The 230,686-nt window shown below is 59.3% G+C and carries 221 protein-coding genes, 3 tRNA genes and 1 pseudogene (1 of these 225 cut by a window edge); 100 read left to right on the top strand and 125 right to left on the bottom strand.

Translation table 11 applies throughout. The features are described from left to right. The 7 genes from Q0677_RS04535 to Q0677_RS04505 all read right to left on the bottom strand — a co-directional run. Positions 1–238, bottom strand: the beginning of a protein-coding gene (locus tag Q0677_RS04535; RefSeq protein ID WP_298906362.1) for a glutamate-5-semialdehyde dehydrogenase. It extends 1,010 nt beyond the left edge of the window; 238 of the gene's 1,248 nt are visible here — the first part of the coding sequence; its start codon is at positions 236–238; its stop codon lies off the left edge, out of view. Positions 239–278: 40 nt separating this feature from the next. Further along, positions 279–1,385 (bottom strand): glutamate 5-kinase, encoded by a 1,107-nt coding sequence (gene proB / locus Q0677_RS04530; protein ID WP_298906360.1) that lies wholly within the window; start codon positions 1,383–1,385, stop codon positions 279–281. Next, positions 1,373–2,407 (bottom strand): GTPase ObgE, encoded by a 1,035-nt coding sequence (obgE, locus tag Q0677_RS04525; RefSeq protein WP_298906357.1) that lies wholly within the window; start codon positions 2,405–2,407, stop codon positions 1,373–1,375. The genes proB and obgE overlap by 13 nt, the downstream gene beginning before the upstream one ends. Before the next feature lie 85 nt (positions 2,408–2,492). Further along, a complete protein-coding gene (locus Q0677_RS04520) occupies positions 2,493–3,047 on the bottom strand; it encodes a GNAT family N-acetyltransferase (RefSeq protein WP_298906355.1) in 555 nt (184 codons plus the stop codon). A 9-nt stretch (positions 3,048–3,056) separates the two neighbouring features. Then, positions 3,057–3,596 carry a GNAT family N-acetyltransferase gene (locus Q0677_RS04515; RefSeq protein WP_298906352.1) on the bottom strand — a complete coding sequence of 180 codons (540 nt, stop codon included), beginning with the start codon at positions 3,594–3,596 and terminating at the stop codon, positions 3,057–3,059. A 199-nt stretch (positions 3,597–3,795) separates the two neighbouring features. Further along, positions 3,796–4,065 carry a 50S ribosomal protein L27 gene (gene rpmA / locus Q0677_RS04510; RefSeq protein ID WP_133488497.1) on the bottom strand — a complete coding sequence of 90 codons (270 nt, stop codon included), beginning with the start codon at positions 4,063–4,065 and terminating at the stop codon, positions 3,796–3,798. Between the two features lie 21 nt (positions 4,066–4,086). Next, positions 4,087–4,728 (bottom strand): 50S ribosomal protein L21, encoded by a 642-nt coding sequence (locus Q0677_RS04505; RefSeq protein ID WP_298907489.1) that lies wholly within the window; start codon positions 4,726–4,728, stop codon positions 4,087–4,089. 265 nt (positions 4,729–4,993) lie between these two features. Here Q0677_RS04505 and Q0677_RS04500 point away from each other — a divergent pair, with 265 nt between their 5' ends. Next, positions 4,994–7,189: a sulfotransferase gene (locus tag Q0677_RS04500; RefSeq protein WP_298906349.1), complete on the top strand. Its 2,196-nt coding sequence runs from the start codon at positions 4,994–4,996 to the stop codon at positions 7,187–7,189. A gap of 3 nt (positions 7,190–7,192) precedes the next feature. On the opposite strand, the gene Q0677_RS04495 is transcribed toward Q0677_RS04500, so the two are convergent. Both Q0677_RS04495 and Q0677_RS04490 read right to left on the bottom strand, forming a co-directional pair. Further along, positions 7,193–8,059, bottom strand: a complete 867-nt coding sequence (locus Q0677_RS04495; protein WP_298906347.1) for a hypothetical protein — start codon at positions 8,057–8,059, stop codon at positions 7,193–7,195. Beyond that, positions 8,056–8,877, bottom strand: a complete 822-nt coding sequence (locus Q0677_RS04490) for a DUF2059 domain-containing protein (protein WP_298906344.1) — start codon at positions 8,875–8,877, stop codon at positions 8,056–8,058. Before Q0677_RS04490 ends, Q0677_RS04495 begins: the two co-directional genes overlap by 4 nt. A 167-nt stretch (positions 8,878–9,044) precedes the next feature. On the opposite strand from Q0677_RS04490, the gene Q0677_RS04485 reads away from it, so the two are divergent. Beyond that, a tRNA-Ser gene (locus tag Q0677_RS04485) sits at positions 9,045–9,134 on the top strand. An 83-nt stretch (positions 9,135–9,217) separates the two neighbouring features. Here Q0677_RS04485 and Q0677_RS04480 read toward each other — a convergent pair. From Q0677_RS04480 to Q0677_RS04445, 8 genes are all read right to left on the bottom strand, one after another. Beyond that, on the bottom strand, positions 9,218–9,841 hold the full coding sequence (locus Q0677_RS04480) for a hypothetical protein (RefSeq protein WP_298906342.1): 624 nt from the start codon (positions 9,839–9,841) through the stop codon (positions 9,218–9,220). Positions 9,842–10,191: 350 nt separating this feature from the next. Continuing rightward, positions 10,192–10,881 (bottom strand): phosphate regulon transcriptional regulator PhoB, encoded by a 690-nt coding sequence (gene phoB, locus Q0677_RS04475; RefSeq protein WP_298906340.1) that lies wholly within the window; start codon positions 10,879–10,881, stop codon positions 10,192–10,194. Continuing rightward, a complete protein-coding gene (gene phoU, locus Q0677_RS04470; protein ID WP_298906337.1) occupies positions 10,878–11,609 on the bottom strand; it encodes a phosphate signaling complex protein PhoU in 732 nt (243 codons plus the stop codon). The genes phoB and phoU overlap by 4 nt, the downstream gene beginning before the upstream one ends. Positions 11,610–11,638: 29 nt before the next feature. Continuing rightward, on the bottom strand, positions 11,639–12,436 hold the full coding sequence (gene pstB, locus Q0677_RS04465) for a phosphate ABC transporter ATP-binding protein PstB (protein WP_298906334.1): 798 nt from the start codon (positions 12,434–12,436) through the stop codon (positions 11,639–11,641). A 14-nt stretch (positions 12,437–12,450) separates the two neighbouring features. Further along, entirely contained in the window at positions 12,451–13,815 is a 1,365-nt protein-coding gene (gene pstA / locus Q0677_RS04460) for a phosphate ABC transporter permease PstA (protein WP_298906331.1), read from the bottom strand. Next, complete coding sequence (gene pstC, locus Q0677_RS04455; protein ID WP_298906329.1) at positions 13,812–15,278, bottom strand: phosphate ABC transporter permease subunit PstC; 1,467 nt, start codon at positions 15,276–15,278, stop codon at positions 13,812–13,814. The genes pstA and pstC overlap by 4 nt, the downstream gene beginning before the upstream one ends. A 94-nt stretch (positions 15,279–15,372) precedes the next feature. Continuing rightward, positions 15,373–16,425 carry a substrate-binding domain-containing protein gene (locus tag Q0677_RS04450; protein ID WP_298906326.1) on the bottom strand — a complete coding sequence of 351 codons (1,053 nt, stop codon included), beginning with the start codon at positions 16,423–16,425 and terminating at the stop codon, positions 15,373–15,375. A gap of 171 nt (positions 16,426–16,596) precedes the next feature. After that, positions 16,597–17,535 (bottom strand): ATP-binding protein, encoded by a 939-nt coding sequence (locus tag Q0677_RS04445; RefSeq protein WP_366940951.1) that lies wholly within the window; start codon positions 17,533–17,535, stop codon positions 16,597–16,599. Between the two features lie 399 nt (positions 17,536–17,934). On the opposite strand from Q0677_RS04445, the gene Q0677_RS04440 reads away from it, so the two are divergent. After that, a complete protein-coding gene (locus Q0677_RS04440) occupies positions 17,935–18,189 on the top strand; it encodes a hypothetical protein (protein WP_298906322.1) in 255 nt (84 codons plus the stop codon). A gap of 28 nt (positions 18,190–18,217) precedes the next feature. On the opposite strand, the gene Q0677_RS04435 is transcribed toward Q0677_RS04440, so the two are convergent. Then, a complete protein-coding gene (locus tag Q0677_RS04435; protein WP_298906319.1) occupies positions 18,218–19,309 on the bottom strand; it encodes a DUF6456 domain-containing protein in 1,092 nt (363 codons plus the stop codon). A 217-nt stretch (positions 19,310–19,526) separates the two neighbouring features. Here Q0677_RS04435 and Q0677_RS04430 point away from each other — a divergent pair, with 217 nt between their 5' ends. After that, complete coding sequence (locus Q0677_RS04430; protein ID WP_298906316.1) at positions 19,527–19,850, top strand: DUF6477 family protein; 324 nt, start codon at positions 19,527–19,529, stop codon at positions 19,848–19,850. Between the two features lie 82 nt (positions 19,851–19,932). Here the strand turns inward: Q0677_RS04430 and Q0677_RS04425 are convergent, their stop codons facing one another. Beyond that, entirely contained in the window at positions 19,933–21,471 is a 1,539-nt protein-coding gene (locus Q0677_RS04425; protein WP_298906313.1) for a trimethylamine methyltransferase family protein, read from the bottom strand. 317 nt (positions 21,472–21,788) lie between these two features. On the opposite strand from Q0677_RS04425, the gene Q0677_RS04420 reads away from it, so the two are divergent. Next, on the top strand, positions 21,789–22,487 hold the full coding sequence (locus Q0677_RS04420; RefSeq protein ID WP_298906311.1) for an outer membrane beta-barrel protein: 699 nt from the start codon (positions 21,789–21,791) through the stop codon (positions 22,485–22,487). Positions 22,488–22,538: 51 nt separating this feature from the next. On the opposite strand, the gene Q0677_RS04415 is transcribed toward Q0677_RS04420, so the two are convergent. Next, the gene (locus Q0677_RS04415; RefSeq protein ID WP_298906308.1) at positions 22,539–23,240 is read right to left on the bottom strand and encodes an MgtC/SapB family protein; all 702 of its coding nucleotides are present in this window, start codon (positions 23,238–23,240) and stop codon (positions 22,539–22,541) included. A gap of 184 nt (positions 23,241–23,424) precedes the next feature. Between Q0677_RS04415 and guaA the strand changes: the two genes are divergently transcribed. The 8 genes from guaA (at position 23,425) to Q0677_RS04375 (ending at position 31,126) form a co-directional block, all read left to right on the top strand. Next, complete coding sequence (gene guaA / locus Q0677_RS04410; protein WP_298906306.1) at positions 23,425–24,987, top strand: glutamine-hydrolyzing GMP synthase; 1,563 nt, start codon at positions 23,425–23,427, stop codon at positions 24,985–24,987. Positions 24,988–25,219: 232 nt separating this feature from the next. After that, entirely contained in the window at positions 25,220–25,513 is a 294-nt protein-coding gene (locus Q0677_RS04405; RefSeq protein ID WP_298906301.1) for a putative quinol monooxygenase, read from the top strand. A gap of 26 nt (positions 25,514–25,539) precedes the next feature. Next, positions 25,540–26,382 (top strand): DMT family transporter, encoded by an 843-nt coding sequence (locus Q0677_RS04400; RefSeq protein ID WP_298907487.1) that lies wholly within the window; start codon positions 25,540–25,542, stop codon positions 26,380–26,382. Between the two features lie 197 nt (positions 26,383–26,579). Next, positions 26,580–27,608 carry a transporter gene (locus tag Q0677_RS04395; RefSeq protein ID WP_298906299.1) on the top strand — a complete coding sequence of 343 codons (1,029 nt, stop codon included), beginning with the start codon at positions 26,580–26,582 and terminating at the stop codon, positions 27,606–27,608. Positions 27,609–27,731: 123 nt separating this feature from the next. Further along, positions 27,732–28,592 carry an ATPase gene (locus tag Q0677_RS04390; protein ID WP_298906297.1) on the top strand — a complete coding sequence of 287 codons (861 nt, stop codon included), beginning with the start codon at positions 27,732–27,734 and terminating at the stop codon, positions 28,590–28,592. Positions 28,593–28,638: 46 nt separating this feature from the next. Then, positions 28,639–29,577 (top strand): homoserine O-succinyltransferase, encoded by a 939-nt coding sequence (gene metA / locus Q0677_RS04385; RefSeq protein ID WP_298906295.1) that lies wholly within the window; start codon positions 28,639–28,641, stop codon positions 29,575–29,577. Positions 29,578–29,634: 57 nt separating this feature from the next. Then, positions 29,635–30,516 carry a polyphosphate kinase 2 gene (ppk2, locus tag Q0677_RS04380; RefSeq protein WP_298906293.1) on the top strand — a complete coding sequence of 294 codons (882 nt, stop codon included), beginning with the start codon at positions 29,635–29,637 and terminating at the stop codon, positions 30,514–30,516. Then, the gene (locus Q0677_RS04375; protein ID WP_298907486.1) at positions 30,509–31,126 is read left to right on the top strand and encodes a TetR/AcrR family transcriptional regulator; all 618 of its coding nucleotides are present in this window, start codon (positions 30,509–30,511) and stop codon (positions 31,124–31,126) included. The genes ppk2 and Q0677_RS04375 overlap by 8 nt, the downstream gene beginning before the upstream one ends. A gap of 103 nt (positions 31,127–31,229) precedes the next feature. On the opposite strand, the gene Q0677_RS04370 is transcribed toward Q0677_RS04375, so the two are convergent. From Q0677_RS04370 to Q0677_RS04325, 10 genes are read right to left on the bottom strand one after another with little or no spacing between them, the layout of a single operon-like run. Next, the gene (locus tag Q0677_RS04370; RefSeq protein WP_298906290.1) at positions 31,230–32,450 is read right to left on the bottom strand and encodes a cysteine desulfurase; all 1,221 of its coding nucleotides are present in this window, start codon (positions 32,448–32,450) and stop codon (positions 31,230–31,232) included. 12 nt (positions 32,451–32,462) lie between these two features. After that, complete coding sequence (locus Q0677_RS04365; protein WP_298906288.1) at positions 32,463–33,059, bottom strand: YIP1 family protein; 597 nt, start codon at positions 33,057–33,059, stop codon at positions 32,463–32,465. Then, positions 33,059–33,565: a YIP1 family protein gene (locus Q0677_RS04360; RefSeq protein ID WP_298906286.1), complete on the bottom strand. Its 507-nt coding sequence runs from the start codon at positions 33,563–33,565 to the stop codon at positions 33,059–33,061. The genes Q0677_RS04365 and Q0677_RS04360 overlap by 1 nt, the downstream gene beginning before the upstream one ends. A gap of 16 nt (positions 33,566–33,581) precedes the next feature. Next, the gene (gene sufD / locus Q0677_RS04355) at positions 33,582–34,871 is read right to left on the bottom strand and encodes a Fe-S cluster assembly protein SufD (RefSeq protein ID WP_298906284.1); all 1,290 of its coding nucleotides are present in this window, start codon (positions 34,869–34,871) and stop codon (positions 33,582–33,584) included. After that, on the bottom strand, positions 34,868–35,626 hold the full coding sequence (gene sufC, locus Q0677_RS04350) for a Fe-S cluster assembly ATPase SufC (protein WP_298906281.1): 759 nt from the start codon (positions 35,624–35,626) through the stop codon (positions 34,868–34,870). The genes sufD and sufC overlap by 4 nt, the downstream gene beginning before the upstream one ends. Positions 35,627–35,637: 11 nt before the next feature. Continuing rightward, entirely contained in the window at positions 35,638–35,949 is a 312-nt protein-coding gene (locus Q0677_RS04345) for a heavy metal-binding domain-containing protein (RefSeq protein ID WP_282064837.1), read from the bottom strand. Next, a complete protein-coding gene (gene sufB / locus Q0677_RS04340; protein ID WP_298906276.1) occupies positions 35,946–37,469 on the bottom strand; it encodes a Fe-S cluster assembly protein SufB in 1,524 nt (507 codons plus the stop codon). Before sufB ends, Q0677_RS04345 begins: the two co-directional genes overlap by 4 nt. Before the next feature lie 27 nt (positions 37,470–37,496). Beyond that, positions 37,497–38,540 carry an aminotransferase class V-fold PLP-dependent enzyme gene (locus Q0677_RS04335; protein WP_298906273.1) on the bottom strand — a complete coding sequence of 348 codons (1,044 nt, stop codon included), beginning with the start codon at positions 38,538–38,540 and terminating at the stop codon, positions 37,497–37,499. Continuing rightward, the gene (locus Q0677_RS04330) at positions 38,537–38,962 is read right to left on the bottom strand and encodes a hypothetical protein (RefSeq protein WP_298906271.1); all 426 of its coding nucleotides are present in this window, start codon (positions 38,960–38,962) and stop codon (positions 38,537–38,539) included. The genes Q0677_RS04335 and Q0677_RS04330 overlap by 4 nt, the downstream gene beginning before the upstream one ends. 3 nt (positions 38,963–38,965) lie before the next feature. Then, a complete protein-coding gene (locus Q0677_RS04325; RefSeq protein ID WP_133488559.1) occupies positions 38,966–39,427 on the bottom strand; it encodes an Rrf2 family transcriptional regulator in 462 nt (153 codons plus the stop codon). A 187-nt stretch (positions 39,428–39,614) separates the two neighbouring features. Here Q0677_RS04325 and Q0677_RS04320 point away from each other — a divergent pair, with 187 nt between their 5' ends. Continuing rightward, complete coding sequence (locus Q0677_RS04320; protein WP_298906267.1) at positions 39,615–40,268, top strand: alpha/beta hydrolase; 654 nt, start codon at positions 39,615–39,617, stop codon at positions 40,266–40,268. 7 nt (positions 40,269–40,275) lie between these two features. Next, positions 40,276–40,497 carry a hypothetical protein gene (locus tag Q0677_RS04315; protein WP_298906264.1) on the top strand — a complete coding sequence of 74 codons (222 nt, stop codon included), beginning with the start codon at positions 40,276–40,278 and terminating at the stop codon, positions 40,495–40,497. A gap of 401 nt (positions 40,498–40,898) precedes the next feature. On the opposite strand, the gene Q0677_RS04310 is transcribed toward Q0677_RS04315, so the two are convergent. The 4 genes from Q0677_RS04310 to ctaA all read right to left on the bottom strand — a co-directional run bounded on the left by Q0677_RS04310 (position 40,899) and on the right by ctaA (position 45,296). Beyond that, positions 40,899–41,633 (bottom strand): hypothetical protein, encoded by a 735-nt coding sequence (locus Q0677_RS04310; protein WP_298906261.1) that lies wholly within the window; start codon positions 41,631–41,633, stop codon positions 40,899–40,901. A gap of 134 nt (positions 41,634–41,767) precedes the next feature. Next, positions 41,768–42,379, bottom strand: a complete 612-nt coding sequence (locus Q0677_RS04305) for a transglutaminase-like cysteine peptidase (protein ID WP_298906259.1) — start codon at positions 42,377–42,379, stop codon at positions 41,768–41,770. A gap of 287 nt (positions 42,380–42,666) precedes the next feature. After that, a complete protein-coding gene (locus Q0677_RS04300) occupies positions 42,667–44,145 on the bottom strand; it encodes a carboxypeptidase M32 (RefSeq protein ID WP_298906257.1) in 1,479 nt (492 codons plus the stop codon). A gap of 2 nt (positions 44,146–44,147) precedes the next feature. Next, positions 44,148–45,296 carry a heme A synthase gene (gene ctaA, locus Q0677_RS04295; protein ID WP_298906254.1) on the bottom strand — a complete coding sequence of 383 codons (1,149 nt, stop codon included), beginning with the start codon at positions 45,294–45,296 and terminating at the stop codon, positions 44,148–44,150. Between the two features lie 196 nt (positions 45,297–45,492). On the opposite strand from ctaA, the gene gyrA reads away from it, so the two are divergent. The 5 genes from gyrA to gluQRS all read left to right on the top strand — a co-directional run bounded on the left by gyrA (position 45,493) and on the right by gluQRS (position 52,364). Next, entirely contained in the window at positions 45,493–48,219 is a 2,727-nt protein-coding gene (gene gyrA / locus Q0677_RS04290; RefSeq protein ID WP_298906251.1) for a DNA gyrase subunit A, read from the top strand. A 171-nt stretch (positions 48,220–48,390) separates the two neighbouring features. Continuing rightward, entirely contained in the window at positions 48,391–49,272 is an 882-nt protein-coding gene (locus Q0677_RS04285) for a hypothetical protein (protein WP_298906248.1), read from the top strand. Positions 49,273–49,373: 101 nt separating this feature from the next. Continuing rightward, on the top strand, positions 49,374–49,775 hold the full coding sequence (locus Q0677_RS04280) for a VOC family protein (protein WP_298906245.1): 402 nt from the start codon (positions 49,374–49,376) through the stop codon (positions 49,773–49,775). Between the two features lie 365 nt (positions 49,776–50,140). Beyond that, positions 50,141–51,487: a methylenetetrahydrofolate--tRNA-(uracil(54)-C(5))-methyltransferase (FADH(2)-oxidizing) TrmFO gene (trmFO, locus tag Q0677_RS04275; protein ID WP_298906242.1), complete on the top strand. Its 1,347-nt coding sequence runs from the start codon at positions 50,141–50,143 to the stop codon at positions 51,485–51,487. 13 nt (positions 51,488–51,500) lie between these two features. Then, complete coding sequence (gene gluQRS, locus Q0677_RS04270) at positions 51,501–52,364, top strand: tRNA glutamyl-Q(34) synthetase GluQRS (protein ID WP_298906239.1); 864 nt, start codon at positions 51,501–51,503, stop codon at positions 52,362–52,364. Positions 52,365–52,428: 64 nt separating this feature from the next. On the opposite strand, the gene hisI is transcribed toward gluQRS, so the two are convergent. Next, positions 52,429–52,788, bottom strand: a complete 360-nt coding sequence (gene hisI, locus Q0677_RS04265; RefSeq protein ID WP_282064819.1) for a phosphoribosyl-AMP cyclohydrolase — start codon at positions 52,786–52,788, stop codon at positions 52,429–52,431. 70 nt (positions 52,789–52,858) lie between these two features. Here hisI and Q0677_RS04260 point away from each other — a divergent pair, with 70 nt between their 5' ends. After that, on the top strand, positions 52,859–53,302 hold the full coding sequence (locus tag Q0677_RS04260; protein WP_298906235.1) for an iron-sulfur cluster assembly scaffold protein: 444 nt from the start codon (positions 52,859–52,861) through the stop codon (positions 53,300–53,302). Positions 53,303–53,503: 201 nt separating this feature from the next. Here Q0677_RS04260 and Q0677_RS04255 read toward each other — a convergent pair whose 3' ends face one another. The 3 genes from Q0677_RS04255 to ligA form a co-directional block, all read right to left on the bottom strand. Next, the gene (locus tag Q0677_RS04255; protein WP_255464714.1) at positions 53,504–53,626 is read right to left on the bottom strand and encodes a hypothetical protein; all 123 of its coding nucleotides are present in this window, start codon (positions 53,624–53,626) and stop codon (positions 53,504–53,506) included. A 132-nt stretch (positions 53,627–53,758) separates the two neighbouring features. Further along, positions 53,759–55,849 (bottom strand): ATP-dependent DNA helicase RecG, encoded by a 2,091-nt coding sequence (recG, locus tag Q0677_RS04250; protein ID WP_298906233.1) that lies wholly within the window; start codon positions 55,847–55,849, stop codon positions 53,759–53,761. After that, complete coding sequence (ligA, locus tag Q0677_RS04245) at positions 55,849–57,978, bottom strand: NAD-dependent DNA ligase LigA (RefSeq protein WP_298906231.1); 2,130 nt, start codon at positions 57,976–57,978, stop codon at positions 55,849–55,851. Before ligA ends, recG begins: the two co-directional genes overlap by 1 nt. 212 nt (positions 57,979–58,190) lie before the next feature. On the opposite strand from ligA, the gene Q0677_RS04240 reads away from it, so the two are divergent. Both Q0677_RS04240 and Q0677_RS04235 read left to right on the top strand, forming a co-directional pair. Then, complete coding sequence (locus tag Q0677_RS04240; protein ID WP_298906228.1) at positions 58,191–58,940, top strand: DUF502 domain-containing protein; 750 nt, start codon at positions 58,191–58,193, stop codon at positions 58,938–58,940. Then, the gene (locus Q0677_RS04235) at positions 58,937–59,566 is read left to right on the top strand and encodes a LysE/ArgO family amino acid transporter (RefSeq protein ID WP_298906226.1); all 630 of its coding nucleotides are present in this window, start codon (positions 58,937–58,939) and stop codon (positions 59,564–59,566) included. The genes Q0677_RS04240 and Q0677_RS04235 overlap by 4 nt, the downstream gene beginning before the upstream one ends. On the opposite strand, the gene Q0677_RS04230 is transcribed toward Q0677_RS04235, so the two are convergent. Together Q0677_RS04230 and Q0677_RS04225 are read right to left on the bottom strand one after the other, a co-directional pair. Beyond that, positions 59,563–60,615: a patatin-like phospholipase family protein gene (locus tag Q0677_RS04230; protein ID WP_298906224.1), complete on the bottom strand. Its 1,053-nt coding sequence runs from the start codon at positions 60,613–60,615 to the stop codon at positions 59,563–59,565. The two genes, Q0677_RS04235 and Q0677_RS04230, sit on opposite strands and share 4 nt — an antisense overlap. Positions 60,616–60,617: 2 nt before the next feature. Beyond that, entirely contained in the window at positions 60,618–61,391 is a 774-nt protein-coding gene (locus tag Q0677_RS04225) for a 3-hydroxybutyrate dehydrogenase (protein WP_298907484.1), read from the bottom strand. 398 nt (positions 61,392–61,789) lie between these two features. Between Q0677_RS04225 and Q0677_RS04220 the strand changes: the two genes are divergently transcribed. Together Q0677_RS04220 and arsB are read left to right on the top strand one after the other, a co-directional pair. Next, positions 61,790–63,577, top strand: a complete 1,788-nt coding sequence (locus tag Q0677_RS04220; protein ID WP_298907482.1) for an extracellular solute-binding protein — start codon at positions 61,790–61,792, stop codon at positions 63,575–63,577. Between the two features lie 66 nt (positions 63,578–63,643). Further along, a complete protein-coding gene (arsB, locus tag Q0677_RS04215) occupies positions 63,644–64,663 on the top strand; it encodes an ACR3 family arsenite efflux transporter (protein WP_298906222.1) in 1,020 nt (339 codons plus the stop codon). A gap of 3 nt (positions 64,664–64,666) precedes the next feature. Here the strand turns inward: arsB and Q0677_RS04210 are convergent, their stop codons facing one another. Further along, positions 64,667–65,293: an XRE family transcriptional regulator gene (locus tag Q0677_RS04210; protein ID WP_298906220.1), complete on the bottom strand. Its 627-nt coding sequence runs from the start codon at positions 65,291–65,293 to the stop codon at positions 64,667–64,669. A gap of 78 nt (positions 65,294–65,371) precedes the next feature. Between Q0677_RS04210 and Q0677_RS04205 the strand changes: the two genes are divergently transcribed. Genes Q0677_RS04205 through Q0677_RS04195 form a run of 3 tightly spaced genes read left to right on the top strand, consistent with a single transcriptional unit; the run spans position 65,372 to position 68,856 of the window. Then, the gene (locus Q0677_RS04205; protein WP_298906217.1) at positions 65,372–66,916 is read left to right on the top strand and encodes a class I adenylate-forming enzyme family protein; all 1,545 of its coding nucleotides are present in this window, start codon (positions 65,372–65,374) and stop codon (positions 66,914–66,916) included. Positions 66,917–66,970: 54 nt separating this feature from the next. Beyond that, positions 66,971–67,639 carry a DsbA family oxidoreductase gene (locus tag Q0677_RS04200; protein WP_298906214.1) on the top strand — a complete coding sequence of 223 codons (669 nt, stop codon included), beginning with the start codon at positions 66,971–66,973 and terminating at the stop codon, positions 67,637–67,639. Further along, entirely contained in the window at positions 67,636–68,856 is a 1,221-nt protein-coding gene (locus Q0677_RS04195; RefSeq protein WP_298906211.1) for a multidrug effflux MFS transporter, read from the top strand. Before Q0677_RS04200 ends, Q0677_RS04195 begins: the two co-directional genes overlap by 4 nt. Before the next feature lie 60 nt (positions 68,857–68,916). Here the strand turns inward: Q0677_RS04195 and betB are convergent, their stop codons facing one another. From betB to Q0677_RS04180, 3 genes are all read right to left on the bottom strand, one after another. Beyond that, entirely contained in the window at positions 68,917–70,371 is a 1,455-nt protein-coding gene (gene betB, locus Q0677_RS04190; protein WP_298906208.1) for a betaine-aldehyde dehydrogenase, read from the bottom strand. Between the two features lie 169 nt (positions 70,372–70,540). Further along, positions 70,541–71,302 carry an RlmE family RNA methyltransferase gene (locus Q0677_RS04185; RefSeq protein ID WP_298906207.1) on the bottom strand — a complete coding sequence of 254 codons (762 nt, stop codon included), beginning with the start codon at positions 71,300–71,302 and terminating at the stop codon, positions 70,541–70,543. Next, the gene (locus Q0677_RS04180) at positions 71,302–72,414 is read right to left on the bottom strand and encodes a Ppx/GppA phosphatase family protein (RefSeq protein ID WP_298906206.1); all 1,113 of its coding nucleotides are present in this window, start codon (positions 72,412–72,414) and stop codon (positions 71,302–71,304) included. The genes Q0677_RS04185 and Q0677_RS04180 overlap by 1 nt, the downstream gene beginning before the upstream one ends. A 292-nt stretch (positions 72,415–72,706) precedes the next feature. Here Q0677_RS04180 and Q0677_RS04175 point away from each other — a divergent pair, with 292 nt between their 5' ends. The 8 genes from Q0677_RS04175 to Q0677_RS04140 all read left to right on the top strand — a co-directional run bounded on the left by Q0677_RS04175 (position 72,707) and on the right by Q0677_RS04140 (position 79,549). After that, complete coding sequence (locus Q0677_RS04175; protein ID WP_133488611.1) at positions 72,707–73,003, top strand: virulence factor; 297 nt, start codon at positions 72,707–72,709, stop codon at positions 73,001–73,003. A gap of 26 nt (positions 73,004–73,029) precedes the next feature. Then, a complete protein-coding gene (locus Q0677_RS04170; protein WP_298906197.1) occupies positions 73,030–73,968 on the top strand; it encodes a methylenetetrahydrofolate reductase in 939 nt (312 codons plus the stop codon). A 6-nt stretch (positions 73,969–73,974) separates the two neighbouring features. Beyond that, on the top strand, positions 73,975–75,045 hold the full coding sequence (locus Q0677_RS04165) for a methyltetrahydrofolate cobalamin methyltransferase (protein ID WP_133488615.1): 1,071 nt from the start codon (positions 73,975–73,977) through the stop codon (positions 75,043–75,045). 236 nt (positions 75,046–75,281) lie between these two features. Next, a complete protein-coding gene (locus Q0677_RS04160; RefSeq protein WP_298906187.1) occupies positions 75,282–75,407 on the top strand; it encodes a hypothetical protein in 126 nt (41 codons plus the stop codon). A 166-nt stretch (positions 75,408–75,573) separates the two neighbouring features. Next, complete coding sequence (locus Q0677_RS04155) at positions 75,574–76,743, top strand: CoA transferase (protein ID WP_298906184.1); 1,170 nt, start codon at positions 75,574–75,576, stop codon at positions 76,741–76,743. Positions 76,744–76,857: 114 nt separating this feature from the next. Then, positions 76,858–78,900, top strand: a complete 2,043-nt coding sequence (locus tag Q0677_RS04150) for an ASKHA domain-containing protein (protein WP_298906179.1) — start codon at positions 76,858–76,860, stop codon at positions 78,898–78,900. 52 nt (positions 78,901–78,952) lie between these two features. Continuing rightward, positions 78,953–79,026: transfer RNA gene (locus tag Q0677_RS04145), tRNA-Gly, on the top strand. 34 nt (positions 79,027–79,060) lie between these two features. After that, positions 79,061–79,549 carry a thioesterase family protein gene (locus Q0677_RS04140; RefSeq protein WP_298906174.1) on the top strand — a complete coding sequence of 163 codons (489 nt, stop codon included), beginning with the start codon at positions 79,061–79,063 and terminating at the stop codon, positions 79,547–79,549. Here the strand turns inward: Q0677_RS04140 and Q0677_RS04135 are convergent. From Q0677_RS04135 to Q0677_RS04040, 20 genes are all read right to left on the bottom strand, one after another. Next, positions 79,536–80,336 (bottom strand): hypothetical protein, encoded by an 801-nt coding sequence (locus Q0677_RS04135; protein WP_298906171.1) that lies wholly within the window; start codon positions 80,334–80,336, stop codon positions 79,536–79,538. The two genes, Q0677_RS04140 and Q0677_RS04135, sit on opposite strands and share 14 nt — an antisense overlap. Continuing rightward, positions 80,330–81,154, bottom strand: a complete 825-nt coding sequence (locus Q0677_RS04130; RefSeq protein ID WP_298906169.1) for a sulfite exporter TauE/SafE family protein — start codon at positions 81,152–81,154, stop codon at positions 80,330–80,332. Before Q0677_RS04130 ends, Q0677_RS04135 begins: the two co-directional genes overlap by 7 nt. A gap of 8 nt (positions 81,155–81,162) precedes the next feature. Continuing rightward, positions 81,163–82,170, bottom strand: a complete 1,008-nt coding sequence (dusA, locus tag Q0677_RS04125) for a tRNA dihydrouridine(20/20a) synthase DusA (RefSeq protein ID WP_298906166.1) — start codon at positions 82,168–82,170, stop codon at positions 81,163–81,165. Between the two features lie 68 nt (positions 82,171–82,238). Beyond that, entirely contained in the window at positions 82,239–83,006 is a 768-nt protein-coding gene (locus Q0677_RS04120; RefSeq protein WP_298906163.1) for an SDR family NAD(P)-dependent oxidoreductase, read from the bottom strand. Between the two features lie 96 nt (positions 83,007–83,102). Continuing rightward, positions 83,103–84,845, bottom strand: coding sequence for a SulP family inorganic anion transporter (sulP, locus tag Q0677_RS04115; RefSeq protein WP_298906161.1), 1,743 nt, complete (start codon positions 84,843–84,845; stop codon positions 83,103–83,105). Positions 84,846–84,892: 47 nt separating this feature from the next. Further along, complete coding sequence (locus tag Q0677_RS04110; protein WP_298906159.1) at positions 84,893–85,222, bottom strand: TIGR01244 family sulfur transferase; 330 nt, start codon at positions 85,220–85,222, stop codon at positions 84,893–84,895. Positions 85,223–85,231: 9 nt separating this feature from the next. Then, positions 85,232–86,119: an MBL fold metallo-hydrolase gene (locus Q0677_RS04105; protein WP_298906156.1), complete on the bottom strand. Its 888-nt coding sequence runs from the start codon at positions 86,117–86,119 to the stop codon at positions 85,232–85,234. A gap of 39 nt (positions 86,120–86,158) precedes the next feature. Then, positions 86,159–86,602, bottom strand: a complete 444-nt coding sequence (locus Q0677_RS04100; protein ID WP_298906153.1) for a DUF6691 family protein — start codon at positions 86,600–86,602, stop codon at positions 86,159–86,161. Positions 86,603–86,614: 12 nt separating this feature from the next. Then, a complete protein-coding gene (locus tag Q0677_RS04095; protein WP_298906151.1) occupies positions 86,615–87,049 on the bottom strand; it encodes a YeeE/YedE thiosulfate transporter family protein in 435 nt (144 codons plus the stop codon). A gap of 170 nt (positions 87,050–87,219) precedes the next feature. Continuing rightward, positions 87,220–87,600, bottom strand: a complete 381-nt coding sequence (locus tag Q0677_RS04090) for a DUF302 domain-containing protein (RefSeq protein ID WP_298907481.1) — start codon at positions 87,598–87,600, stop codon at positions 87,220–87,222. A gap of 199 nt (positions 87,601–87,799) precedes the next feature. Then, positions 87,800–89,074: an NAD(P)/FAD-dependent oxidoreductase gene (locus Q0677_RS04085; RefSeq protein ID WP_133488641.1), complete on the bottom strand. Its 1,275-nt coding sequence runs from the start codon at positions 89,072–89,074 to the stop codon at positions 87,800–87,802. 76 nt (positions 89,075–89,150) lie between these two features. Then, positions 89,151–89,861, bottom strand: coding sequence for a c-type cytochrome (locus Q0677_RS04080; RefSeq protein ID WP_298906141.1), 711 nt, complete (start codon positions 89,859–89,861; stop codon positions 89,151–89,153). Positions 89,862–90,004: 143 nt separating this feature from the next. Then, entirely contained in the window at positions 90,005–91,096 is a 1,092-nt protein-coding gene (locus Q0677_RS04075) for a c-type cytochrome (RefSeq protein WP_298906138.1), read from the bottom strand. Further along, positions 91,080–92,360: a sulfite dehydrogenase gene (soxC, locus tag Q0677_RS04070; RefSeq protein ID WP_298906136.1), complete on the bottom strand. Its 1,281-nt coding sequence runs from the start codon at positions 92,358–92,360 to the stop codon at positions 91,080–91,082. Before soxC ends, Q0677_RS04075 begins: the two co-directional genes overlap by 17 nt. 82 nt (positions 92,361–92,442) lie before the next feature. Further along, a complete protein-coding gene (gene soxB, locus Q0677_RS04065) occupies positions 92,443–94,140 on the bottom strand; it encodes a thiosulfohydrolase SoxB (RefSeq protein WP_298906134.1) in 1,698 nt (565 codons plus the stop codon). A gap of 111 nt (positions 94,141–94,251) precedes the next feature. Then, positions 94,252–95,100 carry a sulfur oxidation c-type cytochrome SoxA gene (gene soxA, locus Q0677_RS04060; RefSeq protein ID WP_298906132.1) on the bottom strand — a complete coding sequence of 283 codons (849 nt, stop codon included), beginning with the start codon at positions 95,098–95,100 and terminating at the stop codon, positions 94,252–94,254. 24 nt (positions 95,101–95,124) lie between these two features. Then, positions 95,125–95,454, bottom strand: a complete 330-nt coding sequence (soxZ, locus tag Q0677_RS04055) for a thiosulfate oxidation carrier complex protein SoxZ (RefSeq protein WP_133488653.1) — start codon at positions 95,452–95,454, stop codon at positions 95,125–95,127. A gap of 17 nt (positions 95,455–95,471) precedes the next feature. Continuing rightward, entirely contained in the window at positions 95,472–95,888 is a 417-nt protein-coding gene (gene soxY, locus Q0677_RS04050; RefSeq protein ID WP_298906128.1) for a thiosulfate oxidation carrier protein SoxY, read from the bottom strand. Between the two features lie 40 nt (positions 95,889–95,928). Next, the gene (gene soxX, locus Q0677_RS04045) at positions 95,929–96,405 is read right to left on the bottom strand and encodes a sulfur oxidation c-type cytochrome SoxX (protein WP_133488657.1); all 477 of its coding nucleotides are present in this window, start codon (positions 96,403–96,405) and stop codon (positions 95,929–95,931) included. Positions 96,406–96,561: 156 nt separating this feature from the next. Continuing rightward, positions 96,562–97,299 (bottom strand): cytochrome c biogenesis CcdA family protein, encoded by a 738-nt coding sequence (locus Q0677_RS04040; protein WP_298906123.1) that lies wholly within the window; start codon positions 97,297–97,299, stop codon positions 96,562–96,564. Positions 97,300–97,384: 85 nt separating this feature from the next. Here Q0677_RS04040 and Q0677_RS04035 point away from each other — a divergent pair, with 85 nt between their 5' ends. The 4 genes from Q0677_RS04035 (at position 97,385) to Q0677_RS04020 (ending at position 100,040) form a co-directional block, all read left to right on the top strand. Further along, positions 97,385–97,789, top strand: a complete 405-nt coding sequence (locus tag Q0677_RS04035) for a hypothetical protein (RefSeq protein ID WP_298906120.1) — start codon at positions 97,385–97,387, stop codon at positions 97,787–97,789. A gap of 140 nt (positions 97,790–97,929) precedes the next feature. Continuing rightward, positions 97,930–98,301, top strand: coding sequence for a metalloregulator ArsR/SmtB family transcription factor (locus Q0677_RS04030; RefSeq protein WP_298906117.1), 372 nt, complete (start codon positions 97,930–97,932; stop codon positions 98,299–98,301). A 52-nt stretch (positions 98,302–98,353) separates the two neighbouring features. Then, positions 98,354–99,412, top strand: a complete 1,059-nt coding sequence (locus Q0677_RS04025; RefSeq protein ID WP_298906114.1) for a YeeE/YedE family protein — start codon at positions 98,354–98,356, stop codon at positions 99,410–99,412. Positions 99,413–99,545: 133 nt separating this feature from the next. Next, complete coding sequence (locus tag Q0677_RS04020) at positions 99,546–100,040, top strand: flavin reductase family protein (RefSeq protein WP_298906112.1); 495 nt, start codon at positions 99,546–99,548, stop codon at positions 100,038–100,040. A 3-nt stretch (positions 100,041–100,043) separates the two neighbouring features. Here the strand turns inward: Q0677_RS04020 and Q0677_RS04015 are convergent, their stop codons facing one another. Beyond that, the gene (locus Q0677_RS04015; protein ID WP_298906110.1) at positions 100,044–100,457 is read right to left on the bottom strand and encodes a hypothetical protein; all 414 of its coding nucleotides are present in this window, start codon (positions 100,455–100,457) and stop codon (positions 100,044–100,046) included. A gap of 113 nt (positions 100,458–100,570) precedes the next feature. Between Q0677_RS04015 and Q0677_RS04010 the strand changes: the two genes are divergently transcribed. Both Q0677_RS04010 and Q0677_RS04005 read left to right on the top strand, forming a co-directional pair. After that, positions 100,571–101,587 (top strand): hypothetical protein, encoded by a 1,017-nt coding sequence (locus Q0677_RS04010; RefSeq protein WP_298906108.1) that lies wholly within the window; start codon positions 100,571–100,573, stop codon positions 101,585–101,587. A gap of 109 nt (positions 101,588–101,696) precedes the next feature. After that, a complete protein-coding gene (locus Q0677_RS04005) occupies positions 101,697–102,236 on the top strand; it encodes a lecithin retinol acyltransferase family protein (protein ID WP_298906106.1) in 540 nt (179 codons plus the stop codon). A 19-nt stretch (positions 102,237–102,255) separates the two neighbouring features. Here the strand turns inward: Q0677_RS04005 and Q0677_RS04000 are convergent, their stop codons facing one another. Further along, the gene (locus tag Q0677_RS04000; RefSeq protein ID WP_298906103.1) at positions 102,256–102,669 is read right to left on the bottom strand and encodes a VOC family protein; all 414 of its coding nucleotides are present in this window, start codon (positions 102,667–102,669) and stop codon (positions 102,256–102,258) included. Between the two features lie 180 nt (positions 102,670–102,849). Here Q0677_RS04000 and Q0677_RS03995 point away from each other — a divergent pair, with 180 nt between their 5' ends. Continuing rightward, complete coding sequence (locus Q0677_RS03995) at positions 102,850–104,142, top strand: O-acetylhomoserine aminocarboxypropyltransferase/cysteine synthase family protein (protein ID WP_298906101.1); 1,293 nt, start codon at positions 102,850–102,852, stop codon at positions 104,140–104,142. Between the two features lie 74 nt (positions 104,143–104,216). Here Q0677_RS03995 and Q0677_RS03990 read toward each other — a convergent pair whose 3' ends face one another. Next, positions 104,217–104,909 (bottom strand): SIMPL domain-containing protein, encoded by a 693-nt coding sequence (locus Q0677_RS03990; RefSeq protein ID WP_298906098.1) that lies wholly within the window; start codon positions 104,907–104,909, stop codon positions 104,217–104,219. A 173-nt stretch (positions 104,910–105,082) separates the two neighbouring features. On the opposite strand from Q0677_RS03990, the gene Q0677_RS03985 reads away from it, so the two are divergent. Continuing rightward, the gene (locus Q0677_RS03985) at positions 105,083–107,791 is read left to right on the top strand and encodes a hypothetical protein (RefSeq protein ID WP_298906095.1); all 2,709 of its coding nucleotides are present in this window, start codon (positions 105,083–105,085) and stop codon (positions 107,789–107,791) included. A gap of 69 nt (positions 107,792–107,860) precedes the next feature. Here the strand turns inward: Q0677_RS03985 and cobT are convergent, their stop codons facing one another. Continuing rightward, complete coding sequence (gene cobT, locus Q0677_RS03980; protein ID WP_298906092.1) at positions 107,861–108,880, bottom strand: nicotinate-nucleotide--dimethylbenzimidazole phosphoribosyltransferase; 1,020 nt, start codon at positions 108,878–108,880, stop codon at positions 107,861–107,863. Positions 108,881–108,961: 81 nt separating this feature from the next. Between cobT and cobS the strand changes: the two genes are divergently transcribed. Further along, complete coding sequence (gene cobS / locus Q0677_RS03975) at positions 108,962–109,738, top strand: adenosylcobinamide-GDP ribazoletransferase (protein ID WP_298906089.1); 777 nt, start codon at positions 108,962–108,964, stop codon at positions 109,736–109,738. Positions 109,739–109,790: 52 nt separating this feature from the next. On the opposite strand, the gene Q0677_RS03970 is transcribed toward cobS, so the two are convergent. The 5 genes from Q0677_RS03970 to Q0677_RS03950 all read right to left on the bottom strand — a co-directional run bounded on the left by Q0677_RS03970 (position 109,791) and on the right by Q0677_RS03950 (position 114,774). Beyond that, the gene (locus tag Q0677_RS03970) at positions 109,791–110,303 is read right to left on the bottom strand and encodes a CarD family transcriptional regulator (protein WP_133488683.1); all 513 of its coding nucleotides are present in this window, start codon (positions 110,301–110,303) and stop codon (positions 109,791–109,793) included. 276 nt (positions 110,304–110,579) lie between these two features. Continuing rightward, positions 110,580–110,915, bottom strand: a complete 336-nt coding sequence (fdxA, locus tag Q0677_RS03965) for a ferredoxin FdxA (protein WP_133488685.1) — start codon at positions 110,913–110,915, stop codon at positions 110,580–110,582. A 49-nt stretch (positions 110,916–110,964) separates the two neighbouring features. After that, complete coding sequence (locus tag Q0677_RS03960; protein ID WP_298906083.1) at positions 110,965–111,393, bottom strand: RNA-binding S4 domain-containing protein; 429 nt, start codon at positions 111,391–111,393, stop codon at positions 110,965–110,967. Positions 111,394–111,399: 6 nt separating this feature from the next. Continuing rightward, the gene (locus Q0677_RS03955) at positions 111,400–114,189 is read right to left on the bottom strand and encodes a helicase-related protein (protein WP_298906080.1); all 2,790 of its coding nucleotides are present in this window, start codon (positions 114,187–114,189) and stop codon (positions 111,400–111,402) included. A 36-nt stretch (positions 114,190–114,225) separates the two neighbouring features. Beyond that, positions 114,226–114,774, bottom strand: a complete 549-nt coding sequence (locus tag Q0677_RS03950) for a tetratricopeptide repeat protein (RefSeq protein ID WP_298906078.1) — start codon at positions 114,772–114,774, stop codon at positions 114,226–114,228. A gap of 191 nt (positions 114,775–114,965) precedes the next feature. Here Q0677_RS03950 and Q0677_RS03945 point away from each other — a divergent pair, with 191 nt between their 5' ends. Beyond that, complete coding sequence (locus tag Q0677_RS03945; protein WP_133488695.1) at positions 114,966–115,256, top strand: SCP2 sterol-binding domain-containing protein; 291 nt, start codon at positions 114,966–114,968, stop codon at positions 115,254–115,256. 29 nt (positions 115,257–115,285) lie between these two features. Continuing rightward, complete coding sequence (locus Q0677_RS03940) at positions 115,286–116,251, top strand: alpha/beta hydrolase (RefSeq protein WP_298906074.1); 966 nt, start codon at positions 115,286–115,288, stop codon at positions 116,249–116,251. Between the two features lie 32 nt (positions 116,252–116,283). Here Q0677_RS03940 and pgi read toward each other — a convergent pair whose 3' ends face one another. From pgi to Q0677_RS03895, 9 genes are all read right to left on the bottom strand, one after another. After that, positions 116,284–117,894, bottom strand: coding sequence for a glucose-6-phosphate isomerase (pgi, locus tag Q0677_RS03935; RefSeq protein ID WP_298906071.1), 1,611 nt, complete (start codon positions 117,892–117,894; stop codon positions 116,284–116,286). 31 nt (positions 117,895–117,925) lie between these two features. Then, positions 117,926–118,600, bottom strand: a complete 675-nt coding sequence (gene pgl, locus Q0677_RS03930; RefSeq protein ID WP_298906068.1) for a 6-phosphogluconolactonase — start codon at positions 118,598–118,600, stop codon at positions 117,926–117,928. Then, positions 118,597–120,051: a glucose-6-phosphate dehydrogenase gene (zwf, locus tag Q0677_RS03925; protein WP_298906066.1), complete on the bottom strand. Its 1,455-nt coding sequence runs from the start codon at positions 120,049–120,051 to the stop codon at positions 118,597–118,599. Before zwf ends, pgl begins: the two co-directional genes overlap by 4 nt. Positions 120,052–120,168: 117 nt before the next feature. Beyond that, positions 120,169–121,119, bottom strand: a complete 951-nt coding sequence (gene speB, locus Q0677_RS03920; RefSeq protein ID WP_298906063.1) for an agmatinase — start codon at positions 121,117–121,119, stop codon at positions 120,169–120,171. A 69-nt stretch (positions 121,120–121,188) separates the two neighbouring features. Further along, on the bottom strand, positions 121,189–121,773 hold the full coding sequence (locus tag Q0677_RS03915) for an HNH endonuclease (RefSeq protein WP_298906060.1): 585 nt from the start codon (positions 121,771–121,773) through the stop codon (positions 121,189–121,191). 180 nt (positions 121,774–121,953) lie between these two features. After that, positions 121,954–122,637: an alpha/beta fold hydrolase gene (locus Q0677_RS03910; protein ID WP_298906056.1), complete on the bottom strand. Its 684-nt coding sequence runs from the start codon at positions 122,635–122,637 to the stop codon at positions 121,954–121,956. Next, entirely contained in the window at positions 122,634–123,275 is a 642-nt protein-coding gene (locus Q0677_RS03905) for a DNA-3-methyladenine glycosylase 2 family protein (RefSeq protein ID WP_298906054.1), read from the bottom strand. The genes Q0677_RS03910 and Q0677_RS03905 overlap by 4 nt, the downstream gene beginning before the upstream one ends. Beyond that, a complete protein-coding gene (locus Q0677_RS03900) occupies positions 123,251–123,982 on the bottom strand; it encodes a cobalt-precorrin-6A reductase (RefSeq protein WP_298906052.1) in 732 nt (243 codons plus the stop codon). Before Q0677_RS03900 ends, Q0677_RS03905 begins: the two co-directional genes overlap by 25 nt. Further along, a complete protein-coding gene (locus Q0677_RS03895; protein WP_298906051.1) occupies positions 123,979–125,031 on the bottom strand; it encodes a cobalt-precorrin-5B (C(1))-methyltransferase in 1,053 nt (350 codons plus the stop codon). The genes Q0677_RS03900 and Q0677_RS03895 overlap by 4 nt, the downstream gene beginning before the upstream one ends. A gap of 97 nt (positions 125,032–125,128) precedes the next feature. Here Q0677_RS03895 and cobA point away from each other — a divergent pair, with 97 nt between their 5' ends. The 4 genes from cobA to Q0677_RS03875 all read left to right on the top strand — a co-directional run bounded on the left by cobA (position 125,129) and on the right by Q0677_RS03875 (position 129,928). Beyond that, on the top strand, positions 125,129–125,998 hold the full coding sequence (gene cobA / locus Q0677_RS03890) for a uroporphyrinogen-III C-methyltransferase (protein WP_298906050.1): 870 nt from the start codon (positions 125,129–125,131) through the stop codon (positions 125,996–125,998). Continuing rightward, positions 125,998–127,275 (top strand): cobyrinate a,c-diamide synthase, encoded by a 1,278-nt coding sequence (locus tag Q0677_RS03885; protein ID WP_298906047.1) that lies wholly within the window; start codon positions 125,998–126,000, stop codon positions 127,273–127,275. Before cobA ends, Q0677_RS03885 begins: the two co-directional genes overlap by 1 nt. Before the next feature lie 75 nt (positions 127,276–127,350). Next, positions 127,351–128,574 (top strand): MFS transporter, encoded by a 1,224-nt coding sequence (locus Q0677_RS03880; RefSeq protein WP_298907480.1) that lies wholly within the window; start codon positions 127,351–127,353, stop codon positions 128,572–128,574. 79 nt (positions 128,575–128,653) lie between these two features. Next, positions 128,654–129,928, top strand: coding sequence for a uracil-xanthine permease family protein (locus Q0677_RS03875; RefSeq protein WP_298906045.1), 1,275 nt, complete (start codon positions 128,654–128,656; stop codon positions 129,926–129,928). A 70-nt stretch (positions 129,929–129,998) separates the two neighbouring features. On the opposite strand, the gene Q0677_RS03870 is transcribed toward Q0677_RS03875, so the two are convergent. The 3 genes from Q0677_RS03870 to Q0677_RS03860 all read right to left on the bottom strand — a co-directional run bounded on the left by Q0677_RS03870 (position 129,999) and on the right by Q0677_RS03860 (position 134,109). Continuing rightward, positions 129,999–130,961 (bottom strand): hypothetical protein, encoded by a 963-nt coding sequence (locus Q0677_RS03870; RefSeq protein ID WP_298906043.1) that lies wholly within the window; start codon positions 130,959–130,961, stop codon positions 129,999–130,001. 61 nt (positions 130,962–131,022) lie between these two features. Beyond that, positions 131,023–131,295, bottom strand: coding sequence for a hypothetical protein (locus tag Q0677_RS03865; RefSeq protein ID WP_298906040.1), 273 nt, complete (start codon positions 131,293–131,295; stop codon positions 131,023–131,025). 18 nt (positions 131,296–131,313) lie between these two features. Next, the gene (locus Q0677_RS03860; RefSeq protein ID WP_298906038.1) at positions 131,314–134,109 is read right to left on the bottom strand and encodes a glutamine-synthetase adenylyltransferase; all 2,796 of its coding nucleotides are present in this window, start codon (positions 134,107–134,109) and stop codon (positions 131,314–131,316) included. 108 nt (positions 134,110–134,217) lie between these two features. Between Q0677_RS03860 and Q0677_RS03855 the strand changes: the two genes are divergently transcribed. Beyond that, the gene (locus Q0677_RS03855; protein WP_298906033.1) at positions 134,218–134,685 is read left to right on the top strand and encodes a YbaK/EbsC family protein; all 468 of its coding nucleotides are present in this window, start codon (positions 134,218–134,220) and stop codon (positions 134,683–134,685) included. 3 nt (positions 134,686–134,688) lie between these two features. Here Q0677_RS03855 and Q0677_RS03850 read toward each other — a convergent pair whose 3' ends face one another. Beyond that, positions 134,689–135,168, bottom strand: a complete 480-nt coding sequence (locus tag Q0677_RS03850) for a MarR family winged helix-turn-helix transcriptional regulator (protein ID WP_298906030.1) — start codon at positions 135,166–135,168, stop codon at positions 134,689–134,691. A 133-nt stretch (positions 135,169–135,301) separates the two neighbouring features. Here Q0677_RS03850 and Q0677_RS03845 point away from each other — a divergent pair, with 133 nt between their 5' ends. The 6 genes from Q0677_RS03845 (at position 135,302) to ilvN (ending at position 140,799) form a co-directional block, all read left to right on the top strand. Beyond that, positions 135,302–135,832: a cytochrome b/b6 domain-containing protein gene (locus tag Q0677_RS03845; RefSeq protein ID WP_298906027.1), complete on the top strand. Its 531-nt coding sequence runs from the start codon at positions 135,302–135,304 to the stop codon at positions 135,830–135,832. A 186-nt stretch (positions 135,833–136,018) separates the two neighbouring features. Beyond that, complete coding sequence (locus Q0677_RS03840) at positions 136,019–136,540, top strand: DUF2852 domain-containing protein (protein ID WP_282064713.1); 522 nt, start codon at positions 136,019–136,021, stop codon at positions 136,538–136,540. Between the two features lie 83 nt (positions 136,541–136,623). Next, positions 136,624–137,109, top strand: coding sequence for an RDD family protein (locus Q0677_RS03835; protein ID WP_298906024.1), 486 nt, complete (start codon positions 136,624–136,626; stop codon positions 137,107–137,109). A gap of 110 nt (positions 137,110–137,219) precedes the next feature. Further along, positions 137,220–138,077, top strand: coding sequence for an arginyltransferase (locus tag Q0677_RS03830; protein WP_298906021.1), 858 nt, complete (start codon positions 137,220–137,222; stop codon positions 138,075–138,077). A 393-nt stretch (positions 138,078–138,470) separates the two neighbouring features. Further along, positions 138,471–140,225, top strand: coding sequence for an acetolactate synthase 3 large subunit (locus Q0677_RS03825; protein ID WP_298906018.1), 1,755 nt, complete (start codon positions 138,471–138,473; stop codon positions 140,223–140,225). A 13-nt stretch (positions 140,226–140,238) separates the two neighbouring features. After that, positions 140,239–140,799, top strand: coding sequence for an acetolactate synthase small subunit (gene ilvN / locus Q0677_RS03820; RefSeq protein ID WP_133488740.1), 561 nt, complete (start codon positions 140,239–140,241; stop codon positions 140,797–140,799). A 72-nt stretch (positions 140,800–140,871) separates the two neighbouring features. On the opposite strand, the gene Q0677_RS03815 is transcribed toward ilvN, so the two are convergent. The 6 genes from Q0677_RS03815 to pdxH form a co-directional block, all read right to left on the bottom strand. Beyond that, positions 140,872–141,174, bottom strand: coding sequence for a hypothetical protein (locus Q0677_RS03815; RefSeq protein ID WP_298906014.1), 303 nt, complete (start codon positions 141,172–141,174; stop codon positions 140,872–140,874). Positions 141,175–141,531: 357 nt separating this feature from the next. Beyond that, complete coding sequence (locus Q0677_RS03810; RefSeq protein WP_298906011.1) at positions 141,532–145,239, bottom strand: vitamin B12-dependent ribonucleotide reductase; 3,708 nt, start codon at positions 145,237–145,239, stop codon at positions 141,532–141,534. Positions 145,240–145,932: 693 nt separating this feature from the next. Beyond that, a tRNA-Pro gene (locus Q0677_RS03805) sits at positions 145,933–146,009 on the bottom strand. Between the two features lie 72 nt (positions 146,010–146,081). After that, positions 146,082–146,576: a DUF192 domain-containing protein gene (locus tag Q0677_RS03800; RefSeq protein ID WP_298906008.1), complete on the bottom strand. Its 495-nt coding sequence runs from the start codon at positions 146,574–146,576 to the stop codon at positions 146,082–146,084. Beyond that, on the bottom strand, positions 146,573–147,109 hold the full coding sequence (locus Q0677_RS03795; RefSeq protein ID WP_298907478.1) for a cold shock protein: 537 nt from the start codon (positions 147,107–147,109) through the stop codon (positions 146,573–146,575). Before Q0677_RS03795 ends, Q0677_RS03800 begins: the two co-directional genes overlap by 4 nt. 123 nt (positions 147,110–147,232) lie before the next feature. Beyond that, the gene (gene pdxH, locus Q0677_RS03790; RefSeq protein WP_298906005.1) at positions 147,233–147,838 is read right to left on the bottom strand and encodes a pyridoxamine 5'-phosphate oxidase; all 606 of its coding nucleotides are present in this window, start codon (positions 147,836–147,838) and stop codon (positions 147,233–147,235) included. Positions 147,839–147,996: 158 nt separating this feature from the next. Here pdxH and fabI point away from each other — a divergent pair, with 158 nt between their 5' ends. Continuing rightward, positions 147,997–148,815, top strand: coding sequence for an enoyl-ACP reductase FabI (gene fabI / locus Q0677_RS03785; RefSeq protein WP_298906002.1), 819 nt, complete (start codon positions 147,997–147,999; stop codon positions 148,813–148,815). A 12-nt stretch (positions 148,816–148,827) separates the two neighbouring features. Next, complete coding sequence (gpt, locus tag Q0677_RS03780; RefSeq protein WP_282064703.1) at positions 148,828–149,349, top strand: xanthine phosphoribosyltransferase; 522 nt, start codon at positions 148,828–148,830, stop codon at positions 149,347–149,349. A 67-nt stretch (positions 149,350–149,416) separates the two neighbouring features. Here the strand turns inward: gpt and Q0677_RS03775 are convergent, their stop codons facing one another. The 3 genes from Q0677_RS03775 to prfA all read right to left on the bottom strand — a co-directional run bounded on the left by Q0677_RS03775 (position 149,417) and on the right by prfA (position 152,145). Beyond that, positions 149,417–150,001 carry a DUF4167 domain-containing protein gene (locus tag Q0677_RS03775; protein ID WP_298905999.1) on the bottom strand — a complete coding sequence of 195 codons (585 nt, stop codon included), beginning with the start codon at positions 149,999–150,001 and terminating at the stop codon, positions 149,417–149,419. 243 nt (positions 150,002–150,244) lie between these two features. Beyond that, the gene (prmC, locus tag Q0677_RS03770) at positions 150,245–151,093 is read right to left on the bottom strand and encodes a peptide chain release factor N(5)-glutamine methyltransferase (RefSeq protein ID WP_298905996.1); all 849 of its coding nucleotides are present in this window, start codon (positions 151,091–151,093) and stop codon (positions 150,245–150,247) included. Beyond that, positions 151,090–152,145 carry a peptide chain release factor 1 gene (gene prfA / locus Q0677_RS03765; RefSeq protein ID WP_133488757.1) on the bottom strand — a complete coding sequence of 352 codons (1,056 nt, stop codon included), beginning with the start codon at positions 152,143–152,145 and terminating at the stop codon, positions 151,090–151,092. Before prfA ends, prmC begins: the two co-directional genes overlap by 4 nt. A gap of 62 nt (positions 152,146–152,207) precedes the next feature. Here prfA and Q0677_RS03760 point away from each other — a divergent pair, with 62 nt between their 5' ends. Next, positions 152,208–152,504, top strand: a complete 297-nt coding sequence (locus Q0677_RS03760; RefSeq protein ID WP_298905989.1) for a hypothetical protein — start codon at positions 152,208–152,210, stop codon at positions 152,502–152,504. Here Q0677_RS03760 and Q0677_RS03755 read toward each other — a convergent pair. The 3 genes from Q0677_RS03755 to Q0677_RS03745 form a co-directional block, all read right to left on the bottom strand. After that, positions 152,436–152,864 carry a DUF1499 domain-containing protein gene (locus Q0677_RS03755; RefSeq protein ID WP_298905986.1) on the bottom strand — a complete coding sequence of 143 codons (429 nt, stop codon included), beginning with the start codon at positions 152,862–152,864 and terminating at the stop codon, positions 152,436–152,438. The two genes, Q0677_RS03760 and Q0677_RS03755, sit on opposite strands and share 69 nt — an antisense overlap. 152 nt (positions 152,865–153,016) lie before the next feature. Further along, positions 153,017–153,979, bottom strand: coding sequence for an agmatinase (speB, locus tag Q0677_RS03750; protein ID WP_282064697.1), 963 nt, complete (start codon positions 153,977–153,979; stop codon positions 153,017–153,019). Between the two features lie 67 nt (positions 153,980–154,046). Next, entirely contained in the window at positions 154,047–155,210 is a 1,164-nt protein-coding gene (locus tag Q0677_RS03745) for a M20 aminoacylase family protein (RefSeq protein WP_298905983.1), read from the bottom strand. A 50-nt stretch (positions 155,211–155,260) separates the two neighbouring features. Here Q0677_RS03745 and mazG point away from each other — a divergent pair, with 50 nt between their 5' ends. Beyond that, positions 155,261–156,088 carry a nucleoside triphosphate pyrophosphohydrolase gene (mazG, locus tag Q0677_RS03740; RefSeq protein ID WP_298905980.1) on the top strand — a complete coding sequence of 276 codons (828 nt, stop codon included), beginning with the start codon at positions 155,261–155,263 and terminating at the stop codon, positions 156,086–156,088. Between the two features lie 119 nt (positions 156,089–156,207). After that, a complete protein-coding gene (locus Q0677_RS03735) occupies positions 156,208–157,200 on the top strand; it encodes a Fe(3+) ABC transporter substrate-binding protein (protein ID WP_298907476.1) in 993 nt (330 codons plus the stop codon). Positions 157,201–157,266: 66 nt separating this feature from the next. Here the strand turns inward: Q0677_RS03735 and Q0677_RS03730 are convergent, their stop codons facing one another. Continuing rightward, entirely contained in the window at positions 157,267–158,013 is a 747-nt protein-coding gene (locus Q0677_RS03730) for a hypothetical protein (protein ID WP_298905978.1), read from the bottom strand. Positions 158,014–158,208: 195 nt separating this feature from the next. Further along, complete coding sequence (uvrA, locus tag Q0677_RS03725) at positions 158,209–161,058, bottom strand: excinuclease ABC subunit UvrA (RefSeq protein ID WP_298905976.1); 2,850 nt, start codon at positions 161,056–161,058, stop codon at positions 158,209–158,211. A 212-nt stretch (positions 161,059–161,270) separates the two neighbouring features. On the opposite strand from uvrA, the gene Q0677_RS03720 reads away from it, so the two are divergent. From Q0677_RS03720 to Q0677_RS03710, 3 genes are all read left to right on the top strand, one after another. Beyond that, a complete protein-coding gene (locus tag Q0677_RS03720) occupies positions 161,271–161,624 on the top strand; it encodes a rhodanese-like domain-containing protein (protein ID WP_133488773.1) in 354 nt (117 codons plus the stop codon). A 120-nt stretch (positions 161,625–161,744) separates the two neighbouring features. After that, positions 161,745–162,086: a metalloregulator ArsR/SmtB family transcription factor gene (locus tag Q0677_RS03715; RefSeq protein ID WP_282064693.1), complete on the top strand. Its 342-nt coding sequence runs from the start codon at positions 161,745–161,747 to the stop codon at positions 162,084–162,086. Continuing rightward, on the top strand, positions 162,079–162,510 hold the full coding sequence (locus Q0677_RS03710) for an SRPBCC domain-containing protein (RefSeq protein ID WP_298905969.1): 432 nt from the start codon (positions 162,079–162,081) through the stop codon (positions 162,508–162,510). Before Q0677_RS03715 ends, Q0677_RS03710 begins: the two co-directional genes overlap by 8 nt. Before the next feature lie 65 nt (positions 162,511–162,575). Here Q0677_RS03710 and lpdA read toward each other — a convergent pair whose 3' ends face one another. From lpdA to Q0677_RS03685, 5 genes are all read right to left on the bottom strand, one after another. Continuing rightward, entirely contained in the window at positions 162,576–163,970 is a 1,395-nt protein-coding gene (lpdA, locus tag Q0677_RS03705; RefSeq protein ID WP_298905966.1) for a dihydrolipoyl dehydrogenase, read from the bottom strand. Between the two features lie 110 nt (positions 163,971–164,080). Then, positions 164,081–164,665, bottom strand: a complete 585-nt coding sequence (locus Q0677_RS03700) for a DUF924 family protein (protein ID WP_298905963.1) — start codon at positions 164,663–164,665, stop codon at positions 164,081–164,083. A 57-nt stretch (positions 164,666–164,722) separates the two neighbouring features. Beyond that, complete coding sequence (locus Q0677_RS03695) at positions 164,723–165,982, bottom strand: MFS transporter (RefSeq protein WP_298905961.1); 1,260 nt, start codon at positions 165,980–165,982, stop codon at positions 164,723–164,725. 92 nt (positions 165,983–166,074) lie between these two features. Then, positions 166,075–167,136 (bottom strand): tRNA preQ1(34) S-adenosylmethionine ribosyltransferase-isomerase QueA, encoded by a 1,062-nt coding sequence (gene queA / locus Q0677_RS03690; RefSeq protein WP_298905958.1) that lies wholly within the window; start codon positions 167,134–167,136, stop codon positions 166,075–166,077. A gap of 36 nt (positions 167,137–167,172) precedes the next feature. Beyond that, positions 167,173–170,874 carry an AsmA-like C-terminal region-containing protein gene (locus Q0677_RS03685; RefSeq protein WP_298905956.1) on the bottom strand — a complete coding sequence of 1,234 codons (3,702 nt, stop codon included), beginning with the start codon at positions 170,872–170,874 and terminating at the stop codon, positions 167,173–167,175. A 195-nt stretch (positions 170,875–171,069) separates the two neighbouring features. Here Q0677_RS03685 and bcp point away from each other — a divergent pair, with 195 nt between their 5' ends. The 4 genes from bcp (at position 171,070) to Q0677_RS03665 (ending at position 174,530) form a co-directional block, all read left to right on the top strand. Next, positions 171,070–171,549 carry a thioredoxin-dependent thiol peroxidase gene (bcp, locus tag Q0677_RS03680; protein ID WP_298905951.1) on the top strand — a complete coding sequence of 160 codons (480 nt, stop codon included), beginning with the start codon at positions 171,070–171,072 and terminating at the stop codon, positions 171,547–171,549. 2 nt (positions 171,550–171,551) lie between these two features. Further along, positions 171,552–172,424, top strand: a complete 873-nt coding sequence (locus tag Q0677_RS03675) for a ferritin-like domain-containing protein (RefSeq protein WP_298905948.1) — start codon at positions 171,552–171,554, stop codon at positions 172,422–172,424. Positions 172,425–172,693: 269 nt separating this feature from the next. Then, on the top strand, positions 172,694–174,013 hold the full coding sequence (locus Q0677_RS03670) for a M23 family metallopeptidase (RefSeq protein ID WP_298907474.1): 1,320 nt from the start codon (positions 172,694–172,696) through the stop codon (positions 174,011–174,013). Then, positions 174,003–174,530 carry a polymer-forming cytoskeletal protein gene (locus tag Q0677_RS03665; protein ID WP_282064684.1) on the top strand — a complete coding sequence of 176 codons (528 nt, stop codon included), beginning with the start codon at positions 174,003–174,005 and terminating at the stop codon, positions 174,528–174,530. Before Q0677_RS03670 ends, Q0677_RS03665 begins: the two co-directional genes overlap by 11 nt. A 77-nt stretch (positions 174,531–174,607) precedes the next feature. On the opposite strand, the gene Q0677_RS03660 is transcribed toward Q0677_RS03665, so the two are convergent. The 6 genes from Q0677_RS03660 to Q0677_RS03635 form a co-directional block, all read right to left on the bottom strand. Continuing rightward, complete coding sequence (locus tag Q0677_RS03660) at positions 174,608–175,396, bottom strand: DUF2189 domain-containing protein (RefSeq protein ID WP_298905944.1); 789 nt, start codon at positions 175,394–175,396, stop codon at positions 174,608–174,610. Between the two features lie 166 nt (positions 175,397–175,562). Continuing rightward, a complete protein-coding gene (gene prfB / locus Q0677_RS03655; protein WP_298905941.1) occupies positions 175,563–176,690 on the bottom strand; it encodes a peptide chain release factor 2 in 1,128 nt (375 codons plus the stop codon). A gap of 74 nt (positions 176,691–176,764) precedes the next feature. Then, positions 176,765–177,874 (bottom strand): ATP-binding cassette domain-containing protein, encoded by a 1,110-nt coding sequence (locus tag Q0677_RS03650; protein WP_298905939.1) that lies wholly within the window; start codon positions 177,872–177,874, stop codon positions 176,765–176,767. Positions 177,875–177,876: 2 nt separating this feature from the next. Continuing rightward, on the bottom strand, positions 177,877–179,019 hold the full coding sequence (locus tag Q0677_RS03645; RefSeq protein ID WP_298907473.1) for a carbohydrate ABC transporter permease: 1,143 nt from the start codon (positions 179,017–179,019) through the stop codon (positions 177,877–177,879). Further along, a complete protein-coding gene (locus Q0677_RS03640) occupies positions 179,016–180,011 on the bottom strand; it encodes a carbohydrate ABC transporter permease (protein WP_133488800.1) in 996 nt (331 codons plus the stop codon). The genes Q0677_RS03645 and Q0677_RS03640 overlap by 4 nt, the downstream gene beginning before the upstream one ends. Before the next feature lie 92 nt (positions 180,012–180,103). Continuing rightward, complete coding sequence (locus tag Q0677_RS03635; RefSeq protein ID WP_298905930.1) at positions 180,104–181,453, bottom strand: ABC transporter substrate-binding protein; 1,350 nt, start codon at positions 181,451–181,453, stop codon at positions 180,104–180,106. Between the two features lie 417 nt (positions 181,454–181,870). On the opposite strand from Q0677_RS03635, the gene Q0677_RS03630 reads away from it, so the two are divergent. Continuing rightward, positions 181,871–182,833, top strand: coding sequence for a glucokinase (locus Q0677_RS03630; protein ID WP_298905927.1), 963 nt, complete (start codon positions 181,871–181,873; stop codon positions 182,831–182,833). A gap of 44 nt (positions 182,834–182,877) precedes the next feature. Continuing rightward, on the top strand, positions 182,878–183,534 hold the full coding sequence (locus tag Q0677_RS03625; RefSeq protein WP_298905924.1) for an NnrU family protein: 657 nt from the start codon (positions 182,878–182,880) through the stop codon (positions 183,532–183,534). On the opposite strand, the gene Q0677_RS03620 is transcribed toward Q0677_RS03625, so the two are convergent. Next, positions 183,509–184,483, bottom strand: a complete 975-nt coding sequence (locus Q0677_RS03620) for a helix-turn-helix domain-containing protein (RefSeq protein ID WP_298905921.1) — start codon at positions 184,481–184,483, stop codon at positions 183,509–183,511. The genes Q0677_RS03625 and Q0677_RS03620 overlap by 26 nt on opposite strands. An 82-nt stretch (positions 184,484–184,565) precedes the next feature. Here Q0677_RS03620 and Q0677_RS03615 point away from each other — a divergent pair, with 82 nt between their 5' ends. The 6 genes from Q0677_RS03615 (at position 184,566) to Q0677_RS03590 (ending at position 191,904) form a co-directional block, all read left to right on the top strand. Beyond that, the gene (locus Q0677_RS03615; RefSeq protein WP_133488814.1) at positions 184,566–185,477 is read left to right on the top strand and encodes a 3-keto-5-aminohexanoate cleavage protein; all 912 of its coding nucleotides are present in this window, start codon (positions 184,566–184,568) and stop codon (positions 185,475–185,477) included. After that, entirely contained in the window at positions 185,474–186,250 is a 777-nt protein-coding gene (locus Q0677_RS03610) for an SDR family oxidoreductase (RefSeq protein WP_133488816.1), read from the top strand. The genes Q0677_RS03615 and Q0677_RS03610 overlap by 4 nt, the downstream gene beginning before the upstream one ends. Next, on the top strand, positions 186,251–187,651 hold the full coding sequence (locus Q0677_RS03605) for a carnitine 3-dehydrogenase (RefSeq protein ID WP_298905911.1): 1,401 nt from the start codon (positions 186,251–186,253) through the stop codon (positions 187,649–187,651). Beyond that, positions 187,651–188,811 (top strand): acyl-CoA dehydrogenase family protein, encoded by a 1,161-nt coding sequence (locus Q0677_RS03600; protein WP_298905909.1) that lies wholly within the window; start codon positions 187,651–187,653, stop codon positions 188,809–188,811. Before Q0677_RS03605 ends, Q0677_RS03600 begins: the two co-directional genes overlap by 1 nt. 262 nt (positions 188,812–189,073) lie before the next feature. After that, positions 189,074–191,104 carry an acetate--CoA ligase family protein gene (locus tag Q0677_RS03595; protein WP_298905908.1) on the top strand — a complete coding sequence of 677 codons (2,031 nt, stop codon included), beginning with the start codon at positions 189,074–189,076 and terminating at the stop codon, positions 191,102–191,104. Between the two features lie 14 nt (positions 191,105–191,118). Then, complete coding sequence (locus tag Q0677_RS03590; RefSeq protein WP_298907472.1) at positions 191,119–191,904, top strand: carnitinyl-CoA dehydratase; 786 nt, start codon at positions 191,119–191,121, stop codon at positions 191,902–191,904. 61 nt (positions 191,905–191,965) lie between these two features. Here Q0677_RS03590 and Q0677_RS03585 read toward each other — a convergent pair whose 3' ends face one another. From Q0677_RS03585 to Q0677_RS03570, 4 genes are all read right to left on the bottom strand, one after another. Next, positions 191,966–192,988 (bottom strand): glycine betaine/L-proline ABC transporter ATP-binding protein, encoded by a 1,023-nt coding sequence (locus Q0677_RS03585; RefSeq protein ID WP_298905906.1) that lies wholly within the window; start codon positions 192,986–192,988, stop codon positions 191,966–191,968. After that, positions 192,981–193,868 (bottom strand): proline/glycine betaine ABC transporter permease, encoded by an 888-nt coding sequence (locus tag Q0677_RS03580; RefSeq protein ID WP_298905903.1) that lies wholly within the window; start codon positions 193,866–193,868, stop codon positions 192,981–192,983. The genes Q0677_RS03585 and Q0677_RS03580 overlap by 8 nt, the downstream gene beginning before the upstream one ends. 97 nt (positions 193,869–193,965) lie before the next feature. Further along, positions 193,966–194,976, bottom strand: a complete 1,011-nt coding sequence (locus tag Q0677_RS03575; protein ID WP_298905901.1) for a glycine betaine ABC transporter substrate-binding protein — start codon at positions 194,974–194,976, stop codon at positions 193,966–193,968. A gap of 272 nt (positions 194,977–195,248) precedes the next feature. Beyond that, positions 195,249–196,850, bottom strand: a complete 1,602-nt coding sequence (locus Q0677_RS03570) for a winged helix-turn-helix domain-containing protein (protein WP_298905898.1) — start codon at positions 196,848–196,850, stop codon at positions 195,249–195,251. A 127-nt stretch (positions 196,851–196,977) separates the two neighbouring features. Between Q0677_RS03570 and Q0677_RS03565 the strand changes: the two genes are divergently transcribed. From Q0677_RS03565 to Q0677_RS03550, 4 genes are all read left to right on the top strand, one after another. After that, complete coding sequence (locus Q0677_RS03565) at positions 196,978–197,844, top strand: methyltransferase domain-containing protein (protein WP_298905895.1); 867 nt, start codon at positions 196,978–196,980, stop codon at positions 197,842–197,844. Continuing rightward, positions 197,841–198,776: a carbon-nitrogen hydrolase family protein gene (locus tag Q0677_RS03560; protein ID WP_298905893.1), complete on the top strand. Its 936-nt coding sequence runs from the start codon at positions 197,841–197,843 to the stop codon at positions 198,774–198,776. Before Q0677_RS03565 ends, Q0677_RS03560 begins: the two co-directional genes overlap by 4 nt. 21 nt (positions 198,777–198,797) lie before the next feature. Beyond that, complete coding sequence (locus Q0677_RS03555; RefSeq protein ID WP_298905891.1) at positions 198,798–199,229, top strand: GFA family protein; 432 nt, start codon at positions 198,798–198,800, stop codon at positions 199,227–199,229. Between the two features lie 406 nt (positions 199,230–199,635). Then, entirely contained in the window at positions 199,636–201,861 is a 2,226-nt protein-coding gene (locus tag Q0677_RS03550) for a protein kinase (protein WP_298905889.1), read from the top strand. Positions 201,862–202,038: 177 nt separating this feature from the next. Here the strand turns inward: Q0677_RS03550 and Q0677_RS03545 are convergent, their stop codons facing one another. Beyond that, positions 202,039–202,545, bottom strand: coding sequence for a hypothetical protein (locus Q0677_RS03545; protein WP_298905886.1), 507 nt, complete (start codon positions 202,543–202,545; stop codon positions 202,039–202,041). A 14-nt stretch (positions 202,546–202,559) separates the two neighbouring features. Next, on the bottom strand, positions 202,560–203,219 hold the full coding sequence (locus Q0677_RS03540; protein WP_298905883.1) for a rhodanese-like domain-containing protein: 660 nt from the start codon (positions 203,217–203,219) through the stop codon (positions 202,560–202,562). A gap of 485 nt (positions 203,220–203,704) precedes the next feature. Between Q0677_RS03540 and Q0677_RS03535 the strand changes: the two genes are divergently transcribed. Further along, positions 203,705–205,774 carry a phosphate ABC transporter substrate-binding/OmpA family protein gene (locus tag Q0677_RS03535; protein ID WP_298907471.1) on the top strand — a complete coding sequence of 690 codons (2,070 nt, stop codon included), beginning with the start codon at positions 203,705–203,707 and terminating at the stop codon, positions 205,772–205,774. A 290-nt stretch (positions 205,775–206,064) separates the two neighbouring features. Next, positions 206,065–206,349: a hypothetical protein gene (locus Q0677_RS03530; RefSeq protein ID WP_298905880.1), complete on the top strand. Its 285-nt coding sequence runs from the start codon at positions 206,065–206,067 to the stop codon at positions 206,347–206,349. Between the two features lie 188 nt (positions 206,350–206,537). On the opposite strand, the gene Q0677_RS03525 is transcribed toward Q0677_RS03530, so the two are convergent. Next, positions 206,538–207,173: a response regulator transcription factor gene (locus Q0677_RS03525; RefSeq protein WP_298905878.1), complete on the bottom strand. Its 636-nt coding sequence runs from the start codon at positions 207,171–207,173 to the stop codon at positions 206,538–206,540. Positions 207,174–207,392: 219 nt separating this feature from the next. On the opposite strand from Q0677_RS03525, the gene Q0677_RS03520 reads away from it, so the two are divergent. The 7 genes from Q0677_RS03520 to Q0677_RS03490 all read left to right on the top strand — a co-directional run bounded on the left by Q0677_RS03520 (position 207,393) and on the right by Q0677_RS03490 (position 214,491). After that, the gene (locus Q0677_RS03520; RefSeq protein ID WP_298905875.1) at positions 207,393–208,634 is read left to right on the top strand and encodes an aminotransferase; all 1,242 of its coding nucleotides are present in this window, start codon (positions 207,393–207,395) and stop codon (positions 208,632–208,634) included. 77 nt (positions 208,635–208,711) lie between these two features. Next, a complete protein-coding gene (locus tag Q0677_RS03515; RefSeq protein ID WP_298905872.1) occupies positions 208,712–209,911 on the top strand; it encodes a malate--CoA ligase subunit beta in 1,200 nt (399 codons plus the stop codon). After that, positions 209,908–210,798, top strand: coding sequence for a succinate--CoA ligase subunit alpha (gene sucD / locus Q0677_RS03510; RefSeq protein WP_298905869.1), 891 nt, complete (start codon positions 209,908–209,910; stop codon positions 210,796–210,798). The genes Q0677_RS03515 and sucD overlap by 4 nt, the downstream gene beginning before the upstream one ends. Beyond that, positions 210,795–211,766, top strand: coding sequence for a D-glycerate dehydrogenase (locus Q0677_RS03505; RefSeq protein ID WP_298905866.1), 972 nt, complete (start codon positions 210,795–210,797; stop codon positions 211,764–211,766). Before sucD ends, Q0677_RS03505 begins: the two co-directional genes overlap by 4 nt. Before the next feature lie 31 nt (positions 211,767–211,797). After that, a complete protein-coding gene (locus Q0677_RS03500) occupies positions 211,798–212,775 on the top strand; it encodes a CoA ester lyase (protein ID WP_298905863.1) in 978 nt (325 codons plus the stop codon). Between the two features lie 6 nt (positions 212,776–212,781). Continuing rightward, positions 212,782–214,041, top strand: coding sequence for a DUF4147 domain-containing protein (locus Q0677_RS03495; RefSeq protein ID WP_298905859.1), 1,260 nt, complete (start codon positions 212,782–212,784; stop codon positions 214,039–214,041). 150 nt (positions 214,042–214,191) lie between these two features. Further along, positions 214,192–214,491 (top strand): 4a-hydroxytetrahydrobiopterin dehydratase, encoded by a 300-nt coding sequence (locus tag Q0677_RS03490; RefSeq protein ID WP_298905857.1) that lies wholly within the window; start codon positions 214,192–214,194, stop codon positions 214,489–214,491. A 598-nt stretch (positions 214,492–215,089) separates the two neighbouring features. Here Q0677_RS03490 and Q0677_RS03485 read toward each other — a convergent pair. The 3 genes from Q0677_RS03485 to Q0677_RS03475 are packed head-to-tail and all read right to left on the bottom strand — an operon-like array spanning position 215,090 to position 217,829. Continuing rightward, entirely contained in the window at positions 215,090–215,650 is a 561-nt protein-coding gene (locus Q0677_RS03485) for a VOC family protein (RefSeq protein WP_298905854.1), read from the bottom strand. A 44-nt stretch (positions 215,651–215,694) separates the two neighbouring features. Beyond that, a complete protein-coding gene (locus Q0677_RS03480; RefSeq protein WP_298905852.1) occupies positions 215,695–216,609 on the bottom strand; it encodes a carbon-nitrogen hydrolase family protein in 915 nt (304 codons plus the stop codon). Next, entirely contained in the window at positions 216,609–217,829 is a 1,221-nt protein-coding gene (locus Q0677_RS03475) for a C45 family peptidase (protein ID WP_298905851.1), read from the bottom strand. The genes Q0677_RS03480 and Q0677_RS03475 overlap by 1 nt, the downstream gene beginning before the upstream one ends. 77 nt (positions 217,830–217,906) lie before the next feature. Here Q0677_RS03475 and Q0677_RS03470 point away from each other — a divergent pair, with 77 nt between their 5' ends. Further along, the gene (locus tag Q0677_RS03470; protein ID WP_298905849.1) at positions 217,907–218,275 is read left to right on the top strand and encodes a hypothetical protein; all 369 of its coding nucleotides are present in this window, start codon (positions 217,907–217,909) and stop codon (positions 218,273–218,275) included. 30 nt (positions 218,276–218,305) lie between these two features. On the opposite strand, the gene Q0677_RS03465 is transcribed toward Q0677_RS03470, so the two are convergent. Beyond that, entirely contained in the window at positions 218,306–219,760 is a 1,455-nt protein-coding gene (locus tag Q0677_RS03465) for a biotin carboxylase (RefSeq protein ID WP_298905846.1), read from the bottom strand. Positions 219,761–220,149: 389 nt separating this feature from the next. Between Q0677_RS03465 and dctP the strand changes: the two genes are divergently transcribed. From dctP to Q0677_RS03450, 3 genes are read left to right on the top strand one after another with little or no spacing between them, the layout of a single operon-like run. Further along, entirely contained in the window at positions 220,150–221,166 is a 1,017-nt protein-coding gene (gene dctP, locus Q0677_RS03460) for a TRAP transporter substrate-binding protein DctP (protein ID WP_282182945.1), read from the top strand. Further along, a complete protein-coding gene (locus Q0677_RS03455; RefSeq protein ID WP_298905844.1) occupies positions 221,166–221,741 on the top strand; it encodes a TRAP transporter small permease subunit in 576 nt (191 codons plus the stop codon). The genes dctP and Q0677_RS03455 overlap by 1 nt, the downstream gene beginning before the upstream one ends. A 42-nt stretch (positions 221,742–221,783) precedes the next feature. Further along, positions 221,784–223,097: a TRAP transporter large permease subunit gene (locus tag Q0677_RS03450; protein ID WP_282182943.1), complete on the top strand. Its 1,314-nt coding sequence runs from the start codon at positions 221,784–221,786 to the stop codon at positions 223,095–223,097. 185 nt (positions 223,098–223,282) lie between these two features. On the opposite strand, the gene Q0677_RS03445 is transcribed toward Q0677_RS03450, so the two are convergent. Both Q0677_RS03445 and Q0677_RS03440 read right to left on the bottom strand, forming a co-directional pair. Continuing rightward, entirely contained in the window at positions 223,283–224,389 is a 1,107-nt protein-coding gene (locus Q0677_RS03445) for a CaiB/BaiF CoA-transferase family protein (protein WP_298905842.1), read from the bottom strand. 9 nt (positions 224,390–224,398) lie between these two features. Continuing rightward, complete coding sequence (locus tag Q0677_RS03440; RefSeq protein WP_133486125.1) at positions 224,399–224,980, bottom strand: cupin domain-containing protein; 582 nt, start codon at positions 224,978–224,980, stop codon at positions 224,399–224,401. 158 nt (positions 224,981–225,138) lie between these two features. Between Q0677_RS03440 and gabT the strand changes: the two genes are divergently transcribed. From gabT to Q0677_RS03415, 5 genes and pseudogenes are all read left to right on the top strand, one after another. Then, positions 225,139–226,443, top strand: a complete 1,305-nt coding sequence (gene gabT, locus Q0677_RS03435) for a 4-aminobutyrate--2-oxoglutarate transaminase (protein ID WP_298905831.1) — start codon at positions 225,139–225,141, stop codon at positions 226,441–226,443. Between the two features lie 12 nt (positions 226,444–226,455). Then, positions 226,456–227,670: an acyl-CoA dehydrogenase gene (locus Q0677_RS03430; protein ID WP_282182940.1), complete on the top strand. Its 1,215-nt coding sequence runs from the start codon at positions 226,456–226,458 to the stop codon at positions 227,668–227,670. 146 nt (positions 227,671–227,816) lie between these two features. Next, entirely contained in the window at positions 227,817–229,247 is a 1,431-nt protein-coding gene (locus Q0677_RS03425; protein WP_298905823.1) for an aldehyde dehydrogenase family protein, read from the top strand. 4 nt (positions 229,248–229,251) lie between these two features. Beyond that, positions 229,252–230,126, top strand: a pseudogene (locus tag Q0677_RS03420) (3-hydroxybutyryl-CoA dehydrogenase). A gap of 21 nt (positions 230,127–230,147) precedes the next feature. Continuing rightward, positions 230,148–230,686, top strand: a 539-nt coding sequence (locus Q0677_RS03415; RefSeq protein WP_298905820.1) for an electron transfer flavoprotein subunit beta/FixA family protein, incomplete at its 3' end; no start/stop codon positions are given.

Below are 230,686 nucleotides of genomic sequence, written 5' to 3'. Positions count from 1 at the left end.
TGCGCTCTTCGTCCAGCATCAAACGGTCCATCATCGCGTCCGACAGACCTTTGTTGCGGCCAAACTCCATGTCTTTTTCATTGGCGGCGATAATGTCATCCCGACGGTCCCAGCAGGCATCGGCAGCGGCCATCAAGGCCTTTTCCTTGGCCTCGGCTGGTGCGAAAGCAAGGTCACGTGCGGCCGCGCGGGCGCGGGTGCCAATGTCGGTCATCATGGTTTTGATGTCGTCGCTCATCTTGCTTTCTCCAGTAAGGTGGTTTTGTAACTTATTGTCTTTAAAGGGACATATCGTCCCGGTGGATCAGGGCCGCGCGGCCCGGGTGACCCAGAATGCGTTCGATTTGGTCGGAGCGCTGGCCCTTGATGGCGCGTGCCTCGTCTGCCGTATAGCCCGCCAACCCCGCGCCCAAATGGGTGCCATCCGCGCCCTGAATATCGACGGGATCGCCCCGCATGAACGCGCCAATCACATCCGTGACACCCGCCGCCAACAGCGACTTGCCGGATCGGAGTGCCTGCACGGCGCCATCATCCAGCACCAGCACGCCCTGAGGTTTCATCGACGCGATCCAATGCTTGCGTGCGGCTTTCGGCGTGGTGCGTGCGGTGAACAGCGTTGCCGCCGCACCTTCCATCAACGAGGTCAACGGGTTCATCCGAGACCCTTCGGTGATCGTCATGTCACACCCGGCCCCGGTCGCGGTCTTCGCGGCCATGACCTTGGTCTTCATCCCGCCCTTTGACAGGCCGGTGCCGGCATCGCCCGCCATCGCCTCGATCTGCGGGGTGATCTGGTCGATCACGTCAAAGCGTGTGGCCGTCGGGTCGTCTTTAGGGTTGCCGGAATAGAACCCGTCCACATCCGACAAGAGCACCAGATGGTCCGCGCCAATGGTCACAGCGACCTGCGCGGCCAAGCGGTCATTGTCACCAAAGCGGATTTCGTCAGTCGCAACCGTGTCATTTTCGTTCACGATCGGCACCACGCCCAGCGACAGAAGTGTTTCCAGCGTCGCGCGCGAGTTCAGATAGCGACGGCGATCCGCGCTGTCTTCCAGCGTCACCAAAACCTGTGCAGTGGTGGCACCCAGCGGGGCCAACGCCTCTTCATAGGCACGCGCCAGACGTATCTGACCCACAGCCGCAGCCGCCTGAGATTGCTCCAACGACAGTGCGCCCATCGGCAGGCCAAGCACGCCACGGCCCAACGCGATCGAGCCCGACGAGACCAACACCACATCCGCGCCACGCGCCTTCAAAGCAGCCACGTCCGCACAGAGCGAGCCAAGCCAATCCGCCTTCAGCGCACCGGTTTCTGCATCCACCAACAGTGCCGAGCCGATTTTGACAACGACACGTTTTGCCGTGCTTAGGGCTGCCACGTCTCTTCTTCCTCTTGCGGCTTCTGGCGAATGCGATCTTCCGAGATTTCGGTGCGCAGCGCGCGCAGAACATCCGTGGTACCTTGTTGGGCCACGCCCGACATCAACATCACCGGACCACCGACGGCTTCTTCTAACGCGGCCAGTTTCTCGGACCGTTCATCGTCATCCAGCGCGTCGATCTTGTTCAGGACAGTCACGCGCGGCTTATCGCCCAGAATGTCGCCATAGTTTTCGATCTCGGTAATGATGGTCTGCCAGTCGGCGACCACGTCCTCGGTAGTGCCGTCGACCAGATGCAGGAGCACCGCGCAGCGTTCGACGTGACCAAGGAACAAATCGCCCAGCCCCCTGCCCTCGGACGCGCCTTCAATCAGGCCCGGAATGTCCGCGACCACAAACTCGACCCCGTCGACGCCGACAACACCCAAGTTCGGGTGCAGCGTGGTAAACGGATAGTCCGCAATTTTCGGCCGCGCGTTCGAAGTCGCGGCAAGGAAGGTCGATTTACCCGCATTGGGCAGACCCAGAAGGCCCACATCCGCGATCAGCTTCAGGCGCAGCCAGATCGTGCGTTCAACACCAGCCAAACCGGGGTTGGCACGACGTGGTGCGCGGTTGGTCGAGCTGGTGAAATGCAGGTTGCCGAAACCACCGTTACCGCCCTTGGCAATGACAATCCGCTGGCCCACTTCGGTCAGGTCAGCGATGACGGTCTCTTCGTCCTCGTCAAGAATTTCAGTGCCCACAGGCACGCGCAGGACGATGTCTTCGCCATCCGCGCCGGTGCGTTGCTTGCCCATGCCGGGGCGGCCATTGCCCGCGAAGAAGTGCTGTTGATAGCGGAAGTCGATCAGAGTGTTCAGGCCGTCAACCACCTCGACCACGACGTCGCCACCGCGCCCGCCGTCGCCGCCATCCGGCCCGCCATATTCGATATATTTCTCGCGCCGGAACGACACGCAGCCAGACCCGCCCGAACCGGACCGGATATAGACCTTTGCTAGATCGAGAAACTTCATGACGCGCGCCTTTCTGTTATGTCACAGGCGATAGAGGGAAATTGGCCGAGGCTCAAGTCCAGAGCCTGCAGCAAGGGCAATTGGATCAGCTTTTTGGTCGCGAAAGTGGGAAATCAGGCGATTGCGCGCGCGCCTCCCAATACGCACGCGACAGGCTGAGCTTGATCAGCACCTCATCGCAATCACGCGAAACACAATGCGCGTTTTCAGTCTTCCCGGTGTCCCGGAACCCCAGCCCCGTTAATACCGCACGCGACGCATGGTTGCCGGGGAAATGGCCCGAGCCGATTTGGTCCAGATCCGCGGTCGCGAACACATGCGAAATCAGCGCACTCGCCGCTTCCCGCATGACGCCCCGGCCATGATGCTTGCGCCCCAGCCAGTAACCAAGTGTCGGGTCCAGACCAACCACGCCCAGAACCTCGCCATCCTCGTCAATGGCCAAGCCGCCCAGCGGATTGGTGTTGGCGAGGTAGTCCACAAACCCATCGAAATCCGCCCGCGTATAGGGATGCGGCACAACCGTCAGCCAGCGCGCCACCTCAATATCGTCAAGAAGCGCGACGACCTGATCGCCGTCATCCGGCGTCAGGGGGCGGAGCGCAAACCGTTCCGTCCTGATCTGGATATTCTGTTCCATGGCAATGTGTTACGCCATCTTCCTGATGTAGGTCCAGGTTGGCACATTGGCGCCGCGCGCTACCGAATGGCTTTCCGCGTCGCCAATATATTCGAACCCCGCGTGGGTCAGGACACGGGCCGAGGCCGGGTTATCCTGAAAAACCTCCGCAAAGATGGTGCTGTTGGCCTGCGGGTTCGCCTCGATCAGCGCACAGACAGCCTCGGAGGCGATGCCTGAGTTCCAGAACCCCGGCGACACCCAATAGCCAAGCTGGCTCTGCCCGCGATCCAGCGCGTTCAGCGTAATCACGCCCAGAACGTCATCCTGATCCTCGTTCAGACCGTCCATAACCCAGACATCCTCGTTCCGATCCTCGGCCATGGCGCGGTCAATAAACGCCTCGGTCACGCCGGGCGGCAAGGGATGCGGGATCGAGCGCGTGGCCTCAGCCACCCGTTTGTCCGACACAGACAGGACCAATGCCCCAAGATCCGAGGGCCGCACCGGGCGCAGCACAAAACGCTCCGCCTGAATGATCGGCTGGGTTCTGATATCTACATGCTTCATGGCTTTCCCTCCTCTGAAAAGCACTGAATGCACCGCCCGTTCTTCCCGTGAAGACCAACGCATAACCTGCGTTTTCGGCGCTTTTAGGGCGTTCGTGTGAACGTTGGATGAACAGGCAAGTAAGTACTGAAAACAAAAAGAAAAGGGGCCGGCTATCACAGCCGGCCCCTGAAATTTCACAACCTCGTTAGGTTTCGGCTTACTCTGCGGCCTCCGCCACCGGGAGAACCGAAATAAAGGTGCGGCCTTTCAGGCCTTTGTGGAATTTGACGGTGCCTTCGCTGGTTGCAAAGATGGTGTGATCTTTGCCCATGCCCACGTTTTCACCCGGCCACATCTTGGTACCGCGCTGACGCACGATGATGTTGCCCGGGATCACAACCTGACCACCGTATTTCTTTACACCAAGGCGACGACCGGCTGAGTCGCGGCCGTTACGGGATGAACCGCCTGCTTTTTTATGTGCCATGCTATCTCTCCTTAGCTCTTGTTAGCCGTTGGCCAGTTCTTTGGCCTGCTCTACCCAGCCTTCACGCTCGATACGGCCTTTGAACGACAGTTTCTCGTCGAACTCGGCAATCTCGGCTTCGCCCCAAGCGGCGATCTGAGCAAAGGTGGTGATTCCAGCTTCCAGCAGTTTCTTCTCAAGCGCGGGGCCAACGCCCGACAGCTTTTTCAGATCGTCAGCACCGGCGGGTGCTTCTGCCTTGGCGGCTTTCTTCGAAGCTGCTTTCTTTGCAGGCGCTTTGGCCGGAGCAGCCGCTGCAACAGCAGCACCCGAAACCGAACCTGCACCGATGGCAGCTTTCACGCCCGACTTGTCGGCACCCTTTTCCAGGATGTCGGTTACGCGGAGCAGCGTCAGTTGCTGACGGTGACCCTTGGTGCGCTTCGAGCTGTGCTTACGGCGACGCTTCACGAAGTGAATGACTTTTTCGCCTTTGATCTGGTCAATGACTTCTGCCTGTACACCAGCACCTTCTACGGTGGGGGCACCAACAGTCGAACCGACCATCAGAATCTCGTTGAACTGGACTGTCTCGCCAGCATCGGCCGCCAGCTTTTCAACGCGCAGAACGTCGCCAGCCTGGACCTTATACTGCTTGCCGCCGGTTTTCAGAACCGCAAACATTTGATCTTCCTTCATAATCCGCGTCCTATGGCCCCGGGTAAATCCGGCGTTTGTCGAAGGGCCCATCCCTTCCATTGCCTCGAACTGCGCGCCCGCCACTTTCGTTTTGGACATAGTTTTCAACCCCCGCACAGGAAAATCCCGGCAGGAATGGCGGCTTATCGGGTGGATCAGGCTGAAAGTCAAGACTTTTACACAGGCGCACCGCGCTTATTTTCAAGGACACCGGCTGGGCCTTGCAGGTCTTCGCCGGTCGTAATAGCCAATGAGTAAACGCCTTTCCAGCCGAAACGGGTCCGACATGCTGCCTTTGAACTCAAACCAGATCCCTGCCCTGTTTCAAAAAGCAGGTACTCTTGCGCGGTCGGGCAAGCCAGATGAAGCGCTGAAGGTTCTGAAACAGCTGCAAACCATGGCCCCCAACAGGGCCGAGGTTCCATTCCAGATTGCGCAACTCCATCAGCAGATGGGGCAGACCGACGCGGCGCTTAAAGCGTATGGCCAAGCCGTGCGCCTCGCCCCGGCCGAGATCACAGTCTGGCGCGCCTATATCAATCTCGCCCTGTCACAGGATCCGGCCACCCGGAAGGCAGTCGCTAAACAGTTGAAGAAAGCAAAATTGCCAGCGGCTGAACTACAACGAATGACGACGATTTTGAAGGGGTCTGGCTCCAGCACCAAACGCGTTAGCAAAACCGCGTCGAAGGCCGAAATCGACGCGCTGACCGCTCAGGTGAACGCTGGTCGTGTCAAAGCTGCCGAGGCACAGGCGCGCGCATTGCTGGCACGTGGCCCGAACGAGGTCATCTCGATGTTGCACGGTGTTGCGCTTGCCGCCTTGGGGCAGGCTGACAAAGCCGAAGAGGCTTTTAAAACTGCCCTGACGACCGATCCTGATTACGGTGAAGCGCTGGCGCAATATGGACAGTTCCTTATAAAACAGGCGCGACGCAACGAGGCCCGCAAAGCCTTGGAACACGCGCGTCGGGTCATTCCCGACAACCCAATTGTTCTTGGCAACCTTGGTTTGCTCTACACCGACATCAATGCCCCGCGCGAGGCCATTGAGTGTTTGGATGCGCTGCTGAAACAGGCTCCTGATAATGCTGCCGGGTTGTTCACCCGTGCCAAGGCGCGTCTGTCGTTGGAAGATGCTGCCGGAACGATTGAAGATCTGGACGCGCTGGCTGCCAGATCTGCCCCGACTGGCGAGATGCTGGCATTGCGTGCAATGGCGGAAAACCTGTTGGGGAACTCCGAGGCCTCGCGAAAGGCCATCGATGCGGCGCTTGAGGCCGATCCAAACCACCTTCGTGTCGTAACAATGGCCGCCAACCTTCTTCAACGCAGCGGGGACTTTGAAGCCGCGGAAAAAGTGCTGCGCGATGCCATCGCCCGCGGGGCCCGATCGGGTGGGGTGTATCGCATGGTCGCGCAGGGTCGTAAGCTTGACAAAGATGACCCGCTGATCGACGAGATGAAAGAGCTCTGGGATCATCCTGACCTTCCCGATGAGGCTCGGATCGACCTTGGGTATGGCCTTGCGAAGGTTATGGAAGACCATAAAGAGACTGACGCCGTCTGGACCTACCTGTCGCGCGCGAACGAGGTGGTGTCCCGTCTGCACCCCCATGATATGACCAAAGAACAAGGCGACTTTGATCGTTTCAAGGCTTTTCTAAAGGGGTTTGATCCAGAGCGCATTGGCAGCTGCGGCTATGATCAGAACAACACGATCTTCATCACAGGGATGCCCCGGTCCGGCACCACGCTGGTCGAACAGATCCTAGCCAGCCACTCGACTGTTACGGGCGGAGATGAGCTGGGCATTTTTCATCCGCTGGGTTTTGAGCAGGTTGCGAAAGTCGCCCAAGCGGGCGGGCATATTGGGGATATGACCGACGCGCAATTCAACGCGCTTGGCCGCGCCTATCAGGGCGCCATCGACACCCGCCTGCCCGATGCGGATCGGATCACCGATAAGACCATCTCGACCTATCAGATTGCGCCTCTGGTTTGGCTGGCTATGCCGAAGGCCAAAATCGTAGCGCTGCGGCGCGACCCGCGGGACAATCTGTGGTCCATCTTCAAGAACCGCTTTGTGGCTGGTCTGCACCTTTACAGCTATTCTCAGGCAGCACTGGTCCAAACCTATCGCCTGTACACGGAATATCTTGACCTCTGGCGTAAACTGGCTCCAGATCGGATTTACGAGATCTCGTACGAAGCGCTGGTCGACGATCCGGAAACCGAGATCCGCAAGCTTCTGGAGTTCTGTGATCTGGAGTGGGAAGACGCCTGTCTAGACTTCCACAAGACCAAACGCGATGTGAAAACCCTGTCCGTCGCACAGGTCCGCCAACCGCTTTACAAAAGCTCGGTCGGCAAGTGGGAACCCTATGCCGAGCACCTGACCGAACTGCTGGACGGGCTGGCGAAAATCGACGACGGGTATACCTAAGCCTTACAGCTCTTCCTCGCGGGACATGGCGCCGACCACACGGCCCAAATCGCTGGACAGGCGCAGATAGACTGCGTCAAAGGCCGTAAACAATGCCTGATTCAGCGCTTTACCCTCGGGTGTGTCTGAAAACGCCACATAACGCGCCAGCGCAGTGTCGTCGATGGGCGCATAGGCCGTGTGCAGATAGGCGAAGATCCATTCCGTTGTGTCGGTGCGAATGTCTGCTTCCTGCGACCAGACATGGGTCAGGATATCCTGCTCGCTCATCTGGCCGACCGCCTCTGGCAGGTTTTGATTTAGTGCCGACAGGAAGACGTAGTTCGAATTAAGCGCCCCCATGACGTTCAGTTCGATCAGGTCGTTCACGTCCACATACTGCCGGATCGTGTCGTCCAGATTGTCCGACATGTCCCCCTGCAACCACCGCTCACGGGCAAGCTGTTCAAACTCCAAATCCAGAAAGGCGCGGCGTGCGGCGATTTCGTGTTGGACGATCTCTTGCATCTCGGCGTCTTCGTAAAATGTGCACAGGGCTGAAATCTGACCAACTGCCAATTGCTGCTCAAACTGGGCATGAAGCTCGCCCTGCAGGGTTGGCTCGTCATAAATCGCCTGAAGCGCGCCTTCCCAACGTGGGCCCCCTTCTCGCCCCAGAAGGTCCATGTCCGAGGCCAGCGCCATCGACAGCCCTTCGTCATGCAGGATCGAGACCATCTCGGGCATGCCAAGAAGGGTCCAAAGCTCTTCGAACTGTTGAGCGTCCGTGCGTTGGGATTGGTCTGCCGCCGTGGCGACATCCACGCTGACGGCACAGATGACCGACAGCAGCGCACCAAAGCGGCGCAGGGTTTGAGGAAGCCCAATCACAACTCGGTCTCGGGCGCCAGTTCGTCCAGACGGCTGGCCATGGTTTCATAGCGATTTGCCATGATTTCGAACTGAACCGCATTCAGGATTTCATAGACCTGCCCCATGCGCGGGTCTTGCAGCGCGGCCAGATAGTCGATCAGGTCCGCCTCGCCAATGGCGCGGTAGGCATAGGCGTTCGCGATCAGAGAATTCTCTTCGATCCCTTCGCGCATCTGGTCCGACTGGCTTTGCAGGATGCCGCGCAGATCATCCTCGTCCAACTCCAGATCACTTGCGCCCGCCGCCATCGCGGCCATCAAATAGCGCACCTGAATTTCGATCAACGAGCGGATCGCAACATCGGTCGAGCCAATCGCATCCCCCATCGCCTTGTAAAGCTGTACGCGCAGATCCCCAGCTTCCAAAAGGTCCGCCACGATCTCGGCGCCTTCGGTGTATTTCACCGCGTCATCCGTCATATGGCTTTCGTTTTCGACCTCGACCAACCGTTGCCCAAGCGGGCTTTCGTAGAACGCCATGCCGTGATCCAGCACGTCCTGTGGCAATACCGCGGCCAGCATTTCGATGGCGTCTTCGACCATCGCGTCAGGCTCGAACACCTCGCGCGCCAAGTCCTGCCATTGGCGACCAAAGACTTCAGGGTCTTCCCCAGTCATTCCCGGCCCCGCCATCGCGCCCAACTGGATCGATTCAATCGCGACATCGAACCCCGTGATCTCCAGAAAGTCCCGGATCTGATCTTCGTCGCTGGCGAAAGCGCCCGAAGCGGTCACTAGAATGGCCGCTGCAAAACTTATAATTCTGTTTACTATCATGAGGTTATATGTGCTATCCAACTGTGTTATCGCCCCAAGACTAGCGCCGGGCACTCCCCTTGCCAAGTTGTTGCCGATCACGTTTTCCCCAGCATTTTGAAAATAGGTGAAAAAAGTGGTTGCACATGCCGCGCGGTCCAATTATCTCCCCCTCCACAGACCCCCGCGGAGAGGTGCCGGAGTGGTCGAACGGGGCGGTCTCGAAAACCGTTGTGGGTGCAAGCCCACCCAGGGTTCGAATCCCTGTCTCTCCGCCACTTACCCTTATTTGGAAGGGTAATAGGCCATCCAGATGCTTCATCTGGCACTCCACCCGAACAGACGCACTTGGCAGAGTGAGTTACATGTCATTCGGCTGCTTAATCCGCTGACGAATGGTCCCCGCAGAAAGCCCCTGCCCCTTCCCCATGCGCGCCAAATAGTCCGCCATGGCCCGTTTGCTTAATGTCGGGTTTTGCTTCCAAATCGCATTGGCGTCTTTCTGCACGCGCTCGACCAAACTGTCCGCCAGATCTTTCCGCGCTCTGGCAAGCTCCTTCGCTGCACAGCGTCCATTTTCAAGCTTGGCGGTGGATTCAGATCCCTGTTTTACCGGAACACCCAATGCTGAACGGTTTGCTTCTGCCATGGCAGCAAACGCCAACATGCGCTCTTTAGCTTGCCCGAAGGCCGTGGATGCAACACGAAGCCTTTCGGCATAGCGGGCTCGTGTAGTAACGTCCTGCGCGTCCGGAGATTGCAGCCCCTTAAGGGCCGCTGACACCCCAAGCGCGGACCTGACGACCAGTGTCGCGCAGAAATGAGAACTGTGGCGCCCATAGGCCTTGGCGTCTTCCCAGCTTCGAATGTCCGCGTTTTGAACGATGTCGATGCATTTCTTCACAAGCCAAGCGTCGCTATTGAAGACCTCTTCAGGTGGCGCAAGCTCGTACGAGGCCCAGGATTTGAACGCGTGCTCGGTCATCCCAGCACCGTCCCGGCCACTGCGCGGAGCGTTCTGCGCCCAAATCTGGCGTGTTTCAGATACTGTAATTCAAAACGCGAACGCTCTTCGACATCCCCTAGCATCGCATACCCATTTAAATCCCCATCTAAAAGGATAGCTAAACTTTGAGCGAATTTCTACGCGTAGTGTGCGTTGCACATCTATCGCGCGAATGAACCGGGTGCGTGCAAACGCCTGCTGCCGGGCTAGAATATTGTTTTCAAACTCTATTCTTCCGTCATAAACGCACACAGAAAATCGTTGCGCTGAAGCGTTTTCAGAGCAGCACTGAAGAGACGATGTGAAACTTATGGGGCCGAACTAGATGCTCAGCCCAGTGAGTAACCGGTACCTCGAACCGTGCGCAAAGGATCGTCGCCCCCGTTGCGGCACAAGGCCTTGCGCAGGCGCCCCACATGGACATCCACGGTGCGTGTGTCCACATAGACATCGCGGCCCCAGACGCGATCCAGAAGCTGCTCGCGGCTCCAGACACGTCCGGGTTTTTCCATCAATGTGGTCAGCAGGCGGAATTCAGTCGGACCCAGCTTTACCGGCTCCCCTGCCCGCGTCACGCGGTGGCTTTCGCCGTCCAGAACAATGTCGGTGTATTCAAGCTTCTGCCCGACTGACACCGGACGGGTTCGACGCAGCTGTGTGCGGATACGGGCCATCAGCTCCCCTACGGAATAGGGTTTAACCACATAGTCATCCGCTCCGGTTTCCAGACCTCGAACCCGATCCACCTCTTCAGATCGTGCGGACAGCATGATCACTGGAATAGTCCGGGTTTCTTTACGAGTTTTGATCTGACGGCAAATCTCGATCCCCGAGACACCTGGCAGCATCCAATCCAGCAAAATCAGGTCCGGCATGACCTCGTCCACCAGGATCAGCGCGTCATCGCCGTTTTCAGCCAGCGTGACGTCATAACCTTCGGACGTCAGGTTGTAGCGCAAGATTTCGCGCTGCGCCGGTTCGTCTTCCACAAGCAGAACGCAGGGTTTATCAGTGCTCATGCCTCGGCCTCGTCGTCACCGTCCTCCGGCATCTCGTAATTGGCCGAGTTGCCTTTCGGGCGTGCATCTTCCGGCAGCTCGCCGCTAACCAAATAGATCACCTGATCCGCAATAGAGGTCACGTGATCGCCCATACGTTCGATGTTCTTGGCAATGAAATGCAGGTGCATGCAGGACGAGATGTTGCGCGGGTCTTCCATCATGAAGGTCAGGAATTCGCGGAACAACGCGTTATACATCTGGTCCACTTCCAGATCGCGGTGACGCACATCTTGGGCCAGTTCCTCGTCGCGGCGGATATAGGCATCCAGCGCGTCGGTCAGCATCTGGCGCACTTCGCTGGCCATCCGCTTGATCGCGCCCGAGGCCCCGTCGATGGGCTGCATATGCACCAGAACCGTGGTCCGTTTGGCCATGTTCTTGGCATAGTCGCCAATGCGTTCCAGGTTCGCGGCCACTTTCATCACGGTCAGAACGGTCCGCAGGTCCGAGGCAATCGGCTGGCGCAGCGCAAGTACGCGGGCGCATTCTTCCTGAATTTGCATGTCCAGTGCATCGATTTTCTTGTCGTTCTTGCGTACGACCTCGGCAAGTTCTTCATCGCGACCCTTCAGCGATTTCGCGCCATCGCGGATCGCCGTTTCGACCATCCCGCCCATCTTCATCAGGTGGGCCTGAATTTCTTCCAGATCGCGGTCGAAAGCGGATGCAATATGTTGATCAATCATGTCTTTTCTCCTGCCCCGAGGGGCCAACCTTAGCCGATACGGCCGGTGATATAGCTTTCGGTGCGCGGATCTTCGGGGTTGGTGAAGATCTTGGTCGTGTCGTCATATTCCACCAGATTTCCAAGGTGGAAGAAGGCGGTCTTCTGGCTGACGCGTGCGGCCTGCTGCATCGAGTGGGTCACGATCACCACCGAGTAGCTTTGGCGCAGCTCATCAATCAGTTCCTCGACCTGTGCGGTCGCGATAGGGTCCAGCGCGGAACACGGTTCGTCCATCAGAAGAACCTCGGGTTCAGTCGCCACAGCGCGGGCGATGCACAGACGCTGTTGCTGACCACCCGACAGACCGGTGCCCGGGGCGTGCAGGCGGTCTTTTACCTCGTCCCAGATGGCGCCACGGCGCAGGGATTTCTCGACGATCTCGTCCAGCTCGGCCTTGTTACGGGCCAGACCGTGGATACGCGGGCCATAGGCGATGTTGTCATAGATGGACTTGGGGAACGGGTTGGGTTTCTGGAACACCATCCCCACCTTGGCGCGCAACTGCACCGGGTCAACGCGCTTGTCATAGATGTCTTCACCATCCAGCAGGATGTCACCTTCGACCCGGCAGATATCAATCGTGTCATTCATCCGGTTCAGGCACCGCAGGAAAGTCGACTTGCCACAACCCGACGGGCCGATGAAGGCGGTAACCGTCTTGTCCTCGATCTCGACCGAGACGTCTTTGATCGCGTGCGTATCGCCGTAATAGACCTGCACATTCTTGGCCGAGATTTTCATATCTTTCATCTCAAGAGCCCTTTCGATTTTCGTCATATCATTCATGTCTGCAGCCCTTCTTACCAGCGGCGCTCGAAACGGCGGCGCAGAATGATCGCAATGATGTTCATGGTCATCAGGAAGACCAGAAGGATGATGATGCCGCCCCAGGCACGCTCATAGTAAGCAGGGTCGGCGCGTTTTGCCCATTCATAGATCTGGGCCGGCATGGCCGAGTTTGGCGACATGAAGCCTTCGATGATCCCGCCGGGATAGTTCGAGGCGATATAGCCCACCATCCCGATCAGAAGCAGCGGTGCGGTTTCACCCAGTGCCTGTGCCAGACCGATGATCGTGCCAGTCAAGATGCCCGGCATGGCCAGCGGCAGCACATGGTGGAACACGGTCTGCATCTTTGAGGCGCCAACACCCAAAGCCGCTTCGCGGATCGAGGGTGGCACCGATTTCAGCGAAGCGCGGGTCGAGATAATGATCGTCGGCAGCGTCATCAGGGTCAGCACCAGACCACCGACCAGCGGGGCCGATTGCGGCAGATGCGCGAACTGAATGAACACGGCCAGACCCAGAATACCGAACACGATGGACGGCACGGCAGCAAGATTCGAGATGTTCACCTCGATCAAGTCAGTGATCCAGTTCTGCGGCGCGAACTCTTCCAGATAAATCGAGGCGGCGACCCCGATGGGAAGCGCACAGGCAAGCACCACCAGCATCATATACAAACTGCCCAGCATCGAGACACCAATCCCAGCTTGCTCGGGGCGGCTTTCCGACGCGTCTGCACCCGTGATGAAACCAAGGTTGAAGCTTTTCGCCACAACGCCTGCGTCTTTCAGCTGATCCACCACATCCAGATGCACCGGGGTGAGGTTCTTGTCACGGGCCAGACTTTCACGGGTCACGCGACCTTTCAGATAGCCGTCTACACGGGACGAAGCCAGCAGGCGGAACTGTACGGTGTCGCCGATCCGATCCGGGTTGGCGATCACAAAGCGGCGCAGGTCGGCCGCAGCACCCGAGGACAGCATCTTGCGCAGGTCCTTGCCCTTGGCGAATGGGTTCTCGATGCCCGCCTCTTCCATCGCGGCTTTCAGCGCGTTTTCGATCAGCGGGCTATACCCAAAGGTCGTGACCTTCTTGATCTTCTCGATGTCACGCTCGCCGGACTTGTCCAGCTTGCTTTCCAGCAGTTCAACATCCAGCGTGATGAAGCTTTGCTGAAACGCGCCCACACCTTTGAAGATGATCGAGCTGATCAGGACAACGAGGAACACCAGACCCACGGCGATGGCAGCGATGCCATAGGCGCGGAAGCGTGCTTCGGCTGCGTTACGTTTCTTGGTGCGCTGATCGAGCTGAAGGATCGAGCTTTTGGTTGTCGGCGCGCCCATCTCGGGGCCGTTTTGAAGGCTTGCGTCGCTCATTCGTATTGCTCCCGATATTTGCGCACGATGTAGAGCGCAAGGACGTTCAGACCCAAGGTCAGAAGGAACAGGGTCATGCCAAGGGCGAAGGCCACAAGGGCTTCGGGGCTGGCAAAGTCGCTGTCGCCGGTCAACTGGCTGACGATCTTGGCGGTCACGGTGGTCATGGCCTCGAACGGGTTCAGGTCCAGACGGGCCGCGGCCCCTGCCCCCATCACCACGATCATGGTTTCACCGATGGCACGCGAAGCCGCCAGTAGAATGGCGCCCACGATACCCGGCAACGCTGCAGGCAGAACCACCTGTTTCACGGTTTCCGATTGCGTCGCGCCCAGCCCGTAAGAGCCATCGCGCATCGCCTGCGGCACCGCGTTGATAATGTCATCGGACAGAGAGGACACGAAGGGGATCAGCATGATGCCCATGACCAATCCAGCCGTCATGACCGAACGCGCACCCTGCATCCAGCCAAGACCATCTGCGCCGAAGAAGTTCACCAGAAGCGGGCCGACCACGGTCAAGGCAAACAGACCGTAAACAATGGTCGGGATCCCGGCCAGAACCTCGAGCAGCGGCTTAGCGAAGGCGCGGGTTGTGCGGCTGGCATATTCCGACAGGTAGACGGCGGCAAACAAGCCGATGGGAACCGCCACCAGCAGTGCGACGATCGAGATATAGATCGTGCCCCACAGCAGCGGCAAAATGCCCAGATGCTCGGACCCGCCACGACCTTCCGGCGACCACGTCAGGCCAAACAAGAAGTCGCTTGCGGGGAACATCCCGAAGAAGCTGATGGTGTTGAAGATCAGCGACAGAACGATCCCGATGGTGGTCAGGATCGCGATGGACGCGGCGGCGATCAAAAGCGCTTTCACCCCGCCTTCGACCGCGTTGCGGGCGCGAAAGTCTCCGTGCGTCTGCATGAAAGCCATGACAAAGCCAGCTGCAGCCGCAATCAACACCACGATGGTCATGAACAGGTTGCCGCTGGTGGTCTTCGCGCGCATCTCTTGCGCGGCTTTCAGGACCGAGGGGTCCACATCGCTGCCAAGGGCCACACCAACATTGCCCAGCACTGCGCGGACATCTGTCGTCTCGGTGTCTAGCTGGCTCACCTCGTCGGCGGTCATCACGCCTTGTGCGATGGCGACGTCCAGCCCCTCGGCCACGCGCTTCACGTCGCTCATGATCAGGTTCAGCTGACCGGCGTCTTCATAAAGCGCTGCGGGGATGTGGGTCGAGACCTGCGAACTGATCATCATGGGCTGGATGATCACCCACGCCCCCAAGACCAGAACGGCCGGCACAAAGGCCAGCATCGCAACGTTGAAACCATAGTAATTTGGAAGAGAGTGAAGCTGTCGCCGATCCCCTTGAACCGAGGAAATGGCGCGGCTTCGTCCCAGTATGAACCCCACGGCGGCCAGCGCCAGGATGATCATAAGTAGCCAGAATGCAGACATTGAACGCTCATGCAGCAGAGATGCAGATCTTTGCCCCGACCTGCGGAAAGGGTGTGGTGGCGCAAGGCGTTGTGCGCTGCGCCACCGAAGTCGTTTAGTTGGTCAGGACAGCTTCATCCGCAACCGCAGCCTGCGTGGCCGCCAGTTCAGGATCTGCAACCAGACCGTATTCAGCCAGCGGACCATCGGGGCCGGCAATTTCATCAGCCACGAAGAATTCAGCAAATTCCTTCAGGCCGGGGATCACGCCGATGTGGGCTTTCTTGATGTAGAAGTACAGCGGACGCGAGACGGGGTATTCGCCGGTTGCGATGGTCTCGGTCGAGGGTACGACGCCCGACATGGTCGCAACGTTCAGCGTGTCGGTGTTGTTTTCATAAAAAGCCAGACCGAAGATGCCGATGCCGTCTTTGTTTGCGTCGATCGAGGCCAGCGTTTCGGTATAGTCGCCGTCGATATCAACCGATTTGCCGTCGGTGCGCACTTTGTAGCACATCTTGGCAGCGGCTTTGCCCTTGGCCTTGTCGTCGTCGCCTTCGGCAATCGCCAGGAATGCGTCGTAAGCGCCGGTGGCTTTACAGCCAGCTTCCATCACCTTCACTTCGAACACTTCGCGGGTGCCGTGCTTGGTGCCGGGAATAAAGGCCGCGATGTCAACGGCCGGCAGGGCGGCGTTGAAGTCAGCCCACTGGTTGTGCGTGTTGTCGACCAGCTTGCCGTCAACCATCACCTGAGCGCCCAGAGCGTTGTAGATGTCTGCCGGTTCGAACGCCGAGAAGTCCGGGCCGTCGATCTGCGAGGCAAATACGATGCCATCATAGCCGATGCGGACTTCGACAATGTCGGTCACGCCAGCTTCGGCACAGGCTTTGATTTCTTTGTCCTTGATCGCGCGCGATGCGTTGGCAATGTCGATGGTGTTTTCGCCAACACCTTCACAGAAGCGCTTCAGACCAGCCGACGAGCCGCCCGATTCTACAACGGGGGTCGGGAAGTCGAAGTTTTCGCCGAAAGCTTCAGCGACGATCGACGCATAGGGCAGTACGGTCGAGGAACCAGCAACCTGCACCTGATCACGGGCGGTGGCAGCGGTTGCGGAAACGGCAGCAATCGCCAGGCTCGAGGCGGTCAGTTTCACGAAGGACATGGATAACTCCTGTTTAATCATTGTGACGCCCCTTGGACGTCTTGGCGCCGTCCTAACGCCGCTGATCAAAGCTTTTGTGAATGTTTTGTAACAGCCGTGTGACAATGGGCAAATTTCGCCGGAAAAACTGAAAATAATAAAAATTTCGCTGCTGAAGCAGGTGTCACAAAGTCAAAGATCGTCACGCAACAGGACCGAGAACGTGCTGCCCTGCCCCACATCGCTTTCGATCCGCAACCGTCCTCGATGACGATTGATGATGTGCTTCACAATCGCCAACCCAAGCCCGGTCCCACCCAGCTCGCGCGAGCGATGATTGTCGACGCGATAAAACCGCTCGGTTAAACGCGACAAGTGGTGCCCCGGAATGCCCGGCCCATCATCTTGCACGGACACGCGAATTGCTGGCCCCTTAAAGGCAGGAAACATTGGGATCCGCGAGACCGTGACGATCACGCTTCCATCTCTTCTCCCATATTTGATCGCGTTCTCGATCAAGTTGGTGAAGACCTGCGCCAGTTGGTCCAGATCGCCCGCAACCAAAACTGGCGGTTCAAGCTGCGAGTCGAGCGATACAGTGACACCCCGCTCTTCGGCCGTTTGTGACAAGGCGTTGCGGATTGAGTTCAGCACCGCGCAGAGATCCACGCTGTCCGATGGGCGAATACGCGCCATATCCTCGACCCTGCTCAGCGACAGAAGATCGGCAACCAAGCGATTCATCCGCTTGCCTTCGTCTTCCATGATGCCCAGAAAACGGTCCCGCGCGTCGGCATCGTCTCGTGCAGGGCCACGCAGCGTTTCGATAAATCCAGTCAGGGCCGTCAGTGGCGTGCGCAGCTCGTGACTGACATTCGCCACGAAATCTGAGCGCATCTGGCCAGCTTCTTCATGCGATTTGACGTCCATGAAGGATAAAAGCACACCATTTTCCTGCAGGTCCTCGGTGACGACCCGCCCGAGGTGAACCTCATAGACGACCTCGCGCCCAGCTTCCGTGTGGATGAAGTTGACCTGACCATCCGTGCCGTCGGCCATGGTTTTCTCAATCTGCTCCAGAAGCGATGGCTGGCGCAGCGCGGTCACATAGTGGCGCCCGTCGATTTGCATATTCAACAACGCCCGCGCCTGTTCGTTGGAGCGACGAACTCGACTATCTTCGCCGATAAAAATCGCCGGGATTGGTAAAGCATCCAGCATACTGTGGGCGACCATATCCTGTTCTGCCTTCTCGCCAGATCATCTGATTGCAATCCCGCAAGACATGAACCGTCAACCGATCTGGGTCAATAAATGTTTTAAGTCTCGCTATAGTTTATATGGCGCGTTGCTGGTGCTCTAGGCGGTGATATATGCTTCCCCTCGACCCACTCACTGATTATGAAAACCCTAAGCAAACAAGCCGTATTATATAGAAGGCAGATCGTGCAGCCAAAGTCGAAGATCCTATTGCTGGGCCCCGCCAAGGAATTGGCCTGCTTGGATGAAACATCCGAGCAGGAGATGTTTATGTCTTGCAACGATTTCGAACAGCTGGACGACGCGGAATTTGCTGCACTCGCCCCGGACGTCGTGATCTCAACCTTCGTGTGCGGCTCCTGGGATTGCTTGGACATCAGTCAAAGGCTCGCCCATGCTGGTTTTACCGGTCGATACCTTGTGTTGGTGCCTGACCTGCCGGATCCGCAAATCATCATCGACGACATCACCGAGTCCTGCCCGGACATCGACATTCAAATCGTCACCACCGCTCCCACGGCCTAGACTCGTCTCAGTAAATCAGTGACTCGTCTCAGTAAATCAGTTCATGATCTTCACCGGGCTGGCTATCGTAATGGCGCGCGAGGTATTTCAACGCGATCCGCAGCATGTATTTGCCCGAGCGCGCGGGCATCGACAACTCACGTTCCACACATTCCATCCCTTTCTCGTGACAGCAAACCGCGACCGCCAGTTCTGCCAGTTCGGGTCCAATGGCCTTGATGGCGGTGGCGAACCGGCGACGTGCATCAAGTTTTCGATCTGAGTTGTGGGCATTGGGATATTTGGCGCCGACTGCGTCCGCGTCCCGCATCCAGACCGCCCAGCCCCCCTGCGTTTCGGAATGTTCGAACTGACCAAGGGCAAAATCCCGGTTCAGGCGCTCGGCTGCAAGCACAAGATCCGTTCCAAGATAGGGCTTATCGTTCCCACGTTTTCGCGCCAGCACCCTGACAGGGGTCTCAGCCCCGGCAGCACGCGGTTTCTTGCGAGGCGTGCGCGGTTTAGAGGGATGAACCGCACTGCTTCCCGCCAAGAACCCTGCCTGGCTTTCGGCAAATCCGGTCGCCAGCGTTTCCTGTTGCGCCAGCAACCTGTTCAATGCCTGCCGACCCGCCTGCGTGATCTGATAGCGCACGACGCGTCCTTTGACGTCGCCCGTAATCCATTCCAGCAGGGCCATCAGCTCGACCACCTTGATTGGGGCCTTGGCGACGGCTGCCGGATCCCCGTCTGGGTTGGTCTTCAAGACCACTGCCGTTTCTACGCCTTCACCGACAACCAAACTGGTATTAGGTGCCAGCAATGCACGAAGCACGCGGGTTAGGTGCGGAGTCATTGGGTCATTCGCAGCGGCATCGAACGAATACGGCGCCTTTTGCTCTGAACCATCGCGCAATTCGTCCCCCAGACGCGTCAGCAACGAATCCACCAGCGGATCGTCGCGTCGCGCTTCGGTCTTGCGCACCTGCCGAAGAACAGTTGAAGCATGGACACCCATTCCTCGTGCGATTGCACGGATGGATTCGCCTTCTTCAGTATGTTTCAGATAGGTGTGAACCTCGTTGGGCAACCAATTCATAATGGATTTGCAGTTGATCTCGGTCCCGATTGAGTTGTGCATCTACGCCCCTTCCAGATTGAAACACCGTGGCACGTAGCGAACCTCTCGACCGCGCAACCACCGGTTGTTATCGAGCCGAACAGACCTATCGATTTATGGTTACTGGTTCGTTAACCTTGCCATCGCATCTCAACACTAGTTTCTGAAATGATAACAACTATTAACGCTGGCGTACGGCAGGTTTTGGAAACGCAACACCCCCTTAGGTTGAGTCATCATGACGCTGAATCACAACAGCGAGGCTCTTATGACATCGACCACCGACATGCTGAAATCCCTGCGCCGTCCCCGTCTTCTGGTGCGCGCCGCCCGTTTTGGTCTCAGCGAGTATGATCGTGACAAAGATTTGAAAAAGCTTATGAAAACAAATTCAATGCCGTCTCCAGCGCAGGCAGTTGATGGACTTTTGATCACAGAGGCACAAATGGAAGACACGCGCAAATCCGGTGACGCGTCTTATTCCTGCGCCCGTCACGTCGAAGTTCTGATCGCCCTTCTGGCCGAGCTTCAACTTCTGCCGCGCAGCTTTAATCAGGCATAAGAGTTCATCTTTGACGTACAAAAAGAAAGGGGGCCGTTAAGCCCCCTTTCCGGATTGTTAATCAATCTGAACGTTACTGCGTTTAGGTAAACGCGTCCGGCATCGATGCTTTCTTCTCGGCGATATAGTCTTTCAGACCCTCTGCAATCCCCGGATCCAGTGCCGGTTCCTGATAGTCCGCCAACATCTGTTTAACCTTTGCCGTGGCCAACGCCTGCGTATCGCGTGCGCCTTCCTCTTCCCAGGTCTCGAACGGCTTGTAGTCCAGCAGTTCCGAACGCCAGAAGGCCGATTTGAAGTTCTTTTGGGTGTGTGCGCAGCCCAAGTAGTGGCCGCCCGGGCCCACTTCGCGGATTGCGTCCATCGCCTGTGCGTTTTCGTCCACTTCGACGCCTTTGGCGATGCCGTGCAGCACACCCAACTGGTCGGCGTCCATCACGAATTTCTCGAACGAGGCGACCAGACCGCCTTCCAGCCAACCGGCCGAGTGCAGCATGAAGTTCACGCCGGACAGAAGTCCCATATTCAGACTATTCGCGGTCTCGTATGCGGCTTGTGCATCAGGCAGTTTCGAGCCGTTGAACGACCCGGCCGAACGATAGGGCAGGCCCAGACGACGGAACAGCTGGCCCGCACCATAGGTAACGTTGGCAGCTTCCGGGGTACCAAAGGTCGGCGCGCCCGAGTTCATGTCGATCGAGCTAACGAAGGTGCCTGCAATCACAGGTGCGCCCTTCCGGATCAGCTGGCTATAGGCCACACCGGCCAGAACCTCGGCCAGAACCTGTGTTAGCGTGCCTGCAACCGAAACCGGCGCCATCGCACCGCCCACGATGAAGGGCGAGATGATCGAGGCTTGGTTGTTGGCGGCAAACACTTCCAGCGCGCCCATCATCACATCGTCGAACTGCATCGGCGAGTTGATGTTGATGAGAGAGGTCATCACAGTGTTTTGCTGAACGAATTCCTTGCCAAACAGAATGCCACACATGTCGACACTGTCCTGCGCACGTTCTGGCGCGGTGACCGAACCCATGAAGGGCTTATCCGACAGGGTCATGTGAGCGTGCAGCATGTCCAGGTGACGCTTGTTCACCGGCACATCGGTTGGCTCGCACACGGTGCCACCCGAGTGGTGCAGCCATTTGGACATATAGCCCAGACGCACGAAATTGCGGAAATCTTCGATCGTGGCATAGCGGCGACCGCCGTCTGCGTCGCGCACGAAGGGCGGGCCATAGACCGGGGCCAGAACCATGTTCTTGCCACCAATTTCCACGTTCCGCTCGGGGTTGCGGGCGTGTTGGGTGAAGCTTGATGGAGCAGTTTTGCACAGCGCGCGCGCCAGGCCGCGCGGAATGCGCACGCGTTCGCCCTCCACATCGGCACCAGCCTCTTTCCAACGCTCAAGCGCGGCGGGGTTATCGACGAAGTTGACGCCAACCTCTTCCAGCACGGTTTCTGCGTTGTATTCAATGATCTCCATCGCCTCTTCATTGAGGATCTCGAGATTCGGGATGTTGCGCGTGATGAACTTTGCGCATTCGAAACTGACAGCAGTGCGTTCAGCGCGACGGGCGGCACCTCCGCCACCACGGCGGCGTGTTCGAGCCTCGGCCATGGGAAACCTCCTATTTGTCCTGTTGTATCTTTGATAGGTGAGCGTGGCGCGTAAAGCTGTCCCCAAACGGCCATGCAGAGGCAAAAACGACATTCCGACAATTTTGACGTTTTTCACCTTTAGCAGCGTCAGGATTTAGTAGGTGTTCATCGCCTCCCATGATGGCGAGCGTAAGTATTGTGTCGCGACAACGACACAGGTACCTTCTTATGTTTACATTTTGTTAACCTTTTCTTGCCTGCACTGCCCCTACGTAAGATACGGGGATCAAATAACGAGTGCTGCTTTGCTCACATCTATTTTATTTGAGGGACACCATGAAAACCAAACTTTGTATTGCTGCGCTTCTTGCGACAACCAGCTTCACACCCGCCCTAGCGGGTTCCATGACCGAAGCAGCAGCCGAACTCGCTCCTGCCGCGGTAGCGGCCGACTGGTCCGGCTCTTATGGCGGTTTGAGCCTGGGCTATGGCTCCGGCATGTACGACCAAGGCGTCAGCGCTTTGAACGAGGATGGACCAAACATACCCGTGAACGGCGCAATGATCGGCCTGCATTATGGCCGCAACTATCAAAATGGAAACACTGTTTACGGTTTTGACATTGGCGCATCCACAGGTGTTGACGGGGAAGTACCCGTCGGAACTTGGGGTGACACGTGGGGATGTGGAACCGGCGAGTGTAACATCGACATCGAAGGGCTTGTCACCCTCCGCGGTCGGTACGGCGAGCTGTCCAACGAAGGTAAAACACTGTTTTATGGCACCGCAGGTCTGGCCGCCGCGCGTTACGTGGGCGGGATTTACAACAGCGCTCAGCAAGGGGTCACCGAAACCAACATCGGTTTTACAGCAGGTGTTGGTGTCGAACACATGCTGCAGTCAAATATCTCGATCTTCGGCGAAGCAAACTATGTGGACCTGGGAACACTGGACTTCGGAACAGGCGGCGGCGAACGCTATGATGGCGTAGGTGCGTTCTTCACGGCGCGCGTTGGCGTAAACTACCACTTCTAAGTTAACACATTCGTCCATGGCCCACGCAGACGTGGGCCATGGCATGCCCTGCTAGTCGTCGTTGGCAGCTTCCCATGACAGTGACCGAATGTTCGGATCCAGCATCAATGGCGCGACAGCCGTTTTGATCAGGCTATCGCTGTTGTCTTCCACATTCACAAGCACCTCAAGCGTGCTGTCCTCGCCGCTTTCGGTCGCATCGATTGACACAAGCGCCAGCCCCGGCAGGGCAAGCTTGTGCACGACAGTCGAACGCACCTTGTTTTCATGCTTCGAGCGACAGGAGATCCACAGCCGGAACTCCAACAGCAATGGCTTCCCCGCGCGCGTTTTTCGCTTCAGGAATTTCACCAAAGGGCGCAGGCCAAGGTTTACGAAGATGATCAAGCCGCACATTAAGGCAGCAAACGCGATGGCACCTACCCCGGCCATCACGCCGATCGCCGCCGAGCACCAAAGCGTCGCCGCCGTGTTCAGCCCGTGTACTGTGAAACCGTGGCGGAAAATGATGCCCGCCCCCAGAAAGCCAATGCCAGAGACAACCTGAGCCGCAACGCGCGTCGGGCTGACTTCGTGTGGAAAGAGGGCTGCAAAGACGACGAATCCTGCCGCCCCGAGGGACACCAGCGCATTGGTCCGCAGACCGGCCATGCGCTGACGCACCTGCCGCTCGGACCCAACCAGGGCCCCGAATATCACTGCCGCCGTCAGGTTGATGGCGGCCACGTCCAATGTAATGGCTTCTGGTGTCATGCGCGTTACCTCTTTTTTCTGGTGAGTGTCGGTCCTGTGCGCTGTGCATGATTGGGCAAAAGCGACGGTTTTGATGCCGCAATGGTGCCAAGGCGACAGTTCGCCGCTCTGATCATATCGGATTTGTTCTGTCTTGATGGGCTTGGGGCTTGCGTAAACCCGCCCCCTGCCCTAATCGGTCAACATGACAGATCAGAGCCATGACCGCCTTCTTATCATCGACTTCGGAAGCCAGGTGACGCAGCTGATTGCGCGCCGCCTGCGCGAGCTGAATGTCTATTGTGAAATCCACCCCTACCAGAACGTAACCGCCGAGTTCATCCGCGAGATGGGCCCGAAAGCGGTGATCCTATCTGGTGGCCCCGACAGCGTCACCCGCGAGGGCAGCCCGCGCGCACCGCAAGAGCTGTTCGAGATGGGCCTGCCCATTCTGGGCATCTGCTATGGCCAGCAGGTGATGATGACCCAGCTGGGCGGCAAGGTCGAAAGCGGCCACGGCACCGCCGAATTCGGGCGTGCCTATGTCACCCCGCAGGGCGAGCATATCGACCTTCTGCGCGGTTGGTTCCTGGAAAGTGACGAGCAGGTCTGGATGAGCCACGGCGACCACGTGAGCGAGATCGCTCCGGGCTTCGAGGTCTACGGCACCTCGCCTAACGCGCCTTACGCCATCACCGCCGACATGGACCGTCATTTCTATGCGGTGCAGTTCCACCCCGAAGTGCACCACACCCCGAACGGCGCCACACTGTACGAAAACTTCGTAAAGATTGCAGGCTTTGCGGGCGACTGGACCATGGGCGCCTATCGTGAAGAGATGATCCGCAAGATCCGCGAACAGGTCGGTGACAAGAAAGTGATCTGTGGCCTGTCGGGCGGCGTCGATTCGTCCGTTGCTGCCGTACTAATCCACGAAGCGATTGGCGATCAACTGACCTGCGTTTTCGTCGACCATGGCCTACTGCGCAAGAACGAAGCGCAGGAAGTTGTCTCGATGTTCCGCGAGCACTATAACCTGCCGCTGATCCACGCAGATGAAAGCGACCTGTTCCTGGGCGAGTTGGAAGGCCAGTCCGACCCGGAAACCAAGCGTAAAATCATCGGCAAGCTCTTCATCGATGTGTTCCAGAAACACGCTGACACCATTGAGGGCGCCGAGTTCCTGGCCCAAGGCACGCTCTATCCGGATGTGATCGAGTCGGTGTCCTTCTCGGGTGGCCCCTCGGTCACCATCAAATCGCACCACAATGTGGGCGGCCTGCCTGAAAAGATGGGCCTGAAACTGGTCGAGCCGCTGCGCGAGCTGTTCAAAGACGAAGTGCGTGCGCTGGGTCATGAACTTGGCTTGCCCGCCAGCTTTATCGGCCGTCACCCCTTCCCCGGACCGGGTCTGGCGATCCGCTGCCCGGGCGAGATTACCCGCGAGAAGCTGGACATCCTGCGCGAAGCCGACGCGGTCTATATCGATCAGATCCGCAAGCATGGTCTGTATGACGAAATCTGGCAGGCCTTCGTGGCCATCCTGCCCGTCCGCACCGTAGGTGTGATGGGTGACGGACGTACTTATGACTACGCCTGTGCGCTGCGCGCGGTGACCTCGGTCGACGGGATGACGGCGGATTACTATCCGTTCACCCATGAATTCCTTGGTGAAACCGCCACGCGGATTATCAACGAGGTGAAGGGCATAAACCGCTGTACCTATGACATCACCTCGAAGCCTCCGGGGACCATTGAATGGGAGTGAGCACCGACCCGAAGGGGAAAATTAGTCCAGTGGACTAATTTGAGATGCGAACACCTGAAGGCTTTGCCTGAAGGTTGGAAGGTCGGAAATCGATCCAGTGAATCGATTTCAGCACCGAACGCCCGAGGCCGCAGCCGAGGGCTACCGCACCGATCACATCAAACGCCGTCCAATTGGGCGGCGTTTTCTTTTTCTCTCGCCAAGGCGACCGCCGCTTGCTAGCCCTTGGGGCATGACACAGGCACCCAATATCGTTTTGACCGGCTATATCGACGTTCCCGAGGATCGGCGCGAGGCCGTCCGCGCCGCTTTGCCCGCCCATATCCAACTGACCCGCGCCGAACCGGGCTGCCTGTCCTTTCTGGTGGTCGAGGACCGCTGCCATCCCGGACGCTTCAATGTCTCGGAACGTTTTACGGATCGCACTGCCTTTGATGCGCATCAGGCGCGCATGAAAACCTCGGACTGGGCAACCATCACCGCGGGCATCCCACGCCACTACACCGTGACCGAGGTTCCTGCGTGACCCCAACCGCCCGCGCCGCCATCTGGATGACCGGGGCCATTGGCTCGTTTTCTGTCATGGCAATGGCTGGACGGGCAGTCAGCCTGCAACTGGATACGTTCGAGTTGATGATGTACCGGTCTGCGGTCGGGCTAAGCATCGTGTTGGCCGTCCTAACCGTCTCGCGACGCTGGCACTTGGTCTCGCGCCGGAACCTTGGCCTGCATTTCACCCGAAATCTGGCGCATTTCGCAGGGCAGAACCTGTGGTTCTACGCGCTGACCCTGATCCCATTGGCGCAAGTCTTCGCGTTGGAATTTACATCTCCGCTTTGGGTCGTGTTTCTGGCCCCAATGCTGCTGGGGGAACGCCTGACGATGCCGCAGCTCCTCTGCGTTGCCAGCGGTTTTGTCGGGATCCTGATCATCACCGCATCAGCGCTATCTGAACCGTCGGCGTCGACGGGCACATTTTCGGCGGCGGCCTCTGCAATCTGTTTCGCACTGACAGCCGTCTTCACCCGCAAACTAACCCGTACTCATTCCACCCTGTCGATCCTCTTTTGGCTGACCAGCATGCAGTTGGGGCTTGGCCTGATCTGCGCAGGTGTTGACGGGTCCATCGCCGTCCCGCAGGGCTCGAACATTCTCTGGCTCTTCGTTATTGGCTGCGCTGGATTGCTGGCCCATACCTGCCTGACACAAGCGCTGTCCCTCGCCCCCGCATCTATCGTCATCCCGATCGACTTCACCCGCCTACCACTGATCGCACTTGCGGGGGCTGTGTTCTATGACGAGCCAATCAGTGTCGCGCTGATCGTCGGTGGTCTAGTTATCATCGTAGCAAACATCGTCAGCATCAGAACGTCTGAAAAAAGACGCACTGCGTAGACCTTCAAACGTTTGGAAACGCAAAGTAATTCCGGCAAAACCGTGTCAATTTCACATCTCCAATTGGACATTTTGCGACCTGACGTCACATGACCTGAGGTAAAGATTGACCCAAGAAGTCGGCTGCAAATACGTTTTCTCCAATGTGGCCGCCCCGGAGGAGACGGCTCTTGCACATAACGTCCCAGGGAGGAGACATGAAAAAACAAACCCTAACGATCGCGGCAGCATTGACCGTCGCGGCGACAGCAGCGCAGGCTGGCATTGACCGCTCGGGCCAGGACATCGGCGTGCTGTTCGAAGAAGGTAACTATTTCCAGTTTGGCGTGGCGAACGTCAGCCCGGACATCACCAGTGACTCCTTTGGCGTCACTCAATCTGCCGTACCGTTCTCGACTTTCTCGTTCGGCTACAAACATCAGTTCAACGACAACCTGAGCTTCGCGTTGATCTGGGACCAGCCCTATGGCGCAGATGTTCAGTATATCGACGGCCCCGCAGCGGGCGGCTATGCGTTCATCGACAGCCAGCAGCTGACAGGTATCCTGCGCTATGAAATGGGCAACGGCTTTTCGGTGCATGGTGGTGCCTTCATGCAAAAGATCTCGGGTGAGATTCTGACAACCAGTGGCCTTCTTATCGCCGAAACTGGCAACGAACTTGGCGGCGTGGCGGGCGTTGCCTACGAGAAACCCGAAATTGCACTGCGTGTGGCCCTGACCTATTTCACTGGTGTCGATCATGAACTTTCCGGCATTCACGCAACGCTTGGACCTGCTGCCGCAACTGGCACCGTGTCGATGCCCGAAGCTTTCAACCTGGATTTCCAGACGGGTATCGCGCAAAACACCTTGCTGTTCGGCTCGGTCCGGCACGCCAAGTATGATGGGATTACCCTGTCGACCACCAGCGCCAATGGTGCTGTGGACTGGGTTGATTTCGTCGATGACGTCACCACCTATGAACTGGGCGTTGGCCGCAAGCTGAACGATAACTGGTCAGTTGCTTTGACGTTGGGTTATAGCGGCGGCGCGGATACCGGGACCACGTTCCTTGCCCCTGCAGGCTCGGCTACGTCGGTCGGCCTTGGTGCCTCGTACACCACAGGTGACATCAAGATCTCGGGCGGCGTACGTTACACCCAGTTCGCCGAAAAATCCGTAGGGCCAGTTCCCTTCGAAGGCAGCGCCTTGTCCGCTGGCCTCAGCGTCGGGATCGCCTTCTGATCTGACGATCAAATTCCTATCGATGCGCCCCGCCCTTTGGTGGGGCGTTTTCTTTTGTAACAGAAGCATTTGACCCCGTTGCCTCAGGCATTTACCAAAGGGCCGAAACATAAGGTGACAGGCATGCTTTATCAATCCTCAGCGGACTGGCAGTCAGCAACGCATAAGCGGGTGCTTTTCTTTGGCATGTCGGGGCTTGGCAAGACATACCTGTCCAACCTGCTGCGCGATCAGGGCGACTGGTTCCACTATTCAATCGATTACCGCATTGGCACCCGCTACATGGGCGAGCACATCGCCGACAATTTCAAAGCCGAGGCGATGAAGGTCCCCTTCTTGCGTGAGCTTCTGATGTCGGATTCGATCCGCATCACCTCTAAGATCAGTTTTGAAAACCTGACGCCCGTAGCGACCTATCTGGGCAAACCCGGTGACGTGAACAAAGGCGGCTTGCCGATCGACGAATATCGCCGCAGGCAAGATCAGTTCAAAACGGCCGAGATCTCGGCCCTTATGGACACCGCCTCCTTCATTGATCGCGCCGAGCGCATCTATGGCTATCCGCATTTCATCTGCGACAGCGGAGGCTCGATCTGTGAATGGATCGACGCCGCCCTGGGCGAGCACGACGCCCTTCTGTCCGAACTCAGCAAGCATTGCCTTCTGGTCTGGCTGCGCGGGGACGAGGCGCATACGCAAAAGCTGGTCGAACGCTTTGACCGGGCACCCAAACCGATGGCCTATCAGCCCGAGTTTCTGGCACGCGTCTGGGATGAATACCTGAGCGAATTCTATGTGAAAGAAGATGACGTTGATCCTGATGCCTTCATCCGTTGGACCTATGCGCAGGCGCTGAACCATCGTCAGCCGCTCTACGAACATATGGCGCGCTACGGCGTGTCGCTTTGCGCCCACGAAGTTGCGCAGATCAAAACGCCGCAAGACTTCGACCGCATGATCTCGGCCGCCATTGACGCGCGCTGATCGCACCCCATCTATACCCCTTAACGAACGAAAAAGGACCGGTTCCATGCCCATCAAGATCCCCTCGACCCTGCCAGCAGTAGACGTGCTGAAGGACGAAGGCGTGATGGTCATGCCCGAGGATCAGGCCGCCAAGCAGGACATCCGCCCGATGCGGATCGCCCTTCTGAACTTGATGCCCAAAAAGATCGAGACTGAGACCCAGTTCGCCCGCCTGATCGGATCACATCCGCTTCAGATCGAACTGACGCTTCTGCGCCCGTCCGAGCACACCTCGAAAAACACCAGCGAGGCCCATATCGGCGCCTTCTATCAGCCGTGGGAAGAAGTTAAGGATCAAAAGTTTGACGGGTTGATCATCACGGGTGCGCCCATCGAACACCTGCCTTTTGAAGAGGTCACCTATTGGGATGAGCTGACCCAGATCCTCGATTGGACCCAGACCAACGTACATTCCACCTTCGGCGTCTGCTGGGGTGGCATGGCGATGATCTATTACTTCCACGGTGTGAAAAAGCACCTGCTCGACGCAAAGGCATTTGGCTGTTTCCCCCAACGAAATCTTCAGCCCTCGTCCCCGTATTTGCGTGGTTTCTCTGACAGTTGCGTGGTTCCTGTCAGCCGTTGGACTGAGATGAAGCAAGACGAGGTTGACGCCGCTACTGGCTTGCGCACCCTGCTTGGCTCGGACGATACCGGCCCCTGCCTGATCGAAGACAAAGCCCATCGCGCGCTCTATATCTTCAACCACTTCGAATATGACGATCTGACCTTGAAAGGCGAATACGACCGCGACGTGGCCAAGGGCGCGCCGATCAACGTGCCGATGAACTATTACCCAGACGACGATCCCACGCAGCCGCCCGAGAACCGCTGGCGCAGCCACGCGCATCTTCTGTACCAGAACTGGATCTCGGAAATGTATCTGACCACGCCCTATGACATCAATCAGATCGGTCAGGCCGTGAAGGACCGCCGCGTCTAAGCTGATTGCCAAACGCCTCTTCGGCCCCCATATTGGTGTGAAATCAGGAGTTTGCCTATGTCATTGCCCTTTGACGGCGCCATTTCCGAGTTCTTTCGCACGACCGCCCCTGACGCGGTGCGCGACGCCATCAAGAATGGATCGAAGAAGGACATTCTGTCGGACAGCTATCCCTATGAGACGCCGATCGACAAGAAAGTCTACGAGGCCGAGCTTGAGGCGCTTCAGCTGGAATTGGTGAAGTTGCAGGCCGATGTGAAGGCAACGGGTAAACGCGTGGTCGTGGTGTTTGAAGGCCGTGACGCAGCCGGCAAAGGCGGCACCATCAAGCGCTTCCGCGAGAACCTGAACCCGCGGGTCGCGCGCGTCGTGGCGCTGTCCAAACCTTCGGACCGCGAGGCCGGCGAATGGTATTTTCAGCGCTATGTCAAACACTTGCCCACCGAAGGTGAGATCGTTCTGTTCGACCGCAGCTGGTATAATCGCGGCGTGGTCGAGAAGGTCTTTGACTTCTGCACAGACACCCAACGCGAGGCCTTCTTCCGCCAACTGCCCGAGTTCGAGGACATGCTGGTCGACGAAGGTATTCATTTTGTGAAGATCTGGCTGAACGTCGGACGCGCGGAACAACTGCGCCGCTTCCTGTCCCGCGAAAAAGACCCCTTGAAACAATGGAAGCTCAGCTGGATTGACGTTGAAGGGTTGAACCGCTGGGACGCCTATTCAAGCGCGATCAAGGAAACCTTCGACCGCAGCCACCGCGCCAAGACCCCGTGGACCGTCATCCGCTCGGACGACAAGAAACGCGCGCGCCTTTCTGCGCTGAAGGCCGTCCTGCAAGGCATTGACTACGCAGGGAAAGACAGCAATGTCGCCAGCGCCCCGGATGACCAGATCTGCGGCGGTCCAGACCTCTGGAATGATGGTGACGATGCCTAAGCGCGGCTATCACCACGGCAACCTGCGTCAGGCACTGGTCGACGCGGCCCTCGCCCTGATCGAGGAAAAAGGCCCGACAGGCTTTACCCTGTCCGAGGCCGCCAAACAGGCGGGCGTGACGCCCGCGGCCGTCTATCGCCACTTCGCAGGCCGCGAGGACCTGATCGCCGAAGCGGCACGTCAGGGCTATGAGATCTTCGCGGACCTGATGGAATATGCCTATGACAAGGGCCAACCCTCGGCCCTCGCCAGCTTCGAAGCGACCGGCCGCGCCTATCTGGCCTTCGCCCGCAAATATCCGGGTCACTATATCTCGATGTTCGAAAGCGGAATTTCGGTCAATCGCTCACCGGAACTTGCCATGGTCTCATCCCGTGCCATGGGCGTGCTGGAAAAAGCCGCCGATAAACTGACCGAGAACATGCCCGCAGACAAACGCCCGCCCTCTCGCATGGTCAGCGCCCATATCTGGGCCATGAGCCACGGAGTGGTCGAACTGTTTGGCCGCGGCAGCCCAGGCCAGAAAAGCCCCTTCCCACCTGAAGAACTTCTGGAAAGCGGGATCGGCATCTATCTGCGCGGGCTTGGCTTGATCAAGGCAGATGACTAATCCCCCTTCCTCTTGCCCAAAATACCTTGGGGGAGTCTGAGGGCTTCAGGCCTCAGACGGGGGCAACGCCCCCTTCAGGCTCACACCGTGAGCCATAGACAGCCTAGGCCAACAGCTTGTGGCACAGCTCCAACCCGTCGATCAGCGTGTCTACTTCGTCCTTGGTGTTATAAAGTCCAAAGGATGCACGCGCGGTCGCCGCAACACCCAGATGTTCCATAAGGGGTTTCGCGCAGTGATGCCCGGCTCGCACGGCAATGCCCTTCTTGTCCAGAATGGTCGAGATATCATGCGCATGCGCGGCACCGTCCATGGTCAACGAGAAAATCGCCGCCTTGCCAGGCGCGTGCCCCTGCACGTTCACCCAGTTCAGCCCTGCAAACCGTTCGGCCGCATAGGCCGCCAAAGACGCCTCATGCGCTGCGACATTCTCCATACCCAGATCCATCAGGTATTCCAGAGCTGCCCCCATTCCGATGGTCTGGACGATCCCCGGCGTGCCAGCCTCGAATTTCAGCGGCGGCTTGGCATAGGTCACGGCGTCTTTCGTGACCTCATTGATCATGTCGCCACCGCCAAAAAACGGCTGCATCTCGGCCTGACGATCCGCTCGGATATAGATCGCGCCGGACCCCGACGGGCCATAGAGCTTGTGCCCAGTGATCGCGTAAAAATCACACCCGATATCCTGCACATCGACGGGCATATGCACCGCGCCCTGCGAACCATCGACCAGCACCGGAACGCCTTTGTCACGAGCGCCCGCGCAAATCGTTTTTACATCCACCACGGTGCCCAACACATTCGAGCACTGGGTGATCGCAATCAGCTTGGTCCGATCCGTGATCGCATCCAGCACTTTTTGCGGATCCAGTGATCCGTCCAGCTCTGGGTCGATCCACTTCAGAACCACGCCCTGACGTTCGCGCAGGAAATGCCATGGGACGATGTTGGCGTGATGCTCCATCGTGGACAGAATGATCTCGTCGCCTGCCTGCATCCGCGGCGCAGCCCATGCGTAGGACACCAGATTGATCCCTTCGGTCGTGCCCGAGTTAAACACGATCTCATCCTCGGAGCCTGCATTCAGGAATTTCGCCACGATCCCGCGTACGGCTTCGTAACGCTCGGTCGAGAGGTTCGACAAGTAATGCAGCCCGCGATGCACGTTGGAATATTCTTCGGCATAGCCGCGCGTAATCGCGTCGATCACCACCTGCGGCTTCTGCGCCGACGCCCCGTTGTCCAGATAGGTCAACGGTTTGCCGTTCACCTCGCGCGCGAGGATCGGAAATTCACTGCGGATCTTGTTGATATCATACATGAACGGCTCCGATCATTGTGCGGGCAATTCGATGGGTTCGACCCCGAGAAGCACCAGGATGAAGGACAGGGCAAACACGGCCAGCACCATGAAAATCAGGATCGAGGTGAAGACCAGCCCCGCCGACTGAAACCCATGATTTTCGACCGTGAAATGGGTCAGCACCCAGAAGAAGAAAAAGACCGAGGCGAACATCAACAGCGCCGCCATGGCCGGCGCGATCAGCGTTAGGATCACGGTGACAACCTGAAGCCCCAGAAAAACGAACTCCATCCAGACAACCGTCATGATGGCGTTCTCTAAAGTGCCCTGCCCGCCCATCAGCCGGCCAATCACATGGATTGCCATGGCAAGGCCAAACATCACCACGCCTTCGACCAGACCCAAGGTGGCCGGGTTCGACAAAAGCGGCCCCATCAGTTGGGCATCAATCGGGAACAGGATATCCGCGATGACGCTAAGGCCCGTGGCCAGAACGACCATCAACAACAGCGCGGTCCAAAGGGTCTCGCGATTTAGCCCCAGATCGAACAGATCACGCGCCACCTTGCGCGGCTCGGGCACGGTCTGAAGCGCCATTCCAAACAGATATCCGGGGGTGAACTGCATCACTCTGCCTTGTTTGTCTCGACCGGGCCACGTTCGGCCTCACGCAGATTGATAGACCAGAACAAGAGGAACACCACAAGGGCCAGAAGGCCAACCAGCGACAATTGGACACCCGGCCCAATAAAGCCCGCAACAAGCCCCCAGAGCAGCCAAACAGGGGCCGCGCAAAGCAGCGCCCAAAACAGCGCAAAGCGCGCGGTATAGGGGCTGCCCTTGCCGCCAACAATCCGTGCGATCACGTGGCTGATTGTCCCCAGCGCATAGAGCACCAAGGGCATGATGAAGAGCCATCCCAGCAGGGTCGCCCCCAACAGCATGTTCAGCTCTTCCCCGGTTTCATGCGCCTGACGCGCCAAACGCGGCATCTGGGCGGCAAAGACCAGCGCGCAGGCGAACATCAAAACCGCCAGCGCCCTGTCTTCACGCGGGGTGCCATCGCCCACGCGGCGACGAAACACCGCGCGTGGGCTGCGATAGGCGCTCACCATATCTTGCAGGACCGACACCTAACACACCTTCAGATCAGTCGCGGCGGCGTGCCAGCCAAGCGTCTAGACGCCCGGTGACTTCGGCAGCGATGTCTTCATCTTCGATCTCTTCAATGGCATCGGCCAGGAAGGCCAGAACCAGAAGGTCAGTCGCGATCGGCGTTGGAACGCCACGCGAGCGCAGATAAAACAGCGCCTCTTCGTCAATCGCACCGGTGGTAGAGCCATGCGAACAGATTACGTCATCAGCGTAGATCTCAAGCTCGGGCTTCGCTTGGAAGCTTGCGTCATCATCCAGAAGAAGCGACTGAGACTTCTGATAGCCATCCGTTTTCTGCGCGTCGGGTTTTACAAGGATCTTGCCTTGGAACACGCCCTTCGCGCCGTTCTTCAGAACTTTCTTGAAGACCTGACGGCTTTCACAGGCTACGGCATAATGGGTGATGAACACGGTGTCATCGTGATGGAAGTCGCCCGCAGCACCGTCACCAAGAACTGCACCGGCGACATGTGCAACCGCATTGTCACCAACAATATCGATCACGCATTCGTTGCGTGTCAGCTTGCCGTTCACGGTCATCGTGAAGCTTTTGAATACAGCCTCTGCATCGACCTGCGAGAACATGTGCGTGATGGCCTGCCGCTCGTGGTCACGGCCTTGGGCGCGAACGTGATGGAACTCGGCGCCTTTGGCGACATCCACCTCGAGGACATTCGAGAAGCGCGCAGCCGCAGGACCGTTTTCAAGCAAGGTCAGCTTGGCCCCTTCTTCCAACCGAACGACGCTGTGCAGGATCGCGTCAGAGGAGGCATCTTCGTGACGATACACCAAGCTCACAGGGCGGCTGACCGCACCGGTCACGCGGATCACGACACCATCGGTCGCCGTGGCCGTGTTGTGCACAGCCAAGGGACGGTTGACGGGGGATTGTCCGCGAGCCTCTAGAACGCCGTAAAGATCCTTGGCCCAGTGAATATCCTTCGCTGCGGCATCCGCAAGACGCTCGATCTCGAGCCCTTCACCTTCCAGTGCATCGGAAGCCTCGGCATCGTACACACCATCTACGAATACGACTTTCAGGCGATCAACGTCGTCAAAAAGCGGCTCTTCACCTTCATAATCAAGAACCTCTGCGGCATCCGCCACAGCGCTGACCAGGCTGTCCGGTCGGGTCCATTTCCAATACTCATCGCGGCGCGTAGGCAAACCCATCGCAGCCAGACGGCTTGCAGCATCTGCACGCGCATCCGCCGCCCATGCCCCCGAGGCCGGGCGCGCATCCGCGCTGATCAGAGCTGCCTGTGATTTCACAGCAGTGCTCATGCGTCGATCTCCGCCAGAATGTCGGCATAGCCGTTATGTTCAACTTCAAGCGCCAGCTCGGGGCCGCCCGATTTCACGATGCGGCCAGCGGCCATGATGTGCACCACGTCGGGTTTGATGTGGTCCAGCAGACGCTGATAGTGGGTGATGACAAGGAACGAGCGGCCTTCGTCGCGCAGCGCGTTTACGCCTTCCGACACCAGCTTCATCGCGTCGACGTCCAGCCCCGAATCCGTTTCGTCCAAGATGCACATCTTGGGTTCCAGCATCGCCATCTGCAGGATCTCGTTACGCTTCTTTTCACCGCCCGAGAAACCCACGTTCACCGGACGCTTCAACATGTCCGCGTCGATTTTCAGGTCTTTTGCCTTGGCACGGATGAATTTCAGGAAGTCAGCGGCCGACATTTCCTCTTCCCCACGTGCTTTGCGCTGTGCGTTCACGGCGGTACGCAGGAAGGTCATGTTGCCCACGCCGGGGATCTCGACCGGGTATTGGAAGGCCAGGAACAGACCTGCAGCAGCGCGCTCTTCCGGCTCCATGTCCAACAGCTCTTCGCCGTCCAGCGTCGCGTCGCCCTCGGTCACTTCATAGCCATCACGGCCCGACAGCACATAAGACAAGGTCGACTTGCCCGAGCCGTTCGGCCCCATGATTGCGTGCACCTTGCCAGCCGGCACTTCCAGATCCACGCCCTTGAGGATCTGCTTATCTTCTTCCTCAAGTTTGACGTGCAGGTTATTGATTTTCAGCATCTTTATCGTCCTTACGAAACAGTGACAGCCGTGCCCGAGGCCGACACCATCAGCATGTTGTTGATCACTTCATAGTCGAGGTCCACGCCCACGACCGCATTGGCGCCCATCGACCGAGCGCGTTCTTCCAGTTCGTCCAAGGCCACCTGACGGGCCTTGCCAAGTTCTTGTTCATACGCGCCCGAGCGGCCGCCCACGATGTCGGTGATCGCGGCGAACACATCCCGGAACACGTTGGCCCCCAGAATGGCTTCGCCCACAGCGATCCCGTGATATTTGGTGATCGGGTGCCCCTCGACCGAAGGGGTGGTGGTGATGATCATCCCACCGACCCCTCAAGCGAGATCGCCACAAGCTGTTGAGCTTCCATGGCAAACTCCATCGGCAGGGCTTGTAGCACTTCCTTGGCGAAGCCGTTGACGATCAGGGCCACGGCCTCTTCTTCGTCCATACCCCGCTGGCGACAATAGAACATCTGTTCCTCGTCCACCTTGGATGTCGTCGCTTCATGCTCAACGCGGCTCGAGTTGTTCTTCACCTCGATATACGGAACGGTGTGCGCCCCACATTTGTCGCCGATCAGCAAGCTGTCGCACTGCGTATAGTTGCGCGAGTTCTTGGCTTTCGGGTGCATCGACACCAGTCCACGATAGGTGTTCTGAGCCTTACCTGCCGAAATACCCTTCGAGACGATGCGTGACTTCGTATCGCGGCCCAGATGCACCATCTTGGTTCCGGTATCTGCCTGCTGATAGTTGTTGGTGATCGCGATCGAGTAGAACTCGCCCTGGCTTTCAGCACCGCGCAGGATGCAAGACGGATATTTCCACGTCACCGCTGATCCGGTTTCCACCTGCGTCCACATCACTTTCGAGCGGTCACCACGGCAATCCGCGCGTTTGGTCACGAAGTTATAGATACCACCCTTGCCGTTTTCATCACCGGGGAACCAGTTCTGAACGGTCGAGTATTTCACCTCGGCGTCTTCTTCGACGATGATCTCAACCACAGCAGCGTGCAACTGCGCGGTGTCGCGTTGCGGCGCAGTACAGCCTTCCAAGTAGCTGACATAGCTGCCTTTATCGGCAATGATCAGCGTGCGCTCGAACTGGCCGGTATTTTCCGCGTTGATGCGGAAATAGGTCGACAGCTCCATCGGGCAGCGGGTGTTGGGCGGGATGTATACGAACGAACCGTCCGAGAACACGGCCGAGTTCAGCGTCGCATAATAGTTGTCCGAAACCGGAACCACCGAACCCAGATACTTCTTCACCAGCTCCGGATGCTCTTTGATCGCTTCCGAGATTGAACAGAAAATGACGCCAGCCTTCTTCAACTCAGACTGAAACGTGGTGCCCACGGACACCGAGTCAAACACCGCGTCCACAGCGACCTTGCGGCCTTCTGCGGGCATATCCTCGGCGCCTTCGACGCCCGCCAGGATCATCTGCTCTTTCAGCGGAATGCCCAGCTTTTCATAGGTGGCCAGCAGCTTGGGATCGACCTCGTCCAGCGATTTGGGCTTTTCTTCCATCGATTTCGGACGGGCATAGTAATACTGGTCCTGAAAGTCGATTTCCGGGTAATTCAGCAGCGCCCAGCTCGGCTCATCCAGCTTTTCCCACCGCGCGAACGCTTCAAGACGCCATTCGGTCATCCATTCGGGTTCGTCGTTTTTCTCGGAAATCAGTCGGACGATATCAGGGTTCACGCCTTTGGGGGCGTATTCCATCTCGATCTCGGTTTCCCAGCCGTATTTGTAAGTCCCGGCAAGGGATTTCACCGCTTCCACGGTCTCTTCTTCAACGCCTTCCTTGACGTTCAGCTCGTCCAAACCGGCCACTTTTTATCCTTTCAATCCGTCAGGGGATCAGCGTCCCCGCGCGCGGAATTTCTCATGTTCGCGAAGCCAGGCCTGTGCAAAGGCCCGGACTTCATCCTCACTCGTCGTGGGGCCAAGCGAGACGCGCAAAGCGCATCCCGCATGATCCCGGTCAAATCCCATTGCCGCCAAAGCAGCGCTGGTTTTTACCTTCCCTGATGAACAGGCCGAGCCCGCGGAAACCGCAAATCCGGCCAGGTCCATCACCATCACCTGCGTCTCACCTTTCCAGCCCGGAGTGACGAAACACGAGGTGTTGGGAAGCCTGTTCGCGTCTTTCCCGACAAAAATAGTCTTATTCGCCGATTCCGCAATGGTGTTTTCTAGAATCTTTCTAAGTTTCTCGACCTTCGACCATGTTCCGGCCTCCAAATCTTTCTGCGCGGCGGTGGCCGCAGCGGCAAACCCAGCGATCCCGATGACGTTCTCGGTCCCCGAGCGGCGCCCCATTTCCTGCCCGCCCCCTTTGATCCGCGCCTCGATATCGGTGCCGCGCTTCACGATCAACGCGCCAACACCCTTCGGCCCACCCAGCTTATGGGCCGACACGATCGCCATCTCTGCCCCGCACCAGTTGAAGGCAAAGGGGATCTTGCCAAAGGCCTGCGTCGCATCTGTCATGACTACGCCTTCGGGCAGGGTTTGGATCACCCCCGTCTCGGAATTCGCCAATTGCAACGTGCTGTGTGTTGGGTCCAGAACACTCACAGCACCCTGCGCGTCGATCTCCAGGTCCTCCACACACCACGACCGCACGGCGTCATGTTCAATCCCCGCGCAAGACAGACCCCGCCCGGCCAAAGCCAGCGCCGCAGCCTCGGTCGCGGATGAGGTAAAGATGATATCCGCGCCCTCAGCCCCCAGCGCCGCCGCCAGATCTTTGCGCGCCCGTTCGATCAGCCCCTTGGCTGCGCGGCCCTCGGCATGGACCGAGGACGGGTTGCCCACAAGCTCCATCGCCTCGATCATCGCGACCTTGGCCTCGGCCCGCAAAGGCGTCGTGGCGTTCCAATCCAGATACACGCGGCTCACTGGTCTGCTCCTTTTGGCTGTATTAAAGTGGCGATCTTGGCAACAATATCCGCACGTAGATACAATTCTGCGCTTGCCGCAAAGGCCTCGCCGGCCTGCGCACCGAGCTCTTCATAAACCTGCCAAAGCACGCGCCCGTTTATCTTCGCATAACCCGGGCGAGGTACGGTAAGACGGTTCAGTACGCGGCCTATCAGAGATTGCTGCCTGTTCCATGTAAGAGCAGCGTTTATACTGTGACGCGTAAAGTAAATATGCAGCTCTTCTGCCGTCATTTCGGCGAACGTAAGTGCATTTACACACGCCCGAACATGGTCTTTGCGGTCCTCGATGGACGCCCATCTAGGCAGTTCACATGGAACACCATTCAAATAAAGGACATCTGGTTGTTGCTGTAGCGCGACGAGATTTGAGATCTCCACGGATCAATCCTCGTCCACCACCGAAAACAGCGTGGGGACCGCGGGGCATGGGGTCAGTTCGTTTTTCACCACGTCCGACAGGCGGGTCTGGTGCAGGAACACGTAGACATGGGCCGACAGACCTTCCCACAACCGGTTGGTCATGGATTGCGCGCGCGAGCCCGAGGACGCCCCGGATGCGCCCGCGCCTTTGTGCATGGCGGATACGGTCTCATCCACCGCTTCCAGTACCTCAGACACACGAATGTCAGACGCCGACCGTGCCAGCTTATAGCCGCCACCCGGCCCACGGACGCTATCGACCAGTCCGGCGCGACGCAGTTTCACGAAAAGCTGTTCCAGATAAGGAAGTGAAATGTCCTGCCGTTTGGCCAGATCGGTCAGCGACAGAAGCGCGCCTTCGTCCTGCATCGCCAGATCCGCCAGCGCAACCATTGCATATCGGCCCTTTGTGGACAGCTTCATACCGTTCCCCCTGCAAAAACATTGACCTTTTCGGCCCTGACCACTAGGTCACTTAGGACTGGTGACACTGCGGTCCCGCCGCGTTCAGATCACCAACTCCGTATTATGGTGCGGGTCAGCCAGCGTCAAGAAAACCGGTTTCCCGGCCGCGAGCGACCCCAGACAAACGAAAAGAGGCCCAGACCAGATGCCCGAAGTGATTTTTGCAGGCCCCGAGGGCCGACTTGAAGGCCGCTATCACGCTCAGAAAGAAAAAGACGCCCCCATCGCCATCATCCTGCATCCACATCCGCAATTCGGCGGCACGATGAACAACAAGGTCGTCTATAATCTGCACTACGCCTTCCACAACATGGGCTTCAACGTGCTGCGCTTTAACTTCCGTGGTGTGGGCCGCAGCCAAGGTGAATACGACCAAGGCGTGGGCGAGCTGTCGGATGCGGCCTCGGCCTTGGATTACCTGCAATCGATGAACCAGAACGCCAAGCATTGCTGGGTTGCTGGCTTTTCGTTCGGGGCATGGATCGGCATGCAGCTTTTGATGCGCCGTCCGGAAATCACCGGCTTCGTCTCGGTCAGCCCGCCCGCGAACATGTATGACTTCAGCTTCCTGGCGCCCTGCCCCAGCTCGGGTCTGATCATCAACGGCACCGCCGACCGTGTGGCCCCGCCGGCGGACACCCATACGCTGGTCAACAAACTGCATGAGCAGAAGGGCATCACCATCACCCATGAAGAAATCCCGGGCTCGGGTCACTTCTTTGAAGACGACCATATGGACACAATGATCACCCATGTGGACGAATATGTCCGCCGTCGCCTGACCGAGACCACGCGCTGAGGCCATCATGGACCTGCTGGAACAAGTCGCCGACAAGCTGGCTCAGGAAGTTCTTGATGCCGCACGGATGACCGGAAATGACGCATTGGTGGATGAAGTGAAGAAAACCATCGGTGCGTCTTCCACCACATTGGAAGAAGCCTTCATGACCGCCGTCCGCATCCGTCGTGCGGAAGCGCGCGGGCGTGACATGCTTCGGCAGCTTTTAGAGAAAGAGACGTTGGACTGAGATCCCAATCCCAGTAACACTTAGCGCTCATTCACCGAAATGAGACGCACGACTCTTTTCCAGATTCCCCCCTTTTCGCAACGCACAATACTGCGCCACCAGCAGTTATTGATCGCCTATGCGCACTGTTTTTCACTGCAATCAGACTGCCTTAGCCCCATTTCCGCCTCATTTAGAACTCATGTGTGGCAATTCCTCCGATTTTGTGTCAAAATGAACATTATTTGACTAAAGTTTGTGTCTTTTTCGACCAACGATTTTTTGAAGCAAATGTTTAAGAGGGGTGAAAAATGCTTAAACATAAGACAGCGCTGGCCACGCTAATAATGGCTGGTGCGGTATGGGGTGGATCCACACAAATCGCACACGCGCAAAAGAGCTGCAATTTGGCGACGGCAAAGCTATCGCTCAATCCAGCAGATCTTTGTGAATGTAAAATCGTGACAACGCAGATGCTTAGATACATCCAGCGTCAGGATGACTTCCTGACAATTTTGGCGGATGTCACCGAACAATGCCCAGGTTTCGCCGATGCGTTGCTCGCGTTGCCGACTGCAACGATTGAAGAACCTGTTCCGCGACGCGACAGAGATGAAGACGGACGGGACGACGATGATGATGACGTACCGGGCGACGGTGACGGCGACGGTGACGGCGATGGCGACGGTGACGGCGATGGCGACGGTGACGGCGATGGCGACGGCGATGGTGACGGCGATGGCGACGGTGACGGCGATGGCGACGGCGACGGCGATGGCGACGGTGACGGCGATGGCGACGGTGACGGCGACGGTGACGGCGATGGCGACGGTGACGGCGACGGTGACGGCGATGGCGACGGTGACGGCGATGGCGACGGCGATGGCGACGGTGACGGTGACGGCGATGGCGACGGTGACGGCGACGGCGACGGTGACGGCGACGGTGACGGCGATGGCGACGGCGACGGTGACGGTGACGGCGACGGTGACGGCGATGGCGACGGTGATGGCGACGGTGACGGCGATGGCGACGGTGACGGCGATGGCGATGGTGACGGCGATGGCGACGACGATGACGTTCGTGGCGGTGGCCCGCAGGGTAATAATGGCTTCGGCACCGGCGGTGGCGATGGCGTGCCCGGTGGATCGGACCATTCCGACGATGACCGCTGATATCTCGCGCTCCTAATTGAAGGTGACGAGAAGAAATCGAAAAAACTTAGCCCGGCAAGATGACTACACTTGCCGGGCTAAAATATTCGACTATCCAAGGCTGGCTTCAGCCCTGCTTATCCACCTGCAATGACATTCACCCAGCGCGAAGGCCGGTTCGGATCCTGCATCCGCAAGAAAACATAGCGCGTATCCCGCCAGTTCCTGATCGAATTGGTGACGTTGTCCAAAACCATGTCGCCGTCTTCCGTGCGCACAATCAACACTGCATGCGGGCGACGACGTCGATCCAGAACCGTCGCGATCAACAGGCGCTGAGGATCGATCCCTTTGTCAATCAAAGCCCGCTTTTTTGCCAGCGCGTAATCTTCGCAATCGCCGCCGCGACTGGTGGGCATGGCCCAACGCTCGGCCTCGCCATATTGCTGACTGTCTTCAATGCCGCGGGTGGTACGATTGATCTTCGCGTTTACCGCGCGCACAACCTGCATTTGGCCCCGGGTTACGGAACCATTTGACGAACCGCGTGCACAGGCCCAGCTATAGGTCGAACACAGGCGCTGCGCCCCCGGCGGGGCCGCCCCCAGCCCGCGTGATTTCAGGAAATCGGATCCGCTAGAGAACCCTTCATTTGGCACGGCAAAGTTTGCGAGCGCGGCCAAACCGGCTGCACCAAGTATTTTACGTCCAAGTGTACGAATACCGCCCGGACCAGAGAGCGTGGTCATCCATAAACCTCCATCGATCGCAAACTTAAAGGCACAAACATTTACAATTTGTGTCTTTGGCGTCAGCGACCAAAGTTGCCCCCCTCAGGCAAGCTCGACCTTGAACAGAACCAATGACCAAATCCAGCACTACTTGCACATTTACTGCAACATTTTGGTGAGTGTGACAAAGCGCACACCCTAGGCACGCGCGTGTTTCCGCCGACAATTCCAAAGCCCCAGAGGCCGGCGATCAATGATCATCGGATGAAGTTTCTCCGGCAACCCGCTGACATTCGAGGGAAAGGTTAACCGAAATAGATGCCGTCGAACTTGTCTTCCAGATAGGCCAATAATGGCTCAACTGAGACCGGTTTGCCCGTCGCGTGCTCAATCGTCGCGCGCGGGGTGCGCAAACTGCCATGTTGTTGCAGCTTGTCAGCCAGCCAAGACGTGGCTGCAGACGAATCCCCCTGCCCCAACTTCGTGTCCAGATCAGGCAGATCGCTCTTCAGCGCGTCATAGAGACACCCCGCATAAATATTGCCAAGCGCATAGGTCGGGAAATAGCCGAACAGGCCTACGGACCAATGTACGTCCTGCAACACGCCGTTTGACGCCTTGTCGACCGCATACCCGAAATCCGCTGCAAAACGTTCGTTCCACGCAGTCTCCAGATCCGCCACATCCAACTGGCCGCCGATCAGGCGACGCTCCAGATCGAAGCGCAGCATAATGTGCAGGTTGTACTGCACTTCGTCGGCCTCGGTGCGAATAAAGCCCTTCTGAAGCCGGTTCACCATGCGATAGAACGCATCCGCATCGCTGGCCGGCGTCTTTCCAAAGCGTTTCTCCATCTGGTCAAACAGCCAGCCGGTGAAGGCACGCGAGCGGCCCAGTTGGTTTTCATAGATACGCGATTGGCTTTCATGCACGCCCATCGACGCGCCGCGCCCGATCGGCGTCAGCAGATACGCGTTGTCGATGTTCTGCTCATAGCAGGCGTGCCCGACCTCGTGAATCGTGGAATAGAAACAGTTGAACGGATCCCCTTCCGAGGTCCGCGTGGTGATCCGCACATCCAAGCCTGAGCCCGAGCTGAACGGGTGCACCGCCTTGTCGATCCGCCCGTGCTTCAGATCATACCCAAAACTCTTGGCCAGCTTGGTCGACAGCTTTAACTGTTTCTTCTCGGCCCAGTTGCCTACAAGAATTTCGGGCTGGTTGGCCGCGCCAAGTGCCTTGTCGCGCAGGGTCACCAGACGCGGTCGCATCGCGTCAAAGAGCGTCTGGATGTCGCCGCCCGTGATCCCCGGCTCGTAATCCTCCAGCAGCGCATCATACAGGTCTCCGCCATCGGCCAGAGCACTGGCTTCCTCGCGGCGCAGTTTCACAACTTCTTCCAGAACCGGCTTGAAGGCGGCGAAATCATCCGCGGCGCGCGCCTCGGCCCATTTGCCCTGCGCAGCCGACGTGACACGGGCCAGTTCTGCCGCCAGCGCCACAGGCACTTTCGCAGCGCGGTCGCGTGCACGACGGATTTCACGGATCTGGGCGCGGCCTGCATCATCCAACGCGCTTTCGTCGATGGCCTCCAACCACTCGCCAATTCGTGGATCGTTGCGGCGGGCGTGAAGGATCTTTTCCATCGCGGCCATTTCCTCGGCCCGTTGCGGTGCGCCGCCCTCGGGCATCACGGTTTCCTGATCCCAGCCCAAACGGCCTGCTACTTCGCCCAACGCCTGCGTATCGCGGGCAAATTCCATCAGATCGTCAAATGCGCTCATGATCAGCTCCGAATGCTTTGTTCAGCCGGATAGCCCGCAAGGAACCGGGCGTTCAGGACCAGAACCCACACCAGCATCGCGCCGATCTGGTGGGTGATGGCGACGTGCAAGGGCGAGGCCTGCAGCACAGTTGCGATGCCCAGCACGGCCTGCGCACCAACCATCAGACAGGCCAAAGTAAAGCCCGTGCGGACCATCTGGTTGCCCGACTTGCGCGAGACTCGCCAGACGACAATTGCAAAGATTACAAGCAGATAGCCCACCATACGGTGCATGAACTGCACCAGCCCTGCGTTCTCAAAGAAGTTGCGCCAGAGGGGCGTGATGTCGAAGGCATCTGGCGGGAAGAACTGATCCGCCATCCACGGCCAATCCACAAAGGACCGCCCAGCGTCGATGCCCGCCACCAAGGCGCCCAGCAGGATCTGCAGGAAAGCCAGATGCAACAGCCCCGTGCCCATGCCGAAAAGCTTGCGCTCGCGCAGGCGGCGGGCGGCCATCAGACTGGCCTCTTTCCGGCCCAGAAGCAGGATGTACCACGCGATGAAACCCAAGATGACAAAGGCCAGCCCCAAATGGGTTGCCAATCGGTACGAGGCAACGTCAACGCGATCCCCCGTCAGGCCCGAAGACACCATCCACCAGCCAATCGCCCCCTGAAGCCCACCAAGCGCGCCCAGAAGTAGCAACCGCCCTGTCCAACCATTGGGGATCTTGCGGGCGGCCAGAAAGCCGAAGAAGCCAATGGCCCAGACCAAACCGATGAAGCGGCCCAGCTGGCGGTGGCCCCATTCCCACCAATAGATGGTCTTGAAGGCTTCAAGATCCATATGGCTGTTTTGCAGCTTGAATTCGGGGATCTGCTGATATTTGGCGAACTCGGCCTCCCACGCGGCTTGATCCATCGGCGGCATCGCCCCGGTGAACGGCGCCCATTCGGTGATCGACAGGCCAGAATCGGTCAGGCGCGTCAGACCGCCCACGACGACCATGATGGCCACCAAGGCAAAGAGTAGCATCAACCACAGCCGGATGGCCCCACGCGCGCCACCGCCGCCCGATCCGCGTTCAATCGCGCCGGTCTTTGGGGTGTCGCGCACCTCGTCTTTGGTGTCGCTGACTTCCTCGAAAATGCTGCGGGGCTTGGACATCTGGCTCTCCGTTTCGCGTTTGCGCGATAATGGCCTTAGCCGCCGGGAAAGCCAAGGGGCCAAAGCGCGGGAATTCCCGCAAAAAATCGCCCGCAGATCGCATCAAATGGCCCCTTTTGGTTGCCCCCATATCGAGCGTTCTGTTAAGGTGGCCTGACCTATATATAGTGTGAAACGCACCAAAACGGCGGACAACGTGACAGATACCCCTGATACCCCGGAAAACATGGACGATTTGCCCGAGCGCCCCGTCTATGACGGCCCCCAGATTTCCATCGAAGAGGAAATGAAAAGTTCGTATCTCGATTACGCGATGAGCGTGATCGTGAGCCGGGCCATCCCGGATCTGCGCGACGGTCTGAAGCCGGTGCACCGCCGCATCCTCTATGCGATGTACGAGACCGGCAACAGCCATGACAAACCCTATCGCAAGTCCGCCCGCCCGGTGGGTGACACGATGGGTAAGTATCACCCGCATGGTGACAGTGCGATCTATGACGCACTGGTGCGTATGGCGCAGCCGTTTTCCATGTCGCTGCCGCTGCTGGACGGTCAGGGTAACTTCGGCTCGATGGACGGGGATAACCCGGCGGCCATGCGTTACACCGAAGTGCGGATGGACAAGCCTGCGGCCTCGCTGCTGGCAGACATTGAAAAAGACACGGTCAACTTCACCGACAACTATGACGGCAAGGACCTTGAGCCGACCGTCCTGCCCGCCCGTTTCCCCAACATGCTGGTCAACGGCGCGGGTGGTATCGCGGTGGGCATGGCCACGAACATTCCGCCACACAACCTTGGCGAAGTGATCGACGGCACCTTGGCGCTGATCGAGAACCCGGACCTGACATCCGAAGGCCTGATGGACTACATCCCCGGCCCTGATTTCCCGACCGGTGGTGTCATGCTGGGCCGTTCCGGTGCGCGCAAAGCCTATCTAGAGGGTCGCGGCAGTGTGATCACCCGCGCGAAAACCCGCGTGGAAGAGATCCGCAAGGACCGTTACGCCATCGTGCTGGACGAGATCCCCTATCAGGTGAACAAAGCCTCGATGATCGAAAAGATCGCCGAGCTTGTGCGCGAGAAGAAGATCGAGGGCATTTCCTCGGTTCAGGATGAAAGCGACCGGATCGGTGTCCGCGTGGTGGTCGAGCTGAAGCGCGACGCGACACCCGAGGTCGTGCTGAACCAACTGTTCCGCTATACGCCGATGCAAACCAGCTTTGGCTGCAATATGTTGGCCCTGAATGGCGGTCGCCCCGAACAACTGACTCTGCGCGATTTCCTGAGCCATTTCATCACCTTCCGCGAAGAAGTTGTCACCCGCCGCACCGCGTTTGAACTGCGCAAAGCACGCGAACGCAGCCACATCCTGTGCGGTCTGGCTGTGGCTGTGTCAAACGTGGACGAGGTCGTCGCGACGATCCGCGCTTCACAAGATCCGGCAGATGCGCGCGCCAAGCTGATGTCCCGTCGCTGGCCCGCGGCAGACATCGCGGAATATATCCAGCTGATCGACGATCCGACCCACAAGATGAACGAGGACGGGACCTATAATCTGTCCGAAACGCAAGCCCGCGCCATTTTGGAACTGCGCCTGCAACGTCTGACCGCGATGGGTGTGAAAGAGGTCACGGACGAGCTGCAAGAACTTGCCGCCAAGATCCGCGATTATCTGGACATTCTGCGCTCGCGCGAGCGGATCATGTCGATCATCTCGGACGAATTGACCGAGGTGAAAGACGCCTACGCCGTGCCGCGCCGCACTCAGATCGTGGACTGGTCGGGCGATATGGACGACGAAGACCTGATCGAGCGTGAGGATATGGTGGTCACCATCACCGCCTCGGGCTGGGCCAAGCGTACGCCGCTGGCGGACTTCCGCGCGCAGAAGCGTGGCGGCAAAGGTCTGTCGGGGATGCAGACCAAGGATGAGGACGTCATCACGACCCTCTTCGTGGCCAACACCCACACGCAGCTTCTGTTCTTCACCGATGACGGCATGGCCTACAAGCTGAAGACATGGCGCCTGCCCCAAGGCGGTCGCACCGCCAAGGGCAAACCGCTGGTGAACATCCTGCCGATCCCGACCGGCGTGTCGATCGCCGCCATTCTGCCCGTCGATCGGGACGAAAAAGAATGGGACGATCTGCAGATTGTCTTCGCCACTTCAAAAGGCTCGGTCCGTCGTAACCGCCTGTCGGATTTCACCAATGTGAAGTCGAACGGCAAGATCGCGATGAAGTTCGAAGGTGACGACGAGGGCACCCGCCTGATCAACGCGCGTATCTGTGATGAAAACGACGACGTGATGCTGGTGACCTCCGGCGGGCGTGCCATCCGGTTCCCGGTCACGGATGTGCGCGTGTTCAACTCGCGGTCCTCGACCGGTGTGCGCGGCATCAAGCTGGTGAATGACGGGGACGAGGTCGTCTCGGCCTCGGTCATCCGCCACTTCGATGCCACCCCGGACGAACGCGGCGCGTTCATCAAGCGCTTCCGTGGCGAGTTTGGCAGCGATGCTGACGAAGACTCGGGCGAAGAAGTATCCGGCGATCTGGCAGACGAGCGCTATCAAGAGATGCTGGCCGCCAATGATCTGCTGGTCACGATCAACAAAACTGGCATCGGCAACCTGACGTCCAGCCACGATTACCGCGTCAGCGGCCGTGGCGGCCAAGGTGTAGCCGCGATGAAGGGCGGCGACATCGTCGCGTGCTTCCCGATCGAGATCGCTGACCAGATCATGCTGGCGACCTCGAAAGGCCAGTCGATCCGCTGCCCCGTAGACGGCATCAGCTTCCGCTCGCGCGGCGCAGGCGGTGTGAAGGTCTTCAACACCGGCAAAGGCGAAGAAGTCGTTTCAGTCGCGCGGATCGTCGAAAGCTCGGACGAGGACGAGGCGGATAGCGACGACAGCTAACCCCCTTTCAAACCATCTAAAAGCCCGCCGATCCCTTTGATCTGGCGGGCTTTTTCATATTTGAATGTGTCCACACCGCCACAGCTGCACTCCCAGATCGCGAAGCATTTCACCACCTATTGTATAGCCGCCAGAATCATTTCAATTGGTACAGAAATTACGGAGATTAATATGAAAACGATTACCATTGCCCTCCCCGCATTGATGCTGAGTGCCGCACCGCTGCTGGCCGAGACCAACTATATGTCCGGCGCACTTAGCTATGACCGCTGGAGCGCCGACGGCGGTTCGCTCAGCCAAACGAACGGCACTTTGGGGTACGAAGGCACAAACGGCAAGTTGACCTATGGGCTGGAGTTGGACGTTACGCGTATCAGTAGTGGTGGACCAAATACTAGCTTAATCCAAGGCACCATCTCTGCAGGTTACGCTTTCACACAGAACTTCACACTGCTTGGCAGCTATAGCAGATCAGGCTTTTCAGATGGTCCCTCCGACGATCTGGAAACTTTTATGATTGGCGGTGAATACCGCCTGAACGACTATACGTTTGGTCTGGCGGCCTCGCGGTTCAGCTTTGACGGTGGCAGCACTGATTTCGCTCAGGCCTTCGCTGAGTACAGCAAAGGCGAATATACTGCCTATGCCTCGGTTGTGCGCGTGGTAGACGAAGACGAGACGATCTTTGAGGTCGGGTTTGAACGTGAAACCGAACAATACGAGGTTTCGCTGGACTATATGCATTTTGATGGCCTCAACAGTGTCAACCTATCCGGCAAATACAACGTCCGTCCGAACATGCGTGTACTCGCTGGCGTGAACTGGCTGGATTTTGGCCCGGAAGACATCACCCAAATTGAACTGGGTGCAGGGTACATGATTTCTCAGGATACGTGGTTCGATGTCTCTGTCGGACGCCTTGACATGGGAACTGGCCACATCAACCAAGTCAGCATGTCGCTGACCTTCGAGACCGGCAAGCGTCGTCTGCGCACCACCGAACGCGCCTTCGGTCCCTACGACCTGTACGACGGTCTGCCGCTGTTCTTCTAAACCGGTCAGCTTCTCGAAAGCTCGCCCTCAGCCCCGATGATCGGGGCTTGCACACTAACACTCCTGCTGTCTTTCTTCTTAGATAGATAGCAGGAGCACCCATGAGCCACCCCACAAATCGCCTCGCCTTGATCACCTTTCTGACGGACGACTATGACGCTGCCATCGCGTGGTTTCGGTCCGCATTGGGTTTTGTGTTATTGGAAGATACGGACATGGGCGGTGGCAAACGCTGGGTGCGCATGGCGCCTCACCCCACCGCAGAAACCGCTTTTCTGATTGCCAAGGCAGTGGACGAACAGGCCGACACCATCGGGCGTCAAGCCGGTGGGCGCGTTGGGCATTTTCTGTTTACCGATGATTTCGACGGCATGTACGCACGGATGCAACATGCGGGCGTGCATTTCCGCGAGGCCCCGCGTTCAGAACCATATGGGAAGGTTGTCGTCTTTGAAGATCTGCACGGAAACCCGTGGGATCTTATGCAGCCCTCCCGACTCTAAACCCCACCGCTGCAAAGCGTATAGAAGTGTTGAATTTCAGCTACAGCTAGAGTTCACCACACAATTTCGCCACACATCTTCATATTTTTGCCTCAATTGCCCATATATTGTCTACAACCCTAACGCGCTCACTAGGATCAAAGAACAACTTCATATTTGACGAGTTACCAGACGTTCGATTGCCGACTGCAATGTGAATAGGTCTGTGTTTTCAACAGCAAATCCTTTCTGGTCCACCCCACCCCAAAGACCAGAAAGGGCGTCCCCGATTTCCGGGGCACGGGTGAATTTTCCCTCACCCGGAAAAGCCTGCCATTCCCCATGGCGGGCTTTTCTTTTTCCAAATGATGCCCTATCTGCGGGGCATGACAGACAAGACTTTGCATATCGTCGGCGGCGGAATGGCCGGATCGGAAGCAGCCTGGCAGGCTTCGCATATGGGTGTGGACGTGGTGCTGCATGAAATGCGCCCACAGGTGGAAACCTTCGCCCACCAAACCGGCGATTTCGCTGAAATGGTGTGCTCGAATTCCTTCCGATCGGACGATGACGAACAAAACGCCGTGGGCCTTCTGCATTGGGAAATGCGCCAGGCCGACGGGTTGATCATGACCACCGCCGATCAGCACCGCCTGCCCGCTGGCGGCGCGCTTGCCGTGGACCGCGATGCCTTCAGCGCTGCCGTGACCGAAAAGCTGCGCGCCCGCGACAACATCCGCGTGGAATATGGCGAGATCTCGGAGCTACCAACGGACGGCAACTGGATTTTCGCAACCGGCCCCCTGACCTCGCCCGCGCTCGGCGAAGCAATTGCCCGCGAGACTGGTGCCGAGCGGCTGGCTTTCTTCGACGCCATCGCCCCCATCGTCTATTCCGACACGATCAATATGGACGTAGCTTGGGCGCAGTCGCGATACGACAAGGGCGAGACCGAGGAAGAGCGTAAAGCCTATCTGAATTGCCCGATGACCAAGGACCAATACGAAGCCTTTATCGACGCGCTTCTGGCCGCCGATAAAACTGAGTTCCACGAGGGCGAAACGGCCACCTATTTCGACGGCTGCCTGCCGATCGAGGTGATGGCCGAACGCGGCCGCGAAACCCTGCGCTTCGGCCCGATGAAGCCGGTGGGTTTAACCAACGCCCATGACCCTGAAAACAAGCCCTATGCCGTTGTGCAGCTGCGCCGCGACAACGCGCTTGGGACGCTGTTCAACATCGTGGGTTTCCAGACCAAGATGAAATACGGCGCGCAGGCAGAGGTGTTCAAAACAATTCCGGGCCTTGAAGACGCGTCCTTCGCGCGTCTGGGCGGCATCCACCGCAACACCTTCATGAACTCGCCTACGCTTCTGGACAACCAGATGCGCCTGAAGTCCCGCCCGAACCTGCGTTTTGCGGGTCAGGTGACTGGCGTCGAAGGTTACGTGGAAAGCGCGGCGATGGGTCTGCTGGCTGGTCGTCTGGCCGCAGCCGAGATCCTCGACCTTGACCTGCCTACTGTGCCGCAAGACACCGCAATGGGCGCACTTATCCACCACATCACCGGTGGGGCTGAAGCGAAAACCTTCCAGCCGATGAACGTGAATTTCGGCCTCTTCCGGCCGGTTGACGGGCTGAAAGGCGGACGTCGCGGGCGAAAGGATCGCTACAAAGCCTATACCGACCGCGCCAAAGTGGAATGGTCGGATTGGCTGACGAACTTCTCATGACGGCTGCGCGCAAATGACTGACTTCATAACCAGATTTGCGCCCAGCCCCACTGGCCCACTGCATCTTGGCCACGCTTATTCTGCGTTACTGGCACATGACATGGCGCGTTCTGTTGGGGGCCAATTCCTGCTGCGGATCGAAGATATCGATCGTACCCGTTCCCGCCCAAACTGGGAAGAGCAGATCTATGACGATCTGACATGGCTCGGCATCACGTGGGACGACACGCCCATGCGCCAGTCGGACCGGCTGTCAGACTACGAGAAAGCGCTCCACATCCTCTGGGACCGTGGCTTACTCTACCCCTGCACCTGCACCCGTCGCGATATCGCCTCCGCTGCCAGCGCCCCTCAAGAAGGCGCTGAACCCGCCTATGGCCCCGATGGGCTGATCTATCCGGGGACTTGCCGCACAAAGACCGACCGCCGCGCGGCCTTTCCCGAGCACCAAGCCCTACGCTTGGACATGCAGAACGCGCTCGACGCGGTTAACCATCCAGAACTCTGCTACACCGAACAATCGACGGGAACAGATGGAATCGTCTGCACCCCTGCCCAAGACATGGTACCAGAGGTCGGAGACATTGTTCTGTCCCGCCGCGACTTCCTCGGCTCCTACCACCTGTCCGTGGTATTGGACGACGCCGCCCAAGGCATTACCCATGTGGTGCGCGGCAAAGACATCCAGCCCGCCACACATATCCACGTTCTGCTGCAGAAACTGCTCGGCCTGCCTACACCCATCTACAACCACCACCGCCTGATCCGCGATGAGAACGGCAAACGCCTTGCCAAACGGGACGACGCACGCGCCATCGCAACCTATCGTGCCGAGGGCAAAACACCCGGAGACATCCGCCAGATGGTGGGCCTGTAAGCTTCTCTTTTTCTTGTCCAAAATATCCTGCGGGGGTCCGGGGGGCAAAACCCCCGGCGCGATATCACGCCATCGGCGCCATCAGCTCGACCTCTTCCCCGTCTCGCACGGCGGTATAGAAACACGTCCGACGGTTGGTGTGGCAAGCAGCCCCTGTCTGCCGGATCAGCACCAGAAGGCAATCTTTGTCGCAATCAAACCGGAAATCTACCAGTTCTTGCACATGGCCCGAGGTTTCGCCCTTGATCCAGAAGGACTGACGCGAGCGCGACCAATAGGTGACGCGGCGTGTTTCCAGCGTCTTCTCCACCGCCTCGCGGTTCATCCACGCCATCATCAAAACCTCACCGGTTTCTTCATCCTGCGCGATGGCCGGGATCAGACCCTTGTCGTCAAACTTCAGCTGGCTCGCATCAAATGTCATGGCCTGTCCTTTTCTTTCCGGTACTGCGCTTCTATGTAGAGCGGATGAACGCCCGACGAAAGGCCCGGATATGAGCGATACTGACCTGATCAAGCTGTATTCCAAGCAGATCCTGTCCTTGGCAGCCGCGATCCCGCATCAGGCCCCGTTGGAGGCGCCACAGGGCGAGGCCAAAACCCGCTCGCCGCTTTGCGGATCGACCGTGACAGCAGCGCTGACACTCGACGGGGATCACATTTCGGACTACTCGCAAAACGTCAAAGCCTGCGCCCTAGGCCAGGCGTCCGCGTCGATCCTTGGCAAAGTCATCATCGGATTGGACCGCCCCACGTTGGAACGAGGCCGCGACGAACTCACTGCTATGCTGAAAGACGCTGGCCCCGTCCCCACGGCCCCTTTCGACGGCTATGAAGTGCTGCAGCCCGCGCGTGAATTCAAGAACCGCCACGCCTCGATCCTGCTGGCCTTCAATGCCGCCATCGAGGCCTTCGACAACGCCAAAGCAAACGCATAAAAAAACCGCCGCGCTCCTGGCAGGGAGGCGGCGGAAGTGATGCGGTTCGGGTCATCCAAATAGCGTCGGGAAGAGGCAAACATTCCGACAGGCAGGTGACGGGCGGTACTCCGTCGAAGGCATCGTGAAGGCTTCGGGACAGAAGGCTTCTTTGGGACATGATGCTGGATCAGACCATCCGCAGGCAGAAACTGTGTGGGATCAAATCATCCCGGGCAGATGCAGCGCACCCAAAAGCAGCACAAGCAAGGAAATCGCCCCAAGCGTGTCCGAGACAATCGTGGTCGAGGACCGGGACAATGCGATTTTGACATCGTTCAACATGGGGTTACTCCTGCTCTCTGTCTTCTGGGCAGTGTGTGTCACTGCATCCGTGTTGCTATTTTGTTCGCATATCGAAGACCGTTCTGTAAAGAACTTTTTAAGAACATTTGTGAACTTTTGAGAACATAAGCGCTAACCCACTGAAATCAAACGGATCGCTTCGTCCTGTCGCATGAGCCACAGAAGAACACGGGCGGCGTGCCCCCGCGGGCTGCTCAGATCCGGGTCCTGCTGAAGCAACAAACGCGCGTCTTTTTGCGCCACGGCCATCAGTCCCGCCTGATGTTCCAGATCCGCGACCCAGAAGCGCGGCAGACCGGATTGTGCGGTGCCCAGAACGTCCCCTGCGCCACGCATTTCCAGATCGGCCTCGGAAATTACGAACCCGTCTTCAGTGTCGCGCATGACCGACAGACGCTTTTCACCACCCTCGGTCAGCGGGGCCTGATACATCAGCAAACAGGTCGAGGCCGCCTGCCCGCGCCCAACGCGTCCGCGCAACTGGTGCAACTGCGCCAGTCCAAAATGTTCCGCCCGTTCAATCACCATGATCGAGGCATTGGGCACGTCCACGCCCACCTCGATCACCGTGGTGGCGACCAAGAGCTTGGTCTTACCTGCGACGAAATCGGCCATCGCGGCGTCTTTCTCGGTGACGGCCATCTGACCGTGCACCATACCGACGACACCTTCACCCAAGGCGGCGCGCAGATGTTTGAACCTTTCCTCGGCAGCGGTCATGTCCATGACCTCGCTTTCCTCGACCAACGGGCAGACCCAATAGGCCTGCGCGCCATCGGCAATCGCGCTGCGCAACCGTTCGACCACCTCGTCCAGCCGTCCGGTGTTAATCAGCACGGTTTTGATCGGTTTGCGTCCCGGTGGCTTCTCGTCCAGCACCGAGACATCCATGTCGCCGTATTGTGCCAGCGCCAAGCTGCGCGGGATCGGCGTGGCGGTCATCACCAGCACATCCGACGCCGTACCTTTCGCCCCCAATTCCATCCGCTGGGCCACACCGAACCGGTGCTGTTCATCGACGACGGCAAGACGAAGGTCCTGAAACTCCACATCTTTTTGGAACACCGCGTGGGTGCCGACCAGAATGTGAATGTTGCCGTCTTTCAACGCCTCAAGCTTGCGACGACGTTCGGACCCCTTGTCGCGGCCGGTCAAAATCTCAACCACCACACCAGTTTCCTCGGCCAGTGGGCGCAACCCTTCCAAGTGCTGCCGGGCCAGAATTTCCGTAGGCGCCATCATCACGCCCTGCCCGCCTGCCTCGACCGCGATCAGCAAAGACAACAGCGCGACCAGCGTCTTTCCCGCCCCCACATCGCCCTGAAGTAACCGGTTCATCCGGGTACCAGCCGCCATATCGGCGGCGATTTCCTCGACCGCACGGGATTGAGCGCCGGTGGGGGTATAGGGCAGCGCCGCCAGCACCTTGTCGCGCAACGCGCCTGTGCCGATGCTGACGCGCCCTTTGCCGCGCCGAACCGTCGCGCGGGCCAAGGCGAGCGTCAGTTGATGGGCGAAGAATTCGTCATAGGCCAGCCGCCGCCGCGCTGGTGATTGTGGAGACAGATCGTCCGGGCCTTCGGGTGTATGGGCCGCGCGTAACGCCTCGTGCCAGTCCGGCCAGTGCTCGCGCTCTTTCAAGGCGGGATCGACCCATTCCTGCAACATCGGCAGACGGGTCAGAATATCGCCCACGCCCTTGATCACTGTTTTGCCAGTGACCCCCGCCGTCAGCCGATAAACCGGTTCGAAATCAGGTATCTGCCCGACCTCGCCCGGCGGCAGGATGAAATCTGGATGCACGATCTGCGCACGCCCGTCGAAGTGCTCAACCTTGCCCGAGATCACACGTTTCGCACCCACTGGTAGCTGCTGCTCAAGCCAGCGTGTATTGGCGTGGAAAAACACCAGCTCAAACGTCGTAAGAGGGTCCGAGACCTCGACCCGATAGGGCGCGTTCTTCGACCGTCCGGGGCGATGCGGACCGACTTCAACCTCGACCGTGGCCATGTCGCCCGGCTGAACCTCGGTCACGGAAGCTCGGAATTTCCGATCAATCCCCGCGTGGGGCAGCCAGAACAGAAGATCACGTGGTAGGGTTATCCCCAGCGTTTCCAGAGACTTGGCAGTCTTCGGCCCGATCCCACCCAGCGTTTCCAGCTTGGCGAACAGAGGGAACAGGATTTCGGGCCGGGTGGACATCAGGCGTCTCCGATCAGCTCAAGCCAGCTGTCTTCGTCGATGGTTTCAACCCCCAGATCGGCGGCTTTTTTGGTCTTCGATCCCGCGCCCGGTCCGGCCACCAGAAGATCGGTCTTGCCCGAGACTGACCCCGACACCTTTGCCCCAAGCGATTCCGCGCGGGCCTTAGCCTCGGCCCGGGTCATCTTTTCGAGCGTGCCGGTGAAGACAACGACCTTGCCTGCAACGGGGCTGCCTTCTGTTTTCGGCGCTTCAACGGGTTGTACGTCCAACTCTGCCACCAAGCGGTCGATCGAGGCGCGCTCGCGGTCCTGCGCAAAGGCCGCGACCAGCGACCCCGCCATCACAGCGCCCACGCCGTCGATGGACACCAGATCGTCCCATTCCGGCGTGCCCGGCGTCGCGGCGGTCACAGCGGTCTCGAACGCCTCCCATGTGCCATAATGGCGCGCCAAAAGATTTCCGGCGCTTTCGCCGACATGCCGAATGCCAAGCGCGAAAATCACTTTATTCAAGGGGATTACACGCCGTTCTTCAATTGCCTGAAACAGCTTCACGGCGCTTTTCTCGCCCCAACCATCGCGGTTTTTCAGCCGTGCCAATTGCCCCGCATCGCGGGTTTTCAGCGTGAATATATCGGCGGGTTCGCGGATTGGCAGGACGTCGTCGTGATAGAACATCTCGACCTGTTTGGCCCCCAAACCGTCAATGTCAAACGCCCCGCGCGAGACGAAATGCTTCAGCTTTTCAACGGCTTGCGCGGGGCAGATGATGCCGCCCGTGCAGCGGCGCACCGCATCGCCCTCGTCGCGGATCGCGTCTGACCCGCATTCAGGGCAGACATCAGGAAACTCGTAGACCTGCGCGTCGTCGGGCCGTTTTGACAGGTCCACGTCCGAGATCTTGGGGATCACGTCACCCGCGCGATAGACCTCGACCCAGTCGCCGACACGGATGTCCTTGCCGCCCCGGATCTCGGCTCCGGTGTTGTCGCGGCCAGCAATGTAGTCCTCGTTATGCAGCGTCGCGTTCGACACGACGACGCCTCCCACAGTGACCGGGTGCAAACGCGCAACCGGAGACAGCGCGCCGGTGCGCCCGACTTGAATGTCGATCGCCTCTAACCGCGTCCACGCTTTTTCAGCGGGAAACTTGTGTGCAATCGCCCAACGCGGCGTGGTCGAGCGGAAGCCAAGCCGCGCCTGAAGCGCCAGATCGTCCACCTTGTAGACCACTCCGTCAATGTCATAGCCCAGCGTGGCGCGCTGTGCTTCGATGCTGCGATAGTGGGCCAGAAGGTCTTGAAGATCGGTAAATTTCTGGGTCAGCGGGTTGGTCTGAAAACCGAGCGCAGCGAGACGCTCAATCGCACCCATTTGAGTTTCGGCCAACGGCGCCGACAGCGCGCCCCATGCATAGGCAAAGAAACGCAGCGGACGATCCGCGGTGATCGAGGCATCCAACTGGCGCAATGACCCCGCAGCCGCGTTGCGCGGGTTTGCGAAGGTTTTTCCGCCGCGCGCCGTGTAGCGGGCGTTCAGGTCCGCGAAATCCTCGTGGGACATATAGACTTCGCCCCGCACCTCCAGCACCTCGGGAGCACCTTCAAGAACTTGCGGTATATCTTTGATTGTAAGTGCATTTTCCGTGACGTTCTCGCCCACCGATCCGTCACCACGGGTCACGGCATGGACCAGCTTTCCATACTCATAGCGGATCGACAGCGACAGCCCGTCGATCTTCGGCTCTGCGGTCAAAGCCAGCGGCGCATCGGCAGAAAGCCCAAGAAACGACCGGATGCGCCCCTCGAACTCCGAAACATCCTCGTCGCTGAACGCATTGCCCAAAGACAGCATCCGCACCTCATGCGCGATCTTGCCAAATCCGTCCGAGGGCGCGGCCCCCACCTGATCCGTGGCACTGTCGGAGTGCTTCAGCTGCGGAAAACGCGCCTCGATATCAGCATTTCGGCGTTTGGCGGCATCGTATTCCGCGTCCGAGATCTCGGGCGCGTCGTTGCCGTGATAGGCCAGATTGGCAGCGGCCAGAAGCGCGGCCAACCGGGCAAGTTCGTCTTTCGCCTGGGCTTCGGTCAGGTCATTTACGGCGATCGGGCTGGGCGCGGTCATCGGGGGTCGGCTACTTTCTGAATAGGTCACTTAGGAAAGTGATATGCGGTTCCGTCACAGCGCGTCCACCCCCAACCCGCGCACCGCACGCCTAAGCCCCTGAAAATCCCAGCTTCACAAGATACTGAACAGAGCAAATTGACGTTACGGCTATTGCCGATTTCACCCCGAGCACATAAGTTTCGCGCAAGAAGATACGGGAACCCACCTTCATGCACGATCAGGACGACCATCACAGGCGCAAGTGGCGCCCCTTTACCGGCCTGCGCAACAACTTCCTTGCGGGCCTTGTGGTCGTGGTTCCCATTGCCATCACCATCTGGCTGATCTGGACCTTCGTGGGCTGGATCGACAGCTGGGTTCTGCCGTTTGTACCCGCCGCCTATCAACCGGATGCCCTGATTGACTGGCTCTTTGGTGACAGCGCTTGGTTCAAGATGCTGTTTGGCGAAGATGTCCGCGTCAACGTGCGTGGTCTGGGCGTCGTTGTGTTCCTGATTTTCACCGTGCTGGTGGGCTGGATCACCAAGGGCCTGATTGGTCGATCATTCCTGTCCTGGGGCGAAGGGATCGTGGACCGCATGCCGGTCGTACGCTCGCTTTACAACGGTCTGAAGCAGATCGCCGAGACTGTGTTCAGCCAGTCGACCGACACCAAGTTCGACAAGGCCTGTCTGGTCGAGTACCCGCGCAAAGGAATCTGGGCGATTGCCTTTATCTCGACCAAAGCCAAGGGCGAGGTCGACATGCGCATTCCGGTGGATGAGGACATCATCTCGGTCTTTCTGCCGACGACACCGAACCCGACCTCGGGCTTCTTGCTGTTCGTCCCGCGCCATTCGGTGATCGAGCTGGACATGACGGTCGAGGATGCAGCCAAGCTGGTGATCTCGGCTGGGCTTGTCTATCCCAATTCGAAGGACCCCAGCCAACCGCCGGCTGAAACACCCAACGCCAAATGACCATCGCGCCTGCCCTGACCGGATTTGCCACCGGGTTTTCCCTGATCCTTGCGATTGGTGCGCAGAACGCTTTTGTCCTGCGGCAAGGGCTGATGAAGCAGCATGTCTTCTGGCTGTGCCTGTTCTGTGCGGCGTCGGACGCGTTTCTGATTGCCGCAGGCGTCGCCGGATTTGGCGCTTTGGTCGAGGCGATGCCGTCCTTACCCACTGTCATGGCACTGGCCGGGGCCGCTTTTCTGATCGTCTACGGGTTGATGCGGTTCATGGCGGCGTGGAAAGGCAACTACGCGATGGAGATCGCGGGAAAATCGCGCGGGTTGTGGGCCACTCTGGCCATCGCGGCGGCCTTTACCTGGGCCAACCCGCATGTCTATCTGGACACGCTGGGCCTGATCGGCGCGATCTCGACGTCATATCCTGACTGGCCAACCCGCATTACCTTTGGCACGGGTGCCGTACTATCAAGCTTCGTGTTCTTCTTCTCGCTCGGCTATGGTGCGCGGTTCTTGGCCCCCATCATGCAAAAACCCGCCTCGTGGCGGGTTCTTGACGTGATCATTGGCGTGGTGATGTGGGCCATTGCGGCGAAGCTATTGCTGGGCGTCGCAAACGGCACGCTCCACTAACCAAACATCTCTTCCAGATCGACGGTGCTGCGGGTGTTCAGGTCGCTACGATGCGCGGCAAGGAAGGCTTCGGCAGCCTTACGCCCAGCCTCTTTCAAACGCGATAACATCACGGCGGTCGGGATCAGTTTGGTCGCGATGGACAGATCCCGCATCAAGGCGTCATCCGCGATCATATGCACCAGCACGTCCCGCATCTTGTCCGAGGACATCTGCCCCTCGGCAATCAACCGCTTCACGAAGCTGATCGCCCGCAACTCGCGCAGGAGCGACGAGTTAAAGCTGATCTCATTGATGCGGTTCTGGATGTCCTGCCCGGTGGTGGGCACGTCTGGTCGAAACAGCGGATTGATGTTCACCACGACCACATCGGCAGGCAGCGCGCGGTCAAACAGCGGGAACAGCGCCGGGTTGCCGGTATAGCCACCGTCCCAATAGGCCTCGATCTTGCCGGTCTTCGGGTCCTCTAACTCGACCGCTTGGAACAAGGTTGGAAGGCAAGCCGAGGTAAGGATCGCCTCGGTCGAGATCTCGTCGCCTTGAAACACCCGAATCTTACCTGTCCGCACATTGGTGGCCGAGACATGCAGTTGCGGACCCGTGTCGGCGCAGACCTGATCGAAGTCGAACGCCTCCACCACCGATTTCAGCGGGTTCGCATAGAACGGACCATAGGCGTAAGGGCTAACCACGCGGCTGGCCATATCGGCCCACGCGAAAACCGGCGTCGCTTCCAACGCTTGGCTGATCAGGTCGCTGTGCGGGGCGAACTGGGCAAACCATGTGGTCAGGCGCAGGTCATTCACCCCCGCCAAACGATTCCACAGCGCATCCAGAGACGCGCGCGCCGCATCCCGGTCATTGCCCTTCCCATCCGCAACCAACCCGGCCTTTACGGCAGCGCCGTTCAAGGCACCCGCCGACGTGCCCGAGATTGCGGCGATTTCGATCCCTTCATCTTCCAGAAGGCAATCCAGCACGCCCCACGTGAAGGCACCATGCGCGCCCCCACCCTGCAGGGCCAAGTTGATCCGCTTGGGCGAGGCCATGCTTACAGCGCCGTCCAGCCACCATCGACCGAGATCGTCGTGCCAGTGATCTGTGCTGCCGCGTCCGAGCACAGGAAGGTCGCCGTGCCGCCCATCTGTTCGACCGTGGCGAAGTCCTTCGACGGCTGACGGGCCAGCATGACCTCACGCACCACCTGATCACGGTCCATGCCGTGGGTCTTCATCTGATCCGGGATCTGGCTTTCGACCAGCGGGGTCAGCACATAGCCGGGGCAGATTGCGTTCGCGGTGATCGGATCCTCGGCGGTTTCCAGCGCGACCGTTTTGGTCAGCCCGACCACGCCGTGCTTGGCAGCAATGTAAGCGGATTTGTAAGGCGACGCGGTCAGACCATGTGCCGAGGCAATGTTGATCACGCGCCCCCACCCATTTGCACGCATCATTGGAACAGCAGCGGCAGTGGTGTGAAAGGCCGAGCTAAGGTTGATCGCAATGATCGCGTTCCACTTGTCGATCGGAAAGTCCTCGACCGGGGCGACATGCTGAATGCCGGCGTTGTTCACCAGGATATCGCAGCGCCCGGCTTTTTCGATCAGGGCGCGGCAGGCCTCGGCATCGGACATGTCGGCCTGAATATAGCGCGCGGTTACGCCGAACGCGTCGGCGATCTCGGCGGCAATGGCATGATCTTCAGGCGAATCGGTGAACGAGTTCAGTACGACATCTGCGCCTGCACGCGCCAATTCTTTGGCGACCCCAAGGCCGATGCCCGAGTTTGATCCGGTGATGACGGCTGCTTTGCCTTCCAGTGACATGGTGATGGCCATATTGGGGCTCCTTATCCACAAGCATAAATCTGTTGCGGTGCAGCATAACGCAAGGATTCCAAGGCACCAGTGCTTTCACGCGGGGAAAGTTACCTTTGGAATCACCCGATTCTTCATCCAGCTCACAACGCGCTCTGCGCGATCACGTCATTCCGGATTCGCCATAAAAAAAACGCCCGCACAAGGCGGGCGTAAAGTTATTGAGGCAGGTTTCATACAGGCAAGAAACCTATCGAGCAGTGCATTCTTTATAAGCGGTTAGGCGCCTTTATCCAAGCTAAAAGTTTGAAAAGGCGGATTTCCACCTCTAGTGTTTCCCCAGATAAATCAGGGACGTGAAGGATTGTTTCGCAATGAGAACTAATATGACCCAGAAGCTTCGCGGGATGATCGCAACGGGTGTTGTGACGCTGTCGACGGTGCTGGCCGCACAGGCCGAACCGCAGCATGGCATCGCGATGTATGGCGACCCCGCCCTGCCCGCTGATTTCACCGCCCTGCCCCATGTGAACCCCGACGCGCCCAAAGGGGGCCGCATCGTGTTTGCCGAGGCTGGCAGCTTTGACAGCCTGCATCCCTACATCCGCAAAGGCAGCACGCCGTGGCAGCTGCGTTTCATGCTGGCCGAAAGCCTGATGGGCCGCAGCTATGACGAGCCCTTCACGCTTTATGGCCTGCTGGCCGAGACCATCGAGACCGACGACGCCCGCACATGGGTTGAGTTCACACTGCGCGAAGAGGCTGCGTTCTCGGACGGCACGCCCGTCACCGTGGACGACGTGATGTGGTCGTATGAGACGCTCGGTACCAAGGGCCACCCGCGCTATCACGGCGCATGGAACAAGATCGAAACGATGGAGCAAACCGGCACGCGTTCGATCAAGTTCACCTTCAACACCGAAGACCGCGAGTTGCCCCTAATCTTGGGCATGCGCCCCATCCTGAAGAAAGCCCAGTGGGAGGCCGCGAATTTCGACGAGTCCGGTGTGGATGTGCTGCCCATCACCTCGGGGCCTTACGTGATTGGCGATTTCGAGCCCGGTCGCTATCTGACCCTGAAACGGAACCCCGACTACTGGGGCAAGGACGTGCCCTTCATGAAAGGTCAGGCCAATCTGGATGAAATCCGCTTTGATTACTACGGCGACGGCGGCGTGACGTTTGAGGCGTTCAAAGCTGGTGAATCCAACACCCACCGTGAAACCAATGCACATAAATGGGCCACGCAGTTCAACTTCCCGGCAGTTGAATCGGGCGACATTGTTCTGTCCGACATCCCGCATCAGCGCCCGACCGGCATTAAGGGATATGTTATGAACACCCGTCGCCCGGTCTTCCAAGACATTCGGGTTCGTGACGCGATGATCCATGCGTTCAACTTCGAATTCATCAACCAGACGATCCACGGCAACACGAAGCGCCGCATCCAGTCCTATTTCCACAACTCGGTTCTGGGCATGGCCCCCGGCGAGGAAGCCCAAGGCCAAGTGCGCGCGCTGCTGGACGGATTGGCCGGCGATATCCCCCCCGGCGCGATCGAGGGCTACAGCCTGCCTGTATCGGACGGCTCCGAACGCAACCGCGCGGGCATCCGTACCGCGATGGGTCTGATGGAGGAGGCTGGCTGGACCGTGCAGGACGGCGTGATGAAGAACGCCGCAGGCGAGCCCTTCACCTTCGAGATCCTGCTGAAGTCCGGTGCCGATGAAAACCGGCAAGAGATCGAGATCTTCTCGGCCGCGCTGTCGCGTCTGGGGATCACGCCAACGATCACCTCGGTCGATAGCGCCCAGTACAAGGAACGCACCACCGCGTTTGACTTCGACATGGCCTATTACTGGCGCGGGTTGTCGCTGTCTCCGGGCAACGAACAGAAGCTTTACTGGGGTGGCGAGAGCGCCGACACCGAAGGCTCACGCAACTGGATGGGCGTGAAGAATCCGGCCATCGACGCGCTGATCGACGCCATGCTGACTGCCGAGGATCAAGACGGCTTCCGCGCTGCCGTAAAGGCCTTGGACCGCGTTCTGACCGCCAGCCGTTTCGTCATTCCGCTGGGCTATAGCGAACTGTCGCATGTCGCCCACGCCAAGGAATTGCACTTCCCCGCCCGCATCCCGATGTATGGCGATTATCTTGGTTTCCAGCCGGAAATCTGGTGGTACGAAGAATAAAGTTGAACTGACTCCGGGCGGCGGCTAGGCATCGCGCAACGCGATCATCTGCCGCCCGGAGGTCTCATGGGTATTTTCGAACGCTTTCTGTCCGTCTGGGTCGCCTTGTGCATCATCGCGGGCGTATTCCTGGGCAACCTGATGCCCGGTCTTTTCCAAACCATCGCAGCGCTTGAGATTTCCAAGGTGAACCTTGTGGTCGCCGTGCTGATCTGGGTTATGATCTATCCAATGATGGTGCAGGTCGATTTCGCGTCGATCAAAGATATCGGCCGCCGCCCCAAAGGGCTGGTGCTGACGCTGGTGATCAACTGGCTGATCAAACCCTTCACCATGGCAGCCCTTGGCTGGCTGTTCTTCCGCGTAATTTTTGCCGGTCTGGTCGAGCCTGAAACCGCCAATGAATATATCGCGGGCATGATCCTGTTGGGCGTGGCGCCCTGCACGGCGATGGTCTTTGTCTGGAGCCAACTGACCAAGGGCGATCCGGCCTACACGCTGGTGCAGGTCAGCGTGAATGACGTGATCATGATCTTCGCCTTCGCCCCCATCGCGGCCTTCCTTCTGGGCATCTCGGACGTCACTGTCCCGTGGGAGACCTTGCTGCTGTCTGTCATCCTGTATGTTGTCCTGCCGCTCGCGGCTGGCATCGTGACCCGCGCACGATTGATTAAGGCAGGCCCCGCCGCGCTGGATGGCTTTCTGGCACGTCTGAAACCGTGGTCCGTGGTGGGCCTGCTGGCGACCGTCGTGCTGCTGTTTGGCTTTCAAGCGCAGACCATTCTGGCGAAACCGCTGGCCATCGTGCTGATCGCCGTGCCGCTGCTGATCCAGACTTACGGCATTTTCGCCATCGCCTATGGTGCTGCGAAAGCCATGAAGCTGCCGCATAACATCGCGGCCCCGGCCTGCATGATCGGCACGTCGAACTTCTTTGAATTGGCTGTGGCTGTGGCGATTTCGCTCTTTGGCCTGAACTCAGGTGCAGCGCTGGCCACTGTCGTCGGTGTGTTGGTTGAAGTTCCAGTGATGCTGTCGCTGGTGGCAATTGCCAACCGCACCCGCCATTGGTTTCCCAGCACCTGACCCTTAGGTCAGCGAGGTCACCCACAGGATCATTGCATCCTCTTCGCTGACCGAGATCACGTTATGCCCCATCGAGGCATCGTAATAGGCGCTGTCCCCGCGCCGCATCTCGACCGGTTCATAGAATTCGGTGATCAGGCGGATCGCGCCGGTTAGGACATAGAGGAACTCCTCGCCGTCATGGCGGACCCAGCCGTCGAACTCGTCAAATGATCGTGCGCGGACGCGGGCGCGATAGGGCAGCATGGCCTTTTTCGTCAGTGCGCCTGCCAGCATCTCGTGCTCGTAGGTTGTGGTGGGGTGCGACGCGCCTTCGCCCGATTTGGTCACCGCCATCCGGCCCGACACCTGCGCAGACTTCGGCGCGGTGAACAGCTGCGGCACTGTGATCTCAAGCCCCACGGCCAGCTTTTTCAGCGCCTCATAGGTGGGCGACATCTGACCGTTCTCGATCTTCGACAGAGTCGAGCGTGCAAGGCCCGCCTGCCCCGCCGCCTGCTCTAACGTCCAGCCGCGCGACTTGCGCAGCTCGCGCACACGTTCGCCCAAGTTCAACGGATTGGGATCGGGCAAGTCTTCCCCGGTTTCGCGGGCAAGCTTGATCAGGCTGGGTTGGTCGGCTTTCGTCATACCCCCTCCATACAGACAATCTGCGCTGATGCAACCACGCGGCTTGCATCTGGGGCCATCCCTTGGCACATCAGAACGATGATCTCGGAACTCACGCCCTCCTCCCCGCTTGCCCCCGCGCCAACGCCATTCAACATGGCGGAATACGTGCTGCAACATGCAGATCGGTTGGGCGACAAGGTGGCGTTGAGGATCGTCTCGGCAGAGACAGAGGGTGCCGCGACATGGACCTATGCCCAACTGGAACGCGCAGTTCTGGGCGTGGCAACAGGACTTCAGAACCAAGGTCTGCAACCCGGAGACCGCGTGCTGCTGCGCCTTGGCAACACAGTGGACTTCCCGCTGGGCTTTCTGGGCGCCATCGCCGCGGGGCTTGTCCCAATTCCCAGCTCGTCCCAGCTGACCGAAACCGAGATCACGCGCATGACCAATCTGGTCGCACCTGCGCTGATCATCGCAGATCCCGGCATCGCCCTACCCGCGCCTGCGCCGTGCAAGGTGATCGACACAGAGACGCTGCATGGGTTCACCGACCTCCCCCCGGCGCCCTATCACCAAGGCAACCCCGAGCGCCCCGCCTATATCATCTTCACCTCGGGCACCTCGGGCCAAGCGCGCGCCGTGCTACATGCCCACCGCGCAATCTGGGCGCGACAGATGATGTGGGATGGTTGGTACGGGATCACCGAAGACGACCGCGTGATGCATGCAGGCGCGTTCAACTGGACCTATACGCTGGGCACCGGGCTGATGGATCCGTGGTCTGTCGGTGCGACCGCGCTGATCCCAGCGGCAGGCAGCACCCCAGACGATCTGTCCGCACTACTCAGCCGCGAGTGCGTCACCATCTTCGCAGCCGCCCCCGGCGTCTATCGTCAGATGCTGAAAAGCGATCTGCCCCAGCTTCCCAACTTGCGCCATGGACTGTCGGCGGGCGAGAAACTGCCCGACCTCACCCGCGCCCGGTGGGAGGAGCAGTCAGGCACCCCCATTCATGAAGCCTTCGGCATGTCCGAATGCTCGACCTTCATCTCGGGATCGCCCACACGGCCCTCGCCAGACGGCGCGCTGGGCTTTGGACAGGCGGGGCGGCACTTGGCTGTGCTGGACGCAGACGGCGCACCGGCTCCCTTGGGCACCGCAGGCACTCTTGCCATCCACCGCAGCGACCCCGGCTTGATGCTGGAATACCTGAACGCGCCCGAGGCCACTGCCGCGAAGTTTCAGGGCGACTGGTTCCTGACCGGTGACAGCGCCTCGATGTCCGACACCGGCGCTTTCACCTACGAAGGCCGCTCGGACGACATCATGAACGCGGGCGGCTATCGCGTCTCGCCGATCGAGGTCGAGGCCGTGATGGCCCAGCACCCCGGCATCAGCGAGGCAGCTTGTGTTGAAGTTTCCGTGAAGGCAGATGCATCTGTGATCGGGTGTTTCTATATCCCCACAGAAGACCCCCTTTCTGACGACGAGCTGTCTCGACATGCCCATGCCCTTCTGGCCCACTATAAATGCCCGCGCCTGTTCCGGCCGATCGACAGTTTGCCACGCTCGACGAATAACAAGCTGTCGCGCGCCACTTTACGCCTGTTGGTTGACCAGACCGACAAAGATATCACCTGACCTCTTCCCAAACCTATCAATCCCAGATAGAGCTAACCGCTATAGGAGTATCATATGATCCGTCTGGACATTTTCTCTGATCCGATCTGCCCCTGGTGCTACATCGGAAAAGCGAGATTAGATTTTGCATTGGAAAGCCGCCCTGATCACCCGTTTCAGGTGCAGTGGCATCCCTTCCAGCTGAACCCGGAAATGCCGCCCGAAGGCATGGATCGACGCACCTATCTGGAAACCAAGTTTGGTGGTCAGGAAAAGGCCGTGAAAGCCTATATGCCAGTGATCGAAGAAGCCGCCGCGTCGGGGGTCGAGATCAATCTGGAAGCCATCAAGCGCACGCCAAACACAATGAACGCACATCGCGTGATCCATTGGGCGGGGCTTGAGGGGAAACAAAACGCGGTGGTCGACCGCCTGTTCCGTGCCTATTTCGTCGAAGGACGTGATCTTGGCGACAATGAGGTCCTATGCGACATCGCCGCCAGCGCCGGTATGGAGCGCGAGATGGTGGCGCGGCTTCTGGCCTCGTCCGCGGATGCAAGCGACCTTTTGGCCCGCGACATGGATGCGCGCCATAAGGGTGTGAACTCGGTCCCGACCTTCGTGATCGCGAACCAGCATGTGGTGCCGGGCGCGCAACCGATTAAACTGTGGCAGCAGGTCATTGACGACATCATGGCGCAACTGGACACTGCCGATGATCAAAGCGGGACGCCCATTCAGTGAGGTTGATAGCCAACCCTCCGGTCGAGCCATTACGCTTGCGCGAATACGTGCTGCTGATGGCGGCCCTGTTTTCGATGGTGGCGTTCTCGATCGACTCGATCCTGCCCGCGCTGCCGGAAATCGCCTCCCTTCTCGTCCCCGAAGACGTCAACCGCGCGCAGCTTTTGATCAGCTCATTCGTGATTGGCGCGGGCGCTGGGCAGTTGATTTTCGGCCCCCTGTCTGACGCGATCGGTCGCCGCTGCTCATTGGCGCTGGGCATGTTGTTGTACATGTTCGCAGCCTTCGCGGCCCTCTGGGCGCAATCGCTTGAGGCGCTTCTGTTCTGGCGTTTCATCCAAGGTCTGGGCGCCGCTGGCCCGCGCACCTGTGCCATGGCGATGACCCGAGACCTGTACGAAGGGCGCCAGATGGCGCGCGTCAACTCGATGGCCTTTACCTTCTTTGTTCTCGTCCCGGCCGTTGCCCCTCTGATTGGCCAATGGATCGTTCTGGGCTTTGGCTGGCGGCACATGTTCACCACATATATCGTAGTGGCCATCGCCATTCTGACATGGTTCCTTCTGCGCCAACCCGAAACGCTGGCACCTGAACGCCGCCGCCCCCTGTCGCCCCGACCGACACTGGAAGCCTTTGCAATCGTTATGAAAAGCCGTGTCACGCTGCTCTATATGGGCGTGATTACCTTTGCCTTTGCCCAGTTGATCGCCTTCATCAGTTCTGCCCAGCAGATCTTTGTCAACGTTCTAGGGGCAGGCACGAAATGGCCGGTCTATTTTGCGCTGATCACAGTGTTTTCGGCGGCTTCCGGCCTTCTGAATGCACGGCTGGTGATGCGGATCGGCATGCGTCGCTTGGCGCAAGCGGGCTTTGCCACGCAGACGGTTTTGGCAGGTCTGACCCTGACCTTCTGGTGCATGTACGAACCACAGGGACATGGCGCGCTGGTCATCTTCTGCCTCTGGGCCACCACCCTGTTCTTCCTGAACGGGCTGAGCTTTGGCAACCTGAACGCGCTGGCGATCCAACCGCTTGGCCATGTCGCCGGAACCGCAAGCGCGATCATCGGCGCGCTTCCAACCGTGGCGGCAATGGCGATTGCTGCGCCCATCGGGTTGGCCTTCAACGGCACGCCCCTGCCCCTGATGACCGGCGTCACGATCTGTTCGGGCCTTGCGCTGGCGCTGATGCAGTTTGATCGCAAAAACGACCACTAAAATTGAAAAAGCCGCCCGAGCCATTTGGCTGGGCGGCTTTTCTAATGTGATTGCAGCGCCTTAGAACGGTGCTTCCAGATCGCTGAGGCGGACATAGACCGTCTTCAACTCGGAATAATGTTCAATCGCCGCTTTCGAGTTTTCGCGCCCCACACCCGAAGCTTTCGAGCCCCCAAACGGCGCCTCGACCGGCGCGTCGTTATAGGTGTTGATATAGCAGGTGCCGGCCTCGAACCCAGCAACCACGCGGTGCGCGCGGGTCAGGTCGTTGGTGAAGACGCCAGCGGCCAGACCGAACTCGGTATCATTGGCGCGGGCCATGACCTCGTCCTCGTCCTCGAAATCCAGAACAGACATCACGGGGCCAAAGATTTCCTCGCGGGCGATGGTCATTTCGTCGGTTACGTCGGCGAATACGGTGGGCTGCAGATAGAAGCCGTCACCGTCGATGCGCGTACCGCCATAGGCCAGACGCGCGCCCTCTTCCTTGCCCTTCTCGATGTAGTTCATCACGATGTTCAACTGTCCTTCGCTGACCATCGGGCCGAACGAGGTTTCCGGGTCCAGCGGGTCGCCAATCACAGCGCCGTCCAGACGTTCGGCCAGACGCTTCAGAAAGGCTTCCTTGATGCCTTTCTGCACAAACACGCGCGTGCCGTTCGAGCAGACCTGACCCGAGGAATAGAAGTTGCCCAGAATGGCGCCCGACACGGCGTTGTCCACGTTGGCATCATCAAAGACGATCATGGGCGACTTGCCACCCAATTCCATCGTGACATGCTTCAGACCTGCGGCGGCGGCAGCATAAACTTTGCGGCCCGTCGGCACGGATCCGGTCAGCGAAACCTTCGCCACGCGGTCGTCGGTGACCAGCGCGGCGCCCACATCGCCGTAACCCTGAATGACGTTGAAAATGCCCGCAGGCGCACCCGCTTCGATCAGGATCTCGGCCACTTTCAGCGCCGACAGAGGCGTGGTTTCGGACGGTTTGAAGATCGAGCTGTTGCCGCAAGCCAGCGCAGGCGCTGCCTTCCAGCAAGCGATCTGGGTCGGATAGTTCCATGCACCGATGCCCACACAAACGCCAAGCGCCTCGCGGCGGGTATAGACGAAATCGCCGTCCGGCATCGGGATGTGTTCACCGGTCAGCGACCCAGCCAAACCACCGAAATACTCCAGCGCATCCGCGCCCGAGGTCGCGTCCGCCACGCTGGTTTCCTGATAGGGCTTGCCGGTGTCCAGCGTTTCCAGAACCGACAGATCATGGTTGCGTTCACGCATAATATCAGCGGCGCGGCGCAGGATGCGGCCCCGCTCGGTCCCGGTCATTGCGGCCCAGTCCTTCTGGGCGGCCAGCGACGAGGTGATTGCCTGCTCGATGATCGCGGGCGTTGCAGAATGCAGTTTCGCGATGACCTCGCCCGTCGCCGGGAAGATCACGTCGATTTCAGCTCCGGCCGTGTCTTCCACATAGGCGCCGTTGATGAAATGGCTGGCTTGAGGTTGTGCGCGCATGTTGCACCTTTCCAGTTTTTCCCGACACTTGGGCGGGACGTCAGTTCAGTTTGGCCCGGTTGTGTCAGATGTGACATCCGGCTGCTATTCAAAAGGCGACAGAGTAAGGGCAGCGCGCGCCGTTGACGTAACGCACAGTTTTCGCTCACCCCTGTAAATTAGGGACAGATCAGCCCTTAAAGCCCATCGCGACCACGAATTTTTCCGAGCTGTCCGAGCGGCTGGACGGCGGCTTCACGTTCATCACCTTGTTGAACTTGGTCTTCAACAGTTTCTGAAGCTCACCTTCAGCCCCGCCTGCCAGCACCTTGGCAACAAAGGTGCCGCCTTCGTCCAGCACGTCGAAGGCGAAATAGGCTGCGGCCTCGCACAGCGAAATGATGCGCAGGTGGTCGGTTTGTTTGTGACCCGAGCTGGCGGCCGCCATGTCGGACATCACCACGTCGGCTTTGCCACCCAACCACTCGCGCACCACTTGGTCCGCGTCATCTTCCATGAAGTCCAGCTGTTCGAACCGGGCACCCGCCAGCGGCTCGACCTCTTGCAGGTCGACGCCCAGATATGTGCCGATGCGTTTGCCGGACTTCTCGCCCAACGCGTTGATGCGCGGCACGGCGACTTGTGCCCAGCCCCCCGGCGCACAGCCCAAGTCCACCACGCGTGCGCCGTTCACGAGGAACCGGAATTTATCATCCAACTCCATGATCTTATAGGCCGCGCGGCCGCGATAGCCCTCGGCCTGCGCACGCTGCACATAGGGATCATTGAGCTGACGCTGCAACCACCGCGTCGACGAACTACGCCGCCCCCGCGCGGTTTTTACCTTCACCGTCAGATCGCGTTGCCCCCGACCCGAGCTTTTGCGCGTGCGCTTTGAATACTTGTTGCCGCCCCCTTGGGAGCCGCCGGAGTTACCACCGTCTTGAGACATCAGAAAGGTCCGCCTTCCAACACGCCGTCCGAGGACATTTGAGAATAAAGGATGCCTTCTCTAAGGCCACGATCCGCAACTGACAAGCGATCTGTCGGCCAGACGCGCAGAAGCGCCTGCAAAATCGCCGATCCGGACATGATCAACGATTGCCGATCCCGCCCGATATGCGAGTTCACCCGCCGTCCCTTGGGCCCCATCGCCAGATAGCCCTGAATCACGCGCTCGATCTGTTCGGACGTCATCCGCAGCCCGTCCACACGGGTGCGGTCATAGCGGCGTAGCCCCAGATGGGTCGCGGCAACGGTCGTGACCGTGCCCGAGGTACCGATGATCTGGAACCCTTCGCGCGGGGGTTCGTGGTGGAAGGGGCTGAACTCGGCCAGTTGTTCTTCGAAATGGACCGACATCAGGGCATAGCGGCCCGCGTCGTCTTCCACATCATCAAACATCTCGCGCAATGTCGCCACGCCCAGCGGGACGGAAATCCAGTCGACCACGCTGGCGGCCGGGAAGTCGCCAACGCCGCCCGAAAACCCGCGCCCCATCCGCATGATAGACTGCGCGCGATCCAGCGGCGGGACTTTCGACAGGTCGATCCAGACAAGCTCGGTCGAGCCGCCGCCGATATCGACGACCAAAAGCTGTTCGGTCTTGGTAGACACAAGCGGCGCGCAGGACACCACGGCCAGACGCGCTTCTTCCTCGGGCTTGATGATTTCCAGATCCAACCCGGTTTCACGCCGGATATTGGCCATGAAGGCCTTGCCGTTGGTCGCACGGCGGCACGCCTCGGTCGCGACAAGGCGCATCCGCTTCACATCATGCTTGATCAGTTTCTTGCGACAAATCCGTAGTGCCTGAATGGTGCGCGACATAGATGAACGGCTGAGCCGCCCCGAGGCTTCAAGCCCCCGGCCCAATTGCACGGATTTCGAGAAGCTGTCCACGACATGAAACTGACTGCCCTTTGGCTGGGCAATCAGCATGCGACAACTGTTTGTGCCGAGGTCCAGAGCCGCGTACAGGCTGGCCGGATCCACGGGGGATGGCGCGGGGGTCTCTACCGCTTTCGGGAACGCGCCCGCACCTTTGGGACGCTTGGGCGTCATAGGTTACGCCCTCCATTTCAAGTTACCCTCAAGATAGGGTGCATGGCCGGTGCTGGCAATCCCTGCGGACAGCAAATGTAACGCTCTCATGTCATAATCAACATGAAAGGTTTTCACGGCGCGTGGCATAGCCTCTGCCGCTCGTTTTTCGTATGCCTTTGGCGCGGAACGTCCGAACGCGACCCCCGTGAAGCCTGTGAAGTCGCTTGTGAAACGCGGCGTGTCGAAAATCGACACAAGGCACGGGTCATGCGCGACTACGAATAGAGGACGAAGAAAAGGGAGAATCGCAATGCCAGACGTCACCATCGTTTATTGGAGGGATATCCCCGCCCAGGTGATCGTGGGCAAAGGGCGCCGTGGGACCAAAGCCCCCCTGCCCGAGCGGTTCGAACAGGCCATTGACCGGGCCGCCATGAAGGTGAACGCGAAAGACAGCGACGCCTATCTGGCGGAATGGCGCAAGGCTGACCCCTTCTCTGTCGAAGGTGACCCGCAAGAGATCGCGACGGCCGAGGCTGCGCGTTTGGACGCGGAATATGACAACGAGCGTTTGCGCGCTCTGATTGGCAACGACGGATGGGCTTGATCCCACCCTCTATCAAGGAGGCAGCCATGGCGCTGTTGAACTTCCGCAAGAAGCCGACCGAAGGTCAGGCCAATGCCGCATCCCCCGAACTTCAGGCCTTCCTGAAGGGCTATTCGATTGAAGTCATGCCACGCACGGCAGGCAAAGTTGAAGACTTCCGTGATCTTCTGCCCGAAGGCACGCGTGTCTATATCGCCCATATCGAAGGTACGCCGATCGAGGACATGGTCGCCACCGCAAAACGCCTGAAGGAAGAAGGCTTCGACGCGATGCCGCATTTCCCGGCGCGTATCATCAAAGACAAAGCCACTCTGGCCGACTGGATTGCCCAGTACCAAGGTGAAGCTGACGTCAAACAGGGCCTGATCCTGGCTGGTGGCGTGGCCGAGCCCCATGGCGAGTTCGACAGCTCGATGCAGCTGCTGGAAACCGGCCTGTTCGATCAGGCGGGCTTTACCAACCTGCACGTTGCCGGTCACCCCGAGCCGAACCTGGACATCGACCCCAATGGCGGTCGTGCCAACACCTATGCGGCGCTGGACTGGAAGCAAGAGTTCTCGAAACGCACTGACGCCGAGATGGCTTTGGCCACCCAGTTCTGCTTCGAGGCCGAGCCCGTCATCCAATGGGCCAACGAGCTGGCCGAGCGTGGTATGAACCTGCCGATCCATATCGGCATCGCGGGTCCGGCCAAACTGCAGACCATGATCAAGTTCGCCATCGCCTGTGGCGTGGGTCCGTCCCTGAAAGTGCTGCAAAAGCGCGCCAAGGACGTGTCGAAGCTGCTTCTGCCGCACGAGCCGACCGAGGTTCTGAACGATCTGGCGCTGCACAAAGCTGCCAACCCCGACTTCAACATCACCCAAGTGCACTTCTTCCCGCTGGGCGGGATCAAGACCAACGCCAACTGGGCCATCGAGCATGGCGGAGACAACACCGCCCCCGTCAACGCGACCAAAGGATAATCAAGAATGACCCGTACCATCGTCGAAAGCGCGACCAAGACTTCGATCATCGGCTTTGACCAGCCGTTTTCCGTGATCGGCGAGCGCATCAACCCGACTGGCCGCAAAATCCTGAACGAAGAGCTGGAGCGCGACGATTTCAGCCGCGTTGAGGCCGACGCTCTGGCACAAGTTGCTGCTGGCGCGACCATTCTGGACATCAACTCGGGCGCTGTGTTCTCGAACAAAATGGCCGAAGACCCGCGTTATGCCGACAACAACTTTGTCGAGCCCGACCTGATGCGCAAACTGGTCGAGACCGTGCAAGCTGTCACCGACTGCCCGCTCTGCATCGACTCGTCGGTTCCCGGCGCGCTGGAAGCAGGTCTGGAAGCCGCCAACGGGCGTCCTCTTTTGAACTCGGTCACCGGCGAAGAAGAGCGTCTGGAAATGGTTCTGCCGCTGGTCAAAAAGTACAACGTGCCTGTTGTTGCGATCTCGAACGACGACACCGGCATTTCGGAAGACCCGGAAGTGCGTTTTGCGGTGGCCAAGAAAATCGTGGAACGCGCAGCTGACTATGGCATCCCCGCCCACGACATCGTGGTTGACCCGCTGGTGATGCCCATCGGCGCAATGGGCACTGCCGGCCTTCAGGTCTTCGAACTGAACCGCCGTCTGCGCGACGAGCTGGGCGTGAACACCACCTGTGGCGCGTCGAACATCTCGTTCGGTCTGCCGAACCGTCACGGCATCAACAACGCCTTCCTGCCGATGGCCATGGCCACCGGTATGACCTCGGCGATCATGAACCCGGTCGCAATCCCGCTGGGTCCGAAGAAATTCGCAGAGAAACGCGCCGAGATCGAAGCCAAGGGCATCATCATCCCGGACGACATGGATGACGAAACCATCTGCCAGATCTTCAACCTGGGCTCGACCAAGCCGCGTGCAGGTAAGGAAATGGAGGCCATCCGCGCCGCCAACTTCCTGACCAACAACGACGAAGGTGGCGCCAACTGGATCGCCTTCAACAAGCCTGCTGGCGAAGCCGGTGGTGCTGGTGGCCGCCGCGGTGGCCGTCGCCGTCGCGGCTAAGGCTGATACATAAAACACATGCAAAGGCCCGCCATTTTGGTGGGCCTTTTCCTTTTGATGTGTGCCAAATCCACAAAAATCATGGAAAAAACGCGCTTTGACGCCGCTCTGGCTTGCGTCATCTGTGAACTTGCCTATCATCAACCTTGTTCGCTGTTCCGTCCCGGGACATTTTATTTCGGGGACCACGGGGCTTTTAACGCACGAATTAGATCTATAACGCCGGAGTTAAATCCATGAAAGTTACCGCTACGCTTCTTCTGGTTGCGATGACCACCCTTGCCGCTTGCGCCACCCAGCCCGAGCCCGAGCCCATGGTCGTCGCCGAGCCGACCTATGACAAAATGGGCAACCCCATGTAATGGTGGTTTACCCCAAAGAAAGCCCGCGCTTGTCGCGGGCTTTTTTTTGCGCGGATGTTACAGAGCGGATGCAAAAACTGGTCCAGAGATTTGATTTCCCGCAAGGAAACCACCATAACGAGAGCGCTATCTGTCCCAGAACGCTGCGAACAGAAGGACATTGATCGTGTCGAAACCCAACCGCCCTCCGCTTGAAGGGATCACAATTTTGGACCTAACCCATGTTCTGGCGGGACCCTATTGCTCGATGATCCTGTCGGATCTGGGGGCGAAGGTGATCAAGGTCGAGCAGCCCGGTACCGGCGATGACACGCGGCATTTCCCGCCATTTCGCGACGGGCACAGCGCCTATTTTGCGACGATCAACCGCGACAAGCAATCAATTGCCCTGAACCTGAAGGACGAGGCGGATCGCGCCGTCTTCGAACGGCTTCTGGCGCAGGTCGATGTGGTGATGGAGAACTACCGCCCCGGCGTGATGGAGCGGCTGGGCTATGGCTATGACACCCTGTCCAAACGCCACCCGCATCTGATCTATGGCGCCGTTTCGGGCTTTGGCCACACGGGGCCCGACGCCCTAAAACCAGCCTATGACATGGTGGTACAGGCGCGTGGAGGCGTCATGTCGATCACTGGCGAAAAGAACCGCGAACCCGTACGGGTTGGGGCCTCGGTCGGCGACATTGTTGCCGGCATGTTTCTGGGCCACGGGCTTCTGGCCGCGCTCTATCAGCGTGAAAAGACCGGTAAGGGGCAGAAAGTCGATGTGGCGATGCTGGACAGCCAGTTGGCGATCATCGAACACGCGATTGCCATCACCGGCGAAACCGGCACGCCGCCCGAGCCCTCCGGTGCCCGTCACCCTTCTATCGCCCCGTTCGAGACCTATCATACGGCCGATGGATTGATGGTCATCGCTTGCGGCAACGACGTTCTGTTCGGGAAGCTGTGCAATGTGCTTGGCAAACCGAAATGGGCCACCCGCCCCGAATTCGCCAACAACCTCGCCCGCTGTGAAAATGTGCAGCTTCTGCGCCGCCGGATCGAGACCGTAACCCTTGGAAAATCACGCGCGCATTGGCTTGAGCTTCTGACCGCAGAAGGTATCCCATGCGGACCAATTCAGAACGTCGCCGAAGCCATGCAAGACCCGCAAATCCTGGCGCGCAACATGGTCAAACACCTGCCCGCCCCGGATGGTGGCAAGCCGTTCATCGCAGCAGGAAATCCGATCAAGATGAGCAGCCTGGACGACACACAGGATCCCGGCGCTGCACCTCTTTTGGACGGGGATCGTGCCGAAATTCTGGATTGGCTGGCAGAACAAGAGCGCTGATTGCCCAGCACAGACAAAAAACGGCGTTTCCCGTCCATTTATGCCGCAAGCAGGCATTGCGCATGCCGGTGTGTCGCCTAAATTGATGGAAAATCAACAGGAAAGACGCGCGCAATGTCTCAGGATCCTTTGGTCATCTTCACCCCCTCGGGCAAACGGGGCCGCTTCCCGGTTGGCACCCCCATTCTAACCGCAGCCCGCCAATTGGGCGTGGATCTGGACTCGGTCTGTGGTGGGCGTGGCATCTGTTCGAAATGTCAGGTCACCCCCAGCTTTGGCGAGTTTCCAAAGCACGGCGTCACCGTCGAAGAGGACGCCCTGTCGGAATGGAACAAGGTCGAGCAGCGCTATGACGATATTCGCGGCCTCCCCAAGGGCCGTCGACTGGGCTGTCAAGCCACGGTGCAGGGCGACGTCGTGGTCGACGTGCCGCCAGAAAGCCAGGTCCACAAACAGGTGGTCCGCAAACGCGCCGAGGCCCGAGACATCACGTTGGATCCGGTCGTGAAATTGTTCTATGTCGAGGTTGAAGAGCCCGACATGCACGAACCCTCGGGCGATTTGGAACGCCTTGTAGCCGCACTCGAAAAACAGTGGGAGATCAAAGGCGTACGAGCTGATCTTCACATTCTTTCGTCGCTACAACCCTGCCTACGCAAAGGCGAATGGAAGGTCACCGTCGCGGTCCATCTGGGAGACGAAGAAAACCCGCCCCGCGTCATGCATGTCTGGCCCGGTTATCACGAAGGCAGCGTCTATGGCATGGCTGTGGACCTTGGATCGACCACCATCGCCGCGCATCTCTGTGACATGTCAACCGGCGAGGTTGTCGCCTCGTCAGGTCTGATGAACCCGCAAATCCGCTTTGGCGAAGATCTGATGAGCCGCGTCAGCTATTCGATGATGAACGCAAACGGCGCACAAGAAATGACCGATGCAGTGCGCGAAGGGATGAATGCGCTTTTCACCCAGATCGCCGCGGATGCCGAGATCGACAAGCACCTGATCATGGATGTGGTCGTGGTCTGTAATCCGGTCATGCACCACCTGTTCCTTGGCATTGACCCGTTCGAGCTGGGGCAAGCGCCCTTCGCGCTGGCGACCTCGGACGCGCTGCGTTTGCGGGCGATGGATGTGGATCTGACCATCCATCCCCTCGCCCGTCTCTACATGCTGCCTTGTATCGCGGGCCATGTGGGAGCAGATGCCGCCGCCGTGGCCCTGTCCGAAGCCCCGGACAAGTCCGACGACCTCGTACTAGTCGTCGACGTAGGCACCAATGCCGAGATCCTGCTGGGCGACAAGGACGGCGTGTTGGCCTGTTCCTCGCCCACCGGCCCCGCCTTCGAAGGCGCGCAGATCAGTGCAGGTCAACGTGCCGCCCCCGGGGCCATCGAACGCGTCGAGATCGACCCCGTCACCAAAGAACCCCGTTTCCGAGTTATCGGGTCCGACATCTGGTCCGATGAAGAGGGTTTTGCCGCCGCGACCGCTGTGACTGGCGTCACGGGCATTTGTGGCTCTGGTATTATCGAGGTGATCGCCGAGATGCGTCTGGCTGGTCTGGTGGATGCAGGCGGGCTGATCGGTTCGGCCGAGCAAACCGGGACCGAGCGTTGTATTGCAGATGGCCGCACCAATGCCTATCTCCTGTGGGATGGGGACGAAGATCAGAAGCCGATCACCGTCACCAATGGCGACATCCGCGCCATCCAGATGGCCAAAGCGGCGCTTTATTCCGGTGCACGCCTGCTGATGGACAAACGCGGCGTCGACAAAGTGGATCGCGTGGTGCTGGCGGGCGCGTTTGGCGCGCATATCTCGGCCAAGCACGCGATGGTGCTGGGCATGATCCCGGATTGCGAGCTGGACAAGGTGACCTCGGCGGGGAACGCTGCGGGCACAGGCGCGCGCATCGCGCTTCTGAACCGCGCCGCACGGGCCGAAATCGAGGACACCGTCCGCAAAATCACTAAGATCGAAACCGCTGTGGAAGAGAAGTTCCAAGAGCATTTCGTCAACGCCTCGGCCATGCCGAACTCGGCCGATCCCTTCCCGATCCTGCGCTCGGTCGTCGACCTGCCCGAGCCCAGCTTCAACACGGGTGGCGGAGAGGAAGAAGGTGGCGGCCGTCGCCGACGTCGTCGCCGGGGCTAAATCCGATAAGCGCTTGAAATTCCCTGCCCCTTGGCTTAGCTCAAGGGGTAAGGCGGGTGTAGCTCAATGGTAGAGCAGCAGCTTCCCAAGCTGACGACGAGGGTTCGATTCCCTTCACCCGCTCCAAGCCTTCCCCCCAGCGCCACCCGTCGAGGTTTCCATGTTCGTCCACACAGACCCTCCGCTTGTCACACCGCTGACAGCACAGCAGTTGCAACGCGCGGGCGTGCCCGAGGGTTGGAATTTCGGACAAGCGGACCGCGTGCGGTTTCACGAGCTGGACGCGCTGAACCACGTGAACAACATCGTCTATCTGCGCTGGTTCGAGGACATCCGCATCCCTTATTTCCACGCCCATGCGGTCACCAGCTACGACTCGGAAGACGATCCGCAGGTCGTGCTGGCCACCAACGCAGCCCGCTACTTCAAGCCGATGTTTCTGGGCGAAACCTTCGTCGTCACGGCGCGCTGTACCAGTTTCCGCAACAGCTCGTTCGTGCTGGAATACGGCGTCTGGGTTGAAGGCGAGCTGCGCTGTTCGGGCGAGACCGTGATTGTCACGCTGGAACAGGACGGCAAGACCAAACGCCCGCTCAGCCCCGCGGTGATTGCCGCATTGACGGCGGACGGGGCCACTAAGGCCGGGTAAGCCAGTCGGACACGCCGCCGGGCAGATCCGGACGGAAATAGGCGATCATGCGGCCCTCGGCCGGGGCCTCTGCCCCATCCTGCCACGGGGCGACCCCATGTAGCGTGAAGCGATCCAGCAAATAGGCCTCGCCGGGCGTGGCGTGAACTTTGATACGCGGACAGGTCTCGAACACCTCGCGCCGCGCCGCCTGATAGGCTTGGGTGACGTCATGCCGGCGCATTTTCTCGGCGGGCACGTCCGCAAACACCTCTTGCATCGCTTTCCGCATGATCAGATGGCTGCCCTCCCACAAAACCAACAGGCTGGCGCGGTCATCCGTGTGGTTTAGGGGGATGCCGACGACATAGGCATGCGCCTCGTCCACACAGCGCCCGCCGCCCGGCAGCTCGGGCTTTAACCCGTCCAAGTGCGCAGCATCGCGGTCGCGGCGATAGCGAAACCCGGCATCGGTCTCGTGCGGGTCTTTCTGAGGGTAGCCGGGATAGGTGATCGACACCTGCGCCCGGTCCAAGTCATGCCACCCAAAACGGGCCTCGATAAAATCACGCAGTTGGCCGGTCAGCGCAGGCCCATCCCCGATACGTCCCTGCCCGTCATTGGCGATGGCGTTCACGCCGACAAACCATGTGCCATTGGCGCGCAGCCATTTTGCGATCTGGTCGGGATCATTGCGCGTTTCACGCGCCAGCGGTGTGACGTGATCCACCCACGCGGCGACGGCGTCGTCGTAGTCAAACTTGACCCAGCCGTTCTGGTCAAACGCCGAGCGCAGGGCATCTACCATCCCAAAGCCTTCCGCAGCATGTTCAACGCAACGAGTGTCAGGAACACGGCAAATACGCGCTTAAGTGGCTTCGGATCCATTGCATGAGCCAGCTTTACGCCCAAGGGTGCGGTGAACAGGGTCATCGACACGATCAAGACGAAGGCCGGCATGTTCACGGCGCCGATGGTCCAAGGGGGCCGTCCCACTGGGTCGATCTGGACAAACAGGAACCCGAGAACCGAGGGCACGGCGATTAGCACGCCAAATCCCGCAGCGGTCGCCACAGCCCGGTGAATGGGCCGTCCGTGCAGGGTCATCAGGGGCACGCCGAAGCTGCCGCCTCCGATCCCCATCAGGACTGACAGGAAACCCAGAACGGGCGCGAGCATGGCCACTTTTGGGCCTTTAGGCATATCTTCAGCCAGCCGCCAATGGGCTTTGCCAAGCCCCAAATACGCGCCGATACACAGGCCAAGAACGCCAAAAATCGCCTGCAAAACAACGGATTTCAGGCCCGAGGCGATGATCACACCGATCAGTGCGCCCGCGGCAATCCCCGGCGCCCAGCCCTTCAGGATATCCCAATCCACGGCACCCTTTTCATTGTGCGACAAGACCGAACGGACCGACGTCACGATGATCGTCGCCAAAGAGGTCGCCAGACAGATCTGCATCAGTTGGTCTGAGCCATAGCCAAGCGCCGAGAAGGCGTAGAAGAATGCGGGCACCAGCACGATCCCACCGCCAACCCCCAAAAGCCCGGCCAAGACACCCGCAAAAGCCCCGATCGCGGCCAAAAGCGCGGTCATGGGCAAAAGGAGTGAGAGATCAGGCATAGACGGCCTCAGTCGGCAGGGACGTGTTCTGGCACAGATGACAGGGCTTCGGCGACCAACGCAACCCCTGCCCCGGGTTTCGGCGCGCCTTCTGACAGAATGCGCCGCCATTTGCGGGCGCCCGGGCGGCCCGTGAAGATGCCCAGCATATGGCGAGTGATCGAATGCAGACGGAGGCCTTCGGCCAAGCGCGCTTCGATATAGGGATACATCGCCTCGACCACCTCATGCGCTGAGCGTCCGGGGGTGGTGTCGCCAAAGATCTGTTGATCAGCGTCCAGCAGCACGGTTGCCGGGTCGTGATAGGCGGCTCGGCCGATCATCACACCGTCCATGACGTCCAGATGCGCGCGGGTTTCCTCGAGCGTCGTGATGCCACCGTTGATCGACAGATGCAGATCCGGAAAGGCCTCTTTCATCCGGTGCACCAGCGGATAGTCCAATGGGGGGATGTCCCGGTTCTCCTTCGGGCTGAGCCCCTGAAGCCAGGCTTTGCGCGCGTGGATGGTAAAGCGGTTCACACCCGCGGCTTGGACCGTTTCAAGGAAGTCCGGCAGTACCTCTTCGGGCTCTTGCTCGTCTACACCGATACGGCATTTCACTGTGACTTCAATATCTTGCGCCGCGTCTTTCATGGCAGCCATACAGTCCGCCACCAATCCCGGGTTGCGCATCAAGACTGCACCAAAGGTACCCGACTGCACCCGGTCCGAGGGACAGCCCACATTCAGGTTCACCTCGTCATAGCCACGCTCAACACACAGCTTCGTGGCCGCGGCGAGTTCCTTCGGGTCCGAGCCGCCAAGCTGAACAGCCACGGGGTGTTCTTCGGCATTATAATCCAGAAGATGCAGCGCCCCACCCCGCACCAAAGCGGGTGCGGTGACCATTTCCGTATAGAGCAGCGCGTGACGGCTCATCAGCCGGTGGAAATACCGGCAATGGCGGTCGGACCAGTCCATCATCGGGGCGACGGACAGGCGGGCTGCTTGGCGTATGGTCGAATGCGTAGTCATCGCGCGCTACATAGGCGATCCGCGCGCGGGATGCCAGAGGGCGGTCGACCGCCCCCGGCTAATTGGATTTAGCGCGGCGCCATGCGCACGGCACCGTCCAGACGGATCACTTCGCCGTTCAGGAACGAGTTCTCGACGATATGGCGCACCATGCCGGCGAACTCGGCCGGGTCACCAAGACGCGAGGGGAACGGGACCTGAGCACCAAGGCTGTCCTGAACCTCTTGCGGCAGACCGGCGACCATCGGCGTTTTGAAGATGCCCGGTGCGATGGCCATCACGCGGATGCCGTCGCGCATTAGGTCACGTGCCATGGGCAGGGTCATGCCCACCACGCCGCCCTTCGAGGACGCATAGGCCAACTGGCCAATCTGGCCGTCCATCGCCGCGATCGAGGCGGTGTTGACGATTACGCCACGTTCGCCATCATCCGTGACGGGGTCGGCCATCGCCATGCCCGCTGCCGCCTGAGAAGCACAGTTGAAGGTGCCTATCATGTTCACACCAATGACCTTGGCATAGAGGCCTGCGTCATGCGGTTCGCCCTTCGACTGGGTTTTCGCGGCGGGTGCGATGCCTGCGCAGTTCACCATCACACGCTCTTGCCCCAACGCTGCACGCAGGGTTTTGAAGCCTTCGGCAACCGATGCGGCATCTGACACGTCGACCTTCGCGAACGCACCGCCCAGCTTTTCGGCCATGGCCTGTCCGGCCTCTTCATTCAGGTCGAAAATGCCAACTTTGGCACCTGCGGCGGCGAACGCCTCGGCGACTGCGCCGCCCAGACCAGATGCCCCGCCCGAGACGGTGACAACGGTGTTCTCAGAAATCTGCATGGGGAACCCTCCGTAACTGTTGGGTCGGCCCTAGCAAGAATTGCACAAGCGTTCAATAAATCCGACCACCCTGCCCCAGATGACGCAGCGTCGCCTTTAGGTCACCGGTCCCAGCGCGCGCATCGCCGCGTATTGCGTCAGATAGACATCACCGGACAGGTGATCCAAAAAATCCGTACGCTGCAGGCGGTCCATGACGGGGCCTTTGACTTCGGACAGGCTGAGCGTGATGCCGCTGTCCGAGAGCTGCCGGTCCAGTTCCTCGAGCGTTTCAAGCGCAGACAGGTCGATCTCGTTCACCGCCGAGCACATCAGGACCACGTGTTTCAGGCCTCCGCGACCGGTGCGCGCCAGAAGGTAATCCTCGATATAACGTGCATTGGCGAAATAGAGGTTTTCGTCCAGCCGCAGGGTCACCAGTTCCGGGTGGGTCAACACGTTGTGCCGGTCGATGTTGCGGAAATGCTGGGTGCCTGGGACCAGGCCGACCTCGGCGATATGCGGGCGCGAGGTTTTGTAGAGATAGAGCACGATCGACAGGACGACGCCGGCAGAGACACCGATTTCGACACCGAAAGCCAAGGTCAGCAGGATCGTCGCCAGAACCGCGGTGAAATCCGCTCGGTGATAGCGCCAAGTGGCTTTCAGGATGTGGAAATCCACCAGCCCCAGCACCGCCACGATGATGGTCGCGGCCAGCGTGGCTTTGGGCAGGAAATACAGAAGTGGGGTCAAGAACATGGCGGCCAGAAGGATGCCGATGGCGGTGAACGCTCCGGCGGCAGGGGTTTCAGCCCCGGCATCGAAGTTCACCACCGAGCGGGCGAAGCCCCCGGTCACCGGATAGCCACCAGACATGGCCGCCGCGATGTTCGACGCACCAAGACCCACGAGCTCTTGATCCGGAACGATGCGTTGTCGTTTCTTGGCCGCCAGCGTCTGCGCAACCGAAATCGATTCAACGAACCCGATGATCGAGATCAGCAGCGCCGAGCCAAACAGGCTGGTCCATAGATCCGCGTCAAAGCTGGGTAAAGTCAGAGGCGGCAGGCCTTGCGGAACGTCGCCCACGATGGCGACGCCTTTCGATTGCAGATCAAAGCCCCAGCTGACCAGCGTGGTCGCGACAACTGCAGCCACCGGGCCAGCTTTCGCCAAGCTATCTGCCAGACGATTACCAAGACCCAAGGACATCAGAAACGGCTTCAACCCTTTGCGGACCCAGAACAGGAACGCGACCGAGGCTGCGCCGATCACCAGCGTGATCAGATTGGTCTGACCCAAATGCACGAACAGCGACCCGAACAGGTCGATCAGCGAATGGCCATGCGCTTCGATCCCCAGAATGTGCTTCAACTGACTGGTGGCGATCAGTAAACCCGAGGCCGTGATGAAGCCAGCAATCACTGGATGGCTTAGGAAGTTCGCCAGAAAACCCAACCGGAACACGCCCATGACAAGCAGGATCAGCCCCGACAGGAAGGCCAGCGTGATGGCCGCAGCGATATAGTCGGCTTGGCTGGGCAGGTCGAGGTTTCCAACGGCGGCCGCCGTCATCAGGCTGACCACCGCGACCGGCCCGACGGCCAAGGCGCGCGACGTGCCGAAGATCGCATAGGCGACCAAGGGCAGGATCGAGGCATACAGCCCCATCTCGGCCGGAAGACCGGCCAGAAGCGCATAGGCCAAGGACTGCGGGATCAGCATGATCGTGACGATCACCGCCGCCAGCAAATCGGCCGAGAACGCCCCCTGATCATAGCGGCGCCCCCAGTCTAACACAGGCACGAATTGTCCCAGGGCAGCGCCGCGCGCCGCCATAGCCTTGATCGCATTCATGGCAAATTTCCGTTTATTTCAGTGGGATTGGCTTGCGCCACCCCGGATCAGCTGTTTGCGAGCGTCCACAAAATTTCGCACCGTGTGCCAGTGCGGCAATAGGCAAAGACCGGACCGTCCGCTGCGTCCATTGCCGCCTTAAATGGCTCTTTCATGGCGATCGCATCGTCGCGCGAGGCCACCGGCAAGAACGCAGTCTTCAGGCCCACTGCCTCGGCGGCAGACTTCACGTCTTCCCAAAGCGGCTGCCCCGGATCCTCGCCATCCGGGCGGTTGCACATCAGGACGGTGAACCCCTGATCGCGGATGGCTTGCACATCCTCGACCGCAATCTGATAGGCCACCGTGATGGCGTCATCCAGTTTCTTGGTTTGCATTTGAACCTCTTAAAGCGCGTTTACGGGAACCTTCAGGAAGGTTTTTCCGTCCTCATCTGCGGGGGGCATTTCGCCCGCACGCATGTTGACCTGAAGCGAAGGAATGATCAGGCGCGGCATATCCAGTTGCGCATCCCGCTCGGTGCGGAACTTCACGAATTCTTCGCGAGTCTTCCCGGCACCAACGTGAATGTTGTGCTCTTTCTCATCAGCCACGGTGGTCTCCCACTGAATGTCACGGCCATTGGGGCCGTAATCGTGGCACATGAATAGACGGGTTTCGTCGGGCAGCGCCAGAACCTTCTGGATCGAGTCATAAAGAACACCCGCATCCCCGCCCGGGAAATCAGCACGAGCCGAGCCGCCGTCGGGCATGAACAGCGTGTCGCCCACAAATCCGGCATTCCCGATCACATGCACCATACAGGCGGGCGTGTGGCCCGGCGTATGCATGGCAAACACGTCCATATTGCCGATCTTGTAGGTGTCGCCATCCTCGAACAGCGCATCGAACTGGCTGCCGTCCCGCTGGAATTCGGTGCCTTCATTGAAGACCTTACCGAATACGTCCTGCACAACAGTGATCTGGCTGCCGATGCCGATCTTGCCGCCCAGCTTTTGCTGGATATAGGGCGCAGCAGACAGGTGATCGGCGTGGACATGGGTTTCGATCAGCCATTCAAGCTTCAGACCTTCGGACTGGATATAGTCGATGATCTCATCCGCGTGCTCATAGGAAATCCGGCCGGCGGCGTAATCGATGTCCATGACGCTGTCGATCACCGCACAGGCATCCGAGGTCGGATCTTTGACCACATAGGAAATCGTGTTCGAATCCGGCTCGAAGAAGGCTTTCACTTCGGGGATCAGGTCAGTGTTTACGGGATAGTCAGTCATGACATGTCCTTTCCTTGGGGCCCGGAATGGGATCCGGAGTTAGCTTGCTGTTGCGGCGTCGCGCTGTTGAGCGCTGCGCTGGATCATGAAGCGGGCGATGAAGATGCCCACGATGAATGAGGCGGTGAAGATCAGAACGTCTGAATTGCCGGTCGAGATCACGGGAAGCGAGGCACCGGGACAGAAGCCAGCCAGCCCCCAGCCCAGACCGAAGGTGAAGGATCCACCGATCAAACGGCGATCAATCAGCTTGGTGCCCGGCAGGGTAAAGCCATTGCCGAAAACCGGCTTTGGGCGCTTCAGAACCAGAAAATAGCCCGGCGCCGTGACCAGAATGGCCGCGCCCATCACGAAGATCAGGCTGGGATCCCAGATGCCTGCGAAGTCGAAGAAGTTCAGGACTTTGGCCGGGTTGGCCATGCCCGAGATCGAGATACCAAGGCCGAAGATCAAGCCGATCGCATAGATGACTACCAAGTGCATATCGGTCCCTCCTTACAGGCCAAAGATGTGGCGGGTGACGAACACCATCAGGGTGATCCCGGCCATAAAGCTAAGCGTGGCGACGAAGCTGCGCGGAGACAGGCGCGACATGCCGCAGACACCGTGACCCGAGGTACAGCCCGACCCGTAAGTCACGCCGATCCCGACAATGACGCCGCCGATGATCATGGACAGCTTGCTGACGGGCACTTGGATTGCAGGAAACTCCCCCGCGATGAACAGGTAGACAAGCGGACCGGTGACCATGCCCGCCAGGATGGCCGCACGCCACGCCCAGTCGGCCGAGCTGCTGGGTTGCATGAAACCGGTCAGAATGCCCGTCGCCCCCAGAACATTGCCGCGCACCCACATCAGAAGCACCGAGGCCAAGCCAATCAAGGCGCCTCCGAGCGATGCTGCCAGCGGTGTGAATTCAGTTTCGATCATGTCATGCCTCACCAGGATTTCTGTTCGCGTGTTAAACTTAGGGCGCTCATTCGGGCAGGACAAGAGTTACATTCACTTTTTTGAATGTTTTTTCTCTCGACCTTGCGTCAAGCAAAAGCCCCACGCGTCATTGCGACACGCGGGGCCTTGGTTTTCAAGCCAAATCGACGTTACTCGGAGATTGCTTCCTGCACGATTCCATCCAGAAGCGCTTGGACTTTCTGCATTTCGCCTTCTGGATAGGTACGATAGCCAACACGCACCTCGCCATTCGTGTCGGTCACAAAAATGCTGTAGGGGCAGAACGAGATGTTGGCGGCGTCAGCCTCCATCACTTCGCGGCTGATTTTGGCCGAGCAGAACAGGAAGATGTCCGCAGCCTCAAAGATCGTTACGTCCGAGCCCACATCGCCCTTGGTGCGCTCCAGCATATCACCCGTGTGGCTGACATAGTCGATCACCAGCCCCTGCCCCACGATTGCGGTCTCTACCGCGAATGTCGCATCACCGAAGTCGCCATTGAACGCATAGGTGACGGCGTGATCACTCATCTGCTTACCGTGACCGTCCGCAAAAGCCGGGGCGGAAATGGCCGCAGTGGCGACCAGAAGTGTTCCAAGAATCTTGCGCATGTGTATTCCTCCTAAATTGAGGGCCGTTCGCGCGAAGCCCCTTACAAAAACGGGGCCCGGACAACCGGACCCCGCGTTGATCTCAACATATTCGCTCATGCGAATATTGGCAAGGTAATCAGCCAAACATGTCCGAGGTAATCCCGGCATACCAGCCGACGCTTTCCTCGTAGGTGGCCTGACGCAGTTCCGCGTCTTCGCCCACGGCGCTGATGAAGCCGTCAACCTTGGCGATCTTTTCGTCCGTGGCTTCATAGCTTGCGCCCACTTTCACGCCGTCCTCATCACTGATCAGCGACCAGCAGGTGTTGGTGAACTTGGCTGGGAACAGTTTCGACCCGGTCAGCGCCGAACGCACCGCCATCGCGGCCACTTTCGCTTGGCTGTTGGCGGCAAAGCCCGATTTCGGCATGTCACCCTGCGACGAGGCATCGCCCAGAACGTGGATATTTTCGTCCACGCGGCTTTGCATCGTGTGCGGGTTGACCGGTGCCCAGTTGCCCTCGGTGATGCCTGCCATGTCACAGATCTTACCGGCTTTCATCGCCGGAATGACGTTACAGACGTCTACCTTGGTCTCCTCACCGTCGATGGTAACCGTCATGTCATGCGGGTTTACGGACACATTTCCGCCACCGAAATCGCCGCCGATCCAGTCGATCATGCCGTCATAATGACGCGACCAACCGTCTTGGAACAGCGCCATCTTCGAGAACTTCTCTTTCGGGTCCGCGATGATGATTTTCGCCGTCGGGTTCTTCTTCGACAGGATGTTCGCGATCATCGAAATCCGTTCATACGGGCCAGGAGGGCAGCGGAACGGGTTGGGCGGTGCCACCATCGCGAAGGTGCCGCCTTCCGGCATGGCCTCGACCTGCGCTTTCAGAAGTTCGGACTGCGAACCAGCCTTATAGGCATGCGGCATGGCATTCTGATGGGTGACATCCCAGCCTTCAACGGCACCATCAACAAAGTCGATGCCCGGCGACAGGATCAAACGGTCATAGTTCAGCGTGGCGCCACCAGCCAGCGACACAGTGCGTGCCTCGCGGTCGATGCCAACGGCCCAGTCATGCACGACGTTGATGCCGTATTCCGATGCCAGTTTGCCATAGCTATGTGCGATCGAGCCCAGCTCGCGGAAGCCCGCCATATACAGGTTCGAGAAGAAGCAGGTGTAATAGCTGCGGCTGGGTTCTACCAAAGTGACCTCGATTTCGCCCTTCGAGTCCTTTGCGATGTAGCGCGCCGCGGTCGCACCACCTGCGCCGCCACCAACAACAACAACCTTCGGTTTGCCGTGGCCTGCCGCATGCACCATCGGCGCCGTAAGCGTTGTCGCCGCTGCACCGGCGGCCGCACCGCCCATGAACAAACGTCTGTTAATCTTCATATTTTCCTCCCTGTTTGGCTGTGTAAGCGCACTACCTTCGCGTGCCATAGATTGAGTGTAATCTATTTATAGCACATTACGGCTCCACAACTTCAAAGTAAGCTGCCAAAGCCGCAATCTCGTCATTGGACAAGCGCCCGGCCATCATCTGCATGACTGGATGCGGGCGGAACTTGTCCTTGTAAGCATGCATGGCGATCACGAAATCCTCGGCAGGCCAGCCGATGATGCCCGGAATACCGTCGTTATCGCCGGTCAACTGGTGACACGACGTGCATTCAGACGACAGGTATTCGCCATATTCCGGGTCGCCCTGAATGGCCAAAATGGCCGGATCAACTTCGTGGTCGGTGCCCGCCACGGTGGGCGCAGCTTCCGGGATGTCGCCCGGGTTGTCCGAGTAACGGCGCAAGAAAGCCAGCAGGTCAGCCCGCTTTTGTTCGTCTTTCAAACCGCGATAGGACATGCGTGTATCGGACGCGAACGCCTTCGGGTTTTCGATATAGCGATCCAGAAGATCGAACTCCCAAATCAGGCCGTCTTTGCCCATGCGTGCCAGACCGTTGGAGTATTTGAACCCCTCTTCCGATCCTGCCCGACGACCGAAAATTCCATTCAGATGGGGCCCTACACGGTTCTTGGCGCCTTCGCCAACCGCATGGCAAGACTTGCATTCTTTCCAGAGTTTTTCACCATCTTCGGCATTGCCGATTTCATTGGAAAAAGAAGGCGTTGAGGCGCATATCGCAACCGCAAGCCCAGTCGCAGCGTTTCTAATCCAGTTCATGCGGACACTTTAAACGGCAAGCCTCATCCACTCAATAATAATCATATACAAATGCATGCATAAGCGGAAATTATGTTGCGCAATAACAAAACGGGCGCCGCATTATCTGCAACGCCCGCTTTTTAGCTACGTGAGTGGTAAGCTTACTGGCTGTGCGACTTAAGGAATTCCAAGATCGCAGCGATGTCCTTGTCCTTTTTCAGACCCGCAAAGGACATTTTGGTGCCCTTCATGTATTTGCGCGGGTTGGCCAGATAGCCGGACAGTTCAGCCTCGTCCCAAACCAGACCACCTTCAGCAGCGGCCAGCATCGGTTTCGAGTACTTGAACCCGTCAACCGTACCCGCGGCGCGACCATAGACACCGTTCAGGATCGGACCGGTGCCGTTCTTGGCTTTGTCGCCAACCTTGTGGCAGGCCTTACATTTCTTAAAGACCTTCTCGCCTTTGGCGACCAGTTCGGCATCCAGTTCCATAGTGGCAGGTGCTGTGGCTTCATCCGCGGCAGGCTCTTCCGCTGCAGCCTCAGTGACTTCAGCTTCGGAAGGCGCGGCAGCGGCAGCAGCCGTCCCCATCACAGCCTGGCTGATCGGCGTCGCATCCGTGCCCGAGTTCGGATCACCCGGGAACACCACGGTGGCGGTGATCTCGACAGCACCGGATTTACAATCGCTCATGCAGCGATTGGTGAATGTGCCGTATTCGGTGTCCGCACGATCGTCAACGATGAAGCCTTCGGCGTTCGGCAGCTCTACATCCAGAAACGTCTCTTTCGACAGGACGAAATCGTCGTCGACCAGATCGTTCGAGTAAAGGATATAGGCCACGATCGCATAGACGTCGTCATCTGACAGCGTGCCGGCTGCGCCAAACGGCATCGAGCGGCGCACATAGTCGAACGTGGTCGACAGGTAGGGCCAGTAGGAACCAACCGTCTTCAGCGGATCTTCATGGTCCAAGGTGTCCGCGCCACCGGCCAGTTTCGGCCAGTTGCCCGCACCTTCGGCGAATTCACCGTGGCACACAGCACACGCTTCCGCGAAGACTTCTTCACCGGTCCAGACGTCGCCCTTACCTGCGGGCAGGTTCGATCCGTCCGGGAACACGTCAATGTTCCACGCCGCGATCTCGGCTTCGGTCGCAGCGCGGCCAAGGCCCAGCTTTTCAGCCATCGCGGGGGCGGCGGTCAAAGCGGCAACAGAAGCTGCCATCAGGAATTTAGGAAACTTCGACATTGTTTGCCTCCCCGTTTGCGTTGACGTGCCACGTCTGGATGCAATTGTTGTGATAGATCGAGTTCAGGCCACGCACTTCACGCAGCTGCGCCTTGGTGGGCTGAACATAGCCAGTGTCGTCCATCGCACGCGATTGAACGAACATCTCGGATCCATCCCAGTTGATGTCCAGATAGAAGCGGGTCAGCGCCATCGGCTTGCCCGGTTCGGCCAGACGCGCCTCTTGCCAGGTCACGCCGCCATCCAGCGACACGTCGACAGCAGTGATTGCACCGCGGCCAGACCAGGCCAGACCGGTGATGACCAGCGGGCCTTTGCCGTGCTTGATCGGCATCTGCGGGCTGGGGCTGGTGACAACAGACTTCGCGTCCATCGCCCAAGTCCACTTGCGGCTTGTGCCGTCTTCAAGCGTGTCCGTGTATTTCGAGGTCTCTTCACGGCTTTCAACCGGCTTATCCATCACCTCAATCCGACGCAGCCATTTGACCCACATGTTGCCTTCCCAACCGGGCACAACCAGACGCACCGGATAGCCATGCTCCATCCGCAGGGCTTCGCCGTTGGCTTTGAACGCGACCATACAGTCGTCCAGAGCCTTCTCCATCGGGATCGAGCGGCCATTCGACGAGGCATCGGCGCCTTCGACGTAAACCCATTTGTCTTTCAGATCGCCAGCGGCGTCCAGACCAGCCTCTTCCAGCAAGGTCCGCAGTGTTACGCCGGTGTATTCCATGTTGTGGATCATGCCGTGGGTGTACTGCGCGCCGTTCAGCTGCGAGCCCGCCCATTCCATGCCGGTATTGGCCGCACATTCCAAGAAGAAGGTCTGTTGCGCACGCGGGAACCGCTCGAGGTCTTCATAGGTGAACACCAGCGGCGTATCGACCAGACCGTTGATCATCAGACGGTAGTCTTCTTTCTTCAACGTGATCGCGCCCGAGTGGTGGCGTTCAAACGCACAGCCCTGCGGGGTGATCGTGCCGTCCAGCGCGTGGATCGGCGTGAAGTTGATCGAGGAAATCGTATCGGCGGTCAGCCATTCCACATTGCGACGGATCACGTCGCCCTCAAATTCGATCGGCATACCGTAGGGCGTGGCGTCGACGCCCTCGCCCAGACCAGATGCCCATTCTTGTACTTCGGTGATCAGCGGATCGCCTTCGGCGCGGGCCGCACCAGCGGCGCCCAGGGCAGCGCCCGTCGCGGCGGCCCCTTTCAGGAAACCGCGACGCGAGGTCCCGGTGCCTTTGGTTTCAGTCGACATATGTCAAACCTCCTATTTGGCTGTTTGGCTAAAAATGTTCCGCCGCCCTGCCCTTCAGGCCCGACGACGGGTGTTCAATGACTTACGCGCCCACCACCTGGACCGAGTTGTTCGGGTCCAGTTTGATGGTGCCTTGTTTCTTGATGTGGCTTTCGACCACATCCCAGATCTGCGGCCCTTCCGTCCCTTCGTTGACCGAGGCCCAGCCCGCGACCACATAGGTCTTCGAAGGGTCGATCTTCTCGCCGGTTTTCAGAAGGGTCATGTCGGTGATGCGTTCACCCTGCGGCTTCGACACGTCGATGCGATAGCCCATGCCACCGATGCGGACCATGTCACCGCCCTGCTGATAATAGGGATCCGGGTTGAACAGGTTGTCGCCCACGTCTTCCAAAATGGTGTGGATGAATTCCCCAGTCATTTCAGTGCGATACGCCTCGCCATACGACATCGAGGTCACGTTCCAGATGTCTTCGCGCGTGATCGCCTGACCCGGCAGGATCGACGGACCCCAGCGGACGCCGGGGGACATGGCGATATCGGCTTCACGCTCGTTGATCAGCGCGTCACAGATCAGGTCATCCCAGCTGCCGTTGAAGTTGCCACGACGATACAGAAGCGTATCGGTGTGCCCGATCACCTCTTCCAGCTCGGCCTTATAAGGCGCGCGTTGGTCGTCAATCAGCTTTGTGACGGTGGCGTCCGGCGTGATGACGTCGGCGAAGATCGGGATCAGCTTGTGGCGGATGCCCATCATCTTGCCGTCGCGCACGTCCAGATCGACGCGGCTGACAAACTTCGAGTTCGAGCCCGACGCGATGATGAAGGTCTGCTCGACCTGTACCGGCTCGGGCAACGCGTCGTGGGTGTGGCCCGACAGGATCACGTCGATGCCTTTGACGCGGCCGGCCATTTTCTTGTCCACGTCGAACCCGTTATGCGACAGGACGACGACAAGCTCGGCGCCTGCGGCGCGCACTTCGTCGACCATCGCCTGCATGTTTTCGTCGCGAATGCCGAACGAGTATTCCGGGAACATCCAGCGCGGGTTTGCGATGGGCATGTAAGGGAAGGCCTGACCGATCACGGCCACCTTCACGCCACCGCGTTCGAAGAACTTGTAAGGCTTGAACAGCTCGGCGGGTTCGTCCCACTCGGCGTCAAAGATGTTCTGGCCGAGAGCGGCGAAAGGCAAGTTACCAACGATCTCTTCAACGCGTTCCGTGCCCAGCGTGAACTCCCAGTGGAAGGTCATCGCATCAGGCTTCAGCGCGTTCATCACGTTGACGACGTCCTGCCCTTCAGTGTGATGACAGGTATACGAGCCGTGCCAGGTGTCACCACCATCCAGCAACAGCGCATCGGGGCGGTCGGCGCGAATGGCGTTCACAACGGTTGCCACGCGGTCCATGCCGCCGACCTTGCCATAGGCCTGCGCCAGCGAGGTAAAGTCGTTATAGGTCAGGGCATACGCATTGGGCGAGCCATCCTCGATCCCATAAGCCTTACGGAAATCCGCGCCGGTCACATGCGGCATCTGGCCGTTGGCCGCGCCGACACCCAGATTGATCTCGGGCTCGCGGAAATAGATCGGTTTCAGCTGGGCGTGGATGTCAGTGATGTGGATCAGGCTGACATTGCCAAACGTATCAAACTTCAGAAGGTCATCTTGGGTCAGCGCCTGCTGGGCGGCCAGCTTGGCCCAGTTGCCAAAGCCCGACGCGCCGTAGAGCGCAGACGCAGCCATCGAGACCTGAAGAAAGTCGCGGCGAGAAATCATGAGCGGTTATCCTTGGTTTTCATCCCCCTGCACGCCTCACTCATGCCGAGGTTTGAATGTGTTCGAGTAAAGAAAACCCCGCCCGGCACACGCCCGGGCGGGGTCTGTGATTTAGTTGCGAACCGATGGGCCTTCGACCGACAGACCGTTGCCGCGCGAGGCGACGTACAGTTCCAGAGCAATGAACTCTTCCGAACCCGGGCTATAGGTGTGAGCACGCGTGTCACGTACACAGCCTTTGAAGCGCGAATGCACCCCATTCAGCTTGGCGTTTTTCAGACGGTAGGTCGGGAAACCGTTGATCTGACCCTGCGACAGGTGGTCGGCACGGATCATGTTGCCATAGTTGTCTTCGTGACAGTTGGCGCAGCTCAGCTCCAGCTGACCAGTGCGGGTATAATAAAGCTCTTTGCCCAGTTCCCACATGGCTTCCGCCGGACCGTCGATGGCCACATTCACCGGCATGCCGCGCGATACCGACGCCAGAAGGGCTTCGATGTTGATCGCGTCGGATGCATCATACTTCCACGGCTCGGCACCCATGGCTTTTTCACGGCAGTTGTTCACGGCCATCTGAAGGGTATGGACCGTTTCGGCCTGATCATTCCACTTCGGATAGACGGCTTTCACGCCTGCCATCTCCTCGGGCTCACCGTGACAATCCGCACAGGATTTGCCTTTCGACCCGTCAACAGTGTTCCAGATCTCGATGCCCGCTTCGACGCCCAGCATGCCGGGGTTGTCGAAGTCGTCCATCTGCATTTCCTGTGTCTGATCCGAGCGGAAACGCCAGCCAGACAGAACCTCGTCCAGCGTATCCGACAGATGCGCGGGTGCGGCGGTTTTGGTGACAATATCGATCTCGCCATTGATGGTGAGTTCAGCGCTTTCATCGGCTGTTGCGGCGGCTGCCCCGAAGATGGTCGAGGCAGCTACAAGTGCTGCGATGCCTTTTTTCATTATGTTCTCCTCCCTGCGCATTCCTCAGCCGATAGCGATCGACTTGGTCGTGTCATAGACAGACCCGTCATCATCGTACCAAGTGAACTTGAAATCACCGGCTTCATCGACCTTGGCGTCAAATTCGACGTAAGGGTTGGTCGAGATTGCGGGCTCCAGCGTCACGTCGATGACCGACTTGCCGTTAAACTCGCAGGTGAAGCGATTGATGATCGAACGCGGGATGAGGTTGCCCTCTTTATCCTTACGCTGACCCGATTCCATCTTGTGGCTGATCAGGGTCTTGATGGTCACAACGTCGCCGGCAGCAGCCGTCTTGGGGACCTTTACGCGGGGTTTTGCACCTTTTGCCATATCTCTGATCTCCTAACTTAGCCGCCGCAGCCGCCGATGGTGACTTTTACGGTCGACGACGCTTTTACGAAGCTGCCATCTGCCATTTTGGCAATCGCAACAACGTCCTGCGTGCCAGCCAGACGAATGCGGGTTGAAGCGGCCTGCGAACCGGCAGCCTCGCCAAAGGTGAACTGGGCGACACCCGGGGTCGGGTTGCCAGCAGCCAGCAGCAGGATCGATACAGCGCCGGGGGCGTCGACCGAAATCGGAACAGTGTTGCCGTTTTCAGCAATTTCCGGCGCGGTCAGGGTGATCCCGCCTTCGCCGGTTTCAGCGCCGCCGGTAAAGGCCGCAACGGCCTCGTCTGCAGCTGCCAGTGCGCGCATCGGCAACATGGCAACGGCAGTCGCGCCGAGCCCAAGTGCCAGAGCATCACGTCGAGTGAATTTCATCTCTAGTCTCCTGTGAGTGTATTTCTTAGCCCCGATCCGCTCAGTCTTTGAGCGTCATCAGATAGGCAACAACATCTTCAATCTGCTGAGCCGTCAGCAGAGGTTCGACGTCACCTTCATGGGCTTTACCAGTGTAGGCTTTGCCAAGGCGAATGAAGCCTTCGGTCTTGTAGAACGATGGCATGACCGATTCATCAAAGGTCATTTTCGCGTCCACAAGGATGCCGCGCAGCTCTGCTTCGCTCCAGCGATCGCCTGCCCCATCCAGCATGGGACCAACTTCGCCGTGGAACGGCACGTCAGCCAAATCTGTGATTTCGTGACAAGCAACGCAGTTGCCTTGCGATTTTGTCGATACGACCGTGGCGCCTGCCGCAGGATCCCCTGCAACGCCGGTCAGCGATTGGGCCACAGCCCCTTCTTCGAATGCGACGGCGGTGGGTGCCACCGTCTCGGCGTTTGCCGCTCCCAGCCCTGCAATAAGCAGGGTGCAAAGCGAGATCGTTGTCCGCTTCATGTTTCCTCCCGTAACCGTTGTCCGGCCAAACTACGCATGTGAAGCAAGTTTCGCAACATCAAATTCCTTTATTTGAATTATTATTATGTTGCGATAGATCCCCCTCAAATTAGCGTGTTATTTCTCAAAATCTCTAAAACTTATCGAAAAGCATACTTAGCCAACGCTTCCCAGCGCAGGAAAGGCTTCCAGAAGCCACTGCCCGATCCGGTTGACCTGCCCCGAGACGATCAGGATCGCAAATAGGATCAGCATGGCACCCATGCCCCTCTCAACCCACGGCAGGTACTTTCGATTGCGCCCAACCCAGGCCAAAAAAGGGCGCGCAAACATGGCCGCTAGAACGAAGGGCATCGTCATCGCCAGACCGTAGACAGCCAGCAAAAGCGTACCGCGCATCAGATCGCCCATCCCGCTTGCAATCATCAGAATCGACGCCAGCGCAGGGCCGACGCAGGGTGTCCAGCCAAATCCAAAAGCCAGTCCCATCAGATAGGCACCAAGAATCGAGCTCGGCTGCGTGGGCCCGTCCAGTCGGGCTTCGCGATACAGAAAGGGGATTCGCATGATGCCCAGAAAATGTAGCCCGAACAGAACCAAAACGGCCGCTCCCAGATAGCTGAGTTCCTGCTGGTACTGCGCAAAAGCCGCCCCCAAAGCCGTGGCCCCGAGCCCTAGAAGCATGAAAATGGATGTGACACCGAACGCAAAGGCGATGGCCGCGATGACAAGCCTGCGCTGAGCACCGGGATTGATCTTGCCCTCGCCTGTAAGTTCGGTCATCGACAGACCAGCCATATAGCACAGGTAGAACGGCACCATCGGCAGGATACAGGGCGAGAAGAACGACAGAAGCCCCGCAAGCGCCGCTCCGGCAAAGGATATATCGAGCATCAGGGCTTCCTTGAAATTAGAACATATTCAATTTATCTATTGCATGAAACGAAGGTCAACCAATTGTCAAGAAGTGGGCTCCGGGATGCGGAAAGTTACTTTAAGTTTGCTCTCTACTGCCCTGATTGGGTTCGGATTTGCCGCGCAGGCTGCCGAGTTGATCATGGTCGAAGAGCCCGGCTGCGCGTGGTGCGCAAAATGGGAAAGCGAACTTGGCGAGATCTATCCGAAAACCTCGGAAGGCAAATATGCGCCGCTTCGCAAAGTGAAATTGCATGACCTGAAACGATCGGATGGCCCCGGCACGCTTGGTGTGATGCCAGCGCGCCCTGTGGTCTTTACGCCCACTTTCCTGCTGGTTGAAGACGGCAAGGAACTTGCCCGCCTTCAGGGCTATCCGGGCGAGGACTTCTTCTGGGGTCTGTTGGAGCAGATGCTTCTGGAGAACACGGATTACGTCACGCCAACGGTCGTTCAAGAAGGAAGCTAAACCGCGCCGAGCGCCTTAGTTTCAACGGTATTGCAGTCAGAACACGTCTTGTTCATCTGACTGTTACAACGATTGCAAATGAACCTGCCTCCTATTAATAGGGGGCCAGTAACAGTAATGGACCACAAGGACCTGTTCACATGGCACTGCCCGTTATCAAGGAAGACATGTCAAACGAAGAGCTGGACAAGATGATGTCCAGCGCGTGCGATGCATCGACCCTTCTCAAGGCGATCAGCCACGAGGGGCGCTTGATGATCCTGTGCCACCTGGTAACAGGCGAAAAATCCGTGACCGAGCTGGAAAAGCTGCTGCACGCCCGTCAGGCCGCCGTGTCGCAACAGCTGGCCCGTTTGCGCCTTGAAGGTCTTGTGACGCCGCGTCGCGAAGGCAAAACGATCTATTATTCGCTGACAGATGATCGTCCGCGGCGTATCTTGGAAGTGATCTACGAGCTGTTCTGCTCGATCGACACACCATCGGCTTCGGAACTTCCTAAAGCGGCTGAGTAACAGCCACCCCTTTCGCAAGCCTGTCCAACGCCAACTGGAATTGTGAGGTTCCATGTACGACTGGATCAGCGACGCATCACTAGCCGCAATCGTTGGATTGATCGGTGGCATCCTTCTGGGACTTGCCGCCCGCTTGGGCCGTTTCTGCACATTGGGCGCCATCGAGGACGCGCTTTATGCGCGCTCGGGCCTGCGCATGCGCATGTGGGGCGTGGCCATCGGTGTCGCGATGATCGGCAGCCACCTTCTGATCGCAACCGGACACCTGCCCGCAGCCGAGGCGACCTATCTGCGGATCGGTTGGAACCCGATGGCCTCGATCATTGGCGGGCTTCTGTTTGGCTATGGCATGGCTTTATCCGGCAACTGCGGCTTCGGCGCCTTGGCCCGTCTGGGGGGCGGAGATCTTCGGTCTTTCGTCATTGTGCTGGTGATGGGGCTATCGGCCTATGTCGCGATCTCGGGACCTCTGTCCGGGCTGCGCGTGTCGATCTTCCCTGAAAACCCGGTGGATGAAACCGCCCTGCCCTCGCTTGCTTTCGCCGTTGAACGCCTGAGCGGCCTGTCGGCAGCCTCGGTTGGGATAGGCGCGGGTCTGGTCTTGTTGCTCGCTATGCTGGCAAATCCCGAGCTACGCCACGCTAAGCTCGAACTTTTCTGGTCCGTTATCGCCGGCATTGCGGTCGTCATTGGCTGGGGCGGCACAGCGTGGATTTTGGAGCACGGGTTTTCGGCCATCCCGGTGGAAAGCCACACCTATTCGGCCCCGTTGGGCGACATGATCATCTATCTGATGACCTCGTCGGGCAACAACCTGAACTTCGGCGTCGGGTCCGTCGTCGGCGTGCTAGCGGGCGCGTTCATCGGCAGTCTGTTCAAGGGCCATTTCCGCTGGGAAGCCTGCGAAGACCCGCGCGAGCTGAAGCGTCAGATTGGTGGCGCGGTGATCATGGGCTTCGGCGCCGTAATCGGCTTTGGCTGTTCGATCGGGCAAGGATTGTCGGCGTTCTCGATCCTGTACTACGGGGCACCTGTGACGTTTCTGGCGATCATCGCAGGCGCTTGGCTTGGCCTGCGCCAGTTGATCCAAGGTTTTGCCGTGGCCGAGTGAGCAATCCCCCCAACAAACGTCGCTTTTCGCCCTTTCCACCCTGTTTCACTCGGGTTAGTGTCCGCGCCGAACCGCAGGGTATCGCTGACCGTCAGCCCCCTGCCCCGATGCGCGAACACAGGACGGATTGCCGATGAGCAGCTTCACCCCCAGCCCGGACCACGCGGGTGAATTCCGTCAGGCCTTGGGGCAGTTTGCGACGGGCGTGACCGTTGTGACCGCCGCGTCTGACACCGGCCCGATTGCGATGACGGTGAACAGCTTCACCTCGGTCTCGTTGGACCCACCCTTGATCCTGTGGTGCCCAGCCCATGTCTCCGAGCGCCACGACGCGTTTGTCGCGGCCTCGCACTTCGCCATTCACGTCTTGAAAGAAGACCAGACCGAGCTTGCGCGTCACTTCGCCATGAACGGTGCGGATTTCTCACCGGTAGACCTGATAAACGGCGCACATGACGTGCCGCTGTTCGAGGACTGCTTGGCCCGATTTGAATGCGCAACCCACACGGTCCACCCCGGCGGCGATCATTCGATCATGATCGGAGACGTTCTGCGCGTCACGCTGGACCCCGGCGCCCCGCTGGCATTCCAAGCAGGGCATTTCGGGCGCTTTACACCGAACGTCTAACGCTTACGGGATCTGGATCTGGGCGCGGTCGAACTTTGCCACGGTCTCGGCCCCATCATCATAGACGATACGGACTTCGACGGTCTCCACCGATTGAAGCGCGAACTGCTGATAGGGCAGAATATCGGTAACCTTCAGCCCGTTGGGCGTCGGTTCATCCTCGTAACAGGGCTCGGCCTCGAACTGCGTTTCCTCGCCACCGTTCACGCTGAAATGAATAGCCTCAAGTCCACAACGCCACGCCAAAAGATGGGTGAAATACAATAGGTCTTGCCCATCGAACTCGCGCACGGCCACCCAATTTGCCTGCGTGGCATTCAAGATCGGGCGCACTTCGGCGGCTGTGGTGAAGTTCTGTGCGGCCACGGGGGCGGCAACCCCGACACAAAGCGCTGTCATCGCAAGAAATTTACGCATCAACTCGTCCCTTAAATATCGCCCGAGACACGCCTGCAAACCCGCCTGCGCTCTTCCAGACTCGTTTCATTCCTGACTATACTGCCCGAAAGAACAGCGCGGGCAAAGCAGTGATGACAAAAACCTCGGAACCGGCAGAGATGCCCACCACGACGGCACCCAATGTTGTCATCGTCGCGCAGGATGGCCGTCTGGCCTATGAGGCGATCCTGTTTGCCGCCAGCCTGCGCCACAGCGACCCGGCTTTTCAGGGGCGCCTGCTGGTCGCCGAACCGCAGCCCGGAGACCTGTGGCCCGACGACCCGCGCCTGAAGCCACATATCCGCGAGACGTTGGAAATGCTGGGGGCCGAGATCGTGCCCTTCGAGAGCAATGAGTTCGGCCATCACTATCCCAATGGCAACAAGATCGAAGCGCTGCTGGCCCTACCCGAAGGCGAGCCGTTCCTGTTCTTTGACACCGACACGGTGATCACCGGCAAACTGTCCGAACTGCCGATCCCCTACACACGCCCCTCGGCCTCGATGAAACGCGAGAATACGTGGCCCACGATTGAACTTTACGGGCCGGGCTATACCCAGACGTGGAAGTCGCTCTATGACAAGTTCGGGCTGGATTTCGAGGCGTCTTTGGACCTGAGCCAGCCGGACGAATATTGGCAGCGCTATATGTATTTCAACGCAGGCTGGTTCTTTGGCCCCTGCCCGCGCGAATTTGGCCGCCGGTTTAAAGACTACGCCGTCGCGATCCACCATGACGGCCCCGAAGAACTGGTCTGCCAGACGCTCTATCCCTGGCTGGATCAAATCGCACTGCCCCTTGTGATCTCAAGCTTTGGTGGCGGGCGTCCGGGACCGGAACTGGACGGTCTGGACGGCGATATCAGTTGTCACTGGCGCATCCTGCCCTTGGCCTATGCCCGAGAAAGCGACCGCGCGATCGAGGTGATCGAAGCCGCCACCGCCCCGAACAAGATCAAAAAGGTTCTGAAAGAATACGACCCGATGAAACGGATGATCTTTCAGGGACGCGGCCAGAAAGTCCGTGCGCTGTTTGACCAAGACAACCTGCCTCGTAAAGAACAGGCCATTCGCAATAAGATCAAACGCGAAGGGTTTTGGATGCGGTGAGGGGGGCAATTGGTTTCTCGTAGCATCAATCCACTACAAATTTCTCTGAAGTTTGCCGCAAGAGCTTGATTACCACTAAAATTACCATAGGTAGATTTTTGACCGACCAATGGTCGCTAAAATTGCTTTCGGAAATTTGGAGAATCAAACCGTGCAAAAGAACAAATGGGCTGCAGGCGATGTAGTCGTAACAGATATGGGAGCATACCAGCATTATTCAGTGGTCAGTGATCGCAGGTGCGCCGCCGGAAAGCTGATGCTTATTTCCGCAACGCAAAGAAATGGCACTGTCCGAGAGGAGCCATATGACATCGTCGCTGGAAAAAGAAACACTTACGTAGTCCAAACGGAAAACAAACGCCCTGTGAGTGAGGTTTTGAAGTTAGCCCGAGAGCAAATCGATAGCTGGAAATATTGCGCATCGTCAAACAATTGTGAGCACTTTAAAAATTACGTGTTGGGACTCGAAGTCACCTCGCGTCAAGTGACAGCAGCCGTCGGTGGTTCGATTATAGGCGCCACGGTAGTTGCCAGTCTCGCAAATGCCCCCAATACACTCAAGTTGTTCTTAGGAGCCTCCTTAGGTGCAGTTATCGCACTGTATACTGCAAAGGCGACAGCGAAGCGCGTTGAAGACGGGCCCGCATAAAACACAGCTAGATTCCATCCTACCCCGCAAACACCCCGTCCATATCCCGAAACCCTTTCACCTCAATCGGATTGCCTGAGGGGTCTCGAAAGAACATCGTCCATTGCTCACCCGGTTCTCCCTCGAACCGCACCGTGGGGGCGATGACCCAGTCGGTGCCCGCGGCCTCGAGCCGGTCCGCCAGCGCACGCCAGTCGTCATAAGCCAGCACCACGCCGAAATGGGGCATGGCGACCATGTGTGCGCCGACTTTTCCGGTGTTCGCGGTGGCAAACGGCGCCCCCAGATGCAGGCTGAGCTGATGCCCAAAGAAGCTGTAATCGACCCATGTGTCGGTCGAGCGTCCCTCGGCACAGCCCAGAACACCGCCGTAAAACGCGCGGGTTTCGTCAAGATCGGTCACGTTGATGGCAAGGTGAAAGGGCGTCAGCATGCGGGCCTCCGGAACAGTGTTTTGCGCAGCTTACGAGTTTTGGGAAATTGGACCAGTCCGAAGATGCAGCGCGACCAGCTTTCTTGATCGGAAAATACTGCGCAAACCAGTCCGCTTGGTCGTTGATGCCCGCGCCGCAATGCCCTAGCCTTCCCGCGACCAAGAATGAGGGAGAGAACCATGTCCGACGAACGCCCACAGGGCTTTGACACGCTGCAAATCCACGCAGGCACCGAACCTGATCCCGCCACCGGCGCCCGTCAGGTGCCGATTTACCAGACCACCGCTTACGTCTTCCAAGACGCAGACCACGCGGCGCGTCTGTTTAACCTGGAAGAGGTAGGCTATATCTATTCGCGCCTGACCAACCCGACCGTTGGCGCGCTGGCCAACCGCATCGTGGCGCTGGAAGGCGGCGCAGGCGGCTTCTGCTGCTCGTCCGGGCATGCCGCGCAGATCATGGCGCTGTTCCCGCTGATGGGCCCGGGCCTGAACATCGTGGCGTCGAACAAGCTCTATGGCGGCACCGTCACCCAGTTTACCCAGACCTTCAAACGCTTCGGCTGGGAAGCCAAGCTGGTGGATTTCGACGATCCGGCCGCTGTCGAAGCCGCCATCGACGACAACACCCGCGCCGTGTTCTGCGAAAGCATCGCGAACCCCGCAGGCGTGCCGACCGACATCCCGGCCATGGCTGCGATTGCAGACAAGGCTGGCGTCCCGCTGATCGTCGACAACACCTCGGCCACGCCCTATCTGGTGCGCCCGATCGAGATGGGTGCAACCATCGTCGTGCACTCGACCACCAAATACCTGACCGGCAACGGCACCGTCACCGGCGGCTGCGTTGTGGATTCGGGCAAGTTCGACTGGATGGCCTCGGACAAATTCCCGTCCTTCAGCCAGCCGGAACCAGCCTATCACGGCCTGACCTTCGGCGCGGCGCTTGGCCCGATGGCCTACACCTTCCACGGCATCGCGATTGGCCTGCGTGATCTGGGCATGACCATGAACCCACAAGGCGCGCACTATACGCTGATGGGGATCGAGACGCTGTCGCTGCGCATGCAGAAGCACGTTGAGAACGCCCAGAAGGTCGCTGAATGGCTGGAGGCTGACGACCGCATCGAAAGCGTCAGCTATGCGGGCCTGCCCTCGTCGCCCTATCACGACCGTGCCAAGGCGATTGCCCCCAAAGGTCCGGGTGCGCTGTTCACCGTGGGCGTCAAAGGCGGCTACGAGGCGTGTGTGAAGCTGGTCAACAACCTGAAACTGTTCAGCCACGTGGCAAACCTTGGCGACACGCGGTCGCTGATCATCCACTCGGCCTCGACCACGCACCGTCAGCTGAGCGAAGAGCAGCAGGTTGCTGCAGGCGCGGCCCCGAATGTGGTCCGCATCTCGATCGGGAGCGAAGATGCAGCCGACATCATCGCCGATCTGGATCAGGCGCTGGCGGCTGCGACGGCGTAAACACCGTCACAGTAGAAACAAGAGAACCCCGCCAAGTTGGCGGGGTTCTTTTTATTTCAGCACTTTAGGGTGGCTTACTCAACCAACTCAAACACCATCGTGACGCTGGAATTGATGCCCATTTCACCAGCGGCTATGGGCATATCTGCCGCAACGCGCTCCATCGCCATCATGACCGGACGCCCGGGCGACGCGCCGCCTTCCTGCATCATCAAAACAGATCCGAGCTTCAGCCCCGCAGCTTCAGCCAACACTGTGGCGCGGCGCATCGCGTCCTTCACGGCCAGCGCGCGGGCACTGTCTTCAGCGCCAACACGGTCCTTCACGTCAAACTGCAACCCGTGGATTTCATTCGCGCCAACCGAGGTCACGGCCGTCATAATTGCCCCAAGCGTCGACAGATCCTGCACCTTCACCGACAGGGTCGAGCTGGCCACGAATCCCACCAGAACCGGTGCGCCGTTGTTCTTGCGGTTGTAGTCATATTGCGGCGACAGGTTCACTTGTGTGCTTTGAATGTCGCGCTCGGCCACACCCGCCTCGGTCAGTTTAGTCAGCATGCGCGCGATAGACATGGCGACCGCATCAAGTGCCTGCCCTGCATCGTCCGACCGCTCGCTCACGCCCAGACTGACCCGCGCCATATCGGGCACGACCTGCGCCACGCCCTGCCCGGTCACGGTCAGTTGCGGGACCGTTGCAATCTCGGCATGGCCCACACCTGCTGCGGCAATGGAAATCGCGATAATGGATAAAAGTTTCCGCATCTTAAGCTCCTTTTTCCAACAGATTGCGCTGTCTTTCGCCACTGGCAAGGGCGCGACCGCACGCCCCCTTTCCATGAGCAAATTCCTGCTGTAGTTTCAATCACGTATTCGGCGGTTGTAAGGCCGCAAAAGGTATGCCTGACTTCAGGTATTTTCGAGGGGACAAGGGCTGCATGAAACCAAGCTTTGCGCTTGATCTTAATCCCGATGGGATCGGTCTTGTCCATCGCGGCAAGGACGGCTGGCAGCTTGTGGGCAAGGTTGCCCTGGACGATCCCGACCTCAGCGCGGCTTTAACGGCGATGCGCGACACCGCCACGACACTTAGCTCGGGTGTGTTCGCCACCAAGCTGATCGTGCCCGGAACGCAGATCCTCTTCACCTCGATGACCGCCCCCGGCCCCGATGACATCACGCGCGAGGCGCGCATTCGCGAAGGGCTGGACGGGTTGACCCCATATCCGGTCGAGGATCTGGTTTTTGACTGGCAACTTGACGACAGCGAAGAGGCGATGGTCCATGTGGCCGTTGTCGCTCGCGACACGCTGGACGAGGCTTTGAACTTTGCGCAAGACCACGCGATGAACCCGCTGGGGTTCGTAGCACGTCCCAAAGGTGCGTTCTCGGGCGAGGTGTATTTCGGGTCTTTGGAGGGCAGCACAACGGTTCTGGACCGTGACGCGTACCCAGTTCCCAAGCTTCTGGATACCGAGCCGGTCATGATCGAGGCTGTCGAAGAAGAAGCGCCTTTAACGCAGGACGATCCGACACCGCCGCCAGCCGCTGAACAAGCCGAACAGGAACCACCTGTCGCCCCAACGACCAGCGACATTCCCGAGCTTGCCCCCTTCCCGCCGACACCAGAGGAGCCGGCAGGAGACGTGAAAGACGCGCCGACGCCACGCCCTGCCAAAAAGAAGAAAAAATCCAAGCCCAAACGCGATGCGGTGGACAAACCCGTCGCCGATCCGGTCGTCCCCAAAGCGCCAGCGCCTGAACCGGAAGAGCCCGAGGCGCCCGTTATCGGCTTTTCCTCCACCCGGACCGCCGACGCCGAGGCTGAGGTCGCCCCGGAAGCGCCGGCTGAAGCGCCTCCTGAGACTGATCCACTTCCGGCTGAGCCGCGGTTATCCCTTAGCCTAACAGCCTCCGAGCCCGCCTCCGAGACCAACAAGCCCGCCATTCCGCCCGCCCCGCCATCAACGGTCCACGTACCTGTGACCGCGCCTGTTGCGTTCGAGACGGACCCGAAACCGTCCAAAACGGAAAAGGCGAAACCCGCGCCCGAGCTTTCCAGCGCTCCGGTAGGCCAAGCGGCCAGTACAATTCCGCCCGCGCCCTCCGGCCACAGCGCTACGGCAGAGCTCGATCAGAAACCTGGTCGCGCGGCGGCCTTGTCCCAATTGGGGGGGCAGTTGTTGCGCAAGGGGCGCAGCAAGCCGGTGCCCCCTGCTGAGCCGCAGGTCACCGCCGTCGCGCCGCCTCCGCTTGCCGAAGGCAACACCCCATCCGCGGACGAAGCCGGCACTTGGTCGCAAGAGGCCGAGGCGCTCACCGTATTTGGCGCGCGCAAGACGCAGCAGGTTGGCGGCAAGCCGCGCTTCTTGGCGCTGTACCTTATTCTCGGCCTGTTGGCGTTCTTAGGAATTTTGGTTCTCTGGTCCATGCTGTTTCTGTCAGACACAGATACATCGCGCGACTCTAGCCAGATCGACCAGTTTGAAGCAGCCATCGCATCCAACCAGTCTGAGGCTGACGAAGACGAGGTATTCGGCGCAGAGAGCACGCTAATCGATCCTTCGCTTGTCGAGGGGGACGAGGCGCTGGACAACCAACTACCCGAGCCTCTGACCGAAGAAGCCGCGCAGGCGCGTTATGCAGCCACCGGGATTTGGCAGCGCGCGCCCGAACCGCTGAGCGACGCGACGACGGGCCGGATTGATGATCTCTATGTGGCCTCGATCGACCCGCAAACGGTGGGTCATGATGCGGTCGCCCTGACCCCGTTTCGGGCAGATCAGATGGGGGGGCCGCTTCCGAATACTACCGCGCCGCCGCCGCTTGGAACCGTGTTCAATCTGGATGAACGCGGCTTTGTCGAAGCCACACCCGAGGGCGCGCTGACCCCGGAAGGTGCGGTGGTCATCGCAGGCCGCCCGGATGTGATCCCTGCCCCAGCCCCACGGCCCGAGCAAAGCCAGACAGCCTTGGACGAGACTGCGACGGACGACGCGACAGACGCGCCAACCGAAGCGGTCGACGCTGCACCAACGATCCGCCCCCGCGCCCGCCCCGATGGGATTACCGAAGGGAACGAGCGCCTGCTGCTCGGGGGCCGTACGCGCACCGAGCTGGCGCAATTGCGCCCGCGCGGTCGCCCAGACGCGATCATAGCGGCGGCGCAGGAACAGGCACAAGCGCAGGCGGATGCCATTGCCGCGGCTCTGTCGGGCGAAAACGCTGCCGCGGCTGGCATCGCACCGACCGCTCTGGCCGTGTCCCGTTCGACGGCCCCCAAAGCGCGCCCCTCGAACTTTTCGCGCATCGTGGCGCAGGCCCGCCCGAATGGAAACGCATCGGATGGCAGCGTCGCTGTCGCAGCGGCGCCGCAAACCACGGGTCCTGCAATTCCCACACGGGCCTCGGTGGCTAAACAAGCGACGATCAAGAATGCCATCAACCTGCGGAAGGTCAGCCTGATCGGGATTTACGGCCCGGCCTCGTCCCGCCGTGCGTTGGTGCGTATGCCTTCGGGGCGTTATGTGAAGGTTGGCGTGGGCAGCCGATTGGACGGCGGCAAGGTCGTCTCGATCTCGACCACCAAGCTGATCTATCAAAAGGGCGGCCGGACAGTGACGCTGAACATCCTGCCCTTCGGGTGATGTGATCAGACAAAAAAGGGCCGAAACGCTGTCACGCTTCGGCCCGTTTTTATTCAAAGTCAGAGGCGATTAGCCGTCCGACACGCCTGCTTCAGCGAAGGTCGCCATGCCCGAATGGCACGCGATGGCGGCTTTCAGGATGTTGATCGCGACGCCTGCACCGGACCCCTCGCCCAGACGCATCCCCAGCGACAGAAGCGGCGCTTTGCCGATGCGCTCCAAGGCGTTGGCATGGGCCAGCTCGGCCGAGACATGGCCCGCAACCGCGTGGTCAAGCACACCCGGCACAGCCTCAAGCAGACAGGCAGCCGCCGCGGTCGAGATGAAGCCATCGATGATCACCGGCACGCCCAACACACGCGCACGCGCCATGGCACCAGCCATTGCCGCCACCTCGCGTCCACCCAAACAACGCAGTGCCTCCAGCCCGTTTCCAGCGGCCGAGGCGTTGGCCGCCAGCCCCTCGCGGATCACGCGGGCCTTCAACGCCAGACCGTCATCATCCACGCCTGTGCCACGTCCAACCCAGTCTTCGGCCTCGCCGCCATAGAGCGCCAGGAACAGCGCGGCAGCAGAGGTCGTGTTACCGATCCCCATCTCGCCGGTCACCAGAAGGTCGGCACTATCGCTGACCGCATTCCAACCGACCAGAAGGGCTGCGACGACCTCGTCCTCGCTCATCGCGGGGCCTTGCGTGAAATCGCCGGTCGGGCGGTCCAGCTCCAGCGCATGGACGTCCATCTGCGCGCCAGCGGCTTTGGACAGTTGGTTGATCGCCGCCCCGCCATGCTGGAAGTTCAGAACCATCTGCTCGGTCACTTCCGCCGGGAAAGCCGACACGCCCTGTGCAGTCACGCCGTGATTGCCCGCAAAGACTACAACCTGAGGCGCGTTCAGCTCAGGGCGACCATTGCCCTGCCAACCCGCCACCCAGATCGCCAGCTCTTCCAACCGGCCCAACGCTCCCGGCGGTTTGGTCAGCTGGCCGTTCCGCTCTTCCGCCGCTTGGATCGCCGCCGTATCCGGCCCGTTCGCCGCCTCAAGCAGCGCCTTGAACTCGGCCAGGGTCGAGAATGGCTGTTGCGACATGGCGAGACTCCTTGATTGATTCATTTCCTCACCCTCTTTACCGATGGGATTGAACTGCAACCAGACTGCAAAAGACCAAATATGACGAAACACGACAGATCGACGGCGATCCTGCATCCTGCGGATATCCCAGCGGCGATTGGGCTTTTGACCCGTCTACCGATACGAGTGGACACGACGCTGGCAACCCAGCGGGCGGCGCGATCGGCCTGGGCGTGGCCATTGGCGGGGATTGTCCCTGCCCTGATCGGCTGGGGTTTGGGTGTTGGTGCCGTTACTGTCGGCCTTCCACCGCTCTTCGCAGCCTGTCTGGCGCTTCTGGGGCAAATCATGGTCACCGGCGCCCTGCACGAGGATGGTCTGGCCGATGTCGCCGACGGTTTCTGGGGCGGGTACGCGCGCGACCGGCGGCTCGAGATCATGAAGGACAGCCGGATTGGCGCCTATGGGGTGATCGCACTGGTGCTGTCCTTGGGGCTGCGTGCGACGGCCCTTGCTGCTGTGCTGACCGCCCCCGGCGCGCTGACCGCGTTGGTGGTCATCGGCGTCTGCAGTCGCCTTCCTATGGTGCTTCTGATGGCTGCCCTTCCCAACGCGCGCGGCGCGGGGCTGGCCAGCCAAGTGGGACGTCCGCCCGCGCGCACCGCTTGGATCGCGTGTGGTGTGACAGCGCTCGTGGTGCTGACCCTGATGCCACATGCGCTGTTCCCGGTGTTGGCCTATGTCGGCCTTGGCGCCTTTGCCTTGGCTGCTTTGGCGAACACCAAGATCGGCGGGCAAACCGGCGACGTGTTGGGCGCATCACAACAAGTCAGCGAGATCATCGGACTGGCGGTTATGGTCAGCCTGATCGCATAGAAAAAGCCGCCTACCTTGGGGCAGACGGCTTTCTTCAAGACTTATGAAAGACTTACGCAGCAGCAGCGCGCGACATCAGAACGTCCGAGACCTTTTTCTGTGCGGCCAGCTCGTCACCACCACCCACGGCAGCGACTTCGCGGGTCAGGCGCTCAAGTGCTGCTTCATACAGCTGACGCTCGGAATAGCTCTGCTCGCGCTGATCATCCGTGCGGTGCAGGTCGCGCACAACCTCGGCGATGGCGATCAGGTCGCCCGAGTTGATCTTCTGTTCATATTCCTGTGCACGGCGCGACCACATGGCGCGTTTCACACGGGCCTTGCCTTTCAGGGTGGTCATCGCCTTGGAAATCTCGTCCGGGCTGGACAACCCGCGCATGCCAACTTCGGTGGCTTTGTTGGTGGGCACCCGCAGCGTCATCTTGTCTTTCTCAAACGAGATAACGAACAGTTCAAGCTCGATCCCGGCAATTTCCTGCTCTTCGATCGACACGATCTGTCCAACGCCGTGGGCGGGATAGACTACGTATTCGTTCGGGCGGAAATCCAGTTTCTTCTTGCTCATGTATGCGATCCTTCGCGTTGTTGTTACAGTCGGGTGTCATGGTTGGCGGGGTCAGACAAAAATGGGTGGCGGCGCCGTTAGCCCGCCATCAAAATGTCACGACTCACCGAAATAAAACGCCCTGCCTCAGGTACAGGGCGTCATGATCGACCCAAGATTTGGAATAAGTATACCATAAAAATCAGGTATAGAAAAGCGCTGCAATGCAGAAGCCTGACCGATCGGTCAAACTCTGCCCGCAGGTGCAGATGTTGCCCGCCTTACGGCAGACAGACCTTACTGCTCAGCTGGTGCTTCCGAGAAATATTTCTCGAGCTTACCCTCTTCGCCATCACGCTCTTCAGCTTCCGGCAGCGGATCTTTGCGCTCGATGATGACCGGCCACAGTTCCGAGTACTTACGGTTGAACTCGACCCATTTTTCCGTCCCCGGCTCGGTATCGGCGCGGATGGCGTCGGCCGGGCATTCCGGTTCACACACACCACAGTCGATGCATTCGTCCGGGTGGATGACCAGCATGTTCTCACCTTCATAGAAACAGTCTACGGGGCAAACTTCCACGCAATCGGTGTATTTGCAGGCGATGCAGTTGTCTTGGACGACATAGGTCATTGTGGCACCTTCAATTTGGTCTCGGCTTCACTTAGGACAGCGCGCCGGATCAATCAAGCATAGTCCTGCGGGTTTGATCCAAGATGCGACGATCTTTCTTAGTCGGACGCCCCTTCCCAACCATTTTTAGCGCAGATGCTTGTGATTGCGGAACATTGTCCGTCTGCTTGGCGGGCGGATCAAGGTCTTCGTACAGCGCTTGGGCTTCCGGTGCCGGGCCACGGCGCGTTGACAGGGCCAGAATACGGATCAGGCGCACCTGTTTAGCCTGCGGAAAGGTCAGAACATCGCCCGCTGTGATTCCATGAGAGGCTTTCGCGATTTTATCGCTATTAACCCGGACATGTCCGGCCGAGACCAATTTACTGGCCAGTCCGCGGGTCTTGAAAAAACGCGCATGCCACAACCACTTGTCCACACGCATTTTCGATCCGGTTGGGGCGGGCGGTGTTCCGCCCTTCCCCTGTGCATCCGCCATCGCGGCTTAACCCTTGTCTTTCAGACCCATCAGGGCCGCTGCGAACGGGTTGTCCGGATCGATGGCTTTTTCCTTCTTAGGGCCGGACTGATAGCTTTTCGGCTTCATGTCGCGCGGGCCTTTGTTCGGACCCTTGCCGCGCTTGGGCTTGCCGCCTGAGCGATCGCCACGCGTTTTGCCGCCTGGTTTGCCCTGCCCGCGTTCGCCACGCGGTTTACCACCACCGCCTTGACGGGCGCGACCAAAGCCGCCCCAAGTGAAGGTGAAGTAGGCTTCCATTTCGGGACCGGTGTCTTCTGCGGGTGCATCTGTCGCTTCAGCCGCAACGTCAGCGGGTGCCTCTTCAGTGGCAGGAGCCTCCGCGGGTGCTTCGGCAGATGCGTCCGCTGTTTCAACCACCGCTTTGACCTTCTCGCGCTCGCCCTTCTCGGCCTTATAGCCCAGACCCTGCATCAGATCGGCGAACTGCTCCAGCGTCATGCCGGTGATCGACAGCATATCGGCCTTGGCTTCAAAGCCACCACGGCTGTCTTCCACGCGGAGTTGGTCGGCCAGACGCTCCAACATGTCGATTCGGATCGCACGGGCGCCTGCTGGGCGATAGCCCGACAGCAGATAGGCCGAGTGGTCCACGCCTTCGACCACGGGGATCGTCACCAGACCGGGGGGTGGGCTTTCGGGAAACTCAGCCAGACCCTTCCACAAGCTGTCCAGCACCAGGCGCAGACGCGTTGGCGCGGGCTTCAACAGAAGCGGCATGAAGATGGTGAACTGACCAAAGCGCACACCGTGCTTGCGCAGCGCGCCACGGGCGTCCTGATCCAGATCCTTCACTTCGCCAGCGACCTGATCGCGCGGGATGATGCCCAGATTTTCGATCATACGGAAACCAAAGCCACGGGCCATGCCGGTCAGAGTTTCGTCTTTCTCAATTGCACTCAGCGGTTCGAACAGCGCCTGAACCTTGCGGTCGATGAAGTGCTGCAAGCGGCGGGTGACTTTCTCGGCCACATCCGCGCCCGCTTCATCATCGACGAAAGCCTGCACGCGCGGCTTGGCCACGTCGTCGCCCTTGACCAGCTTACCCACGGCAAGCTCGCCCCACATCAGGCCACCTTGTTCGGTGAAGTCCATCTCGGTATCGGGCGCGTTATAGAAACGGTCGGCCCGCAGGTGAAATTCCGGCGCCAAGGCCTTCAGGCTGGCAGCCCGCAGGGTTTTGGCTTCTTCCGGTGTCTGGGCGGCGTCCTGGCTGAACCGGAACCCCTCCAATCGGCCAACGAATTGGCCTTCTACCGTCACTTCACCTTTATCGTTCACGTCAGCCACAAGGCTCTCCTTCTGCTTCAACCGGCGCAGCAAAACGCTGGTGCGCCGATCAACAAATCTTTGGGTCAGACGCTCGTGTAACGCATCCGACAGGCGATCTTCTACAGCACGAGTCTCGCCACGCCAATGGGTAACATCGTCCAACCAGTCGCGGCGTTGCGCCACATAGGTCCATGTGCGGATATAGGCCAAGCGTTTCGACAGCACGTCAATATCCCCATCCGTGCGGTCAATGCGCTTGACCTGCCGTGCAAACCAGTCGCGTTTGACCCGGCCATGTTGGTGGATATCGTTGAAAAGCTGGGTGATCAGGCCCGCATGTTCACCGTGGCTGATGCCCCGGAAATCGGGAAGCTGGCAGAGTTCCCACAAGAGCGACACAGACCGCCCGTCACTGGCGCGCGCCGTGACCTCGGCATCCTTGGCCAGAAGTTTCAGCGCCATAACGTCATCCGCATCCCGTCCACGGGTGAGCCAGTCATTGCCGGTCGGTGCTTCCAGCGAGCGGATCAGAGCGGATACCGAGCCAAAGGACAGATCGCGGTTGCGCCAGAATATCTTCTTGTCGGGTGCGAATTGGTGCGAACAGATCGCATCCGCAACCTCTTCCGACAGAAGCGGCGCTTCGCCCGTCACCCCGAACGAGCCATGGTTCATATGCCGCCCTGCCCGGCCCGCAATCTGCGCCAGTTCGCTGGGCAGCAGTGGTCGCATCCGGTGGCCGTCGAACTTGGTCAGCGCCGAGAACGCCACGTGGTCGATATCCAGGTTCAGACCCATGCCGATGGCGTCCGTGGCCACCAGATAGTCGACGTCTCCGTTCTGGTACATCTCAACCTGCGCATTCCGCGTACGTGGGCTAAGCGCGCCCATCACCACTGCGACCCCGCCCTTCTGGCGGCGCATCAGTTCTGCAATGGCATAGAGGTTATCGACCGAGAAGCCCACAATGGCAGAGCGCCCCGGCATCCGGCTCAGCTTTTTCGATCCGGCGTGGATCAGCTCCGAGAATCGCTCGCGCCGCAGGAACTGCACGTCGGGGATCAGCCCCGCAATCACAGGCCGCATGGTGTCCGAGCCCATGAACAGGGTTTCCTGCGTGCCGCGCATATGCAGCAGGCGGTCAGTAAAGACGTGGCCCCGCTCGGCATCCGTGCAGAGCTGGATTTCATCAATGGCAACAAAGTCGGCGCCCAGACCCAGCGGCATCGCCTCGACTGTTGCGACCCAATATTGAGCGCGGTCGGGGACGATGCGCTCTTCTCCGGTAACAAGTGCCACCGCATTGGGGCCGCGCAGGCTGACTAGCTTGTCATAGACCTCGCGCGCCAGAAGGCGCAATGGCAAGCCAATCACGCCGGTGCGATACCCCAGCATGCGTTCAAGCGCATAATGCGTTTTGCCGGTATTGGTCGGCCCCAGAACGGCAGTGATCCGTGGGCCACTTCGCGCGCAGTCGGAAACCATGCTCTGCCCTTTCAAAGCGCCGCCCGGCGCGGGCGGTCAAATATCCTTTGCCCGTTTTTGTTCCAAACGGGCTACGGCGCCTTTTATGTCGTCACTGTGCGGATGTATAGCAAGGGCGTGGCGATAAGCTTCGAGCGCGCGGGCGTCATTTCCAAACTCTTCCAGGATTAAGCCCAACCCGGTCAGCGCCCCGAAATGGCGCGGCTCCAGCGACAGGGTTTGCGCGATGTCATTCAGGGACAGGCCAAGCTCTCCGTACAGGTAAAAGGCCGTCGCGCGGGCGTTCCAGCCTTCGGCAAACTCGGGCGCATGGTCTGTCAGCGCGCTCAGATGGGCGATGGCACCGTCGAGGTCTCCTGCTTGAATCGCGCTTTGTCCACGCTGCAACAGCAGATCCATCGAGTCAGACCCCGAGCGCGACCACAGCTCCCAAATCTCGTTTTCCAGCGCTTGCCAATTGCTGTCATCGGCGGTTTGAAGCTGTGAAAACAGGGTATCCAGCTGTTCTTCGCGATCTTGCGCAACCGCTGCACTCGGCGGGACGATCCCGACGAATAGCGTGAGAAGCAAGATCAGCGAAAACATGCGCATAGGGAATGGTAGCGTGCAAAACCCACTGAGAACAGGCACATTCGCGTGTGTATTGCGAGCATCATTGGTGGAAACTGCACGTTCCCTTGCGTCGACTGCACGAAAACAGGTTTACGTGCGCGGAAACTTTGAACTAGCATGCTCGGGACACCCATGCCCTAAGGGCCAATTTTGGAGGACAAGAATTGAGCGACGTAATCAACACGGCCGTGGCCGCACTGAGCGATAAAGTCGGCGGCGGATTTGACGGCGGCACTGCCAAGTTTGTGATTAATGGCGAAGGTGGTATCATCATCGACGCCGACGGCGTACGCGCAGGCGACGATGACGCTGACGTGACCCTGACCGCCGATGCCGACGTGTTTCAGGACATGCTGTCGGGCGATCTGAACCCGACCACCGCCTTCATGACCGGTAAACTGGCTGTGGACGGCAACATGGGTCTTGCCATGCAGCTTGGCGCTGTTCTGGCCTAAACCTCTGAAATTCGGCAAGGATCTGCGGAATGAGCACCTCTGACGCCCCTTTGTTTGACGACATTGCACAAGGACCCGCCGAAGGGCGGGCCTTTTGGCGTGAGACGTCAGATGGTGTGCGGATCCGGCTCGGGCTGTGGCCTGCCGCACCGACTGCTAGCCCGGTCGGGACAGTGCTGCTGTTCCCCGGCCGCACCGAATATATCGAGAAATATGGCCTGATTGCCGCCGAACTGGCGGAGCGTGGTTTCGCCACGCTCAGCGTCGATTGGCGCGGGCAAGGCCTGTCGGATCGCGCAGATCAGGACCGCCTGCTGGGCCATGTCGGGCATTTCTCGGAATACCAGCTGGATGTCGCCGCGATGATGGCGCTGGCCGAAGACCTCGACCTGCCCCGCCCCTTCGTTCTTGTCGGGCATTCTATGGGCGGCTGCATCGGATTGCGGTCGCTGCACGAGGGGTTGGACGTCAAGGGTGCCTGTTTCAGCGCGCCTATGTGGGGTATCACCATTGCCTCGGCCCTGCGTCCCATTGCCTGGGGCGTGTCCTGGGCTCTGCACCAGACCCCGTGGAAGCTGATGCTGACCCCCGGCACCGCGCGTAAGACCTATGTCGATATTCAGCCGTTTGAAGACAACATGCTGACCACCGATCCCGAGATGTACGCGCTGATGCAACTGCAAGCCAGCGCGCGTCCCGAACTGACCTTGGGTGGCCCGACTGCAGGTTGGCTCTATGCCGCCCTGCGCGAAACCACCGAGCTGATGAAGCTGCCCGCACCCAGCATGCAAACCGTGACCTTCCTTGGCACGCAAGAGCGCATCGTGGAAGCGGACCCGATCCAAGACTTGATGGGGCGGTGGCGTAACGGTCGGCTGGATCTGATGCACGGCTGCGAGCACGAAGTGCTGATGGAAGCCGAGCCAATCCGGGCGCAAGTCTACGACGCAATTCACCTGCTGGCGCATGCCAATGGGAACGCGAGCGCTGCCTAATTAGCGATTGTTTTTCAAAGGGTTATTAGGCGCTATTCACCTAACATCTCAATCAGAGCGCGCGTAGATCCATCCAGTGCATCCGCCGACGCGTCTCCGCTCAGAACCGGCGCCAAGGCAACGGCCAGTTCCTTGCCCAGTTCCACGCCCCACTGATCGAACGAGTTGATGCCAAGCAGCACCCCTTCCACGAACACACGGTGTTCATAAAGCGCGATAATGGCACCCAGAACCTCCGGCGTCAGCTTGGAATAGAGCAACGTGGTCGAGGGGCGGTTTCCGGGGAAGACACGGTGGGCGGCCTGACGCTCCAGCTCGTCCCCGTCAAAGCCTTTTGCCTGCATCAACGCACGCGCCTCGGACAGGCTGCGGCCTGTCATCAAGGCCTGCGACTGCGCAAGACAGTTGGCCACCAGCAGCTGATGCTGGTGCGCCAGATCAGGTTCATGCCCTTCTGCCCCCACCATGAATTCGCAGGGGATGATGTCGGTACCCTGATGGATCAGCTGATAGAAGGCGTGCTGGCCATTGGTGCCCGGCTCGCCCCAGACCACGGGGCCAGACGGCAGGTCCAGCGCCGTCCCGTCCAACGCCACGCGCTTGCCGTTGCTCTCCATCTCAAGCTGTTGAAGATAGGCGGGCAGACGCGCCAGACGTTGCTCGTACGGCAGCACGGCGCGGGTTGCATAGCCGCAGACCTGACGGTGCCAGAACCCGACCAAGGCCAGCATCAGCGGCATGTTCGCGCGACCTTCGGCGGTCTGAAAGTGCTGATCCATCGCGCGCGCGCCGGACAGCATCTGATCGAACCTGTCAGCCCCAATGGCGATCATCAAGGACAGCCCAATCGGCCCCCACATGGAGTAGCGCCCGCCAACCCAGTCCTCGAACCCAAAGACACGTTCATCAGCGATGCCCCACTCGGCCGTTTTCTCGAGATTCGAGGACAGCGCGGCGAAATGTAAACCAACCGCATCCGCAGGGACATCCCGCAGAAGCCAGTCGCGCGCTGTGGCGGCGTTGGTCATGGTCTCGATGGTGGTGAACGTCTTCGAGGCCACCATGATCAGCGTTTCCGCTGGGTTCAGCCCGCGCAAGACATCTGAAATCTGCGCCCCATCTACGTTCGAGACGAAATGCACGCGCGGCCCGTCGTGGTAGGGTGAAAGCGCTTGCGTCGCCATCGCCGGACCAAGGTCTGAGCCGCCAATGCCGATATTCACCACATCCCGGAACCGCCCCCCGCCCGGCGCACGGATCTGGCCCGCGCGCAGGCGCGTGGCGAAATCCCGCATCCGTGCAAGCGTGTCGCGGACACCCGGCATGACGTCCTCGCCATCCACGAAGACCTTAGCCTCGGGGCCCGCGCGCAGGGCTGTATGCAGCACCGCGCGACCTTCGGTGTCGTTAATCTTGGCACCACCGAACATCTGATCGCGCCGCGCCGCCACCCCAGCGTCATCCGCAAGGGACAACAGCAACTCAACCGCCTGATCATCCAGCCCCGTTTTCGACCAATCGAAATACAGGCCCGCAGCCTCGGAGCTATATTTGGTCGCCCTGTCAGGGTCGGCGTCGAACAGGTCGGTCAGACGCGTGTTAGCTAAGGTTTTGTTATGCGCAATCAGCTTATCAATGGTCATAATATTCCCCGGTGCAGGCCTTCGCCCGCGTTTATTCTGCCCAGTGCACCGTCATATCGGACATCACGGCCTTCACCGGTGCAAGGCGGGCGTGTTTTTCGGCCATCGCCTTGTTCAGCGCATCACGCTTCGCCGTGCCTAGGATCAACAGATGTTTGGACATTGCCCCGTTCAAAATCGGCGCGGTCAACGTCACACGTGGTTCATCCGCGCCGGGCGCACGCATCGGCAGCAAGGGCGGCGCGTGACGAGACAACGCCTCGTCCAAGTGATCAGCGCCGGGAAACAGGCTGGCCGTGTGCATGTCTTCGCCCATCCCCAACAGCACGACCGAGATCGGCGTGAGCGCTTCGACCCCGCGCGACAGATCGGGCAAGGCGTCTTCCGGGCGCGAATTGTCGGCATAGAGCGGCACCAGATTGGCTTTGGCAGCGTGCCCTACCAGCAGGCGCGATCGCAGAAGTGCTGTGTTCGAGCGCGGGCTGCTTTCCGGCACCCAGCGTTCGTCCGTCAGCAACACATCGACGCGCGCCCAATCCAGATCCACCGCGCTGAGTGCGTCGAATACCGGCCCGGGCGTCGTGCCACCCGGCACTGCAAGCGATGCACGCTCTTCATGGTCCAGCATTTGGGTCAGTTCAGACGCCAGCACATCGGCCAAGTCCAGCATCATCATGTCGCGATCTGCATACTCGATCAGGTTCATTCGCGAATCTCCCTCCAGCGACGGCCATCTTTATGAAGCAGCATAAGCGCCTCTTCCGGCCCGGTCGAGAACGGGTCATAGCTGATCGGTTTGTCGCGGCGACGTTCCCAATCTTCGATGATCGGATCGGTCCAAGCCCATGCGGCCTCGACCTCGTCCCCGCGCATGAACAGCGTCTGGTTGCCGCGGATCACGTCCATGATCAGACGTTCATAAGCATCTGGAGAATCGGCGATTTCTTCCCCCAATGCCTCGGCAAAGGTCATGTCCAAAGGCACGTCGATCAAGCGCATGCCCCCCGGCCCGGGTTCCTTGATTGTGACCTTCAAGTCCATGCCTTCATTGGGTTGTAGACGAATGGACAGCTCGTTCGCGGACTGGCCCGTGTCTGCCTCGAAAATCGAGTGCGGCGGTTCTTTGAACCGCACCACAATTTCGGACATCCGCGCCTTCAGGCGTTTGCCTGTGCGCAGGTAAAACGGCGTCCCGTTCCAGCGCCAGTTCGAGATGTGCAGCTTCATCGCAATGAAGCTTTCCGTGTCACTGGCGTCGGCTTCCGCATCCGTCAGATAGGACGCGACCTCGTCATCTGCCGCGTACTGACCGCGCACCATGTCTTCCGGCGCGACAGGATCCAAAGCGCGGATGATCTTCAACTTCTCATCCCGCACCGCATCCGAATCGAATTTCGAGGGCGGCTCCATCGCGGTCAGACACAGAAGCTGCATCAGGTGGTTCTGCACCATGTCGCGCATCGCGCCCGATTTGTCAAAATACCCGCCCCGCCCTTCGACGCCGACGGTCTCGGCCACGGTGATCTGGATGTGGTCCACGTATTGCGCGTTCCAAAGCGGCTCGAACAGCATGTTGCCAAAGCGCAGTGCCATCAGGTTCTGCACCGTCTCTTTTCCAAGATAATGGTCGATGCGGTAGATCTGGCTTTCGTCGAAATGTTCGGCCAGCGTGGCGTTCAGCGCGCGGGCAGATTCGATGTCATGCCCAAAGGGCTTCTCGACCACGATCCGCGCCTCAGGCCCTGCGATCCCCTTCGTGTGAAGGCGTTCCGCAAGGGGACCAAACAAACGGGGCCCGACCGAGAAATAGAAGGCCTGTACCCGGTCCAACTTGCTTTTGGCTTTCAGCTCTGCCCAGCCGTCATCGCCCGTGGCGTCCACTTGCACATAGAATAGCGTCTCGCGAAACGCCGCCAGCGTGTCGGGGTCACATTTGCGCTTGGATACAAAGCTACGCACGGCCTCTTCCACGAAATCGCGAAAGCCGTCGTCGTCCATGTCACTACGCGCAGCACCGATGATGCGCGCGCCCTTAGGCATCTGACCATCACGGAAGCGCCGGTACAGACCGGGCAGGATTTTGCGACGCGACAGATCACCCGTCCCACCAAAAATGACCAGATCAAAAGGATCGACCGGAATAACACGCGAGACCATCAGGAACTCCAGTTATGTTAGCGCTAACTATTTCACTCACGGCCTTCTAACCGCTTCGTTCGCATAAGTCTAGCATCCTTATGGCGCGTCACAAGCAAAGTCGGTCAGGATGGCGGATCAGCCCACCATCACACATAGAAGCTCGAACATGATCGATGCGCCCAAGTAAGCAGTCGCTCCGCTGGGATCGAACGGTGGCGAGACTTCAACCAGATCAGCGCCGATAATGTTCAACCCCTGCAAGGCGCGCACGACCTGAAGCGCTTGATAGGAGTTCGGCCCACCGACCTCGGGCGTGCCGGTACCGGGCGCGAAGGCGGGATCAACGAAATCAATGTCATAGCTGACATAGGTGGCACCCTGCCCGACGATCTCGCGGGCCTCGGTCATCACGTCATCCACCCCGCGGGTGTGGAACTCTTCGATGGGAATCACGCGGATGCCGACGCTGTCGGCAAAGTCGCGGTCTTCATTGTCATAGGCGGTGCCACGAATGCCAATCATCACCACGCGCTTGGGGTCCAGAAGCCCCTCTTCCACGGCGCGGCGGAAGGGCGTGCCGTGGGTGTACATGGTGCCGTCGAAATACGAGTGGAACAGGTCCGTGTGGCTGTCGAAATGCACCATCCCAACCGCCCCGTCCTTGGCCAGTGCACGCAGAATCGGCAGGGTACACAGGTGATCGCCCCCTCCGGTCAGCGGACGGATGCCAGCGGCGTGGACGCGGGCATAGAACGCCTCCATCCGCTTCAGGCTGTCCATGACGTCCGCGGGATTCGGGGCTACGTCGCCCAGATCCGCGCAGTTCATTACCTCGAACGGGCGCACGCCGGTCGCACCGTTCTGCGCCCGGATCATGGTGGACATATCGCGCAATTGGCGCGGGCCGTGGCGCGGGCCGGGTCGGTTGGTGGTACCACCATCCCAGGGCGCACCGATCAGGCCAACCTGCACATCCGAGAATCGCGGGTGGTCAAAATCCACATAAGGCAGCCGCATGAAGGTCGGCACGCCAGCGAAACGCGGCAGATCAAAGCCTGAAACGGGGGTGAAAAACGGATCTGACATGGCGGCCTCTCTGTTGTGTAAGAGGACGCTAGCGAGTCACATCCACGCCGTCATGCGAAATCCGACAGATTAGGCATCGAGTTCTGTATCCCAGTACAGAAAGTCCATCCAACTGTCGTGTAAATGGCCGGGGGGAAACTTGCGCCCGACATTGCGCAGCTCTTCTGCCGTGGGTTGGCGCGCAGGCTTGCGCAGGCTCAGTCCCGAGTGCCGCAAGGGTTTCGAGCCCTTCTTCAAATTGCACCGCTGACAGGCCGCCACCACATTTTCCCAGCTGGTCACACCGCCAGCAGCCCGCGGCACCACGTGATCAAAAGTCAAATCCCCCTTCGCCCCGCAGTACTGACAGCAAAATTCATCCCTCAAAAACAAATTAAAGCGCGTGAAGGCCACGCGCTTTTGAGGTTTCACATAGTCTTTCAGAACCACGACCGAGGGGATCTTCAGCTCAAGCGACGGGCTTCTGACCACCTCGTCATACTCAGCCAATATATTGACCCGATCCAGCACCGCCGCCTTCACGGCCTCCTGCCAGGGCCACAGAGACAGCGGATAATAGGACAAAGGCCTGAAATCCGCGTTTAGCACCAAGGCGGCGCGCTGCTTGACGCCCCCGCCTTCGCGTACAAAGTCAGTTCTGAAGTCTCCGTCCATGACGCATCCAATCCTCGCCCGTAATACATCCTCAATCGGTTGTCGGGGCGGGACACCCGCCCCATGCTTATAGGTTGACTATATATTGATAAGACAACCTGACAACCCCAACATATGGGGTCATCAACGGGATAACATCGGATTATCTCAGGGATGTGACAGGCGGTGCGCCAGACGTGATCAGTTGGCAGCCTCGGCCGGGGCCATCCCCAGCTTGTCCAGCATGAAGCTCAGCGCAACCGACAGACCGTCCATCGCGATCCCATGCCCGGTGCCCTTCATGATGAAGCCGTAGGTCTCGAACCCAGCAGCCTGCAGCACTTCGCCACTTTCGCTGAAATGGCCTGGAGGCACCATGTCGTCCTGATCACCGTGGACCAGCAGGATCGGCAGTTTCGACACGACATTCTCGGCGAACTGATCCGGCTCCAGCATCCGGCCCGAGAACGCGACCAGCCCGGCAATCGGCTCGTCCCGACGGGGCAGCACACGCAGGGACATCATCGTGCCTTGCGAGAAGCCGAACACGATCAGTTGCGAGGGTTCGATGCCTTCATCTTCCAGCACCTGATCAAGGAAAGCGTTAATGTCGCCGGTCGCCATTTCGACGCCACGCATGCTGTCTTCTTCCGACGAACCGTCCAGCCACGGGATCGGGAACCACTGGTATCCCATCGGGTTGCCCAGGCATTTCTCGGGCGCGTCAGGGGCGATGAAGGTCGTGTCGGGCATGTGCTGCGACAGGGGATCGGCCAGCCCCAGCAGGTCGGCGCCATCCGCGCCATAGCCGTGCAAAAACACCACCACCGATTTCGTGGTGCCCGAGGCCGCTTCGCGCCGTTTGCTTTCCAAGATGCGGGTCATTCGCCTATCCCTTCGCGTTCTGTTTCCATGCGGTAATAGGCCCAGAGCAACCGCGCCGCAACGCCCCTGTTGGGGGACCAGTCCCGCGCCATCGCGCGCATCGCCTTTTCTTTGGGCCGCTCGGGCAGATCAAACAGCCGTTTCGCCGCCTCTTGCAGGGCCAAATCGCCTGCCGGAAACACATCCGCGCGGGCCAATGCGAACAGCGCATAGATCTCGGCCGTCCACGTCCCGATCCCCGGCACGGCGGTCAGAATCTCCATCACCTGATCGGACGGCAAGTGGTGCAGCGCGGGATAATCGATCCCCGCCTCGGCCAAAGCATTGGTATAGCGGATTTTCGGACGCGACAGTCCAACATCTGCCAGATCCTTATCACTGGCGCGGGCAACATTGCTGATGTCATCTAATCCAGCCTCCTGCACCCGCCGCCAAATTGCAGCTGCTGATGCGGTCGAGACCTGCTGCCCCACGATGGCAAACATGAGTGCCGAAAACCCATCCGGGCGCAGCCGCAGCGGGATCTCGTCCAGATGATCCCAAACGGGCCGGAACCGCGGCTCGATCCGGCACAGCGCGGCGGCCTCGCGTTGCAGGCAGTCCTGCCTGAGGATCAGTGTTTCAGGGCCGTCAGCCATGCCAGCGCCTCTTCAGGGGTTTCCACGCAATCGCAATCAGGCAAGGCGGGGCGGTTAAGCATCACGACGGGCAAGCCCAGCTGGCGCGCGGCCAACAGCTTGGCGCTGGTCGGCCCGCCCGCGTTTTTGCTGACCACATGTGTGATGCCGTGACTGCGCAGCGTGTCCAACTCTTCTTCCAACGAGAATGGCGGGCGCCCCACGATCCAGTCTCCCTCATAGGGAAAAGGATCGTCGGTCGCATCCACGCGGCGACAAAACAGTGTGCGCCCCTCGGCCAGATCTGCCCAATCCGAAACCGAAGCCGCCCCGGTCGCCAGCAGCACCCGCGCGCCCGTCGGAATGTGTTCTGACACCGCTTCGGGATGGTCGGTCAACTGCCAGTCGTCGCTACTTTCCGCACGCCATTCTGGCCTTAACAGCCGAAGATAAGGCACTGATAATACTTTGCATATTTGGAAGCTGCGTTCAGAAATCTGCGCCGCGAACGGGTGCGTAGCGTCAACGACGGCATTAAATCCATTTGTGATCACAAAGTCCCGTTGTGCAGCCACACCACCAAAGCCACCCACGCGTGTCGGAACGGGATAGGTCGCGGGGGCACGCGTCACGCCTGCCAAAGAGGCCAGCACATCCTGCCCTTGATCCGCCAAGAGCTTTGCCAAGGCGCGTGCCTCGCCGGTTCCAGCCAGCAGCAGGATTTTCACAGGGCTTGCGCGATGATATCGCCCTTTCGGTCAATCACCACGATGTCCACCGAAATCGGCGCAGCGCGCAGAATCGCGACGGCTTGGGACTTCGCTTTTTCGGCGATCATCGATGACATTTTTTGCCCATGTTTTTCATATGCTTGCAGGGCTGTATTCATGTTCGCAACCTCGGGATCGTCCAACCACTCGGCCAGCACATCAAAGTCCACCTGACTGCGCCCCGAATGCAAATCCCGCGCACCTTGCGCCAGCTTGGTCAGCTTGCCAATGCCGCCGCCTATGGTCACCCTGTCAATCGGGTTCCGCGCCAAATATTTCAGCATCCCGCCCGCGAAATCTCCCATGTCGATCATCGCCCCGTCAGACAGGCCCATCAGCCCCTGCACCACCTTTTCCGAGGTCGCCCCGGTGCAGCCCGCCAAATGGGTCAGCCCCTCAGCGCGCGCCACATCAATGCCCCTATGGATCGAGGCGATCCACGCCGCGCAGGAAAACGGGCGCACAATGCCGGTGGTGCCCAGAATGGACAGCCCGCCCTTGATGCCAAGCCGCGGGTTCCACGTCTTCTCGGCAAGCGCCGCCCCATCCTCGACCGAGATGGTGACGATCACATCCGCGGCTTGATCATAGCTCGCCGCGGCCTCGTGCACGACGCCTTTGATCATCTGGCGTGGCACCGGATTGATTGCAGGTTGCCCGACAGGGATCGGCAGGCCGGGTTTCGTCACCGTGCCAACGCCCTCGCCCGCGACAAAGAACACACCCTGTCCCGGTTTCGCAGGCGCGACACGCGCCCGGATCACCGCGCCATGGGTCACGTCCGGGTCGTCGCCTGCATCCTTCACGATCGCCGCTTCCGCCCAGTTATCGCCGGTGATCAGATCGTAGATCAGGAAATCCGGCGTTTCCCCACGCGGCAACGTGATGGTTACGCGCGCGGGCGCACCCTGCCCCCATAGCGCATCCAACGCGGCCTTCACCGCGGCCGTGGCACAGGCGCCCGTGGTCCAGCCACGGCGCAGTTTCTGAGGGTCAATCTTTTCCATCCTAACGACTATACGCACGCAAATCCGCGCCGCCAATCCGTTCTGTGAGGTCGCAGTTACGCTTTTCGAGCGCGCCCAACGGGTGCATAAGGGGCGCATGACTGACTCGCACACCTATACCGTCCCTGTTTTGCCCGGCCACGACTGGCCAACGCTTGAACCCGGCTGGGTCTGGCTGTGCGGTGCTGGCCCCGGGGATCCCGGCCTTTTGACGGTTCACGCGGTGAATGCGTTGATGCAGGCCGATGTGATTGTGCATGACGCACTGGTCTCGCCGGAAATCCTCAGCTGGGCACGCCCCGAGGCCGAGGTAATCTATGCAGGCAAGCGCGGCGGCAAGCCGTCGGCCAAGCAGCGCGATATCTCGTTGAAGCTGGTGGATCTGGCGCGAGACGGCAAACGCGTGCTGCGCCTTAAGGGCGGCGACCCCTTTGTATTTGGGCGCGGCGGGGAAGAGGGCCAGACCCTTGTGCAACATGGCGTACCGATCCGCATCATCCCTGGCATCTCGGCTGGGATCGGCGGGCTGGCTTATGCAGGCATCCCGGTCACGCACCGCGATGTGAACCAATCCGTGACCTTCGTCACCGGTCATGACCAGTCCGGCAATGCCACCGGTTCCTTGGATTGGCCCGCCATCGCGCGTGGCTCGCAAGTCATCGTGATTTACATGGGCATGAAGCATCTGGACCGCATCCGGTCCGAGCTTATTTCTGCCGGTCGCGGGGAAGATGAACCTGTCGCCATTACCTCGAACGCGACGACGCCTGACCAGCGCGTGTTGGAAACCACCCTTGGCACCTGTGTCGAGGACGCTGCACGCGAAGGTATCGGCGCACCCGCCATCATCTGCGTGGGCCTTGCGGTTCTGATGCGGCAGGCCTTGGACTGGCAGGCGCTGGCGGCCGGTCTGGAACCGCGCAATACCGATCCGCTGGGGCGTGGCCGCCCGGCCGAGGATCGCTGATGTCCGCACCAACCGGTTTGATTCTGTCCGCGCCCTCGTCCGGCAGCGGGAAAACCACCCTGACCCTTGGCCTTCTGCGCGCCCTGTCGCGACGGGGCGTCGATGTCAGCGGGGCGAAATCCGGCCCGGACTATATCGACCCTCGCTTTCACGCCGCCGCCTGTGGGCGCGAGTGCCCCAATTTGGACGCATGGGCGATGAGTCCGGCGCGGCTGCATGATCTGGCGCGCTCTGGCGCCGAGCTTTTGCTGATCGAAGGCGCGATGGGCTTGTTTGACGGCGCGCCGCCCGAAGGGCGTGGCGCAACCGCAGATTTGGCACGCACATTCGGGCTTCCCGTTGTTCTGGTGGTCGATTGCGCCCGACTGGCCCATTCGGTCGCGCCCTTGGTGAATGGATTTGCCCAACACGATCCCGACGTGCGCGTCGCCGGCGTCATCCTGAACCATGTCGGTAGCCCACGTCACGAGGCGATGCTGCGCGCCAGCTTGCAAGACAGCCTGATTCCGGTGCTGGGGGCCGTGTATCGTCAGTCAGGGCTAGAACACCCCTCGCGCCATTTGGGATTGGTTCAGGCCGAGGAACATCCTGATCTGCAGGCCTATCTGGACCGCGTCGCGGATGTAGTCGAGGCCGCGATTGACCTTGACGCGCTGGTCGCATTGGCGGGCTACACGACGGACGCGCCGGGCGCTGCGACACGCCTGACACCTCCGGGCCAGCGGATCGCGGTTGCCTCGGACAAGGCGTTTGCCTTTGCTTATCCGCACATCCTGTCCGACTGGCGCGCCGCCGGGGCCGAGGTTTTGCCCTTCTCGCCGCTGGCAGATCAGGCCCCCGCCACCGACGCCGATTTCATCTTTCTGCCCGGCGGATACCCTGAGCTTCACGCAGGCAAACTGGCGGCAGCAGAGACCTTCAAACAAGGCATGCGCGCGGCCAGCTGCCCGATCTATGGCGAGTGCGGCGGCTACATGACCCTAGGCCGCGCGATCACCGACAAGAATGGTGAACGTCACGAGATGCTGGGGCTTTTGGGGCTGGAGACCAGCTTTGCACAACGCAAACTGCATCTTGGATATCGGGCATTGCACGCCGCCGAGGGTCCATTCGCTGGACATTGGAACGCGCACGAGTTCCATTATGCCACCACGCTTCTGGCTGAAGGCGCGCCGCTGTTCGACGCCGCAGACGCCGAGGGTCGTGCGCTGGCGCCAATGGGGCTGATCGAGGGCCACGTCTCGGGCAGTTTCGCGCATCTAATAGACCGGGCCTAACTGCGACATCCGCCCACAGAAAAGGGTACAATTTCGCTCTGGTCAAATCCCGTATGCATGGATACGCATATGCGCATGACCGATGCGACCCTTACCCCAGCCGACGACGCCCGCGCCAAGCGCAATGTGACCATCCTTGTGCTTGCGCAGGCCATTCTTGGCGCGCAGATGCCGATGATCTTCACCATGGCGGGTCTGGCGGGGCAATCGCTGGCGTCGAACCCCTGCTGGGCGACCCTACCAATTTCCCTGATGGTGGGCGGATCAATGATCTTTGCCAACCCCGTCGCGTGGGTCATGCAAACCTTCGGGCGCCGCGTAGGGTTCTGGCTGGGCACGCTGGGCGGCACAATTGGTGCGGCGATCAGTGCCTATGGCTTGATGCAGTCCGACTTCACAATTTTCCTGATCGGCTCGTTCTTTATGGGGCTTTATCAGTCTGCACAGGGCTTCTATCGTTTTGCGGCCACCGACACCGCCTCGGCTGCGTTCCGGCCCAAGGCGATTTCCTATGTGATGGCGGGCGGTCTGGCCTCGGCTATCATCGGGCCGCAGCTGTTCAACCTGACCAATGACGCGATGGTCGTGCCTTTCCTTGGGGCCTATCTGACAATCATCGCGATCAACCTTCTGGGATCGCTTCTGTTTCTAGGGCTGGACATCCCCAAGCCTGAAAAACCGCACGCAGACGCGCCCAAGGGCCGTACCCGGATGGAGCTTCTGCGCGACCCGGTGATTGCTGTAGCAATCATTTGCGGAATGGTGTCTTACGCGCTGATGAACCTGGTCATGACCTCGACCCCGCTGGCGGTTGTGGGCTGCGGGTTCGAGACCGACATGGCGGGCAACATCGTCACCGCCCACGTGCTGGCCATGTTCGTCCCCAGCTTCTTCACCGGCCACCTGATTGCCCGCTTCGGCACGCGCATCGTCATCGCGACCGGGCTGGCCATTCTGGGCCTAGCGGGCCTCGTCGCCCTGCAAGGGGTCGAGTTGGAGAACTTCTTCATCGCGCTGATCCTTCTGGGCGTTGGCTGGAACTTTGGCTTCATCGGCGCGACATCCATGCTGGCAGGCGCCCATGCACCTGAAGAGCGCGGCCGCGTGCAAGGCATGAACGACATGATCGTGTTTGGCTGCGTGACCGTGGCTTCGCTGGCCTCGGGCGGGTTGATGAACTGCTCGGGCGGGTCCGCCGTCGAAGGCTGGAGCGCGGTGAACATCGCCATGGTCCCCTTCCTTGCGCTGGCCGGTGCCTCGCTCATCTGGCTAATGATGCGTCCAGCCGAGGACGCCTGATCCCTCCAGTCCCTTTTTCGGCTGTCGCTTCCGCTGGGAATCGGTAAACAGCGGAAAATTCTGAATAAGGGACATGGAAATGAGTCGCGACATCACTCAGACCGACTATAAATTCGGGCCCGGACAGGCACTTGTGGGGGCACAAATGTTGTTCGTCGCCTTCGGGGCGCTTGTGCTGGTGCCCCTGCTGACGGGGCTGGATCCCAGCGTGGCGCTGTTCACCGCAGGCGTCGGCACGCTGATCTTCCAGATCGTCACACGTGGCAAAGTGCCGGTGTTTCTGGCCTCCAGCTTCGCTTTCATCGCCCCGATCATTTACGGCGTACAGACTTGGGGCCTTCCGTCCACCTTGGGCGGGCTTGCCGCCGCGGGCCTGTTCTATGTGGTGATCAGCTTTGCCATCCGCATCTGGGGCTCGGACTGGCTGCACCGCTATCTGCCGCCCGTCGTAGTTGGCCCGGTGATTATGGTGATCGGTCTGGCGCTGGCACCAGTGGCCATCAACATGGCAACGGGGCTTGCAGGTGACACGCAGATCATGCCGAAACCCTATGCACTGATCTTGGCCGCCGTCTCGCTGGGAACCACCATGCTGATCGCAATCCGCGGTCGCGGCATGGTGAAGGTGGTTCCGATCATCTTCGGCGTCATCGCAGGCTACCTTGCCGCGCTGATCCTGGGCGCCATCACCGGTGAAAGCCTTGTGAGCTTCCAAAGCTTCCAAGACGCGGCGTGGTTCGCCGTTCCCGGCTTCGTCGCGCCCGAGTTCAACATGGCTGCCATTCTATTCATCCTGCCCGTCGCCATTGCACCTGCAATTGAGCATTTCGGAGACGTCATGGCCATCAGCTCGGTCACCAAGAAGGATTACCTGAAAGAGCCGGGCATCCAGAACACCATGCTGGGTGACGGTCTGGCCACCGTGTTCGCCGGTCTGGTCGGCGGCCCCCCCAACACCACCTATTCCGAGGTCACCGGCGCCGTCACCCTGACCCGCGCATTCAACCCGGCCGTGATGACCTGGGCTGCGATCTTCGCGATTGGACTGGCTTTCGTGGGCAAAGTCTCGGGCGCGTTGGGTACGATTCCGATGCCCGTCATGGGCGGCATCATGGTCCTGATGTTCGGCATGGTCACGGTGGTGGGCCTGACCGTACTGGCGCGGATTGGTGCGGATGCACTGACCAATAGCCGCAACATGGTGATCGTCTCGACCGTTCTGGTGATCGGCATCGGGGGTCTGTCGATCCCATTCGGCGGCGGCTTTACCTTGGCCGGTATCGGCCTTGCCGGTGTTGCCGGCGTGATCCTGAACCTGATCCTGCCTAAGGAAGCAGAACACATCGAAGCGTAAACCGCTTTCTGAAATACAGCGCGCCCGGAAACGGGCGCGTTTTTCTTTGGACACAAGATCGGCGCTGACGCTATTGCGCCTGAACGGGCAGGTCTTGCTCTTTCTCCATACGCTCGGACATCGCGCTGGCGCAATGCTTGCTGCAGCCATGTTGACAATCATCGTGATAGCAGGGCGGTGCATTCCTCTCTAAACCGCTGTTTTCCATAGAGGATTGGCTTTTCTCGACCACATCAGTCACCGCAGCCTGTGGAATGCGTTTTTGAAACAGGATCCCTGCAAAATACTCGTTCTTCCATCTGATCTTTCCACGGCGACGATGACCGCAGAAATAGAGATCTACACAATCATCCTGCATATGGATCGGGGCGGCTTCGATCTTCATGCCGTTCCGATTGATGTCGACGATCCGTGTCTTCGTGCATCCCTTCTCGATGCTGACCAACACAGGTGTATTGCAAACCGCCCGCTTGGCGCGACCGCGAAACCCAAGCCGGGCCAAGATTGCTGCCACGACAGCGAGAAGGCCCAGCGAACCGCCGCTCAACACAATCGGATTTCTGGCGGTGCCGACACCGCCTTCTTCCTCTTGACCGGCAGTGGGAATATGCCGGATCGCAAGCGGTTTGGTGTCAGGTCCACCCCCGGTCGAGACAATGTAATCGCATCCAAAAATGACCGTGATCAGCTCGAGATCAGTGCGGAGTGACAACAGGTTGGCATGGAACAATGCCTCCGCATCGGGACGTGCAACGGCCTGATCCAACGCGGTCGAGACCTTACCCAGCGCATCCGATTTGCTGGTCACCCCTGCCGGTAAGTTATAGGCACGAACCCGTTTCAGCCGTTGTGAAAGGGACGTGATCACGCCCTGTGTGGCTCCAGGATCTGCTAGCTGACCTTCTGCCTGCACCTGCGCATTCGCTTTTTGCAGCACCGAGACGTCATTGCAGATCCGCGTGTCCTTCGCCTGCGCTTCGGTGCCCCAAAGACAGCAAAAGAAAGAAACAAGTAAAGCATTTCTGCGTAACATAATGCATGCAGCATCTCAGATGAGCATTACCAAACTGATAACGCCGCATGGATTTGCCTGCTTACCCGACGCGCCCCGCACGTCCCCCGCGCCGCTTGGGCGTATCGGCTTTCACCAAGGCATCGCGCAACACATGCGTCATGGGATGGTCAGGCTCTGCCTCCCCATAGTGATCCAGCAAGGCTTCGATGCGTTTTTCCTGCGTCATCTCGTGATCGTCAAACAATGCCCAATCCAGAAAGATCGAGCGGCATTCGCCGGGCGTGATCCCTTCGATCACATAGCTGTCACGGATCAGGCCCCGCGGATCGATTGCTGTCATAAGATCAGTCATACTTCCCTCCGGCGTGCATCACCCTGGTGGGTTTGTCAGCACCTCGTCAATGGCAAGGGCTGCGGCCCGCGCCTTCTCCTCTAGATCCTTGATCAGGGCAGCCTCACTTTCCGCCCCGGTCTCGCGTAGTAGCAGATCCTGACCGCCCTGCCCCAAAGCTTCAAGGTCCAAAGGACCGTCTGACAGCAGTTTGGACGCGGCCTGCAAGCGCCACATTAGGTCGTGAGATTGGGCCATATCGCGCCCTTGCGCGTCAGAAAACCACCCAATGGCGACACCTTGCGCGATCTGGCGGTCCGGTTCGCGGGGCGTGTCGGCGGACAGAAGGGCTGCGGCCTGAGCGACAAGCTCAACATCTTGCAGGTGGCCTTCACCCAACTTGGCATCCAACGCCCCGCCCGATTGCTTGGCGTCCGCGATGCGATTGCGCATCTCGATCACGTCATGGATCACCTTGGCGGGGTCACGGTCAAAGGCGAGAACCTCGGCCCGCGCGGCGTTGTAGTCATTGGTCAACCCCTCAGGCCCTGTCACCACCCGCGCGCGGGTCAAGGCAAGATGCTCCCACGTCCACGCCTCATCCCGCTGATAGGCTTTGAAGCTTTCGATCGAGGTCGCGACCGCCCCCTGCCGCCCAGATGGACGCAGGCGCATGTCGACCTCGTACAGCCGCCCTTCCGCCATTGGGGCAGACAGCGCCGTCAGGAAGGCCTGTGTCAGCCGCGCATAGTAAGGTCGGGTTGCCAAGGGACGGCGCCCATCCGACATATCCTCGCCCTGCGGGTCATAGATAATGATCAGATCCAGATCCGAGGTCGCAGACAGCGACCGCGCCCCCAAAGATCCCATACCGATGATCGCGGCCCCAGCCCCCGGAGGCGTGCCGTGCTTCAGGGCGAAATTGTCGACCACCACGGGCCAAAGCCCGCGGATCACCGCGTCCGCCAAGTCGGTATATTGCGCCCCAGCCTCGCGCGCATGGATCAGACCGCGCAGGAAGTGCACGCCAATGCGGAAATGCCATTCCTTCATCCAGCGCCGCGTGCCATCCAGTTTCGCCTCATAGTCGGGCGCCTTCGCCAGCCGCGCGGTCAGTTCTGCCTCAAGCGCGTCGCCGCCGGGCCACGGCTCGAAAAACCCGCCGCCGATCACCGCGTCCAACACCTGCGCGTTGTGGCCCAGATAGGCGGCGAGTGCGGGCGCCGTGGCGGCGATGTCGACGATCAGATCGACAAGTGTCGGGTTCGCCTCGAACAGCGAGAAGAGCTGCACGCCTGCCGGCAATCGCTTCAGGAAGCCATCAAACTGGATCAGCGCATCATGGGGACGCGGTGCGTCCGCCAGACGCGCCAGCAAATCGGGCTTCAGACGGTTGAAAATCTCGACCGCGCGGGCCGAACGCAGGCAGGGATAGGTTTCCCAACGCGCCACAATCTCGGCCTCGCTTTCAGACAATTCACGAGTGTCGGCGGTGGACCCATCCGGTGCAAAGAAGCCTTCTGTGACCTCGTGCACCTCGGCCAACGCATCATGAATGCGGGTCTTCAGCGCGTCGGTATCGCCTTCGCCCATCATCCGGGCCAGGCGGTCGAACTCGTCCTCGGTTTTGGGCAGGTTGTGGGTCTGCGCGTCGCGGAACATCTGCACGCGGTGCTCGACCTCGCGGTGGAAGCGATAGTGGCGGGTCAGGATTTCAGCCACATCCGTGGGGATCCAGTCCTTCGCGGCCAAGGCCGCCAGCCCAGGCACCGTGCCCCGCATCCGCAGACCTTCGTCGCGCCCGCCCGCAATGATCTGGCGGGTCTGGGTGAAGAACTCGATCTCGCGAATGCCGCCACGCCCCAGCTTCATATCATGGCCGGGCAGCGTAATGTCCCCATGCAGGCCCTTATGTTCGCGAATGCGCAGGCGCATGTCATGGGCGTCTTGAATGGCGGCGAAATCCAGATGCTTACGCCAGATGAAGGGGCGTAGGCGGGTCAGATAGGCCTCGCCCGCTGCGATATCGCCACCACACGGGCGCGCCTTGATGTGGGCCGCACGTTCCCATGTGCGGCCAAGGCTTTCGTAATAGCGTTCCGCCGCTTCCATCGAGACACAGACCGGCGTGACCGACGGATCCGGGCGCAGGCGCAGATCGGTGCGAAAGACATAGCCGTCTTCGGTCAGTTCAGACAGCATGGTGCTCATCTTGCGGGTGGCGCGCACATGGCTGGCGCGGGCCTCGTGGAAATCGTCGCCCTCGAACCGGCTGTCGTCAAACAGCATGATCAGGTCCACGTCCGAGCTGTAGTTCAGCTCGTGTGCGCCCATCTTCCCCATCGCCAGCGCAACCATGCCGCCTGCGGTCTCGACATCGTCCTCGGTCATCCCCGGCAGTTTGCCGCGCCGGATTTCGTTGCCCACTTGAAAGGTCATCGCCGTGTGGGTGGCAAAATCCGCCAGATCGGTCAGCGCGCCGGTGACCTGTTCTAGCTGATAGACCCCGGCCAGATCAGCCAGCCCGGTCAGAAGCGCGATGCGTTGCTTGGCGATCCGCAGCGATTTGCGCAAGGCGCTGTCGCTGTCGCGGTTCATCTCTTGCATGGCGGCCGTGATCGCGTCTTCCGGCGCGATGCTCAGCGCCTCACGCAGCCAGTCGGCCTGTTTTTCCATCAGCCCTTTAAGATAGGGCGAACAGCCTGCCGTCCCCGATAGCACCCCGCGCAGCTCAGGCGTTAGATCTGCGAAAAGCGCATCAATGTCGGCGGCAGGCTCGGCCTCGTAAGCGATGGGGGTGCGGGTGATGCGGGCGGCGAAGGTATTCTGGCTCATATGCGCAAATTGCGCCGGGCGGCGGGGCGGGTCAACATGGGAAAGCAGCTTGCGACCATTAGACTTGACTGGATAGGGTCAGGCGAAACGCCGACGATAGGAGCCACCATGTCCAAAAGCCTGAAACGGGTCAAAACCGCGCTGGAAGACGCGGGCATCGCCACGGACGTGGTCGAGATGTCCGACGGCACCCGGACCGCTGCAGATGCTGCCCGCGCCTGCGGTTGCGAGATCGACCAGATTGCCAAATCGATCATCTTTCGTGGCGAGACCTCGGGCCATGTGGTGCTGTTTCTGACCGCTGGCGGCAATCAGGTGGATGCTGCGAAGGCGTCGGCTTTGGCGGGCGAGCCTTTGGGCAAGGCGGATGCGAAACTGATCCGCGCCGAGACCGGATTTGCTATCGGCGGCGTGTCCCCGGTTGGGCTGACCAATCCGGTCCGCGCCTTCTATGACGCACGTCTGTTGGAATTTGACGAGGTTTGGGCCGCAGCAGGCACACCGCGGCACGTGTTCCCCGCCGCACCCACTGATCTGATCCGTATCTGCGGCGCGCAGCCGGGCGATTTCACCTGAGCGTCAGCCGCAGCCCGATCCGGCGGCTTGGGTCAGAAGCGTCAGCAGACGTAGGAACTCACGCTGATCATCGAGCGAGAGCTGATCCAGCATCTCTGTGTTCTGCTCACCGATGATGCCAAAGATCGAGGGCATCAGCGCCCGGCCCTCGTCTGTCAGATACACACGATGCGTGCGCTTAGACTGTTCATCCTGTTTGCGCGCGACCAATCCCCGCGCCTCCAACGCATCCAGAGCACGCGAGACTGTGTAGCCCGCGATCCGCAGCCCCTCGCCGATGTCGGTCTGGCTTGCGCCTTCCTTTTCAGTCAGCGCCATCAGCACGATGAAGTGGTCCATCTTCAACCCGTGGGCCTTCAGCCGCGCCTGCATCCGGGTTTCCGTCATGCAGGCCAACCGCTGCAACATCCACCCTGCGCTGGTCGTACGCGTCTGATGCGCTTGATCGCATAGGGTTGGGTGCACAGAGTCTGGTTTGTTCATGGTCACATCTCGGCAGATTTATCGCGGCATTTGGCCATAACATAGGTGACAACATTTGCAATTGCAAATTTCTGCTTGCTATATTTGCAATTGCAAGTATCGTAACATCACTATCCAGCGAATGAGAAAAGCCATGAAACGCTATCACCCCCTCCTTGTCGCCATCCACTGGCTTGTTGCCCTGATGATTATCATCGCCTTGGTCATGGGCTCGAATGTGCTTGCGGCCCTGCCCAATGATCACCCGGACAAAATGTTCAGCCTGCGTGGCCATATGTCGATTGGCATCATCGTCGGCGTTCTGATGATCGTGCGGCTTGTCACCCGCCTGCGCAGCACGCCTCCGCCGAAAGCCGATACCGGAAGCGGAATCCTGAACCTCGCGGGCACGGCGGCGCATTGGGTGCTCTACATCCTGATCTTCCTGATGGTCGCCAGCGGCATCGGCATCTCGATCGGCGCCGGCCTGCCCGACATCGTGTTCTTCGGCGCAGACACGCCCCTGCCCGAGAGCTTTGACGACCTTGCCCCACGCACGGCGCATGGCGTTATCTCGAAGCTTCTGGCCCTGACCATTCTGGCGCATATCGCGGGTTGGGCGTATCACCAATTCAAGCTGAAAGACGGGCTTATCAGCCGTATGTGGTTTGGCTCGCGCAGCTAAACACCCCCCAAAGACCCCACGAAAAGCCGCCAGAGATGGCGGCTTTTTTCGTTTGTATTCAGTACCCTAATAAAATAATGTAAAATACTTTCACATTTATCCTTGAACCCACCCCCGAAACTCCCACATCTTAGTCATGTGAAAGGCATTCACATTCAACTCATAGTCAGCACGATGGAGACCCTAATGAACACCGCCGCCCACACGACCCACTACGAAACCACCCCCCGTGGCTGGTTCTCTCGCGCCGAGGCGTGGCTGGACGCACGTGGTAAAGGCGCTTGGATCGCCACCATGGTCGTCAGCTTCATCCTTTTTTGGCCCGTCGGCCTTGCCCTTCTTGCATATATGATCTGGAGCAAACGCATGTTTTCGAAATCCTGTTCCCACCGCCGTCACCACGACAGTCAGACTTGGCAGGACCGTCACATGTCGCACCGCCACGGGTTCGCAAGCTCGGGCAACACCGCGTTTGACGCCTACAAGGCCGACACGCTGCGCCGCCTGATGAGCGAGCAGGAAGCCTTTGAAGCCTTCCTTGAGCGTCTGCGCGCCGCGAAGGACAAGTCCGAATTCGACCAGTTCATGGAAGAACGCGCCGAGGCTGCTCGCAATTCGCATATCGACGAACATGACATCGACGAAGACGTCGAGGACGTGGCCGAGGATGTCGAAATCCTGGATGAACCCAAGCGCAAAAAGAAGTAAAACAGGCAAGAGTTCGCCTTCCCCCCGGCCCTTATCCTTAGGGGCCGGGTTCTGCATGACCCAAGAAAGATGCACCTACCGACATGACCCATTCTTATGATCCTCGCAGCAATTCCAACGGCGCAGGCCTTTGGGGCTTGCCGGACCCGGACACGCAGGCCGAGTTCTATCAGGACGTGACGCTAAAGCGCCTGCTGGCGTGGGTCATCGACGTGGCTCTGATCGTTGCCATCTGCTTTGTCATCGGGCTGCTGACCTTCGGCATCGGCTTTTTCCTGTGGGGTCTGGTGTATCTGGCGGTTGGCTTTGTCTATCGCACCACCGCCCTGACCAACAAATCCGCGACCCTTGGCATGCGCCTAACCGCGATCGAGCTGCGCCGTCATGACGGACAGCGCTTTGATCGCCAGACCGCCGCCCTGCACACGCTGGGCTATTACCTGTCGATGTCGACCTTCGTGCTGCAGACGATCTCGATCGTGATGATGTTCACCACCGCGCGCGGTCAGGGTCTTGGCGACATGGTTCTGGGCACCGCCGCCATTAACCGCGCCGCCGAGCGTCGCTAAGCCAAATTAAGCAAACAAAGCCCCCGTTTACCCTGACAGTTAACGGGGGCTTGCCCGCAACCGCATGGTCGCGTTAGGCTCGTTCCGATTTGACATGATGACGAGAGACCATGCGCCACACACTTCCGCTTGCCCCTCAGTTCTATGTGACTGCTCCGCAGGAATGCCCCTATCTGGATGGGCGCATGGAGCGCAAGCTGTTCACGGCCCTTCAGGGTGAGCATGCGGAGACACTGAACGACACCCTGTCTAAGCAAGGGTTCCGTCGGTCGCAAAACGTCCTCTACCGTCCGTCCTGCGCCGAATGCTCGGCCTGCCTGTCCGCGCGCATCCGGGTGGCCGACTTCAAACCCAGTAAAAGCCAGCGCCGCACCGCCAAGCGCAACGCGATCCTTGAACGCCGCGCGCGGGCCCCATGGGCCAGCGAAGACCAGTACGAGCTGTTCCGCCGCTATCTGGACACGCGCCACGCCGAAGGTGGTATGGCGGATATGGATGTGTTCGAGTTCGCCGCGATGATCGAGGAAACCCCGATCAAAAGCCGCGTGATTGAATATGCCGAGCGCGGCCCGGATCAGCATCCGGGCGACGACGCCACCGGCCCCTTGCGCGCGGTCTGTCTGACCGATGTTCTGGAAGACGGGTTGTCGATGGTCTATTCCTTCTACGATCCCGACTGGCATCGCAAATCCCTTGGCACCTATATGATCCTCGATCATATCGACATCGCACGCGAGGCGGGCCTGCCCTACGTTTATCTGGGCTATTGGGTGCCGGGCAGCCCGAAGATGGATTACAAGGCCACGTTCTCGTCCATCGAAATCTACCGCGACAACCATTGGACCCCGCTGATCACGGACGAGGATTACTCGGCCGAGCTGCACCCCCTGTCCACCGATCCCATCGCTGAACAGGTCGCCAGCATCACCCTGCCGGACACCGCCAGCAAAGTGCATCGCGACGCCTGATTGGGTGCCAAAGCTTTGTGATTTGCTGCATCTGCACAGTTTCCTGCGGTAAAAATGGCGGAATGTCGTGCGCACACGGCCCAAATTTCCATAAATTGCGCCCAACCCACCCCAACAAGACCGAAAATTACAAAAAATTCACCTCCGCGACATTTTCTACGCGCTTTCGCTGTTGACGCCCCCCTCCACCCCTCATAATGTCCCGCGCACATATTGAAGAAGCCTTCAAGGATCCCCTTGGGCAAGAACACGGGAAATACTGCAATGCGCAGCGTCCTAGTACTTGTTGGAAATTGGCGCATGGGCCGGTAACGGAACCATATTGGAACCCCATGCGCCCCCGAGAAAATCGGGGGCTTTTTTGTGAGAAGCGCACGTGGAACGGAGAAGAAGATGACACGTCAGATGACCGGAGCGAAAATGGTAGTTCAAGCCCTGAAGGATCAGGGTGTGGACACAGTCTTTGGCTATCCCGGGGGCGCTGTCCTACCGATTTATGACGAAATTTTTCAGCAGAATGACATTCGTCACATCCTTGTCCGCCACGAACAGGGCGCTGTGCACGCCGCCGAGGGGTACGCCCGCGCGACCGGCAAGCCCGGCGTTGTTCTGGTAACCTCCGGCCCCGGCGCGACGAACGCCGTGACCGGCCTGACCGATGCGCTGCTGGACTCGATCCCGCTGGTTGTTCTGACCGGCCAGGTTCCGACCTTCATGATCGGCACCGATGGGTTCCAGGAAGCCGACACTGTGGGCATCACCCGCCCCTGCACCAAGCATAACTGGCTGGTGAAAGAGACTGACAAGCTGTCGGAAACCATCCATCAGGCGTTCCATGTGGCGACCTCGGGCCGTCCGGGTCCGACGCTGATCGACATTCCGAAGGACGTACAGTTCGCCACCGGCGACTACACGCCGCCCGCCAAGACCGAAACGGGCCACTATCAGCCGCAGATGCGTGGTGACATCGACGCAATCACCGAGCTGGCCGAACTGATGGAAACCGCCGAACGCCCGATCTTCTATACCGGTGGTGGCGTAATCAATTCGGGCCCTGCGGCAAGCCAGCTTCTGCGTGAGCTGGTGGACGCAACCGGCTTCCCGATCACCTCGACCCTGATGGGGCTGGGCGCCTACCCGGCGTCGGGCGAACAGTGGCTGGGCATGCTGGGGATGCACGGCCTGTATGAAGCCAACATGGCCATGCATGACTGTGACCTGATGATCTGCGTTGGCGCACGTTTCGACGACCGGATCACTGGCCGCCTTGACGCATTCAGCCCGAACTCGAAAAAGGCGCATATCGACATTGATCCCAGTTCGATCAACAAGGTGGTGCACGTGGACCTGCCGATCGTTGGCGATGTGGGCCACGTTCTGGAAGACCTGTTGAAGGTCTGGAAGGCGCGCGGACGCAAGACCAACAAGGACGGTCTGGCCAAATGGACCCAGCAGATTGCCGAATGGAAAGAACGCCGCTGCCTGTCCTATCGCAACACCGACAACGTCATCCAACCGCAATACGCGCTGGAACGTCTTGAGGCGCTGACCAAGGACAAGGACCGCTATGTGGCCACTGAAGTGGGCCAGCACCAGATGTGGGCTGCGCAGTTCATGGGCTTCGAGGATCCGAACCGCTGGCTGACCTCGGGTGGTCTGGGCACGATGGGTTATGGCCTGCCGGCCTCGCTGGGCGCGCAGATCGCACATCCGGACGCCTGCGTCATCAACGTGGCGGGCGATGCCTCGTGGCTGATGAACATGCAGGAAATGGGCACCGCGGTTCAGTTCCGCGCGCCGATCAAGCAGTTCATCCTGAACAACGAACGTCTGGGCATGGTGCGCCAGTGGCAAGAACTGCTGCACGGCGAGCGCTATTCGCACAGCTGGTCGGAAAGCCTGCCGGACTTCGTGAAGCTGGCCGAGGCATTCGGCTGTAAAGGCCGTCAGGTATCTGACCCGGCCGAGCTGGACGATGCCATTCAGGAAATGCTGGACTATGACGGCCCGTTCATTCTGGACGTTCTGGTCGAGAAACACGCCAACTGCTTCCCGATGATCCCATCGGGCGCACCGCACAATGACATGCTGATGGGCGAAGCCGAGACGCAGGGCGTCATCGGTGCCGCTGGCGCAACACTGGTTTAAGGAGGGCCTCTAAATGTCTGCACTAAAAATCAAAAAAGGCTCTTCCCGCAAGTCGGCCTATGACCTACGCGACCCGAACTCGGACATCATCGAACGCCACACGCTGGCCTGCGTGGTGGACAACGAAGCGGGTGTTCTGGCACGCGTGATCGGTCTGTTCTCGGGCCGTGGCTATAACATCGAAAGCCTGACCGTGGCCGAGGTTGATCACGAAGGTCACCTGTCGCGCATCACCATCGTGACCACCGGCACGCCCGCCGTGATCGAACAGATCAAGGCACAGCTGGGCCGTATCGTCCCTGTGCACGAAGTGCATGACCTGACGGTCGAAGGCCCGGCGGTCGAGCGTGAACTGGCGCTGCTGAAAGTCGAAGGTGCGGGCGACAAGCGCGTCGAGGCGTTGCGTCTGGCGGACATCTTCCGCGCCAATGTCGTAGACAGCACGCTGGACAGCTTCGTGTTCGAGATCACCGGCACGACCGAGAAGATCGACGCTTTTGCCGAACTGATGCGCCCGCTGGGCCTGTGCGAAGTCGCCCGTACGGGTGTCGCCGCCCTGCCCCGCGGCGTATAAACCAGCGCTTAGAAAAAACAGACGCCCGGTTGCAGTTGCGACCGGGCGTTTTTTGTTGGGGTCTCGGAAGGCCTAGGCCACCACACGCAAGGATGGGCGCCCCGCGCTTTTCTTTTGCTCAGCAAGGATGTCACGCAGATCTTCCGGCGGGATGCTGCCCTCGACACCCGAGACGATGACGACCGTACGATGCGTCTCGCGCTTGGCGACCTTGCAACGGATCAGCTGCCCCTGTTCCAGCGTGTCAATGCCATCCAGAACGGTGTATTGCGGGCGAATACACGCCAGCGCGCCCTGATCTTCACACCAGATCAGCCCATTTCCGTTCGCATCGTCATACCACAGCGCCAAACCCAGCATTGATCCCACTTTCACTTGTTAATCCACACCTGCCTGCCGAGCTGTTTTCGGCGTCTCGGAATATTGGCTATCGTATCCAATATTGTTAAGATGTCTCAGTTTTATGACATTGATCACCTCTGTCGAGCATGACCTATCGTAAAGAGGCCGCGCGCTGTTCATCTTGAGCCACAAAGAAAAACGGGGTGCCCGGCGGGCACCCCAGTTTCACTGATAGGGCTCATCATTGGTACCGCTCAGATTGTTTGCCTGCGGCCCTACCTGTGTCGGGGGCAAGCGCACCTGCCCCATGTTAGGATGGCGGGCATCCCCCGTACCCACCCTAACCTTGCCCGGGCCGCCACTTGGGACACGGCGGCCCAGACGAAACCGTTAGCTACAGCCCGTGGTCGACCCACAGGTGTTGCACTTCATGCAGGTGCCATTGCGCACCAGCGTGTAGTTTCCGCACTCGCCACAGGGATCGCCTTCGTAGCCCTGCATCTTGGCCTTGGTGCGTGCATCAATGGTGTTCACGGTCCCGGTCGAAACCGAGGTCTCGGTCACCGACATCTCGACCACAGCGGTGTCGCCACCCGCCGTTTCCGGCACCAACGTGTTCAAGGTCGCCACGGGATCGGTTCCGGTCAGAACGGTCCCGCCCGCTTCCGCACCACCCTGCAGCACCACCAGTTCTTGCGGCAGGCGCTTACGCAGGTAGCCGGTCGAGCTGATTTGCTTCAGCACTTCCAAGGACTTGGTGGCGGCACTCTCGGACGGTTCCTGAACGTTGGATACACCCTCTTCCTCGCCACGGCCCAGATCGTCGAACGTGGCCCCTTGCGGTTTCACATGTGCCAGATCGGTGCGGTCCAGATAGGATACGGCCAGTTCGCGGAAGATATAATCCAGGATAGACGTCGCGTTCTTGATCGAGTCGTTGCCCTGAACCATGCCCGCCGGTTCGAACTTGGTGAAGGTGAAGGCGTCCACGAACTCTTCCAGCGGCACGCCGTATTGCAGGCCGACCGACACGGCGATGGCGAAATTGTTCATCATCGCACGGAAGCCAGCGCCTTCCTTGTGCATGTCGATGAAGATCTCGCCCAGATTGCCGTCTTCGTATTCGCCGGTGCGCAGATAGACCTTGTGACCGCCGACGATGGCTTTCTGAGTGTAGCCCTTGCGGCGCTCGGGCAGCTTCTCGCGACCGCGTGCGACCTCTTTGATCACCACTTTCTCGATGATCTTCTCGGCCAGCGTCACGGCTTTTTCGTGGGTCGAACCCGAGGCCAGAATTTCTTCTGCCTCTTCGTCATCCTCGACCAGGGCCGCTGCCAAAGGCTGGCTCAGCTTCGAGCCATCGCGATAGAGCGCATTGGCCTTCACACCCAGTGACCAGCTGAGTTCATAGGCCTTCTGGCAATCCTCGATCGTGGCATCGTTGGGCATGTTGATCGTTTTCGAAATCGCGCCCGAAATGAACGACTGCGCAGCGGCCATCATGTGGATGTGGCTATCAACACTCAGGAAACGCTTGCCTTTTTTGCCGCACGGGTTGGCGCAGTCGAAGACGTTATAGTGCTCTTCCTTCAGGAACGGCGCACCTTCCAGCGTCATCGTGCCCAGAACGTGGTCGTTCGCGGCTTCGATGTCCTTGCGGGTGAAGCCAAGGTGACGCAGCAGGTTGAACTCGGGATCGTTCAGCTTGTCCGCTGGAATGCCAAGAACGTTGGTGCAGAACTCTTCGCCCAGGGTCCACTGGTTGAAGACAAAGCGGATGTCGAAGGCCGATGGCAGAGCTGCCTCGATCTTCTCGATTTCGTTTTGGCCAAAACCGTGGCCGATCAGGGTGGTGTGGTTGATCGCAGGGGCGTTGCCCATGGTGCCGTGACCGACGGCGTAGGCGATGATCTCTTCGATCTGCGCGCTGTCATAGCCCAGCTTCTCAAGAGCAGCCGGCACCGAGCGGTTGATGATCTTGAAGTAGCCACCACCGGCCAGCTTCTTGAACTTCACCAGCGCGAAGTCGGGCTCGATCCCGGTGGTGTCACAATCCATCACCAGACCAATGGTGCCGGTGGGCGCAATTACAGACACCTGCGCGTTGCGATAACCATGCTTTTCACCCAGTGCATAGGCTTCGTCCCACGCGCCCATAGCCAGATCGACCAGTTTGGCATCGGGGCAGTTTTTCAGGTCCAGCGGAACCGGTTTCACAGCCAAATCCTGATAACCTTCGCTGGCGCCGTAAGCTGCGTTGCGGTGGTTCTGGATGACGCGCAGCATGTGGTCCTTGTTGCGCTCGTAGCCCTCAAAGGCGCCCAGTTCGCTGGCGATCTCGGCCGAGGTCGCATAGGCTACACCGGTCATGATCGCGGTCAGCGCACCACAGAGCGCACGGCCCTCGTCACTGTCATAGCCATAGCCCATGTTCATCAGCAGGCCGCCGATGTTGGCATAGCCCAGACCCAAGGTGCGGAATACATAAGACAATTCCGCGATCTCTTTCGACGGGAACTGCGCCATCATGACCGAGATTTCCAGCGTGATGGTCCACAGGCGCGTGGCGTGCATGTAATCCTCGGCCTGGAATTGACCATCCTTCAGGAAGGTCAACAGGTTCATCGAGGCCAGATTACATGCGGTGTCGTCCAGGAACATGTATTCCGAGCACGGGTTCGAGCCGCGGATCTGGCCGTCTTCCGGGCAGGTGTGCCACGCATTAACTGTGTCGTGGTACTGGATGCCGGGATCTGCACAGGACCATGCGGCGTGGCCGATCTGCTCCCACAGATCGCGCGCTTTGATCGTCTTGGCGACCGAGCCGTCGGTGCGGCGGATGAGTTCCCAATCGGCGTCGGCTTCAACAGCTTTCAGGAAGCTGTCGGTCACGCGGACCGAATTGTTCGAGTTCTGGCCGGAGACGGTGGCATAGGCCTCGCTGTCCCAGTCTGTGTCATAGGTCGGGAATTCGATCGAGCCAAAGCCCTGCTTGGCATAGTCCAGCACGCGCTTGACGTAAGCCTCGGGGATCGCGACCTTTTTCGCCGAACGGACAGCATCTTTCAGCGTCTCGTTGACCTTCGGGTCATAGGCATCCTCTTCCTTGCCGTCCCACGCGCGGATGGCAGCGAAGATGTGGTTCAGATGCTGTTCGTGCATCTTCGAGCCAGCGACCAGCGAGGCCACCTTCTGCTCTTCCTTGACCTTCCAGTTGATGTATTCCTCGATATCCGGGTGGTCGGCATCGACGATTACCATCTTGGCCGCGCGACGGGTGGTGCCACCCGACTTGATCGCGCCAGCAGCGCGGTCACCGATTTTCAGGAAACCCATCAGGCCCGAGGATTTGCCACCACCCGACAGTGGTTCGTCCGCTGCGCGTAGGGACGAAAAGTTGGTGCCGGTGCCCGAGCCGTATTTGAACAGGCGCGCTTCGCGGACCCACAAGTCCATGATGCCGCCATCGCCCACCAGATCATCGCCGATCGACTGGATAAAGCAGGCATGCGGCTGCGGATGCTCATACGAAGACTTCGAGCGGGTCAGTTTGCGGGTCTTGTGGTCGACATAATAGTGGCCCTGTGCCGGACCATCGATGCCATAAGCCCAGTGCAGGCCTGTATTGAACCACTGGGGCGAGTTGGGCGCGGCACGCTGGCTGGCCAGCATGTGGCGCATTTCGTCGAAATAGGCACGGGCGTCTTCTTCGGTGGTGAAGTAACCACCCTTCCAACCCCAATAGGCCCACGCGCCAGCTAGACGGTCAAACACCTGCTTGGCCGAGGTCTCGCCACCAAAGCGTTCTTCTTCGGGCAGATCTTCCATGGCCTTTTCATCCGGGACCGAGCGCCACAGGAATTCGGGAACGCCTTTTTCCTTCACCTTCTTCAGGACAGCGGGGACCCCCGCTTTACGGAAATATTTCTGCGCAATCACATCCGAGGCCACTTGGCTCCAGCTTGTGGGGACTTCGCATTCGTCCAGTTTGAAGACGATGGTGCCATCCGGGTTGCGGATCTCCGATGCTGTGGTGGTGAAGTCCAGCTCGGAATATGCGCCCTGCCCGGATTTTGTGAATTTGCGTTCAATCTTCATTGTGCCCTGTCCAGTCCCTGTAGTTCTCCCCTGCGGCCCGTCAGCGCAAGGGATCTGCCCTTTTCCATCAAATTCGTGCTAGTCGAAGTGGCTGCGGATAGGACACAGGAATACCGTCGAGCGCCGCACGCTTTCAAAGCGTCGCACCCTTGAGACTTCAAAATCGAAGCATGGTCCCCTGTTTCACCCTACCAACCGCGAGCCACTATATATTGTGGCCCTTTCGACTAGCCCCCACAATCTGGCGTAGACCGCCCTATACCGTCAACGACAAATTCAGAGATATCCCCAACTCTTTTTTGTTGACGCAGGTGGCCGCGCGCGCGCCCGGATGTGTGTTGGTTGATTCTCGGTTAATACTACCTTTGCGTGTATCCTTATTTTGCTAGCAAATTGGCCCGCTTACGCACCGAACACCATATGTTGCTTGAAGTGATACGATCCACCACAAGCCATAGCGTAAAAAATGGGCATGCCCCAATGCTGCGATACAGCATTATTCGATTTCGCAAAACGCGCGTCGAATCTACGCGTGTTGGGCGACCACATCCGCCGAATTCCGACTCACTTGCGGGCACGTTGACTGGCGGTCTAAGGGAATGACGCGGGGATCCAATCGCCGAGAGGTCACCACATATAGTGGCATCCTCGCCTTGCGGAGATCTCAAACGACGAACTCTTTTTGTAGAAGAGTGGTCGGGACGGCAAGATTCGAACTTGCGACCCCCTGTACCCAAAACAGGTGCGCTACCAGGCTGCGCTACGTCCCGAACGCCCCCTCCTTACCGATGTGCATCAGCAATGAAAAGAGAGAAATCCCGACAAAATGCAATGTTGGTCGATTAATCCGAAATGGGCGCGTCACACGGCCAGACTGCCACGTCCTGATCAAAAGCCGGGTGCTGCAGTTCGCTGCCCTCACCGATGCCAAATCGCGCAGCCAGCCCGCCGTTTATTTCCAACACAGCGCTGACACCCGGCCCACCGTCAATTAGGGTTGTGTCATGGGGGATCGCGTTTTCATGAATGCGGGAAACTGATCCATCAGGGCGAATGAACAGCATGTCGAGCGGAATGAGCGTGTTCTTCATCCAGAAACCGACCTGCTGCGGTGCCTCGAACAGAAAAAGCATGCCGTGGGTCGTGGGCATGGTTTCGCGAAACATCAATCCTTGCGCCCGTTCATTGGGGTCGTCGGCGACCTCGATCGTGAAGGACGCCTGCCCCCAGTCACCGCGGATCGAGATGCGATCAAGCTGGCAATCCGACGCCAGAGCCCCGGTTGCGCCGACGCTTGCGCAACACGCAATCACGGCCGCGCGCAAGGAAAGGGTCAAGAAGCGGGCCCGTCGTCGACAGCCGCATCCCACGCATGCACGGACACCGCCATTTTGCCGCGCTTACCATCGGCCGCGCGAATGCTGATCGCCTCGCCCGGTTGCAGGTCCGCAAGACCCGAGCGGCGCAGAACCTCGATATGCACAAAAATGTCTTCAGAGCTGCCAAATGCATTGGCGAACCCAAATCCTTTGGCTTTGTCGAACCATTTGACGCGGGCAGGTTCCATATCTCCGATGCTGTCGGGATCGACCAGCCCTTCCACAATCTCTTCCAGCTGATGGATGCTGTCCCCTTCTGGGGGCGCAATCGACAAAACGCTGATCGCTTGATAGCCACGATCGGTGGCCTGAACGGTGATTTCGATGCTAGATCCGTCTGCGACAGAGCTTTGGCCAAAATTTCGCAACACATTGGCATGTAACAGAATATCTGCCCCACCTTCATTCGCAACCACAAACCCGAACCCCTTGTTCGGATCGAACCATTTGACCTGCCCTTGCACCACCTCTGGCGCGCGGGCATCACCCATCTGCGACATATCAACCTCTAGCACATTTCGTCCCCATATTTACTATTGGGGCGTTTGCACGGTCGACGCAAGCCCTCCGGCCCTGTATTTTTGGATAGGTAGAGCCAAAAAGCGGCAATATTTTCAGGGATTCAGCCGCTCGATCTTCCAGTTTTCATCCTGTCCTGTCCGCGTCCAGCGAAAGCGATCATGCAAGCGGAATGCCCCATCCGCCCAAAACTCGATTTCGCTTGGTTTAATGCGGTATCCGCCCCAAAATTCGGGCCGTTGAGGTGTCGGTCCATGCTGTGCAGTGACCTTTGCCACCTTGGCCATCAAACTCGCGCGGGACGACAGCGGTTGGCTCTGCCGCGACGCCCAGGCTCCGAGTTTGCTTTTCAGAGAACGTGACGCAAAGTAATTGTCGGCCTGAACCCCTTCTTCGCGAGTTACGGTTCCACGCACGCGAATTTGACGCCTGAGACTTTTCCAGTGCATGACGAATGCAGCCTTCCCAGCCTGTTCGATTTCCTGCGCTTTGACCGAGCCATAGTTCGTATAAAAAACGAACGCGTCGTCTTCGATGTCCTTCAGTAGCACCATCCGCGCATTTGGCAGACCGTCGGCATCAACGGTCGAAAGCGCAATCGCATTCGGATCGTTCAGCTCGCTTTTTTCGGCGTCGGCCAACCAGTTACGTGCAATTGCAAACGGGTCATCCCCCGCAAAAATTCCGTCACGTTCAGACATTTGCATTCCTTCTCACTCGGCCCACGATCGCATAGCCGCCTATCATAGGTTGGCCAAATCCCGCCATTTCACAAGCACATAGCGCCATGCCGGACTTGAAGACGTACCGTCAATCGCCTAAACGGTCTTAACGCAGTATCGCGGGACGAGGAATAATTATGTCGACCGAATTGATGAAGGGAAAGCGTGGCCTGATCATGGGGCTCGCAAATGATAAATCCATTGCATGGGGAATTGCGAAGGCTTGTGCCGACGCCGGCGCCGAGCTTGCCTTTTCCTATCAGGGCGAAGCACTGAAGAAGCGCGTTGGACCGCTGGCTGACCAGCTTGGGTCGGACATTGTTCTGGAATGCGACGTGGCAGATCAGGCGTCGATTGATGCGCTGTTCGCCGAGCTCGAGAAGAAATGGGGCAAGTTGGACTTCATCGTCCATGCCATTGGTTTCTCAGACAAAAACGAGCTTCGCGGCCGCTATGTCGACACCAGCCCGGAAAACTTCCGCATGACCATGGACATCTCGGTTTACAGCTTTACCGCTGTTGCGCGCCGCGCGGCCGATCTGATGACCGATGGTGGCTCGATGCTGACTCTGACCTATTACGGTGCCGAGCAGGTGATGCCGCACTATAACGTCATGGGCGTGGCCAAAGCCGCTCTGGAGGCGTCGGTACGTTATCTGGCCGAGGATCTGGGCAAGGACGGCATCCGCGTGAACTCGATCTCTGCCGGTCCGATCAAGACATTGGCTGCCTCGGGCATCGGTGATTTCCGTTATATCCTGAAATGGAACGAGCTGAACTCGCCCCTGCGCCGCAACGTGTCGATCAACGACGTGGGCAACTCGGCCCTGTATCTGTTGTCGGATCTGGGTGCTGGCGTGACCGGCGAGACCCACCATGTTGATGCTGGCTATCACGTGGTCGGCATGAAGGCCGTCGATGCGCCTGACATCGACGTGACCACCGGCCGCAAATAAGGAGCGCACAGCATGAGCGATCATCGTCTGCCGCACGAAAAAGGGTTCCACATCAGCTGGGATCAGATCCACCGCGACAGCCGTGCGCTGGCATGGCGTCTGGACGGTCAGGGCCCGGATGATGGTGCGTGGCGCGCTGTCGTCGCGATCACCCGTGGTGGTATGGCCCCCGCGATGATCGTCAGCCGCGAGCTCGACATCCGCACTGTGGATACGATCAGCGTCAAATCCTATCATGCCGGCGGCGGTAAAGCCGATCAGCAGCGGGACGCACAGGTGCTGAAATCACCGGATGCCGAGCTGATGGGCGATGGAGAAGGCATCCTGATTGTCGACGATCTGGTCGACAGCGGAAAAACGCTGGAGCTGGTCCGCGAGATGTACCCAAAGGCACATTTTGCGACCGTTTACGCCAAGCCCAAAGGCCGCCCACAGGTGGACACGTTCATCACGGAAGTCAGCCAGGACACTTGGATTTTCTTCCCGTGGGACATGGCGCTGCAGTATGTAGAGCCCTATCGCGGAACGGACTAAACCCTTCTGATAGAAACAAAAAACCCCGGCCAAGCCGGGGTTTTTTTATGGCCAGTTAGATGGCGAATTACTCGGCAGCTTCACCCGACGGATCTGTTACCTCAGGCGCAGGTTTTGCGTCTGCTTCCGAAGCCTCGTCCTTGCGGGCAGGCTTGCGCGGCTTGCGGGCGCGCGACGGCTGACGACGCGGCTTACTTTCAGGCGTCTCGACCAGACCGTTATCATCATCACCGGCAATATCGGGCTGCGGTGCGTCTGCCAGATCGGGCTGCGCGCCTTCGCCCGGCACGGGCTGCTCGGCTGCGGCATTTGCCTGCGCCTCGGCACGTTCGGCACGGGCGTCTTTCTCGCGTTGCTGGCGCTCGCGGTTTTGCTGATCAGCTTGCTGACGACGCGCCTCGATCTCGCGCTGCGCTTCACCCAGAAGGCGGGTGTAGTGTTCTGCGTGCTGCTGGAAGTTCTCACCGGCCACACGGTCGTTCGACAGGAACGCGTCGCGTGTCAGTTGGTTGTATTTGTCGATAATCTGCTGCGGCGTACCGCGCACCTTACCTTCCGGGCCCGAGCTATCATACACACGGTTGATGATGTTCCCCGGGTTATTCCGGTTGCGGTTCGACTTGTTGCGCGAACGTGATTTCGACGATCTCATAAGTAAGTATCCGGTCTCAGCACAGTCTTGCGGCCATCGCCGCGCTGTTGTCTCGGTCAAGGGCTGCGTGGCAGCCGGATGATCCGATTTTTAGGGCTTGTTCACAGCGGCGGTCCAAGTGGACTGCGGCGCTGCTACACTTGCTAACCATGTGGCCCGGGAAAACACAAGCCTTATGTGGAATATTTGCCCGATTTGGCGGTATTTTGCGTCATTATCAGGGTTTAGGACACAGACTGAAGGTTACGCCCTTTGAAACCCCAAGGCCGCCACAACGCGATCTTTCCCTGCCAGATCCTGATGGACCGTGACATCTGAAAACCCGGCAGAACGACAAAGCGCGGACACGGCGTCACCTTGCAGGTGCCCGATTTCAAGCAGCAACCGCCCGCACTTAGCCAAATATTCGGGCGCGGCTTGAGCAATGATCCGATAGGCGTCCAAACCGTCACCGCCGGGGGTCAGAGCCATATGTGGCTCCCAATCGCGCACCTCGGGCGACAACTCGACCATCTCATCCTGCGTAATGTAAGGCGGGTTCGAGACGATCAGGTCAAAGCGTGACGTGGTCTCAAGCGGGGCGAACCAACTCCCCTCATGCAACGTGACACGATCCTGTACGCCAAGCTGATTGGCATTTTGGCGGGCCACGTCCAGCGCCGCCTCAGAGAGGTCCACCCCCTGCCCAATGGTTTCGGGGCGTTCTGCCAGCAATGACAACAGGATACAGCCCGATCCTGTGCCAAGATCCAAAACCGATTCAAATGGCGCCGACAGAGCCAGATCAACCAAAAGCTCGGTATCTGGGCGAGGATCCAGCACGTCGGGTGTCACAATGAAGTCGCGCCCGTAAAACGCGCGCTGTCCGACGATTTGCGCGACGGGCTGGCGTTTGAGGCGGGCCTCGATGGCCCGTTCGAACGCACCTGCTTGATCGTACGTCACGTCGTCATGCATCACCAAGGTTAGGCGGCTGCGATCCACTCCCAACGCATGGGCCAGAAGAATCCGTGCATCCCGCGCCGGATCGTCGATCCCGGCCTCGCGCAACCGCGCAACGGCCCCGGCCAGCAGCACCGCCCCGGTCGTCACGCGTCCAGATCCGCCAGTTGCGCGGCTTGGGCTTCGGCGGTCAACGCATCCACAATCTCGTCCAGATCGCCGCCCATGATCTGATCCAGCTTGTAAAGCGTCAGGTTGATGCGGTGGTCCGTCATGCGGCCCTGTGGGAAGTTATAGGTGCGGATCCGTTCCGAGCGATCGCCCGACCCGACCTGAGACTTCCGATCCGCCGCCCGTTCGCTGTCAACGCGCTGACGTTCCAGATCGTAAAGCCGCGTCTTCAGAACTTGCATCGCGATCTCGCGGTTGCGGTGCTGCGATTTCTCGGAACTCACCACCATGATCCCCGTGGGCAGGTGGGTAATCCGCACCGCCGAATCCGTCGTGTTCACGTGCTGACCACCCGAGCCAGACGCCCGCATCGTGTCGATCCGCAGATCACCGGGTTCGATCTGAATGTCCACATCTTCGGCCTCCGGCAGCACCGCCACTGTCGCGGCCGAGGTATGGATCCGCCCGCCGCTTTCGGTTTCCGGCACGCGCTGCACACGGTGCACGCCGCTTTCGTACTTCAGCCGTGCAAAGACGCCCTCGCCCTTCACATGGACGGTGACCTCTTTGATGCCCCCAAGCTCGGACAGGCTTTGCTCCACAATATCAAAGCTCCAGCCGCGCGATTCTGCATAGCGTTGGTACATCCGCAGAAGGTCGCCGGCGAACAAGGCCGCCTCGTCCCCACCTGTGCCGGGGCGGATCTCGATCATCGCCGGGCGCGCATCGGCTGCGTCCTTGGGCAAGAGCGCCAGCCGCATGGATTGCTCCATCTCGGGCAGGCGTTCGCGCAGGGCGGGCAGCTCTTCCTCGGCCAATTCCCGCATGTCGGGATCGTCCATCATCAGCTCGGCCTCGGCGATGTCATCCAGAAGCTGCTGATAGCTGGCGATTTCATCCACCACCGGCTTCAGCTCGGCATATTCGCGTCCAAGAGCTGCAATTTCATCGCCCGACAGGCCCTCGGCCATACGGGCTTCGAGATACTGAAAGCGCTCGGTGATCGCGTTGAGTTTTTCCATAGGAACCATGGGGATGGTGTCTATGATTACGGGAGTTTGGTCAAGGGGCGCGGGCATGCTAGACTGCGCCCATGACGTATCGTATCGCGCTTGCCTGTTTGATGATTGCCGCGCCGGTCCATGCCGATGTGACCGGGCCCGGAGGCAAAGTGATAGACTGTTACTGTACCGACAGCACCGGTGGCCGGGTCGAGCTGGGCCAGTCGATCTGCCTATTCGTCGATGGGCGTGCCTTCATGGCCCGCTGCGAGATGAGCCTGAACGTCCCAATGTGGCGCGAAACGGGCGAAGGGTGTGTGTCAGCGCAGGGAACCCCGCAGTGTTTCGTTCCATTGCCCAACCCGGTCGCGGTTGACCCCAAGATCTGATTTGCCAATCACCAGATGTGCATGAATGTGCAAGTTGTCATCTTCCAGCCAGATCCGCGTCACATCCGGAAAACCAAACCCACGCGTGCGGGTTACAAAGCTGTTGCCGGTATCTGTGGCGACTTCGGTCGTCCGCGGGGTCTGCCGCACGATGTCTAGAAGCTTGGCGACGGTATCCTTTGGAAGATCAGACAGAGGCAGGACATATTTCGCCCCGCCCGGCATCTTGTGAACGCCTACCACATCGGGTCCGGGCGTCGAGGTAAATCGATCCGCATCAATCGGGGTTAGCCGTGCATAGATCGCTACTGCGCAGGCAAGGATCACCGGGGCGGCGATCAGGATGAGGATCAATTTCATGGGGGGCTGCTCCTAGGACTTTGACCGGCCAGATATAGGACGGATACGCGCCGAAACAGCCCCCAGATCAGTATGACATAACGTCAAGTATGACACGCCCGAAACGGGGGAAACCGTTCCGGGCGTTGCTTGCTATCTTTCTGAAAGAAAACCTATTTGCGCCTGTTATAGGCCCAGAGGTTCAGGATCTCCATCGCGATATGCGCGCCGGCAATTGCGGTGGCGCCGGTCGTGTCAAACGGAGGGGACACCTCGACCACATCGCCGCCCACCACGTTGATCCCAGCCAGATCGCGCAGGATGATCGACGCCTGGCCCGAGGTCAGACCGCCCCACACGGGCGTGCCCGTTCCGGGCGCAAAAGCCGGGTCCAAGCCGTCGATGTCGAAGGTCAAATAGGTCTTGTTGTCACCCAGAATGGATTTGATCTTTTTGACCACTGCGGCGGGGCCGGTTTCATGCACCTCGCGCGCGTCGATGATGTTTACACCCAACGTGTCCTCGTTGGTGGTGCGGATCCCCACCTGAACCGAACGGCTGGGATCGATCAGCCCCTCTTTCACCGCTTTATAGAACATGGTCCCGTGGTCCACCCGGCTCATGTCATCATCGGGCCACGTGTCCGTGTGTGCGTCAAACTGCAACAGACTGAGCGGCCCATGCTTCTTCACATGCGCCCGCAGGATCGGGAAGGTGATGTAGTGATCGCCACCCAGCGTCAGGCAGGCCGCGTCTTGGTCAAGGATCGAGGTAATGTGCGCCTCAAGCACCGCCGGAAACTGATCGATGCGGGCATAATCAAAGGCCAGATCGCCGTAATCCGCGACCGCAAACTCCGACAGAACATCGAAGCCCCAGCCATAGGCGGGATCCGGAGATTGCAGGCTCGACGCATCGCGAATGGCGCGTGGGCCAAGGCGCGTTCCGGGGCGGTTTGTCACCGCTTGATCAAATGGAATCCCCGTGACGGCGATGTCCACATCCGACAAGTCCTTGGTGTAGGTGCGACGCAGGAAGGACCGCACACCCCCAAAGGTGTTTTCAAAGGAAAGCCCTTTAAATCCTTCGCGTGTGATCGCGGTATCCACCTGTTCGGCGGCGTCTTCCAATGCCATTTTGACCTCCTTGTTTGGAGGATCCCTAGCACAGGTTACCGCACGACGCCAGCAATTTGATCATATTTTATGCGACCGGATTTAGCCGCTCGACCAGACGGGCGAAAAAGCTGGATCCATAGGCTGCGACCTCGTCATCGAAGTCAAACTTCGGGTGATGCACCCCCGGCCCCTCGCCCTGCCCGAGGAACAGATAGGCACCGGGGCGTTCTTCCAGCATGTAGGCAAAGTCCTCGGCCCCCATCTCGCGACCCGAGGCATCGTCCACACGATCGTCCCCCGAAATCTCACGCGCGGCATCGGCCGCCTTCTCCACTTCGGGCGCGGTGTTGATCATCGGCGGGTAGCCAAGCTCGTAATCAATATCGACTGTCACACCAAAACTGGCTGCGTGGCCTTCCACAATCTCGCGAATCCGGGTTTCGACCATCTTGCGCACCTCAGGCGTGAACGAGCGGATCGTGGCGCCGAACCAACCGCTTTCGGGGATGACATTATCCGCCGTCCCGGCATGGATTTCCGTGACCGAGACCACAAGTTCGTCCAGTGGACGTAGGTTGCGGCTGACGATGGTTTGCAGCGCTTGCACCATCGCGACCATCGCCGGGATCGGGTCCACGCATTCATGCGGATAGGCCCCATGCCCGCCGACGCCCGTTACCGTCACACGCAGCGTATCCACCGCCGCCATCATCGGGCCGGGTGTAGAGACGAAATGACCCAGCTCGATCCCCGGCATGGTGTGCAGGGCGTAGACCTCGGAAATGTCGAAACGCGTCATCATGCCTTCGTCGCACATGTATTTGGCGCCCCCGAAATTCTCTTCGGCGGGCTGGAAGATAAGCGCCACCCGCCCCCTGAAATTCCGCGTTTCGGCCAAATAGCGCGCGGCCCCCAGCAGCATCGTGGTGTGCCCGTCATGGCCGCAGGCATGCATCAGCCCCTCATTCTGCGAGGCATAGTCGAGCCCTGTCAGCTCCTCCATCGGCAGTGCATCCATATCGGCGCGCAACCCGATGGTCGGGCCATCCCCCTGCCCGTTGATAATCGCCACCACGCCCGAAACGCCGATTTGCGGGTGGATCTCATCCACGCCGAATTCCCGCAGGCGGTCGCAAACAAACGCCGCTGTCTGGTGACACTCCAACCCAAACTCGGGGTTCTGGTGCAGATGACGGCGCCAGCCCTTCATATCTTCGTCAAAATCAGCGATACGGTTGATAACAGCCATGGGGCCCTCCTGAATTGGGTCGAAGGTTTCCTGAATACGGGGCAAATGCAATGACCAAAACGTCCGACCAGCTTGTACACGACCCGAACGGCGGCATGGACCGCCTACGCGAGATCATGCGCCGTTTGCGTGATCCCGACACGGGCTGTCCGTGGGATATCGAGCAGGAATTCCGCACCATTGCGCCCTATACGATCGAGGAAGCCTATGAGGTCGCCGACGCGATCGAGCGCGAGGCGTGGGATGAACTGAAGGGCGAACTGGGCGATCTGCTGTTCCAATCCGTCTTCCACGCCCAAATGGCCGAAGAAAAGGGCCTGTTCAGCTTTGACGATGTGGCTGACACGATGTCGGACAAGATGGTCGCGCGGCATCCTCATGTGTTCGGGGACGAAAACCGCGACAAGTCGGCCGAACAGCAGACCCGCGACTGGGAAACCATCAAAGCCGCCGAACGCGCGGCGAAAGCCCAGCAAGGCGTCTTGGACGGCGTGGCCATTGGCCTGCCCGCCCTGCTGCGCGCGGTAAAGCTGCAAAAACGCGCCGCGCGTGTCGGCTTCGATTGGCCCGAGATCAGCATGGTTCTGGACAAGATCACCGAAGAAGCGCGCGAAGTGGCCGAGGCCCGCGATACGTTGGGACAAGACGAGCTGCGCGAAGAAATCGGCGATCTGCTGTTCGTCGTCGCCAACCTCGCCCGGCATCTGGATGTCGAGCCCGAGGAAGCGCTGCGCCACGCCAATGCGAAGTTCGAACGGCGCTTTAAGGGAATCGAGCGCCGGTTAGCTGTCGAGGGAAAAACACCCGAGCAATCCAATCTGGAAGAAATGGACGCGCTTTGGGAGGCCGAAAAAGCCGCTGAACGGGCTGCGCAATAACCTGCGACATTTTCCCCGATTATTTTTATCAGGTATTGACCCGAGCGAAAGACTCGGGTTTAAGCGCCCCATCGAAACCAAAGGAGATCCGCGCGATGAAATCTGTTCGCACGCTTGCCATGGCCCTTGTTGGCGCCACAGCCCTAACCCCCGCCGCCGCAAGCGCTGACGAAGTGAATGTCTATTCCTTCCGCCAGCCCGAGCTGATCCAACCCCTGATGGACGCGTTTCAGGAAGACACCGGAATCACGGTGAACGTGGCGTTCTTGAAACAAGGCGTGGTTGAACGCCTGCAGGCCGAAGGCAAACGCAGCCCCGCTGACCTGATCATGACGGTCGACATCTCGCGTCTGGCAGGCGTGGTCGAAGCGGACCTGACCCAGCCGGTCCAGTCGGACGTTCTGGAAGCCAACATCCCCGCGGCTTACCGCGATCCGGGCGACCAATGGTTCGGCCTGACCTCGCGCGCACGTATCGTCTATGCCTCGAAAGACCGCGTGGCCGAGGGCGAAATCACCACCTATGAAGACCTTGCCGACCCGAAATGGAAGGGCCGCATCTGCACCCGCTCGGGCACTCATAGCTATACGCTGGGGCTGGTCTCGGCCCACCTGACCCACCATGACACTGCCGCGACTACTGCATGGCTGGAAGGTGTGAAAGCCAACCTCGCCCGCAAACCGCAGGGCAACGACCGTGCGCAGGTCAAGGCGATCTGGGCAGGCGAATGCGACATCTCGATCGGCAACACCTATTACATGGGCAAAATGCTGGCCGATGAAGAGCAGAAAGAATGGGCCGACAGTGTAAACGTCATCTTCCCGGTCTTCGAAGGCTCGGGCACTCACGTGAACCTGTCAGGCATGGCGCTGGCCAAGCACGCGCCGAACAAGGACAACGCCATCAAACTGATGGAATTCCTGTCCTCGCCAAAAGCGCAGGAAATCTATGCCTCGCAGAACTATGAATACCCGATCGCACCGGGCACGCAGGCAGATGCCGTCGTGACCAGCTGGGGTGAGTTCACCGCAGACGGCGTGAACCTGATGGAAGTCGCCGGCAACCGTGCCGAGGCTCTGAAACTGGTGCAAGAAGTCGATTTCGACGGCTAAGCACAGCCCGCTGTATAGAAGAAGGTCAAGGCAATCCTGTCTTGGCCTTCTTTGCTTTTATGCGTTTCAGTCTTCAACAAGCGTGAGGTCTGAACGCTGGCGCATAAGTGCGAGGTCGGACAGATACCGCGCCCTCAAATTCTTCGCGTGGTCAGAGTGCAACTGCACGAACGGACGCTCCGCCACCTTGTCCGCAAATGCATCATAGATTGCGCGTTTTTCGTCCCAGAAAAGCTTATTCCCAGCCCGCCGCTGGCGCTGAATTTCGAACAAGGCTGCATCCGGAAAGCTTATATTCGTGCGCCCTTCGCTGGGCGTCAGACCGGCCATATCCAGATGGGGGCAGAGCCGTCCAAGCAGCGCAAGGTCATCACGCTTGCGCCTGTACGGAACCACCAACAGCTTTTGGGGCCGGAGTTCAGCCAAGATGGCCTCGACCACAGCAGGCCAACCGCCTTCAAAATTTGCCTGACGATGGCGCACATCTTCGTAGCTGGGCATGACATGGGTTTCAGCCCTCTTTCGAAAAGCGGATTCGAACAGCGTGTCATATGAACGGATCATCAACATGACGTTGCCAATTGCCGCGGGGTGAAGAACCATCCTTAGTAGGCGCATCCGTTCGCGCACATTGGGATAAAACCGCCCCTGCTCGAAGGATATCATGCCCCCGATGAAATTCTCTTCTGACAAGAGTGCCTGATGATACTCACCCGTACCCAGCACCGGCGCGAGATCAGCGCGGTTCTTCGCAATCTGCGTTCTCAGCTGAGTTGGGCCCTCCAACGCTGCGTGGTCCAGATGTGCGCGCAACTGCCCATTCGGGACGCGGCTACGTTCTGGAAAACCAAGGCGCAACCCCTGTGCCTGAAGTGCTGCCGCATTGGCACTTAGGACCATCTGAAAGGCGGTCGAGCCGGTCCGGTGTGCGCCCAGGTGCAGATGCACGTATCGAAGTTGCCTCATCGGAAAACCCTTACCACTGCCATCTGCCTCACATGCCCAAACTTATCGCAGCATATCCTTCAGATAATGCCCGGTGTGGCTTTCCGCGACCTTCGCCACTTGCTCGGGTGTACCTTTGGCCACCACCGTGCCCCCACCGTCGCCGCCTTCCGGTCCAATGTCGATGATGTGGTCCGCGGTCTTCACGACGTCCAGATTGTGTTCGATCACCACGACCGTGTTGCCCTGATCCACCAGCTCATGCAGCACCTCAAGCAGTTTGCGCACGTCCTCGAAATGCAGGCCGGTGGTGGGTTCGTCGAGGATATAGAGCGTTCGACCGGTCGAGCGCTTCGACAGCTCTTTGGACAGCTTCACCCGCTGCGCTTCGCCGCCCGAAAGGGTCGTTGCTTGCTGACCGACCTTGATATAGCCCAATCCGACGCGCATCAACGAATCCATCTTGTCGCGGATCGAGGGCACGGCTTGGAAGAATTCCTGCGCGTCTTCGACAGTCATGTCCAGCACATCAGCAATAGACTTGCCCTTGAACTGCACCTCTAGCGTTTCCCGGTTATAGCGCGCGCCCTTGCAGGTTTCACATTGCACATAAACGTCGGGCAGAAAGTGCATCTCGATCTTGATGACACCGTCGCCCTGGCAGGCCTCGCACCGGCCACCCTTCACGTTGAAGCTGAACCGGCCCGGCTTGTAGCCGCGGGTCTTGGCCTCGGGCAGGCCTGCGAACCACTCGCGAATGGGCGTAAACGCCCCGGTATAGGTCGCTGGGTTCGAGCGCGGCGTACGCCCAATGGGGCGCTGGTCGATGTCGATCACCTTGTCCAGATGCTCAAGCCCTTTGATGGTTTCGCAAGGCGCTGGCGTCTGGCGCGCCCCGTTCAAGCGCATCGAAGCGGTCTTGAACAGCGTCTCAATCGTCAGCGTGGATTTCCCGCCACCCGACACGCCGGTCACGCAGACAAATTTGCCCAGCGGGAAGTCGGCGGTCACGTTCTTCAGGTTGTTCCCCGTGGCTTTCTTCACGGTGATCTTCTTGCCGTTCCCCTTGCGCCGCTTCTTCGGCACGGCAATCTCGCGTACGCCTGTAAGGTACTGACCGGTAATCGAATTCTCGTTCTCGGCAATGTCCGTGGGCGTCCCTTGAGCGATGATTTCGCCGCCATGAACCCCAGCACCGGGGCCGATATCCAGAACGTAATCTGCCTCGCGGATCGCTTCTTCATCATGCTCCACAACGATCACCGTGTTGCCCTGATCGCGCAGGTTCTTGAGCGTCGTCAGCAGCCGGTCGTTGTCGCGTTGGTGCAATCCAATGGACGGCTCGTCCAACACATAAAGCACGCCCGTCAGGCCCGAACCGATCTGGCTGGCCAGCCGGATCCGCTGACTTTCGCCACCCGACAGTGTGCCTGAATTGCGGCTGAGCGTCAGATACTCCAAACCCACATTGTTCAGGAACCCCAGACGCTCGCGGATCTCCTTCAGGATGGCCCGCGCAATCTCGTTCTTCTGCGCGCTCAGATGGTTCGGCGCGTCTTCGACCCAGGCTAAGGCCTCGCGGATCGACATCTCGACCACCTGCCCCACATGCAAAAGCTGGTCGCCCGAGCCGATTTTCACGGCCAATGCCTCGTCCCGCAGGCGATACCCACCACAGGCCCCACAGGGGCGGTTGTTCTGATACCGTTCAAATTCCTCGCGGATCCAGTTCGAATCCGTCTCGCGATAGCGGCGCTCCATATTGGGGATGACGCCTTCAAAGCTGCGCGTGACCTCATAGACACGCCCGCCTTCGTCGAAGCGGAACTTGATCTCTTCTTCACCCGAGCCATAGAGGAACACCTGCTGCACATGGGCGGGCAGGTCTTTCCATGGCGTGTTCTTGTCAAACTCGTAATGTTTCGCAATCGATTCAATCGTTTGCAGGAAATAGGGCGACTTGCCCTTCCGCCACGGCGCCAATGCCCCGTCATACACCTTCAGCGTGGCGTCCGGCACCACAAGGCGTTCGTCAAAGAACAGCTCTTTACCCAGCCCGTCGCACTCTGGACAGGCCCCGAAGGGGGCGTTGAACGAAAACAGTCGCGGCTCGATCTCGGGAATGGTGAAACCGCTTTCCGGGCAGGCGAAATTTTCCGAGAAGGTGATGACCTCCGGCTCGCCCTCGCGCGGGGCAGTTTCGAAATGGGCGATCCCGTCCGCCAGATCCAGCGCGGTGCGGAAACTGTCCGCCAGACGTTGCTCCATCCCTTCGCGCACGACCACACGATCCACAACAACATCGATATTGTGGCGGTATTTTTTGTCGAGCGTCGGCGGTTGGTCCAGCTCATACATCTCGCCATTCACTTTGACGCGCTGGAAGCCCTTCTTCTGAAGCTCTTGAAATTCCTTGCGATATTCGCCCTTCCGGTCACGCACGATCGGGGCCAGCAGATAGGCGCGTGTGCCCTCTTCCATCTGCATCACGCGGTCCACCATATCCTGCACCTGCTGCGCTTCGATGGGCAGGCCGGTGGCGGGCGAAAAGGGCGTCCCCGCGCGGGCAAAGAGCAGACGCAGATAGTCGTAGATCTCGGTCACTGTGCCGACGGTCGAACGCGGGTTTTTGGACGTGGTTTTCTGTTCAATCGAAATGGCCGGAGACAGCCCCGCGATGTGATCCACATCGGGTTTCTCCATCATATCAAGGAACTGGCGCGCATAGGCCGACAAGCTTTCCACGTAACGCCGCTGCCCTTCCGCATAGATCGTATCGAACGCCAAAGAGGACTTACCAGACCCCGACAGACCGGTGATCACCACCAGCTTGTCGCGCGGAATATCCACGTCAATGGACTTCAGGTTATGCTCGCGCGCGCCGCGGACCTGGATTTCTTTCAACTCGGCCATTCTGACCCCCAATTCACACTTCCCTAACGGTTAGGGCAAAGGCCGCGGCGAGACAATCGAAAAGTTAGAACATTACAAGAACAAGCTGACAGCCACTGACGGGATTGACATTACATTCCTTTTCTTGAATATTTAATCCGTGAAAGAGTTGAACTGCACGCGCTGTCCTCTATATCCCTTCTCAAGACGCGCAAGCGAAATAGGAGCATGACATGTTTGGTTTCATGATGGGCGGGGCGAAGATGGACCCGCGTGAGGCGGTCGCGAAAGTCCTAGCAGGCGAGATCAACCTGATCGACGTACGCGACCATGGCGAAGTGCAGATGACCGGCAAAGCCAAGGGGGCTGTGGTGGTGCCCTTGTCCGTGATGCCGTTTCAGTGCGACCCGAAAGGCCCGGACTTCAACAAAGACATCGACACCTCGAAACCCGTGGCGCTGTACTGCGCATCCGGAGCACGTTCAGCGCAAGGTGCGCAGGTGTTGAAACGCCTGGGCTTTGACGAGGTCTATAACATCGGCGGCTTGGGTCACTGGCATCAAGCCGGTGGAGAAATCACCCGCTAAGACACCCTTCCCTTTAACGAAATGAGAACCGCGCTGGTTTTGCCAAGCGCGGTTTTTCTTTGCCCAAAATTCATTCACCCCAACAGTTGACTGAGCAATCACACAGTGTTATTCATCCATATGGTTGAACGAAATGATACGGACCTTCTGTCCACGGTTTTGAAAGCGGCGTCAGACCCTAAACGCCGGTCCATCCTGACACTGCTTGCTCAGGAAGGTCCGCTTCGGATCACCGATATCGCCGCGCGTTTTGACATCAGTCTGAACGCGGTCTCGAAGCACATCAAAGTGCTGGAAACCGCTGGGCTGGTGACACGCCGCACCGAATGGCGCGAACATCTGATCGAGGTTCAGATGGGCCCACTTTCACTTGTCGATCAATGGTTTAACGAACTCCGGTCGATCTGGGCGCTGCGCCTAGACGCCCTTGAAGCTGCCCTGAAGGAGGACGACAATGACTGAGCTTTCCCTGGAAATCACCCGCCACATCCCGCACCCACCCGAGCGCGTTTTTGACGCCTGGCTGGACTCAGAACTGCTGGCCAAATTCATGGTGCCTGGCCCGGGCGTGACCATTACCGAAGCCAAGGTCAACCCAAAGGTCGGCGGCCAATTCCTGATCATGATGCGTGTACCCGAAGCAGGTGACCTGCCCCATACCGGCGCGTATCGCGTGATCGACCGCCCCAACCAACTGGCCTTCACGTGGGTCTCACAAAACAGCCAAGAGGATTCGCTCGTCACGCTCGACTTCGCGCCGAAAGATGGCGGCACCGACCTGACCCTGCGCCACGTCCGCTTCCCGTCAGAACAGAGCCGCGATGATCATAACGGAGGCTGGAGTCGCATTCTGGACGCGCTTGCAGGGCTTGAAGTCGCGGCGTGATCCATCGGAAAATGCAAAAAAGGCCGGGCGATTGACCCGGCCTTTTCTTCTTAATTCACAGCACCTTACATGTGGATGACGCGGTCGTAAGCGTCCAGCACAGCCTCGTGCATGCTTTCCGAGATTGTCGGGTGCGGGAAGACCGTATGCATCAGCTCTTCCTCGGTGGTTTCCAGCGTCTTGCCGACCACGTATCCCTGGATCATCTCGGTCACTTCCGGGCCAACCATATGGGCGCCCAGCAGCTCGCCGGTTTTCGCGTCGAACACGGTTTTGATCATGCCCTCAGGGTCGCCCATGGCAATGGCCTTACCGTTGCCGATGAACGGGAAGCGACCGACCTTGATGTCATAACCCTGCTCTTTCGCCTTGGCTTCCGACAGACCGACCGAGGCGACCTGCGGGTGACAATAGGTACAGCCTGGAATGCTTTCCGGTTTCACCGGGTGAGCGTGCAGACCGGCGATCAGCTCGGCCACCATCACGCCTTCATGGCTGGCTTTGTGGGCAAGCCACGGCGCACCGGCGATGTCACCGATCGCATAAAGACCATCCACGCCAGTCCGGCAATGGGCGTCGGTCACAACGTGGGTGCGGTCGATCTTCACACCAAGCGCTTCCAGACCCAAACCTTCCACATTGCCAACGATGCCAACAGCGGAAATGACGGTGTCGAACTCTTGCTTCTCGACCTTGCCGCCAACCTCGATATGGGCGGTGACTTTGCCTTTGGCGCGGTCCAGCTGCTTGACCATGGCTTTCTCCATGATCTTCATGCCTTGCTTTACGAAAGACTTCTTGGCGAAGGCCGAGATCTCGGCGTCTTCCACGGGCAGCACGCGGTCCATCACTTCGACCACGGTGGTGTCTGCGCCCAAGGTGTTGAAGAAGCTTGCAAATTCAATCCCGATTGCACCGGAACCGATGACCAGAAGTTTCTTCGGCATGCGCGGCGGATTCAAAGCGTGCTTGTAGGTCCAGACCAGATCGCCGTCAGCTTCCAGCCCGGGCAGTTCGCGGGCACGGGCGCCGGTGGCCAGAACGATGTTCTTGGCGGTCAGCTCTTCGGTGCCTTTCTCGGTCTTGACCGAGACCTTGCCCTTGGCGGGGATCGTCGCCTCGCCCATCACCACGGTGACTTTGTTCTTCTTCATCAGGTGGCCAATGCCGCCCGACAGTTGAGCAGCGACGCCACGGGAGCGTTTCACGATGGCGGGCAGATCGTAGTCAATGTTGCCAGCGGACAGGCCAAATTCCTTGGCGCGGTGCATCAGGTGGAACACCTCGGCCGAGCGCAACAGCGCCTTGGTCGGGATACACCCCCAGTTCAGGCAGATGCCGCCCAGATGCTCGCGTTCAATGATGGCCACTTTCTGACCCAGTTGTGCGGCCCGAATGGCTGCAACATAACCGCCCGGCCCTGCGCCGATTACGATCGTATCAAAACTTTGTCCTGCCATCGGTGGCTCCTCCTCATCAAGATAGTTTGGCATTAAACTATTTTGTTCAACGGATCAATTACCTCAGCGAAACCCTGCTATTCGCTCAGCGAAAACCGGAAAATCCGCTTTTATTCTTCGTCGCCTTGCAGCTCGTGCAGGATGTGACCATAACCGCCATCGTGGATAAATGCCTCCTCATCCGCACTGCTGTCGCGCCCAAGCGCCTGATTTCGATAGGGAAAACGGCCAAAACGGCGGATGATCTCGCGATGGACGCGGGCGTGAAGCGTATCCCCTGCCCCGCGCGGATCAGACATGCGGTCTTGCATCAATTCGATGCAACGGTCCTGCATCGCCATCTCTTCGCTATGCATGAAGGGCATATAGAAGAATTGCCGCGTGGGCAGATCGATCTGCAAATCCAGCCCGTTGTCGATTGCGCGTTCGGCACAAGCCAGCGCTGCTGTGTCCGTCGCAAAGGACCGCGCATCGCCGCGAAACATATTCCGCGGGAACTGGTCGGTCAGGATCAGAAAGCCCAACGCGCCCTCAGCCGTGTCTTGCCAGTGGTCCAGCGCACCGGTGCGCGCAGCCTCCCAACTGGGCAGGAATCTGTCGCGGATGGCGTTATCCAGTTCTTCCGTGCCGTTATACCAGCCCTCGGGCCCGGTATCGTCGACCCAGAAACGAATGATGTTCTGTGCAGTTGCCATGCAGTCCTCCCGTACCGATAACCCTAACGGGCCGGGTGAACTCTGCAAGCCCTGCGATCAGCTCTCGTCTTCGTCGCTTGCTTCTGCCTCTTCGGCCCAGAACTCCTGCGCCATGTCGACTGCCACGGGGGAGGCAGCAGGCGCCATGGTCACAAATGCACCGGTATCTTCCGGCGCAGGTGCCGACCGCTGGGTCGAGCGCCACAGGCCATAGGCCAGAAGTGCCAGAAGCAAGACAGCCATGTAGGACCAGAAACCGCTTGGACCAACCACGCCCATCACCCAGCCCGAGATGATCGGACCTGCAATGGCCCCAATCCCGTTGATGAAGATCAGACCGGCCGAGGCGGCGGGCATGTCATCAGGTTCGAGGAAGTCGTTCACATAGGCCAGTAGCAATGCATACAGCGGGTTGGTCATACCGCCCATCAGGAAAGCCGCAGCCAGAAGTACGGTATAGTTTGACGACAAAAACACCGGTAGGAACCCTGCCCCGGCGGCCACCGCCGTGACGATGAGGATCAGGAAACGGCGATCCATCCGATCCGAGATCCAGCCAATCGGATACTGCAGCACCAGCCCTCCAATATAGAAGGTCGACACAAAGCCCGAGATCTGCGCGACACTCAGCCCTGCTTGTTGTCCAAAGACCGAGGCCATGCCGAACTGCGCCGAGAACACGCCGCCAAGCAGGAAAAAGCCAACGCAGCCCAGCGGGGAAATCGTATAGAGTTCGCGCAGGCTCAGACCTTTGGTGGTTTCAAAGGCAGGGGTCGGGTTCACAGACAAAAGAATCGGCGCAAAAGCGATCGACACCAGCACCGAGGGGATGATGAACAGGATGAAATCCTGCGGATCCCCAAGTACCAACAGGCCCTGTGCCGCAATAATCCCGACCATCTGCACAAACATATAAAGCGACAGGGCTTTGCCGCGGTTCGCGTTGTCAGCAGCGTTGTTCAGCCAGCTTTCGGCAGTGACATACACGCCCGAGAAGCAGAACCCGACCACGACGCGCAGAAGCGTCCAGGCAATCGGATCGTTCATTGCCGGGTACAGGATCAGAACGGCCGAGATGAAGGACCCAAGTGCCGCAAAGACCCGAACATGGCCAACACGTCGGATCATGGTCGGCGCCATGCGCGATCCGAACAGGAAGCCCGCAAAATAGCCGGACATGACAAGCGACAGCTCGAAGGTTGAAAAGCCTTCAAGCCCACCACGAATACCCAACAGCGTGCCCTGCACACCGTTGCCAACCATCAAAAGCATGACGCCCAACAACAGCGCCCAAGAGCTTGCCAGAACCTGAAGCATGCGACCCTCCGCAAATCTAAGAGGTTCAGTGTAGCCGAAGGCGCTGTCCGGAAAACGCTTTTTCGCGACCTTACGGGGTCGCGTTCCGGCCTCTACGCCCCCTTGGGCAGCAGAAGCGAGCTGTCGCCGTAAGAAAAGAAGCGGTACTTTTCAGCGATCGCATGGGCATACACATCGCGCATCCGCTCGGTCCCCATCATCGCTGAGACCAGCATCATCAGCGTTGATTTCGGCAGGTGGAAATTGGTCATCAGCCCGGCGGCAATTGAGAATTCGAAGCCCGGCGTGATGAAGATATCGGTTTCGCCGGTCCAAGGCGCGATCTGCCCCTTCGCCACCGCTGCGCTTTCAATCAGGCGCAACGCGGTGGTACCCACAGGGATCACACGACCACCTGCGGCGAGGGTCGCGTTGATCTGATCCGCCGCGGTCTGACTGACCTCGCCCCATTCGGCATGCATCTTGTGTTTCGAGACGTCATCGACCTTCACGGGCAGGAAGGTGCCTGCTCCGACATGTAGTGTGACGTGGGTCAGATCGACACCCGTCGCTTCGATTTCTGCCAGCAAATCCTCATCGAAATGCAGCGACGCCGTGGGTGCAGCGACCGCGCCGGTGTTGCGGGCAAAGACCGTCTGATAGTCTTCATTATCTTGCTCGTCCGCCGCGCGTTTCGCGGCGATATAAGGCGGCAAGGGCATCTTGCCCGCCTCGGCAATTGCCTCGTCAAACGCGTCACCTTCTAGATTGAAACGCAGTACAGCCTGATCGTCGTCGCGTCCGAGGAACTCGGCGCTCAGCGCGTCCGAGAACGCGATCACGTCGCCCTCTTTCAGCTTGCGCAGCGGTTTGGCCATCGCGTGCCACTGCCCCTGCCCATCCGGCGACAGAAGCGTGACTTCGATATTGGCAACACCTTCGCCGGGCGCTTGCCCCGGACGGGTACGCGTGCCGAACAGACGCCCGGGGATCACCTTGGTATCATTCAGAACCAGCCGATCCCCTGGACGCAGCCAATCGGTCAGATCACCCACATGGGCGTCGGTCAGTCTGTCCGGTGTCGCCACCAACAGACGGCTCGCGGTGCGCGGCCGCACGGGGCGTGTCGCGATCAACTCTTCAGGCAGGTCGAAGTCAAAATCACTCAGTTTCATGGCCGCGCACATAGGTCTGATCCGAACAAAGGTCAATCATTCGGGACGCGGCGGCGGGTCACGGCGGAAAATATCGCGGAAGAATCCCGGCGTGAACACCGACAATGGATTAACCGAAACATCTGGCGCAGATGCAGTTCCACCCAATTGATAGTTAAATCCGATCAGCCCTTCCCCCTTGCGCGCAAAAAGCTGGCCCGCCGAGTTCACGACATAGAACGGAGAAATCACCCCCTGCATGCGCAGCTGCTCGGTCCCGAGATAATAGTATCCGTCCATCGAGATCCCCATCGAATGCCCCGAGGCCGAACTTTCATAAATCGTGACCTTTTCAGGATCCAGTCGGAACCGCGCATCCACATCGGTGAAGGGTATGCCCTGCCCGCCCAGCTGCTGCAACAACCCTATGACCGAGATCGCGGAAAGAAGCTCGGCCATTGCTGGCGCGTTGTGGACGTCAAGATTATTGGTGATCTTCAGGCTGCCTTCATACACACCCTTCCCGCCCGCAGGGGTCAGGATCAACTCCATATCTCCGCCTCTGGCGGATTTGAATAGCCCCGCCTCGCGCATGACCGCACCGGCATCTCGTGCGTTAATTCGAAACGCGGTGCCGTTCGGTTGAGGCGCAGCGACGCCTTGAATGACCGGCTTTCCCGAAACGCGCCCTTCGAACTGTCCTGACAAGCCGGTCGCGCCGCTGGTCAGAACCGCCTCGAACGGGGTCAATACAATTCCCTCAGATATGATCAGCCGGTCCAGCCTAAGGTCGATCGGCGTTTGCCCCTGCGACGCCGTTTGGCCGCGGTTCGCCCCGACCGAAGCACCGCGCAGATCAATCGTGCCGCCATTGACGGTCACGGCAACCGGCACCCCTTCGCCACGCCCGGTCAGCGTTACTTGGGCATCCAGCCATCCGCCCAGCTTGACTCGGTCAAAGACGGCCGTGTCAAATCCACCGTCTGGATGCAGGTTGATCCGCCCCGCTGCAGAAAGCCCCGGAGCCGTAAGCGCCAACTGATCAATTTGCGGTGCCGTGCCCAGATCCGCCGTCAGAGTGATCTGCCCATCTGCATCTTTGGACTTGGACCATCCCAAAGACGGAATGGACAATCCCACGCCGTTTAAATCGCCCTCAAGCGTCAACCGGGGCGGAGCATCCGTGTTCAAAACAATCTTATAGTCGCCACGTCCTTCGCCGCGAACTGTGCCTTCGGGCAGGCCGACCTTGAAGACCTCAAGCATCTGGGTGTTCAAAGGGAAACGCCCCGTAACGGTCGAGGGGCCCGTTGCTTTACCAGCTTCGAATGGCAGCTTCCAAAGGCCCGAGACCGGCAGCCCAGACAGGGTACCCTGCCCTTTAAGGCTAAGCCCGGCCCCATCAAAGCGCATCGTCGCGTTGGGCAGTTTCAGCGCGTGGCCCGGAATGATCTTGGCACTTTCGACATCTCGAAGATCAGCGCTCAGATCATACTTAATGGCACTACGGGGCGCCTTGGGCTGCATCTGAACGTCAACTCGTCCACGGATCGTCGCACGTCCCGTGGCCATCTCCGGCCCCATCTTGCCATCGCTTGTTCGAAACACTTGGAACGGCTTCGAATTCAAAAGGTGAAGCGCCGCCGTCACGGGTCCCGAGACGGACAGATCGACCTCGGCCGGCACGGGGCGCACGGGAAGGTTGGGATCCGCATCTGCCGGGCGCGGTTTACCCATCTTCGGAATGACAAACGTCGTCCCGCTAACATCCAGAACCCCAGCAATACGCCCATCTGGCCTGCGCGGGTGGACAACACCCCGATCCGCCACAACGGACAGGCGGCGACCCTCGATCACCAGACGCCCATCCGCGCTCTCGATGGGCTGCATGTCTTTCACCGCCCGGATCATCATATCCTGATAGGACGCCGAGAGGTTCAGGTGCGCGGGCGCGTCGCCTCGTTTGCGCCACGCAATGGCGACATCATGGAACTGCCCGCCCGAGACATTGTCGCGGATCCATGTCCTGACACGCGCACTGCGCGCCTCGGGCCACAAGGCGACCACCTGATCCGGGGTCACCTTCTCGGCCCGGCTGTCAAAACCCAAGGACCACGCTCCACCATCGACCGCGATCCGCCCTGAACCCGCGATATGGCGATCTTCATGGGTGACATAGGCCTGCCCGATATCCACCTCAAACGGATCCAAACGCAGCCGGAAATCTGCCCCCCCATGCCCCAAAAGGACCGTGTCTTCAAACAATTCAGAGGGATTCACTTTCGCCTCGGACAGTTGGATTTGCCCGATCATCTCGGTCGGCCAGCCCCCGGCCCACCCACGCAGATAGGCGTGCCCCTCGGCGCTGGCCTGCACCCAATCCGACGACAGCGACATTTCCGAGAAATCCATGCGCTCCCGTTCGGGGTCATAGTCGATATACACCCGGCCACCGTTAAATCGGGCGGGTTTGGCCCCGCCATTCGGGGAAATCGCGCCCGCGCCAAACTCCAAAAATCCCGCCAGATCCGAGACCGCCCCCTCGTCGTCGACCACCGTCAACAACTCGCCCGAGATTGGCGCATCCACGATCCCAAGAAACGTCAAAAGCGGCGTTTGCGCGGCGATATCTGCCGACAGCGCGTTCTTGAACCGCGCCGTGAATTCGGCAGCAGACGAGTTTTTGGCGCTGCGAAACTCTAGCACGGTCTCGGCCAGCGTTTCGGTTTGGTTAAAGACATCAAAAGACACCGACATGCTGACGTAATCGGCATCCTGCGTGATGACCAAAGCCCCGTCCGTCACCTGCCAGATCCGTCCGGTGCGTGCATCCTCCAGTGTGATGGTCAGGGCATCGGCGCGGATCTCGTCGGTATGAGACAAGGCGCCGCCAGCAAAGACCTGGTCAATACGGTCAAGAACGCTTGCGAAGTCACCGCTTGCCCCAACCCCCTGCCCGAAACTAAGTGCAAATGCACCATCAGCTTGTCGCCGCACGGTGATTTGCGCCCCGGATAGCTCAAGCGTTGCGGGCTCCAATCGGCCTGACAGCACGGGCAGGACAAAAACCGAGCCCTCGACCGCGTTCAGACGACCGATCTCCAACCCAGTTTTGTCGCGCACGCCCAGATCCACCAAACGCAACCGGGGCCGACCGTTTCCGGAAACCCCCAACTCGATCCGCGCAAGCGACAGAGTCACCGCATCGGATTGGTCGTTCAACCGCTCCTCCACTGTCCGCGCCACCCAATCCGGCATCGCAATGACCCGGCCCGTGGCCGACATGGACACCAGCACCAAGAACAGGGCCACGGCCACGAACATCAAGATTGTCCAAACGCCCATACGGCGTTTGAGTTTACGCGATGACGTGCGGTCCGATGCGGACGGGGCTGAGACCTGCGCCGCCGCGCTTTCCCCGGGGGGCTCACGGGACGGGACGACATCAAGCGGCGCCGCCTTTGGCGCATCGCTCTTCGAAGGCTGTAGGTCTTGGGGCGTTTTCCTCGCAACGGCAGGCTCTTTGGGCGCAGGTTTGGCAAGGTTTCTGGCTCCGAGCGGCCGCCGCACGTGCAACAATGCCTGCTCAATCAACCCACGCAGCGGCAACCTGCGCGCGCTGGCGGCCAGCACCGCAGCCTCGGCCTGCTCAACCGACAGATCCTCGGGCGTATCAGACCCACGTGACGCCGCCTTTGGCGCACCACCTTCCGGGGGTACGCCAGTCAGGTCATCTTCTGGCGTTTTTTCACTGGTCATTTTGCCTGTCGGACCGGCTCTTGCAGCCCCCTGTATTTTCCATCATTCTGCCCAAAACAACGCGGCGGCGAAAGGCTTGAATAGGGGTAAGTACCCGATTTCTCTCGCTTCGACCGGTGCAATACCGCAAAACACCTCGTGCTGGCGCAGAACCTGTTAAGGCTCTAACGGCTCAATGGAAGGAACGCTAGAAACATGACCCAGACCATGCCCGCAATTGGCGACATCGCGCCGGATTTCACGCTTCCGCAGGATGGCGGAGCGCCCATTTCCCTGTCTGACCTCGCGGGTGCGCCTGTTGTTCTGTTCTTCTATCCCAAGGACAACACCCCCGGCTGCACCACCGAGGCGCTGGATTTCACCGCCCTTCTGCCCGAGTTTCAGGCGCTTGGCGCACATGTCATAGGGATCTCGAAAGACAGCTTGAAAAAACACGAGAACTTCCGCACCAAACACGCGCTTGGCATTCCGCTTTTGTCCGATGCCGAGGGCGACGTCTGCGAACGCTATGGCACATGGGGCGAGAAGAAGAACTATGGCCGCACTTATATGGGCATCACCCGCACCACCTTCCTGATCGGCGCCGATGGCCGCATTGCGCAGGTGTGGGAAAAGGTGAAGGTGAAAGAGCACGCTGGGGCCGTTCTGGACGCCGCCCGCGAACTGGTAGGCTAGGCATGACAGATCTTTCCAAACCCTTGGCGCAGATGGCGGACGAGGTGCTGCGCACCGCCGATGGCCGTGAAAAGACCGCTTTGGCGCGACGCTATGCGGCGGAATGGTTCGCGGCGCGGGAGGCTGGGCAGATCACCTCACCCTTGCAGGATCGGGCTTCGGTCATTGGTGACGCGACGCCGCCGGACTTCCCGGCCCGCCCCGACAAGCCCGAGCTGAAAGACCCCCGCGACGTGCCCCGCCGCCGCCCCGGATCGCGCCAAGGTCAGATCGCGCTGCTGCATGCCGTCGCGCATATCGAACTGAATGCCGTCGACCTGCATTGGGACATCATCGCGCGGTTTACTGATACTCCGATGCCCTTGGGGTTCTATGATGACTGGGTGAAAGCCGCTGACGAAGAAGCCAAGCATTTCAACTTGGTAAGCGATTGCCTTGAAGCGCTGGACAGCCACTATGGCGCACTGGCCGCCCATGCGGGCATGTGGAAGGCAGCCGAGGATACGGCCACAGACATTCTGGGTCGCTTGGCGGTGGTTCCCATGGTGCTGGAAGCGCGCGGGTTGGATGTGACACCCGGTATGATCGACATTTTCAAGAAGGCCGGGTTGGACGATACGGTCGCCGCCCTTGAGGTCATCTATGCCGAAGAGGTCGGGCATGTGGCCTATGGCTCGAAATGGTTTCATTTCCTTTGCGGGCGACACGAACTGGACCCGAAAGAGACGTTCCACGAGTTGGTGCGTACCTATTTCCACGGGGCGCTGAAACCGCCTTTCAATGAAGAGAAACGGGCAGAAGCTGGCCTACCACCAGACTTCTATTGGCCACTGGCCGAGGAAACGCCGAACCGCCAGCGTGGCACCCCGCGCTAGACCGCAAAACCTCCCGCCTAAGTAGAGCAATTCCGCCCTTTTCGGCACCAAAACAGACAGGGTAGGATTTCCTGACCGTATGAGACCTGCCCTGTTTTCATAAAATCGGCAGAAAATTGCCCGTTTCCGCGCGACAAGCCGATGAATTTCCCAAATTTTCTTGCGTGATTGAAGGCTCCACGCTAAGCACCTCGGGTCTGACGGTGCGCCGGAAAGAGCACTCATTCGCCGCAGACAAGGGACGTAGGGAAGACACTGGGGTTTGCGCATTGCATAACCATCTGATCGCCAAGACCAATCATCTGCTCGAGCGGGTTTTTCCCGAGCAGCGCCTGTTCCTGCGATCGGAAGATGGCACGCGATTCATCCGACTGACGCCGCTGACGCAGGCGCTTGGCTGGACCGGGTCTGCCGCCTTCTTTGCCTGGTCGATCATCGCCACCGCCGTTTTGCTGATGGATTCGATTGGGTCGGGCAACCTGCGCGACCAAGCGCAGCGGGACAAACAGCTTTACGAACAGCGCGTGCAAACCCTGTCCGAAGAACGCGACGCCCGCACCTCGGAAGCGATTGCGGCGCAAGAACGCTTCAATCTGGCGCTGTCGCAGATCTCGGAAATGCAAAGCGAGCTTCTGGCGTCCGAAGAGCGCCGCCGCGAATTGGAAACTGGGATCGGCGTCATTCAGTCGACCCTGCGCCGCACCATCGGCGAACGTGATCAGGCGAAGGGCAGCTTGGAACAAGTGCTCGCGGAGGCACGTGAAAACGCCGACAATGCCGCCCCGGGCGCGACCGCCATCGCCAGCAACGCCACGCTGACCTTCATGACTGAAGAACTGGCCCGCACCGCCGCCGAGCGCGATAAGGTTGCCGCCAGCGCCGCCGAGGCCGAGAAATTCGCCCAAGATATGATGTACGAGGCGCGCCTGAAAGAAGAGCTTAACGACCAGATCTTCCGCCAGTTGGAAGACGCCGTGTCGATCTCGCTTGAGCCGCTGGACAAAATGCTTGCTAAGTCCGGCATGCCCGTCGACAGCATTCTGGGCCAGATCCGCCGAGGCTATTCCGGTCAGGGCGGCCCGCTGACCCCGTTGATCCTGTCGACCAGCGGCGGGGCACCCGATCCTGACACCGAACGCGCCAACCGCATTTTGGGTGAACTGGATCGCATGAACATCTATCGCATCGCGGCCCAGAAGATGCCTTTTGGCATGCCTGTGAAATCAAACTTCCGTTTCACCTCGGGCTTTGGCGCCCGCTGGGGACGCATGCACAATGGCACAGATTTTGCCGCCCCCATCGGCACCCCGGTCTATGCACCGGCGGATGGGGTCGTCATTCACGCTGGTTGGTCTTCGGGCTATGGCCGGCTTATCAAGATCCAACACGAGTTCGGCGTTGAAACCCGTTACGCCCATTTGTCGCGCATGAATGTGCAGAAAGGACAAAGGGTCTCGCGCGGGGATCGAATTGGTGATATTGGAAACAGCGGACGCTCGACCGGGCCGCATCTTCACTATGAAGTGCGCGTGGGCGGACGTCCGATCAACCCCATGATCTATATCAAGGCAGCACGCGATGTTTTCTAAAAGCAAGATCAACGAGCCCGGCCCCAAGGCTGGCGACAAGGATACCAAAGCAGCGGCACCCACCGCCGAGAAACCGGCGATCCCGCCCAAGGCATCGACACCGCCCGTGCCGTCTTCGACCCCGAAAGCCAAGCCGCCCGCATCGACCCTGTCGTCTGACATCGTCATCAAGGGCGACATCAAGTCGACCGGCGACATCATTGTCGAAGGCACCGTGGAAGGTGACATCCGCGCCCACCAGCTGACCGTTGGCGAAGGCGCCACCGTACGCGGCGAAGTGGTTGGCGATGACGTTGTGATCAATGGCCGAATCGTTGGCCGCCTGCGGGGCTTGAAAGTCCGCCTGACCGCCACTGCACGCGTCGAGGGTGACATCATTCACAAAACCATCGCCATCGAAAGCGGTGCGCATTTTGAAGGCTCGGTACAGCGTCAGGACGATCCGCTGTCGGGTGGTGCGAAGAAGGTTCAACCTGCCGCAGCCCCTGCCCCGGCGGCAGCCGCTGAAAAAGCCTAAGCCTGGGAACACCCGGACTGTTCAAAAAACAAAGGCCGCCCGATGGGCGGCCTTTGCTATTCTAGGGCTGTGTTGTGTTAGTCCTCGAAGGCCATGACCTTCTTGTACAAATGCCAAGTTGCGTGCCCCAATACGGGCAGCACGATGAACAGGCCAAAGAACAGCGGCACCATCGCCAATACCATCAACACCGTGACCAAAGCCCCCCAAAACACCATCGGCACAAAATTCTGCACCACGGATTGGAACGAATAGATCATGGCCGAGATGAAATCCATCTCGCGATCCAAGAGCATCGGCAGGCTGCTCACGGTCAGGGCAAAGGCCACAAACGCCATGATGCCGCCAACGACGGTGCCCACAGCCAGCATGGTGATCCCGTTGGTGTTCAACAGCGCATCCTGCCAGTTCGACGTGATATTTGTCATGGGCTGTAGCCCCATGAACAGCATGAACACGATATGCGCCACGAAGATCCAGAACAGAAAGCCCATGATCAGCACCATCGCGATCGACGGGAACTGCCGGTCTTTCTGATTGAACACCACGCCCAGAATTTGCGCCCAGTCGAGCGGCGCGCCGGTTTCCAGACGGCGGCTGACCTCGTACAGGCCGACGGCCAGAAAGGGCGCAAGAAACGGAAAGCCAAAGGCGACTGGAATAATCCAATAACTCTGATCCATCACCTTGAACTCAAGAAGCAGAACAATGCCACCCAGCACGAAAAACAGTGCGAAAAACAGCCCGAAGGCTGGTGCGGCTTTAAAATCCTGAAGTCCTGATTTGAAGGCTGACAGCACATCCGAAATGGAAATGGATTGAATACTTGGCGGCGACGAGGCCTCCAAAGTGGTTGCGTCAGACATTTTTCCTCCCTGCACGTGTCTTATTTTTGTTTTCGCGCGCAGATCGAGTGTTGCGGGTGAATTGGCATCCGTCAAGTTTCTGAATGCGTTAATCTTTTCCGCCCTAAAAAAACAATTCCCCGGCCAGAGGTCCTGACCGGGGCTAATTCTGTCTCTCAGTGTGGGCTTAGTCGTCGGCGTTCGCCTCGGAGCGCGATTTGCCGGCCACGTCTTGTGCCAGAACCGACGCCATGAATGCGTCCAGATCGCCGTCCAGCACACCCTTGGTATCCGACGTCTCGTGCCCCGTGCGCAGGTCTTTCACCATCTGATAGGGCTGCAGCACGTACGAGCGGATCTGGTTGCCCCAGCCCGCGTCGCCTTTGTTTTCATGCGCTTCGTTGATCGCGGCGTTCCGGCGATCCAGCTCCATCTGATAGAGGCGCGATTTCAGCGCTTTCATGGCGATGTCGCGGTTCTGGTGCTGCGATTTTTCCGAGCTGGTCGTGACGATCCCCGTCGGAAGGTGGGTAATCCGCACGGCCGAGTCCGTCGTGTTCACGTGCTGACCACCCGCGCCGGATGAACGATAGGTATCGATGCGAATGTCCGAGGGGTTCACCTCGATCTCGATGTTGTCGTCGACCACGGGATACACCCAGACCGAACTAAAGGACGTATGCCGTTTGGCCGCCGAGTCGTAAGGCGAAATCCGCACCAGACGGTGCACACCGCTTTCCGACTTCAGCCAACCATAGGCATTGTGCCCCGAAATCTTGTAGGCGGCGGATTTAATCCCCGCCTCTTCGCCCGCGCTTTCCGACTGCAGCTCGACCTTATAACCATGCTTTTCGGCCCAGCGAACATACATCCGTGCCAGCATCGAGGCCCAGTCACAGCTTTCCGTGCCGCCCGCGCCCGAGTTGATTTCAAGGAAGGTGTCATTGCTGTCAGCCTCGCCGTCCAGAAGCGCTTCCAACTCGGCGGCGGCGGCTTTCTTGACCAAAGCCTTCAGCGAGGATTCTGCATCCGCGACAACCTCGTCATCCTCTTCCATCTCGCCAAGTTCGATCAGGTCGATATTGTCCTGAAGGTCCTGCGCCATGGATTTATAGCTGTTCACACTGTCCAGCAGCGCCTGACGCTCGCGCATCAGTTTCTGCGCCCGGTCGGGATCGTTCCACAGGTCCGGGTCTTCAGTCATCGCGTTGAATTCCTCCAACCGATGTTCAGCCGTGTCCCAACCGATCCGCTGCCGCAAAAGCGCCAGCGATTTCTCGATTGCATCAACGTTGTTCTGAGCCTCTGCCCGCATGGGTTCGTTCCCTGTCCGAAATCTCGTCCCTCGCAATATCAACAGGGGCGCGGATGGGCAAGCGCGGATGGGGCTTAGCGGCGCATGGTGATCCCGTCCGCAAAGATCTGAAGCTTCGCCGGATCTGCCGTCAGGCACACAGATTGGCCTTTCAACCCGTCATGGATGCCGGGCAGTTTTGCAATCAGATGGGTCTGGTTGGCGCTGACCGCGCCCTCGCCCACCGACATGTTTGCAGGAAGATAGAGCAGCGACACTTCGCCCAGTGCTTCCAAAATCTCGACCTCGCCTTCAAAGATCGCGTCGCCGTCGGCGATTACGAAGTCCTCGGGGCGGATGCCCAGATTGACCGCGCGGCCCATGTCGGTGTCCGTGGTTGCAATCTCGGTCACCGCGACGCCACCTGCATCCAGTGTAACCTCGGTTTTGGGACCGGTCGCGGTGATCTTGCCCGGCAGAAGGTTCATCGCGGGCGAGCCTATGAACTGCGCCACGAACTCGGTCCGGGGGCGTTCATACAGTTCCAGAGGGCTGCCGACCTGCGCGATCCCCTTGTTGGCCAGAACCACGATGCGATCAGCCAACGTCATCGCTTCGATCTGATCATGGGTCACATAGATCATGGTGCTCTCGGGCATTGCCTCTTTCAACTGCGCGATCTCGATCCGGGTCGCGACGCGAAGCGCGGCGTCGAGGTTCGAGAGCGGTTCGTCAAACAGATAGACCTTTGGGTTGCGCACGATCGCCCGCCCAATCGCCACCCGCTGCCGTTGCCCGCCGGACAAGGCATTCGGCAGACGATCCAGATAGGGCTCCAACTGCAAAGCCTTGGCGGCACGGTCCACGGCGGCGTCAATTTCGGCTTTCGGTTTCTTGGCGATGTTCAGAGCGAACGCCATGTTGTCGCGCACCGTCATATGCGGATAGAGCGCGTAGGACTGGAACACCATCGCAATGCCGCGCTGGCTGGGGGGTATGTCGTTCATCACCTGCCCATCAATCTCCAACGTGCCATCTGTGATCTTCTCGAGCCCCGCGATCATGCGCAGAAGCGTAGACTTCCCACAGCCAGAAGGTCCAACGAAGACGATCAGCTCGCCAGTCTGGATATCCAGATCAATGTCGTTCAGGATAACCTCCGAACCAAAAGATCTTGTCAGACCAGAAAGTGTCAGATGTGCCATAGCTACACTGCCGCCCCCTTCACAGATCCCGCCAACACCCCGCGCACGAGATAGCGTTGAAGCGAGAAAAAAACCAAGATCGGCACGGCGATCGAGACAAAGGCCGAGGCCGCCAAGATCTCCCAGTCTCCGCCACGCGAGCCAAGAAGGTCCACGATGCGTCCGGTCATAACGACCTGATCTTCGCCAGTGCCAAGGAACACTTTGGCGACCAGCAGGTCGTTCCAGACCCACAGGAACTGGAAGATCGCGAAGGAGGCCAGCGCCGGGAAGGACAGCGGCAGGATGATGCGGCGGAAGATCTGGAAATCGGTGGCGCCGTCGACACGAGCGCTTTCGATAATCTCGCCGGGAAGGCCGACCATATAGTTGCGCAACAGGAAGACCGCCAAAGGTAATCCGAACCCGGTATGCGCAAGCCATATCCCCAGATAGCCTTTGCCCAGCCCAATCCCGATATGCAATTTCAGAAGCGGGATGAAGGCGACCTGAAGCGGCACGACCAGCAAGCCCACCACGGCGGCAACCAGAAGCGCACGGCCCGGCATCTCCATCCACGCCAGCGCGTAGGCAGCGAAGGCGGCGACGAGCACTGGAATGATCGTGGCGGGGATGGTCACAGTCAGCGTGTTCAGAAGCGAGCGCCCCATACCCTCGGCGAACAGCACCTCGCGGTAGTTGTCCAAGGTAAAGCCCGGAGGCGTCTCGGCCCGCACGAACAGACGTTGCCCGCGGCTTTCACTGGGTTCTTCTGCGTATTCAATGCGATAGCGCCCGTCCGCCCGCACGGTGATCTTGTGCCCACGCGCATGGGTGGCGGTGTCTCCGGGGGTAAAGGCCACGGGCTCTTTCGAGGTGATGCCGAAGGCCGTGACGGTCACGCCCTGCCCTTCAAGCACATGCCCTTCTAGTACCCACAGATCGCCCTCGGGCTTGGCCTGATCCGGTGCCAAGGCGCGTTCAATCACGTTCTTTTCCGACGCAGACAAAGCCGTCCACCAGCCCGAAGTCGAGATCGCGTCCCGATCCCGAAACGAGCTGATCAAAAGCCCGACCGTCGGGATGATCCACAGCAGCACCAGCAGGGCTGCGAATAGGTTGACCGCCCATGTCAGGCGGGATTTACCTCCTGCCATATCCATCAGCGTGACTCCTTATGTGCATTGTAGATGTTCCAGACCATGACCGGCGTGACCAACAGCATGATTACCACCACGATGGCCGAGCCGCGCCCGAAATCAGGCGACCCGCGGAACATCCAGTCATACATGAGATTGGCCAGAACCTGTGTGCCCCATTGGCCGTTGGTCATCGCGAAGACGATGTCGAAAACCTTCAGGACGGTCACGGTGATCGTCGTCCACACCACCGCGATGGTGCCCCAGATCTGTGGGATTTTGATCTTGAAAAAGACCTGAAGCGGGCTTGCGCCGTCCAGATAGGCGGCCTCGATCGTTTCTTCGCTGATGCCCTTCAGGGCGGCGGACAGGATCACCATGGCAAAGCCCGTCTGGATCCAGATCAGGATCGCCATCAGAAAGAAGTTGTTCCAAAACGGCAGCGTGATCCATGCTTGTGGATCGCCGCCGAACGCCTGAACCAGCGCGTTCAGAAGACCGATCTGCTCGCCCTGATTGTCGCCGCGATAGTCATAGATGAACTTCCAGATCACCGCCGCACCGACAAAGCTGATGGCCATCGGCATGAAGACAAGGCTTTGCGCAAGCTGCCCCCATTTGATGCGGTCCGTCAGTCCGGCCGCCACCAGTCCGAAGAAGGTCGAGGCCGCGGGAACGACAAGCAACCACATCAGGTTGTTCACAAGGCTCTCGCGAAACTTTTCGTCCTGAGCCAGCCATGTGTAGTTGCCGACACCGATGAAGTCTCCTCCACTGTCATGCAGTGACAAATAGGCCGTCGAGAACACCGGATACAGCAGGTAGATCGACAGGATGGCAAGCGCTGGGAACACGAACAGCCAAGGGCGGATGGCATTCGCCCGGTTGATGTTGCGCCCGGCATTGGGTCCTTTTGCCGGACACATCCGGTCAAGGAGAAGATTTGAGAAGTAGAAATAGGCGACGCAGCCAAATACACCGATGATGATCGTCGACAGCGCGAAGAGTGCTTGTTGCATGTCTCCCCCTTTCCAACCGAAACGCTGGCCCTTCGGTGTGGATGATACGCCCCGGCGACCTTGCCGCCGGGGGTGAGTTGCTTAGGTCCAGATTACTTGATCGAGTTCCAAGTGGACTGGATCGAGGCCGCAACTTCTGCCGCGTCCTTGCCACCCGCATAGTCCACCATCCCGGTCCAGAAGACGCCTGCTCCAACCGCACCCGGCATCAGATCTGACCCGTCAAAGCGGAACGTGTCTGCGTTCAGCAGGATGTCGTTCATCTTGGCGACGGTTGGGTCCTTATAGACATCGGTGTTCACACCTTTATGGGGGGTCAGGAACCCGGTCTGCGCCATCCAGATTTCGTGCGCGATGGGGGATTTCAGGAATTCCATGAAGGCCTGCGCGCCCTTACTGTCCGCCGTGATGGCCCAGACAGTGCCCGCACCTAAGACAGGTTTTCCAAGATCTTTGCCCTCGTAAGCGGGGAAATAGAAGAAGTCCGCGTCCACACCAATCTTGGTGCCTTCCGGAAAGAAGCTGGGGATGAAGCTAGCCTGACGGTGCATGTAGCACTGCGGTGGCGAGGCGAACATACCTTGCGGGCTGTCGCGGAAGTCGGTGGTGGCCACCGCCCCCGCCCCGCCCGAGACATAGGCATCATTACGGGCAAACGCGCCGAACTCTTCGATTGCGGCGACCACTTTGGGATCGTCGAATTTCAGATCATTGGCGACCCACGCGTCATAATCCGCAGGCGTTTGGGTGCGCAGCATCATGTCCTCGACCCAATCCGTCGCAGGCCAGCCAGTCGCCCCGCCAGACCCCAGACCGATACACCATGGCACACCGCCATCGTCCACGATCTGATCGGTCAGCGCCTTCAGCTCTTCCATCGATTGCGGCACGTCATAGCCCGCATCCTCGAAGTTTTCGGGCACGTACCACACCAGAGACTTCAGATCGATTTTGTAGAAGAATCCATAATGGGCGGGATTGCCGTCTTTCCCGGCATAGGTGCCCAGATCCACCCAGCTTTGACCGGCCGCATAGTTGTCACGCACCCAATCCGCCGTGCCGTCTGGCAATGCTGACAAATAGCCCTTCGCGGCCAGATCCGCGGCAAGCCCCGGTTGCGGGAACGCCGCGATGTTGGGCGCGCTGCCAGCCTCAGTGTCGATCACGATTTGCTGCTCGAAACTGTCCGATCCGGAATATTGCACATCGGCACCAGTGGCGGCTTCGAAATGATGAATCACAGCTTCAAACTGAGCTTTGTCCGGGCCAAGCCAAGGGCCAAGCACGGTAATCGTCTCGTGTGACAGATCTTCGCCCCCCGATGCCTCATGGCGTGCCCATTCCTCCCCCTCGTTCCTCGTTTCAGAGGTCAGCCAGCCATAGACCAATCCAGTGCCCGCCAAAGCCAGCACGCCAGCGCTTGCGTACAAAACCTTCTTCACAATGTTCCCCCGAGACTTCTTCGAACTTAAGAGCTGAAAACCTGAACAGAGAGGGTGTCCTAAACCGGGCAGCCCCTCGCCTATTCCGATAAACGCACCCCCACACTCTATCTATAGGGGTTTTTCGTCAATACGTTCTACGTCAAACTGCGCAGCAGACGCTCAAGAAGCCCTCTGGCAGGCGACACGCGGTCCGATCCAGGCCGCGTCGCCTTTTTGGCTGCACACTTGGAATAGGTCGAGAACGCTATGTCGCAAGGTGCGCCTGAAAGGGCTATTTCACCTGATCTCTTTTGGACATTTACGAGTGGGCGATGGGATAAGCACCAAGATTTGGCCTGATACATGTGGACTGAACGTCATTAAACCGGTATCCGAAGGCATCGTTTGCGCTAACATGGAGGCTTTGAACAGCTAATGCCCCACCACTCGATCGTCGCGGATGTCGGCGGCACCAACACCCGCGTTGCCATCGCGCGCGATGGGCAGGTTCTGCCGGACAGCATTCGCAAATTCGCCAATGCAGACCATAACAGCCTAACAGACATCCTGTCCGCTTACCGGGACAGTCAGGACTCGGTGATGGTCGAGCAAGCCGCCGTCGCCATCGCCGGGCCTGTGCGCGATGGCGACGGGCGCCTGACCAATCTGGACTGGTCGATTAATTGTGCGTCTCTGACGCAGGCGACCGGCGCACCGGATGCGCATGTACTGAACGATCTGCAAGCGCAGGCCCATGCGACTGGGGCGCTGGACCCAACCAATGTCGAGGTCATCCGAACGGGACAGACCGCCAGCGCCGAGGCCGCGCGTCTTGTGGTCGGTATCGGCACCGGGTTCAACTCGGCCGTGGCCTATCACACACCAGATGGGCGGCTTGTACCGCCAGCTGAAAGCGGCCATGCCACACTGCCTGTCAGCACGGCTGATCAGCTTGCCTTTTCCGAGTATCTGCGCAGCCGTTTCAGTCACGCCGCAATCGAAGACGCGCTGTCCGGGCGCGGGCTTGGACATTGCCATGATTGGATCTGCCATCGCGCGGGCCAACCGGTCGGCGCAAAATCCGCACAGGTTTTTGCCGACGCCGAGGCGGGTGACGACCAGGCGAAAGAGGCGATCAACCTGTTCAGCTGCATCCTTGGCACCGTTCTGGGCGATCTGGCCCTGACCACCCTGCCCTTTGGCGGGATCTATCTGGTGGGCGGGATGTCTCGGGCGATTACACCGTGGTTGGATCAAACGGGTTTCGAGGCAGCGTGGTATGACAAGGGCCGGTTTGGTCCGTTTCTGGACCAGTTTCCAATCCGCCTTGTCACAGACGACTATGCCGCATTGACGGGATGTGCCAGTTTCCTTGAAGAGTTCCGCACCACGCGCTAGCGCAAGGCAAGTCGCGGTTGACCTGATTGTTCTCGGAGCCATTCATGCTGGGTTGGACCATCTACATCATTGCAATCCTTGTGTTTTTCCTGACACATTCGATCCCCGTACGGCCCGCGAACAAGGCGAGGGTCGTCGCGCATCTGGGCGCGCGTGGCTTCACGCTGAGCTATTCAGCGCTGTCCATCGGGGCGCTCAGCTTCGTGATCTACGCGGCAAATCGCGCCCCGATTGTCGAGCTGTGGCCTTGGGCGCCGTGGCAGAACCACGTGACGCTTCTGGCGATGGCTGTGTCTGTCACTATCGCGGCACTTGCCATCGCACGCCCTAACCCGCTGTCTTTCGGAGGCCGCAACAACCACACATTTAACCCGCACGCCGCCGGAATCGTCGGGTGGACACGCCACCCGCTGTTGGTCGCCCTGTTACTTTGGGCGTTGGGTCACCTGATCCCCAATGGGAACCTGGCACATGTGATACTTTTCGGCCTATTTGCCAGCTTTTCTTTCCTTGGAAACCGGATTATCGACAAACGGAATCAAAGACTTCTGGGCATCGAGACCTGGCAGCATCTTGCAAACACGCAGCGAGACGTCACAATCACAGGATCCGGTCTGATACGCCTCTGCATTGGCATCGTCATCTATCTTTTGCTTTTGCACGTCCACAGCGCGATCATCGGCGTGACACCCCTGCCCTGACCAGTTCACCCCGTGCAACCCCTAATGGCGTCAATCCGAACTCTTGCCGGAACGCCCGGGCAAAGGCGCTGGCATCCGCGTACCCTGATCGAAGCGACACTTCCGCAACCGACAATCCACCCGCTTCCAACATCCGCCGCGCCGCGTTCAGACGCAGGCGACGATAGACCTTGCGGGGTGATGCCCCGAAGTGGCGTTCGAAACGTGCCTCGAGATCTCGCTGCCGACAGCCCGACAGTCGCGCCAATGCAGGAATGGTCAGCGGGACCTCTATATTGGCTTCCATTGCACGCAAGCATGTGTCCACACGGCGATCCGAACGCGCTCGCGCGACAATCTGCGGCGCGGTGGCGTTCTCGGACATGAACATCTGGTTGATCTCTAGCAAAATTGCAGCACCGTGATCCTGCCCGATCAATTCGCAAGTTAGCTCATACGCCGCCATCCCCCCGCTGCAGGTGATCCGGTCACGATCCTGCAACCATCGCGCCCGCTCGACTTCGATGTCGGTGAACTGTTCGGCAAAGGCGTCCTGCAGATCAAAGTGAATGGTTGCACGATACCCATCCAGCAGCCCTGCTGCCCCTAACAACCAGCACCCGGCATCCACCCCTGCCACAGATGAGAATCGCCCCGCCAAGCCGCGTAGAACCTTGCGTGTTTGCGCAGTTGCGTGGCGAACATGGTCATAACTGGCCACGGCATAAACCACGTCCCCCTTGTCAATGTCCGCCAGCCGCGCGGTGGGCATGATCGGCAACCCGCTTGAGGTATGTGCCACGTCGTCATCCGGTGTGACAATGCGCCAGCGATACGCCTCGCGCCCCAACAACGTGTTGGTTGCCCGTAACGGCTCCAACAGGTTTGCCAGCGCGAGGTTCGAGAACCTGTCGAACAAAAGAAACGCAATTTCACGCGTTCTGGAGTCGGATTTTGACCAAATCTGCATATTTATATCTAATTCCGCACAGATATATCCGTCAATTCCCCCTGTGATGAACAGGTGAAATTCCGCATCAGGAGGGACCAAGATGCCGCTTGCCATGAACCGAGACGTTTTCATCACCTGCGCCGTGACCGGCTCGGGCTCGACCCAAGATCGTTCACCCCATGTGCCGCGCAGCCCGAAAGAGATCGCGGACAGCGCGATCGAGGCGGCAAAAGCGGGCGCCGCCGTTGTCCACTGCCACGTGCGCGACCCCGAAACCGGCACCCCTTCGCGCGATCTGAAATTGTATCGGGAGGTCACGGACCGCATTCGCGACGCAGACGTCGACGTGGTCCTGAACCTCACCGCGGGCATGGGGGGGGACATCGTTTTTGGTTCCTCTGATGCGCCCTTCCCCGTGAACGCCGCGGCCACCGACATGGTTGGCGCCGAAGAACGCGTGGCCCATGTGGCCGAATGCCTGCCCGAGATCTGCACCTTGGATTGCGGCACGATGAACTTCGCAGAAGCGGATTACGTGATGACCAACACCCCCGGCATGCTGCGCGCCATGGGCCAGATGATGACCGATCTGGGCGTGAAGCCGGAAATCGAAGCCTTCGACACCGGCCATCTTTGGTTCGCCAAGGAACTGGTGAAGGAAGGCATCTTGGAGCCCAACGCCCTTGTGCAGCTCTGCATGGGCGTTCCGTGGGGCGCACCGGATGACCTGAACACCTTCATGGCGATGGTGAACAACGTGCCAGACGATTGGACCTTCTCGGCATTTTCGCTGGGGCGCAACCAGATGGCCTATGCGGCGGCCGCTGTTCTGGCAGGCGGCAACGTGCGCGTCGGACTTGAGGACAACCTGTGGCTGGACAAAGGCGTTTTGGCCACCAACGCCCAACTGGTCGAACGCGCCCGCGGCGTGGTCGAGGGCATGGGCGCGCGCATCATCGGTCCCGACGAGGTGCGCAAGAAACTTGGCCTCACAAAACGAGCCCCTGTATGAACGGGCTTGAGGGCAAACGCGTCCTGATCACGGCAGGTGGCAGCGGAATTGGCGCTTGTTTCGCCCGCCGCTTTCATTCCGCGGGGGCCAATGTCGCGATCTGTGACATGGACGAAAAGGCCCTGGACGAAACAGCAAATGCCCTGCCGGGCGCCATCGCTGTTGCGGCCAATGTGACCCAGCCGGACGAGATGAAAGTGCTGTTTGACACGCTCGACCGCGATTGGGGTGGTGTCGATATGCTGTGCGCCAATGCTGGCACGGGTGGCCCCGCAGGTGCGATCGAAGACCTTTCGCTGGACGATTGGCGGGCCTGCCTTTCAGCCAATCTGGACGGTGCCTTTCTGGCCTGTGGCTGGGCAGCGCGTCACATGAAGAACCAAGGTAGTGGCAGCATGCTTCTAACCTCTTCTACCGCAGGGCTCTGGGGTTATCCAATGCGCTCGCCCTACGCGACGGCCAAATGGGGCGTGATTGGGTTGATGAAAACGCTGGCGTCGGAACTCGGCCCCTACGGCATCCGCGTGAACGCACTCTGCCCAGGCGCTGTCGAAGGCCCGCGCATGGAACGGGTGATCACGCGCGAAGCTGAAGCGCATGGACTGGACCCGGATGAGCTGCGCGAGCGCTACGTCACGGGCGTGGCAATGAAAACATGGGTTACGGCAGATGATCTGGCCGATACAGCTTTGTTCCTGGCCTCGGACGCCAGCAGCAAAGTCTCGGGTCAGGCCTTGGCCGTGGACGGGCATACAGAAAGCTTAGTTGGGTAGATGACAATGAAAGCAGCGATTATTGGCGGTGGCGTGATTGGCGGCGGATGGGCCGCACGCTTCCTTTTGAACGGATGGGATGTGGCGGTTTTTGACCCCGATCCCGAGGCTGAACGCAAAATCGGCGAGGTTCTGGCGAATGCGCGGAGGTCTTTGCCCGGTCTCTACGACACGGCGCTGCCAACCGAGGGCACGCTCACCTATCACAGCGATCTGGCCGAGGCTGTCGCGGGTGCCAACTGGGTGCAAGAAAGTGTGCCGGAACGGCTGGATCTGAAGCACAAGGTGCATGCGAGCCTGACCGAACTTGCCCCAGACACTGCTATCATCGGCTCGTCAACATCGGGCTTTAAGCCCTCGGAATTGAATGAGAAAGGCGCGCGCGCCGTTGTGGCCCACCCGTTCAACCCGGTCTACCTTCTGCCGCTGATCGAGCTGGTCGGCGACGCAGACACCTGCGCCCGCGCGGCCGATGTTCTGCGCGGGATTGGCATGTTCCCATTGACCGTCCGCAAAGAAATCGACGCCCATATCGCGGACCGCCTGCTGGAAGCCGTCTGGCGCGAAAGCCTGTGGCTGGTAAAGGACGGCGTCGCCACGACCGAGGAAATCGACGAGGCGATCCGCATGGGCTTTGGCCTTCGCTGGGCGCAGATGGGGCTGTTTGAAACATACCGCATCGCAGGTGGCGAAGCCGGCATGAAGCATTTCATGGCGCAATTCGGCCCTTGCCTCAGCTGGCCCTGGACCAAGCTGATGGACGTGCCAGAGTTCACCGAAGAACTTGTCGACCTGATCGCAGGCCAGTCTGACGCGCAATCCGGCCACCTCTCGATCCGCGAGCTGGAGCGCCTGCGGGATGACAACCTCGTCTCGATGATGCGGGCCTTGAAGGCACGCGGGCAAGGGTCCGGCGCGGGCAAAGTTATCCGCACCCACGAAGCGGCGCTGTTCCCCGAGATGTCCGACGATGCCCCCCTGCGCACCATGTCGCGTGACGTCCCCATCGACTGGACCGACTATAACGGCCACATGAATGAAAGCCGCTATGGGCAGGTGTTTTCCGATGCCGCAGACCGCGTGATGATCCATGTGGGTGCGGATGCAGACTATATCGCGGGCGGTCTCAGCTATTTCACTGCCGAAACCACCATCAAATATCTGGATGAATGCCACGCGGGCGATGCCTTCTATGTCGACAGCACCATCACGCTGGGCGAAGGCAAGAAGTTGCGTCTTTGGCACGAAATGAAACGCGCCTCGGACGGTGGGACGCTGGCCACCTGCGACCAGTTCCTGCTGCATGTGGACCTGAACACCCGCAAATCCTGCCCGCCTGCCCCCGCTGTTGAAGCACGGGTCGAGGCCCTGGCCAAACTGCACGCCAAAGGAGACGCGTGATGCATTTCGGATTGTCCGACGAACAGGAAATGATCGTCTCGACCGTGCGGTCGTTTGTGGAAAACGAGATCTACCCGCATGAGGCCGAGGTCGAGCGCACCGGTCAGGTGCCGCATGAGCTGGGCATGGAAATCAAGCAGAAGTGCATCGATCTGGGCTTCTACGCCTGCAACTTCCCGGAAGAGGTCGGCGGCGCGGGCCTGTCCCACCTCGATTTCACGCTGGTCGAGCGCGAGCTGGGCCGTGGCTCTATGGCACTGACCCATTTCTTCGGGCGGCCCCAGAACATTCTGATGGCGTGTGAGGGCGAGCAGCGCGAACGCTATCTGCTGCCTGCTGTACGGGGCGAAAAGATGGATGCACTCGCCATGACCGAACCGGATGCAGGATCGGATGTGCGGGGCATGAAAGCCAATGCTGTACGGGATGGCGGTGACTGGGTTCTGAACGGATCAAAACACTTTATATCTGGCGCTGAACATGCTGATTTCTTTATTGTTTTCATCGCCACAGGCGTAGACGACACCCCCAAGGGACCAAAGAAACGCATCACATGTTTCCTCGTCGATCGGGGCACGCCGGGCTTTGAAGTACGCGAGGGCTACAAGTCCGTCAGCCATCGGGGCTACAAGAACTATGTGCTGGATTTCGACAATTGTCGCCTGCCCGACGCACAGGTTTTGGGCGGGGTCGATGGTGGCTTTGCGGTCATGAACGAATGGCTCTATGCAACCCGCCTGACCGTCGCCGCCTTCTGTGTGGGGCGTGCGCGCCGCTGCTTCGATCTGGCTGTAGAATACGCCGCTGACCGCAAGCAATTCGGCCAGCCCATCGCCAAGTTTCAGGGCGTCAGCTTCCAGATCGCCGACATGATCACGGAAATCGACGCGGCCGAATGGCTGACCCTGTCGGGCGCGTGGCGGCTGGACCAGAACCTGCCCGCCAACCGCGAGATTGCCTCGGCCAAGCTCTATGCCTCGGAAATGCTCGCCCGCGTGACCGACGCCAGCCTGCAAGTGTTCGGCGGTATGGGTCTAATGGACGACTTCCCCATCGAACGCTTCTGGCGCGATGCCCGCGTAGAACGGATCTGGGATGGCACCTCAGAGATCCAGCGCCACATCATCAGCCGTGACCTGTTTCGGCCGCTTGGAGCCTAAGATTTAATGCCTTCGGCGAGGATATTTAGGGCCAGAAGAAGAACAGGAGAGCCACAACAGCTCTCCTGCACAATGAAGCATCCTGTGCTTCTCCTGGCGCGGTCATCGGCGTCCCCGCCTGTACCGCAGTCCGACTGTGACAGACCCTGGTTAACAAAACCTTGCTTCTTCTGGCCTAAAATATCCCGGGGTGGCGGGAATTCGTCAGAATTCACGGCAGGGGCAGCGCCCCTTCGCCATGTAGCAACGGGTGGGAGATTTCATGTCTAGATCACTAAATCGCCTCTTGCGCCCGCGCTCCATCGCCGTGATCGGCGGTGGAATCTGGTGCGCCAATGTGATCGAGCAATGCCGCAAGGTGGGCTTTCAGGGCGAGATCTGGCCCGTCCACCCGACGAAACCCGAGGTCGGCGGGCTGCCCGCCTACCCGTCGATCGAAGCCCTGCCCTCGGCTCCAGATGCAAGCTTTGTCGGCGTGAACCGGAATGTGACCATCGAGGCAATTGCAGCGCTCTCAGCCGCTGGCGCGGGGGGCGCAATCTGCTTTGCCTCGGGGTTCCGCGAGGCGCAGGCCGAACTTGGCGACGGTGCAGACCTTGAGCGCGCGCTTCTGGATGCCGCGGGCGACATGCCCATCATCGGCCCCAACTGCTACGGATTTTTGAACCTTCTGGACGGTGCCGCCTTATGGCCCGACCAACATGGTGTGACGCGATGCGAGAGCGGTGTGGCGATCATCACCCAAAGCTCGAACATCGCGATCAACCTGACCATGCAGAAGCGCGGCCTGCCCGTGGCGTATGTGGTCACGGCGGGCAATCAGGCGCAAACCGGGCTGGCCGAAATCGGGCAAGCATTGCTAGAAGACAGCCGCGTTACCGCGCTAGGACTGCATATCGAAGGCATCGGCGATCTGCGCGCGTTCGAGGCGCTGGCGCAGCGCGCGGCCGAACTTGGTAAGCCCATTATCGCGCTGAAAGTCGGGCGGTCAGATCAAGCGCGGGCCGCCACGATCTCGCACACCGCGTCCCTTGCCGGCAGCGACGCAGGCGCGCGCGCGATGCTGGAACGTCTGGGAATTGGTCAGGTGGACAACCTATCCGCCTTCCTTGAGGCGCTGAAGCTCTTGCATGTCACCGGACCGCTTACCTCCAACCGAATTGCCTCGGCTTCCTGCTCGGGCGGTGAGGCCAGCCTGATGGCGGACGCGGCGCACGCCCTTCGCATCGATTTCCCGGCCCTTCTGCCTGCCCAATCAGACGGGTTGCGCGCGGCACTTGGCCCCAAAGTATCGCTCGCCAACCCGTTGGATTACCACACGTATATCTGGGGCGATGTCGCCGCGATGACCGCAACGTTTACGGCGCTTATGCAGGGAGATCTGTCACTTGGCGTGGTAGTTCTGGACTTCCCGCGCGCTGATCGCTGTGACAGTGCCGAATGGGACAAGGTGATAGATGCGGTCGAAGCAACCATGCACGCCACCGGGCGCCCCATGGGCATTCTGGCTTCGCTGACAGATACTATGCCCGAGGATGTCGCACAGACTTTGATGACGCGTGGGATCGTACCATTTTCGGGGATGGCCGAGGCGATGGCCGCGATTGATCTGGCAGCGAACCTGCCCCCGGCGCAGGCCACGCCCCTGTTTCTGGAGCCACCAGCGGACGAAGGCACGACATTGTCCGAAGCCGACGCAAAAACCGCGTTGGCAGAGTTTGGACTGCGGGTGCCCGGCGCACAGCGTGTCCCCGCGCCCGACGCTGCCGCCGAGGCCGCCAAGGACTTGGGCTTCCCGGTCGTTCTGAAAGGCGAAGGCATCGCCCACAAGACCGAGGCCGGTGCGGTCGCGCTACACCTGACCAGCGCCGAAGCCGTCGCAGACGCCGCACGCGGAATGCCCACCGACAGCTACCTTGTGGAAGAGATGTTGACCGGCGTGCTGGCAGAGCTGCTTGTGGGCGTAACCTATGACCCGGCACATGGCTATGTGCTGACAGTGGCGGCTGGGGGCACGCTGACCGAAATCTTGAAGGACAGCCGTTCCCTTCTGCTGCCCGTCCACCGTGATGACGTTCGCACGGCGCTGGAGCAGTTGAAAATCGCGCCTTTGCTCGCCGGATATCGCGGCGCGGCGCCTGCCGATATGGACGCGGTGCTGGACGCGGTGGACGCAATCCAGTCCTATGTGATGGCCAATCCCGTGGCCGAAGTTGAAGTTAACCCGCTGATGGTGATGGCCGATCGTGCCGTGGCCGCAGATGCCCTGATCCGCACCGGAGGAGAAACATGACCGACCTGACCAATCTGACTGACGGCCCCGTTCGCACAACGCGCAATGGCCACATTCTTGAGGTCACGCTGGACCGCCCCAAAGCCAATGCGATTGATCTGACCACCAGCCGGATCATGGGCGACGTATTTACCGCGTTCCGCGATGATCCCGAGTTGCGCGTCGCGCTTCTGACGGCTGAGGGCGAAAAATTCTTCTGCCCCGGCTGGGATTTGAAAGCTGCTGCGGACGGCGATGCTGTGGATGGAGACTATGGCGTCGGCGGCTTTGGCGGGTTGCAAGAGCTGCGCGGGCTGAACAAGCCGGTGATCTGCGCGGTGAACGGGATTTGCTGTGGTGGCGGATTGGAATTGGCGCTGTCGGCAGACATCATCCTTGCGGCAGACCACGCGACCTTCGCCTTGCCGGAAATCCGGTCGGGGACTGTGGCGGATGCGGCTTCGATCAAACTGCCCAAGCGGATCCCCTATCACATCGCGATGGAGATGCTTCTGACCGGCCGCTGGATCGACACCGAGGAAGCCGCGCGCTGGGGCATGATCAACCATGTCTACCCGGCTGCTGACCTGATGGCCGAGGCCCGCAAACTGGCCGAGCTTTTGGCCTCAGGCCCGCCGCTGGTCTACGCCGCGATCAAGGAAGTGGTGCGAGAGGCTGAGGACATGAAGTTCCAAGATGCGCTCAACAAGATCACCAAAAGCCAGTTTGAAACGGTGGAAAAACTCTATCGTTCGGAAGACCAGCTTGAAGGCGCGCGGGCCTTTGCCGAGAAGCGGGATCCCGTCTGGAAGGGCAAGTAGATCCCAATAATAAAAAAGGGCGGCTGAACTGGCCACCCTTTCGCGTTTTCAGAATGCAAAGTCAGGCGTGCATCGCAGCCACCGCATCGGCCAGATGAACCTGTCCAGTGACTTTGCCCTGTTCGTCCTTCACCGGAACGATATGTCCTTCGGCGCCTGCGATCACTTCAAGGGCGTCCTCAAGCACCATGCTATCCGCCAGTGCATCCCCCGCCGGAGCCGCCCCGTTCAATGGCTTTTGAAGCGCGCGCAAGCGCACCACTTTGGCGCGGTTGATCTCGCGGGTGAAGTCCGCGATGTAGTCGTCCGCCGGGTGCAGCACGATGTCCTGCCCGTCGCCGGTCTGGATCAACGCCCCATCCCGTAGGATGGCAATATTATCGCCCAGTCGCAGCGCCTCGTCCAAGTCGTGGGTGATGAAGACGATGGTCTTGTGCAGCTCCTCCTGAAGCTCCAACAGGATCCCCTGCATATCCATGCGGATCAGCGGATCCAGCGCCGAGAACGCCTCGTCCATCAACAGGATGTCGGCATCCGTCGCCAGCGCGCGGGCCAGCCCCACACGCTGCTGCATACCGCCAGACAGCTGGCCGGGATAGTAATCCTCGTAGCCCGTCAACCCCACACGGTCGAGCCAATGGCGTGCCCGTTTTCCAGCCTCGTCTTCTTTGATCCCCTGAATGAGCAACCCGTATTCGGCGTTCTCAAGAACCGTGCGGTGCGGCAGAAGCGCGAATTTCTGAAACACCATGGACATTTTGAACCGGCGCAAATCGCGCAGACGGTTTTCATCCATCGCCAAGACGTCTTCTCCATCCACGATGACCTCGCCCGCTGTGGGATCAATCAAGCGGTTCAGGTGACGGATCAGCGTCGATTTCCCCGACCCCGACAGGCCCATCACCACTTGGATCTTACGATCATGCATATCAAGCGAGATGTCATTCAACCCCAACACATGGCCGGTTTGATCAAGCAGGTCATCCTTCGACAGCCCCTCGCGCACCCGCTCCATCGCTTTGGCAGGATTGTTGCCAAAGATCTTATAAAGGTTGCGGATCGAGATCTTGATGTCATCAGTCATGGCCAGTCTCCCGATAGGCTTGCAGGCGTTTGCCATAGGTCTGGCTGACGCGGTCAAAGATGATGGCCAGCGCTACGATGGCCAGACCGTTCATCAAGCCAAGCGCCAGATACTGGTTTGAAATCGCGCGCAAAACCGGAACGCCAAGTCCCTGCACACCAATCATCGACGCGATGACGACCATCGACAGGGCCATCATGATGGTCTGGTTCACACCGGCGAAGATATTCGGCAGGGCCAGCGGAATCTGAACTCCAAAGAGCTTCTCTTTGTAGGAGGCACCGAAGGCGTCCGCAGCTTCCATCACCTGCTTGTCCACAAGGCGAATGCCCAGATTTGTCAGGCGTACGATGGGCGGCAGCGCATAAATGCAGACCGCCAGAAGCCCCGGCACCTTACCGATGCCCAGAAGCATCACGACGGGGATCAAGTAAACGAAGCTGGGGATCGTCTGCATCACGTCAAGGATGGGGGTGATGATTGATTGCGCACGATCATAGCGGGCCATCATGACACCCAGCGGGATACCCACGAGGATACACAGGAAGGTCGCAACCGAGATGATTGCAAGTGTCGACATCGTGTCTTCCCACATGCCGAAAAAACCAATGACCATCAGACAGACCCCTGCCCCGATGGTGATTTTCCATGACCGCGCGCCGGCATAAGCCAAGCCGCACAGGACGAGGATGATAATCGGCCAAGGTGTGGCCAGAAGCAGATCCTCGAACCAGACCAGAAATCTCAGAAGCGGATAGAAGATCGCCTCGATTGTTTCACCCCATGCGCGGGTGAACTCGCGGAACGTGCCGTCGATAGCACGTCTGAGCGCACTCAGGTCCTTGCGCCCAAGTGACGGGAATTCGGTCAGAAACTCCATGTCCTGCCCCCTGTATGTTTTTGCTTGTTCATGCATTCGCCGAGGACACGCAAAATGCCCTCGGCAATGATCAAATCGGCTGCGCGACCCTTAGGGATCAGAGCGCGCCTTTGACCTTTTCTGCCACATCTGCAGGCACCCAAGTGCTCCACAGGTCTTCGTGCGTTGCCAGGAACTCATAGGCGGCGTCTTCACCGGTGGCTTGGTTCTCGGTCATGAAGACCAGCATCTCGTTCATCACCGAACCGGGGAATACGCGGGCCTTGAAGTAATCCTGCGCCGGGCCCGAGTTCGCAACGAAATCATCGGTCACAACGGTCGACACCTGGCTTTCAGTCCAAGACGACGGTTTCGGGTCAGCACAGTCTTGCTCGGCTTTCACCATGCAGCCATCCCAGTTTTCCGATCCGCCCCATTCGGCTTCGAACGGAAGTTTCACCATCTGGTATTTGCCGATCAGAGCGGTGGGCGACCAGTAATAGCCAAACCAAGGTTCGCCGCGTTCGGCGGCTTTCGCCATCGAACCGTCCAGACCTGCGGCCGAACCCGGATCAACCAGAACCCAGCCTTTTTCTTCCATGCCAAAGGCGCGGAACAGGTTGGCATTGGTCAACTGACAACCCCAGCCCGCCGGGCACGTAACAAACGCCCCTTTCGACGGATCTTCCACATCCGGGAACAGGTCCGGACGCGCCAGAACCTTCTCGACCGTGTTCAGCTCCGGGTTGGCTTCTGCAAAGGCAGGCGTAATCCACCAGCCCTCTCCCAGATCGGTGATTGGGCCATCGTTCAGGACAACCATCGAGCCTTCGCCTGTGGCCACAGCCAGAGGCTCGCGGACCGCGTTGGTCCAAAGTTCAGGGGCCACGTCGGGCTGGCCCTTTTCATTCATCGAGGCAAATGTGGTGGTGGTGGCACCGGGCACTTTCTCGACATCGCATCCATAGCCTTCGCTTAGAATGATGGCATCAACATTCGCCATCAACTCGGCCGAGGCCCAGTTCATTTCGGCAATGGAAACCTTGCCGCATTCCTCCGCTGCTGCGCCTTGGCTGAACGCAAACAAAGCACCAGCTACACCAAGTGCACCTTTGACAGTTTTTTTCATTTGGGGGTTTTTCCCTATCCAGATCTTTTCGACTTGAAGGACCGCGGATCTTCGGTTTCACGGTCAGTCACCAGCCCTCGCGGCTGATTTCCCGGATGTATCGACCTTTCGGCGTCACTGCTCCGAGCTGCGCCAACAGTGAAACACGGAGAATGTGAAATTGCAACATCTTTGAATATTTCCACGCACAGGCGAAAATATACACAAGATATTGTAGCCGAACGTGAATCTCTATTGCGGGCTCAACGGGAACGCTACCTTGCAGGCAAGCCCTATTGCAGGCCAGCTTTACCAAGATCCGAGGTCAGCGCCGCAATCTGCGCCTGCGCGGTCATCGGGTAGGTCGCCCAAAACCCCTTGATCGAGAACGCGGGGTCAATGCTTAGAACCTCTTCCACTTCCCACGCAGCGCCCTCGACATCCCCTTGCCTTACCATGCACGCGGCCGAATAGAGGCGCGCCTCTGTATTCGACGGATTTCGCGTGATGGCCTCACCCAGATTGATCTGTGCCTGCGCACAGTTCTCAAGGAAGTAATACGCGCGCCCGAGCAACAGGAAATAGAGATAGCCCGCATCGGGCCGCAACCGCATTGCATCACGCAACAGGGGCACCGTGTCGGCGGGCTGGCCCGTATATGTCCGAATGCCCCCAAGCAGCGCCAAGGCATCGGCGTATCCGGGGTCGCGTTTCCGGGCTTCGTTCAGGGCAGCTTCAGCCGCGGTGAAATTGCGTCTTTGCGTCTGGACGTACCCGATGACCCAGTATTGATCCGGCAAATTGGGATCGATCCCAAGCGCGGTCTCGGCCATCGCTTGTGCTTGTTGCAGCGCATGATCGGTGTCACGCACCCACCCGTTGCGAAAATCGGCGGCATGGGTCAGCGCCAGGCCGCCATACGCGCGAGCAAAACTGGGATCGCGCTGAATGGCTTGCTGATAAAGTGCGCGGGCGCGGGTATTGCTTTGCGGATCACGCGGAAGAAGCGCCGCGCGGGCCTGCAGAAACAGATCATAGGCCTCGATGCTGTCGGTCAGCCCCCGCGATTGCGCGGTCCGATGCGCCAGATCGATATCAAGCGCCAAGGCCGCGACCAGATCCGCCTCGATCAGAGCCTGCACCTCAAGCAGATCCGAGAAAGCACGATCATGGCGCTGGGTCGACAGGATGACCCCCGTTTCGGCATCGCTGAGCCGCGTGTCGATCCGAATGCGCTCGCCCGCGCGCAGGACATTGCCCTCGAGATAATAGTCAGCGGCTGCCCCGGTGCCCAACTGAGACGCCGCGATCTGCTGCACTCCGACCAGCCCGGTCAGAACCGATTGCTGAACACCTTGCGCCAAGTAATCCTGCGTGGGGTCTCCGCTGATGTTCTGAAATTGCGCAACAGCGACATGAACACGGTCATCGGCCCGTACGACGACCTCAGGGATTGGGTCATCTGGCGCCCAAAAGGAGACAAAGATCCCGGCCATCGCCACGAGCAGTCCTGCGCCTGCGACAAGAACGCTTCCCGATTTCCCCCTGACTGTGAGCTGCGGCACAAACGGTGACACATCGGCAATCAACCGATACCCCCGTTTCGGGATGGTTTCGACCACGCGGGGATCGCGCGCGTCATCCTTGAACGCCTTGCGGATCTTGATGATCGCGTTTGTCAGACTGTCATCCCCCACAATCACATCGCCCCAGATCGCATCCTGAAGCTGATCGCGCGACACGACCTCGCCAGCATGGGCGAAGAGGTGAACAAGAACCTCCATCGACTTCGGCTCAAGGCGTGTGACCTGATCCCCCAACGCGATCTCGTTGGTGTCCGGCGTCACAATGTGATCCAGCACAACGTATTGGGGATGATCTGCAGAGGACGGCATAAGCGCTCGCTTTCATGGGTTTTTTTTCATCATAGCGCAAAAATCGGGAAACCGTTGGAAAACCGTCGGGACTTTTTTCGGCCCTGTTTTGCAAGCTTTCAGACAAGTTTTGACAGGAGGACACAGGATGACCGCGTTCAATGCAGAAACGTACAAGACAACAACGCACGCCCAGTGGCAGGACGCTGCAAAAGCGTGGAATGACTGGGGGCGAGTTCTGAACCAATGGCTGGGACCAGCGACCGAGGCCATGTTGGATATGGCCGCGATCTCGCATGGTAGCCATGTTCTGGACGTGGCCGCAGGGGCTGGTGAGCAATCCCTTGTCGCTGCCGCGCGGGTTGGTCCAACGGGCCGGGTGCTGGCCACCGACATCTCGGAAAACATCCTCGAGTTCGCCGCCGAGAACGCGCGCGCTGCTGGACATGACCAATTGGACACTCTGGTTGCTGATGGCGAGGTTCTGGACGTGCCCGCAGCCTCATTCGATGCAGCGATCTCGCGTGTTGGCCTGATCTATTTCCCCGACCAACAAGCCGCACTGGGGCGTATCCGCAGGGCGCTGAAACCCGGCGGGCGGTTCGCGGCGATGGTCTACTCCACGCCGGATCGCAACGGGTTCTTTTCGACCCCGGTGTCGATCATCCGCGAACGCGCGGCCCTGCCGCCGCCCCTGCCCGGACAACCCGGCCCCTTCAGCCTTGGTGGCGCAGGCGTGCTGGCAGACGTACTGCAGACCGCGGGGTTCGACGACATCGAAGAACGTGTGATCGAGGCGCCGCTGCGCCTGCCCCATGCCGCGGACTGTTTGCGGTTCGAGAAAGAAAGCTTTGGAGCGCTGCACCAGATGCTGTCGGGCCTCAGCAGCGCGGAACAGGAAAGCGTCTGGGACGAAATCGCAGACGCCTTGTCTGCTTATGAAACTGAAAACGGCTTTGTCGGCCCCTGTGAAATGGTCGTCGTCTCGGGCCGCAATGGAAAGGACATCCAATGAAAACCGCAGTTGTTCAAGAACCGCCCGTCTATCTTGATCTGGCCGCCAGCATGGAACGCGCTGTCGGATTGATCGAAAAGGCCGCCGCTGACGGCACCAAGCTGATCGTCTTTCCCGAGGCCTGGTTCCCCGGCTATCCCACCTTCGTCTGGCGCCTGCCGCCCGGCGCGGGCATGGGAAAAACCGACGAGCTGTTTACCCGCATGCAGGCCAATTCCATTGACCTGAGCCACGGCGGCATGACCCCGCTGCAAGACGCCGCACGCGAGCACGAGATAGTGATTGTCGCGGGGTATCAGGAGTTGGACGGGGCGGTGTCAGGCTCGACCCTTTATAATTCCTGCGTGATCATCGATGCGGACGGCACCATCGCAAACAATCACCGCAAGCTGATGCCGACCAACCCGGAACGCATGGTCTGGGGGTTTGGGGATGGGTCGGGCCTGAAGGTGGTCGACACCGCCGTGGGCCGGATCGGCGCGCTGATCTGCTGGGAAAACTACATGCCCTTGGCGCGCTTCGCGATGTACGCCCAAGACATCGACATCTATGTCGCGCCCACATGGGACAGCGGCGACACATGGCAGGCAACGATGCAGCATATCGCACGCGAAGGCGGCTGCTGGGTGATCGGCTGCGCCACCGCGCTTGAGGTTGCGGATATCCCAACCGACATCCCTCATTTCGACGAGCTGTTCCCGAATAAGGACGAATGGGTGAACCCCGGCGACGCCGTGATCTACAAGCCGTTCGGCGGCGTGATGGCTGGCCCGATGCATCGCGAAAAAGGCCTTCTGATGGCCGATATCGATCCCGCCGAGGCCCGCGCCTCGCGTCGCAAGTTCGACGTGGCCGGCCACTATGCCCGCCCGGATGTCTTCAGCCTGTCGGTCAACCGCGCAGCGCAACCGCCCGCAACCTTCACCGATTAACCACAGAAAAGGAGAATTCCCATGTCAGATCAAACCTATCACGGAAGCTGTTTCTGCGGAAAAGTCACCTTCACAGTCAAAGGCACCCCTGCTGGGATGGGCTATTGCCACTGTACATCGTGCAGAACGTGGTCGGCAGCGCCCGTCAATGCCTTCTCGCTGTGGGATCCTACCAGCCTGACCATCACATCAGGCGAAGAACACATAGCGACCTATTGCAAGACCCCTCAAAGCCACCGGAAATACTGCACATCCTGCGGTGGCCACCTGATGACGGACCACCCTGAGATGGGGCTGGTCGACATCTATGCCGCCATGTTGCCGGATCTGGAGTTCCAACCCGCCCTGCATGTTCACTATGCCGAGACCGTCCTGCGCATGCACGATGGCCTTCCGAAATTTAACGACATGCCGTCTGAAGCTGGTGGAAGTGGAAAGGAACTGCCGGAATAGGCTCACCCCTTCATGCCCCGGAGATTAAACCAGAAGGCGACCTCGTGTCTCCCCAAGGTCGCCTTTTCTTTTGTGGCTTGCGACGTTCCACCGGAACCTCGCGCCTACTTCTGAAATAAGTAGCGGGCGTAGCCGGTATAAGCTGCTGGCGGGTATGGCGTAGGCTCTGGTTAGCCTCTCGTCGGACCAAAACTGACCTTTGGGTTACATTTTCTGTTAGCGCAACAATGACTTACCCGTCACCTCTTTGTTACGCAGAGTCATACCGAATCCACGCCTCTGCCGCATTTATGTCTAAATTCACAAGTTAAGTTATATGAATTACTAGTGGTTGCATTTTACCAAGTTCTAAACAGTCACAAGCTGACTCCTATTGCGCGAAAATTAAAAGATGCAGGTCAACTCAATGAGCCAAACCCAGGCCACTGGTAAAGATGTACAAACCCCTCAGGTCGACGTGCTGCAGCCCGGTGAAACATTGCTTCACGGTCAGTACGAGATTTTGCGCTTTCTCAGCAGTGGTGGCTTCGGGATCACCTATCTGGCGCGCGACAGCCTGGAACGGCAGGTGGTCATCAAAGAATGCTACCCCGGCGCCCTGTGCCGTCGCGTGGGTAGCAATGTGGAAGCCGCTGACCCGGAATATGCGGAAGACCTGAAAGCCATTATCGGTCTGTTCATCCAAGAAGCGCGCAATCACGCACGCTTGGTGCATCCGAATATCGTGAATGTGCATCAGGTCTTTGAGTACAACCAAACCGCCTATCTTGCGATGGACTTGATCCGCGGTGGAGATTTGCTGGACTATGTGCAGAACACACGGAACGATACCTCGCCCGAGTTCTTCGTCTGCGTGACCGAAAAAATGCTGTCTGCGGTGTCCTTCATCCATGATAACGGGATGCTTCATCGCGATATCTCGCCCGACAATATTCTGATTGACGAAGATGGCGAACCGCTGCTGATTGACTTCGGTGCGGCACGCGAGCTGACGACTGGAAGCTCGGCTGCGCTATTGTCATTGCGCGTGGTGAAAGACGGATACTCGCCCCATGAATTCTATGCCCGTGGCGCGGAACAGGACGTGACAAGCGATCTCTATGTTCTGGCGGCCACGCTCTATCACGCCATCAGCGGCGCGCGCCCGGTCGACGGGAAGTCGCGGCTGGATGCCTTCAACAATGACACGCCTGACCCATACGTGCCGCTGACTGGACGATTTGAGGGCTATCCCAAGGGCTTCCTTGAAGCGCTAGACAAAGCGATGGAAGTCCATGTCGTCAACCGCGTCCAATCCGCACTTGAGTGGCTGCGCATGTTCCGTGGGCCCGATGTGCAATTCGAAGAGTTCAGCGGCAAGGCAAGCTCGGTCATCGTGGCGCTGGATCGGACTGAAGAAAAACCAGCAAACGAGCACGCAGAAGCCATCGTAACCGCTCTGCTAAACGGTGATGAAGATGTCGCGACAACCGCGCGCAGTGAAGGCCTGACCCAGACTACGCCGAAGAATACTTCCTCCGTCACGGTGGTGACAAATGGATCCGGTGGGGGCAACAAGGCCGTGGTCTTTGGCGCACTTGCATTGGTTGCTGTCGGCGCTGGTGGGTTCTTCATGATGGGTAGTTCAAAGGATGCGACGCCTGTGGCGGATGCTCAGGTCGCGGCAGCGGCAACCGCATCCACTTCAGAGCCGGTCACTCAGATCGCCGAGGCAGCTCCGGCTCCGGGCGCCGTCACCGAACAGCCCGAAGCCACGCCCCCTGCCCCTCAACCGACAGCGGACGCAAGCCGCGCGGATGAGATGGCCGCCCAAGCGGCGGTCGATCTGACACCCGCAGCTCCTGTAGAACCAGTTGCGGAACCTGAGGCCGTGCTCGCACAGGCAGAAGACGGTGTTCCCGCATCTCAGGACGTAGCTGAAACAGACGAAACAGCAGACACGGCCAGCGCACCAATTGAGCTCGCCGCAGCCGAGCCGATTGCCCCGGTTGTGGTCGAACCCGAACCGGTGCCGGAACCCGAACCCGAACCGCTCATCATGGCGGCCGAGCAAGTCGAAGAAATCTTCGGGGTTCGCACGGCCAATGTCGTCGAATTCCCCGTGCTTCCCAACCTGTCGGATCCCAATGTCGTCCTGTTTGCAGGCGGCGCATTCGGAGACCAAGTCAACCCCGGCCAGCGGATCACATCTGTGAATGGTATCGCGGTCAAAACACTGACCGAAATCCCGCAGATCATCAGCGAAACCGCTGCCTATGCCGCGGGCGATCAGGTGACGGCCACGTTCTCGTTCGAAAGCGATGTCGGGGTCGTGTCGTCGAAAGACATAACCCTGCCGGCCCTGAAGGAAACCAGCCTGCCCAACGGCTTGCGCTTCCATACACAGCTTCAAAACGACGTCTGGGTCACCACCGTTGTCGACGGCACGAGCACCGGCAAGACGGGGCTGCTTCCGGGGGATCGCATTGTGGCCTTGATGCCCGGAAACGAGGCGATCGAGACCGAGACCGCCATGGCCGAGATCCTGCGCCGCGAGATCGAAACCGGTACGACCAAGTACAACTTCGCGGTCACCCGAAACGACAGCCTGTGGTTCGTGTCGATGACCTATGCACCGGAAACCGCCAACTAACACAGCGGACACTGCACAAAACAAAGCCCCTGCATAGTTTATGCGGGGGCTTTGTCATAGAATGGTTGGTGCTGCCTAGGTTCTGGCCCGGATCAAGCCCTGACTGGCAGTCTGGTCCAGAAGCAACAAACCGCGCGCGCAGCCCCTCCAATTCAGGTTCTGCGCGCCCGGTGGGGTTTAGTTGCTTCCGAAGGTATCGCCACCGGCATTGCGGATGGAATCCAGATAGTCGGTCTCGGACACACTGGTTTCTGGAACCAGCAAAGAGATCAGCGCGCGAATGCCCGCTGGTCCCGTGCTGGTTACCATGAAGGCTGGGAGAGGGCCTTCATATCCGGTGATCAGATGCTGATGGAATACGAAATCAGCCTCGGATTCTGTCAAACCTGCCTTCTCGGCCGCCTCAAGATAGCGTTCCGCAGTCGACTTCATCGCATTGCCATGCTTGTTGAAACCGGCGGTATCTCCGTCTTCATTGGCCTTCACCGTGGCCAAAATCTCGATCACGATCTTCTGCGCGTAGAAATCCAAGCGGCGTTTCTCGGTTTCTTTCAGATCATCATAGCCAGCCTGAACCACCTGCCCCTGCGGCTGGGCGATGGACGGCGCCATCACCTGCGCGTGGCTTGCAGCCGGAACTGAAATCGCTGTGATAACGGCAAAGTACTTTAGGGTATTTAGCATATGCCCTGCTTTCATCAGCTCGATTCCGGAACGTGGACGGACATGCCAAGGCTAAGCCATGCCTGCATACCACCACGGTAATAATTCAGCTTCTCAGCTGGATACCCGATCGACAGCAGATTGCGGATCGCGCGTGGCGACTGACCACACCATGGGCCATTGCAGAACAGCGCAAGTTCTTTGGCGTTGGTGAAATCCCACGACCCGTCACCGGATTGAACAGCACCGAAGAGCTGCAGCACCGGGGAAAGGAACGGGTTCTCTTCCGGGTTTTCAAACAGGTTGAAGGCGATGTTGATAGATCCGGGGATGGTGCCACCGCGATACCAGGTCTCGACCCGGGCGTCGATCAGAGCGCCCTTGCCGTCCTGCACCTTCTCTTCAAGGAACTTCAGAAGCTCCAGCTCTCCAAGGGTCGTGACGCCTTCGGCAACCTGCATCGGTTCGATACAGAACGGCGGACATTTGCGCGAGGTCTTGGCGAAAGCATCCGGAATGGTCGCGTCTGTGTCTTGATTTCGTTCGATGACGTGGAACTCGACCCCGTTGTCGAATTCAAAGAACGGCAGCTCTTGGGTGATAAAAACCTCTTGCGCCGATACCGGCAATGAAAGCGTTGCTGCCAAACCCAGACCGGCGAGCATTCGAAAAGCAATAGATGACGCAGAGCGCATGTGTATCTCCTAATGTTAATGTCCCAAGTACTGACTGGGCGAGGCACTCACATCACGAACACTCATACACAGTGCTCATCCACACCCGAAAAGGGGTCACTCAGCGGGGTAGGTTAACATGTGATGTTTGGTGATGAATGTGGACAATTTATGGCGAAAGGCCCGGATTGTTCCGCTGTTAACGGATAAAAATTTCAACACCCTGACCAAAAGTCTACGTTGATTGACCCAACGACACTTATTTTCAGGTCAAACTATATGAATACCACCTATAGAAGTCGCCTGATTCGCGTCCTCGGCGTAAAAAAATCGGAAACAATGCCCGATTATTGCCCCATTTTGTCCAAATATAGTGCTTACCAAACTTCAAACTTTCGGCCTACAAAATGCCGAAGCAACCGACATAAGCAGCTATGGGCCACATCAAGTTTTACCACTTAAAGGTCTGTATTTTATAAGAACAATCAGAGGAGATTGCCGTGAAAATGGTCACACTTGGCACCATCAAGCGCTTTTTAAAGACGACCACCATTCTTGGAGCACTGCAGCTGCCTGCCGTTGCTTTTGCCTCTGACGTTACGCTTCAATCAGCCGATGGAACGTTAAAATTTGTCGGGGAACTGATCGAATTCAAAGACGGTAAATACATCCTGAACACGAATCTTGGAAATATCGCAATTGGCGCAGATGGCGTGGTTTGCGAGGGCGATGCCTGCCCAGTCCTCGAGGAACCCGCAACCAAGGTTGCCAGCGCCGATAGTACCCCCGCGGACTTCAAAGGGGGGCCGGTTTCGCTGCAATCATTTGATGGCGCGCTGAAGTTCGAAGGCAACCTGATCGCCATCGAAAATGGCAACTATATTGTGCGCACGCAGCTGGGTGATCTGCAGATCGCGACCAACAGTGTGACCTGTGTCGGGGGCGGCTGCCCGCAGGTTGTTGTCGAGTCGCTTGAGCAGGCCGAAACCATCCCAGAGAACATCAAGATTAACGCGGATGACCCCCGCGTGACCCTGACATCCTTTGACGGAAATCTGAAATTCGTGGGCGATCTGGTTGAAGTGACCAACGGCAAATACGTCATCAAAACCAATCTTGGTGAACTGCGTGTCAGCGCAAGTACCGTGAAATGCGAAGGCCCTGCCTGCCCCACCATCGGTTCGGAAATCATCGAGGTCGACAGCGCGGACGCCGACACCAGCGCGGCGCGCGATGACACACCGATCGAGATCAGCTTTACGATTTCCGGTCCCGATCTGATCGGTGCGAAAATGATGCCGCTGTTGATCAGTGGCTACGCCGCTTCGAAAGGCGCCGTGGTCGAAGTCACCGACAGCGCGGATCAAGACGGCAAGGTGGCCAGCTTGATTTCCGATGGCGGCAACGGTGATCGCTTGGGCGCGTACCTGATTGCCTCGGCATCGTCCCAGCGCGCCATTCAGGACCTTGGAAATGGTCAAGCACAGATCGCAATGTCCGCACGGCACGCCCTGCCCGCCGAGGTTGCTTCCTTCGCTGTGGCCGGCGCCGGGGACCTGGTCAGCGCCGATCAAGAGCATCTGATCGCCCTTGATAACCTGGTGATCGTCACCCATCCCGACAATGCGCTAGATCAGATCTCGATGGAGAATTTGGGCGCGATCTATGGCGGCATCATCACCGATTGGTCGCAGATCAGCAGCCAGAGCGGCCCCATCAAAGTGATCTCGCAAGGTGCGGAGTCAGACGCACGCGCATTCTTCGAGGACCGCGTTCTTGAAGGTGGTAGCGCATCTGGCAGCAACCAAGCCGTTGCAGAAAGTGCTGCGGATGTGGTCGAGATGATCAAACAGGACCCAAGCGCCATCGGCTATGTCAGCTATGCCAGCCTTGAAGGGCTAAAGCCGATTTCGCTGGTCAGCGCGTGTGGGATTGCGTCCTCTCCTGACGCGTTCTCGGCCAAGACCGAAGAATATTCGCTTGGACGCCGCCTGTATCTGTATAACCGCGGGGACACACTGAACGCCGATGCCAAGCAGATCCTAGATTTTGCAACCTCGGAAGAGGCTGACGCCCTGATTGCCCAGGCGGGTCTGGTAAACCTCGACGTCGCCCGCCGCGTTCAAAGCCCCTCTGACGCCCGCGTGGCGGCTTTGCAAACGGCCACGCTGCCCGGCGCCGAGGCCCGGGTCGCCGACGATATGCTGGACGCCATCGGTAAGTATGACCGTCTGTCGACCACGTTCCGGTTCGGAACAGGTTCGGCCCGTCTGGACGAAAAGGCCCGCGGGGAACTGCCGCGTCTGGTGCAATATCTGAAGGACCTGCCCGCAGGTTCGGACGTCGTTCTGGTTGGCTTTGCGGACTCGGTCGGTGCGTTTGGTCGCAACCAGTCTCTGTCAGTCACCCGCGCCAACCAAGCCCGCAGCGAGGTTGAAGCCGCCGCTAGAAACGGCGAACTGAACGGTTTGAACATCAAGGTTATGGGTTTTGGCGAAATTGCACCGTCATCGTGTAATGACACGGAAGACGGCCGCGCTCTGAACCGCCGGGTCGAGGTCTGGGTCAGCAAGTAACCCAGCCAAACCAGAAATCGAAAAGAGCCTTGACGTCGTTCAAGGCTCTTTTTCGCTGAAAGATCTGGAAACAGGGCCTTAAATCAAAACGATATTCGCATTGAAACAGGTCAGACACTGTGAAGCTTTAGGAAGATCCGACCATTCGACATGACGAAAAGTCGAAAACTGCTTTCAAGGTCTTCCTGGCAATGACGCCAGTACACTGACGAAGGCCGACAGTATTATAAGTGCGTGGATAGGCGCCGGGCGATGTCCATTCATTCAGGACAGAACAACGGATCACGGACTTGGGATTTCGCAACGGGAAGTTCAAGTTTAGCCTTAGCTACCTTAACTTGTTGCCAGAAGACGCGGCGCTGTGGGCAGGCGTCAGCTACACGGACATGTACGAACTGTTGATCAAGCAAATCGGGACAATAGAGTTGACCCAAATTCTGCTACCCAACGGCACTCGTATACCCGGAGGTCAGAACGGAGCCAGCGCGTCTGCAACGGATGTGCCGGTTACGTTCTCGGATCTGCGCCCCTTTGCGCAAAAGGAACTGGAACGCGACCCAATTTGCCAGTTGTAGGTCGCCACTCTTGAGACACTCGGGGCTGACCCGAACTGCGCACTGAGTTGAAGAGGTCAAAGATAGTGGCATTGGCAGATGCGTTTTTCTGCAAGCTTCGCAACCGCCCTGCCCGCCTCTAGCTGTTTCCTTGCGACCGCACCCTAATGCGCCGTTCACCCAAGATGACATTTCGACGATAGAAGGACTTAGCGCGACCCGCCTGCGAATTGAGATGAATAGTAATAGGCAATCGCCTGGGCACGGTTCTTGACCGAAAGCTTCTCGTAAATATTCGACAGGTGGAACTTCACTGTGTTGGTCGAAATCCCCAGATCCTTGGGCAGATCGCGATTGGACAAGCCCTTTGCCAGTGCCTCCAGCATGGCGCGCTCTTTTCGCGACAAGGAGTGGATCGGATCTTGCTGCATTTCGCGGACGTCGATGAACGGAAAGACCATCTTGCCGGCAGCGACCTCGGCGCAGGTATCCAGCAGGCCTGCCACCTCGCCCGAACGCGCCACAAAGCCTGCCGCCCCGGCCTGCATGGCCAGTCGCGCGGTATCGCCCCCCGCGTCTCCGTATACCACGAAGCGTGGCGTGTTGTCTTGCTCGCGCAGGACTTCGATCAGCTTGGCCGCGCCAATGACCGGCAGATTCCAATCTACCACGCCCACCTGCACCGGCACCCGCATTGCCGTGCCCAGAAAGCCTTCTGCCGTGGCCGAGGTCGCCACGAGCGAGAATCGGGGATCTCGGTCGAACAACTCGGACATCGCGGTCAGAACCAGCGGATTGCCATCTGCCAGCATGATGTCGATCGGAGCACTTGGAAGATCAGCCATTTGATTTCTCACATGAATTCACAACAAACTACCCATTTTGGTAGGTCAAACTGCGGTATACTGCGGTATCCTTACACAAACGGGTAGGTATTTCCCCACCCATTTAGATACCAAAACCAGTAGTAAGTTACGTTGCGGGACCTGGCAAGGATCGGTTTTCTGACGGCCAACATCACGTCAGAGGCGCAAACGCGCAGCGATCAACCAAGGACAATGACCATGACAGTGCAGATTTATCCGCAACTGGAAATCAGCGAGACGCTCGCCGCAGGCCCCGGGCCGGGCAACACCGACGCGCGCGTTCTGGCCGCCTTTTCCCGCGCCGGAATGGCCGACCATATGCAGGGCGATGTGCTGCGCGGCATGATCGAATGTAAGCATATGCTGCGCCGCCTGTGGGGCACTCAGAACACCCACACCTTCGCTGTCGCCGGTACAGGCTGGAGCGGTCTGGACACCATGTTCGCCGCCGTCATGCCGGGCGACACCGTTGTCGCCTTCGTGAACGGCACGTTCTCGGGCATCGACGCGCAGACCTTGCACATCAAGGCGGCGACCGCGCAGGAACATGAAGCCAACCCGCTGAACCCGCAGGCCGCATCAGTGGTCGTTATCGACGTCCCCCACGGCACCTCGGTCACCGGCGAGATGGTCGAGGCCGCGCTGGCCGAGCACAAGCCGAAATGGGCCTTCATGGCGCATTGGGAAACCGGATCGGGTCGGATCAACGACCTGCGCGGCTTCTCGGACGCGTGCGAACGCCACGGCGCAATGGGCCTGATTGATGCAGTATCGTCGCTGGGCGTCGAAGAGTTCGCGATTGACGACTTTCCCGGCGTCGCTGGCTGGGCGTCATGCCCGCAAAAGGGCCTGTGCTGCCTGCCCCTGACCTATGCGCCGGTCAGCTTTACCGATACCTATATCGACGCGCTGAAAACCCGTGGGGCCTATAGCTATGTCCACAACCCGATCTTCGAAGCCCGCCACTGGGGCATCGTCGACGGACAAGACGTCGAGAAAGGCACCTATCACCGCACCCATTCTGCTTATGCAGTCTCGGCCTTCCACGAAAGCCTGCGCCTTGCGCTGCAAGAAGGTCTGGCCAAACGCGCCCGCCTGTATCGCACCCACGAAGCCGTCCTGCGCGAGGCGCTGACCGCCATGGGCTGCAAGGTGACGTCGAACATGACCAGCCTTGTGGTGCTGAACCTGCCCCCTGCCCTTGCAGGACGCGAAATGGAGCTGGTGCAGAACTGCCGCGCACAGGGTTTCGGCATCTGGCCGACGCTTTCGGCCCCCGTTCAGGTCCGAATTGGCATTCTGAACCTGCTGGACCGTGGTGTGATTACCAAGATTGTAAGGCTCTTTGCGGAGGCGATGCGTGATCTGGGCGCCGAGGTGGATCAGGGCAATATCGACGCCCTTCTGGACAGCCGCTACGGCACCTGCGTCGCCGCCTAACACGCCAACTTGCGCGGTGCTTCGAGGAGGGAGCGCCGCACAGACCAAGACTAGGACCATTCAGGGAGGAGGAACCCATGGATATCCACGAGTATCAGGCCAAGGAAATCCTGGCCAATTTTGGGGTCGAGGTGCCGTCCGGCGCATTAGCCTATAGCCCCGAGCAGGCCGCCTATCGCGCCCGCGAACTGGGCGGCGAGAAATGGATCGTCAAAGCGCAGGTCCATGCGGGCGGGCGCGGCAAGGCTGGCGGCGTCAAGCTGTGTGATACCGAGAACGAAATCTACGAAGCCTGCGACGACATGTTCGGCCGCAATCTGGTCACCCACCAGACCGGCCCCGAGGGCAAAGGCATCTACCGCGTTTATGTCGAAAGCACCGTGCAGATCGGCCGCGAGATCTATCTGGGTTTCGTGATGGACCGCTCAAGCCAGCGCGTGATGATCGTTGCCTCATCCGAAGGCGGCATGGAGATCGAAGAGATCTCGGCTGAAAGGCCCGAGTCCATCGTACGCTCGATCGTCGAGCCTGCGGTCGGCCTGCAGGACTTCCAAGCACGCGAGATTGCGTTCGAGCTGGGGCTTGAAGCTGGTCTGGTGCCACACATGGTCCGCACGCTGCAAGGCTGCTACGCCGCATTCAGCGATCTGGACGCCACGATGGTCGAGATCAACCCGCTGGTGGTAACCGGAGATCAGCGCGTGGTCGCCTTGGACGCGAAGATGAGCTTCGATGACAACGCGCTGTTCCGGCACCCCCAAATCGCCGAGCTGCGCGACAAAAGCCAGGAAGACGCGCGCGAAAGCCGCGCGGCGGATCGGGGCCTGTCCTATGTCGGTCTTGATGGCAACATCGGCTGCATCGTGAACGGCGCCGGTCTGGCGATGGCAACGATGGACACGATCAAGCTGGCGGGTGGCGAGCCCGCGAACTTCTTGGACATCGGCGGCGGTGCCTCGCCCGAGCGTGTGGCGAAAGCATTCCGTCTGGTGCTGTCCGACAAGAACGTGCAGGCGATCCTGGTCAACATCTTCGCGGGCATCAACCGCTGTGACTGGGTTGCCGAAGGCGTGGTTCAGGCGCTGCGCGAACTAGAGATCGACCTGCCGGTCGTGGTGCGTCTTGCAGGTACCAATGTCGAAGAGGGCCAGAAGATCCTGGCCAAATCCGGCCTGCCGATCATCCGCGCCACTACCCTGATGGAAGCCGCCGAACGCGCCGTGGGCGCGTGGCAAAACGATCTAACCCAAGCCACCAGAATGAGGGCCGTGAAATGAGCATTCTTCTTGACCGTGACTCGCGTGTAATTGTGCAAGGGATCACGGGCCGCATGGCCCGGTTCCACACCAAGGACATGATCAAATATGGCACCAATGTCGTGGGTGGCGTGGTGCCCGGCAAAGGCGGCGAAACCGTGGAAGGCGTTCCAGTCTTCAACACGGTGAAAGAAGCGGTCGCGGCCACCGGGGCCGATGCCTCGTTGGTGTTTGTGCCGCCCCCCTTCGCGGCAGACTCGATCATGGAAGCTGCCGATGCGGGCATCCGTTACTGTGTCTGCATCACCGACGGCATCCCAGCGCAGGACATGATCCGGGTGAAGCGCTATATGTACCGCTATCCGAAGGAAAAGCGCATGTTGCTGACCGGCCCGAACTGCGCGGGCACCATTAGCCCCGGCAAGGCGCTTTTGGGGATCATGCCCGGCCATATCTATCTGCCCGGCCATGTCGGCATCATCGGCCGCTCGGGCACGCTGGGATACGAGGCCGCCGCACAGCTGAAAGAACGCGGTATCGGTGTGTCGACCTCGGTCGGCATCGGGGGCGACCCGATCAACGGATCGAGCTTCCGCGACATTCTTGAACGGTTCGAGAAGGACGAGGACACCCATATCATCGCCATGATCGGTGAAATCGGTGGCCCGCAAGAAGCCGAGGCTGCGGACCATATCCGCGACCACATCACCAAGCCGGTGGTGGCCTATGTGGCGGGTCTGACCGCCCCCAAAGGGCGCACGATGGGCCATGCGGGCGCGATCATCTCGGCCTTTGGCGAAAGCGCGTCCGAGAAGGTCGAGATCCTCTCCGCGGCAGGTGTCACCGTGGCCGAAAACCCCGCCGTGATCGGGGAAACCATTGCCCGTGCGATGGAGGCTGCGCGATGATCAAACCCTCAGTTTTCGTGACCCGCCGCTGGCCAGCCGCTGTCGAAGCAAAACTGGCCGAGAACTATAACCTTCACCTGAACACCGGCGACAAACCTCTGTCGCCGGGCGAAATCCGCGAGACACTGAAACGCTATGACGCGGTGCTGCCCACGGTGACCGACACCCTGAATGCCGAGGCGCTGGATGCCCCCGGCGCACAGACCCGCATTCTGGGCAATTACGGCGTGGGCTATAGCCACATCTGCGCGGCATCTGCGCGCAATCTTGGCCTGACCGTCACCAACACGCCAGACGTGTTGTCGGAATGCACGGCAGACATCGCTATGACGCTGCTTTTGATGGTGGCACGCCGTGCCGGCGAAGGCGAACGCGAGCTGCGGGCGGGCGGTTGGACCGGCTGGCGCCCGACGCATCTGATCGGCACCAAGGTCAGCGGCAAGACGCTGGGCATTATCGGCTTTGGCCGTATCGGGCAGGAAATGGCCCGCCGCGCGCATCACGGCTTTGGCATGGACATCGTCGTCTATAACCGCAGCAAGATTGCGCCCGAGGTGCTGGCCAAGTGCAATGCCACCCAGGTCGACACGATCGACGATCTGCTGCCGCAATCCGACTTCGTGTCGCTGCACTGTCCGGGGGGGGCCGAAAATCGCCACCTGATCAACTCCAGACGGCTGGACCTAATGAAGCCCGGGGCCTTCCTGATCAACACCGCGCGCGGCGAGGTGATTGACGAGTTCGCCCTGATCCAAGCCCTGCAATACGAGTTGATCGGCGGTGCCGCGCTGGACGTCTTCGATGGCGAACCGCGCATCAGCCCGGGCCTTCTGCTATGCGACAATCTGGTGATGCTTCCGCATCTAGGCAGTGCCACCCGTGAAGCGCGCGAGGCAATGGGATTCCGTGTGCTCGACAACCTCGACGACTTCTTCCACGGCCGCGATCCCCGCGACCGCGTGATCTGACCCTCTCACGACCAAACCAAGGACAACAACCATGAGCTTTTTTCCCGTAGACCAGGCGCCCGGCCGCCTGAACCGCTCTGAATTGGCTGTACCCGGCAGCCAGCCCGGCATGTTCGAAAAAGCCGCACAGTCCAACGTGGACGTGATCTTTCTGGATCTGGAAGACGCGGTCGCGCCGGATGAAAAAGAGCAAGCCCGTAAGAACATCATCGAGGCGCTGAACGACATCGACTGGGGCAACAAAACCATGTCAGTGCGGATCAATGGGCTGGATACCCACTATATGTACCGCGATGTGGTCGACGTGGTGGAACAGGCGGGCGAACGCCTTGACCTGATCATGATCCCGAAAGTGGGCACCGCTGCGGACGTCTATGCCGTTGATATGATGGTCACGCAGATCGAAGTCGCCAAGGGCTATAAGCAGCGGATCGGGTTTGAACACATCATCGAAACCGCGCTTGGCATGCAAAATGTCAGCGAGATCGCAGCCGCCTCGAAGCGCAACGAAAGCCTGCACTTTGGCGTTGCAGACTATGCAGCCTCGACCCGTGCCCGCACCACCATCATCGGCGGCGTGAACCCGGATTATTCGGTGCTGACCGACCCGATGGACGACGGCGCACGTATGACCCACTGGGGCGACATGTGGCACTATGCGCTGGCACGCATGGTGGTCGCCGCCCGCGCCAACGGCCTGCGCCCCATCGACGGCCCGTTTGGGGATTTCCAAGATCCTGAAGGCTATAAGGCTGCGGCCAAACGCGCCGCCGTTCTGGGCTGCGAAGGTAAATGGGCCATTCACCCCAGCCAGATCGCACTGGCGAACGAGGTCATGTCGCCCTCGGGCGCCGAGGTGACCAAAGCCAAGCGCATCTTGGAAGCAATGGCCGAGGCCGAAGCGGCAGGCAAAGGCGCGGTGTCGCTGGACGGTCGCCTGATCGACTATGCCTCGATCCGTCAGGCCGAAGTGCTGGTCGAAAAAGCCCAGCAAATCGCTGCGGGCTGACCTGTCATGGCGCTGGACACCATTGCCCTGCGCACCCGCGCGCGAGAGATTTTCGATCACGCGGTGGCGGCGGCAGATCCGGCGCTGGCTTTGCGAAAAGAACTGGCGGCACGTCCTCTCCCTGTGCCGTCTGATGGTGGGCGCTGCATTCTAATTGCGATCGGCAAAGCCGCGCCTGCCATGTTGACCGAGGCCCTGCACCATGTGCGCGGGCCTCGTGTCGCCTTGGCGGTGACCCATCACGAAAACACAGCAAATTTGGACGGCGCGACCGTCTTGCGTGCGGGCCATCCGGTGCCCGATGCCGCAGGATTAGCCGCCGGACAACGTGTCATGGACCTGCTGCGCACCGCGCACGAAAACGACCGGGTAATCGCCCTGATCTCGGGCGGTGGCTCGGCACTGTTGCCTGCACCGCTGGCTGGCATCTCGCTTGAGGACAAGGCCGCGCTGAACCGGCTGCTGCTGGGGGCGGGGCTTGACATCACCCAGATGAACCTTGTGCGCCAACAGGTCAGCCAGCTGAAAGGTGGCGGGTTGCTGCGGCTGGCCGCCCCTGCCCCGGTCACCGCCTATATTCTGTCGGACGTCATCGGAGACGATCTGCGCGCCGTGGCCAGCGGGCCGACCGTTGCTCCGATTGGAACCCGAGAAGACGCCCGCACAATCGCGATACAGGCCGGGATCTGGGCGCGGCTTCCGGGCGCGATCCGGGCACGGCTTGAGGACGGCGTGGCCCCTGTCCCAGCGCCACCACTGCCCAAAAATATCCTGATCGGATCAAACCGGATGAGCCTTGAGGCTGCGCTGAAAGACGCCAGCCGGTCTTTCGACGCGCATATCGTGTCTGACGCACTGGTCGGGGATGTGGCCAGCGCGGCCGAGCGGATCATGCACAGCCCGGTCACAGACGGTCCCTGCGCGTTATTGTTCGGCGGCGAAACCACCGTGCGGCTGACCGGCACGGGCCGGGGCGGACGCAATCAGGAACTGGCCCTGCGGATCGCCCTGCGCGCGCAAGAGATGCCCAAACGCCCGTGGTTATTTCTCAGCGGCGGCACCGACGGGCGCGACGGGCCAACCTCTGCGGCAGGAGGTTTTGCAGACGCGGGCACCACCGCACGCATTCGCGCTGCGGGATTAGACCCGCATGCTCTGCTGGCAAATAATGACAGTTATAAAGCCCTGTCAGCGGCAGGCGATCTGCTCGAAACCGGCGCGACCGGAACAAATGTCGCCGACATTCAGATGCTGCTTTTGGCGTAGGTCGTGACGCGACGCTGCCCACAGCTTGCTGCCTGTGGCGAGATTGAAAAGCGCCAAATCGCGTTAGCCCTCATCAATGAACCAGAGCGGGCTTAGAGTTCCGTCGTCTGAGTTACTCGCTATACTTTTAAGCGTGGAGGAAAGCTGAACATGGCAGATATTTTGACACCTGAAGAGCGTCAGGAACATCTTTTGCCCTTGGGAGAAACCGGTTGGACCACGGTCTCAGACCGCGATGCAATTCGGAAAGTCTATGTCTTTCCAAATTTTGTCGAGGCTTGGGGCTGGATGTCTCGCGTCGCAATTTGGTGTGAGAAGTGGAACCATCATCCGGAATGGCTCAATGTCTATCGAACGGTTGATGTTACATTGACAACCCACGACGTCGACGGCCTTACGGACCTAGATATTAAGCTGGCGAAGAAAATGGACGCACTCTCAGACGCTTAGACCTGAGCAAGCTATCAGTCTGACCTTTCCGAGCACGTCAGTCGCCCAAAGGCCGTGCCGGTAGTTCGGGTGCCCTCTCGCCGCATCGCTACCGACACCTGCTCGCTCGGTTTACGCAACAGCCCTAGTAAATCGCCCCTTATCAGGGATAGATCCTGCCAAAACCCACCACGACAATTCAGGTGCCGAGGCTTCCAATAATGAACAGGGAAATCCCGACGGTGAATCTCAGCCCCCACAACCGGCTGAATTGACGACAGAAATCAAAACCAATTCTTACGGAAAAATTGCGACGTGGGTGGGAGGCGGTACTGTCAGACGAGTTCAAACCAGCCTTAATTCGGACAGGGACGCTGCCCCTTAGTCCGCTCGAGGTCGGCGCCACTGGGCCAGAGCAGCGGCACGGTTCAGCTTAAAATTTGATCTAGAGTAGAGGCTGAGGATAGAGGCAGGCAGGGCGCTCGATTAGCGCTCTGCCCGTCCCTAGCTCGTTTCACGAAGCTGAGCCCCACAAAACCTGCAGCTAGGTCCGACATTACAAAAAGACCCCTTGCCATGATCATGGAAGGGGTCTTTGAACTGGTGTGAAGGAGCTTGATTAGTTGGTCGCTTCAATCGCAGCGTCTTCCGCGCCCATCGCAGGAGCTTCAATCGCAATGCTGGCGGGATCAACATCGACGACGACGTCAACGACAGGTGTTGCGTACAGCTCTTCGAAGCGCTCTTGACGTTCTTCTTTGGTCAGTGTCTCGGTGCGTTCCGCAAAGCTCCACTTAACCCCAAACGGGTCAATGACCGTGGCGCTCAGTTCGCCCCACCACGTCAAAGCGACGGGCGACACGACGACGGCGCCGTTGTTGATCGCCTGCTCGAAAGCTTCCTCGACGTTCTCAAGATAGTGGTAAAGCGTCACATGGCCGGTCCCAGAGTGGGGCAGCGCATTTTCGTCAAGGCTGAGAACAATGGTCGTACCCGCGATCTTTGCGGTTGCATGTACCACGGTTTCAGTGCCGGGCACGGTCAGGGCATCGACCGTTTCAGCACCCAACACTTCGCCGTAGAAGGCCAAGGCATCGGATACATTAGCGACCGAGATTGCGGCCGTGATGGCGTTGAAACCTTTGGGTTTTGTCGGAATTTTGGCTTTGGAGTTCGTCATGGTATTTCCTTTACAGCGTGGTTCACAGGTGCGTTCCGCGCCCGTCAACCAGTCTTCAGTTTGCTTTTTTTCGTCGGTGCCTCGGGCAAGGGCGTGACGAGATTTGGCCCTGTTGGGCGACCGGGCTTCTGAAGCGGCCCAAGTGAATCAAGATACGTCCGGTCAAAACCGGGCTGATATACGGGGAAGTCCACGGCACAGTCGCGGAAGCTTTTGTGAGGCTGCCCCATGTTCAGGATGCCGTTGCGGCGCTGGCGGCGGACCAGTTCGAAGTCCACCTCGATCGGGATCATCTCTTCCTGAACATTCCCGCGGTGCAGGATCTGCCCGGCCGGGTCGATCACCATCGAATAGCCGTTACCACCCGCCAACAGACCGTTGATGTGGAAGATGTAGCTTTGGAACATCGCTGCCGACCCCTGTGCAATCGCAAGATCCGCAGGTCGATCCACAAAGCTTGCCAGCACCGGGTTGATGATCACCTCGGCCCCCATCGAGGTCAGCGTGCGGGTAACCTCGGGGAACCAGAGGTCATAGCAGATGGACACGCCGAACCGGCCCACATCAGGAACGTCGAAGACACAGAATTCGCGTCCGGGCGTGACACCTTCTTCATAAGGCGTAAACGGGAACATCTTGCGATACCGGGTGACGACCTCGCCTTGTGGGTTGAACACTGGGGTGGTGTTGTAGACCGCGCCATCCAGTTCCTCGAAGTAAGACCCGGGGATTAGCCACGTGTCGTAACGGCGTGCCATTTCGGCAAACTCGCGTTCAAAGCTGCCGCCTGCCGGTTGCTTGGCATGAATTGCCGGTCCGTGTGCCGCAAGTTCCGAGAACACAACCATCTGCACCCACGGATACAGGTGAAACAAGATCTCCATGCGCTGGCGCATTTCTTCGATATTGCGGTGTGTTGTGATGTGCATTTGAATGCCGGCAATGGCGAAACGAGACATTAACTGTCCTCCTCAGTTTTATCTGCTGAACACGGGGTAAGGTTTAACCATCCATGGTCTTCCCCTAGGTGATTGCGCCTCCAAAAGGCTGCCAGTCGAAGCTTTTCTTCTTCATCTGCAGGGGCGCGGACGTCGTTGATGAAAGTGCCAAACCAGTCGGGCAATTTGGCCCCACTAAGACCGCCCGACGCGGCCGGAGCATAGGATCCCTTGTCAGAATACGAGATGCGCTGTTCGACCTGTTTGTCATGCTTCGAAGATTGAAAGCTGTTGTGCATCGTGGTCCCATCCCGCCAGCGCAGCTCGGACGTTCGCTGGACAGGGCGGTACGCTGCCGTATAGACAGTGCCAAAACCCTGACTGTAGTTGGTGCTGAAAACCGGTTCTTGTTGAAACTCACGGGTCAAGACGGTGGCATCGGTACCGCGATCTTTCAAAAGCTGCCCTAAGTGCTCTGCGCGGCCCATCGTGTTTGATATCCGGCCGTGACGTGGCCATTCCACACCAAGCTGATGGTTGGTTGCCCAGGGCTGCTTGCGCACAATCGCCGGTCGATCCGGCGCGACAAAAACGGTTGCCCAATCGCCGGACGCGTCAACCAATGTAATGTTGTAGGACATGTGCGAGGGAACAGCGCGCAGTGCTTCAACGCCCTCTTGAACATTTCGGCACATTTGCAGCAGGTAGCGCATGATCAGGGGGATGCCAAACCCCCTGCCCGTTTCGATCCGCCCCCCAAAGGTCAACGAGGCGGCAAGCCCGTGCTCGTTCATCCCGTCGGCCAGTCCTGCCATGGCCTCGACCATGCCCATGACCTTGGTGCCGCGCCATCCTGTCGTCAGAAAGGTGGCTTCGTTCAGCGCGGGATCAAGATCGTAGTTTCGGATCAAGAATGGCCCATCATCGTCAATCACCACGGCTTGTGAACAATTCACCAAGTACCTTGGTGGACACCAAAACCCGAGAAACAGCGCCAGATCGTCATCTGCATCGCTGACCTGATTAAGATCATCCCAGAGCGCTTCATATTCCGGCATGTGCCGCCTGACCGCGCGACGGACGTCAATCTCTCGCGATTGGAGCAGCTTGCCACGTCGCGCGTTGAACCATTCGCTCCACCCCGGCCAGCCATGCGACACGACGCGACGCCAGGCTTCTCCTGGCACGTCTTCGTGTAGGCTGCGAAAGGTGAGGTGCATGATGTCAAAGCCTCTGAGCATGCAGAACGATCACTTGCTGTCTAACACCATAGACCATGATGTCAAGCTTTCCCCGTTTTTGCCCGCGTTGACATTTCATGCGCGGTGCCGATTATGGCGCCATGTTACCTGCCCAAGAACCCAACACCTCAGTCCGTCAGAACGACCTGCCCGAACTGCTGGCCACCTATCGTATCACCCACTACCCTGTGGTGGTGCGCACCGAGCGGCATGTCCAAGGTGGCGGGTTTGGAGATCAGGAAAAGAACCCAAATACCTGGACGGTGTATTTCCTGGTCGACAACAGCTGGGTCTATGTCGAAAGCGCCCGGGGATTGCGGCGCGAATGGGGAAGCCTGGACAGGTTGGAAACCTGGCTGAGAGAGCAAGGTTTCCGTTATTTTTGGGTCCGCAACGAGCTGGATCCGGTGACTGTCGCGGCGCCTGAGGCAGGGCCGCAACGATAAGCCGAAAGTCAGGTACGTTTACGGCGCGGCTTAGAACCATTTCCCGGCCGTCATGTCACTTGGCAGCGACACATGCGTATTCGGTGAAAGTGGTACGCTTTTGAACTGCGCCTTGATGGCAGCGTTCCACTGCTTCGCCCGTTCCAGAAGCTCGCGATCATCCGACTGCATCCGGCCACGCGCCAGAAGGCATCCCAGATCTGCGCCGTGATAGCAGTACTCGCCGACACCATAAGCGCGCAGATAGAAGGCCTCGTCCTCGCCACCAATTGCATTGATGTTATAGCTCGGCCGAAGAAAGTCGATCTCGCCATCCTCATCCATCTGCCAGATCCCGGATTGAGGCGCCTTTGTGATCAGCTCGACCTTGTCTTCAGTCTGCTTGAGGATCAGCTGTGTCCAGTGATCATAGTGGTTCCAACGCGCCTGAACCTCTTCGATATCAATCTCATAGTCGACATCCATATATTCCAGAAGATGGAACAAGAAGAGCGGGCAGCCGCCGTAAGTCGAGGTGATCAGGTTGGTGGGCGGTGACGCCCCCGAAATACGCGGGTTCAGCTCGCCCAGATACACTTCATTGGTGTCTGTATCCAAAAGGAAGTCGATGCAATAAACGCCTTTGTAGCCTTCCGCATAAAGACGGTCGCCAAACTTGCGCGCCATATCCCGAACCTTCTCGGGGACGCCGTCCGGCAAAATGGCCGGCGAAATGTCATTCCCGCACCATCCGCCTTTATAAGGTGTGATTTCCTCGAACCCGGTGATGTCGGTCATAACCGGGCCAACCAACGCACCATGGCGCGTCGCGCAGCCTTCAATCGTGCCCGGCAGGTGGTTCAGGCGCTTCATGATTTTAAGGTACTGCCCAACGATCTTGGACGCGTGCTTTTCCCAGTCCTCTTTCGACTTGATGAAGAATGTGGTGCGCCCGCTGTCTCCGTAAGGCGTCTGCACCACCAGGTCGCTTCCAAGACCTGCACGCTCGGCCAGTTTGGTGAGATCGCCATAGGTGTTGGCTTCGCCCATGATATTGGGGGCACTAGCGACGCCTGCCTCGTTCCCAAGGCGGGTCGTTTCGATCTTGCTGTCCAATCTGTTGCGCAGCTCGTTCGATGGCAGCGCGATGGTCAGCCCAACCTCCTCGCACAACTCTTCTGTCGTCTCGTCAAACTGCACAAATAGCGCCATGCCAGGATCGCTCGAGCTTACCCGGTCTCTGAACTCTGGATGGTCCACCAGATAGTTCCCGACATCCTCCATCGAGCGGAAATCCTGTGGGCCTGTTTGTGACGGCAGGAAGATACGAGGATGGCGGCCATCAAAGATGTCGAAGTAGTTCACATACTCGAGCCCACCTACCCATTGATCCAGCCCCATCAAGTTGAATGGCGTAGGCATGATCACATAGATCGGCGTTTCATTCCGCCGCAAGTAACGGTAGATCTCGGTCAACCCATTTAGGGTTGGTTTTCCTGATGTCATCGTTGGGGTCCTCTCATTCTCGCCAGATCCAACCGCCAGCCACGAGGCCAATCTCGAATCAGTGCGATGTGTGTTTTTCTGCGCCGTTAGCGCTTGATATTGCAGATCATTATCGCTCAGTTTCCTGAGTTTTAGACCGTGACACAAAGAGGCTCGAAACCCCTTAACACGTTCATTTAAAACACTTAATAAACTCTCAACCCTCCCCCCGAGCATTATATATGCTTTATATTTTGACCATGATCCGCATTTTGGCGTTCATAATTGTTGATATCACCATGTTTCATGCTGTAGAACGCTAGCCACGTTGACGTAAGGAAACAACCCCCATTGAGGGACCGGCACAGCAACTGACATCGAATGAATGTGCCGCTTTAGGAGGAACACTAATGACTTTCACGACCTTCACGCGTCGCGCCGCTCTTGGCGCACTGGCAGGTGCAGCAGCGCTGGCTTCGGTTGCCACGACCGCAAGCGCTGACACCGTCCGCCTGCGCTTCCACACCTTCTATGGCACCGAGATCGATCCGATTGCCAAGAAGTTCCGCGACGCCGTCAAGGAAGCATCGAACGGCACGCTGCGCATCCAGTACTTCCGTGGTGGCGAGCTGGTCGCGTCGGACCAGTTTGCTGACGCCGTGGCAAAAGGCACCGTCGACATCGTGCACGGCACCGGCGGCTACTGGTCGGGTCAGATTGACGTGGGCAACATCGAAGCCGGTCTTCCGGGTGCCTGGGCAACCGTTGCAGAAGCCAAGGGTCTGTTTGAAAGCGCCGAAGTGGACGCCCTGCTGACCGAAGCCTACGCCGAAGCTGGCACTGTTTATCTGGGTAAGGGCTATGGTCACAACTACGACCTGCTGACCAAAGAGCCGGTGACCTCGCTGGACGATCTGAAGACCCGCAAGATCCGCGCAACCTCGAACGTGGCGAAGGTTCTGGCAGCATTTGACATTCCGACCGTCTACCTGCCCGCACAAGAGCTTTACATCGGCATGTCGACCGGCGTGATCGACGGCGCTATCTACGGTGGTCCGGTTGAGTACGAACAGCTGAAGCTGCACGAAACCGCAACCAACTACACCTTCATGAACATGCTGATGCCGGGCTGGACCGAAACGTTCCTGGCCAACCCCGAAGCATGGAACAGCCTGTCGGACGAACACAAAGAGATCCTGGAAACTGCGATCCAGCAGTTTGCTGACGACATCCACCAGTGGCTGGCAGACGGCAACGAAGGCGTTGCTGAAGGCACCTTCCAGTACGCCACTCTGCCGGATGCAGACTCGAAAGCTCTGACGCAAGCCGCTCAGGGTGTATGGCAGGAAGAAGCCGCTCGCAGCCCGCGCAACCAGAAGTTCATTGACGCTCTGGTCGCCAATGCGAAGGCCCAAGGCCGTCTGTAATGGCTTGGGTGACAAGATATCTTGTCATTCAAGATGGCCTGTCCGAGTACGTCGGGCGGGCCATTTCTTGGTTGACGCTTGCGATGATCGCCGTGCTGATGCTGGAGATTATCGCTCGCTATTTCCTCAACTCGCCAACCATCTGGGCGCATGAAATGTCGACCATGCTTTACGGCGGGTTCTGCATTCTGGCGGGTGCCTTCACGCTGCGCCATCGCGGCCATGTGCGCTCGGAAGTGATCTGGGGCATGCTGGGCACGCGTACACGCGCAACCTGTGACGTGATCGTCTTTGCCATCGGCCTTCTGGTCATGGGGATCTTCTTCGTCATGGCGGTCGAGTTCGCCGCCGAAAGCTGGGCCGTGCGCGAGTATTCCAACAAGTCGATTTGGCAGCCCGCACTATACCCCATCAAGACGGTCATTCCGATCGCGGTTGGCTTGGTGTGGCTTCAGAACCTTGCCGAGTTCGTACGCGCGTTTCTGACCATGCTAGGCATCGAATTTGAAGACCCGCGCGAGGGTGAAGACGATTCAGAGACCGACCCGGAATACATCCCCGAGGCACAAGACTAATTCAATTGGGCGGGGCGGGAGGCCCTGTCAGGGAGTGAAGATATGGCGGACCTGGATCCCCTCACGATCACTGCGATCATGTTTCTTTCGATGCTCGGGCTTATGGCGCTGGGTGCACCGCTTGCTTGGGCGCTGACCATTTGCGGCGTAGGCAGCGCCTGGTTGATCTATGGCGATGGCGGACTGGACCTTCTGGTGTCGTCGACCTTCTCGGCGATGGATAACTTTTTGCTTGTCGCCCTGCCGATGTTCATCTTCATGGGGCTGGTGCTGCAACGCTCTGGCATCACGGATGACCTGTTCGAGATGATCCACAAACTGATGGGTCGTCTGCCCGGCGGTCTGGGCATTGGCACCGTGATCATCTGCGCGCTGATTGCCGCAATGGCGGGTGTGTCGGGTGCAGCCACCGTATCGCTGGGCATCATTGCCCTGCCAGCGATGCTGAAACGTGGCTATGACAGCCAATTGGTCACCGGGACGATCATGGCAGGTGGCGCGCTTGGATTTCTGATCCCGCCGTCGGTTCTGATGATCATCTACGCCTTCCTGTCGCGCGACTCGGTAGGCAAGCTTTTTGCTGCGGGGCTTATTCCCGGCCTGATGCTGGCAGGGATCTACATCACCTATATTCTGGTGCGCTGTCGCATCAACCCGTCGATGGGTCCGCCCGCCGAAGAGCAATTCACCGCGAAAGAGAAGATCCTATCGCTGCGCTTTCTGATCGCGCCGGGCATCCTGATTGTGACGGTTTTGGGCTGTATCATCGGCGGCGTAACCTCGCCTTCCGAGGCCTCTGCGATTGGTGCTTTCGGGTCACTGGTGATCGCCGCCATTCAGAGACGCCTGAACTGGGATATGTTGCGCTACGTGATGCTGACCACCACCAAGCTGATGGGGATGCTGATGTGGATCACCATCGCAGCGGTGTTCTTTTCCAAGATCTATGTGGGTCTGGGCGCAGGACAGATCGTGGGTGAGTTGATCGAGGATTTCGACCTGTCCCCCATCTGGGTGATCATCGCCATGCTGGCCACCTATTTCGTGCTGGGCATGTTTCTGGATGATTTTGCCATCGTGTTCATCACCGTGCCGCTGTTTGTGCCGATCGTGCGCGAACTTGGCTATGACACCACATGGTTTGCGGTGCTGTTCATCCTGTCGATGCAATCGGCCTATCTGACGCCACCGTTCGGCTACAACCTGTTCTACATGCGCTCCGTGGCGCCACCCGAGATCACCATTGGGGACATCTACAAGGCGGCATTGCCCTTTGTGGCGCTGCAGATCATCGGCCTTGCGCTGGTGGTGGCTTTCCCGCAGATCGCCCTGTGGCTACCAAGTCTGCTGTTCTAAACGCGAAACGATCAGGCGCCGCTTCTCGGCGGCGTCTGGCGCATTTCACAGAAATTCCCGTAACTGGCCGCCCCTTTGGGCGGCTTTTTTTCTTCTGAATGCGCCATCGACCGCGGTGTTCCGCCTGAAGCGGCCACAAAAAAGGCCGGGTAGAAACCCGGCCCTATCTGTTCAGTTTTCTTGGCTCAGGAGGTCGGCAGCACGGGCGCCGACTTGTCCAGCGCCAGCTCGGCGTCTGAGAACACCCAAGGCCCACGCACGCCCGGCACGCCTTCCGGGGTGATCTGCATGCCGCGATGCTGGATCTGCGCATCGTCAAACGCCTCACCGACCGAGTTGATCGGACCGGCGGGCACCGTCGCCGCCTCAAGCGCCTCCAGCAGATCGACCTTCAGCCACTTCTGCGTTTCCCGCTCGATCTCGATGGTCAGCACATCCCGATTTTCCACGCGCAGCTGGTTGGTGGCGAAATCCGGATTGTCGCGCAGATCCGGGCGATCAATGACATCGCAGAAACGCTGGAACTGCCCGTCATTCCCAACGGCCAGAATGAAATGACCATCCGCCGTGGGCAGCACCTGATAAGGCGCAATATTCGGGTGCGCATTTCCGCGACGCTGAGGGCTTTCCCCGGTCGCCAGAAAGTTCATCGCCTGATTGGCCAGCATCGCCGTTGCGCAGTCCAGCAAAGACATGTCGATATGTTGCCCCCGTCCAGTGCGATGGCGCTGCTCGACCGCGGCCAACACGCCGATGGTGCCGTAAAGCCCGGTCACGATATCAGTAACCGCCACGCCGACCTTTTGCGGCTGACGCTCTGGTTCGCCGGTGATCGACATCAACCCGGACATGCCTTGCAGCAAGAAATCATACCCCGCGCGCTTGGCGTAAGGCCCGTCCTGTCCGAACCCGGTGATCGAACAATAGATCAGACGCGGGTTCAGCTCTTTCACGCTGTCATAGTCCAGCCCGTACTTGGCCAACCCGCCGACCTTGAAGTTCTCGATCAGAATGTCGGCATCCTTGATCAGTTCGCGCACCTGCTCCTGCCCTTCCGGCGTGCGGAAATCACAGGTCACGCAGTCTTTGCCGCGGTTTGCGGCGTAATAATAGGCGGCGGATTTATCACCGTCCCGCTCAATGAACGGAGGTCCCCATTTGCGCGTATCATCCCCCGCTGGGCTTTCCACCTTGATCACTTCGGCACCAAGATCGGCAAGCGATTGACCGATCCAGGGGCCAGCAAGGATGCGGGCCAGTTCTACAACTTTCAGTCCAGCAAGAGGGGTCATATTGGGTCCTTACAGATAGGGCGGGGTGCAGGACGAGATCACCTTGCACACCCGGTCAGACATGTTGCGAAACCTGTGCGGTTCGCGCGAATTAAACAGATAGGCGTCACCGGCCTTCAGCACGCGGGTTTCCTGCCCCACGGTGACCTCCAGTTCACCTTCAATGACGATGCCGCCTTCATTGGCGTCATGTTCGATCATGGTTTCACCCGTATCGGCGCCGGGCTCATAGCGTTCATGCAGGATTTGCAACCCATGCAATTTGGCATCCCCCACCTGCTTCAGCGTGATCTTCTTCTGCGCGGCGTCGTTGCCCTGATACAGCAGAGACGTCAGATCGCGCAGTTCAGCGGGGGTAAAGAAGATTTGCGAGGACGTAGGCGCGTCGGGCTCAAAGAACTCTGACATCGAAATGCCGAATCCGCCCAGTATTTTGCGCAAGCTCGCAACGGATGGGCTGGACCGATTGGTTTCGATCATGGAAATCTGCCCATGGGGCACGCCCGCAGATTCGGCCAATTGCCGTTGAGACATATTAAACTGCAACCTAAGCTGCTTCAAACGGGTGCCGACGTCAAATTCTTCCGTCATAGTTTTGGTCCTTTCATCGCTTTTACTCAGATTGAGCGATTCAGCGAAGTTTGTCCAACTTACCTCTAGCAATGCTCAATAAATTGAGCAATACATGATGTCAGAATCAATGAACTTGTGAATCGACATCCGATTCCATCACGTTGGAGGAGACTCTGGTGAGCAACACTGAGACACTTAAATCCCGCCGCGCCGCAGCCGTTGCAAATGGCGTAGCGACCCGTGGCATCTATGCCGTGCGCGCCGATAACGCAGAACTCTGGGATGCAGATGGCAAGCGCTTCATCGATTTCGCCGCAGGGATTGCGGTGAACAACACTGGCCACCGCCACCCCAAGCTGATGGAGGCCGTTGCGAAGCAATCTGAGGCCTTCACCCACACCTGTTTTCACGTGGCGCCCTATGAAAGCTACATCGCACTGGCCGAGCGCCTGAACGCCTCGACCCCGGGTGATTTCGCCAAGAAAACCATGATGGTGACCACGGGCGCCGAAGCGGTTGAGAACGCCGTAAAAATGGCCCGCGCCTATACTGGCCGCTCGGGCGTCATCGCGTTTTCGGGCGCTTTCCACGGTCGTACCCTGATGGGCATGGCACTGTGCGGCAAGGTGAATCCCTATAAGAAAGCCTTCGGTGCGATGCCGCCGGAAGTGCTGCACGCCCCCTTCCCGAACGAGTTCCACGGTGTAACCGTAGAACAGTCGCTGGCCGTGCTGGACAACATGTTCAAAAGCTCGATCGACCCCGAGCGCGTTGCCGCGATGATCATCGAGCCGGTACAGGGCGAAGGCGGTTTCAACATCGCACAACCCGAGTTCCTGCGCGCGCTGCGCAAGATCTGTGACGACTATGGTATCATCCTGATCGCGGATGAAGTTCAGGCAGGGATCGCGCGGACCGGCAAGCTCTTTGCATTTGAACATGCAGGTGTTGCCGCAGATCTGGTCACCATGGCCAAAGGTCTGGCAGGGGGCTTCCCGCTTTCGGCAGTCACTGGCCGGGCCGAAGTCGTTGACGCAGCCCCCGTGGGCGGCATTGGCGGCACCTATGCGGGCAACCCGCTGGCGGTTGCCGCAGCCAACGCTGTGTTTGACGTGATCGAGGAAGAAAACCTGTGTGATCGCGCCACCGAGATCGGTGAAAAGATCAAAGCGCGCTTGAACACGCTGGCGGATCGTCAGGGCATGGAAGCCATTGGTGATGTCCGCGGCCTTGGTGCTATGATTGCCTTCGAGCTTGTCACCGACCGCGAGACGAACAACCCTGATCCCGCGCTGACTCAGGCCATTGTGGCCGAAGCCGAGGCACGTGGCCTGATCATCCTACCCTGTGGCACGCGCGCCAACGCTGTGCGCCTTCTGCCGCCGCTGACCGTGCCGATGGAGCAGGTCGACGAAGCACTGGACATCATTGAAGCCTCGATCGAGGCTGCAATTAGCAAAACCGCCGTCGCGGCGGAATAAGGAGACAAAGATATGGCGAAAGATCTTGCCCCCCAATCCCGTCCCGAACTTGCAGGTTTTGCATGGGATGATGCCTTCCTGCTGGAAGATCAGCTGAATGAAGACGAACGCATGGTGCGCGATGCCGCACGTGCTTACGCCCAGGACAAGCTGTTCCCGCGCGTGACCGAAGCCTTTGCCAAGGAAGAGACCGACCCGGAAATCTTCCGCGAAATGGGCGAGATGGGCCTTCTGGGCACCACCATCCCCGAGAAGTTCGGCGGCATTGGCGCAGGCTATGTAACCTATGGTCTGGTCGCGCGCGAAGTCGAGCGTGTGGACAGCGGCTATCGTTCCATGATGTCGGTTCAGTCGTCGCTGGTGATGTACCCCATCTATGCCTACGGCACCGAAGAGCAGCGCGCCAAGTACCTGCCCAAGCTGGCGTCGGGCGAATGGATCGGCTGTTTTGGCCTGACCGAACCCGATGCGGGCTCGGATCCCGGCAGCATGAAAACCACGGCCAAGAAGGTTGATGGTGGCTATGTGCTGAACGGCTCGAAAATGTGGATCTCGAATGCGCCGATCGCGGATGTGTTTGTGGTCTGGGCCAAGTCGGACGCCCATGACGGCAAGATCAAGGGCTTTGTGCTGGACAAAGGCACGAAAGGTCTGACCGCGCCGAAGATCGAAGGCAAACAGTCGCTGCGTGCCTCGATCACCGGTGAGATCGTGATGAGCAATGTCGAAGTGGGCGAAGATGCTCTGCTGCCCGATGTTGAAGGCCTGAAAGGTCCGTTCGGCTGTCTGAACCGCGCCCGCTATGGCATCGCATGGGGCGCCATGGGCGCAGCCGAAGCCTGCTGGCACGGCGCACGTCAATACGGTCTGGACCGCAAGCAGTTTGGCAAGCCGTTGGCGCAAATGCAGCTGTTCCAGCTGAAGCTCGCCAACATGCAGACCGAGATTTCGCTGGGCCTGCAAGCCGCTCTGCGCGTTGGCCGCCTGATGGACGAAGCCAAAGCCGCACCGGAAATGGTGTCGCTGATCAAGCGCAACAACTGCGGCAAGGCGCTGGAGATCGCCCGTCACGCCCGTGACATGCATGGCGGCAACGGCATCAGCCAGGACTTCCACGTGATCCGCCACATGGTGAACCTGGAAACGGTGAACACCTATGAAGGTACCCACGATGTCCACGCCCTGATCCTGGGCCGTGCACAGACCGGCCTGCAGGCGTTCGCGTAACGCAAGCGCACAAGAAAAACCGGTCGCCTCAACCGCGTGGCGACCGGTGATTGATGAAATCCCATCTCGATCCGCTCGGGCTGTCACCGCCCGTGTATGAGACCTCGTGTGAGGTCCCTCCCCTATCAGATAAAATGAGAGCCACCATGAAGCAGAACCTGATTGCCGGCGAATGGCTGGACGGCGTGGATGCCGCCCCGAACCTCAACCCTGCAGACCTATCGGATGTCATTGGCGAATATGCCCATGCATCGGTTGATCAGGTTGGCGATGCGGTGGCTGCAGCAAATGCAGCCTTGCCAGCATGGGCCAATGCCTCGCCGCAACTGCGGTCGGACATCCTTGAAGCCGTGGCCACCGAGATCTTCGCCCGCAAGGACGAGATCGGCACCATTCTGGCCCGCGAGGAAGGCAAAACCCTAGCGGAAGCCATCGGGGAAACCGCCCGTGCGGCGCAGATCTTCCGGTTCTTCTCGGGCGAAGCGATCCGCGTGGCGGGCGATGCGATCGCCTCGGTCCGCCCGGATGTGGACGTGGACGTGGTGCGCGAACCGGTCGGTGTGGTCGGCATGATCACGCCTTGGAACTTCCCCATCGCAATTCCCGCGTGGAAAATCGCCCCCGCCCTGGCCTACGGCAACACGGTGGTCTTCAAACCCGCCGACCTGACACCCGGCTCGGCACATGTTCTGGCCGAGATCCTGCACAAGGCGGGCGTTCCGGCCGGTGTGTTCAACCTTGTCATGGGGCGCGGGTCCGTTGTCGGGCAAGCCATCGTCGACCATCCCGGCGTGGATGCGATCACCTTCACTGGCTCGGTACCGGTGGGCCGGAACATGGCCGTGGATGCCGCGCGCGGCATGAAGAAGCTGCAGATGGAAATGGGTGGAAAAAACCCGATGGTGATCATGGACGATGCCGATATGGATATCGCCGTGTCGACCGTTTTGAATGGCGCCTTCTTCTCGACCGGACAGCGCTGCACGGCCTCCAGCCGGATCATTGTTCAGGCGGGTATCCACGACGCGTTTGTAGATCGACTGTCGACGGAAATGCAGGCGCTCACCGTGGGCAATCCGCTGGATGCTGCCACCCAGATCGGACCTGTGGTGTCTGAAAACCAGCTGAACGGCAATCTCGGCTATGTTGACTTGGCCCGCGACGAAGGGGCTGACGTGATTGGCGGCGACCGTCTGAACCGCGACACGGAAGGGTTCTTCCAAGCCCCTGCCCTATTTGTCGGGGCCACCAATCAGATGCGCTCGAGCCGAGAAGAGATTTTCGGACCCTGCGCCTCGATCATCAAGGTCGCAGATTTCGACGAGGCGCTTTCCGTGTCCAACGACACCGAGTTCGGCCTGTCCTCGGGCATCTGCACCTCGAACCTGAAATTCGCCCGTGAATTCAAGCGCAAGTCGCAAGCTGGCATGGTGATGGTGAACCTGCCCACCGCTGGCGTCGACTACCATGTGCCCTTTGGTGGGCGCAAAGGCTCCAGCTATGGCTCGCGCGAACAGGGGCGCTTTGCCGCAGAGTTCTACACCACCGTGAAAACCGCCTATAGCTTTGCAGGGTAAGCAAATGAGCATTCAGACTGTCGGTGTGATCGGCGCGGGTCAGATGGGCAACGGGATTGCCCATACCTTTGCCGTTGCCGGGTACAGGGTTCTTCTGAACGATATTTCGGAAGATGCCCTGACCGCCGCAATGGCGCGGATCGAGAAGAACACCGCGCGTCAGGTGTCGAAGGGCACGCTCGGCAAAGACGCACGTGCAGAGGCACTGGCCAACATTCGTACCACACAGGACTTGGGCGAATTGGGCGGCACTGATCTGGTGATCGAAGCCGCCACGGAACGTGAGGACGTCAAGAACCAGATCTTTGCCGGATTGGCGTCGTCTTTGGGGAAAACACGATCCTCACCACAAACACGTCCTCTCTGTCGATCACGCGTCTGGCGGCCAAGACCGACCGTCCGGAACGCTTCATGGGGTTTCACTTCATGAACCCTGTGCCACTGATGCAACTGGTCGAACTGATCCGCGGCATCGCCACCTCGGACGAGACCTATCAGACCCTCATGGACGTGGTGAAACGTCTGGGAAAAACCGCCGCCAGCGCCGAAGACTACCCGGCATTTATCGTCAATCGCATCCTGATCCCAATGATCAACGAAGCGTGCTATGCGCTGTATGAAGGCGTCGGATCGGTCGCGTCGATTGATGCGTCGATGAAGCTGGGCGCGAACCACCCGATGGGCCCGCTGGAGCTGGGCGACTTCATCGGTCTGGACACCTGTCTGGCGATCATGAACGTGCTGCATGACGGGCTGGCAGACACCAAATACCGCCCCTGCCCGCTGTTGGTGAAATATGTGGAAGCAGGCTGGGTCGGGCGCAAAGCCGGACGCGGCTTCTATGACTATCGGGGGGACACCCCCGAACCTACTCGGTAACAAACAAGGAGATACACGCCAATGAAGGTGCTAGTGCCTGTGAAGCGCGTGATCGACTATAACGTGAAGGTTCGTGTGAAAGCGGACGGGACCGGTGTCGATCTTGCCAACGTAAAAATGTCGATGAACCCCTTTGACGAGATTGCCGTCGAAGAGGCCATCCGCCTGAAGGAAGCCGGCAAAGCGGACGAGATCGTCGTCGTGTCGATCGGCGTGAAGCAGGCTCAGGAAACTCTGCGCACGGCTCTGGCCATGGGTGCGGACCGCGCGATCTTGGTGAACGCTGCGGACGACGTCCACAACGACATCGAGCCGCTGGCCGTTGCCAAGATCCTGGCCAAAGTTGTTGAAGAAGAGCAGCCCGGTCTGGTTCTGGCGGGCAAGCAAGCCATCGACAACGACATGAACGCCACCGGCCAGATGCTGTCGGCCCTTCTGGGCTGGTCGCAAGGCACCTTTGCGTCGGAACTGGACATCGACGGTGACAACGCTGTTGTGACCCGCGAAGTCGACGGCGGCCTGCAGACCATCAAGGTGAAGATGCCGACCATCGTTACCGT

The sequence above is a fragment of the uncultured Aliiroseovarius sp. genome, assembly GCF_947492455.1.
In the GTDB taxonomy this organism is placed as follows: Bacteria; Pseudomonadota; Alphaproteobacteria; order Rhodobacterales; family Rhodobacteraceae; genus Aliiroseovarius.
Note: the sequence above shows the minus strand (reverse complement) of the source record. Positions and strands in the feature narration are given on the sequence as shown.

Coding starts and splice junctions, on each gene's coding strand:
- obgE (WP_298906357.1), bottom strand. CDS start 2,407: ATGAAGTTTCTCGATCTAGCAAAGGTCTATATCCGGTCCGGTTCGGGC.
- Q0677_RS04520 (WP_298906355.1), bottom strand. CDS start 3,047: ATGGAACAGAATATCCAGATCAGGACGGAACGGTTTGCGCTCCGCCCC.
- Q0677_RS04515 (WP_298906352.1), bottom strand. CDS start 3,596: ATGAAGCATGTAGATATCAGAACCCAGCCGATCATTCAGGCGGAGCGT.
- rpmA (WP_133488497.1), bottom strand. CDS start 4,065: ATGGCACATAAAAAAGCAGGCGGTTCATCCCGTAACGGCCGCGACTCA.
- Q0677_RS04505 (WP_298907489.1), bottom strand. CDS start 4,728: ATGTTTGCGGTTCTGAAAACCGGCGGCAAGCAGTATAAGGTCCAGGCT.
- Q0677_RS04500 (WP_298906349.1), top strand. CDS start 4,994: ATGAGTAAACGCCTTTCCAGCCGAAACGGGTCCGACATGCTGCCTTTG.
- Q0677_RS04490 (WP_298906344.1), bottom strand. CDS start 8,877: ATGATAGTAAACAGAATTATAAGTTTTGCAGCGGCCATTCTAGTGACC.
- Q0677_RS04480 (WP_298906342.1), bottom strand. CDS start 9,841: ATGACCGAGCACGCGTTCAAATCCTGGGCCTCGTACGAGCTTGCGCCA.
- phoB (WP_298906340.1), bottom strand. CDS start 10,881: ATGAGCACTGATAAACCCTGCGTTCTGCTTGTGGAAGACGAACCGGCG.
- phoU (WP_298906337.1), bottom strand. CDS start 11,609: ATGATTGATCAACATATTGCATCCGCTTTCGACCGCGATCTGGAAGAA.
- pstB (WP_298906334.1), bottom strand. CDS start 12,436: ATGAATGATATGACGAAAATCGAAAGGGCTCTTGAGATGAAAGATATG.
- pstA (WP_298906331.1), bottom strand. CDS start 13,815: ATGAGCGACGCAAGCCTTCAAAACGGCCCCGAGATGGGCGCGCCGACA.
- pstC (WP_298906329.1), bottom strand. CDS start 15,278: ATGTCTGCATTCTGGCTACTTATGATCATCCTGGCGCTGGCCGCCGTG.
- Q0677_RS04450 (WP_298906326.1), bottom strand. CDS start 16,425: ATGTCCTTCGTGAAACTGACCGCCTCGAGCCTGGCGATTGCTGCCGTT.
- Q0677_RS04445 (WP_366940951.1), bottom strand. CDS start 17,535: ATGCAAATCGACGGGCGCCACTATGTGACCGCGCTGCGCCAGCCATCG.
- Q0677_RS04440 (WP_298906322.1), top strand. CDS start 17,935: ATGTCTTGCAACGATTTCGAACAGCTGGACGACGCGGAATTTGCTGCA.
- Q0677_RS04435 (WP_298906319.1), bottom strand. CDS start 19,309: ATGCACAACTCAATCGGGACCGAGATCAACTGCAAATCCATTATGAAT.
- Q0677_RS04430 (WP_298906316.1), top strand. CDS start 19,527: ATGACGCTGAATCACAACAGCGAGGCTCTTATGACATCGACCACCGAC.
- Q0677_RS04425 (WP_298906313.1), bottom strand. CDS start 21,471: ATGGCCGAGGCTCGAACACGCCGCCGTGGTGGCGGAGGTGCCGCCCGT.
- Q0677_RS04420 (WP_298906311.1), top strand. CDS start 21,789: ATGAAAACCAAACTTTGTATTGCTGCGCTTCTTGCGACAACCAGCTTC.
- Q0677_RS04415 (WP_298906308.1), bottom strand. CDS start 23,240: ATGACACCAGAAGCCATTACATTGGACGTGGCCGCCATCAACCTGACG.
- guaA (WP_298906306.1), top strand. CDS start 23,425: ATGACAGATCAGAGCCATGACCGCCTTCTTATCATCGACTTCGGAAGC.
- Q0677_RS04405 (WP_298906301.1), top strand. CDS start 25,220: ATGACACAGGCACCCAATATCGTTTTGACCGGCTATATCGACGTTCCC.
- Q0677_RS04400 (WP_298907487.1), top strand. CDS start 25,540: ATGACCGGGGCCATTGGCTCGTTTTCTGTCATGGCAATGGCTGGACGG.
- Q0677_RS04395 (WP_298906299.1), top strand. CDS start 26,580: ATGAAAAAACAAACCCTAACGATCGCGGCAGCATTGACCGTCGCGGCG.
- Q0677_RS04390 (WP_298906297.1), top strand. CDS start 27,732: ATGCTTTATCAATCCTCAGCGGACTGGCAGTCAGCAACGCATAAGCGG.
- metA (WP_298906295.1), top strand. CDS start 28,639: ATGCCCATCAAGATCCCCTCGACCCTGCCAGCAGTAGACGTGCTGAAG.
- ppk2 (WP_298906293.1), top strand. CDS start 29,635: ATGTCATTGCCCTTTGACGGCGCCATTTCCGAGTTCTTTCGCACGACC.
- Q0677_RS04375 (WP_298907486.1), top strand. CDS start 30,509: ATGCCTAAGCGCGGCTATCACCACGGCAACCTGCGTCAGGCACTGGTC.
- Q0677_RS04370 (WP_298906290.1), bottom strand. CDS start 32,450: ATGTATGATATCAACAAGATCCGCAGTGAATTTCCGATCCTCGCGCGC.
- Q0677_RS04365 (WP_298906288.1), bottom strand. CDS start 33,059: ATGCAGTTCACCCCCGGATATCTGTTTGGAATGGCGCTTCAGACCGTG.
- sufD (WP_298906284.1), bottom strand. CDS start 34,871: ATGAGCACTGCTGTGAAATCACAGGCAGCTCTGATCAGCGCGGATGCG.
- sufC (WP_298906281.1), bottom strand. CDS start 35,626: ATGCTGAAAATCAATAACCTGCACGTCAAACTTGAGGAAGAAGATAAG.
- Q0677_RS04345 (WP_282064837.1), bottom strand. CDS start 35,949: ATGATCATCACCACCACCCCTTCGGTCGAGGGGCACCCGATCACCAAA.
- Q0677_RS04325 (WP_133488559.1), bottom strand. CDS start 39,427: ATGAAGCTGTCCACAAAGGGCCGATATGCAATGGTTGCGCTGGCGGAT.
- Q0677_RS04320 (WP_298906267.1), top strand. CDS start 39,615: ATGCCCGAAGTGATTTTTGCAGGCCCCGAGGGCCGACTTGAAGGCCGC.
- Q0677_RS04315 (WP_298906264.1), top strand. CDS start 40,276: ATGGACCTGCTGGAACAAGTCGCCGACAAGCTGGCTCAGGAAGTTCTT.
- Q0677_RS04310 (WP_298906261.1), bottom strand. CDS start 41,633: ATGGTCCGATCCACCGGGCACGCCATCGCCACCGCCGGTGCCGAAGCC.
- Q0677_RS04305 (WP_298906259.1), bottom strand. CDS start 42,379: ATGACCACGCTCTCTGGTCCGGGCGGTATTCGTACACTTGGACGTAAA.
- Q0677_RS04300 (WP_298906257.1), bottom strand. CDS start 44,145: ATGAGCGCATTTGACGATCTGATGGAATTTGCCCGCGATACGCAGGCG.
- ctaA (WP_298906254.1), bottom strand. CDS start 45,296: ATGTCCAAGCCCCGCAGCATTTTCGAGGAAGTCAGCGACACCAAAGAC.
- Q0677_RS04285 (WP_298906248.1), top strand. CDS start 48,391: ATGAAAACGATTACCATTGCCCTCCCCGCATTGATGCTGAGTGCCGCA.
- Q0677_RS04280 (WP_298906245.1), top strand. CDS start 49,374: ATGAGCCACCCCACAAATCGCCTCGCCTTGATCACCTTTCTGACGGAC.
- trmFO (WP_298906242.1), top strand. CDS start 50,141: ATGACAGACAAGACTTTGCATATCGTCGGCGGCGGAATGGCCGGATCG.
- gluQRS (WP_298906239.1), top strand. CDS start 51,501: ATGACTGACTTCATAACCAGATTTGCGCCCAGCCCCACTGGCCCACTG.
- hisI (WP_282064819.1), bottom strand. CDS start 52,788: ATGACATTTGATGCGAGCCAGCTGAAGTTTGACGACAAGGGTCTGATC.
- Q0677_RS04260 (WP_298906235.1), top strand. CDS start 52,859: ATGAGCGATACTGACCTGATCAAGCTGTATTCCAAGCAGATCCTGTCC.
- Q0677_RS04255 (WP_255464714.1), bottom strand. CDS start 53,626: ATGTTGAACGATGTCAAAATCGCATTGTCCCGGTCCTCGACCACGATT.
- recG (WP_298906233.1), bottom strand. CDS start 55,849: ATGTCCACCCGGCCCGAAATCCTGTTCCCTCTGTTCGCCAAGCTGGAA.
- ligA (WP_298906231.1), bottom strand. CDS start 57,978: ATGACCGCGCCCAGCCCGATCGCCGTAAATGACCTGACCGAAGCCCAG.
- Q0677_RS04240 (WP_298906228.1), top strand. CDS start 58,191: ATGCACGATCAGGACGACCATCACAGGCGCAAGTGGCGCCCCTTTACC.
- Q0677_RS04235 (WP_298906226.1), top strand. CDS start 58,937: ATGACCATCGCGCCTGCCCTGACCGGATTTGCCACCGGGTTTTCCCTG.
- Q0677_RS04230 (WP_298906224.1), bottom strand. CDS start 60,615: ATGGCCTCGCCCAAGCGGATCAACTTGGCCCTGCAGGGTGGGGGCGCG.
- Q0677_RS04225 (WP_298907484.1), bottom strand. CDS start 61,391: ATGTCACTGGAAGGCAAAGCAGCCGTCATCACCGGATCAAACTCGGGC.
- Q0677_RS04220 (WP_298907482.1), top strand. CDS start 61,790: ATGATCGCAACGGGTGTTGTGACGCTGTCGACGGTGCTGGCCGCACAG.
- arsB (WP_298906222.1), top strand. CDS start 63,644: ATGGGTATTTTCGAACGCTTTCTGTCCGTCTGGGTCGCCTTGTGCATC.
- Q0677_RS04210 (WP_298906220.1), bottom strand. CDS start 65,293: ATGACGAAAGCCGACCAACCCAGCCTGATCAAGCTTGCCCGCGAAACC.
- Q0677_RS04205 (WP_298906217.1), top strand. CDS start 65,372: ATGATCTCGGAACTCACGCCCTCCTCCCCGCTTGCCCCCGCGCCAACG.
- Q0677_RS04200 (WP_298906214.1), top strand. CDS start 66,971: ATGATCCGTCTGGACATTTTCTCTGATCCGATCTGCCCCTGGTGCTAC.
- betB (WP_298906208.1), bottom strand. CDS start 70,371: ATGCGCGCACAACCTCAAGCCAGCCATTTCATCAACGGCGCCTATGTG.
- Q0677_RS04185 (WP_298906207.1), bottom strand. CDS start 71,302: ATGTCTCAAGACGGTGGTAACTCCGGCGGCTCCCAAGGGGGCGGCAAC.
- Q0677_RS04180 (WP_298906206.1), bottom strand. CDS start 72,414: ATGACGCCCAAGCGTCCCAAAGGTGCGGGCGCGTTCCCGAAAGCGGTA.
- Q0677_RS04175 (WP_133488611.1), top strand. CDS start 72,707: ATGCCAGACGTCACCATCGTTTATTGGAGGGATATCCCCGCCCAGGTG.
- Q0677_RS04170 (WP_298906197.1), top strand. CDS start 73,030: ATGGCGCTGTTGAACTTCCGCAAGAAGCCGACCGAAGGTCAGGCCAAT.
- Q0677_RS04165 (WP_133488615.1), top strand. CDS start 73,975: ATGACCCGTACCATCGTCGAAAGCGCGACCAAGACTTCGATCATCGGC.
- Q0677_RS04160 (WP_298906187.1), top strand. CDS start 75,282: ATGAAAGTTACCGCTACGCTTCTTCTGGTTGCGATGACCACCCTTGCC.
- Q0677_RS04150 (WP_298906179.1), top strand. CDS start 76,858: ATGTCTCAGGATCCTTTGGTCATCTTCACCCCCTCGGGCAAACGGGGC.
- Q0677_RS04140 (WP_298906174.1), top strand. CDS start 79,061: ATGTTCGTCCACACAGACCCTCCGCTTGTCACACCGCTGACAGCACAG.
- Q0677_RS04135 (WP_298906171.1), bottom strand. CDS start 80,336: ATGGTAGATGCCCTGCGCTCGGCGTTTGACCAGAACGGCTGGGTCAAG.
- Q0677_RS04130 (WP_298906169.1), bottom strand. CDS start 81,154: ATGCCTGATCTCTCACTCCTTTTGCCCATGACCGCGCTTTTGGCCGCG.
- dusA (WP_298906166.1), bottom strand. CDS start 82,170: ATGACTACGCATTCGACCATACGCCAAGCAGCCCGCCTGTCCGTCGCC.
- Q0677_RS04120 (WP_298906163.1), bottom strand. CDS start 83,006: ATGCAGATTTCTGAGAACACCGTTGTCACCGTCTCGGGCGGGGCATCT.
- sulP (WP_298906161.1), bottom strand. CDS start 84,845: ATGAATGCGATCAAGGCTATGGCGGCGCGCGGCGCTGCCCTGGGACAA.
- Q0677_RS04110 (WP_298906159.1), bottom strand. CDS start 85,222: ATGCAAACCAAGAAACTGGATGACGCCATCACGGTGGCCTATCAGATT.
- Q0677_RS04105 (WP_298906156.1), bottom strand. CDS start 86,119: ATGACTGACTATCCCGTAAACACTGACCTGATCCCCGAAGTGAAAGCC.
- Q0677_RS04100 (WP_298906153.1), bottom strand. CDS start 86,602: ATGCACTTGGTAGTCATCTATGCGATCGGCTTGATCTTCGGCCTTGGT.
- Q0677_RS04095 (WP_298906151.1), bottom strand. CDS start 87,049: ATGATCGAAACTGAATTCACACCGCTGGCAGCATCGCTCGGAGGCGCC.
- Q0677_RS04090 (WP_298907481.1), bottom strand. CDS start 87,600: ATGAGTGATCACGCCGTCACCTATGCGTTCAATGGCGACTTCGGTGAT.
- Q0677_RS04085 (WP_133488641.1), bottom strand. CDS start 89,074: ATGAAGATTAACAGACGTTTGTTCATGGGCGGTGCGGCCGCCGGTGCA.
- Q0677_RS04080 (WP_298906141.1), bottom strand. CDS start 89,861: ATGAACTGGATTAGAAACGCTGCGACTGGGCTTGCGGTTGCGATATGC.
- Q0677_RS04075 (WP_298906138.1), bottom strand. CDS start 91,096: ATGTCGAAGTTTCCTAAATTCCTGATGGCAGCTTCTGTTGCCGCTTTG.
- soxC (WP_298906136.1), bottom strand. CDS start 92,360: ATGTCGACTGAAACCAAAGGCACCGGGACCTCGCGTCGCGGTTTCCTG.
- soxB (WP_298906134.1), bottom strand. CDS start 94,140: ATGATTTCTCGCCGCGACTTTCTTCAGGTCTCGATGGCTGCGTCTGCG.
- soxA (WP_298906132.1), bottom strand. CDS start 95,100: ATGAAAAAAGGCATCGCAGCACTTGTAGCTGCCTCGACCATCTTCGGG.
- soxZ (WP_133488653.1), bottom strand. CDS start 95,454: ATGGCAAAAGGTGCAAAACCCCGCGTAAAGGTCCCCAAGACGGCTGCT.
- soxY (WP_298906128.1), bottom strand. CDS start 95,888: ATGAAATTCACTCGACGTGATGCTCTGGCACTTGGGCTCGGCGCGACT.
- soxX (WP_133488657.1), bottom strand. CDS start 96,405: ATGAAGCGGACAACGATCTCGCTTTGCACCCTGCTTATTGCAGGGCTG.
- Q0677_RS04040 (WP_298906123.1), bottom strand. CDS start 97,299: ATGCTCGATATATCCTTTGCCGGAGCGGCGCTTGCGGGGCTTCTGTCG.
- Q0677_RS04035 (WP_298906120.1), top strand. CDS start 97,385: ATGCGGAAAGTTACTTTAAGTTTGCTCTCTACTGCCCTGATTGGGTTC.
- Q0677_RS04030 (WP_298906117.1), top strand. CDS start 97,930: ATGGCACTGCCCGTTATCAAGGAAGACATGTCAAACGAAGAGCTGGAC.
- Q0677_RS04025 (WP_298906114.1), top strand. CDS start 98,354: ATGTACGACTGGATCAGCGACGCATCACTAGCCGCAATCGTTGGATTG.
- Q0677_RS04020 (WP_298906112.1), top strand. CDS start 99,546: ATGAGCAGCTTCACCCCCAGCCCGGACCACGCGGGTGAATTCCGTCAG.
- Q0677_RS04015 (WP_298906110.1), bottom strand. CDS start 100,457: ATGCGTAAATTTCTTGCGATGACAGCGCTTTGTGTCGGGGTTGCCGCC.
- Q0677_RS04010 (WP_298906108.1), top strand. CDS start 100,571: ATGACAAAAACCTCGGAACCGGCAGAGATGCCCACCACGACGGCACCC.
- Q0677_RS04005 (WP_298906106.1), top strand. CDS start 101,697: ATGGTCGCTAAAATTGCTTTCGGAAATTTGGAGAATCAAACCGTGCAA.
- Q0677_RS04000 (WP_298906103.1), bottom strand. CDS start 102,669: ATGCTGACGCCCTTTCACCTTGCCATCAACGTGACCGATCTTGACGAA.
- Q0677_RS03995 (WP_298906101.1), top strand. CDS start 102,850: ATGTCCGACGAACGCCCACAGGGCTTTGACACGCTGCAAATCCACGCA.
- Q0677_RS03990 (WP_298906098.1), bottom strand. CDS start 104,909: ATGCGGAAACTTTTATCCATTATCGCGATTTCCATTGCCGCAGCAGGT.
- Q0677_RS03985 (WP_298906095.1), top strand. CDS start 105,083: ATGAAACCAAGCTTTGCGCTTGATCTTAATCCCGATGGGATCGGTCTT.
- cobT (WP_298906092.1), bottom strand. CDS start 108,880: ATGTCGCAACAGCCATTCTCGACCCTGGCCGAGTTCAAGGCGCTGCTT.
- cobS (WP_298906089.1), top strand. CDS start 108,962: ATGACGAAACACGACAGATCGACGGCGATCCTGCATCCTGCGGATATC.
- Q0677_RS03970 (WP_133488683.1), bottom strand. CDS start 110,303: ATGAGCAAGAAGAAACTGGATTTCCGCCCGAACGAATACGTAGTCTAT.
- fdxA (WP_133488685.1), bottom strand. CDS start 110,915: ATGACCTATGTCGTCCAAGACAACTGCATCGCCTGCAAATACACCGAT.
- Q0677_RS03960 (WP_298906083.1), bottom strand. CDS start 111,393: ATGGCGGATGCACAGGGGAAGGGCGGAACACCGCCCGCCCCAACCGGA.
- Q0677_RS03955 (WP_298906080.1), bottom strand. CDS start 114,189: ATGGTTTCCGACTGCGCGCGAAGTGGCCCACGGATCACTGCCGTTCTG.
- Q0677_RS03950 (WP_298906078.1), bottom strand. CDS start 114,774: ATGTTTTCGCTGATCTTGCTTCTCACGCTATTCGTCGGGATCGTCCCG.
- Q0677_RS03940 (WP_298906074.1), top strand. CDS start 115,286: ATGAGCACCTCTGACGCCCCTTTGTTTGACGACATTGCACAAGGACCC.
- pgi (WP_298906071.1), bottom strand. CDS start 117,894: ATGACCATTGATAAGCTGATTGCGCATAACAAAACCTTAGCTAACACG.
- pgl (WP_298906068.1), bottom strand. CDS start 118,600: ATGAACCTGATCGAGTATGCAGATCGCGACATGATGATGCTGGACTTG.
- zwf (WP_298906066.1), bottom strand. CDS start 120,051: ATGGTCTCGCGTGTTATTCCGGTCGATCCTTTTGATCTGGTCATTTTT.
- speB (WP_298906063.1), bottom strand. CDS start 121,119: ATGTCAGATCCGTTTTTCACCCCCGTTTCAGGCTTTGATCTGCCGCGT.
- Q0677_RS03915 (WP_298906060.1), bottom strand. CDS start 121,773: ATGGACGGAGACTTCAGAACTGACTTTGTACGCGAAGGCGGGGGCGTC.
- Q0677_RS03910 (WP_298906056.1), bottom strand. CDS start 122,637: ATGACCCGCATCTTGGAAAGCAAACGGCGCGAAGCGGCCTCGGGCACC.
- Q0677_RS03905 (WP_298906054.1), bottom strand. CDS start 123,275: ATGGCTGACGGCCCTGAAACACTGATCCTCAGGCAGGACTGCCTGCAA.
- Q0677_RS03895 (WP_298906051.1), bottom strand. CDS start 125,031: ATGGAAAAGATTGACCCTCAGAAACTGCGCCGTGGCTGGACCACGGGC.
- cobA (WP_298906050.1), top strand. CDS start 125,129: ATGACTGACTCGCACACCTATACCGTCCCTGTTTTGCCCGGCCACGAC.
- Q0677_RS03885 (WP_298906047.1), top strand. CDS start 125,998: ATGTCCGCACCAACCGGTTTGATTCTGTCCGCGCCCTCGTCCGGCAGC.
- Q0677_RS03880 (WP_298907480.1), top strand. CDS start 127,351: ATGACCGATGCGACCCTTACCCCAGCCGACGACGCCCGCGCCAAGCGC.
- Q0677_RS03875 (WP_298906045.1), top strand. CDS start 128,654: ATGAGTCGCGACATCACTCAGACCGACTATAAATTCGGGCCCGGACAG.
- Q0677_RS03870 (WP_298906043.1), bottom strand. CDS start 130,961: ATGTTACGCAGAAATGCTTTACTTGTTTCTTTCTTTTGCTGTCTTTGG.
- Q0677_RS03865 (WP_298906040.1), bottom strand. CDS start 131,295: ATGACTGATCTTATGACAGCAATCGATCCGCGGGGCCTGATCCGTGAC.
- Q0677_RS03860 (WP_298906038.1), bottom strand. CDS start 134,109: ATGAGCCAGAATACCTTCGCCGCCCGCATCACCCGCACCCCCATCGCT.
- Q0677_RS03855 (WP_298906033.1), top strand. CDS start 134,218: ATGTCCAAAAGCCTGAAACGGGTCAAAACCGCGCTGGAAGACGCGGGC.
- Q0677_RS03850 (WP_298906030.1), bottom strand. CDS start 135,168: ATGAACAAACCAGACTCTGTGCACCCAACCCTATGCGATCAAGCGCAT.
- Q0677_RS03845 (WP_298906027.1), top strand. CDS start 135,302: ATGAAACGCTATCACCCCCTCCTTGTCGCCATCCACTGGCTTGTTGCC.
- Q0677_RS03840 (WP_282064713.1), top strand. CDS start 136,019: ATGAACACCGCCGCCCACACGACCCACTACGAAACCACCCCCCGTGGC.
- Q0677_RS03835 (WP_298906024.1), top strand. CDS start 136,624: ATGACCCATTCTTATGATCCTCGCAGCAATTCCAACGGCGCAGGCCTT.
- Q0677_RS03830 (WP_298906021.1), top strand. CDS start 137,220: ATGCGCCACACACTTCCGCTTGCCCCTCAGTTCTATGTGACTGCTCCG.
- Q0677_RS03825 (WP_298906018.1), top strand. CDS start 138,471: ATGACACGTCAGATGACCGGAGCGAAAATGGTAGTTCAAGCCCTGAAG.
- ilvN (WP_133488740.1), top strand. CDS start 140,239: ATGTCTGCACTAAAAATCAAAAAAGGCTCTTCCCGCAAGTCGGCCTAT.
- Q0677_RS03810 (WP_298906011.1), bottom strand. CDS start 145,239: ATGAAGATTGAACGCAAATTCACAAAATCCGGGCAGGGCGCATATTCC.
- Q0677_RS03795 (WP_298907478.1), bottom strand. CDS start 147,109: ATGGGTGATGCCCGCGCGCCAGAGGTGGTGCAAGGGCAGGTCAAATGG.
- pdxH (WP_298906005.1), bottom strand. CDS start 147,838: ATGTCTGAACGTGACGGAATTTTTGCGGGGGATGACCCGTTTGCAATT.
- fabI (WP_298906002.1), top strand. CDS start 147,997: ATGTCGACCGAATTGATGAAGGGAAAGCGTGGCCTGATCATGGGGCTC.
- gpt (WP_282064703.1), top strand. CDS start 148,828: ATGAGCGATCATCGTCTGCCGCACGAAAAAGGGTTCCACATCAGCTGG.
- Q0677_RS03775 (WP_298905999.1), bottom strand. CDS start 150,001: ATGAGATCGTCGAAATCACGTTCGCGCAACAAGTCGAACCGCAACCGG.
- prfA (WP_133488757.1), bottom strand. CDS start 152,145: ATGGTTCCTATGGAAAAACTCAACGCGATCACCGAGCGCTTTCAGTAT.
- Q0677_RS03760 (WP_298905989.1), top strand. CDS start 152,208: ATGACGTATCGTATCGCGCTTGCCTGTTTGATGATTGCCGCGCCGGTC.
- Q0677_RS03755 (WP_298905986.1), bottom strand. CDS start 152,864: ATGAAATTGATCCTCATCCTGATCGCCGCCCCGGTGATCCTTGCCTGC.
- speB (WP_282064697.1), bottom strand. CDS start 153,979: ATGGCATTGGAAGACGCCGCCGAACAGGTGGATACCGCGATCACACGC.
- Q0677_RS03745 (WP_298905983.1), bottom strand. CDS start 155,210: ATGGCTGTTATCAACCGTATCGCTGATTTTGACGAAGATATGAAGGGC.
- mazG (WP_298905980.1), top strand. CDS start 155,261: ATGACCAAAACGTCCGACCAGCTTGTACACGACCCGAACGGCGGCATG.
- Q0677_RS03735 (WP_298907476.1), top strand. CDS start 156,208: ATGGCCCTTGTTGGCGCCACAGCCCTAACCCCCGCCGCCGCAAGCGCT.
- uvrA (WP_298905976.1), bottom strand. CDS start 161,058: ATGGCCGAGTTGAAAGAAATCCAGGTCCGCGGCGCGCGCGAGCATAAC.
- Q0677_RS03720 (WP_133488773.1), top strand. CDS start 161,271: ATGTTTGGTTTCATGATGGGCGGGGCGAAGATGGACCCGCGTGAGGCG.
- Q0677_RS03715 (WP_282064693.1), top strand. CDS start 161,745: ATGGTTGAACGAAATGATACGGACCTTCTGTCCACGGTTTTGAAAGCG.
- Q0677_RS03710 (WP_298905969.1), top strand. CDS start 162,079: ATGACTGAGCTTTCCCTGGAAATCACCCGCCACATCCCGCACCCACCC.
- lpdA (WP_298905966.1), bottom strand. CDS start 163,970: ATGGCAGGACAAAGTTTTGATACGATCGTAATCGGCGCAGGGCCGGGC.
- Q0677_RS03700 (WP_298905963.1), bottom strand. CDS start 164,665: ATGGCAACTGCACAGAACATCATTCGTTTCTGGGTCGACGATACCGGG.
- Q0677_RS03695 (WP_298905961.1), bottom strand. CDS start 165,982: ATGCTTCAGGTTCTGGCAAGCTCTTGGGCGCTGTTGTTGGGCGTCATG.
- queA (WP_298905958.1), bottom strand. CDS start 167,136: ATGAAACTGAGTGATTTTGACTTCGACCTGCCTGAAGAGTTGATCGCG.
- Q0677_RS03685 (WP_298905956.1), bottom strand. CDS start 170,874: ATGACCAGTGAAAAAACGCCAGAAGATGACCTGACTGGCGTACCCCCG.
- bcp (WP_298905951.1), top strand. CDS start 171,070: ATGACCCAGACCATGCCCGCAATTGGCGACATCGCGCCGGATTTCACG.
- Q0677_RS03675 (WP_298905948.1), top strand. CDS start 171,552: ATGACAGATCTTTCCAAACCCTTGGCGCAGATGGCGGACGAGGTGCTG.
- Q0677_RS03665 (WP_282064684.1), top strand. CDS start 174,003: ATGTTTTCTAAAAGCAAGATCAACGAGCCCGGCCCCAAGGCTGGCGAC.
- Q0677_RS03660 (WP_298905944.1), bottom strand. CDS start 175,396: ATGTCTGACGCAACCACTTTGGAGGCCTCGTCGCCGCCAAGTATTCAA.
- prfB (WP_298905941.1), bottom strand. CDS start 176,690: ATGCGGGCAGAGGCTCAGAACAACGTTGATGCAATCGAGAAATCGCTG.
- Q0677_RS03650 (WP_298905939.1), bottom strand. CDS start 177,874: ATGGCACATCTGACACTTTCTGGTCTGACAAGATCTTTTGGTTCGGAG.
- Q0677_RS03640 (WP_133488800.1), bottom strand. CDS start 180,011: ATGCAACAAGCACTCTTCGCGCTGTCGACGATCATCATCGGTGTATTT.
- Q0677_RS03630 (WP_298905927.1), top strand. CDS start 181,871: ATGCCCCACCACTCGATCGTCGCGGATGTCGGCGGCACCAACACCCGC.
- Q0677_RS03625 (WP_298905924.1), top strand. CDS start 182,878: ATGCTGGGTTGGACCATCTACATCATTGCAATCCTTGTGTTTTTCCTG.
- Q0677_RS03620 (WP_298905921.1), bottom strand. CDS start 184,483: ATGCAGATTTGGTCAAAATCCGACTCCAGAACGCGTGAAATTGCGTTT.
- Q0677_RS03615 (WP_133488814.1), top strand. CDS start 184,566: ATGCCGCTTGCCATGAACCGAGACGTTTTCATCACCTGCGCCGTGACC.
- Q0677_RS03610 (WP_133488816.1), top strand. CDS start 185,474: ATGAACGGGCTTGAGGGCAAACGCGTCCTGATCACGGCAGGTGGCAGC.
- Q0677_RS03605 (WP_298905911.1), top strand. CDS start 186,251: ATGACAATGAAAGCAGCGATTATTGGCGGTGGCGTGATTGGCGGCGGA.
- Q0677_RS03600 (WP_298905909.1), top strand. CDS start 187,651: ATGCATTTCGGATTGTCCGACGAACAGGAAATGATCGTCTCGACCGTG.
- Q0677_RS03595 (WP_298905908.1), top strand. CDS start 189,074: ATGTCTAGATCACTAAATCGCCTCTTGCGCCCGCGCTCCATCGCCGTG.
- Q0677_RS03585 (WP_298905906.1), bottom strand. CDS start 192,988: ATGACTGATGACATCAAGATCTCGATCCGCAACCTTTATAAGATCTTT.
- Q0677_RS03580 (WP_298905903.1), bottom strand. CDS start 193,868: ATGGAGTTTCTGACCGAATTCCCGTCACTTGGGCGCAAGGACCTGAGT.
- Q0677_RS03575 (WP_298905901.1), bottom strand. CDS start 194,976: ATGAAAAAAACTGTCAAAGGTGCACTTGGTGTAGCTGGTGCTTTGTTT.
- Q0677_RS03570 (WP_298905898.1), bottom strand. CDS start 196,850: ATGCCGTCCTCTGCAGATCATCCCCAATACGTTGTGCTGGATCACATT.
- Q0677_RS03565 (WP_298905895.1), top strand. CDS start 196,978: ATGACCGCGTTCAATGCAGAAACGTACAAGACAACAACGCACGCCCAG.
- Q0677_RS03560 (WP_298905893.1), top strand. CDS start 197,841: ATGAAAACCGCAGTTGTTCAAGAACCGCCCGTCTATCTTGATCTGGCC.
- Q0677_RS03555 (WP_298905891.1), top strand. CDS start 198,798: ATGTCAGATCAAACCTATCACGGAAGCTGTTTCTGCGGAAAAGTCACC.
- Q0677_RS03550 (WP_298905889.1), top strand. CDS start 199,636: ATGAGCCAAACCCAGGCCACTGGTAAAGATGTACAAACCCCTCAGGTC.
- Q0677_RS03545 (WP_298905886.1), bottom strand. CDS start 202,545: ATGCTAAATACCCTAAAGTACTTTGCCGTTATCACAGCGATTTCAGTT.
- Q0677_RS03540 (WP_298905883.1), bottom strand. CDS start 203,219: ATGCGCTCTGCGTCATCTATTGCTTTTCGAATGCTCGCCGGTCTGGGT.
- Q0677_RS03535 (WP_298907471.1), top strand. CDS start 203,705: ATGGTCACACTTGGCACCATCAAGCGCTTTTTAAAGACGACCACCATT.
- Q0677_RS03525 (WP_298905878.1), bottom strand. CDS start 207,173: ATGGCTGATCTTCCAAGTGCTCCGATCGACATCATGCTGGCAGATGGC.
- Q0677_RS03520 (WP_298905875.1), top strand. CDS start 207,393: ATGACAGTGCAGATTTATCCGCAACTGGAAATCAGCGAGACGCTCGCC.
- Q0677_RS03515 (WP_298905872.1), top strand. CDS start 208,712: ATGGATATCCACGAGTATCAGGCCAAGGAAATCCTGGCCAATTTTGGG.
- sucD (WP_298905869.1), top strand. CDS start 209,908: ATGAGCATTCTTCTTGACCGTGACTCGCGTGTAATTGTGCAAGGGATC.
- Q0677_RS03505 (WP_298905866.1), top strand. CDS start 210,795: ATGATCAAACCCTCAGTTTTCGTGACCCGCCGCTGGCCAGCCGCTGTC.
- Q0677_RS03500 (WP_298905863.1), top strand. CDS start 211,798: ATGAGCTTTTTTCCCGTAGACCAGGCGCCCGGCCGCCTGAACCGCTCT.
- Q0677_RS03495 (WP_298905859.1), top strand. CDS start 212,782: ATGGCGCTGGACACCATTGCCCTGCGCACCCGCGCGCGAGAGATTTTC.
- Q0677_RS03490 (WP_298905857.1), top strand. CDS start 214,192: ATGGCAGATATTTTGACACCTGAAGAGCGTCAGGAACATCTTTTGCCC.
- Q0677_RS03485 (WP_298905854.1), bottom strand. CDS start 215,650: ATGACGAACTCCAAAGCCAAAATTCCGACAAAACCCAAAGGTTTCAAC.
- Q0677_RS03480 (WP_298905852.1), bottom strand. CDS start 216,609: ATGTCTCGTTTCGCCATTGCCGGCATTCAAATGCACATCACAACACAC.
- Q0677_RS03475 (WP_298905851.1), bottom strand. CDS start 217,829: ATGCTCAGAGGCTTTGACATCATGCACCTCACCTTTCGCAGCCTACAC.
- Q0677_RS03470 (WP_298905849.1), top strand. CDS start 217,907: ATGCGCGGTGCCGATTATGGCGCCATGTTACCTGCCCAAGAACCCAAC.
- Q0677_RS03465 (WP_298905846.1), bottom strand. CDS start 219,760: ATGACATCAGGAAAACCAACCCTAAATGGGTTGACCGAGATCTACCGT.
- dctP (WP_282182945.1), top strand. CDS start 220,150: ATGACTTTCACGACCTTCACGCGTCGCGCCGCTCTTGGCGCACTGGCA.
- Q0677_RS03455 (WP_298905844.1), top strand. CDS start 221,166: ATGGCTTGGGTGACAAGATATCTTGTCATTCAAGATGGCCTGTCCGAG.
- Q0677_RS03450 (WP_282182943.1), top strand. CDS start 221,784: ATGGCGGACCTGGATCCCCTCACGATCACTGCGATCATGTTTCTTTCG.
- Q0677_RS03445 (WP_298905842.1), bottom strand. CDS start 224,389: ATGACCCCTCTTGCTGGACTGAAAGTTGTAGAACTGGCCCGCATCCTT.
- Q0677_RS03440 (WP_133486125.1), bottom strand. CDS start 224,980: ATGACGGAAGAATTTGACGTCGGCACCCGTTTGAAGCAGCTTAGGTTG.
- Q0677_RS03430 (WP_282182940.1), top strand. CDS start 226,456: ATGGCGAAAGATCTTGCCCCCCAATCCCGTCCCGAACTTGCAGGTTTT.
- Q0677_RS03425 (WP_298905823.1), top strand. CDS start 227,817: ATGAAGCAGAACCTGATTGCCGGCGAATGGCTGGACGGCGTGGATGCC.